This is a genomic window from Bradyrhizobium rifense (genome assembly GCF_008123425.1).
In the GTDB taxonomy this organism is placed as follows: Bacteria; Pseudomonadota; Alphaproteobacteria; order Rhizobiales; family Xanthobacteraceae; genus Bradyrhizobium; species Bradyrhizobium rifense.
The window spans coordinates 1-226,176 of sequence record NZ_VSSS01000013.1 but is presented as its reverse complement, the minus strand read 5'-3'; the positions used below and the strand labels follow the sequence as shown (position 1 = coordinate 226,176).

Below are 226,176 nucleotides of genomic sequence, written 5' to 3'. Positions count from 1 at the left end.
CGAAGGGCGCAGCGCTCTGATACAGCGCGTCATAGTAGCGCTTGTCGAAGATATTGTTCACGGCCAACTTCAACCGCCAGTTCTTGTTGATCTTCGCTTCCGTGAACGCGTCAAAGCGCCAATAGCCCGGGATCGACGTACCCTGGTTGGCCGCGAGCAAGGTACCGCCATAGATTTGCGAACGGTACACCGCCTGCCCACCCAGCTCCCAGATATCGTTGAACTGGTATTTCGAGAGCAGGCTGAACGACTGATGCGCGATGTTGGCGAGCGGCCGCCCGACATTCGTCGGATAAAGCGCAATATTGGCCGACGGCGCCAGCGACTTGGTCACTTCCGACTGCATCAACACGAGGCCGCCGGACAGGCTCCACTTGTCGGTGATGTTGCCGCCCACGCCGAGATCGATACCGCGGATGCGGTAGGCTGCGCCCGCCGTGATGCACGACACGGTCGTTGCGGGAGCCACAGGAGCGTACGTGCAGCCAAGCGGTGTCGCGGCAGCCACGCTGCCGACATTCTGCGCCTCACGCGCGTTTTCTTTCTCGGTCTGGAACAGCGCCGCCGTCACCAGCAAGTGACGGTCGAACAGCTCCCACTTCGTACCGAGTTCGATCGCCTTGTTCTTCTCAGGCCCGAATATCTGGGCGTTACCGCCAGCCAAGGTGGGATTGATGCCGCCATAGGCCGTGCTGGTGCCGTCGAATTCGGCGCCGACGGGATTCGAAGACGTGGCATAGGCCACGTAGACGCTGCCGTTCGGCAAAGGCTTCAGCGTGAGCCCGAGATTGAAGCTCGGGATCAGGAATTCAGCCGACTGTTGACCGGGGGCGCCGGTCGCCGAGAATCCGGATGTCTTGATGTTGTAGTCGTCGTAGCGAAAACCGCCGTTGAGGATCAGCAAATCGCGGTAGTTGGCGGAATCAACGACGTACCCGCTGGTGGTGTCGATGCCGATCTTGGTTGGCTTACCGGTGAGGCCTCCCGGGATCGGGAACGGATTGTCGGTGGCTTGCGGATAAAAGACGCTGACGCCGGACGTCGATCCTCCGCCGGTGAAGGGCGTCGTCCCAGTCGTAATCTCGGAGCTAAGACCCGTATAGCTATCGATCGACGATCGTTCCCTGTCATATTCGATGCCGGCAAGCAGGGTGTGCTTGAAGCCGGCAACATCGTTGAACTTGTAGGTCGCCTCGGTCTGGTTGGCGAACACGTCGGTGGCCTGGTAGCGGCTCTGCGGATTGGCCGTGAGCGTATAGGCCGTGAACGGAGCTCCGGCAGCCAGCGTCGGTGACTCCGGAAGCGTGCCTATATAGTTCTGCGTCGAGTGCGATTCCCGGATCTTGTTGCTGAGCATCAGGTCGGGCGTGATCTGGACCTCGGCATTGACCGTGCCGATGTCCTGGCCGGTTCTATAGAAGTCGCGGTTGACGAAGCCGTAGAAATTGTTGCGGTTGACGCCAAAGTCCGGGAACGGACCACCGGAGGTCGACGTCGGGCTCGGCCGATAGTACGGCACGCCAAAATCCGGCATGCCGGTCAATTCGGTATGGATGTAGTTGCTCGTGATCTTGATCGCGTCGGTCGGCTTCCAGGTGGTGGCCACGAAAGCACCGTCGCGGTTGTCGGTAACCCTGTCGCGGCCGGCGACCTTTGCATCCTGGAACAGGCCGACGGCGCGAATTGCGAATGTCGGATCGACGACCTGGTTGACGTCCAGCGTGACACGCTTGGTCTGGTCGGTGCCAAACGTGGTGTCCATGTTGTAGAAGCTCTTCTCCGTCGTCGCCTGCTTGGTGACGATGTTGATCGCACCACCCGCCGTGCCGCGGCCCGCGAAAGACGACGCCGGGCCGCGCAGAATCTCGACCTGCTCGGTGAAGAAGTTCTCTCGGACGCTGACACCGGCATCGCGCATGCCGTCGATGAAGATGTCGTTGCGCGCGTCGAAGCCGCGAATGAAGAAGCGGTCGCCGAAGGCATTGCCGCCCTCACCGGTGCCGAGCGTAACGCCGGCGGTGCTCAGGATCGCCTGCTTCAACGACGTGGCGCCCTTGTCCTCCAGCACCTCCTTCGACAGCACCGTCACCGATCGCGGCGTATCGACCAGCTTCTCCGGGAATTTTCCGGAGGCCTGCATGTGATCGACCTTGTATGGCGCGGCGGGATCCGCATAGGGATTGCGGTCGGGAGCACCGGGGGCCGGGTTGGCGACCGGCGCCTGCGCGGCCTGCTGACGCTGTGCGGCACGGCGCAGCGCGTTCCGGGCGCGGGTCTGCTCGGGCGTCGGCTTCGCGGCGGTGGAGCGCGGACGTTCCTTGGGCGCATCGACGTTCACGGGCGGCAAAGTCGATTGTTGTGCCTGCGCGCCGGTCGAGACGGACGCGACCGCAATCAGGCTCGCAACGGCAGATACGGTCTTGCCGGTCGCGCCATCGAGATTGCTGCCAAATGATTTCCGAACCGCGACCGAACGCAACGATCGCGGTGTTCTTGTAACGCCCATCACACGCCCCACTGTGCTTCTGCTTCCAACACTCGCGTTGCGACAACGCGACGCATTGGTGCTATCGGGCGTGCTTATGGGGGTCAACGCGATCACTGCAACACTGCGAAACAAACCATCAACTTCATAGCGATTCTAAACTTGCTTGCGCATTCCAGTTTTAAACTGTTCTAAACTGAAGTTTGTAAGCGTTCTAAACTGGCACCAAGATGCGGATGGCACGCATCGCGGTCGATTGCAGAAGCGCAGGGATGCCTGCCGTGGCAGGCATCCCTGGTTTGGATCGGCGCAGAGCTTCATCAGAACTTGGCCGTCGTGATCAGATAGAACGCCCGCCCCGGCGCGACTGCGACGAACGGAACGGCGCTGCGATAGAGCGTGTCGTAGTAGAGTTTGTTGGTGAGGTTCTGCGCGTAGAACTTCATGGTCCAGTTCTTGTCGATCTTCTTCTCGACGAACGCATCGAAGCGCCAGTAGCTCGGCAGCTCGTTGCCGGTGTTGGCCGCGAACGTGCCGCCATAGACCTTGGAGCGATACACCGCCTGCCCGCCGACTTCCCAATCGCCGTCGAACTTGTACTTGGTCAGCATGCTGAACGACTGATGCGCGACGTTGGCGAGCTGCAGGCCGAGATTGGAGGCGATGTTGCTCTGCGTGACCTTGGACTGCATCAGCACCAGGCCGCCGAAGATGCTCCAGCGATCGGTGATCTTGCCCTCGGCCTCGATGTCGATGCCCTGGATCTTGTAGGCCGCGCCCGAGGTGAGGATGCCCGCAGCGTTGGTCTCGCGCGCGTTGTCCTTCGTGGTCTGGAACAGCGCCGCGCTGACCAGCAGATGACGATCGGCGAGCTCCCACTTGGTGCCGACTTCAGCCGCCTTGTTGCGCTCGGGCCCAAGCAGAACGGTCGTGTTGGCGGGGACGCCGCCGTAATCGGTGCCGGTTGCGTCAAGCTCCGAGCCGAACGGATTGGCCGAGGTCGCATATGCCGCATAGATGCTGCCGATCGACGTCGGCTTGTAGACCAGGCCGACGTTGTAATTGACCAGATCGGAGTTCATTTTCAGATAGGCCGTGTTGGTCGACGAGCTCATGTTGTATCCGTCGTAGCGGATACCGCCGTTCACGATGATGGTGTCCTGCCAGTTTGCAGTGTCCATCACGTAGACGCTGCTGGTGTTGACGCCATAGCGTGTCGGATTGCCCGTCAGCGTCGGCGTGCCGAAGCCACCGACATAAGTGGACTGAGGGGAGTAGAGATTGATCCCCGAGAGAGCGCCGTTGCTCGTGAAGCCGGAGCCGGCCAGCTCCGATGCAAGACCCGAGTAACGGTCGATCGAGATGTTCTCGTTGGTGTATTCGACGCCGAACACCGCGGTGTGCTTGACCCCGCCGGTGTCGAGCTTGAACGTGGCCTCGTTCTGGTTTGCCCACACGTCCACGGTCTGGTAGCGGCTCTGCGCACTCGCCGTCGTGGTCCAGAGCAGCGGATTCGGACTGGTCGTCACCGGGTTCTGTGGCAGCGTGCCGATATAGTTGAGCAGCGAGTGCTCGCCGCGCACTTTGCTGCTGAGCGTGATGGCCTCGTTGACCTTGTACTCTGCGGTCGCGGTGCCGAAATCCTGCCGCGCGGTCTGGAAGTCGCGATTGAGGAAGCCGTACCAGGTCCCGCGCGGAATGCCGGCGGACGTCACCGGCACGTTGCCCTGCTTGTAATAGGGCACGCCGAAATCGGGCAGACCGCTGAGATCGGTGTGGACGTAGTTCGTCGTGATCTTGATATCGTTGGTCGGAGTGTACTTGGTCGACAGGAACGTGCCCCAGCGATCGTCGGTCACGTAGTTGCGGCCGGCGACATTGGCGTCCTGGAACAGGCCGCCGGTGCGCACCGAGAACGAGGGATCGACGACCTGGTTGACATCAAGCGTGACGCGCTTGGTCCGGTCGGTACCGAACTCGGTATCCATCCGCTTGAAGTTGACGTCGCCGGCCTGCTTGGTGACGATATTGATGGCGCCGCCGGCGGTGCCGCGGCCGGCATAGGACGATGCCGGTCCGCGCAAAATCTCGATCTGCTCGGTGAAGAAGTTCTCGCGGATCGACACGGCGGGATCGCGGATGCCGTCGATGAAGACGTCGTTGCGCGCATCGAAGCCGCGGATGAAGAAGCGGTCGCCGAAGGCGTTGCCGCCCTCGCCCGACCCCAGCGTCACGCCGGCGGTGGAGCGTCCGATTTCCTTCAGCGTCGTCGCGTTCTTGTCCTCGAGCACTTCCTTGCTGAGCACCGTGATCGTCTTCGGCGTGTTCAGCATCGGCTCGGGAAACTTGCCGGAGGCCTGGACGTGGTCAACTTTGTATGGCGCAGCCGGATCGGCATAGGGATTGCGATCGACGGCGCCGGCTGGCGCCGGTGCGGCGGCGGCAGCCTGCTGCTGCGCCTGCTGGCGTTGCGCGGCGCGACGAAGCGCGTTGCGCGCACGGACCTGTTCCGGCGTCGGCTTCGAGGCTGCCGGACGCGAACGCTCGACCGGCGCATCGACATTCACCGGCGGCAGGCTCGACTGCTGCGCCTGCGCACCGCTCGACACCGACGCCACCGCAATCAGGCCGGCAACGGCCGACACCGCCTTGCCGGAATTGCCATCGAGTTCGAATGAATTTCTTGCCGCGATCGCACGCAGCGATCGCGGAGCCACCGCCAGCCCCATTTCAACGCACCCCAATTCAAATTCGTCGATCTGCAACATGCGCGACGAACGATGAGGCGGTGCTATCGATCACGAAAAATCTGGTCAATGCGAGGAGGCGCGCGCGACCACTTGAATTGCTCTAGTTCAAATCGATTCTAAAATTTCGAATCTGAAATGATGAAATGTCGCGCGACATATTGAAGCAATCAGACACAGCAGCGCTTGTCTTCGTGCATCATCTTGCGCAGCCGTCAGTCGCTGCTCGGCGGCTTCATCAGCGAGAACAATTCGTCGACGGTGCGCTGCGCTGTCGCGCGCACGCGATCGGAATTGTCCATGCCGGCGATGTTGACGCCGTTGACGACGGCTTTGATCTCGTCGCGGAAGTCGGTGAGGAAGCGCAAGGGATCGCGCTGCTCGTTGGCGACACGCGCGATCAACCCGGTGATCAGAATCTGACACGCGATCAGCTTGCCGTTCAGCTCGTCCATCATGTGCTCCCGTTGTGGCCGGCCGATATGAACGACGCTGATTTTCCTGACAACCGAAACGGCACGCGGCCGGTTTAGAACCGTCCTAACCGCGATCACGACGAGACATCGAAGATGCGTCCAGCCGCGTGCAAACGCCACGCGCACGGTTGACCGCTCACGCGGTCCGCGAGCACTGCCCAGCTTTTGCACTTTGTCGGTTCGCATCGGGAAAATGCAGCACTGCACACCGCTGCATCACCCGTTTGCCTACGGGGTGCAAAGCTTTCCAATTGTTTAGGATTCTCAGCCGATAGTGCTGTTTACACTGGAACTTGGCGTGTATTATACAACAGTGCCGGGAACCTGTTTGCCGGCACCACATTTCGTTCCTTTGGGCATACAAGCCGATACGAATAGATATGAAAAAGTCACGGCCGATCCTGTGGATTGTCATCATCGCAGCTGTGGCCGGAGGCGGCTATTACGGCCGGCAGCGGTTCTCGGCGTCTGAGGCCGGAAAAGCCCAGACCGCGCAGAAGGGTCCGCCGCGGGCCCCCGCCGTGCCCGTCAGCGTTGCGCCGGTCCAGAAGGCCGACTTCCCGGTCTACCTGACCGGTCTCGGCACGGTGCAGGGCTTCAACACCGTACAAGTCCGGACCCGGGTGGACGGCCAGATCGACAAGGTCGCGTTCACCGAAGGCCAAATGGTCAACCAAGGCGATCTCCTGGTCGAGATCGATCCGCGCCCGTTCCAGGCCGCCCTCGATCAGGCCAAGGCCAAGAAGGCGCAGGACGAGGCCAATCTCGCCAACGCCAATCTCGATCTGCAGCGCTACACCAAGCTCGGTGAATTCGCGACGCGGCAGCAGACCGACACGCAGCGCTCCACCGTTGCCCAGCTCACCGCCCAGATCGCCGCCGACGAAGCCGCGATCGCCAACGCCCAGACCCAGCTCGACTACACCCAGGTCAAGTCGCCGATCACCGGCCTCGCCGGCCTGCGCCAGGTCGACATCGGCAACATCGTCAACGCCTCGACCCAGACCGGCGTCGTCACCATCGCCCAGGTCGAGCCGATCACGGTGATCTTCACCGCGCCGGAAGACCAGCTGCCTTATATCAGCGAGGGTCAGAAGTCCGGCGAGCTCAAGGTGATCGCGTTCACCACCGACGGCAAGAAGACGCTGGCCGAGGGCAAGCTCGCCGTCATCAACAACCAGGTTGATACGACCAGCGGGACTATTCGGCTCAAGGCGGTGTTTGCCAACAAGGAACACACGCTGTGGCCGGGACAATCGGTGTCGACACGCCTGCTGGTGCGGACCCTGAAGGATGCGACCATCGTCCCCGATGACGCCGTGCTGCATTCGACCAACGGCCTCTACGCTTATACCGTCAACCAGGACAACAAGGCCGAGGTTCGCAAGATCAAGGTCAACTACTCCATCGACGGACGTTCGGTTGTCGATGAAGGGTTGAGCCCCGGTCAGCAAGTCATCACCGGCGGTCAATATAAGGTGCAGCCCGGCAGTCTCGTTTCGACGGCCGTGGCGAGTTCGGATCCGGTTCAGAAAAGCAAGGTTCAGCAGGAATGACCGAAGGCGGGATTTCGGCACCTTTCATCCGTTATCCCATCGGCACATCGTTGCTGATGGCCGGCATTCTTTTTGTCGGTCTCGTCGCCTATCCCCTGCTGCCGGTCGCACCGCTGCCGCAGGTGGACTTCCCGACCATCCAGATCACGGCCAATTTGCCGGGCGGCAGCCCGGAGACGATGGCCTCGTCGGTCGCGCAGCCGCTGGAGCGCCAGTTCGCCCAGATTCCCGGCATCGCGCAGATGACCTCGACGAGCTATCTGGGCACTGCCTCGATCACCATCCAGTTCGACCTCAACCGCAGCATTGACGGCGCCGCCAACGACGTGCAGGGCGCGATCAACGCCGCCAGCGGCCAGCTGCCGAAGAACCTGCCCTCGCCGCCGACCTACCGCAAGGTGAACCCGGCGGACTCGCCGATCCTGCTGCTGTCGGCAACGTCTGACACGCTGCCGCTGACCACTGTCAGCGATTCGATTGACGCCCAGCTCGCCCAGCAGATCAGCCAGATCTCCGGCGTCGCGCAGGTGTTCATCGGCGGCCAGCAAAAACCCTCGGTCCGCGTCCAGATCGATCCGGCGAAACTCGTAGCCAAGGGCCTGTCGCTGGAGGACGTGCGCACCGCGATCGGGATCACCACCGTCGACAGCCCCAAGGGCAATATCGACGGCGACAAGCGCGCCTACACGATCTACGCCAACGACCAATTGTTGCAGTCCAAAGACTGGAACGACGTCATTATCGCCTACCGCAATGGCGGCCCCTTGCGGATCAAGGACATCGGCCAGGCCGTCACCGGTCCCGAGGACGCCAAGCAGGCGGCCTGGGCCAATGGCAAGCGCGGCGTGTTCCTCGTCGTGTTCAAGCAGCCGGGCGCCAACGTCATCGAGACCGTCGACCGGATCAAGGCGACCCTGCCCCGCCTCGTCGCGGCGATCCCGCCCGCGGTCAAGATCGAGGTCATCAGCGACCGCACCACCACCATCCGCGCCGCGGTCGAGGACGTGCAGTTCACGCTGCTCCTGACCATTGCACTGGTGGTCATGGTCATCTTCGTCTTCCTGCGCAGCTTCTGGGCGACGGTGATTCCCACCATCACGGTTCCGCTGGCGCTATTGGGCGCCTGTGCGCTGATGTGGGTTTTCGGCTATTCGCTCGACAATCTGTCGCTGATGGCCCTCACCATCGCGGTCGGATTCGTCGTCGACGACGCCATCGTGATGCTCGAGAACATCACGCGCTACATCGAGGAAGGCGAGAAGCCACTCGCCGCCGCCTTCAGGGGTTCCAAGGAAATCGGCTTCACCATCGTCTCGATCTCTGTCTCGCTGGTCGCGGTGCTGATCCCGCTGCTGCTGATGGGCGGCATCATCGGGCGCCTGTTCCGCGAGTTCGCGGTCGTGCTGGCGATGACCATCTTCGTCTCGATGTTCGTGTCGCTGACCCTGACGCCGATGATGGCCTCGCGCTTCCTGCGCGCCCATGGCGAGGTGACCCACGGCAAGTTCTACCAGTGGAGCGAGAGCGCTTTCGACGCGATGCTGCGTGGCTACGAATATGTGCTCGACCACGCCATGGCCTGGCGCCGAACCACACTCACGATCTTCTTCGCGACCCTCGCCCTGTCGGTCTATCTGTTCATCCTGATCCCGAAGGGCTTCTTCCCGCAGCAGGACGTCGGCCTGATCACCGCGACCTCGGAAGCCTCCCAGGACATCTCGTTCGCCGAAATGCAGCGCCGGCAGGTCGAGCTCGGCAAGATCGTGCTGGAAGATCCCGACGTCGCCTCGTCGGCGATGAACATCGGCGGCAGCGGCCGCGCCGGCAATAACGGCAACATGTTCATCACCCTGAAGCCACGCAACGAGCGTGAGGCGTCCGCGCAGCAGATCATCGCGCGGCTGCGTCCCAAGCTCGAGAAGGTCGCCGGCGCCCGCCTTTACATGCAGGCGGCCCAGGACGTCCGTCTCGGTGGCCGTCCGACCCGCACGCAGTTCGAGTTCACCTTGCAGGATGCCGATCTCGGCGAGCTCAATTCGTGGGCGCCGAAGATTCTCGCCAAGATGCAGACGCTGCCAGAGCTGCGCGACGTCGCGACCGACCAGCAGACGCAGGGCACCACGGTCCAGCTCAACATCAACCGCGACACCGCCTCGCGCTACGGTATCCAGCCGCAGCTGATCGACGACACGCTCTACGACGCCTTCGGGCAGCGCCAGGTCGCGCAGTACTTCACGCAGCTCAACAGCTATCACGTGATCCTGGAAATCCTGCCGGAGATGCAGGGCAACCTGGATTCACTGAACAAGCTCTATCTGAAATCGCCGCTGACCGGCGATCAGGTGCCGCTGTCGACCTTTGCGACCTGGTCCACCGATCCGGTCCGGTCGCTCTCGATCAGCCATCAGGGCCAGTTCCCGGCGATCACGATCAGCTTCAACCTCGCGCAGGGCGTTGCGCTCGGCCAGGCCACGGAGTCCGTGCAGAAGGCGATGACCGAACTCGGCGCGCCGCCGACGCTCAATTCGAGCTTCCAAGGCACCGCGCAAGCGTTCCAGCAGTCGTTGGGCACCGTGCCGCTCCTGATCCTCGCGGCGCTGGTCGTGGTCTATCTGATCCTCGGCATTCTCTACGAGAGCTACATCCACCCCATCACGATTCTGTCGACCCTGCCCTCGGCCGGCGTCGGCGCGCTTGCGATCCTGATGGCGGCCGGCTTCGAGTTCAGCTTGATCGCGTTGATCGGCGTCATCCTGCTGATCGGCATCGTGAAGAAGAACGGCATCATGATGGTCGACTTCGCCATCGCCGCCGAACGCCACGGCAAGACGCCGGAGGAATCGATCCGCCAGGCCGCGCTGCTCCGCTTCCGCCCGATCATGATGACAACGATGGCAGCACTTCTCGGCGGCGTGCCGCTGATGCTCGGCCACGGCACCGGCGCCGAGATCCGCCAGCCGCTCGGCTACGCCATGGTCGGCGGCCTGATCGTCAGCCAGGCGCTGACGCTCTTCACCACGCCGGTCGTCTATCTCTATCTCGACAAGTTCTCGAACCTGTTCAAGAGCCATTCGGCCGAGGACGAAGGGCACGAGACGTCAGAGCACGGCACCGTCAAGGAAGCCGCCGAGTAGTCTTGCGCCGCGGCTTCCGCGACGCTACAGCGAGGCCCTCGGTTCACGCCAACGCGGTCTCGCCATGCCCATGCAATCCAGACTTGTCGCTCTCGCCGCCGCCGCTGCCCTGTTGTCCACGGGCGCCGCGTATGCCCAGCAGGGCGCCAAGAAGAACGCAGCTCCCCCGGCCCCTGCCCCGGCGGCACAGCCCACGCCCGCACCAACCCAGCCGCAGGCCGAGGGCGCTCCGGCGCAGCCCGGCTGGATCGCACGCTGCACCAGCGCGAGCCGCGACGCGCCGCTCGAATGCGCGATCGAGCAGAACGCGGTGCTGACCAAGACCGGCCAGACCATCGTGCTGATCAACATCCGCATTGCCCCCGACACCCGCACGCCGGTCGCCCTGCTCCAGCTTCCGCTCGGCCTCAACCTCCCGGTCGGCGCGAAACTCCAGGTCGACGAGGGCAAGACGGTCGATCTCCAGATCCAGACCTGCGAGAACCGCGGCTGCTACGCCTCGACGCCGATCGCGCCGGACCTGCTTGCGAGCCTGAAGTCGGGCAAGCAGTTGAAGGTCTCGTTCCAGAACATGGCGAAGGAAACCATCGCGATCCCGATGCCGCTCAGCGATTTTGCGGCGGCCTACGACAAGATCAAGTAAGGGACGCCTGCCCTCCACTGTCGCGCTCGATCACCCCGCGCCCAAATAAGCCTTCTGCACCTGCGGATCCTCGGCCAATGCCGCCGCGGTGCCGGACAGCACGCTCTTGCCGACCTGGAGCACGGTGGCGAAGTCCGAGACTTCCAGTGCCAGCTCGATCGATTGCTCGGCGAGCAAGATGGTCAGGCCTTCGCGATGCAGCCGACCAAACGTTTCGTACATGGATTCGACCACCGCCGGCGCGAGGCCGAGCGATGGCTCGTCCAGCATCAGGAGTTTCGGGTCGCTCATCAGCGCGCGACCGACCGCGAGCATCTGCCGCTCGCCGCCGGACATTGTGCCGGCGCGCTGGTTGCGGCGTTCCTTCAGCCGCGGAAAAATCTCGTAGACGCGCTCGAGCAGCGCGGCCTGGCGCGATTTGTCGTGCAGCGGCGTCGCACCGAGCATGAGGTTGTTCTCGACGCTCTGCTGCACGAACAGCCGCCAGCCCTCCGGCGAGAGCGCCAGCCCCTTGCGCACGATCGCAAAGGCCTTTTGGCCGGCGATGTCCTCGCCGCGAAAGCTGATCGTTCCTGAGTGCACCGGGATGAGGCCGGCGATCGCATTCAGCGTCGTGGTCTTGCCGCCGCCGTTGGAGCCGAGCAGCGCGACGACGCTGCCCTCGGGCACTTCCAGCGAGACATCGGAGACGCCGATGAGGTCACCATAGCGCACCTCAAGGTGCTCGATCCTGAGAAGCGCCCCGCTCATAGGTCCGGCCCGCCCATGAGCTCGACCGGCGTATGGCCGGCGGCCGCCTTCGCGGCACGTTTGCCGAGATAGGCTTCGATCACGGCCGGGTTGGACGTGACCTCGCGCGGTGAGCCGCGGGCGATCTCCTTGCCCTGGTGAAACACCATCACCCGGCTTGCCAGCGACATGATCACTTCCATGATGTGCTCGACGATGACGAGCGTGATGCCGGAACGATGGATGTCGCGGACGAGATCGATCGCAAGCTTCACCTCATGCGCGTTGAGCCCAGCCATGGCCTCATCGAGCAGCAGCACTTTTGGCTCGGTCGCGAGCGCGCGAGCGATCTCCAGCCGCTTGCGGCCGGGGGTACCGAGCGAGCGCGCCGGTGCATCCGCAAGCCGGCTCATGCCCACGCGCTCCAGCACGGCGCGCGCCTTGGTTTCGGCTTCCTTGCGATGCGCGGTGCGCAGGAACGCACCGATCATGACGTTCTCGAGCACCGTCATGCCCTCGAACGTCTGCGGCACCTGGAAGGTGCGGGCAAGCCCAAGCCCGGCGCGCAGCTCCGGCGCGAAATCGGTGATGTCGCGTCCTTCGAACAGGACGCGGCCGGAGGTGGTCTTGAGATCGCCGGTCAGGCAATTGAAGAAGGTCGACTTGCCCGCGCCGTTCGGGCCGATCAGGCCGAGAATATCGCTATGCTCCAGCGTCACGGAGGCATCGTCCACCGCCTTGAAGCTGCCGAACGCCTTGGTAATCCCGCGCGCCTCAAGGAGCATGGCTTGCTCCCGGATCTGCACTTGGCTTCCTGCGTCGCGTGAACAGGCTGAGCAGGCCGCCGGGCTGGAAGCGTGCGATCAACACGATGATCGCGCCATAGAGCACGAAGGTGAGGCCTGCGCCCTTGCCGCCGAGCCAGCTGTTGGAGATCTCTTCCAATGGCACGAGGATCGCCGCGCCCACCAATGGCCCGAACAGCAGCCCTGCCCCGCCGAGCGCTGCCATGATCAGGATTTTCACCGAGATCAGGATGCCGAGGCCTGACTCGGGATCGACGAAGCCGAACATCATCGCATAGAGCGCGCCCGCGACGCTGGTGAATGCTGCGCTCAGCATGTAGGCGTAAAGCTTGGTGCGGCTCGCGGGTGCGCCGAGCGAGCGCGCGGCGCGCTCGGAATCCTTGATCGCGCGCAGGTAAAATCCCATCCGGCTGTTGGTCATCCACCAGGTGACGAACAGCGTGATCGCGAGGATGACAAGGAACAGATAGTAATACGGCAGCGACGACAGGAACGAGAGGTCGAAGATGTTGCGTGGCACGGTCGGGCCCGAGAGGCCGACCGCCGCGCCCAGCCAGTCGGTGTTGGTGACGATCAGCCGCATCGTCTCGGCGACGGCGATCGTCGCCATGCTGAAATAGTGGCCCGACAGCCGCAGCGTCGGCACGCCGATGATTGCGGCTAAGCCCACCGCAATCACGATGCCGCCGGGGATGCCGAACAACGGCGACAGGCCGAACTTGGCGTAGGACCCCATCGCTGCATAGGCACCGCAGCCGAAGAACACGACATGGCCGACCGAGACCTGGCCGGCATAGCCGCCGACGATGTTCCAGGCCGACGCCGCAATCGCATAGAGCAGCACCAGCGCGCCAAGACGCTGCTGGAAGGGCGAGGACAACAGCAACGGATAGGCGATCGCAATGGCCACGACGACCGAAAGCCAGATCCAGCGCCGCATCACATCTTCCCCATCAGGCCCTGTGGCCGGAACCAGAGGAAGAGCAGGAAGAGGACATAGACGACGATATCCTTGTAGATCGCGCCGATCAGATAGCCGGAGAGCGACTCGATCACGCCGATCAGAAGCCCTGCGACGAGCGCGCCCGGCACGCTGCCAAAGCCGCCGAGCGAGACTGTGACGAAGGCGACGATGCCGAGCGTCTCGCCGACTGTCGGAACGATGTAGAAGAAGTTCGCGATCAGCGCGCCGGCGAGCCCGGTGGCGCCGGCTGCGATCGCCCAGGCGATCGCCTGCATGGTGTCGGGCCGGATCCCCATCAGCTGCGCCGCGGTCTGGTCCTCCGCCACCGCCAGCATTTTCGAGCCGAGCGAGGTGCGCGTCAGCAACAGATGCAGGCCGAGCGTCACCAGCAGCGCGACCACGCCGGCCAGAAGTCGCGAGGCCTCGATTCGCAGGCCCGCAAACGCATAGGTGCCGCCGACGATGTTTTGCGGCATCGACAGGAAATTGGCGCCGAACCACCAGAACACGGAATAGCGCAGCAAGAGCGCGAGCCCGAAGGTGCCGAGGATCTGCGCCAGCATCGGCCCCTTCATGATGTCGCGGATCAGGGCGAAGTAGACGACGACGCCGACGGTTGCGAGCACCAGGGTTGCGAGCGGCGCACCCAGGATCGGCCCGCCTCCCATCAGGGTGTAGACGACATAAGCGACATACATGCCGAGCATGACGAAATCGCCATGCGCGAAATTGACGATGTTCATCATGCCCCACACCAGCGTGAGGCCCGAGGAAAACAGGGCGTAGACGGCGCCAAGCAGAAGCCCGCCGACAATCACCTGCACGAGGACAAAGGACATGAGCCGCGTTGCTCTGATCAAATCATCTTGGGAAAGGCGGAGCGCGCGGCCCCGCCTTCAAAACATCTCACCAGCCTTTGTAAGGCAGCACCGGCGGCTTTTCGGCATTCGCCTTCGGCCACACCGAGACGTAGTTCTCGCCGTCCTGAAGCTGGATGATGGCGCCGGACGCAAGGATGTTCTGGCCCTTGTCGTCGAACTTCACGCCCCTGTAGCCGATCATGAGCTGGTCGGCCTTCAGCTCCGTCGCCTTCAGCGCGGCCTGGACCTTTGCCGGATCGGTCGCGCCGGCGCGGTCGATGGCGTCGGCCAGCACGAAGAAGCCCTGCATCTGGCGGGCGACCGTGTCGTCCATCTCCTCGCCGCTCTTCTTCTTGTACATGTCGGCGATGACGGCCGACGCCGAGCCCGGCGGTCCGACGACCCAGGACGACCGGTTGAAGACGCCCTGCGATATCTTGCCGACCGCCTTGATGAAGGACGGGTCGGAATAGCCGGCATCGTCGGCAAGCAGGATCGCCGGCTTGTAGTCGAGCGACTGCATGGTCTTGGCGAACAGGATCGCGTCCGACGTGTAGCTGATCATGATGATCACGTCGGGCTTCCTGTCCTTGAGCTGGAGCACCTGGCCCTGCACGTCGGTGGCGTTGACGGCATAGGCGACGTCGAGCGCGACCGGCTGCCCCTTCTCCTTGAAGGCGGTGCTGATCGTGTTGGCGACCGAGGTGCCGTATTCGGTGTTGTCATGGACCAGCGCGATGGCGTCGGTCTTGGCGCCGGTCGCCTTCATGTCGGCGAGGAAATCAACGTAGATCTTGGCGAAATCCGTCGCGATCGGCGTGGTGCGGAAGAACCATTTGAAGCCGCGCTCGGTGAGATTGGCGGCAACCGATTCCGAATTCAGGAAGGGAATGCCGTATTTCTCGGCGATCGCACTCGATGTCAGCGTCACGCCGGATTGATACGAGCCGAACACGGCCGCGACCTTGTCTTCCGTGATCAGGCGCAGCGCCTGGTTCTGCCCAGTCGCCGGATTGCCCTGGTTGTCGGCGAAGACCGCTTCGATCTTGGCGCCGCCAAGGCCGGCAAGGCCTGCGTTCTTGGCCAGCGGCAGATTGCCGAGCTCGGGATGCGCATTGTTGATGATGTCCATCGCGACTTCGAGCGCCGCCTTGGCATGCGCGCCGATCGAGGCAGTGCCGCCGGACATTGGCAGGATGACGCCAATCTTGACCACCTTGTCCTCGGCGCGCGCGCCGGCCGCGAGCACAAGGGACATCGCGGCCGCGCAAAGCAGCCCCGTGACGTGCTTCAATGTCATGAAATCAGACCTCCCAAAGGGTTTCCCCAAACCAAGATTTTTTGGAAAGCTTGGGCGAAACGCCCGCTTCCGTTTGATTTATGCCTGGCGACGAGAAGATGGCATGCCAGCGGGACACCGGCAAGGTGAAACGGATTGCGACGATGCTGCACAAGGAAGCAGCGATTGCGCACGCTGCGGCCCGCGCTCAATCTGGCGTCGTTTGTTGCACACCAGACAACCGCTGCGGCGCGCCGTCAGTGCGTGTCGCTCGCCTGCAGCAGCGTGGTGAAGCCGCCATAGATCATGCGCTTGCCGTCGAACGGCATGTCGGAGCCCTTCAGCCGCGGATCGGCCATCACCTTGGCGTTGACGGCATCGCGGCTCGCTCGATCGCGATAGATGATCCACGAGAACACCACGACTTCATCCTCCGTTGCCATCACCGCGCGCGGAAACGATGTGAGCTCGCCATAGGGCACGTCATCGCCGATGCATTCGACGTAGTCGAGCGCGCCGTGCTCCATCCACACCGCGCAAGCCGTTCGGGCCAGCGCCTTGTAGGCCTCGATCTTGTCCTTCGCCACGGCCAGCACGAAACCATCGACATAGGGCATCAGGGATCTCCTTGGGTTGTGTGTCCCGAGGACGATCGGACGCGCGCCGATCCGACCGGCGATGGCAATATCGGGATGAGGCAAACCGTCGCGAGCCGGGGCGCGGCGGGCCGTCGGAACCAGCGGTCCCGCGGCCGGCACATCCCATGTGGACCGCAAAACGCCGGTGCACCGCAGCGCTTGCCAGCCCACAGCCGAGCGGGTAGAAACCCTCCACGCCTGAGCCGTGATTTGCGCGACAAAGCGCTGCCGGCCGCAGTTGGACAAATCAGTAAGATATTGAATTTGTTCGACTATTCCGTTGGGGAATGGTGTAACGGTAGCACAACAGACTCTGACTCTGTTTGTCTTGGTTCGAATCCAGGTTCCCCAGCCACGAAATTCCGCCCCCTACAGTCCAATGACCGCCGTGCAAGCCGCGGACGAGACGGATATGGCTCCGCCGGGGCGGAGCCATATCGCACTTTCGTCGCCGCTTGCGCTGACGGCACAGCCCCGTCAGCGAGACGCGTCGACCCTCAGCCCACCTTAGCGCGCGGCGGCGCTGCGGCAACCGCGGTTGCCGGCTTGAACAGGTTCACGAAGGCAGCACCGTCGGGAGCGCCAAGCCCGGTGCAAGCATTCCACGCGGCGCCCATCGTCGCATAGCCGACGCCGCCGTCCTTGTTGTTCCCGGTCTTGGTCTGCCGGAAAGCCTGCGGAGCGCCGTAAATGTTGGGATGAATGAATCCCACGGATCGACCGGCGCTTTCATTGACCAGCGCAATCAGACCCGCAAACAAGGGCGCGACGGCGCTGGTCCCACCGATGGTGGTCCCGCTCCCACCGACGACGACGCGGTATCCGCTTCGCGGGTCGGCGTCCGCCGCCATATCCGGAACGCCGCGTCCGACCCGATGATCGCTGTTCACCGAGCGCGGAATGTTCGCCTCCGATTGATAGCCGGGCACGGGATATTTGTCGCTAATGCCGCCACCCGTGCCCTGCCCGCCGTGATTCCAGACGCTCTCCTTCGCGATCGTGCCGCCCTGGACATCAATGAGTGTGCCGCCGCAGCCGAGGACGTAAGGGTTCGAGGCCGGGAAATCGACGTGGGCGCGGCCATCCCCAACACCATCGGTCGCCAGATTGTCACCCGCGGCAGCCAGCACCGTGACGCCTCGTTGCGCTGCGTCCTTCAGTGCCGAGTTCATGGCTGCGAGGCCCTGCGCGGTCCAGTTCGACTCCGAGGAGCCCCAGCTGATCGAGATCACCGATGGCCGGCTCTGTTGATCGTTCACCGCGCGAGTGATGGCGTCGACAAATCCTTGCGTGGTGTTCGGAGCGAAATAGACCGCGATTGAAGCACCCGACGCGACAGCGCCAGCAACCTGGATATCGAGCGCGACCTCGCCGTCGGCGTTGAGGTCGATGCCCGGCCGGTTGCTGCCACCCGACACGGAAATCGCGGTGACGACGGGTGTCTGCAGCCCCATGGACGCGAAGGCCATTTGGTTGTCCGCATCGCGGAAGCCGCCGCCGAGCTCGATGATCGCGATGCATTGACCGGCGCCCGTGCCGGTCGGAAATCCGTACAGCTTCGCGATTTCGGTCGGGAGATGCCCGTTGATCGCGTGCGGATCGATATGCCGCTTCAGCTTCGGCTTTGCGATCGGCCTGGTATCGAGGCCGAGCACCGCCTCGATGCTGCCGACCACGTCTGCCGGCGCGGACAACGCACCCGTGCGCGCCCTGAAGGCGGCCGCGCCGTCATTGTAGTAGTGCAGCTTGGTGCGGAATGCAGCCTCGAGCTTGTCGGCCGGCCCCGCGAGCTTGACCAGGCGCCGCGACGGATCCTGCTTGACGACCGACAATCCATTCTCGCTCGCGAACTTGGTGATCCTGGCAAAATCGGCAGAGTAGTCCACCTGACTAGCTTGCCTCACGCTCGGCGCCGACGCCGCCTGGCCCGCAGCGATCGGCCCCTGCGCCAGCAAGGGATCTTCATCGCGGTCCTTGACGTAGACGCTGACCTCGATCTGCTCCGCCGGATTGACCGCACGCACCGCCGCAATCGGCGCCGGACCTGCCGGAGGTTCGCGATAACTTCCAGGAATTTCCATGTATTCGTTCGGCATTGAAGCCTCCCTTTGAAATGCTCCTCAGAGCGGACAATGCCGGCAAATGTCCATGGACGTGTGAGTTGAGCGTGAATTGACCGTCAACGCTTCATCCAGGCAGCTTACGACATCGCGCACGGCTTTCCTTAACGACGGCCTCCACGGCGACAAAGGTCATCCTCGCTGACGCGATCGACCGCCGAACGATTTGTCACTCTACGACTGACAGGTCGGCGATCAGCAGGATGTCAGGCGAACATCGGTAGCGCTGCACTCAGTGCGAGCCGCAGATGCGGACGACGATTTCGCCCTTGCCATTCGCGATCATCACCTGACCATACTCGTCCAGCGGCGGGCTCTCCTCATAACGAAGCGGGATCGTGGTGATCTGTTCTCGCGCCTCGCCGCCAGATTCCTGAGCGCTCACGTCGAGTATCAGGATCTTCGGATTGATGCCTTGCGGAGAGCGTCTGGTCAGCCGGGCGTGCCAACCGTTGGTTGGCACCCGTACGTCGCCAATCATGATCAGCCTGGGCGGCGCCCCCGGCACGCGATCGATCCAGGCCTTGAATGTGTTTCTCAACAGGACGGTCATGGCACGTCTCTTGGTCCGCTACGCGATCTCCTCGTAACGGGCGAAGCATAGATCCGCGAACGAAGCCGCTCGTGAACGGCGCGTGAATTCGGCTCCAGTTCAAGCGGCCCGACGACGACCGGCCCTGAGCCTCACGCGAGACACCCGACAGCGAAGCTGCCCCTGTCTGCCCAGCAAGCAGCAGTGTGTGGGTCGAGCCCTCGGCCAGCTCGCCTGGGCTGACGGCTTCAGGTTCAACGCCTCGGGGGCGGCATCGGGCTTCGCGGGATCAAGCCCGACCCGTGCAAGCAGGAGAACCGCGGAATACCATTCACGATCATTTCACGCTCGTCGGCTGGAAGTGGAGTGCCTTCGGCCTGCTCGCCAAGCCACCATTTTTGATCACGCAGCCACACTTGACCATCGCACAACCTGAGATGTACCATTTCTCGCCTATACCCGATCCGGCAGCTCGCATTCGCGAGACTGCTTGCTTTTGGCTTGGCGCACCGCACGAGCCGATACCCTGCGTTCGGCCAAGTCTAGCCTCCCGGAACCTGCACTCCTACACTGTCGTCGATGATGTCGACGAAGGATGGCAGAACATGTCGGGAGTCGGCGGAGACGAAGCGGTCGACAAAGACAAGCCGGGCCGCCTGCGGCTGAAAATCATAGGAACGTTTGCAGCTAGCGTGGACGGACGCGAACTCGGCCTCGGCCGAAAAGCGCAGGCGCTCCTCGCCTATATGATGCTCTCCTCCGCGCGACAATTACCCAGGACCAGATTGGTTGGACTGCTCTGGAGCGAGAAGGAAGAGCTGCTCGCAAAGGGTTCGCTGCGCCAGTCGCTAAGTCAGATCCAGCGCGAACTAAAGGCGCTGGGCTGTACGCATTTTCACGCAGACCAAATGCACGTTGCGCTCGAGATCGAACAGGTCGCGTGCGACCTGACGGAGATCGTCTCGGATGTCGAACGTGGCATTGTTCATCCGCTCCTGCTCGCGCGCGAACGCCTGACCGACGACATTCTCGACGATCTGGAAGGCATCGATCCGGCCTTTTCGGAATGGCTTGCCGAGACGCGACCGCTGATCCACGAACGCCTGATCGACGCCTTGGCGAAATTGCTGCCGGACGAGGCTCAAACAATTATTCCGACCAATGCGGAAACTGCCGCGAGGGCCATCCACCGCCTGGATCCCGAGAACGAGCGGGCCGTCCGAGTTCTTATCAAGAGCCACGTGGCCGCCGGGAGCATCGGTGCTGCGCTCGCGGTTTATGCGCGGCTCTGGCGCCAGCTCGAGGATACCTACGACATCGAGCCGCATAGGCTCACGCAGGACCTGATTGCCGACCTGCGACAGCACCAGCCCGAGGCGGTGACACCCACCGTGTCACCCAGCGTCGCTTCCCCCGGAGTCCGCACGATCGGACTTGCCACCAGCCGACCGTCGGTCGCGGTACTCCCTTTTCGCGCGCTATCGCCAAACCTGGAGCCTCAGTTCACGATCGGTATCGTCGACAGCGTCGTCCAAGCCCTGTCGAGCTTGAAGGAACTGCTCGTCATTTCACGCGGGTCGACGATGATCCCGGCTCCCCAAACCTTGGATCTGCGCGCCGTTGGCCGAGATCTCAACGCGCAATATCTACTTCATGGCAGCATTCAGCGCGCCGGCGATCAGATCCGGATTTCGACCGAGCTCGTTGCCGCCGAGACGGTCGAGGTCGTCCGCGTCGATCGCCTGAATGGAACTGCAGCCGACGTCTTCGATTTGCAGGATCGCATCGCTGTCGAGGTCATACGCTCGCTGGCGCCACAAGTTCGCGACCGGGAGCTTCATCGCGCGATGCAAAAGCGGCCAGACGATCTCGATGCCTATCAGTTGGCACTGGTTGGTTATGACCAGATGTTCAGCCCCGACTACACGACATTCGTGACAGCGCGAACCAATTTCGAGCGGGCGCATGTCCTCAGCCCCAATTGGGCCCCGCCACTATCCTACAGCGCCATCTGGCACATGCAGCGCGTGTCGCGCGGATTGTCGTCGAACCCGCCGGTCGAGCTTGATACCGCGCGGGCGCTCGCGGAACGAGCGCTGGAGCGCAACTCCTCCGATCCGCTCGCCAACGCCGTCGGGGGCTACACCCTGTCGCAATGCAAGCACGATCATGTCGGGGCCCTCAAACAGCTCGATCGTGCGATCGAGCTCACCCCGAACCTGGCGCTCGCATTCGCATATCGTGCCGCCGTGCAGGTTCGCTGCGAACGGTATGAGGACGCACTCATCGATGTGGCGATCAATCTACGTCTCTCACCGCGCGACAGGCACGCGTGGTTCGCGGAGATGATCTCGGCTCAAGCCCATTTTGCCATGAATGATCTGAATTCAGCCATCGAACACGCGACAGGGGTCGCGAGGCTGCTGCCCAGCAATCAGGCAAACCTGCGTGTTCTCATCGCGGCTCTCATCGAGAGCGGGCGTCTCGACGATGCGCAGATATTTGCGCGACCGATCATGATAGCCGGCGAGATCGACCTGACGTGGATCGCGACGTCGCCATGGCCGAAGCCGTCCCTGGTGCGCATCGCAGCGGCGCTCTCGCGGCTGGCGTCGACGCTTCGGAACGGCCCCCCCTCGGGGGACACAGACAAATCTTAACGGAGGAGGCACCTATGGCAGGCGGATATGGCGGTTACGGCGGTTATGGCGGCTACGGGGGATATGGTGGCTATGGCGGATATGGAGGATATGGCGGTGCCGGGGGGGCCGGCGGCGTCATGTTCGCCGATCGCGACAATCTCCCGTTCGCGGGCAATCCCGAAATCAAAGAAGTCGAGTTCAATGCCACCGGCTTTGGCACAAGGCTCTGGTCGACCCGGTGGTACGCGTGGGTCGTGATGTCCGATCTTGCCCGCAAGGACGAATGGCTCGACCGCCTCGGCGGGTTCGAACTGCTCGGGACCGGACCAACCCCATGGGCAAACGGTCTTGAAGCCGACCTTGCCCAGCTGAGAGCGATGACCGATGCGCCAATGTCCGATCGCACCGACGCGATCGACGAAATCGTAACCGAGGCCGACGAGTTCATCAGTAAGTTCCTGCACCTCGTGTCCGCGACGGCGACGACACATCCGGCGACATCGCGCATGCTCATCGTCGCCGATGCTCTCACAGCGCTGATCACGATGCACTACAAAGCGCATTTCAACCGTCCGCGCCCAACGCAGGTGGCTCCCGGATTGATGTCGCCGATCCAGCATGGCGGGCACGCGTCATTCCCCAGCGGCCACGCCACCCAATCTCACGTTTTTGCGGCGCTCCTCGCGGAGGTGATGCCGAAGTCGCTCGGGGAGCCCACGCCGGCGGATCCCGACAAAACCAAGATCAAAAAGGCGCTTGACGTCCTGGCCAAAAGAATCTCGCGAAATCGCGAGATCGCCGGTCTGCACTATCCCTCGGATACCACGGCCGGAGTGACACTTGCGGGAGCGATTACCGCCAACATTCTGCTGAATCGCGGCTACCTGCGGAAATTCACCGAGCTTGTCGACAACGCCAGGCAGGAGTGGAAGGACACCGGCGTGTTCACGGGGGGAAAAGATGTCGGAGAATGACAGCTACGGCTTCTACGACGTCGTGCCTGACGGATTCGATCTGCTCGACGCAACGTCGGACAAGTTCGATCTCTACGGCATACCGCAGAAGCCGAATGCCGTTACCGAGCCACGCCTGTTCGAGTTCTGGAAAACGCTCGTTTCGCCGCCATTCACGGCAAGGCGCCCAACTTTCCGCAAAATCGATCCTCCCTCGCAGGGAGGTCCGCTCCAATCGCTGTTGAACTGGTCGGGCGCGCTCATCTCATCGCCCCGGCCGGAACGAATTGTTTTCGCCGCGGCGGGATGGACCGCGCCGAGCGTAAGCCTGCCGTCCACACCGGCACTCTTTACGCCGTTGAACGACCCAAGATCGTTGCTATGGGTGGGCCTCGACGGCCACAACGGCATGCTGCCGAACATCTCTCTCCCTCAAATCGGTACCGGCCACTGGCCCAATCACACGCCCCAGCACTTTGCGTGGTGGGAATGGTGGCGCAACCCTGCGCCGAATGAGGCGTCCACTGAGCAACAAGAGCTCTTGATGATCGGCAACCTCCCCATCAATGCTGGCGACGAGGTCCTCGCCGGTCTCGCGGTTCAGGTCAGTGGCGACGTGCTCTTCTTCATCAAGAACCAGACCACCGGCGAGTTTCGTTCGTTTCTTGCCCGGCCGCCCGGTGTGATCCAGCCGCTCGGATCGTCGGTGGAATGGGTCGTGGAGCGGCCGACAGATCCGCCCAGCCGCAAATTATTCCCGCTTCCCGACTATGGCTCCGTGGATTTCAAATATTGCATGGCGCGAGCGGTAGCCGACGGGCCGCTCGCACCGAGTCGCCTGATGATGCTGGATGACAGCGCGCTCATGATTCACATGCGCGAGGCTTTTGCAGATCCCTATCGTACCGTCTCTGTCTCAATTCCGGAGCTACGGCAGGACAAGGACGGCTCGATTGGCGTCACCTGTAGTTTCCGGAATCCAATATAGCGATCAGCCCAACATCCAGGCCCGTCGCCGTCTCGAATGCTGCAAGACTCGTGACACCCTCCCCCTACTCCATCTTGATATTCGCGGCCTCGATCACCTTCTTCCACCGCTCCGTCTCGGAGGCGATGTAGGCGGCGAACGGCTCGGAATCGACGGCGATCGCGGTGGCGCCGAGCTCGGCCATCTTCTGCACCGTCTCGGGCTCCTGCATGTAGGCGCGGATCTCGGCGGAGAGCTTTTCGATGATCGGCTTCGGCGTGCTGGCGGGAACGAAGAAGCCGTGCCAGGCGACCGCCTCGAAACCGGGGAGGAATTCGGCAACGGCCGGTACTTCCGGATCGAAGGCGGCGCGCTTCGGCGTCGCGGTGGCAAGCATCGCGAGCTGGCCGGTCTTCACCTGCGGCAGCAGCAGCGGCACGTTGTCGAAGGCCAGATCGATGTGGCCGCTCAACAGATCCGTCAGCATCTGGCTCGAGCCCTTGTAGGGCACGTGCACCATCTTGGTGCCGGTCATCTGCTGAAACAGCTCGCCGGCGAGATGCTGCGAGGTGCCGACGCCGGCCGAGCCGAACGAGACCTTGTCCGGGTTCGCCTTCAGATAGGCGATCAGCTCCGGCACGGTGCGCGCCTTGATCTTGTCGGGATTGACGACGAGCACGTTGGGCACGACGCTGATCTGGGCGACCGGCGCCAGGTCCCTGTCCGGCTGATAACTGAGCTTCGGCCCGTACAGCGACGGATTGATCGCGAGCGCCGACGTGCTGGCAAGACCGAGCGTGATGCCGTCAGGCGCCGACTTTGCCAGCCGCGTCACACCGAGGATCGAACCGGCGCCGCCGACATTCTCGACCACGAACGGCTTGCCGAGCTTCATCTGCAGATGGTTCGACACCATGCGCGCAAAGATGTCCGCGGTGCCGCCGGCGGCAAAGGGCACGATCACCGTCACCTGCTTGGACGGATAACCATCCTGCGCACTCGCCGGCGACATCGCCAGCAAAATTGCCGAGGCAAGGCCAAGCCACATCGATCTCATCGAAGCTTCCTCTACTTTGACTGCGTTGTTGTTGAGTTGCCGCGAGCGCGCGGCGGAGATGGCTAGAACGCGACCTCGTACATCTCCAGGATCGCATCCCGGCTCAAATCGCGCGGATTGTTGTCGAGCAGGCGGCGAATGGCATGCGCCTCGTCGGCCATCACATTGAGATCATTCTTGGGCACGCCGAGCGCCGACAGCCGCATCTCGACGCCGAGGTTTTTGCAGAAGGCGTAGGTCGCATCGAATGCAAGCTTCGGATCGCTCCGCTCCGGTAGCTCAAGCGCTCCGAGCACCGCGACCGTCTTCGCCTCGACCGCGGGCATGTTGAACGCCAGCGTGTGCGGGAAGATCACCGCGCAAGCGAGACCGTGGGCAATATGATGGCGCGTGCCGAGTGGATAGGCCACGGCGTGTCCGGCGGTGGTGTTCACCGGCCCCAGGCAATAGCCGCCATACAGCGAGGCCAGCGACAGGCCGGCGCGCGCCTCGCGATCGCCGCCATCGGCCACCGCGCGCTTGAGATAACGCCCGACCAGTCGCGCGCCCTCGAGCGCGTAGAGGTCGATCGTCGGGTGCGCCTTGCGGCTGGTGTAAGCCTCGACGCAATGCGCCAGCGCATCGACGCCGGTGGCTGCTGTGATCTCCTTCGGCACGGTCATCGTCAGATCAGGGTCGACGATGGCAATATCGGCCAGCATGAAGCGGCTCTGCACCGCCTGCTTGTTCTGGCTGACGGGATCGGTGACCAGCGCGCGGGTGCCGGCCTCGCTGCCGGTGCCCGAGGTGGTCGGGATCTGCATCAGCGCAACGCTGCGGCCGGCGACCTTCTCCGGCCCGACGATGTCGGCAAAGGCGACGTCGCTGGTGCACATCACTGCGACCAGTTTGGCGAGATCCATCGCGCTGCCGCCGCCGAAGCCGACTACGAGATCGGGCTTGGCGTCTTTCGCCACCGCGACCGCCTTCTCGAGATTGGGCAGATCCGGCTCGGGCTTCACCTCACCGAACACCTTCACTGCGCCCGGCAGCGCCAGCGCATCGACGCGGCGCGCATTGAAGGAATCGGAGATCACCAGCGGCCGCTTGGCACCGATCCGCTCGGCGAAGCGCGCTGCCGCGGTGATGGTGCCGTTGCCAAACTCCAGGATAGTGGGGCGGAGGATTTCGATGGGCGTGAAGGCGTTGGTCATCGTGGGCTCGATCTCAGGACTTGGATGCGGCGGCGCCGGCGGCGAGACGCTCGGCATAGTCGATGGCCTCGATCAGGCTGTGCTCGTTGGCGATGCCCTTGCCGGCAATGTCGAAGGCGGTGCCGTGATCGACGGAGGTGCGGATGATCGGTAGCCCCAGCGTGATGTTGACGCCGGAGAGCTCCTGCCAGCGGCCGGTGGCGGGATCGACCTGGAAGCCGAGCAGCTTGACCGGGATGTGCCCCTGGTCGTGATACATCGCGACCGCCGCATCGTACTGGCCGGCGCGCAGCTTGACGAAGATGGTGTCGCCGGGCACGGGACCGACGACATCGAGACCATCGGCGACCGCCTTCGCGATCGTCGGCGCGGAGACGTCGATATCCTGCCGGCCGAACAGACCGCCTTCGCCGGCATGCGGATTAAGCGCGGCAATTGCGATCTTGGGCTTGGCGATGCCGAGCCGCAGCAGCGCATCATTGGTGAGATCGATCACCATCCGCAACCGTTCCGGCGTCAGACGCTTCGGTACGTCCTCCAGCGCCACATGGGTCGAGACATGGCTGACGCGCATGTTGCCGTGGGCCAGCAGCATCACCGAGCCGCGCACGCCGGTGAGATGCGCCAGCATCTCGGTGTGCCCGGGAAAGTGATAGCCGGCCTTGTTGAGGGCTTCCTTGTTCAGCGGCGCCGTGACGATGGCTCCGGTTCGGCCGGCCTGCGTCAGGCGCACGCCATGCTCGATCGCCTTGTAGGCAAAGCGGCCGCCATCGGCGCTGAGCACGCCAGGCTTGATCGGGTCGCCCTCGACGTCAGCCTGCAGGTAACAGAGGTTCGGCCATTCGCGATCGTCGGCCTTCACTTGCGGGATCGCAACGTCGCTGCCGAGCGCGGCCTTCGCACCGTCCAACGCAGCGCCGCTGCCGATGATCAGCAGGCGCAGATCGCCACTCGCGATCCGCTCCCTCAATCCCACACAGGCCTTGACGATGATCTCCGGCCCGATCCCGGCGGGATCGCCCATGGTGATGGCAAGATGACGAGAGGTCATGAGGGACTCCCCAGATTGAGCAAATGATTGTCCCGGAGCAGATCGCGCCAGAGATCGCGCGTGCCGAACGCTCCGGATTTCGAGATGACATCGACGCCGGCCCAGCGGCCGCCTTGCAGCGTCGAGCGCGGCAGGCCCGGCACAATGCGTCCTGTCACCTGCAGCGCATGCGCGCCGAGTCCAAGGCATACGGCCTTCAGCGTCTCTCCGCCAGCAACGATCAGGGTTCCAGGTGGATCGAGCGCAGCAATCAATGTTGTCAGCTCGCGCGAGATCCGTTGCGCGGCATCAGCGCGCGACAGTCCTTCGGCAAGCGAGAATTTTACCAGCGCCACACCGTCGTCAACCAACTTGCGCTGAACGACCGCGTCCCCGTCCCCCTCGGCGAGGGCAACAGTGGCGTCACCGCACGCATCCAGCTGGGATGCGGTGGCGGCCTGGTCCGAGCCGAACAGCCCGAGCACCGGGCGCTTCAATTTCGAAAGTGCACCTGCGCGGTGGCCACGCGCGAGTGCGCCGGCCAGCCCGCCGCTTCCGCACCACAGCACCGGCCCGGGCATCTGCCGCGCCATCTCGACGACGCGATCGAGATCGAGGTCGCTCTCGGCATCGAAGACCTGAACGCCGCCTTGCGCCAGCGTGTCGGCGCCGCCGCGCTGCGCCTCGATGCCATCCTGTCGCAACTGATCCAGCAGACTGTCACCGACGCGGTGCCAGTCACCGTCCACCGTGCGTGCGTATTGCTGGGCATCGACGGTGCGGCGTCCCTGATAGTCGAAGGCAGGCGCGACCACGCAGGACGCCCAGTGGCCGGTGCTCAGACAGGCGCCGAGCTCGGCCGCCCAGGCGCCACGGAGCAGGCTGTCGACTTTCTTGTAGGCGATCGTGCCGTCGCGAAGCAGCGGCGCCAGCCGGGCGACGATCGCGACGCTCTCCGCCTTCGAACGTTCCCTTGTGCCGCTGTCGATGGCGAGGCTCGGGGAACCCGACGCCGCGGGCGTATCCTTCCAGATGACGTCGAACGCTCCGCACAGGCCAACGAACTCTGCCGCGGTGTCGAGCGCACCGGTCAGATCGTCGGCAAGCAGGCGGATGCTGGTCATCGTGATGCCGCTCCCGCGCCAAAGATCTTGCCGGGATTCATCAAGCCTTGCGGATCGAGCAATTGCTTGATGCCGCGCATCAGCTCAATGTCGAGGGGATCGGCGACGCGGGCGAGCCGGCCGCGATTGGTGATGCCGATGCCGTGCTCGGCGCTGATCGCCCCGCCCTGCGCCGCAGTCTCGTCATCGACGATTTCGTTGATCTCAGCCACCAGCGCGGCGGTCGCGGCCGGATCCTGGCAACGCGCACGATCGATCAGCACGATGACGTGGATGTTGCCGTCGCCGATATGGCCATGCATCACGACGTTCGCATGCGGCACGGCCGCCTTGATCCGAGCCTCGACATTGGCGACGAAGGCCGCCTGGCGCTCCAGCGGGACCACGCTGTCATGCGACACCACATAGCCGCTGCGCTTGTTGCCCTCCGACACACTGTGCCTGACGGCCCAGATCGCCTTCGCCTGCGCGAGGTTCGAGGCCAGGATCGCGTCTTCCGCGAGCCCCGCTTCCATCGCATCCGCGAGCACCGCGGCCAATGGCTCATTAAGATCGACGTTGGCAAGCGTGTCGGTCAACTCGACGATGAGATACCACGGTGTCGTCAGCGCGAAGGGAATGGTGACGTGCGGCACGGTCGCGGCGATCGCCTCGATTTGTGAGCGCGACATGATCTCGAGGCTGCCGAGCCGGTCGCCGACCGCGCCGCGCAGGCGCGCCATGATCTCGAGCGCCTGCTCTACGCCCCGCAATTTCAGCAGCGCCAGCGCAGAGCTGCGCGGCGGCGCGAACAGCTTCAGCACCGCCGCGATGACAATGCCGAGCGTGCCTTCCGCGCCGATGAAAAGCTGCTTCAGCGCATAGCCCGTGTTGTCCTTGCGCAGCGCGCGCAGGCCGTTGAAGACGCGGCCATCGGGCAGCACGACCTCCAGGCCGAGCACGAGATCGCGCGTCGGCCCGTAGCGCAACACGGCGGTGCCTCCGGCATTGGTCGAAATGTTGCCGCCGATCTGGCAGGAACCCTCGGCACCGAGGCTCAACGGAAAATAGCGGTCGACGTCGCGGGCCGCGCTCTGCACCTCGGCGAGGATGCAGCCGGCCTCCACCGTGACCGTGTTCGCGAGCGGGCTGACGTCACGCACGGTCCGCATGCGGTCGGGCCGGATCACGACATTGCCGGCACGATCGTCCGGCGTCGCGGCGCCGCACATGCCGGTGTTGCCGCCTTGCGGCACGATCGCCAGCCGCTTCTCGGCGCAATATCTGACGACAGACGAGACCTCGGCGGTCGAACCGGGCTTCACCACCGCAACAGCGCGGCCGTGATAGCGCCCGCGCCAGTCCACCACATAGGGCTCCTGGTCAGATCCGGACGCGATGATGTGCTTGTCGCCGACGATGGAGGCGAGCCCGGCCAGCGCGTCCTGGAAAACGTCGGACATCGGTTCGCCTCGCCGTCCGCGCCAGCCTTAAGCGGCCGTCGCGAATGCCGCAGCATTCGCGAGCAGCTCTTTCAATTGAGTTGCCGGCAGGGTCTCCAGCGGCGGCCGCAGGCGCTGCCAGCCGGCGTGACCGGTGCGCTCGGCCATCAGCGCCTTCAGCGAGGGCATTTGCGCGAAGCGCGAGACCAGCTCACGCGCCTTCACGATGCGCGCCTGCGCAGCTGCGAGGTTCGCATCGTCATCGCTGTCGCGGAAATGCTTGAAGACATAGGCGAGATCCCGCGCGACGAGGTTCGAGGTCGCAGTGATGCAGCCCGCGCCGCCCTTGCGCAGCAGCGGCAGCAGCAGCGGGTCGGCACCGGTCAGCACCGAGAAGCCCGGAAAGCGCTCGACCATCGCCGTCATGTTGACGAAATCGCCCGAGGAGTCCTTGATGCCGACGATGGTCGACGGATAGGCCTTGCGCAGACGCTCGATCAGCGCGTGCGAAATCGGCTGCATCGACATTTGCGGAATGTGATAGAGCACGATCTTGAGGCGCTTGTCGCCGATGCGCTGGATGATCTCGTTATAGGCGGCATAGACGCCATCATCGCTGACGTTCTTGTAGTAGAACGGCGGCAGCATCACCACGGTATCGACGCCGACCGACAGCGCATGGCGCGTCAATGCAATGGTATCGGTGAACGCGGCGACGCCGGTGCCCGGCAGCAGCTGGTTCGGCTTGATGCCGCCGGCGATCACGGCCTCCAGCAGCGCGGTGCGCTCGGAGACCGAGAAGGAGTTCGCCTCCCCCGTGGTGCCAAGCATCGCAATGGCATCACAGCCTTCGTCCAGCAAATAGCGGCAATGCGCAATGAAGCGCGCGTGATCGGGCGCGAGCTCGGCGTCGAGCGGCGTCAACGCGGCGGAGAACACGCCATGTGGATGCAAGGACTGGGGGTGCAGCGATGATGTCGACAAAGCTTCCTCCGATCGTCAGATCGATGTTGTTCGGAATGCGAACATTTGTTATAATCTGATCCGTTGGTAAGATCAGGCTTCCGCCGCGTCAAGGGCTGTGGCTGTCATGGCAGGGCATACGGGCATGGCCAAGGGCGAAAAGAAGGCGGCGAAACGCGCACCGGAAGCTACACCGAAGAATCCCAAGAATTATGTCGCGTCCGTCGGCAAGGCCTTTGCCGTGCTCAAGAGTTTCACCAGCGAGGCCTTCGAGCTGACGCTGAGTGAAGTTGCCGCACGCGCCGATCTCGATCGCGGCACGGCGTTCCGGCTGATCCAGACCCTGATCGAACTCGGCTATCTCCAGGCGGTGCCGCAGAGCCGCCGGTTCCGTCTCGGCCTCGCCTGCCTCGACCTCGGTTACACCGTGCTGTCGCACGGATCGTTGCGCACCATCGTCGAGCCCTTGTTGCGCGACCTCGTGCCTGAGGTCGGCGATGCGGCCTCGCTCGGCGTCCTCGATGGCGGCGACGTGATCTATCTCGCGCGAGTCGGTGCCGGCCTCGACCGCCACAAGATGGATCGCCGGCCAGGCACGCGCATTCCAGCCTACAGCGCCGCGCTTGGCCATGCCATGCTGGCGCATCTTCAGCGCAACGAGCAGATCGAACGGCTGGAGTCACGGCCCCGCGTCAAGCTGTCGGAGCGAACGCTGACCGATCTCGACGCTTTGCTCGCCCGGCTCGATCAGGTCAAGAAGAAGGGCCATGCCGTCTCCGACGGCGAGAACGCCTATGGCTTGCGCACGCTGGCGATGCCGATCCTGGACGCGCAGGGCTTTGTGATCGCCGGACTGAGCGTCACCGTGGACGCGATGCGCATGGACATGCCGACCTTTCGCGACCAGGCGCTGCCGAAGCTGATGCGGCTGACGAGCACGGTGCAGGAGATCACGATCAAGTCGGGCCTGTTGAGCTGAGCGCGCCGTCGGCCGAAGCGCGATCTCCGAAGACAGCTATTCCGGGACGAGCGTCGCAAGTCCGGCTTCGATAATAGTGATTTCCTCGCTCACCTGCGCGATGGAGTGCTGCGGGTCGACGCCGGTCACGGCCACCAGCTGCCGCAGCAGGTCCTGGCGATGCGCCAGAATATCTTCCAGCGCATCGCGATCGTTCAGCCGCACATAGCCCTCAACGATCAATTCAACGGAACGCGACATGATACTCTCGATACAAATTCGATTTCTGATCTCGCGAAAATATCGTGCCGGCGCGCGGCTGCGGGAATGAAGTCGCGTCAACCTTGACTGGTAAGATTAATCGCCGTGTAACACACTGCCTAAACAGTGATACGATCGAAGTCTGCAGCGATCCGGACGTTCGGAAAGATCTTCGTCGCTTCGGCGAGGATCTCGTCGTCCTCATAGCGGCCCGACAGATGGGTCAGCATGAGCTGCCGGACGTTATTCGTGGCCGCGAACTGAGCCGCCTCCGCGGCGGTGAGATGGCCGTAATCCCGCGCGGTCGGAGCATCCCGATCGAGGAACGTCGCCTCGATCACCAGCAGGTCGGCTCCCGCGACATGTTTCGATAGCCCCTCGGTGGTCTCGGTGTCACCGATCACGACCAGCTTCTTGCCGCCACCCGGCGGACCCATGACATCCTCGGGATCAATCGTCCGGCCGCCTTCGATCGTGACCGGCCGACCTGCGGCAAGCTCGCCGCGCATGGGACCATCGGGCACACCGAGCGCAGAGAGACGATCGGACAAGAGATGGCGCCGCGCCGGACTTTGGAAGACGAAGCCAAAACTGTCGGTGTCACGATGACGGACCGGAAAACAGTCGATCGTAAAGTCGCCGACGTCGATGACACGCCCTCCAGAGAGTGGCGCGAACGCCACGGCAATCGGCGCGCGGCCTCCGCCCCACAGCCCAGCAAGCAAGCGGATGACGATATCGAGCGTACCCGGCCCGCCATGGATGGTCATCACATCGGAGGTCTGCCGCAGCCCCAATGTCGAGAACAGACCGGGGATGCCAAGCACGTGATCGAGATGCCCGTGCGTCAGCAGAATGCGATCGAGCCGCCGAAAGCCGGCGCCGCTTCGCAGCAACTGTCGCTGCGTGCCTTCGCCGCAATCGATCAGCATCCGCTGGCCCGCGGCCTCCAGCAGAAGCGCCGGATGGTTGCGCTCTGCGGATGGAACGCTGGCCGAGGTCCCGAGAAATGTCAGGGCGAACATGGCTGACTCTTGTGCGAGGTCGCAGGGCTGATCCGCCCTTATAGCTGCTATTGGCTCGCGCACGCCGATACGTCGAGCGAACGATTTTGTTGTTTTAGCTGAGGCCGACCGCCCTGCGCTCCCACACGCAGGCAGATCTGGTTCCCATTGCGCCGCCTTTTCATCCCGCTTTCAAAATTGCACGTTCGGTGCCCGGATCAGCTTGCAGCCGGAATGGTGCCGACACGCCGATGGGATATTATGGAGTTCATGTTGCAACGAGATGCCTCTGATTTGACCTATGGCTCGATCGGCGCGTTGCTGAGCGCCCTCTACGCGCGCAAGCTATCCGCATCGGAATTGCTCGAACACACGATCGCGCGCATCGAGGCGCTGGACGGGCCGATCAACGCCATCATCGTTCGCGATTTCGATCGCGCAAGAGACGCCGCACGCGCCGCCGATGCCGCGCTTGGCCGCGGCGAGCGGAAGCCGCTGCTCGGTATCCCCGTGACCTTGAAGGAGCCGTTCAACGTCGCCGGCCTGCCGACGACCTGGGGCTTCCCGCAATTCAGGGATTTCCAACCGGCGGAAGACGCTCTTGTCGTCTCGCGGTTGAAGGCGGCCGGCGCCATCATCATTGGCAAGACCAACATCCCGATCGGCCTGCGGGATTTCCAGAGCTACAACGAGATCTACGGGACGACGAACAACCCGTGGGATCTCGGACGCTCGCCCGGCGGCTCCTCGGGCGGATGCGGAGCGGCGCTGGCTGCGGGGTTCGGTCCGCTCTCGATCGGCTCGGATATCGGCGGCTCGATCCGGGTGCCCTCACATTTCTGCGGTGTGTTCGGACACAAGCCGAGCCTCGGCCTGGTCCCACTGCGCGGATACAGCCTGCCGCCGGCACGCCCCGTTCCCGGTCAGGGTGATTTGGCTGTCGTCGGGCCGATGGCGCGCACGGCGTGGACCTCGCCTTGTCGCTCGACGTGATTGCCGGGCCCGACGAGATGCGCGATGGCGTTGGCTATCGCCTGGCATTGCCCGCTCCGCGGCACGACGATCTCAGGGAATTCAGGATCGTCGTGATCGATACGCATCCGTTGATGCCGACTGGCGAAGCCGTGCGGTCCGCGATCGGACGGCTGGCGGGCCGGCTCGAACGTTCGGGCGCGCGAGTCGCGCGCTCAAGTGCGTTGTTGCCTGATCTCGCTGAATCCGCGCGGATCTACATGAAGCTGCTGAATGCAGCACGAAGTCCGCGCCTGACACCGGCCGCCCTCGCGGAGGCACAAGGATTTGCGACCACATTGTCACCCGACGACCGCAGCCTGCAGGCCGAACGAGCGCGCGGATGGGCCATGATCCATCGCGAATGGCTTGCGTTCGACGCCGCACGCCTGCAGCTGCAACAGCAATGGTACGAGCTGTTCCGGGACTACGATTCGGTGATCTACCCCATCGCCGCAGTGCCGGCTTTTCCGCAGGACCATTCCGAGCCGTTCGACGCGCGGCAGTTGGACATCGACGGGAAGCTCTACAATTACTCTGACGCGTGTTTCATCTGGGCCGACCCCGCTTCGACCTGCGGACTGCCGGCGACCGCCGTGCCGATCGAGCGCATGCCTTCGGGCCTACCGATCGGCGTCCAGATCATCGGGCCGTATCTGGAGGACCGCACAACGATTGCGCTGGCCGGGCTGATCGAACGTGAGTTCGGCGGCTTCGTGCCGCCGCCTGCCCTCTCCGCAAAATAGTCCGCGAGCGAACGGAGCTACTACGCTCTGTCGGCCGACTGCGCCTCGACCGCCTGCACCGCTACGGTCGCCACCTGCCGCAACGCTTCGCAGTCGGAGCCTGAGGATGCCATTACGCCCATGCCGACCGAGACGGCCGAGACATATCGCGCGAGTGCGGCGGGATCCGACGTCGGCTTGAGATCGCCTTCAGCTTTGGCGCGAACAAAACGGTCGCGGAGCTGGTCTTCGTTTTGGGCGCGGCGGGCGGCGAGCTCGAAGGGGACGTTCTCGGAGCCAGTGCCGGTGGCGATGCCACCTTGCACGAGCAGGCAGCCGGGTGGATTGGCGGGATCGGTCTGCTTTTCGGCGATGCCGATCAGCATCCGCTCGGCGACATCGCGGGCGGTCGGTGCCGCGACCACCTCGTCCATCCAGGCGCCGCGCAATTTGGTGTAGCGGTCGAGCGCGGCCTTGAGCAGGCCTTCCTTGTTGCCGAAGCAGGCATAAAGGCTCGGCGGGTTGATGCCCATGGCCTCTGTGAGCTGGGCAATCGTCGCGCCCTCATAGCCATGGCGCCAAAACACTTCCATCGCCTGATCCAACGCCACTTCAGCGTCGAATTCGCGGGGGCGTCCCATGCCCATGTGCCTGTCTCCTCGGAATTAACGTTCTGCCGGAGGCTTAACGCCAAATCCTATCTATTTGTTCTCGCTTTATTTTCTCTTCCGCCTTCCAATTCTTGCGGCAAGCGGCTACAATTTTCTTAGTGAACGGTACATAAGTATCTTGCGCTGCGATATCCAGCTCCACATCTGTAGTGAACACTACATTTCTGGAGCGCGCAAATGCCCCCCTCCCAAAATACCTCTCGCCCTGGCCGTATCCGCCGTCTTCTCGGCGGCGTTGCGATCGTGGGCGCCCTTACCGTGGCCGGCTCCATCGCGACCGGCCACTATTTCCGTGCCGCGCAAGCGACCGCTACGGCGGCCGCGGCTGAGCAGGCCGTCTCCGTGACGGTCGCGATGATCGAGCCAAAGCAGACCGTGCTGTGGGACGATTTCTCCGGCCGGCTCGAGGCCATCAACCGGGTCGAGCTACGACCGCGGGTTTCCGGCGCGATCCTGTCGACCAATTTTACTGAGGGCGCGCTGGTGAAGGCCGGCGATGTCCTGTTCAAGATCGATCCGGCGCCTTACGAGGCCGAGGTCGACAAGGCCAATGCGCAGCTAGAGGCCGCGAAGGCGCGTGTTGTGTTTACCCAGAGCGAACTCGAGCGCGGCGCGCAGCTGGTCGGCAATGCCGTGGTCACGCGGCGTGACTACGACCAGCGCGACAACGCCAATCGCGAAGCCATCGCCAATGTGAAGGCGGCCGAGGCGACGCTGCAGACCGCAAAGCTCAATCTCGACTACACCGAGGTGCGCGCGCCGGTGAATGGCCGCGTCGGCAAATTCGAGATCACCGTCGGCAATCTCGTTGCTGCCGGCACCGCCTCCCCGATCCTGACGTCGCTGGTCTCGGTCAATCCGATCTATGCGTCCTTCGATGCGGACGAAGAGGTCGTGCTGCGCGCGTTGAATTCGATCGCAGATAGCACCGGCAAGCGCGGCAATCTCGACCAGATCCCGGTGGAGATGGCGACCTCCGGCGGTCTGTCGGCCAAGGGCCACATCCAGCTCATCGACAACCAGGTCAACGGACAGAGCGGCACCATCCGTGTCCGCGCGGTTTTCCGGAACGAGGACGGGCGTCTCATCCCCGGCCAGTTCGCCCGCGTGCGCATGGGCCAGCCGAAGCAGCAGTCGCTTGTGATGATCGACGAGCGCGCGATCGGCACCGACCAGGACAAGAAGTTCGTGATGGCGGTCGGCGATGACAGTCGTGCGGTCTACCGGCCGATCACGCTTGGCGGCTCGGTCGACGGACTGCGGATCGTGACTGCGGGCCTGAAAACCGGCGATCGCATCGTCGTCAACGGCCTGCAGCGCGTACGTCCCGGCGCTCTCCTCAAGACCGAGGTGGCAGCGATGGGTGCACGCGGGCAGCAGGCCTCCAACCACAGCAACCAGGACGTGGTGCAACGCTAGTTACCTCGTTCCGGGCCGAGCGCCCGGAATGACGACGACATAACGACCAAGACATCGCATCTCGATTCCGGAACGTGGGCGTTAGCCTGCGTCCCGGGGGTCCGGGAGAGCTGTCTCTCGCGCAGGGGCAAAGCCATGAATCTTTCAAAGTTCTTCATTGATCGTCCGATTTTTGCCGGCGTTCTTTCGGTCCTGATTTTCCTCGCAGGCCTGATCTCGCTGTTCGCGATGCCGATCTCGGAATATCCGGACGTGGTGCCGCCCTCGGTGCTGGTGCGCGCGACCTATCCCGGCGCCAATCCCAAGGTGATCGCGGAAACGGTGGCGACGCCAATCGAGGAGCAGATCAACGGCGTCGAGGGCATGCTGTACATGTCGAGCCAGGCCACCACCGACGGCGCGATGACGCTGACGGTGACGTTCCGGCTCGGCACCGATCCCGACAAGGCGACACAGCTCGTGCAGAACCGCGTGCAGCAGGCCGAACCGCGCCTGCCGGCGGTCGTGCGCCAGCTCGGCATCATCACCAAGAAGTCCTCGCCCGACCTCACCATGGTCGTGCATCTCTTGTCGCCCAACAACCGCTACGACATGACGTATTTGCGCAACTACGCGGTGCTCAACGTCAAGGACCGCCTGGCGCGGATCGACGGTGTCGGTGACGTCCAGCTCTATGGCGCCGGCGACTATTCGATGCGGGTCTGGGTCGATCCACAGAAGGCGGCCGAGCACGGGTTGACCGCGAACGACATCGTCAAGTCAATCCAGGCGCAGAACGTCGAGGCCGCAGCCGGCGTGGTCGGCTCCTCCCCCAACGTTAGGGGTATCGACCTGCAAATGTCCGTCAATGCGGAAGGCCGCCTTGCGAACGAGGAGCAGTTCGGCGACATCGTGGTCAAGACCGGCTCGCGCGGCGAAGTCGTACGCTTGCGCGACGTCGCGCGAATCGAGCTTGGCGCGTCCGAATACGGCCTGCGTTCGCTGCTCGACAACAAGCAGGCGGTCGCAATCCCGATCTTCCAGGCGCCGGGCTCCAACGCGCTGGAAATCTCCGACCACGTCCGCGCCACCATGGCCGAGATCAAGAAGAACATGCCGGAGGGCGTGTCCTACCAGATCGTCTACGATCCCACCCAATTCGTGCGCTCTTCGATCGAGGCCGTGATCCACACGCTGCTGGAGGCGATCGCGCTGGTGGTGCTGGTCGTGATCCTGTTCCTGCAGACCTGGCGCGCCTCGATCATTCCGTTGCTCGCGGTGCCGGTGTCGATCGTCGGCACCTTCGCGGTGATGCACCTGTTCGGCTTCTCCATCAACGCGCTCAGCCTGTTCGGGCTGGTGCTCGCGATCGGCATCGTCGTCGACGACGCCATCGTCGTGGTCGAGAATGTCGAGCGCAACATCGAGGGCGGGCTCTCGCCGCGCGACGCCACCTATCAGGCCATGCGCGAGGTCTCCGGCCCGATCATCGCCATCGCAATGGTGCTGATCGCCGTGTTCGTGCCGCTCGCCTTCATCTCCGGCCTCACCGGACAGTTCTACAAGCAGTTCGCGCTGACGATCGCGATCTCGACGGTGATCTCGGCCGTCAACTCGCTGACCTTGTCGCCGGCGCTGTCGGCGCTGCTGCTCAAGGGTCACAACGAGCCGAAGGACCGGCTGACGCTCATCATGGAAAAGAGCCTCGGCTGGTTCTTCCGCGGCTTCAACAAGGCCTTTACGCGCTCCTCGGAGAATTACAGCGGCACCGTCACCAAGGTGATCTCCGGCAAGGCCGCCGTGATGGGCCTCTACGTGGTCCTGGTCGGCGTCACCGCCTTCCTGTTCCAGCAGGTGCCGAGCGGCTTCGTGCCGGGCCAGGACAAGCAATATCTGGTCGGTTTCTCGCGGCTGCCTGACGGTGCAGCGCTCGATCGCACCGAAGAGGTCATCCGCAAGATGAGCGACATCGCGCTGACGCAGCCTGGTGTCGAGAGTTCGGTCGCCTTCCCAGGCCTGTCGATCGCCGGCTTCACCAATTCATCCAACGCCGGCATCGTGTTCTCGACGCTGAAACCGTTCGACGAGCGCAAGAGCCCGGCCTTGAGCGGAAATGCCATCGCGGCCGATCTCAACAAGAAATACTCAGGCATCCAGGAAGCCTTCATCGCCATGTTCCCGCCACCGCCGGTCAACGGCCTCGGCACGATTGGCGGCTTCAAGCTCCAGATCGAGGACCGCGCCGGGCTCGGCTATGAGGCGCTGAACGACGCGACCAAGGCGTTCATGGCGGCGATGCAGAAAGCGCCGGAGATCGCGGGCGTGTTCTCGAGCTTCCAGGTCAACGTGCCGCAGCTGTTCGCCGACATCGACCGCACCAAGGCGCTGCAGCTTGGCGTGCCCGTGACGGAGGTGTTCAACACGCTCCAGATTTATCTCGGCTCCTACTACGTCAACGACTTCAACAAGTTTGGCCGCACCTACTCGGTCTATGTGCAGGCCGATGCGCCGTTCCGCGCGCGGGCCGACGACATCAGGCAGTTGAAGGTGCGTTCGTCCTCGGGCGACATGGTGCCGCTGTCGGCGCTGCTCACGATCCGCCAGAGCGCGGGGCCTGAGCGCGCGATCCGCTACAACGGCTTTCTGTCGTCCGACATCAATGCGGCCGCAGCGCCCGGCTTCTCGTCGGGCCAGGCGCAGGAGGTGGCGACGCGGATCGCGGCGGAGACGCTGCCGCCCGGCTTTGCCTTCGAATGGACCGACCTGACCTATCAGGAGTTCATCGCCGGCAATTCCGGCCTCTGGGTGTTCCCGCTGGCGATCCTGCTGGTGTTCCTGGTGCTGGCGGCGCTCTACGAGAGCCTCACCCTGCCGCTCTCGATCATCATGATCGTGCCGATGGGTCTGCTGGCCGCGATGTTCGGCGTCTGGCTCTCCAAGGGCGACAACAACGTCTTCACCCAGATCGGCTTGATCGTCCTCGTCGGCCTCTCCGCCAAGAACGCGATCCTGATCGTCGAATTCGCGCGCGAGCTCGAATTCGCAGGGCGCACGCCGATAAGGGCTGCGATCGAAGCGAGCCGGCTGCGGTTGCGTCCGATCCTGATGACGTCGATGGCCTTCATCATGGGCGTGCTGCCGCTGGTGCTCTCGACCGGCGCCGGCTCTGAGATGCGGCGTGCCATGGGCGTCGCGGTGTTCTCGGGCATGATCGGCGTCACCGTGTTCGGCCTGTTCCTGACGCCGGTGTTCTATGTGCTGCTGCGGACCGTCACCGGCATGAAGCCGCTGGTGCATCACGGCAGCGGCAGCAGCGTGGCACCGGTTCAGGGCCTTAACCACGAAGTCCCCGGGCACTAAATCAGGGAAATCCCTGAGATCAGCAACAGAACGAGCACGGTCTTGCGAAAGACCGTCTCGTTGACCCGGTGAAAGGCGATCACACCGAGCGCGGATCCCGCGAACAGCGCCGGCAGGCTGACTGCGAGGTCGACGAACACCTTTGACGACAGGTCCTGGTGTCCGACCAGCAGGGTGATCGCAAACAGCTGCATCGCGGCGATGAACGGCTGCACCAGGCCGCGCTGCTCGCTCTTGGGCATGCCACGCATGTCGCACCAGATCGTCGGGATCGCGCCGGGCATGGCGGTGAGCCCGCCGACCAGCCCTCCTCCGAATCCGATCAGCGCAACCCAGTGACGGCCGACGGCCTCACTCGCCGTCACCAGCGTCGGCCGCAGCAGCATATAGGCGGCATAGAGGGCCACGACGACACCAAAGCCGCGCCGAAGCAGATGCGTGTCGGTCGACTGCAACAGCGAGACCGCAATGGGAACGCCGATCAACCCGCCGATGATCAGGAACAGACTTCCCTCCCAGCGGATGCTGCGCCGAAGCGCCCACAGATTGGTCGCCTGCACGCCGATACTGCACGCCATCATCAACGGTACGGCCTCCAGCGGCTGAAACACCCGCAGCAGGATCGCGCCCGCGACGGCGGAAAATGCGAAGCCCGAGAGCCCCGAGACGAAGGCTCCGGCGAATACGGCGGCGCTGAGGAGCAGCAGTGTCGTGATGTCAGGCACAGTCTGCCCTCCAATCAATCATAGGGAATCTGCGTGACCGGTGCGGCGGCGCCTTCTGCACAACTTGCAGGCTCGCGCGGAAACGACACCTGCATGGCATGCGCGTGCGATCGTTCCAGCATGATGAGGCCGGCCAGCTGAAGGGTGACGAGCGCGGCGGTGAGCGCAATCGCGACAACGTTGCCGTTACGCGCGCGCGAGACTGGGGTGGCTGGCTCCGCGCTCGCGCGCATCAGATTGATAGGCATTTTCTGAAAATTCCTCTTCACTGCAGACAAAATTGACTTCATTCAAAGGCGACGTTTCGTGCTGCGTTTCCAGCAGGTGGCGGTAGCGCTGCAATACGCGCCGCGCCTCGATTGCACGCTGCTGATGCAGCGTTGCGATCATGCGATCGAAAACGTCGTGGAACTTCCAAACCAGGCTCCGTGCCGTTGTTCGCATGACGATCTCCTCTCAACCTGAAAGCGAAATTGATGGAATTCACTTCCAGCCGCTGTGAGTTGCTTCACACAAGAATCGAACGCGACGACAACAAGTCGTGTGATCTCTCGTAGGAGAGAACGCAGCAAATCGCGTCACCCAAACGAATGACGCGCGATAACATTCTGATGATGAAATTGTAGGCGCGGCGCTGATGCTTTGTTCAGCGCTGACGATGCGTCAGTGAACCAGCGGGTTGGAGAAACCTGCCGCGAGCTTGACGAGGTCGGCCTGGCGGCTCGTACCGGTCTTGGCGAACACGCGATGCAGATGCGTCTTCACAGTCGTCTCTGCGATACCGAGCGCGTCGGCCGTCTCCGGCACGCCGCCGACGTCGACGATCGACTGGAGAACCTTGAGTTCCGCAGGCGTGAGCTCGAACGTGCGGTCGATCAGCCCGGCGCAAGAGCGCGCGTCGAGCTTCGCTTTCCAGACGAACAGGGCGCCAATGGCGCCACAGGCGCGCCCTGCGCTCCCCTCCCGCAGCAGCGAGGGCAGCGCGATCACACGGGCGATGTGATGCGATCCGTCGCTTGACGTCAGCAAAATGTTGCGGTCCGCGGACGCGGCAGCGACCACTTCCGCTTCGTCACGAAAGGCGTTGCGCAGCGCTGCGTTCGCGTCGGGCGATCTCGCCAGCAGGCGGCCGTTGACGGACCGCAAGGCGTCGTCCCCGTCCAGGATCGCCTCGGCCGCCGGATTGCTGTGGACGATGTTGCAGGCGGCATCGAGCAGGATCACGCCGGCACTCAATCGATCCACGACATCGGCAAGCGCGATTGCCTTCTGTTGCTTCCGCTCGATTGTCCGGTTGATCATCAGGGCGCGGCTTGCATGGGGAACGACGAGTTGCATGCGCGCACGCATCTTCGCGTCCAGCATCTCCCTGCCCGGGATGACCGTCATCAGCATCGGGCACGGCGAGCTCGCCTGTTCCAGCACCACATTCGCGACGTCGGCACATCCCTGGGGACGCAGCCATTCCTGATAGAAGCGCCCTCGGCGATATTCGTCGAAATTCACGAGATCCGGAATGTTGCGGACCTCGCCGTAGCGCGGCAGCCTGGCGAGCGGGTCATGCTGCGAATATTCGTCGGCATAGAGCTGGATGAAGCGCGGATCGACCCCGCAGTAATAATGCGTCGATCCGGACTTGCTGATCTTGTCCTTTGAAATCAGGCCGCAGGCCCGGCTGCCGAAGAATCCGTTGAGCATGACGACAACGTCGGACCACAACTCCGGATTGATTCCGGCGTCGTAGATGCTCTCGATCAGCTCGGAGTGTTTTGCGGTCAGCTGCATTGAAAGGTCAATAGTCCAGCGCGAGGATTTAAGATGTTGATGCCCTCTGGCTTTTCCATGGAGTCGGCCGAGACACCGATAGGTTCAACGGTTTCGCGCCAATTGACCAGCTAGTTGACAAGTGGATTGGAGAATCCGGCCGCGAGCTTGACCAGATCCGCCTGGCGCGCGGTGCCCGTCTTGGCGAACACGCGATGCAGATGCGTCTTCACCGTCGTCTCCGCGATGCCGAGCGCGATGGAGGTCTCCGGAACGCCGCCGACCTCGACGATCGACAGGAACACGCGCAGTTCCGCCGGCGTCAGATCGAAGGTCCGCGCAATCAGCTCGCCGTAGGACTGCCCGCCGAGCGTGACCTTGCGCAGCAGCAGCGCGCCGACGGCATCGGACGACCGCTCGCTGCCGTTCCGCAGCACCGACGACAGCGGCAGGATATGCGCAACGTAGCGTTCGCCCTTGTGCGAAAGCAGCGGAATCGCGTGCCCGCCTGCGAGAAGCGAGGCAGCATCGCCGCGGGCCGCAAAAGCCTCGCGCAACGTCTGATTGGCCTCGGTGCCGCTGGTCACGAGCTGGCCGGCAACGATGCGGACCACGTCGTCAGCCTCGAGCAGCGCATAGCCGCTCGCATTGGCGTGGACTACGTGGCAGCTGGAATCGAGCAGGAAGATACCGGATGACAGATTGTCCAGGACATCCGCGAGCGCCGTTGCCAGTGTCAGCTGCGAGCTGATGGCGCGGTTGACGAGCAGCGCGCGGCTGGCGTGCGGCACGATCAGCGACATCCGGTGCTTCATCCCGGCGTCGACCATGCGCCGGCCCGACAGCACCGTCATCATCACCGGGCAGTTCGCGTTCGACTTCTCGAGCACGACATTGGCGGCATCGTGCGAGCCCTGCGGCCGCATCCATTCCTGATAGAAGCGCCCGCGGCGATATTCGTCGAAATTGACGAGATCGGGGATGCTGACGATCTGGCCGTGTGGCGGCAGGATCGTCAGCGGATCGAACTTGGAATGGGTTTCCGAATAGAGCTGGATGTAGTGCGGATCGGCCCCGCAATAATAATGCGTGACGCCGAACTTGCTGATCGAATCCTTGGAAAACAGCCCGCAGGCCTGCCCACCGACGAAATCGCGGATGCCCACGACGACTTCGTTCCACAGCGATGGATCGAGACCGGCATCGTAAATGGACTCGACCAGATCGGGCAGCTTCCGCGGTCTGTGCATGGGTCTAAATAGCTTCTGTGATCAATGTCCGGAGCATATCACATCCAGAGCCACCGGCATCCTCCGATCGGATGAGGCGCCGGCCGGGCGGATGGGCCCGGCCGGCAACGCCGCGTTCAAGCCGCCGGGGCTAATGCCGGCTCAGAACGCGACGCGGAGGCCCCCTTTCGCGGTGCCGGTGCGGCTCTGGTCGGACATCACCATGCCCTCCACGGCGCCGAACACGGACAGATTGCGGCTGGTGCGATAATCGAGGCCGAAGCCCGCGACGGCGCCAACCGTGCTGCGACTGCCCGGCGTCACGAAGGACAGGGCCTGTCCGAGCAGCACCGTGTTGACGCCGGTGTCGCCCACGCGCTGGAGCGCGATCACACCGCCATGGATGTTGGCCTTGAGCTCGCCATTGTCGAAGCGCGTCACCCGGGAGAGATCGACCTCGCCGCGTTCCTCGAAATCCTGGAGCGTGCGGCTGCCGACCGACAGCCCTTGCGCGGAGCCGGTCTCGCTGTAGCCATCGAACCGGCCCGCGACGTAGCGCAGCCGCGCCGTCGGCGTCAGAAGGTAGCCATTGCCGATGTCGAGCTTGTAGCCATAGGCGAGCTCGGGGCTGATGTACCAGCCGCTGTAGCTGGCCGTCGCTGTCTCCATGCCGCCGACGGCCGCATTGTTGAGCACCAGCCGCCGCGATTTATTGTCGGCATTGCCGCCCTGGATGGTGAAATCGAAGAACTGCGACACCCACTCGAACCGGCTGTAGGCGCCGGCGAACACGTAATTGGTGTCGACCGACTGCGAATTCAGCGCAACCGAAAGGCCGCCTTGCCCGCCGCCGAGAAAGGCGCCGACCAGCCAGTTCGGCTGCACCTTGCGGTCGATGCCGATGGCGCCGCCCCAGGCCGTCGAGGTCGCGCGCAGGGTCGCCGCGGTCTCATCCTGGATGCGCTGCCCGCCAAAGCTGTTGGTCCAGATGGTGATCGGCGCCGGATCGGTCCACAGGCTTTTCGGCACCTTGGTGAAAGGTCCGGCCGGTGCCGTCTCCGGCGCATACGCCATCGCCATCATGTTGCTGCCGCCCGCGCCGCTGCCGCTCAGCCGGCCCTGCACCAGCGAGGACACGCCGCTGGTAAAGTCCATCAGCGTGCGGTCGGTCTGGGCGAGCGCAGTGGGGTCGAGGGTTGCGAGTGTGGTGCCCGATATCACCGACGGGCCATTGAAACTTCCGCCCGATGTGATGGTGTTGATCGTGCCGTCGAAGTGGATGAAGGTCGGCAACTCGACAGTCGTCAAGGACGACACTTTGCTGCTCGGCGCCAGATTGACGTTGACGATGTCATTGCCGAAGCCGAAATCCACCACGCCATTGATCTTCGAGCCCGGCAAAAGCGTCAGCGTATCGGCCGCGTTGGTCAACTTGATCGCAGTGCCCCCGGTGCCGGTGATCGTGCCCGCGTTCGTGATATTCGCTGCGCCGCCTGACCGGATGCCGACATTACCAGTGATGGAACCAGTGTTGCTGACAATGGTCATCGACGACGCCGAGATGCCAAACGGGCCGCCGGAAATGCTGCCGGCATTGATAATCGCAGCAGCCCCCTGGACAAAGATGCCCTCGATCGCGCCGGAGATAGTCCCGCCCATCAGATTGGTAAGATCAAGCGCACCACTCGCGAAGACTGCAGTTTTCGCCGTGATCGAGCCGGAGTTGACGACGTCGGCCTGCCCGTCGGACCGAATGCCTGCCGCGGTTGAAGCACCGACGATCGTGCCGGAATTATTGACGACCATGGCAATCGTCGCGTGAACCGCATCGTCGGTTGCCGAGCGGAGAGTTCCCGAGTTGCTGATGCTCGCAGTCTCGGCAAAGACCGCAAAGCCGGCCCCCGTCGACTCAATCGTACCGGCATTCGCAACGTTGACAATGTTTGCGCTGATACCGAACTGACCACCAGAAATGAGGCCGCCTGCAGCATTCACGACGTTCGCAGTGGCGGCGTTGATCGCCGTTCCAGCGACGCTTCCTCCTCTGATCGTGCCGGCATTGCTGACGGTCGCAGTGGTGGCAACATCGACGGCCGTGGCAAAGACGTTGGTCGCCTCAATCAACCCGCCGGCACTGTTGTTCACGGTTGCTGCGCCGACATTCGCTTGGATCGCACCGAACTCGCCAGATATTTTCCCGCTGTTCGCAGTGATCGTCACGTCGTTCGCGAGAACAGCAACGCTCCCCGCAGCAGCCGCAATAATCTCGCCAGCGTTGGAGATGCTGACAGTTAAAGCATTGACGGCCAAACCATTGGCGCCAGTCGATATGATACTGCCTCCGTTGTTGATTGTCACGGCGTTGCCGATAATCGCACTCCTTCCACCGGAGATCGTGCCTGAATTTCCGGACAGGACAATCGTGCCGGCTTCGATGCCGATCCCACCCGCAGCGTTCGCGCTGATCTCTCCCCCGTTGAAGATGGTAGCGGTGTTCACGGCGCGAACGGCTACACCAGTTGCGGCGCTCGCCGATATCAAGCCCGAGCCGTTGCTGATCGCTGCATTCGTCTGGGCGTCTACTCCGATTCTCGCACCCATGATGTCGGAAGTATTGACGGTGATGTTGGCCGTTCCGGCACTAACCGCAATGCCGCCGGTACCCAATGCGGAGATCATCCCGCGATTCTCGATTGACGCAGTGCCGGAGGCGCCGACAGCGACGCCATTTGCGCCGGAGGCGTTAATGAGATTGTCATTGCTAATCGTCGCATCGGCCGTCGCAGAAACGCCAAAACCGACGCCGACGATCGTTCCGGTATTCGCAGTCACGTTCACCGTGGTTGCGTTGATTCCAACGGAGTCCGCACCAACGCCCGTGATCGCACCAGAATTGCTCACGGTGACCGTGTTCGCGTCAATGCCGTGACCTTGCAGACCGCTTGCGATCGTTCCGGCATTGTCGAGATTGAGCGTCGATGCCGTAATGCCATTGAAGCCCGAGATCGTGGCTCCGCTGGCGTTGGAGACCGTCACGTTGCCGGCCCTGAGGCCGGCCGCGTCGGGCCCGTCAATTGTGCCGAAATTGGCCACGACGCCACCGGAGCCGGTCTCAATGCCGAAGAAGTTTCCGTGAACGTTCGCCCCCGCTTCGACCTTGTAGGTGTTGTTGTTATCGTTGAAGGTCCCGTATCCCGTAACCCCGCCTTGCTGCGTGTCGACGTTTCCCGAGCAGACAATGGCTGCGTTGTTCACCGGCGCTACCGGCGTGCAGGCCGCCTCGGCCCGGTCGATCACCAGCAACGGCGCCAGCAGAAGTGCGAATGCCGGAACCCGCAACAAGCGTCGGCTGACGGTTGCGAGAAGTCTTCGTTTCATTTTCATTCCCCAAGCGAGGCCTTTCCGCCAAATGGGCGTGCAGACCTATTGCGACCGGCCTCCTCCGATCGAAGGAGGCCAGCGCAGCGAACTGTGAATCGCTGATCGCTAAGGTAGAAGGATGGGCATCATCCGACTTGGACAGACGCGACCGGGTCTCGGCTCAGAGCGAACTGATGCCCATTCATCCGCTAGTGGTGCAGAGTAGCGACACTGCCCGCAGGCTCACGCCTGGTCCCAGCCTGCCCTCTCGGCATTCTCCGCCCAGACTGCGGTGCGATAGATCTCGCGCCCACCATCGTCCCTGACGCGGATCCAGGCATCGCGATCGCGCAGATCATCCCGCCAGACGAACAGATGCCTCGCCATCTCATCGGCAACCACGAACGTCGCCCTCGCATGCTCGAACACCATGCCGCCCGGATCGATCTTGACGACATTGCCGACCAGGAGGTCGAAGAAGAAACGGCGCATTCCTACTCCACGCGCCAGAACACGTAGTCGGCCGAATACGGCACGCTGCGAAACGCGCCCGCCTGCTGGCACGCGCCACGGATCACGCCACCTAGCGTGTTGATGCGCTGCACGTGGCTGACGCCATAGAACAGGCCGTCGCCGCTCTGCGTGATCACACCAAATTTGAGCCACGGCAGATCGTCGGCGTTCCGGCCCGCCGCCTTGGCGACAATCTTCGCCTTCACGGAGCTGCCGTCCTTGTGCTCCCACATCAGCGTGCCGGCATCGACGGCTTCCCAATGCAACGCGGCATAGTGGCGGCCGACGGATTTATCGCCGTCCATCAGCGTGGCCGTCGGCTCGCGCGCCTGCCAGACCAGTTGATGTGCGGTATCGGGTCGACATTCGTAGATCTGCGCGCCTTCGGCATGGAGCACCGTGCCGGGAATCTCCCCGGGAACCCTGATCTCGTCGGGCGTCCCCGCCAAAGCCGACACTCCTGAGAGCACGCTCGCGACAACGGCACTTCGGCTCAACAAATTGGCAACAGTCATGACTTCACGATCAAGGATCACGTGAAAAATTCCCTGCTCGGGATCGAAATCGATCGCACGCTCAAATTCGTCGGGATGCGATCACTCTGCCGTGCCGCTCCTGACGTCGCTCGGCGTGGCGCCATAGGCCCGCCGGAAAGAGCGGTTGAAATAGGAGAGATCGCCGAAGCCGACGTCGTAGGCGATCGAGGAGACCGGACGCTCGGCGAATTCCGGTTCCCGCAACATGCGATGGGCGCGTTTCAGGCGCTGCTCGATCAGGAACGAGGAAAACGTCTTGCCGTCGGTCTCGAACAGGCGCTGGAGGTACCGTGGCGTGACGCCGAGTTCCTGCGCAACGGTCGTAACCGACAGGTCCTGCCGCCAGCAATTGTTGGCGATGAGGACTTTTGCTTTTCGTAGCCGGGCTGCCTTGACACCTCGCCGTCCTGCGATCTCCAGAGCTTCATCGGCCGGATCGAGAACGAGCGCCAGCAGGTCATGCAGATGTCGTACGGCAAGCCGACGGAGCGCGGGTATCGCCAGAGCCTCTTCTCTGACCAGGGCAGCGGCGTAGTCGACGAGCAACCCGACTCCAGCGGCGCCCTCTGGCGAGAGCTGCATCACCGCATCATCGACATCCACGATCATCGGCGCCAGGACCCGCCTCGGTACGCGCAAAGAGAGACAATCTCCAGGCGACAATCGCTCGAGTGTCATGACGTCTTCAGCACTCGTCAACGCCGCGTCTCCCGGCTGAAGCAGCAAATCACGTCCTCGCGCAGATATCCCGATCGTTCCCGATCGATTCACGATCAGGGCAAGGCTGTCGTCGCCATCAACAATCAGTTGCTTCGTGCGAATGAGTCTGGCTCCAAACAACGTTCCAATCATCAGTTGCGCTTCCGGCAGGGCATGAGAGGTGAAGCGCGCCTCGAACGGCTTCCCTTCCTTTGCGTCGATCTCCGCCTTCACCACTCCGCAGCGATAGAATTCCCGCAGCATCGGGACACGTTCGCCCTCGGGAATGTCGGTTGTTGAAACATTGAGAATAGAAAAATCATCATTGGCGTTCATTGCAATCTCTCCCACCGACGAGCAGGCTAGGCCACGCGCTGTTGCGTCCTCGCACCCGTATCCGGTGCGATCGCGCATTATCTTGGTGGCGCATATTGCCCTTCTCATTTCAGGAGACGCTCCATACGAAAGTATCAAATGATACGCGTCATACGTTCGGAGGACGCCCCCGCCTCGTTCATCACAATGGATTGAGATTGCGCAGCTACGCGGTCCGCGATGTGAATTGGATCACACGACGTCGTCCGGGCCGGTCGCCTGTACGAACGGAGCGGCAAAGCCCGCCGCGATCTTGACGAGGTCGGCCTGCCTGCCGGCGCCGGTCTTCTCGAACAGGCGACCGAGATGTGTCTTCACCGTCGTCTCGGCAATTCCGAGCTTTGCCGCGATATCGGGAACTCCACCGAGCGCGACGATGGCCGTCAGCACGCGCATTTCCGACGGCGTCAGCCTGAATGCTGCAGCGATCGCGTCCGTTGCAAGCTGAGGCACCATCGAGGCTTTTTGCAGGAACAGCACGCTCGCTGCAGCGTCGCGTTGCAGGCTCCGTTGGGGCGTCAACGAAAACGCGTGGGCCAGATAGTGCTGGCCGTCGGCCGACGTCATCAGTTCGATTCTGCGGCGGTCGGCCGAACTGGTTCCGCCGTCGGCGACGGCATCGAAGAGGCTGCGGAATATTTTGTCGGCCTGGGTGTTGCGGACCACGATGCGATCGCCGACGATCGCGAGCAGATCGCCGTCGGCGAGCATTTGCCGACACGCCGCGTTGGCATGAACGACCCGTCCGTCCGCATCGAACAGGCAGATTGCCGTGCTCAGCGCGTCGAGGACCTCCGCGAGGTCGGCGACGGTGTGGGAGCGCGCCCTGATCTGCCGACCCATGATGCGCGAGCGCTGGATGTGCGGCGCGAGCAACCGCATGCGTTCGCGCATCGCGTCGTCGACGGTTCCGCGTGACCGGCCGCGCATGACCTGCAGAATCGTCGTGCGCACATTCGATCGCTCGAGCGTGACGGTCGCGAGGTCGACGGCGCCCTGCGGTTCCACCCACTCGCGATAGAAGCTCGTGGCCACGAAGTCCGAATAGGGCATGACGTCGGCCACACCGATGGTCTGTTCAACGGGCAGATCGAGGTGGCGATCAAGCAGTGGATCGAGTTCGACATATCGATCCCGGTAGAGCTCGCGGAAGCGGGACTCCGTTCCATAGTGCTGGTGGATTTCGATCGAGAGCCTGGCTGCGTCCCGCGAGAGAATGGTCACGGCCGAGCCGCCGACGAAACCCGCGACCTGTTCCAGGGCAGCGCTTCGCTGCGCGGGATCGACCGCCGCATCGTAGATCTCGCCGACGAGCGAGGAGAACCTGTTCGCCTCGAGGATCGTCATCGGCCGGGCGATGCGGCTTGGATAACGCCGACGACGCGGACAAACCGGCCGATCGTCGTGGTCGACGACGAGAAAACGTCACAGAAAAATGCTGGAATCTCGAACATCGTCCTTGCGTAACGTCAACCGCAGGGTGCGGCTTGGACGTTTTCGCCAAAGACTAGGATAAATGCGAACAGCGAGCGGGCTGTGTGCCGTGCATCACGCGCCCGCTCGCTGACTGCCTAATCAACCGCGCCCGTGAGGCGCGGCATCTTATTTCCGGTTCTCCTCGCAGAACTTCAGCGCAGCGAGCGCCTCGCCGGCGCGCGGGATCTGCATCTCGATGCTGTCGTCGTCATCATCCTCGAAATCGAGCGTGAGACGCTTGGCCTTCGACAGGCGGTCCATCATCGACTGATCGTACTCGAAGATGCCGCGCACGGTGGTCTTGTCCATGACCTCCCACTTCGCCTTTGACATGATGTCGGCATCGTCGGTGCCGACGTCGGCTTTCAGGATCTCGCCGACCTTGTCCCACTCCCAGCCGTCATAGATCATCACGATCACGATGGCCTTGTCGGAATAGGTGATGACGATGACGTAGTCGCGGTTCTCGTCGTCCTTGTCCTTGTACCCGCGGCTGGCGTTGCAGTGGGTGTCCTGGGTGCGCTTCTCGATGGTCCAGTCACCGACCTTGGACTGTTGCGCGACCGCAGGCCCGGCACTCGAGGCGCCGGCCAGCAGCGCCGCGGCAAGAAGAAATCGTTTCATGTCAGCCTCCAGCGTTTTCCCCGGCTCAAGCTGACCACCTCCCTCCGCAAGCCGCAAGGGCTTCAGCCGGCTCGACCCAGCCGCCCTACGCGCGCCGCGGCACAATCGCGATCGGGGTGAAGGTGTAAACCTCCTCGCCATTCTGGTTGAACATCGTCCATTTCACCAGCGCGATGCCTTGCGGCTTCGACTTCGACGGCGTCAGGCCCATGACCTCGCCGACCAGATGCAGGCGGTCATTCGGCCGCACCGGAATGGTCCAGCGCAGCCCGTCGACGCCGGCGCCGATCAGCGGATGCGGGCCGAAGGGGCGGGTCTGGATCGCGAGGTTCATGGCGATCGCCGCGGTGTGCCATCCCGACGCAGCCAGGCCGTTGAACAGGGTCGCCTTGGCAGCCTCGTGGTCGAGATGCATCGGCTGCGGGTCGAACTCGGCGGCAAACCGCTTGATGTCGGCCTCGGTGACCTCGACCTCGGGGGATTTGAAACGCATGCCGACGGTGAGATCGTCGAACCAGGCGACCTGTGCCATGATTTTGCCTCGAAATGTGACGCGACGCGCGCGATACACGCGGCCAAAACGGTGGATCGGTAGCGGGATGTAGCGGTTTGCCCGCTCGCAGACCAGCCCGCGGTTCCCCGCGAAACCCCTTTCCCAAATCGACGAAACACGCCTGAAACAGATGGCCGGTTATGTGGTTGTCAAAATCATACAGGGACGTGCGTCATGCAATTCTTCCTCGACCTGATCAGCGAATATGCCTGTTGCCAGCATCTCGTCGCCCAGCCGCTTGGGGAGGACGAGCAATGATCGAGCTGATCTCAGCCGTGCTTGCCCTTTGCGCCATCGGCGTCTTCGCGGCGCATGCGGTGGATGCCTATCGCACCACGCACTTCTGAGCGGCAGCCCCGGCGTACGCGCCGGCTAGAACGGCCGCCGGTAAAAATGCTCGGAATGCGTTGCCGGTGGAAACCGGTTGGCGAGCGCAAGCGCGCCCTTCTCGTCCGTCTCGAGCGCGATCTTCTGCGCGAGCATCACGTCGCCCGGCACGAGGAAGCCCGAGGGGACGAAGCACCACCCCATCGTTGCATTACCGGCGTCGTCGACCTCGTGGACGTTGGCGGCGGTGCCATAGTGAATGCGATAGCGCTTGCCGCTGTCGCAACCGATGACGTCAAAATGCCGGTGCTGCTCGAATTGTGCGCGCTGCTCTTCGGACAGCCATTCGGACAACAGCCGCCGACCGCGCGCCTCGGGCGTGTTCTCGCCGAAGAAGCGCCGGTAGAGCTCGCGGAGCGCGTGCAGACGCGCTCGCGCGGGCGCGCGAAGCCTGAAGACCGCGATCATGGGCCGTTCAGATCAACCGCCGACCAGGCGGGGATAGAACAGCGTTTCCCGCGCGGTCGGGTCGAACGATTTGATACGCGTGACTTCGCCGGGCCCGGTCCGGTACGCGGCGGTAAAGCCCACGCCGGTCAATTCCCGAAAGCGTTGTTCGGCCCGCGCCAACGCTTCGGCATTTTCGGGATCAAACTCGTGGCGTGTATCGCCCGTCTGATCCATCACGATCTGGGTAGCCATGTTGAGTTCTCCTCATGCCCAGCCCCAAACTTGATCTAAGCAAACCTCGTGCCGTCGGTTCCTGAAAGCAACAACTTTCTCTGACAAACAGGTCACGCCTTGCGGAGCACCTCAGCGCGCCGCCGCCGCCCCGCCACCCCCGTCGATCTGCCGGCCCATCAGCGCGATGGCCTTCTGGTAGACGCCTGCCGCATTCCAGGCCTGGATGGCGGCGAAATTCGGCTCGCCCGGCTGGTAGCCGGCTCCCGCACGCCAGCCATTGGCTTTCAGGAAGTTCGCCGTCGAGCTCAACGCGTTGGCGGCAACGTCGAGATTGCCGGTGCCATAGGCCAGAATGTTCTTGGGCATGAACTGGGTCTGGCCGACCTCGCCATGCATGGAGCCGCGGGTGGACCCCGACAGCGTACCGCGATCGACCAGCTTCAGCGCCGCATAGAGCTGCTCGGTGAAGAATTCGGGGCGGCGGCAGTCATAGGCCAGCGTCGCGATCGACGAGAGCATGTTCTGGTTGCCGCGCTGGCTGCCGAAACCGGTTTCCATGCCCCAGATCGCGATCAACGGTCCCGGGGGCACGCCGTAGCGCTGCTCGATCGAGGCGAATATCGCCGCCTGCGACTGCTTCAGCGACCGGCCGCGCGCGACGATGGTGGTGGCGCCGCGCTTGGCCAGGAACTGGTCAAGCGACAGTGAAAAACTGTGCTGGCTGCGATCGGCGCCGATGGTCGCGCTGGCATAATTGGTCTGCATCAGCGCCGAGATCGCGGTCTGACCGATGCCCTTGCCCTGAGCCTCCGCGCTGAATTCACGCTTCCAGGCCTCGTAACCGCCGGGTCCGTTGCCGCATTGCGCGGCATGGGCGGCGGGCATCAGGGACAACAGCAGCGCGGTCGCGCCGATCATCGCCGTCGCAACGGTCCTGCCCTTGGTCATTCCGTGGCCCCTTCCCTCGATTTTGCGCGACCGGCTCGCGTGGGCGCATAATCCTACGTCACCCGCGCGCGCTCAAGCCCCGACCGATGCTATCAATGCAGGCAAATGCGCTTGACATGAATCAAACGCTTAGCGTCCGCCATCGGTCCCGAGCAGGAAATCCACCATGATGCCTTGGTGCTGCCAGTACATGTCGGTGCCGGTCGCGGTAACGCAGCCGAGCTTGCGGGCTTCCGCGATAAAGGGCGAAACTTCCGGCTTGGTGATGACGCAGCCGCAATAGGCCGACGGCGCCAACCGCGTGACATCGACCGGCAGCGGGTCGCCGTCCTTCATCCCGGCGGGCGTGGCATTGGCGACGAAGTCGAAGCCCGAGGGATCGATCGTGCCTGCCCGCACGGGCGCTTTGCCGAGCCCGTTGAGCCGCCCGATCAGCGCGTCGCGGCGCTCCGTCTCGCTGTCGTGAACGGCGAGCTCCCTGACGCCGGCCTCGACCAATGCCAGCGCGATGGCCGAGCCGGCACCACCCGCGCCGACCAGCAGCGCCCGCATGCCGCGGGGATCGATCCCCTTCGCCCGCGCGGCGCCGAGGAAACCGAGGCCGTCCACCATGTCACCGCGCCACGAACCATCGGCCCGCCGGCGCATCAGGTTCACGGTGCGCAGGAAGTGCGCACGTTCCGTCGCGCTGGCGCAGGCCTGATAGCAGGTGAATTTGTGCGGGATGGTCACGACGATGCCGTCGAGGTTCTTCAACCGGCTCGCCACCGAGAGAAAATCCGGCAGATCGGCGGTCGCAACCTGAACCGGAACGAGCATGCCGTCATGGCCACGGGCTACGAACTCGGCCGATATCCCCGCAGGCGAACGCACCTGGGCGATGGGATCGCCGACGATGACGTAGAGCCGCGTCGCACCTGATGGCGCCGGGATCATGTCGTTCAAGCCGGAACCTCGGATGTCAATTCCAATCCGTCCAGATTGCCCTCCTTCCGCCATTTGGCGAGCAGCCGGAGGAACGCCATCGGCCCGCGCCAGTATTGGCTGTTGCGCGCCGCGATCGGATCGAACACGCCTTCATTGTTGTAGTAGCCGGGCGTACATTCGGCGAGATAGGTCTGGCGGCCGACCGCGGCCTTGACGACTTCGTCGACCCAGGCATTCTCGGCCGCAAGCGTCGGCTCCAATGTCCTGGCACCGCGCTTGCGCGCCTGATCGATGACATAGGCAATGTGCTGCGATTGCTCGTCGATGATGTGCGGAAAATTGGCGCTCTGGCCGGCCTGCACCGTCACGATCATGAAGCAGTTCGGAAAGCCGCGGCTGTAGAAGCCGTGCATCGTCTTGACGCCATCGCGCCAGCGCTCTGACAGGCTGACGCCGTCGCGGCCATAGACCTCAAACCCCATGCGGCGCGCATAGTCGGTGCCGACCTCGAAGCCGCTGGCATAGATCAGGCAGTCGAGATCGTAGGCCTTGCCGTCGACGACGACCGCATTCTCCGTGATGCGCCCGACGCCCCTGCCCCCGGTATCGACGAGATGCACGTTGGGGCGATTGAAGGTGTCGAGATATTCGTCGTGAAAGCACGGCCGCTTGCAGAACGCCTTGTACCAGGGTTTGAGCGCCGCTGCGGTCGCGTCGTCCTTGACCACGGCGTCGACGCGGGCCCGGATCTCCTCCATCTTGCGATAGTCGGCCTGCTCGATCACCTTTAGCGCCTCTTCCATCGAGGTCACCGGTTGTGGCTGACGACGCGGTGCCAGCAAAATTTCGCCGAGCAGGCCGGTCCAGCCGTCCTGCACCAGATCCTGCTCGAACGGCTCGCCCGAAATCACCGCGGTGAAATTGTCCATGCGCTCGCGCTGCCAGCCGGGCTTCAGGTTCTCCGCCCAGGCATGGTCCGTGGGCCGGTCGTCGCGCACGCCGATCGCCGATGGCGTGCGCTGGAACACGTAGAGCTCCTTTGCCGAACGGCCGAGATGCGGCACGCATTGCACGGCGGTGGCGCCGGTGCCGATGATGCCGACGCGCTTGTCGGCAAGACCGCTAAGACAACCCTCCGCAGTGCCGCCGGTGTAGGAATAGTCCCAGCGGCTGGTATGGAAGCTGTGTCCCTCAAAGCTTTCGATGCCGGGAATGCCCGGCAGTTTCGGCCGGCTCAACGGACCTCCGGCCAGGATCACAAAGCGCGCGCGGATGCGATCGCCGCGGTCGGTCTCGACCAGCCAGCGTCCCTCGCTCTCCTGCCACGCCACGCGCGAGATGACGGTCTGAAACAGCGCGCGCTCGTAAAGACCGAAGTGACGGCCGATGCGGCGCGAGTGTTCGTAGATCTCCGGCGCGCGCGCATATTTGCGCACCGGCATGTAGCCGGTCTCTTCCAGCAGCGGCAGATAGATGTAGCTCTCGGTATCGCACGCCGCACCGGGATAGCGATTCCAGTACCAGGTGCCGCCGAAATCGGCGGCCTTTTCCACGATGCGGAAATCCGTGATGCCGGCCGCGCGCAGACGCGCACCACACAGCAGGCCGCCGAAGCCGCCGCCAACGATGACGACCTCGGTCTCTTCGCTGACGGGCTCGCGCGCAAATCCGGCATCGGCCCAGGGATCGTCGAGATAGCGGGCAAAGCCGCCCGTCGCCTCGACATACTGCGCCTTGCCCTCGGAGCGCAGACGCAGGTCACGCTCGTCACGATAGCGCGCACGCAAGGCCTGAATATCGATGCTAGGCGCGCCGGCTGCACCGGTCTTGTGTCTTTCCGCTGACATCGATCTCCTCCACGGCGGCCCGCTGCTTCGGCCTGCATCTCGCGCCAGTTAGCCCTGAAAAAGTGACGCACGCAATCACGTCCGCCGCTTTTTGCGTGTACGCCGCGCGGCGTTCCGCTACCTTGAAACCGAGCGCAAACGCGTCATGCAACGACATGATTTTAGGCGACTTGGCTTTTCGGAGGGGACGATGCAGGGATTGATGATGGACATGCCGCTGCTGATCAGTGGCTTGATCCAGTATGCTGCCGACTATCACGGCGAGGCGGAGATCGTCGCGCGCGAGATCGAAGGCGACATCCATCGCACCACCTATGCCGAGGCTCATCCGCGCATCAAGCGCATGGCGCTGGCGCTCAAGCGGCTCGGCATGAAGCAAGGCGATCGCGTCGGCACGCTGGCCTGGAATACGCATCGTCATTTCGAGATGTTCTACGCGGCGCCCGGCATGGGCTATGTGCTGCATACCGTCAATCCGCGACTGTTCCCCGAACAACTCGTCTACATCATCAACCACGCCGAAGACCGACTGCTGTTCGTCGACCGCGCCACGCTGCCAATCGTCGAGGCGATCGCGCCGCAGCTGAAGACGGTCGAAGCCTACGTGATCATGTCGTCGCGCGAACGCATGCCCGAGACGAGGCTTGCGAACGTGCATTGCTACGAAGAGCTCTTGGCAATGGAGAGCGATGCCGGCTTCGCCTGGCCGGAGTTCGACGAGAAGTCCGCATCCACCATCTGCTACACCTCGGGCACGACGGGCAATCCCAAGGGCGTGATCTATTCGCACCGCGCCGCCCTGCTTCAGACCATGGTCTGCTCCGGCCTCGACTTCCTGCCCGGGCATATGGAAGGCGTGCGCGAGGTGATGATGCCGATGGCGCCGCTGTTCCACGGCAATGGCTGGAACATGCCGTTCACCGCCCCTTACACCGGCTCGAAGCTCGTGCTGCCCGGCCGCAACTATGAGCCAGACAAGCTCTACGAGCTGCTCGAAGGCGAGAAGGTGACGGTGTCGGCAGGCGTTCCGAGCTTCTGGCTGATCCTGCTCGACTGGCTGGGCCGTACCGGCAACACATTCTCGACCCTGCGCGCAACACTGTCGTCGGGCTCGGCGCCCCCGCGCGCGATGATCGAAAAGCTCAAGCGCGACTACAACATCGACTATGTTCAGGCTTGGGGCATGACCGAGGCGCTGGGCTGCTCGATGCCGGGATTGCGGCCCGGCTCGGAGCATCTCAGCGAAAACGAGATCTTCGACCGCCGCCAGGTCTCGGGCCGCGCCTGCTTCGGCACGACCCTGCGCATCGTCGATGACGGCGGCAGCGAGCTGCCGCGCGACGGCAAGACCGTCGGCCATCTGCGCGCTCGCGGCCCCTGGGTCGCCTCCGGCTACATGAAGCTCGACGAAGGCCTCGATCCCGACGGCTGGCTGATCACCGGCGACATGGCCGTGATCGACCAACACGGCCATGTGACGCTGACTGACCGCTCCAAGGACGTGATCAAGTCGGGCGGCGAATGGATCTCCTCGATCCAGCTCGAGGACATCGCCCTGTCCCATCCCGACGTACTGCAGGCCGCCGTGGTCGCCATTGCGCACGACAAATGGCAGGAGCGCCCGCTGCTCCTGGTCGTCCGCAAAAAGGGTGCGACCGTCGACGGCAAGACCCTGCTCGACCACATGCGTCCCAGAATCGCGAGGTGGTGGATGCCGGATGCGGTCGAATTCCTCGACGAATTCCCGATGACCGGCACCGGCAAGGTGCTCAAATCGGCCCTGCGCGAGAAGTTCAGAGGGTATCGCGTCGGGTAGTCTCGGCCCTCTCATTGCGCGATCATCTTCATCATTTGGTAGATTCGCCGGCGATATATCCGAGGCATCGCTACCCCCCTCATCGAGGACATCATGGCGTTTTCCGGATTGGGCCTGCATCTCGGCAATCTGTCCCGCCTGTCGAACGCGCAGACGCGTTCGATCAGCCCCGAGAATTTCACCGGCGAAAAGGGCAAGGGCGGCATGTCCGTCGACGGGCCCGCGGCGCCCCAGGCCCGTGACCTCGGGCAAGGCTGGAAGGTTTCGCCCTTTGTCGTGATCGAGCCCGGTGCGACGTTCACACTCGCCGACATCGAAGGCCAGGGCGCCATCCAGCAGATCTGGATGACGCTGGCGCGCGGCCGCCTGCGCCATTCGATCCTGCGGGTCTACTGGGACGGCCAGGAGCACCCGAGCGTGGAATGCCCGGCCGGCGACTTCTTCGCCTGCGGATGGGAGGAGTTTGCGCAGGTGTCGTCGCTCGCCGTCTGCGTCAATCCGGGCCGCGCCTTCAACTGCTACTGGGAAATGCCATTCCGCACGCGCGCCCGCTTCACCATGGAGAACCGCAGCGAGGAAGCGCTGACCGTCTACTACCAGATCAACTACACCTTGACCGAGGTGCCCGAGGACTGCGCCTATTTCCACGCGCAATTCCGTCGCACCAATCCGCTGCCCTGCAAGGACGTCTACACCATCCTCGACGGCGTCAGCGGCCGCGGCCAATATATCGGCACCTACATGGCCTGGGGCGTCAACAACAACGGCTGGTGGGGCGAAGGCGAGATCAAGTTCTTCATCGACGGCGACGGCGAATTCCCCACCATCTGCGGCACCGGCACCGAGGATTATTTCTGCGGCGCGTATAATTTCGATCCTTATGTGGCTCATTCCGGCCGCGGCGCCGTACAGCAATCGCGCTATCAGGAATTCACCACGCCCTATGCCGGCCTGCCGCAGGTTATCCGTCCCGACGGCGTCTACAAATCGCAGCAGCGCTTCGGCATGTACCGCTGGCACATCCCCGATCCCATCCGCTTCCAGAGCGACCTTCGCGTCACCATCCAGGCGCTGGGCTGGCGAACGGGCCTCAAGGAGGCAAAATATCTCCCGCTGCAGGACGACATCGCTTCCGTGGCGTTCTGGTACCAGACGCTGCCGGCCGCGCCGTTCCCCAAACTGGCCGACCCGGAATATCTCGAGATCGACTAGCCCGACGCCTGAGGAGGTCCAGAATGCTCTACCCGATGTCGCCAAAAGTCGTCGAGCTCAAGCGCAAGCTCGAGAGTTTTATGGACCGGCACATCTACCCGAACGAGGAGCGATTTTATCGCGAGGCGGAAGAGCTTGGGCCGTGGAAAGTCTATCCCGTCGTCGAGGAGCTGAAACCGCTCGCACGCGCCGAGGGCCTGTGGAATCTGTTCCTGCCGGAATCGAGCGATGGCGCGGGCCTGACCAATCTCGAATATGCCCCGCTCTGCGAGGTCATGGGCCGCTCGCACTTAGCGCCGGAAGTGTTCAACTGCTCGGCGCCGGACACCGGCAACATGGAAGTGCTGGAGCGCTACGGCTCGAAAGAGGACAAGGAACGCTGGCTGAAGCCGCTGCTCGCAGGCGAAATCCGTTCCTGCTTCGCCATGACCGAGCCTGCGGTCGCCTCATCCGACGCGACCAACATCGAAAGCTCGATCGTGCGCGACGGCGACCATTACATCATCAACGGGCGCAAATGGTACACCACCAACGCGACCGACCCGCGCTGCAAGATCTGCATCTTCATGGGCAAGACCGATCCCGATCATGCCGACCGTCACAAGCAACAATCCATGATCCTGGTGCCGATGGACACGCCGGGCGTCGAGGTGAAACGGCCCCTGCCCGTGTTCGGCTTCTACGGCGTGCCCGACCGCGCCTCGGAGGTGATCTTCACCAATGTGCGGGTGCCGAAGGAGAACATGCTGCTCGGCGAAGGCCGCGGTTTCGAGATCGCGCAGGGCCGCCTCGGCCCCGGCCGCATCCACCATTGCATGCGGCTGATCGGGCTCGCCGAACGCACGCTGGAAAAGATGTGCCGGCGCGTTCGCAGCCGCGTCGCCTTCGGCAAGCCGGTCTCGGAGCAGACGGTGACGCAGGAGCGCATCGCCGAATCCCGCATCATGATCGAGCAGGCCCGCCTGCTGACGCTGAATGCCGCCTACGCGATGGACACCGTCGGCAACAAGGTCGCGAAGGCCGAGATCGCGATGATCAAGGTCGCCGTGCCCAACATGGCCTGCCAGATCATCGACTGGGCCATCCAGGCCCATGGTGGCGGTGGCACCTCGAACGATTTTGGTTTGACGCAGGCCTACGCCACCGCACGCCTGCTGCGCCTCGCCGATGGGCCGGACGAGGTGCACAGAAACCAGATCGCGCGGTTCGAGCTGAAGAAATATTCGAATGCCTGAGGAGGCGCTGGCCCGTCAGGAGGCATCGAAGCTAACGGATTGGGATCGGGTCTAGTCGGAGCTTGGCGGCTCATCGATGGAAACCGGCTCGTTCTTCTGCTTCGTGGCTTCGAGCATCGCGTTGAAGATTATCATCGGCAGGTAAAACATAAGCATGATCGTGCTCCTCTTGCAGCGACAACCTCGACTTGCACCGCCAAGTTCCTCAAATGGACGCTCGCCGGCTGCGGAACATTTTCGCGGCTTACCTGATTACCGACGAAAACGAGTCTCAAAGAGTATCAGGAGCGCATCGCGTCAATCACGTGAGCGATCAACACCATTGCGCTCGCGGCGATGAGAAATACAAGCAACCAACTCACGTCCGCCTCCAACACCGGGAGTGAACGGGCTCATGCTTGCACAGTCAAAAACCATCCGACTGGAACCGCTATTTCAGCGGCTCGCTGATGCTTCGCAGCAACAAGTGTATCCGCTGTCGGTCCTATCGACAGAATGCCAAAAGGAGCAACGCGCCAACCACGCAGGCCGCGAGGACTAAAAACCAAATGCCCAATGCAGCTCCCCGACTCACACACGCGAGTCAGGATTAGCTCCGCCATTTGGCTTTGACACGCTTGCTGCCGGTTTTTCCCCAACCCAAACGCGACTCCATCGGCACTAGCGTTAATCCAATACCTCGACCGTCGCCGAACGCCCTGCGACCAGCGACATTCCGTCGGGCACCGGATCCAGCGCGATGCGCACGGGCACGCGCTGGGCGAGCCGCACCCAGCTGAAGGTAGGGTTGACGTTGGCGAGCAGGCTCGCACCCTCGGCGCGGTCGCGGTCCTCGATGCCGGCGGCGATGCTCTCGACACGGCCGGTCAGCGTGACCTTCTCGCCCATCAGGCGGACCTTCACCTTGTCGCCGGTGCGGATGCGCGCGAGTTTCGTCTCTTCGAAATAGCCTTCCACATGCAGCGTGTCGCTGTCGACCAGCGCCATCACGCCTTTCCCGGCGGTGACGTAAGCGCCGGGCCGCAGATCCATGTTGGTGATCACGCCGTTCACGGAAGCCCGGACCTCGCTGCGATCGAGATTGAGCTGGGCGACCGCGCGGTCGGCAACCGCCGCATCGAAGGCTGCCTTGGCCTGGAGCTGGGTCGCGAGCACCTGCTCCTGCTTCTGTTGCGAGACGGCATCGGTTGTCAGCGTGCTGTAGCGCTTCAGATCGGCATTGGCTTGATCCAGCGTGGCCTGATGACCCGCCACCGACGCGTCAGCCTGCCGCAGCGCCAGCGCGAACCGTTCGCGGTCGATCTTGAACAGCACATCGCCACGATGGACTTTCTGATTGTCTTTGACCAGCACGTCGGTGACGAAGCCGGAGACATCCGGCGCGACCTGCACCACGTCGGCGCGCACACGGCCGTCACGCGTCCAGGGCGACTCCATGTAGTAGACCCACAATTCGCGGCCCACGCCGAGTGCCGCGACGACCACGATGACCGTGACCGCGAGCCGGCCAAGCCAGGCAAAGTTTCCTTTCATGAGAGATACTCCGAGAGATAGACGACGCCGCCGAGAAGGCAGACGAAAATCGCGAAATCGAACAGTGCGCGGTGCCAAACCAGCCGGTAGAGGTCGAAGCGCTGCATCAGCCGGCGCAGGAGCGCGCTCAGCACATAGGCGACGATGATCCAGAGCAGGAGCGCCGGCACGAGCACGCCATAGATGTCGATCACATACCTCATGCCGCCACACTCGCATCTGCGCGCGGCCGATAGGCCGGCGCGTCCGGGAACAGGCCGCGGCGGATGCCGACGAGGCCGATCAGGGCATCCTCGCGCGCGCTGTCATTGGGATCTTTCACCGCCTGGCCCAATGCCCGATCGACACTGGTCAGGAGTTCGCGCGGCATGCCCCCGCCCGCATAGCTGCGGCAGGCAATGGCAAGCTGGTCGAGCATGTCGTCGATCACCGAGATGGTCGTCGCCGCAAGCCCATAGCGCGCGCGGCGCAAATCGATGATGTTGATCCCGATGCGGAGCTGCACGAGGCTGTCGGCGTCACGCCGGTCGCTCTCCGACAGGAAGGCGATGCGTTGCACCAGAAGCCCGAGACGGTGCAGCATGAGGCCGGCGAACCCCGCACGATCGCGCTTGCCCCGCCGTTCGGCGGCGACCGCGATGGTGATCCAGCTCGACAGCACCAGGCGATTGGCGATCCACTCCGCGCCCACCCCGCGCGCGATCCGCGTCACAATCTCGGCGATCAGGACGCCGATGAAGAAGGCGACGGCGGAATTGGCGTAGGACGCGAAATCTGCGATGTAGGTCGATTGGAGGGCGAGCAAGGTTGCGGTGTTGGCCGCGAGCGCCATGCCTGTGCCCGCCGTTGCCGGCCGCGCGATCAGGAAGCCATAGAGCAGGAAGGTCGGCGCCAGTGCGACGACCAGAACCTCGATATGGGAGATCGCAGGCACCAGCGCGAACAGATAGATCGCAACCACCACGATAGCGACCAGCGACCACAGGCCGAAGCTGCGAATGAAGCGCGCGGGCTCGTCCTGGGCTGCAAAGAACGAGCAGGCCACCGCCGCCATCATCGGCGCCGAGGCGCCATCGGGCCAGCCCGTGCCGATCCAGAACGCGCAGCATATCAGGATCGCCACGGCCGCACCGGCCGCCGACCACAGCGCGAGCCAGCGGTCCCGGTGTCGCACGGGCGCGGCACCGGCCTCGGAATGGAAGGCCAGATCGAGCGTCGAGACGTTCCGGTTCTCGGCAATGGCCTCGGTCAGCACGCGGCAATCGCGCGAGAGATCGACGAGCTCACGCAGCCGCGACAGCAGGCTCGTGATGATGATCCGCTCCCAGGACGCGCTGTCATCGAGCACCGCCTGCCGCTCCGCGATCATGGCGCGAATCCGCTCGGCCGGTTGCCGTGCGCCGACGTCGCTGACGATCCATTGCGCAAGATCCTCCAGAATCTGCTTCAGCTCGGGTTGCCGCCGCAGAGCCTCCTCCCCTAGCGCAGCCAGCCGATCCTCGAGCGAGGCGATCACCGGCAGTAGCATCAGCATGCGCATCCGGATTTCGCCGAGGCCGGTCACCGCATTGCGATCGGTCAGTTGGTCATAGGCAAGATGGGTGGACAGCGTGTCGATTTCGACGATATCGGTCGCGAGCTTGAGGCGCTTGCCGCGGCGGGTGTCGTTGGTGCCGTCGCGCAGCAGCACGACATTGCTGAGACGGCGCGCATCCGACAGCCAGCTGTCGACGCGGCGGGCCACGGCCGGCGCGACACTGCGCGGAAACACGATGGTGGAGACCAGGCTGGCGCAGATGATGCCGAGCGAGATTTCCTCGAGCCTGGCCACCGCGGTGTCGAAGATCGCACCGGGCTCGGACACCGAGGGAAAGCCGATCAGCGCGACGGTGTATCCGGCCAACATGAAGACGTAGCTGCGCGGCGTGCCGTCGAGCAGCGAGAGATACAAGCAGAACCCGACCCAAAGCGCGATGGCGAGGCACAACAGTTCGGGCGCATTGATCAGGTTCGGCACCAGCGCCACTGTCATGGTCGCGCCGACCAGCGTGCCCATGACGCGGAAGAAGGCCTTCGAGCTGGTCGCGCCGGCGAGCGGCTGCGAGGTGATGTAGACGGTCGCCATCGCCCAGTAGGGCCGCGGCAGGTCCATCGCGAGCGCAATGACCAGCGCCAGCATCGACGCGACAAACGTCTTCAAAGCGAAAATGAGATCCGCATGGCGGACCAGAAACGGCTCTTCCGCGCGCATGACTATTTCGCCTCTGGAAACGCCTTTGCCTCAAGCAGGCTGGCCCGCCGCTCGATGCGCTGGAGCGTCTCGAAAGTTATCGCAAGTTCCTCTGGCGCGATATCCTTCAGCAGGCTCGCCCGTACGCGCCGCAAGATCCGATTGGTCTCCTCGAGCTTAGCTTCACCCGCTTTCGTCAGGTGGAGCGTTTTGGCACGCCGGTCGGTCGGGTCCTCGCGGCGCTCCACCAGGCCCTCGGCCTGGAGCAGGTCGATCAGCCGCACCAGCGACGGCCCCTCGATGCCGAGCTCGTCGGCAAGCACGCCCTGGCGGAGGTTCTCGCCCTGCCGCGACAGCACCAGCAGCGGGATCGCGGTGGCAAAGGACAGGCCATGATCGGACAGCGCCTGATCCGACTCGCGCCGCCAGATGCGGGCCAGGCGCGTGATGAGCCGGCCGATTTCGCCGTGGATATGAGCTTGCGAGGGTGCCATGCAAATTAGATAGGACACAAACTATTAGGCTACAACTATATATCCTGCATAGCTCGATTGATCACGAAAAAGCGAGCGAGGCAACGCAATATGGGCCCCGGTTCCACGACAGAGGCACAGGAGGCGATGGCGGGCGACAGCACGTTGACGCTCGTCCCGACCTTCGTCGTCGTGGCCGTGGATGCCACGGGGATGGGCATCATCCTGCCGCTGCTGCCGTTCTATTCGCAGCGGCTCGGCGCCACGCCGTTCCTGATCGGTGCCTTGATCTCGGTCTATGCCGTTTGCCAGCTCATCGCCGGTCCCGTGGTCGGCATCCTCTCCGACCGCTACGGACGGCGCAAAGTGCTGGTCGTCAGCCAGGTCGGAACCCTGATCGGATTCGTCCTGCTCGCGCTGGCCGGCAATCTGACGCTGGTGTTCCTGGCACGCATCATCGACGGGCTGACCTCCGGCAACATCTCGGTCGCGCATGCCTATGCCGCCGAGCACAGCGCGCCAGAGACGCGCAAGCAGGCGCTCGGCATGACCAGCGGCGCAATTGGAACCGGGCTGTTGCTGGGACCTGCGTTGTCGAGTTTCCTCGTGCATTACGGCCAGACCGCACCGGTCTGGGCCGCGGCCGCGCTGTCGCTCATCAGCATTCTCGCAACGATCGCCCTGCTTCCGCCCGATCATCCTGCGTCCGAGCCGCTCTACCAGCATCGTGTGCCCGAGCCGACGCTGGTGCGCAGTCTTTTCGGCATGCGCTACGCCTGGCGGCTGCTCGGGCTGCTCATCGTGTTCTTCTTCGTCAACTCGATGTTCCTGTCGCAGATCGGTCTGTTGCTGTCGGCGCGGTTCTCATGGGATGGGCATCCCTTCGGCGCGCGAGAGCTCGGCTGGATGTTCGCCTATGCCGGCTTCATCAACATGGTGGTCCAGGGACTCCTGATCACCCGCGCAAACCTCGTCGCCTCAGACCGCAGCATCGTCATGGCGGCATTTGCCTGCATGGGCCTCGGATTTGTCGGGCTCTCAGCCGGCAGCAACATCAGCCTGCTCGCGCTCTATCTGACGCTGATCATTGTCGGCACCATGTTTGCCCGCAGCACGCTGACGGCGGAGCTGTCGCGGTCGACCGCGATCAACCGCCAGGGCATGATCATGGGCCTCAACCAGTCGCTGATGTCGGGCGCGAATATCAGTGCGCCGCTGCTGAGCGGCGCGCTGATCGGCCACCGCTTGTTCGTGGTCTGGGCGCTCATCATGGCCGCGATTGCGGCAATCGGCGCAGCACTGGCGGGCCAATTGCTCGACACGCCGCGTGCGCGCTAGCGCCCTCGCCTCACTTCACCAGATACACGTCCGGATCGGCGCTCGAGCTCGGCGACTTGAAGGCGGCCCGCAAGGCCTGCGACATTGGAACGTTGTAATTGATCCCGTTCGGCGGCGTCGGCGATTCCAGCCATTTCTTGTAGTGCACCTCGATCTCGGGGCTTGCATAGAGCTCGGCGGTGGCGCGATCGGCCAGCGCCTTGAACGGCGCGTCCTCCCGCCGCAGCATGATCCCGAAGGGCTCGGCCTTCGCAAACGTCTCTTCGCTGATCATGAACAGGGCCGGCTCCTTCGAACGCGCAATGGCGACCGCAAGCTGAACGTCGTCGAGCGCATAGGCCTGCGCGCGGTCGGTCTCAAGCAGCAGGAACGCCTCGGCCTGATCCACGGCCGGCATGATTCTGATGCCGAGATTGCGCTCGGTATTGACCTTGGCGAGCTGGTTCAAATTGACCGAGCCTGCCACGGCCGTCACGGCCTTGCCCTTGAGATCGTCGATGGTGTTGATCTTGGCGGCCTTCTTGGCGGCAAATCGCGTCGCGCTGAGGAAGTGAGTGTTGGTGAAGGCGACCTGCTTCTGGCGGTCGGCATTGTTGGTGGTCGCCGAGCAATGCAGGTCGAGCGTGCCGTTCACCATCAACGGAATGCGGTTCGACGAGGTCACGGCGACATAGTCGACGGCGATGTCGGGCATGCCCAGCTGCTTCTTCACGGCGTCGACGATCTTGAGGCAGATATCCATGGCGAATCCGACCGGCTTCTGGTTGCCGTCGAGATAGCTGAAGGGCACGGAGGCTTCCTGATAGCCCAGCGTGATCTTCCTGGTCTCCTTGACCTTCTGAAGCGTGCCCGACAGATCCTCGGCGGACGCTGCGCCGGGAAGACAAGTGACGGCCAAGAGAACAGCCGAGAGAACAGCGGGTAAACGCATCGGGGGCTCCTGAAAGCGGGTTGCGCCTCAATGCCGGGCGCAATCGAGGGGTTGATAGCCCAGCCGCCCGCCTGCCGCCAGACCAGCCTGCATCTATCAGCTATCACAGCTTTCGATATGGCGGCTCACCCTTCGCCTCCGCTACATTGCTACACACAAGCAACCTCGCCGACTGCTATAAGTTCTCCAGCAAGATTTCCCACCATGACCGCCCAGACCGCCTTCGACCTGATTTTCCGCAACGCCCTGCTGCGATCATCCCCTACGCCCGTCGATATCGGCGTGAAGAGCGGACGTATTGCCGCAATCGAACCCAGGCTGGCCTGCGAGGCGGTCGAGGTCGATGTCGGGGGACGGCTGGCTCTGCCCGGCTTCGTCGACACCCACATCCATCTCGACAAGGCCTGCCTGCTCGAACGCTGCGGGCACATTCATGGCACGCTCAGTGATGCGATCCGCGCCGTCTCGGCCATGAAGCGGGATTTTGGCGTCGACGACGTCTATGCACGCGGCGCAAAGGTGCTCGAACGCGCCATCGTCCACGGCACGACGCGGATGCGCACCCATGTCGAGATCGACCCACGCATCGGCCTGCGCAGCTTCGAGGCGATCAAGCGGCTCAAGCGCGGCTATGCCTGGGCGATCGATCTTGCGCTTTGCGTCTTCCCGCAGGAAGGCCTGACCAACGATCCCGGGGCCGAGGAGCTGCTGGTCCAGGCCTTGCGCGACGGCGCCGAGGCGATCGGAGGCTGCCCATATACGGACACTGACCCGAATGCGCATCTCACGCGCATCTTCGACCTCGCCCAGCAGTTCGACCTCGACGTCGATCTCCATCTCGACTTCGATCTCGATCCGTCCTGGTCGCATCTCGACGAGGTCTGCCGGCAGACCGAACAGCGCAACTACGGTGGTCGCGTCGCGATCGGGCATGCCACGAAACTCTCGGCCTTGCCGCCGGAGCGGCTGAAGGCGGCCACAGCGCAATTGGCGAGGACCGGAATCGCCGTCACCGTGCTGCCCGCGACCGATCTCTATCTGATGGGACGCGACGCCACCCACAACGCGCCGCGCGGGCTAACGCTCGCGCACAAGCTCGCCGCAGACGGCATCGTCTGCTCGGTCGCGACCAACAACGTGCTCAATCCCTTCACGCCGTTCGGCGATGCCTCCCTGCTCCGAATGGCGAACTTTTACGCCAATGTCGCCCACGCCGCCGTTGGCGACTTCGACACCTGCCTCGATCTCGTCACCGAACTGCCAGCCCGGCTGATGAACCTCAGGGATTACGGGATCGCGGTCGGCAAGCCCGCCGATCTCGTCGTGCTCGACACGCAGGACCGCCGCTTCGCCATCGCCGAGCTGCCGGATGTCCTGATGGGCTTCAAGAACGGGCGGCAGACCTTTGAGCGGAAGCGAGCGACGCTGCTGAAGCCGTGAAAACCAACGGAGCAACCGGATGGCCTTCGACACAATCTTCCTGAACGCCCGCTTCGACGGCGGGGCGCGCCATCACATCGCGGTCAAGGACGGCCGCATCGCCGCGCTGCTGCCGGCTGACGCGCCCGAAGGCGGTGCCGAGACGATCGACCTCGGCAACGCCCTCGTCGTTCCCGGCTTCGTCGAAGGCCACATCCATCTCGATACCAGCTTCTATGGCGACGCCTGGCGTCCGCACAAACCATGCACCAATGGATTCAACGTGCACGAACGCGTGGCCTTCCAGGCCCAGAACATGGCGGAGGCTGCGCCGATGGACGTGCGGGCGCGCAACCAGCTCGATCTCTGCATCGCCCACGGCAGCACGCAGATGCGCAGCCACGTCATGGTCGACGGCTCGGTCGGCCTGAAATCGCTGGAGACGATCTTGCGCGTGCGCGAGGAATATCGCGGCCTGATCGACATCCAGCTCGTGGCTTTCCCGCAGAGCGGCATTTTGGCGAGCCCGGGCACACCGCAATTGCTCGACGAAGCCATCGGACTTGGCGCGAACCTCGTCGGCGGGCTCGATCCCGCGAGTTTCGATCGCGATGTCGAGAAGCATCTGGATGTGGTGTTCGGCGTCGCCAGCAGGCACGGCGTCGACGTCGACATCCACCTGCACGACATGGGCACGCTGGGCGCGTTCGAGATCGAGCAGATCGCAGCGCGCACGCGTGCGCTCGGCATGGAGGGCCATGTCGCCATCAGCCATGCTTACGGGCTCGGCGACATCACCGCAGATCAGCTCAAGACGGTCGCCGACACCCTCGCCCGTTCCGGCGTCGCGATCATGACGAATGCGCCGGGGGCCCGCGCCTTCCCGCCGATCCTGGCGCTGCGCAACGCCGGCGTCACCGTGTTCAGCGGCAACGACAACATCCGCGACTCCTGGTGGCCCTATGGCGACGGCGATATGCTGCGCCGGGCGACGACGCTCGGCTATCGCTCGGGCTTCAACATCGACGAGGAATTGCGCGTCGCATTCGATGTCGTCACCGAGGCTGGCGCCAAGGCGCTGCGGATCGACGGCTACGGCCTGCGTGTCGGCGCCAAGGCGGATTTCGTGACGCTGAATGCAGAACACGTTCCCGAGGCCGTCGTCGCGGTGCCCCAGGGCCGCGCTGTTTACAAGGCAGGTATGCTCGTCGCGTCTAACGGTACGATTGTCGGGAAAAATCGCTGATCATCGTACCTTTCCGACCCGATTTTACCGCCAAATCCGAGCCGGTAGAATCCCGGACCGTAGCCCAACGCATTGCGAGAAAGGCAGCGCTAACCATACTGGGATATGCGCACTGACCACCGTCTGCGTTCGTTGGGGAAGTTATGGATATGTTCAGCGCATTCAGCAGCATTGATTATCAATCCATCCGGGCGGGCACGCCCGCCGAGACGGCCGTCAAGCGATTGAATGGCATCGGCGAAGTGCTGTCGGGCCTCGATATCTCGGCAATCCATTCGCAGGACGACATGGCCCACGCGCTGTGGACGCTCGATACCGCCGACAAGTGCATTCGCATGATCCTGACCGAGTTCAGGACCGAGCGCACCAAGGACGTCGTCCGCGAAGCCACGAGCCTGATCGATTTGATCGAGGCTGCCCGCGACGAGATCTCGGGCTATCGCGACGGCGGCAGGATCCTCAGCCGAGCGCTCGCGCTCAGCGCTTGATCTTCGCCAGAATACGATCCGCCTCGGTGCGCCAATCGGTGCTGCGCGCAAATTCCTTCGTACCCTTGGCGCCGAACAGGCCCTCGTCGGCAAGATCGGCGACCCAGGCCTGACGCTCGGCCGTACCCTGCGCCGACCACGGCGTCAGTCCCGCCTCGCGCACAGTCTCTGCGACCTCACGCACCTCTTCGGCACGGCGGCGGCCGTGCTCGATCACGCGCTGGAAGAAATAGGCGCCCTGCTTTTCCCAATCGATCGCGGGAAAGGTTTCCGTGAGCGACGCCAGCACCGCATCCTCGACGCCATAGGCGCGGGCAGTGGTGAAGCTTTCGATGACCATGGCCTCGAGGCCCTTGATCATGATGCTGCGGCACATCTTCACGGCCGAGGACACACCGAGCTTGTCGCTCGCAACTTTCGCCGCGAAGCCGATTGCATTCAGCAGCGGCTCGAGCTCCTTCGCCCCGGGACCGCCCAGCAGCAACGGCACCTTGATGCGAAAAGGCGGCACCGAGGTCATCACCGCGCCCTCGACATAGCGCCCTGCAGCCCCGTCGATCAGCGCCGCCGCGCGCTGCTTGGCGCCCGGCGAGGCCGAGTTGAAGTCGAGAAACCAGGTGCCCTGGTTGATCGCCGCCGCGCAGGCCTTTGCGACCGGGACGGCCTGGCTCGCCGTGACGGCAGAAATGATGAAATCGGACTTCGCAGTCAGCTCGGCATGAGAGGCCGCGAGCATCACGCCGAACTTCGCCGCATGCTCCTTCAGCGCCGCGCCCTGCTCGCCCTCGAGCTTGATGTCATAGGCGGCAACCTTGATGTCCTGCTGGCGCAAATCCTCGGCCAGAATACGGCCGACCTCGCCGTAGCCAACCAGCCCGATCTGCCAGCGCTTCGGATCAGCCATCAGTTCAATCCTCGTGTCGTCGCGTCGAACAGCTCCTCGACCGCATAGCGGCGCGGGATCAACCCCTGCTGGAATGCGTAATCGACGATCAGCTCCAGCGGTCTTCGGTTCGCATCGATCCCGAACGGGACGAAATCGGGCGTCGCCGCGGGCCCCACCTGCTCCTTGTTCCGCTTGAGCAGATCATAGAGGCCCACGACCACGTCGGGGCGCGATTTTGCAAGTTGCTCTGTCACGACCACGAGATGATTGACCGGCACCACGCCACGACGCGCATACCATTTGGCGGCTTCCGCCGCTGGATCCGGGAACAGCGACTTCAGCTTGGGATTATCGGACGTCTCGCCGAGAACGGCGTCGACCTCGCCGTCGAGCAGCATCTGCAAAACCTTCTTGTTCTTCGGCGCGCGCTCGGTGGTGTCGACATATTCGGCGACGTGCGGATCCTCGAATGTGACCCAGCGGATCTTGTCGAGATTGACGCCATAGTCGTTGGCGAGGATGCCCCTGATCCAGGCGCCCGTCGTGGTCGTGAACGAGCGGATGCCGACGCGCTTGCCTTCGAGATCGGATGGTCCGAGCGTTCCTTTCGCGGGGTTACACAGCGCATGGGTGTGCTGGAAGCGGCCCATCATGGTCGCCGGCAGCAGCACCAGCGGCTTGCCGTGCGCCTTCGCCATCAGATAGGTGACGATCGCCATCTCGCAGACGTCAAACGCCTGCTCGCGCACCATCGGCTTGAATGCAGCGTTGGTCGGCGTGTACTCAATGAAGTCGAGGTCGAACAGGTCGGAGCGGAGCTCGCCGCTCTTCACCGCCTTGACGTGAGGGTGACTGCCGAGCACGGCTTTGAGTTTGAGACGATCCATCGGTGCGCTCCGCTTTTCTTCGCCTTAGACGTCCTCGGGATTGTCGACGTAGACCAGACCCGCCTTCGCCAGCGCCTCGCGCATGCTGTACATGTCGAGGCCGAGCTCGCCCGAGGCGAGACGCTTGCGCTTGCCGCCTTCGTCCGCATTGCGCCTCTTCGCCTTCTCGGCGACTTCGGCGGCGTAGCGCTTGGGCACCACCACGACGCCGTCGTCATCGGCGACGACGATGTCGCCGGGATCGACGTTGACGCCGGCGCAGACCACGGGGACGTTGACCGAGCCGAGCGTAGCCTTGACCGTGCCCTTGGCCGAGACCGCGCGCGACCATACCGGAAAGTTCATCTCCTGCAGCGCTTTGACGTCGCGGCAGCCGGCATCGATGATCAGCCCCTGCACGCCACGCGCCTGCAGCGAGGTCGCCAGCAGCTCGCCGAACATGCCGTCGGTATTGTCGGTGGTGCAGCCAACGACGAGGATGTCGCCCTTCTTGCACTGCTCGACGGCGACATGGATCATCCAGTTGTCACCCGGCTGCGCCAGCACGGTGACGGCGGGACCCGCGATCGACGCGCCCGCCCAGACGGGCCGTAGATAAGGCTTCATCAGGCCGATGCGACCATAAGCCTCGTGCACCGTGGAGACGCCATACTCCGCCATACCGGCGGGGTCGGCACGCTTGATGTTGCGAACGACGACGGGCTTCATGCCAGCACCTCCGCAACGGTCGGGAACAGGCGCTGATAGGCCTCGCCATAGGTCATGGGAATGCCGGTGTTGCGGCTGCCCTGGATGCCGCGGTTGAGCGCGACGCGCTCGTAATAGCCCCAGAGATGCTTTTGTGCGGCGAGGATCTGGAACGCCTCGTACTTCTCCTTCCAGACCTCGTCGATCTTGAGCAGCACGTCCGGCTTGTAATTGCACTGCTCGGGCTGGTGCGGCTCAAACAGGAATACCGGCGGCGCCGAATATTGATACTGCGCGCCGGGCTTGTGGCCCATGGCCTGCGCGACCACGCGGGTCTCCTGGGCGAAATGCGCCGCGTTCGGATGGTCGAAATTATAGGGATCTTCCAGCGCGTGGGTCAGCACGAAGCTCGGATTGAGCTCGCGGTAGATGTCGACCATGCGGTCGAAATGCGCTTCCGTCAGCTTCAGCGGATAGTCGCCGCAGTCGAAGAACTCGATTTCGGCGCCGAGCAGCTTTGCCGCCCGCTCCGCCTCGTCCTTGCGCCCGGCCTTGACCGATTCCAGCGTCGCGCCCTTTTCCTTCCAGGCGAACTGGCTCTCGCCGCGCTCGCCGAAGGACATGCAGACGATCTTCATGCGATAGCCCTTCTTCGCATGCAGCGCGATGGCGCCACCGGCGCGCCAGACGAAATCGCCGGGATGGGCGGTGACCACGAGACCTGTTTTCATGGGAGAACTCCCCTCTTTCGTTCGTCAACATCATAGGCTGCCAGCATCATGCCGGCAGCAATTTCATCAGGCAGCGGTGGCCGCGGGTTCCTCACCGTCGAGCACGCGCTTCAGGCGTTCGTGATCGAGCGCCCCTTCCCATTTGGCGATCGCAATGGTCGCGACCGCGTTCCCGATCAGATTGGTCGGCGTCAGCCCCTGCGACATCAGCCGATGGATGCCGAGCACCAGCGCCACGCTCGTCACCGGAATGGTGCCCGTCGCCGACAGCGTCGCCGCCAGCACGACAAAGGCAGCGCCCGCGATGCCCGCCGCGCCCTTGGAGGTCACGAGCAGGATCAGCAACAACTCGATCTGCTCGGCGAGCCCGAGCGGCGTGTTAGTCGCCTGCGCCAGGAACACCGAGGCGGCAGCGAGGTAAAGGCAGGTGCCGTCGAGATTGAAGGAATAGCCGGTCGGGATCACGAGCCCGACCACGCTCTTCTCGCAACCGGCCTTCTCCAGCTTGGTCAGCATCCGCGGCAGCACCGTCTCGGACGACGTCGTGGCGATGCAGATCAGCAGCTCTTCCCAGATGTAGCGGATCAGCTTCAGCAGCGAGAAGCCGCAAAGCCGCGCCACCGGGCCGAGCGCCACGATAATGAAGATGACGCAGGTGAGGTAGAATCCACCGAGCAGCTTGCCGAGCGAGGCCAGCGAGCCGACGCCGAACTTTCCGACGGTAAAGGCGATCGCGCCGAACGCGCCGATCGGCGCGGCCCACATCACGAAGCCGACAACAGCGAACACCATCTTGGCGGCGATGTCGATCAGATGGACCAGTGGCGCGGCGCGTTCGCCGAGCTGCACCAGCGCAAAACCGCAGAGAACCGAGATGAACAGGACCTGGAGGATGTTGCCCTCGGCAAAGGCGCCGATGAAGGTCGCGGGCATGATATTCATCAGGAACGGCACGAAGCCGATCACGGCCGTCTGCTTGACGTAAGGTTCGACCGCGCTGGCACTGATGCTGGCAGGATCGATGTTCATGCCGGCGCCGGGCTTGAGCACGTTCACCGCGATGAGACCGATGATCAGTGCGATCGTGGTCATGACCTCGAAATAGATGATCGCCTTGACTGCGACCCGCCCGACCCGCGCCATGTCGGCCATATGGGCGATGCCGTGGACGACGGTGCAGAAGATGATCGGCGCGATCAGCATCCGGATCGCCTTGATGAAGGCGTCGCCGAGCGGCTGCATCTTGGCACCCGCCTCGGGATTGACGATCCCAAGCGCGATGCCGGCCGCCATGGCGATGAGCACCTGGATCCAGAGCTCCTTCCACCAGGCGCGGCCGCGCGGCTTGTCGATCGCCATCGCGGTCATTCGCCGAATCCAAACAGGCGCGCGGGATTGTCGACCAGGATCTTCTGCTGAAACTCCGGCTCCGGCGCGAACAGCGGGATCAAATCGACGAGGTCGCCGTCATTCGGCATCACCTTGACGTTGGGATGCGGCCAGTCGGTGCCCCAGATGATGCGATCGGGCGCAGTCTCGACGATTTTCCGCGCGAAAGGCACAGCATCGGTGAACGGCGGGCCGGCTGAGGACACCCGTTCCGAGCCGCAGATCTTGACCCAACATTTTTCGTCGCGCTGCATCAGCTCGATCAGGATCTTGAACGGCAGTTGGTCGAGCCCCTCGGACGCCTTCACCCGCCCCATATGGTCGATGGTGTAGCTCAGCGGCAGTTTTGTCAGCATGTCGGCATATTCAGGCAGATCGATCGCATCGAAATGCAGGTCGATATGCCAGCCGAGCGGCGCGACCATGTCGCTGATGCGGTTGAACATGCGCTTGTCGGGGACGCCGCCGAGATGGCGGACGAAATTGAAGCGGCAGCCACGGAAGCCGCCGTCATGCAGCACCTGGAGCCCGCGCTCGGTAATGGTCTCGTCGATATTGGCGACCGCGCGATAGGCGCCGTTGCTCTGCGCGATGGCGTCGAGCGCCACCGTGTTGTCGACGCCGTGCACGCTGGCATTGACGATGACCGCGCGCTCCACGCCAAGCTTGGCGTGCAAGACCTTGAAGTCTTCAAGCGGCGCATCCGGCGGCGTGTAGGATCGATCCGGCGCGTAAGGGTATTTCGCGCCGGGACCGAAGATGTGGCAATGCGCGTCGCAGGACAGCTTTGGCAGCTTGAACTTCGGCGTGCGCGTGTTCGGATCGGGCGGTGGGATGGTCGGCGTGTACATGATATTCATCAACTGAACTTGAACAGACGGGCGGGATTGTCGACCAGCAGCTTCTGCTGGATCGCCTCGTTGGGCGCATAGAGCGGGATCAGATCGACGAGATCGCCGTCATTCGGCATGATCTTGACGTTGGGATGCGGCCAGTCGGTGCCCCAGATGACACGGTCGGGCGAATTTTCGATCAGCGCCTTCGCGAACGGCACCGCGTCGTGGAACGGCTTGCCGGCGGCGGACGCCCGCTCGAGGCCGGTGATCTTGACCCAGCACTTCTCGTCCTTTTTCTGGAGGTCGAGCAGCGCCGTGAAGCCGGGATCGCTGAGCCCCTTCGCGGCTTCCACCGTCCCCATATGATCGATCACGTAAGGCGTCGGTAGCTCAGTCAGGATCGGCGCGAATTCGGCGATCGTCCCGGGCTCGAAATAGACATCGATGTGCCAGCCAAGCTCCGCGACGCGGTGCACGATGCGCTGGAACTTGGTCATGTCGCCGACGCCGCCGAGGCGCTTGAGGAAAGCGAAGCGGCAGCCGCAGATGCCGCCCTTGTCGAGCGCGGCCAGCTCCTTCTCGGTCATCTCGTCGCTGACATTGGCGATGCCCTTGTAGGCACCCTCGCTCTGGGCGATCGCATCGGTGACGACGCGATTATCGGTGCCGTGCACGGTGGCATTGACGATCACGCAGCGCTCGACGCCGATCTTCTCGTGCACGCTGCGGAACATCTCCAGCGGTGTGTCAGCGGTATTGTAAGGGCGCTTCTCCGAGAAGGGATAACGGGACGCCGGCCCAAAGATGTGGGTGTGGCTGTCGCAGGATTTCGGTGGCAGCTTGAACGACGGTGTTTTGGGATTCGGGTCCGGCGGCGTGATCGTCGGCATCGCTTTGGGCTCCGCGCCTTGCGCATGCGCGTCGCTCGCGAGCGCGACGCCCGCCAGTCCGGTCAAGAGATGCAAGCACTCCCGCCTGTTCATTTCCTCAAACACCCCATTCACATGTCCGCTTGCGAGCGGAAGCGCTGTTACGCGCCTCCCCTCGGGCGATTTCTTTCAAGTCTTGCTGCTTGCAACAGTCCTTCGCCGCGCCGGCGCGGCCTGATCCAGGGCCGGCGCCTGGAACGCGGCAACAGTGGCCTGTACCAATTGCTCGATCGCATTGGCGGGATCATTGCCGTCGGCCTCGCCGCGCGACAGACGCGAGACGCGATCAGGCGTCACCAGCGAATAATAGAGTGCGCCGAGCAGAAAGTGGCTGCGCCAGACGATGTCGGTGCGCGGGATGTGCGGCAGGCTGTCGTGGATCGCGTCGATGAAGGCGTGGCTGGTGTCGTCAAACGTCTGTGCGATGATTTTTCGCGCGACCTCGTTGCCCTCGGCCGACATCACGGCGCGAAGCCGCGTGAAGCGCGCCCCGCCCCCGGCGAGATCGCTGCCCGAGGTGAAGGCCGGCACCACATAGGCCCGCACCACCGCTTCCAGCCGGTCCTGGAGATCGCGCACGCGTTTGGCGGCGGCGAGCAGCTCCGAGCGGCGCAAATTCATCGGCCCGCAGTGACGCCGGTAGATCTCCAGCAGCAGGCCGTCCTTGGTCTTGAAATGATAGGTCACGCTGCCGGGATTGGCCCCTGCTGCCTGCGCGATGTCGCGCACCGAGACGGCGTTGAAGCCGTTGGTGGCGAACAGCTCTTCGGCCGCGGCGAGGATTGCCTCGCGCATGTTCGGCTTGCGGGCCGTTTCCTTGCTGGTGGGCTTGCGTACCATGTGATTTGTACTATCGTACAAAAGATCAGGTCTCGTCAACAAAAACCACGGGCAACGTCCGGAAGCGGCTCGGAACACCACCGCACGGACGCGAATGCCCCAAGGAGTGCTGAATATGCTGGGTTTGAACAAGAAGGTCGGCGCCGTGATGCTCGGCGCCGGTCTGCTGCTCGCGGGGAACGTCGCGCAGGCCGCCGACAATTATCCGAGCAAGCCGGTCCACATTCTCGTGCCCTACGCCGCCGGCGGCGCGGTCGACGTGCTGGCGCGGACGCTCGGCCAGGCACTTGCAAAAGCCTGGGGCCAGCAGCCTGTAATCGACAACCGCCCCGGCGCCGGCGGCATCGTCGCCTCGCAGGCGCTGACGCAGGCCGCGCCCGATGGCTACACGCTGATCCTGGTCGCGAGCGGCCACCCGCTGAACCAGTTCATCTATCCGAGCGTGCCCTATGACACGTTCAAGGATTTTACTGCGATCAGTGAAGTCGCCTCCTCGCCGCTTGCGATCGTCGTGGCCAAGGACAGTCCCTACAAGACGCTCGGCGATCTCCTGGCTGCGGCGAAGAAGGAGCCCGACAAGCTCTCTTACGGCATGTCCGGCAATGGCACTTCGGCGCATCTCGCCGGCGAGCTTTTGAAATACATGTCCGGCACCAAGATCGTCGCGATCCCCTACAAGGGCGGCGCGCCGGCACTGACGGCCGTGATCGCCGGCGAGATTCCGCTCAGCATCAATCCGCTCGCGGAAGCCATCGGCCAGCTCGAAGGCGGCCCGGTGCGCGCGCTCGCGGTGACCTCGGCCGAGCGCTCCAAGGCGCTGCCTGATGTTCCGACCGTCGCCGAGTCCGGCGTCCCCGGCTACGACGTCTCGGTTTGGTGGGGCGTGCTTGGACCTGCAAAAATGCCGCCGGAGATCGTGACGAAGTTGGAGACCGATCTGAAGGCGGCGCTGCAGGATCCGAACGTGCTGTCGACGCTCGGCAAGATCGGCGCAGCCCCGGTCGGCTCCTCCGCGAAGGACTTTGACGCCTACATGCACGCCGAGGCGACCAAATGGGAGCCGGTGTTGAAGGCTGCCGACATACGCGCGCAGTGAGGACTTTCTCATGAGGACCTTGTTTGGCCGAGTTTCGCACACCGCCCTGCTCGCCCTCGCGGTCGTCAGCCTGTTCGGCGCGCCCGCGCGCGCCGACGGGGAAGCAAAACTGCTGGCGCCGAGCGGCACCTTGCGCGTCGGCATCTATCCGGGCAGCCCGACCTCGATGGTGACAGATGCGGCCGGCAAGCCGCACGGCCTCGCCTACGATCTCGGCGCAGAGCTGGCGAAAAGGCTCGGCGTCGGCATCGATTACGTCCGGTTTCAACGCGTCGCCGATATCGTCACCGCGATCCACGACGGCCAGGTTGACTTTACCATCACCAACGCCACCCCGGCTCGTGCCAATGAGGTCAGCTTCAGCCAACCAGTGCTGGCGATCGAGCTCGGCTATCTCGTTCCGGCGAACTCACCGATCTCCAAGGCAGAGGATATCGACAAACCCGGCATAAAGATCGGCGTCACCAAGGGTTCGACCTCAGAGCGTACGCTACCGACGAAATTCAAGACCGCGACCATCGTGGCTGCCGAAAGCGTCAAGGTCGCGATCTCGATGTTCTGCCGCGGTGAGATCGATCTCTACGCTACCAACAAGCCTACGCTGTTCGAAATGTCTGATCAGATGCCGGGCGCGAAAATCCTCGATGGCAATTGGGGTGCCGAGCATCTGGCGATCGCGATCCCCAAAGGCCGTGAGGCCGCGCTTCCCCTGCTCAACGGCTTCGTCGCAGAGGAGCAGTCGTCCGGCGCGCTGAACACGATCCAGCAACAGGCGGGCTTGCGCGGCGCGACCAAGGCTAAATGACGAGGGTCGCACCGCTCAATTGCGCGCGTTCGCCCGCATCTTCTCCGGTGCAGTGGGCCGCTGCAGGAACTCCGTATCGTCGCCGCCTCCCTGCGGGATCAGGATCGCGCGTTCGCGCGGCAGGGCTTCCGGCATTTCGTCGCGGATGAAGGCGATCAGCCTTTCCCGCATCTCGCAACGCAGATCCCAGGATTGCGGCGCATTCCGCGCACTGACCAGCGCGCGCAGCTCGATGGTGCGGGAATCCGCGTCGATCACCTGGAGATTGACCACCGCGCCGTCCCACAGCTTGGACTCCTTGATCGCACCCTCCAGCCAGCGGCGGATGCGCGGCACGTCGGCACGGTAGTCGACGTGGAGCGCGATCACGCCGATCAGGGACGCCGTGTCGCGGGTCCAGTTCTGGAACGGCTTTTCGATGAAATAGGACAGCGGCACCACCATGCGGCGCCAGTCCCACAGCCGGATCACCACATAGGTCGCGGCGATGTCCTCGACCCAGCCCCACTCGTTCTCGATGATCACGGCATCCTCGATGCGGATCGGCTGCGTGATCGCGATCTGCACGCCGGCGATCAGATTGCTCAGCAGCGGCCGCGCGGCAAGACCGACGATGATGCCGGCAGCACCAGCTGAGGCGAACAGGCTGACGCCATACTGCCTAACCGAGTCGAACGTCATCAGCGCGGTCGACACCGTGATGATGACGATAATGATGTCGGTGACGCGCTTGAACACGCGAACCTGGGTGACATGCTTGCGCGCGACGAAGTTCTCGGTGACGTCGCGAAAGTTTTGCAGATAGCGCGCCGCGCTCATGTCGACGATCCGGATCGATATCCAGCCGATCAGGGCGACGAACGCGACCACGAACAGACTGGTCAGCGGCGTGCGAAAGACGTCATCCAGCGGCGCGAGTGGCAACACCAGCGCAACGGCTGCAAGGCACAGTGCCAGCTGGGCCGGGCCGGACGTGCGCTCGATGAACACCCCGAGGAGAGATGAACGGGTTCCGAAGGCGCGATTGAGCAGCCACACGGCGAAACGGTAGAGAGTCAAGGCAAGCAGCATCGCGCCGGCGACCAGGCAGAGGCCGACGAACCATGAGGGTATCCAGCCGAACATCCTGTCGATGTCGGTCATGACGGCGTGGCGATTCATTCATGTCCCCGCAATTGCGTTCGATCTCAACGCCCTCCCGGTGGCTTCGCTCCCCACGCTCGGTGCAATGCAGCATCCCTCTGGTGCAACTGTCCCCGAACTGCGCTATTTCTGGGCAATCATGACTCGACGAACCGGCAGCGCCGATCTTCCTCTCCACACCGGACGAGTTCCGCCGTGGCTGGCGAGCCGCATGGCCTCGCTGGGCGCAATCGTCACGCAGGCGGTCGTGCATCATTACGGCCGCGATGCATTCATGCAGCGGCTCTCGCATCCCTTTTGGTTCCAGTCATTCGGCGCCGTGATGGGGATGGACTGGCACTCCTCAGGGATAACCACCTCCGTGGTCGGCGCGCTGAAGCGTGGGCTTGGCCCGCTCCAGGACGGGCTCGGCATCTATGTCTGCGGCGGCCGCGGCCAGCATTCGCGCAAGACGCCGGACGAGCTGTTGCAGCTCGGCGACCGCGTCGGCTTCGACGGCGTGAGCCTCACGCGCGCCAGCCGGTTGGTGGCGAAAGTCGACAGTGCCGCCGTGCAGGACGGATTTGATCTCTATCTGCACGGCTTCTTCGTCACCGCCGACGGCAAGTGGACCGTGGTGCAGCAGGGCATGAACGGCGACAAGCGCCAGGCCCGCCGCTACCACTGGCACTCAGAGTCGCTGAAGAGCTTTGTTGATACGCCGCACAGCGCGATCGACGGCCCGCAGCAGGGCGAGATCGTCAATCTCACCGACCACCGCGCCGATGTCTCGCGCAGCGCGCAGCTCGAGCTGCTGACCGATCTCGGCCCCGATCGCATCCTCACCGAATTCGAACGGCTCACCGGCACTGCGCCCGAGCCCGCGCAGGCGATGCTGCCGCACCTGATCATGCCCGCGCATCACGATGTCCGGCCAAAGGACGTGTTCGCGCGCCGCCTGCACGGCACGCTGGCAGCCGCCGCCGAGCGCGGCCCGGTCGACTTCCCGGAGTTGTTGCTGACACCCGGCGTCGGCGCACGCACCGTGCGCTCGCTGGCGATGGTCGCCGAAGTCGTGCATGGCGCACCCTATCGCTTCAAGGACCCGGCGCGCTTCTCGCTCGCCCATGGCGGCAAGGACCGGCATCCCTACCCCGTTCCGATCAAGGTCTATGACGAGACCATTCGCGTGCTGAAGGGCGCGATCCAGAACGCCAAGCTCGGGCGCGAGGAAGAGATGCAGGCGATCAAGCGCCTCGACGACCAGGCACGGCGGCTGGAACGGACCGCAAGCGGGCCATCGGTCGAGACCTACATCGCCGGCGAGCGCGAAGCCTCGCCCGATCTCGACGGCCGGTCCGTGTTCGGCTGGGAACGCGACATCGTGGCGTCACGGAAATCGACGAGCTGACTGTCCACTGCAACGACCGGCAGCTTCGCGATCGCACGGAGACCTGGCCGCTTGCGCCAGTGAATCCGGGACGCATCGACGGCAAGTCCGAGCTTCGGCCAGCGCACAAACAGCGCTTCCAGCGCGCACGCCGCCTCGATCCGAGCAAGCTGGTGGCCGAGGCAGAAATGGATGCCCGTGCCGAAGGAGATATGGCGGTTCGGCTTGCGCGTGAGATCGAGGTGCTCAGGCTGGTCGTGCACCACCGGATCCACGTTCGCCGCGGCGAGCATGACCATGACGCGATCGCCCTTCTTCAGCTGCACGCCCGCAAGCTCGATATTCCGCCGCACATAGCGCGGCTTTGAAAATTGCACCGGCGAGACGAAACGCAAGAATTCCTCGACCGCGAGCCCGGCGCGGCTCCAGTCCTCTTCCAGCCAGTCACGCAGTCCTGGATTCCTGAGCAGTTCGTAGACCGAGCCACTGATGAGATGCGTGGTGGTCTCCGAGCCCGCCGCGAGCAGCAGGAACACCATCGAGACCATTTCGTCCGGCGTGATCTCGCCGCCCTCGCGCTCGACCTGGACAAGCTCGGCAATCAGGCCCTCGCCGCCCCGCTCGCGCGCGCTCTGCAATTGCTGTTCGAGATAGAAGCGCATCTTGCGGAACGCGAGCAGCAGGCGAAAGAAGCTGACCACATTCGTCAGCGACGACATCGAATTTGCCCATGCGATGAACTTGGGACGGTCGTCCAGCGGCAGGCCCAGCAATTCGCAGATCACCGAGAGCGGCAGGATACGCGCATAGCTCTGGACGAGATCGGCCGGGCTGCCCTTCGTAAACAGCTCATCGGCCAGACCGTCCGCGATGGCACGGATGCGCGGCTCCATCGCAACGATGGCGCGACGGCGAAAGGCCTCGTCCACGATGCTGCGCAGCCGGGTGTGATCCGGCTCGTCCATGGTGAGCATGTTGTTGGCGATGGTCCTGACCAGCTTCGGCATCCACCAGCGGAGGCCGGCAACTTCGCCATCCTCCTTGCGCAGCGTGAAGATCGTGCTGTCCTTCAGCACCTGCGCGGTCGCATCGTGGGTCGTGGTGATCCAGACGTCGCCGACAAGCGGAAAGCGCGTCGCGACCACGGGGCCGGACGCGCGCAGCGCCGCGATTGCCTTGGGCGGATCGCGAAAGAAAGCCTCGCTGGTGAAATCGAGGCGCGGTGCCATGGGATCACCGAACTGGTTGGTGGCGCCTCAACGAGATGGTGAGCGACGCCGTACGCGCAAGGGCCGGAACCGGCCCCTCCTGGGCAGCGGAACTAGCCGCGCCCCGGCGAACGAGGGCCGGCCTTGCGTTGCTGCTGGTTGGTATAGGCGTCCCAGTGGCTCCAGCTGCCATTGCTCAGGCTTTGCATATCGGTGCCGAGCGGACGGCGCGTGCGCTTGTCGTGGTCGGCGATCACCCGCTCGGACTGCGCGATCTTGCGCTTGAGGTCAGCGGCCGCCTTCTGGGTCTGGCCGTTGCGCTTCGACGACGCGATCTCGCCGATCGTGAAGCGCGCGGTCTCCAGCGCCTTCAACTCGGCGCGGTTCTTCTTCAACTGGACCCGGTGCCAGGCGATGTTGCTGTCGCTGTCCGCAACCATGTGGGAACTCCGCTGATTCGCTCCCACAGTGTATCGCGCGCCGAATCGGCGCCGCAACGCCCCCGCCGCGGCGAAAATACGGTGTTATTGCGCGGGAATTCCGGACTCAGCGCTCGGCAAAGGCCTTTTCGACCACGAACTGGGCGGGCTCGCCGTGATTGCCTTCGACGAAACCGCGCTCGCCCAGCAGCACGCGGGTGTCTGCCACTAGCGCCGGGCTGCCGCAGATCATGACGCGGTCATGGGCCGCCTCGATCGCCGGCAGGCCAATATCGGCGAACAGCTTGCCCGAGGTGATGAGCTCGGTGATGCGACCGCGGTTGCGGAAGGGATCGCGGGTCACCGTGGGATAATAGATGAGCTGAGCGCGGATATAATCGCCGAGCATCTCGTCCTTCGGCAGGTGCTCGTTGATCATCTCGCCGTAGGCGAGTTCCTTGACGTGCCGGCAGCCGTGCAGCAACACGACCTTCTCGAACCGCTCGTAGGTCTCGGGGTCCTTGATCACGCTCAGGAACGGCGCGAGGCCCGTACCGGTGCCGATCAGATAGAGGTTTCGCCCCTCTTCCAGATTGTCGATGACAAGCGTGCCGGTGGCCTTGCGGCTGACGATGATCTCGTCGCCTTCGTTCAGATGCTGGAGCCGCGAGGTCAGCGGACCATCAGGCACCTTGATCGAGAAGAATTCGAGGGTGTCCTCGTAGTTGGCGCTGGCGACGCTGTAGGCCCGCAGCAGCGGCTTCTCGCCGACCTTGAGCCCGATCATGGTGAACTCACCGTTACGGAAACGGAAGGTCGGGCTGCGGGTGGTCTTGAAGGAGAACAGCGTGTCGGTCCAGTGGTGGACGCTCAAAACGCTTTCCTGATTGAAATTGCTCATCTCAGCTTCCCTGTCGCGTCAATTGCGGTTCCGAGCCGGCAGCTATGCGTCGTTTGTACACGATCATTCGTACACAAATGAATAATCTGACTTGATCCCGCGGTCAAGGCTGCCCAAGATCGAAAGCGTTGCAGTTAGGAATAAGGAGCCCCTTCCATGGCGCATGACGCCCCCCAGGCCACCGGACCCTCGAAGCTCGTGATCCGCAATATCGGCCTGATCCTGTCCGGCGCGATCGAAAAGCCGATCCTGGACGGCGACACCATCGTCGCCGAGAACGGCAAGATCACCGCGATCGGCCGCTTCAAGGACCTCAATACGGACGATGCCACCACGATCGTCGAGGCCAACGGCACCACGGTGGCGCCGGGCCTGATCGACAGCCACGTCCATCCCGTTGCGGGCGACTGGACGCCGCGGCAGAACCAGATCGGCTGGATCGACAGCAACCTCCACGGTGGCGTCACCACGATGATTTCCGCCGGCGAAGTGCACATGCCCGGCCGCCCGCGTGACGTCGTTGGGCTGAAAGCCATGGCGATCTTCGCGCAGCGCGCCTTCTGGAATTTGCGCCCCGGCGGCGTGAAGGTTCACGCCGGTGCGCCCGTGATCGAATGCGAGATGGTCGAGGAGGATTTCAAGGAGCTGGCCGCGGCCGGCGTCAAGCTGCTCGGCGAAGTCGGCCTCGGCGGCGTCAAGGACGGCCCGACGGCCCGCAAGATGGTCGGCTGGGCCCGCAAATACGGCATCCAGAGCACCATCCACACCGGCGGCCCCTCGATCCCGGGCTCCGGCCTGATCGACAAGGACGTGGTGCTGGAGGCCGACACCGACGTGGTCGGCCATATCAATGGCGGCCACACGGCCCTGCCCGATGATCAGATCCGTTGCATCTGCGAGGGCTGCAAGCGCGGCCTCGAGCTCGTGCACAACGGCAATGAGCGCTCGGCGCTGTTCACGCTTCGCATCGCGCGCGAGATGGGCGATCTGCATCGCGTCATCCTCGGCACCGACGCGCCCGCCGGCTCCGGCGTGCAGCCGCTCGGCATTCTGCGCATGGTCTCGATGCTGTCCTCGCTCGGCGATCTGCCGGCCGAGATCGCGTTTTGCCTGGCCACCGGCAACACCGCGCGGATGCGGCAGCTCGATTGCGGCCTGATCGAGGTCGGCCGCTCCGCCGACTTCGTCATCATGGACAAGGCCCAGCACTCGCCCGGCAAGACCATTCTGGAGAGCGTCCAGCTCGGTGACCTCCCCGGCATCGGCATGACCATCATCGACGGCATCGTGCGCACCCAACGCAGCCGGAATACCCCGCCCGCGGGGAGAGTGCCGGAAGTGGTGGCGCAGTAAGCCGAGAAATGGTGCCGTAGGGTGGGCAAAGCGTAGCGTGCCCACCATTCTTTCTCAAAGCGAAGACATGGTGGGCACGGCGCTTTGCGCCTTTGCCCACCCTACGAGACCGTCACCGCAGCTTGTTCAACAGCCCCATCAGCAGCTCGCGCTCTTTCGCATCGAGCGGGGCCAGCGTTTCGCGGGTGATCGCAATCGCATTCGGCGCGAGCTTTTCCGCAAGCTGCTGACCGGCGCGCGTCAGGCTCACCAGCAGGCGCCGTCCGTCCTCGGGATCCTGGCTCGTCTCGGTCAGGCCGCGCGCCGTGAGGCGGTCAATCACGCCCTTGATGGTCGCGACGTCCATCGCGGTCAGCCGTCCGAGCTGGTTCTGCGAGCACGGCCCGGTCTCGGCGAGCTTTGACAACGCCGCCCACTGCGTCGGCGTCAGGTTGGTGCCGATGTCACGCGAGAAAATCGAGCTGTGGCGTTGCCAGACCTGGCGCAGGATGAAGCCGACCTGCTCGTCGAGCACGTAAGGCGGCTTGGCCTGCTTCACGCTCTTTTTTGCCGCGACACTTCTCGCCATCCGTTCCCGCCCTTCACAACGATAGATGCGCGTCGCGGATATCCGGACGCGCGTCGAGCTCGGCCATTGTTCCGCCAAAGCAGATGCGGCCGCGCTCGATGATATAGGCGCGATCGGAAATCAGCCGCGCAAAATGCAAATTCTGTTCGGAGACGACGATGCTGACGCCCTCCTTCTTCATGGTCAGGATGGCATCGACCATCTGCTCCACGATTTTCGGCGACAGGCCTTCGGAGGGCTCGTCGAGCAGCACCAGCGACGGGTTGCCCATCAGCGTGCGCGCGATCGTCAGCATCTGCTGCTCGCCGCCGCTCATGCGGCCGCCCGGACGCCCCTTCATCTCGCCGAGATTCGGAAACAGCGTGAACAGCTTTTCGCGGGTCCAGTACGGCGCATTCGGGCGCTTCGGCTGGCGGCCGACTTCGAGATTCTCTTCCACCGTCAGATCGGTGAAGATGCGCCGCTCTTCCGGCACATAGCCGAGGCCTTCGCGCACGATCTCATGCGTCGGCCGCGCCGAGACGTCCTTGCCCTCGAACGTAATGCGGCCAGTTCGTTGCGCGACGAGGCCGACGATCGAGCGGAACGTGGTCGACTTGCCGGCGCCGTTGCGCCCGAGCAGCGCCACCACCTCGCCCTCGCCGACCTCGAAACCGATGTCGAACAGAATGTGCGCGGGGCCATAATGGCTGTTGAGGTCTTGCACCGTGAGCTTCATGCTGAGGCTCCCTCGCGATGCCCGGCCTCGTAAAGCAGACCCTCGCCGAGATAGATCGCCTGCACCTGCGGATTGCCGCGCACCTCGGCCGGTGAGCCTTCGGCGATCAACGTCCCCCGATTCAGCACGATGATGCGGTCGGCATGTTCGAACACGACATCCATGTCGTGCTCGGTGAACAGCACGCCGATCGATTTTTCGCGCGCGATCTGCGCGGTGAGCCGCATCAGCTCGACGCGCTCGCGCGGCGCCATGCCGGCGGTCGGCTCATCCATCAAGAGCAGCTTTGGATCATTGGCGAGCGCGATCGCAAGCTCGAGGCGCTTGAGGTCGCCATAGGCAAGCTCGCCGCAGGGACGATCCGCATAGCCGCCCATGCCGACCAGCTCGAGCAGCCGCCCGGCCTCGCCGCGATCGACATTCGGCGCCGAACCCCAGAGATTGAACAATTGCTTGCCATGCGAGATCAGCGCGACCTGGACGTTCTCGCGCACGGTCATGGTCGCGAAGGTCGCCGTGATCTGGAAGGTGCGTCCGACGCCCATGCGCCAGATCTCGCGCGGTTTCTTGCCGGTGGTTTCCTCGCCAAGCAGGCGGACATGGCCGGTATCGGGCTTGTTCTGGCCGTTGAGCATGTCGAAGCACGTGCTCTTGCCGGCACCGTTCGGGCCGATCAGCGCCAGGATCTCGCCGGCGCGCAGCGAGAACGAGACGCCGCGCACGGCGTGGATGCCGCCGTAGGATTTGGTCAGGCCTTCGACCGCGAGAAGTGGGGGTGCGACACTCATTCGGCGGACTCAATCGGCTTGGCGAGCAAAGATGATCCCGGCGGCGACGACTTCCTGCGACGCTGCGCCAGCATCTCCAGCATGCCGACGATGCCCTTGGGGAAGACGACGACGATCAGCACGATGAAGCCGCCGAGCACGAGTTTTGACAGATCGGTCTGGCTCACCAGCCAGATGTTCAAGGCCTTGTAGACGATCGCGCCAATCACCCCGCCCGACACCGTCTCGACGCCGCCGAGCAGCACCATGACCAGCGCATCGACCGAGAGCGAGATGCCGAGATTGTCCGGGAAGACGCTGCCCTTGAGGTAGGCGAACAGCGCGCCGCCGATGCCGGCGGTGGTGCCCGCGATCACGAACGCCGTCCACTGGATGCGCTTGGCGTTGATGCCGACCGCCTCGCTGCGCAGCAGCGAGTCACGCGTGGCGCGCAGCGCGTAGCCGAATGGCGAAAATACCATGATCCGCAGCGTGACCGTCACGAGCGCCGCGACGCCAAGCGCCAGCCAGTAGAAATGCGACGGGCTCGCCGCCCAGCTTGCAGGCCAGACGCCCAGAATGCCGTTGTCGCCGCCGGTGACGCTCACCCACTGGAATGCGATTGACCAGACGATCTGCGCGAAGGCGAGTGTCAGCATCGCAAAGTAGACACCGGAGAGCTGCACGGCGAAGAAGCCGAACACGGCAGCGCCCATGCAGCCGAGCAGCGGTCCCAGCAAGAGGCAGACGATCATCGGCAGCCCCGCCATCTTGGCGAGGAAGGCGACGCCGTAGGCGCCGAGCCCGAAATAGGCGGCGTGGCCGAATGACGCGAGCCCGCCGACCGACATCAGGAAGTGCAGGCTGACGGCGAAGATCACGAAGATCGCGATCTCGGAACCGACGGTCAGCGCGTAATTGCCGGCGAACAAAGGCAGCGTTGCCGCGATGACGAGGGCTGCGAGCGCCGCAAGCCGCTCGTTCGACGTCAGCGGCCGCCAGGGATTGACGGTGAGACCCGGCGTCTTGCGCGCGGCCGCCTCCGGCTTGCCGAACAGGCCCCAGGGACGGACGATCAGCACCACCGCCATCACCAGGAAGACCAGGATGATCGAGATCTTCGGGAAGATGAGAATGCCGAAGGCGTTCAACTCGGACACCAGCACGGCCGCGACGAAGGCGCCGACGATGCTGCCGAGGCCGCCGATCACGACCACGACAAAGACCTCGACGATGATGCGCAGATCCATAGCGTGATGCACGGCATCGCGCGGGATCTGGAGCGCGCCGCCGAGCGCGGCAAGGAAGACGCCGACCGCAAACACGGAGGTGAACAGCCATTTCTGATTGACGCCGAGCGCTGCGACCATGTCGCGGTCCTGCGTCGCTGCGCGCACCAGCACACCCCAGCGCGTGCGCTGGAACAGCAGCCAGAGAACGCCGAGCACGACGGGGCCGAGCGCGATCAGGAACAGGTCGTAGCTCGGGATATTCTGGCCGAAGAAATCGACTGCGCCCTTGAAGCCCGGCGCGCGGCGGCCGACGAGATCGTCGGGGCCCCAGATCAGCACCACGAGATCCTCGACCATCAGCGTGAGACCGAAGGTGCCGAGCAGCTGGAACAGCTCGGGCGCATGATAGATCCGCCGCAGCAGCACCATCTCGACGAGGACGCCGATCAGCGCCACGGCCAGCGCCGCCACGACCACCCCGCCCCAGAAGCCGAACGCACCGGAGAAGCGCTCGGTCAGCGTGAAGGCGATGTAGGCGCCGATCATGTAGAAGGCGCCATGCGCGAAATTCACGATCCGCGTCACGCCAAAGATGATCGACAGGCCCGAGGCCACCAGAAACAGCGACGCTGCGCTGGCGAGACCGGTCAGAAACTGTACGACATAAAAGGCCATCGGCGGTCCGGGTTGGGTTTGAAGTCACCTCTCCCCGCTGTTGCGGGGAGAGGGAGAGATTGGAAAGACATCAATCCTTCGGACGCAGCTTCTCGACTTCGGCGTCGCTCGGCAGATAGTCCGCGCCCTTCTTGTAGGAGAAGTCGACCATCACGCCCTTGCCGTCCTTCTGCGCGGTCTTGCCGACGAAGGCGCCGAGGGTCGACTGGTGGTCGATCTTGCGGAAGGTGATCTCGCCGAACGGAGACGGCATCGACAGACCTTCGGCCGCTGCGATCATCTTGTCGGTATCGGTCGAGCCGGCCTTGGCCAGGATGGCGGCGGCGGCCTTGATGGTCTGGTAGCCGACGATCGAGCCGAGGCGCGGATAGTCGTTGTACTTGGTCTGGTAGGCCTTCAGGAACGCGTCGTGCTCGGGCGTCTTGATCGAGTACCAGGGATAGCCGGTGACGATCCAACCCTCGGGCGTCTCCTCCTTGAGCGGGTCGAGATATTCGGGCTCGCCGGTCAGGAACGACACGACCTCACGTCCCTTGAACAGGCCGCGGGTATTGCCTTCACGCACGAGCTTGACGAGATCGGGACCGAAAGTGACATTGAGGATCGCTTCCGGATTGGCCTGCGCCACCGCCTGCACCACCGGACCGGCGTCGATCTTGCCCTGCGGCGGCCACTGCTCGTCAACCCACTGGATGTCAGGGCGCTTCTCCGACATCAGCTTCTTGAACACCGCGACCGCCGACTGGCCGTATTCATAGTTCGGCGCGATCGTCGCCCAGCGTTTTGCGGGCAGCTTGCTGGCGGCTTCCACCAGCATCGCGGCCTGCATGTAGTTGGAGGGACGCAGGCGGAACGTGTACTTGTTGCCCTTTGCCCAGGTCACGGCGTCCGTCAGCGGCTCGGCCGCGAGGAAGAACACCTTCTTCTGGTTGGCGAAGTCGCTGACTGCGAGGCCGATGTTCGACAGGAACGTGCCCGTCAGCATCGCCACGCCCTCGCTGGAGACGAGCTCATTGGCCGCGGTCTGCGCATCCGCCGGCTTGCCGCCGTCGTCCTTGGAGACGACGACGAGTTTCTTGCCGTTAATGCCGCCGGCCGCGTTGATCTCTTCGACGGCGAGCTGCCAGCCCTTGCGATAGGGTTCGGTGAAGGACGGCAGCAGCGAGTAGCTGTTGATCTCGCCGATCTTGATGTCCTCTGCCAAGGCCGAATGACCCACGCTGGCAGCCAGAAGCGCAAAGGCCGCGCCGACAAAACAGTTTCTTGCTCGCATCCCAACCTCCAGTTTTGAACTTTATCTCTCGACCACGATCATGCCGGAGAAGCTGTGCCCGCCTCTCCCAGCAGTCCCTTATTTCAAACCGTCTTCGCCTTTGATCTCCGCAACCGTCAGCCCGCCGACGCGCGGCAGCGGACGGCCGCTATCGGTGACGGCGACCGCGACCATGATCTCGTTGGCGCGCGGCGCGTCGTTGATCTGCACTTCCATGCCGTCAAAGTGACTGCGCACGAAGGCCGCATCCTTGTGGCCGAGCGGAATGTCCAGCGTCGTGCCGGGGCCGCTGCGCTTCTTCGACGACGGGATCAGCGCCGCGCCCTTGCCCAGCACTTTGCGCACCGGCGCACCCATCTTGGGATGGAGAATCGCGGCGGCGTGCTCCAGCTCACCATTCTCGCCGACAGCCGCGGCCTTGCCGTAGCTGTGCGCCTTCGCACCATCGATACCAAGCGCCGCAACCGCGCGCTTCGACAGGAGCTCACCGAGCTCCTCCCCGATCGCGATCAGCGGCGAAAGATCCTCGACATATTTTCCGGCAAAGGGATTTTCGATCACGGCGATCGCGGCCGCACGCCGGGTCGGCGGCGAGACCTGGCGGTCCATCTCCATCTGCGTCTCTTCGACGACCGTGACGATCTTGCGGATGATCGCGCTCATGTTTCGCTTCCCTGCTCAGGCACAGACCGCGTGCTCCAGCACAAGCGGGCGCGGTCGTTGCTCTTCTATATCCTTGGTTCCGATGACAAGCATATCACCACAAAGCCGCAGCACCGCACCCTCGATCAGTCCGCGATCGAATAATTGCCGTGCACATTCCGCGCCAGATTCTAGCGCAGCGGCGATCTCGCTCTGCGACAATTCACCGACCGCACGCGTGACAAGACGCGCACCGAGATCGCTGTCGGGCTGAAGCTCGTTTGCGGGTTGCCGGATGATGGCGGGATGCCCGGGCAAATCGATGGCGTTGGCGATGACAGTCGCAGCCGCGTCGGCTTGCGACGCCGTCGCCGCCAGCACTGTCACGGCATCGGCGATACCGAGTGAAAAGCTGCGGCCGTGGCGGCCGCTGGTCGCGATGCCGCGCACCGGATCATCCGCATCGACCCTCATGGCCCGCATCACACCGTCGTGGTCCGGCCGATCCAGCAGCCCCACGGAGAAATGCTCGCCCTGCCCGAGATGCAGCGCGATGTCGCCGCCATTGTTGACGTAAACCCGGTCGAGCGACGCAGCGTCCAGCATCGCGCCGAGAATCTCTTCCGCCACGCTGCCTGCCACCGCAGCCATGGGCGTAATGAAACAATCAGAAGCATAAGGCGCGACGGCAGCGTGCATCCGACGGGCAACTACGCCCTTCAGCGAAGTCCGCTTCTCGGCGGCAGCCCGCAATTCCCTAAGTTCCGCACAGAGCTCGTCGAGCAGTCCAGCAAAGCGGCGCGCCGCAGCCTCATAGGCCGCGCGCACCTCGTGCTCGCGCCCCCTCGCCTCGACGATCAGATCAATCGGTCCATCCTGCAAATGCAGCCGCCGGCCATCAGACAGCAATGCGATTTGCGGGAGCCTCGTCATGGCCGAGGTCCTGGAATCGGGTTTTGCCAGGGCAGCTGACGGACATCTTCGCCGCCCCTGACCTCGGAGAGCGGTTTCACGTAGTCCATGTGTCCGCCGAGCGCGGCATAGTCGGTCAGCTTCATCGTGAATTCGATCGGCGCAACCAGCGCCGGCGTCGGCACATAGCCGAATGCGCCGGAAGGCATTTGCGTGACGTCCACCATGTAGGTGATGCCGCCGCCTGGCCAGACATAAACCGCCGCGCCGCCGCTGGTGACGCGCGTCAGCGCATCCTTCACCGAGCGCGTCAGCCGCACCGGATTGTCGGTAACTCCCGCACGCAACGAACCGCCGGCGCCGGCCATGAACAGCACCGTGCACAGCGCGGGCTCGCAATTTTCCTGGATGCGCTCGACCGAGAATTTCAGGTCGGGCGGCATCTCCGTTTCGACCGGCTTCAAGGCCTCGTCGAGCACGTAGTAAGAGGAATGCTCCCCGGTGGTGGAGACCATCAGCATCGAGAGGCCGGGCCTGGCCTCCTTGGTGTCGAACGGGCCGAGGATCGCCAGCGGATCGGAGATGTTGGTGCCGCCCCAGCCCGTGCCGGGATCGGCGACCTGGAAATAGCGGCCGGGCGTCGAACGCCGGCCCTTCATCTTGATGCCGGTGTCGGCGATGTCGAGCAGCTTGCCGGCCTGATGTTCACTGAGAACGCCGGTGATGTGGTCGTCGACCACGACGACCTCGTCGACCTTGCCGTGCCACTGCTTGGCGAACATGCCGATCGTCGCCGAGCCGCAGCCGACGCGCATGCGCTCTTCTTTCACGCCGTTGACGATCGGCGGCTGGCCGGCCTGCACCACCACGCTCGCGCCGCCGTCGATGGTCAGCTCCACCGCCTTGCAATTGGCGAGGTCCATCAGCGTGTCGCAGGTGACGCGGCCTTCTTTCTTGGAGCCGCCGGTGAGATGATGCACGCCGCCGAGCGACAGCATCTGCGAACCGTATTCGCTGGTGGTGACGTGGCCGACCGCCTCGCCCTGCGCGCGCACGGTCGCGGTTTCCGGGCCGAGATAGCGGTCGGTGTCGATCTTCACCTTGACGCCGCAATAGGAGAAGATGCCCTCGGTGACGACGGTCACCATGTCGACGCCGTCGATCTCGGAGGAGACGATGAAAGGTGCCGGCTTGTAATCTGGATAAGTCGTACCCGCGCCGATCGCGGTGACGAAGGTCGAGGGCTCGTGGACGAGCTTGCCGTCCCAGTCTTCGGTGCGGCTGAACGGCACGAGCTTGCCGCCCTGCGACACCGTGCGTTCGAGAATGATGTGCGGGTCGACGCGGACGAGCTTGCCGTCGTGGTTGGCATAGCGGTCGCAGGCGCCCGCCGCGCCCGGCTTGATGTAGCACATCACCGGACAGGCATCGCAGCGGATCTTGTCGATGGCAGCGCTTGTTGTTTCCATCACCATGTCAAAGCCAGCAGACATTGCGGTTATCATTCGTATACGAACGATGTTGCGCGCGGTCCCGATAGCTGTCAAGCGGCGCCGCGCGCGAAAAGACACGCCTGCCGAATAAAACCTCATTTGCCTCCCTGCTTTGTCCACAAAGCGGGCAGTTGCGCTGCACTGCGGCATGGCCGCTTGCACGTTTGTGTACAAACGGTATCGTCGCGACGTAGATTTCAAGCGATCTGGAATTTTTGCGATCGCAGGGTTTGGGAACGAGGATGACGCAGGCACCGATCCGCCTCACCGTGAACGGCAGGATCCACGACGTCACGGCAGAGCGCCAGACGCCGCTGCTCTACGTGCTGCGCAATGATCTCGGGCTCAACGGTCCGAAATACGGTTGCGGCTTGGGTGAATGTGGCACCTGCACTGTCCTGATCGACGGCACGGCTGCGCGCTCTTGCGTGATTCCGATCAACGGCTGCGCCGGACGCGACATCGTGACGCTCGAAGGCCTCGGCACCCGCGACAAGCCTGATGTCGTGCAGCAGGCCTTCATCGAAGAGCAAGCCGCACAATGCGGCTACTGCCTCAACGGCATGATCATGACCACCAAGGCGCTGCTCGCGATCAACCCGCAGCCGACAGAGCAGGAAGCGCTCGCGGCGCTGCGCTACAATCTTTGCCGCTGCGGCACGCATGTCGAAATCCTGCGCGCCGTGATGCGCGCATCGTGCAAGCTCGCCGAGGCCCGTGATTGATGGCCTCCCCGCATCCGAACCGAGCTGAGCGCGGCTCGCTCGTCATCGTCCGTACCGTGGACGAGGTTACGTCCGAAACTTTCGTGCGGATCACCGCCGATGGGTCGGTGAGCGCCTATAACGGTCATGTCGACCTCGGCACCGGCATCCGCACCGCACTCGGCCAGATCGTCGCCGAGGAGCTGGACGTCTCCTTTGCGCGCGTGGTCGTGGTGCTCGGCGACACCGCGATCGTGCCGAACCAGGGCGCGACAATCGCGAGCGAGACCATCCAGATCACGGCCGTCCCACTGCGCAAGGCCGCAGCCCAGGCGCGCCACTTCCTGACCGCGCGCGCAGCGGAGCGGCTGGAGCTGCCGGCCGAAGAGCTGACGATCGAAGACGGACTTGTCCGAGGGCACAATCGCAGCGTCAGCTATGGCGAATTGATCGGCGGCGAGACCATTCGCCTCGAGCTTGACGATGACGTCGCCGTCAAGGCCGTTGGCGATTACGCCATTGTCGGCCAGTCGATGCCGCGCGTCGACCTTCCGGCCAAGGCGACGGGCGAGCTGACCTTCGTGCACGACATCCGCATGCCCGGCATGCTGCACGGCCGCGTGGTGCGTCCGCCCTATTCCGGCGTCGATGCCGGCCCGTTCGTCGGCACCAGCCTGATCGCGGTCGATGAATCCTCGGTGCGCGATATTCCCGGTCTCGTGGCCGTCGTCCGGATCGGCGATTTCGTCGGCGTGGTTGCCGAGCGCGAGGAGAATGCGATTCGCGCGGCCGAGCAGCTCGCCGTAAGCTGGAAGCCGACGCCGGAGCTCACCGATCTCGCCGATGTCGAGACCGCGCTACGCGCCCATCCGTCGTCGCCGCGCACGCTGATCGACAAGGGCGACGTCAACGCCGCCATCGCTGGCGCGGCAAAGCCGATGCGGCGCACCTACGTCTGGCCATACCAGATGCACGCCTCGATCGGCCCGTCCTGCGCGGTCGCTGATTTTAGGGATGGCAATGTCCGCGTCTGGTCAGGCACGCAGAACCCACACCTGCTGCGCAGCGATCTCGCTCTGCTCATCGAGCGGCCCGAGAGCGAGGTCGAAGTCATCCGGCTCGAGGCCGCCGGCTGCTACGGCCGCAACTGCGCCGACGACGTCACCGCGGATGCGCTACTTCTGTCGCGCGCGGTCGGCCGGCCCGTACGCGTGCAGTTGACGCGCGAGCAGGAGCACGCCTGGGAGCCGAAGGGCACCGCCCAGCTGATCGACGTCAATGGCGGCCTTGATGCCGACGGCGGCATAGCCGGTTACGATCTCGCCACGCGCTATCCCTCGAACGCGGCACCCACGCTGGCGCTGCTGCTGACCGGTCGCATCTCGCCTGAACCTGCCGTGCTGCAGATGGGCGACCGCACCGCGATCCCGCCCTATGATTACGACAACATGCGCGTCGTCGCGCATGACATGGCGCCGATCGTACGCGCGTCCTGGTTTCGCGGCGTCTCGGCGCTGCCGAACACCTTTGCGCATGAATCCTATATCGATGAGGCCGCGACCGAGGCCGGTGTCGATCCCATTGAATATCGCCTGCGCTATCTCAAAGACCAGCGCGCCGTCGATCTCGTCAATGCAGTCGCCGAGCGCGCCGGCTGGACGCCGCGGCCGGTCCGCGAGGAAAAGGACGGCGAGGTCGTGCACGGGCGCGGCTTTGCCTACGCGCTCTACGTCCACAGCAAATTTCCTGGCTACGGCGCGGCGTGGTCGGCCTGGGTCGCCGACGTCGCCGTGAACAAGTCCACCGGTGACGTCAGCGTGACGCGTGTCGTCGCCGGGCAGGATTCCGGCCTGATGATCAACCCGGACGGCGTGCGCCACCAGATCCACGGCAATGTCATCCAGTCCACCAGCCGCGCGCTGATGGAGGAAGTCTCGTTCGAGCGCGGCGCAGTGGCGGCGCGCGAATGGGGCGCCTATCCGATCATCCCGTTCCCTGACGTGCCCAAAATCGACGTCTTGATGCTGCCGCGGCCGGACCAGCCGCCGCTCGGCGTCGGCGAATCCGCGTCAGTCCCGAGCGCGGCGGCGATCGCGAATGCGATCTTCGATGCCACCGGCGTGCGCTTTCGCGAGCCGCCGTTTACGCCGGAGCGCATCCTGAAGGGGTTGTACGGCGAGACATCGCCTGTGCCCCAAGCCCTGCCCGCGCCCGCCGCGCCGCCGCCGTCGCGCATCTGGGAAAATCCCTTCGCCAAACGCGCCGGCATTTTTGCGACGATCGCGGCCGTCTGTACCGCTGCGATCGGCGTCGGCGCGGCGCTGCTGCCGGGCCGCGCCATTGCGCCGATCGCGCGGCCTGATGCCTCGGTCTATTCCGCCGCGACGATCGCGCGGGGTGAGCAGCTTGCGGCCCTGGGCAATTGTGCGGAATGCCACACCAATATCGGCGGCGCGAATAACGCCGGCGGACGCGCGCTGGAGACGCCGTTCGGTACGATCTACTCCACCAACATCACGCCTGACATCGAGACCGGCATCGGCGCCTGGTCCTATCCCGCCTTCGAGCGCGCGATGCGCGACGGGCTGCATCGCGACGGACGGCAGCTCTATCCCGCGTTCCCGTACACGCACTTTTCGAAGACTGATGATGCCGACATGCAGGCGCTCTACGCCTATCTCATGGCGCAGCCCGCGGTGCACGCGAAGGCACCTGCGAACACGCTCACCTTCCCGTTCAACCTCCGCCCGCTGCTGGCGGGCTGGAACGCGCTATTCCACCATACCCAAGAGTTCAAGCCCGATCCCGCGAAATCCGAGCAGTGGAATCGCGGCGCCTATCTCGTCGAGAGCCTCGGCCATTGCAGCGCCTGCCATTCGCCGCGCAACGCGCTCGGCGCCGAGCAGCCCCAGGCCTATCTCGCCGGTGGATTTGCGGAAGGTTGGGAGGCGCCGCCGCTGACGTCACTCTCGCACGCGCCGATCCCGTGGAGCGAGGACGAGCTGTTCGCCTATTTGCGCACCGGCCATTCGCGCTACCACGGCGTCGCAGCCGGCCCGATGGCGCCGATCATCAGAGACCTCAAGGCCCTGCCCGACCCCGACATCCGCGCGATGGCGGTCTATCTCGGCTCATTCAACGACACCGCAGCCGACGCGCCAGCACTGGCAGCGACGCTCGAGAGCGCGACGCAGGTCACCGTCGCGTCCTCGACCGGCGCGCGGCTCTATCAGGGCGCCTGCGCGGTCTGTCACGAGGTCGGCGGCCTGCCGCTGTTCGGCAGCCGTCCCTCGCTCGCGCTCAACAGCAATCTGCACAGTGCGACGTCGGACAATCTCGTGCAGGTGATTCTGCACGGCATCACCGAGCCCGCTTCCAGCGATCTCGGCTACATGCCCGCGTTCAGCAACAGCATGAGCGACGCGCAGGTCGAGAAGCTCGTCAGCTTCCTGCGCGGGCAGTTTGCACCGGACAAGCCGGCCTGGATCGGCGTGCGCGAGACGATCGCGCGCGTTCGCAGCTCAACCCACTAAGCGTGCTTCTTCGCTTCCACCGGCGGCGTGCCGTGGGTGTGGAAGGACTCGATCGTCTTCAAGCCCCAGGCCTGGCCCTTCTTGCGCTCTTCTTCCGTCCACACGATCGGCTTCCAGTCCGGTGCGAGGATGAGGCGGGCGCCGGCATTGGCGACTTCGACACGGTTGCCGCCGGGCTCGTATACATAGAGGAAGAAGGTCTGCTGGATCGCGTGCTTGTGCGGGCCGGTCTCGATGTGGATGCCGTTCTCCAGGAAGATGTCCGCAGCGCGAAGAATCTCCTCGCGGCTGTCGAGCGCGTAGGTGACGTGGTGGAAGCGGCCGGGCGTGCCGGAATGGTCGAGCGAATAGGCGAAGTCGTAGCTCTTGTTCGACATGGTCAGCCACATCGCGGCTTCCCGGCCGTCGTTGAGCACGATCTGCTCGGTGAGGCGGCAGCCGAGATAGGTCTCGAAGAACTCGCGGTTGGCCTTGATGTCGACGGCAAGACAATTGAGATGATCGAGCCGGCGGACATTGACGCCGCGCGCAGGAAAGCGCTGCGCCTGGTTCTTCAGCGCGGGCTTCAGCTCGGGAGGGGCCTGATACCATTCGGTCTCGTAATAGAGCTCGACGATGTGGCCATCGGGGTCGCGGCAGCGGAAGGTCGGCCCCTGCCCCATGTCGCCGTCGATCCAGCCGATATCGAAGCCCGAGCCCTTCAGCGCAGCGACGCGGCGCTCCAGCGCCTGCTGGCTGCGCGCGCGCAACGCCATGTGCTCCATGCCTGACGTCTTCGACGCGGTGAGCTTCAGCGAATAGCGCTCGTAATCATCCCAGCCGCGCAGATAAACCGACTCGCCCTTCCGCCCGCTGATGGTCATGCCCATGACGTCGACGAAGAATTTCAGGCTCTCGTCGGGCTTCGGCGTCAGCAGCTCCATGTGGCCGAGATGGGCAAGATCGAGGATCGGTTCGGGCTGCATGGGTTCCTCCAAAGGCGTGGCGATCCGGGTTCATTTGTACCAATGTACAAATGATTAGGTCTCGTCAACAAATCAACGCGTGCCGGCCCGCGGTCACTCGAACGGCGGACGGAGTGCCCGAATGGTAAAATCTTCCTTAATTCGTTTTGAGCTCGAAAGCCCAACAAAGCAGCATTTTCGGCCAATTCCGCCGACAAGTATGCATTTGGAACAAACCTACCAACCGAATTGTAGCAGATTTAACAAAGCCCCCGCGCCTGCCGCTTAACAGTTTGTGCAGCCCCGCCTCGCATAGTCAGGGTTAGACTCCTCGGACTTTCCAGGTTCATCCATCGTGACATCCTTTGGACGCGTGATTTCGGTACGCGGATCGCTCGCCCGGGTCGGGCTTCTGGCGGCAAGCCAGCTGCCGGTCTCGGAGGTTCGGGCCACCGTCGGCCGTTTCGTCAGCATCCGCTGCGCCAGCTCGGTCATCGTCGCCATGATCACCGAGGTGTCCTGCGAGAACCTCTCGCGCACCGACGATCTGATCGCGATCGCCTCGGTCGATCTGCTCGGCGAGATTCTCAATGCCGCCGACAAGGCCAAGTTTCAGCGCGGCGTCACCAACTATCCGACGATTGGAGATTCCGTCGACCTGATCACCAGCCAGGAGCTGCGCACCATCTACGCGCCGACCGGTTCGGACCAGATCAATGTCGGCTTCCTCCAGCAGGACCGTTCCGTTATCGCCTATGTCGACATCGAGGAAATGCTCTCCAAGCACTTTGCGGTGCTGGGATCGACCGGCGTCGGTAAATCGACCGGCGTGTCGCTGTTGCTCAACGAGATCCTGAAGGCGCGGCCCAATCTGCGCATCTTTCTGCTCGACGTGCACAACGAATATGGCCGATGCTTTGGCGACCGCGCGCTGGTGCTCAACCCGCGGAACCTGAAGCTGCCGTTCTGGCTGTTCAATTTCGAGGAAATCGTCGACGTGCTGTTCGGCGGCCGCGCCGGCGTGCCCGAGGAGCTCGACGTCCTCGCCGAAGTCATCCCGATCGCCAAGGGCATCTACACCCAATACCAGAACACCGATCGCCTCGGCCTGAAGCGCATCGACCCCAAGCAGATCGGCTTCACCGTCGATACGCCGGTGCCGTACCGTCTGGTCGATCTGATCTCGCTGATCGACGAGCGCATGGGCAAGCTGGAAAACCGCTCCTCGCGCATCGTCTATCACAAGCTGATCTCGCGCATCGAGGCGGTCCGCAACGATCCGCGCTACGCCTTCATGTTCGACAACGCCAATGTCGGCGGCGATACCATGGCCGAGGTGATCAGCCATCTGTTCCGTCTGCCCGCCAACGGCAAACCGATGACGGTGATGCAGCTCGCCGGCTTCCCGGCAGAAGTCATCGATTCCGTCGTCTCGGTGCTGTGCCGCATGGCCTTCGACTTCGGCCTGTGGAGCGACGGCGTTTCGCCGATGCTGTTCGTCTGCGAAGAGGCGCACCGCTACGCCTCCGCCGACCGCAATGTCGGCTTCGGTCCGACCCGCAAGGCGGTGTCGCGCATCGCCAAGGAAGGCCGCAAATACGGCGTCTATCTCGGCCTGATCACGCAGCGCCCCGCCGAGCTCGACGCCACCATCATCTCCCAGTGCAACACGCTGTTCACGATGCGTCTTGCCAACGACCGCGACCAGGCGTTGCTGCGCGCCGCGGTGTCGGACGCGGCTGCGAACCTGCTCTCGTTCGTGCCCTCGCTCGGCACCCGCGAGGTGTTGGCGTTCGGCGAAGGCGTCGCACTGCCGACCCGCCTGCGCTTCAAGGAGGTGCCGCCGCACCAATTGCCGCGCGGCGAAGCCACCATCGCGAGCGTGCCGTCGATCACGTCGGGTCACGACATGCATTTCGTCGGCGCCGTGCTCGAGCGCTGGCGCGGTGCGACCTCGCAGCGCGACGTCCCGAACGACCCGGTGTTCCAGGCGCCGCCGGCCAAGACGCTGGCGCCGGCCGAGACACCGATGCTGCAGCCCTCGATGGGCCTCGATCCCGACCGCTTCTCGCTGCTGAAGAAGCCGCTCAGGTAAATCGCGACGCCTCTGGAGCGTCTCGCCCGCATCGACTATGGTTTCCCGCCCCAAGCCGGAATCCATGCCCATGACCAAGCCCGCGCAACGCTTCCCCGCTCCCGCCCTCGACACGCTTCCTGACGACATCCGCACGCGTCTCCTCGCCGTGCAGGAAAAGAGCGGCTTCGTGCCGAACGTGTTTTTGACGCTGGCCTATCGGCCCGATGAATTCCGCGCCTTCTTCGCCTATCACGACGCGCTGATGGAGAAGGACGGCGGCCTCACCAAGGCCGAGCGCGAGATGATCGTGGTGACGACGTCGGCGGCCAACCAGTGCCAATATTGCGTGATCGCCCATGGCGCGATCCTGCGCATCCGCGCCAAGAACCCGCTGATTGCCGACCAGGTCGCGATCAACTACCGCAAGGCCGACATCACGCCGCGGCAAAAGGCGATGCTCGATTTCGCGATGAAGATCTCGGCCGACGCGCAGCGGATTGCCGAGGAGGATTTCGCAGTCCTCGCCCCGCACGGCTTCAGCGACGACGACATCTGGGATATCGCGGCGATCTCGGCCTTCTTCGCGCTGTCGAATCGCCTCGCGAATTTCACCGGCATGCGGCCGAACGACGAATTCTATCTGATGGGACGACTGCCGAAAAAATGACGGAGCTCGACTGGCCTGAAATCCTGCTACGTCTCGGCGTTGCGACGCTCGCCGGCAGCGCGATCGGGCTCAACCGCGATCTGCACGGCAAGCCGATCGGGCTGAAGACACTCGGCATTGTCGGCCTCTCCACCGCGACCGTGGTGCTGCTGGCGCTGCAACTCGCCGAACCCAGCAAAGTCGCCGATGCGACGAGCCGGGTGATCCAGGGCATCCTCACCGGCATCGGCTTCCTCGGGGCCGGCGTCATCGTCCATGAGAGCGAACGGTTTCGCGTCCGCGGCCTGACCAGCGCCGCTTGCACCTTCCTGGCCGCCTGTCTCGGCATCGTCTGCGGGGCCGGCCAATGGAAGATCGTCGCAGTCGCGCTGGCGCTCGCCTTCGTGCTGCTTACGGTCGGCCGCCGAATCGAGCGCCACGTACATCGAATGCTCGGCGGCAAGGACGAGCCGCACGAGGACCACCGGCAAACCTAGCGGCCTTTGCTCAAATCTTCCGCTCGCATAATGGTCTGAAGCGCTGATAATTGTTCCGAAGAATTCGCGGTGGTCGCTGGTCCGATTGCCGTTCGGACCTGAGAGGCATGATGGACGGAAGTGCTCACGACCCCGGCGACGTAACCTTCGACTTCCGCGAGTTGTCCGCGCGCGACAAATACAAGCTGCTGATCGGCACCGTCGTGCCGCGGCCGATCGCGCTGGTGACGACGGTCGATCCGGAGGGGCGGATCAACGCAGCGCCGTTCAGCTTCTTCAATTGCCTGTCGGCCGATCCGCCGATCCTCGCGCTCGGCGTCGAGAACCATCCGGACATGCGGTTCAAGGACACCGGTCTCAACATCCGCCTGACCGAGGTCTTCACCGTCAACATCGTCTCGCACGCGATTGCCGAAGCGATGCATGTCTGCGCCGTGCCGTTCTCGCCGGAGCATGACGAGCTGAAGGCCGCGGGCCTGACCGCTATGCCGGGCAAGACCGTGGCGTCGCCCTGGATCAAGGAGGCGCCCGCCGCGTTCGAATGCCGCCGCCACATCACGCTTGAGCTCGGCAAGTCGCGGCAGATCATCATGGGCGAGATTCTGTTCGCGCATTACCACGCCGACGTGGTCGATGCCGAGCGCCTGCACATCGATCCGGCCCGGCTCGATGCCATTGCAAGGCTGGGCGGCAGCACCTGCTCGACCATTCGCGATCGTTTCGACATGTCGACGCCGACGCTCGATGATTGGAGATAGCAGGAGTCGTAAAGAGAATCCAATCAAAGCGTTGGTGATTGGTGCAGATAGCGGCCGTCGAAATCCGCCAGTTGCAAAAATTTTCGCTCGTCGAGCACGGTGACGCGGCCGCGATGCAGCTCGACGATGCCCTCCTCGCGCAACTGCCTGATCACGCGATTGGCGTGCACGGCGGTAATGCCCAGCGCTTCGCCGATCTGTTCCTGGGTGAGCGGCATCTCGAAGCTGGCGCCGTCGACGCGCCCGATGATCCTCAGGCGTTCGCGCAATTCGATCATGACATGCGCAAGCCGCGCCGGCGCCGGCCGCTGGCCGACATTGACGATCCATTCGCGGAACATCGCGGCGTCGATCAGCGTGTCGCGCCAGAACATCTCGGCGACGACAGGCCTGCGGCGATGCAGCTTTTGCAGCGTCTCGTGGCTGATGAAGCCGAGCGTCGCCGCCGTCAGCGTCGACAGATCGTGGTCCATCACATGCAGGAACAGGCTCATCAGATCGGGGATCTCGCCGGGGATGTGGAGCGAGAGGATCTGCCGCTTGCCGCTCGCGATCGTCTTGGACCGCGCGCAGAAGCCATCCGCGATCAGGCAGCAATCGGTCGCGCGCTCGCCGTCGCGCACCACCGCCGTCTCGGCGGGATATTGCCGCACCGAGATCGGAAGCGCTTCGATCTCCCTGATGTCCTCGTCCGCGATCGCGGACGAGATGCGCAGGCGCCTGATGAGCGCCGCGCGGATCGCATCGCTGGGCACTGGAATAGCTCCGGTCGTGGAATTGGACCCCGTATCGGGCTCTTGATCGGGCTCTTGGCGCTGCCGCACCGTCCCAATGAAGAACCGGATTTGAGGGACCGGGTTCCAACAAAAGTTAAGGACGTCCCTCGCCCGCACATGGTTGGCTAGGCGCCCGAAAGGGCAAGCCATGACCAAGAAGCGCAACCGTACACGTCCCGCCCTGTCCCTTCAGGAGCGCCTGAACAAGTTCACCGAAGATGCTCGCGCCGCGGCCAAGAAACTGCCGGCCGGCGCCGAGCGCCACGCCATGCTACAGAAGGTCCGCGACGGCGAAGCCGCCGCTGACATAGAGCGATTGCTCTCGCCGCCCGCCCCGCAGCATCCGAAGTAGTTGCGGCGGCGAAGCGCGGTGCCGCTAGTGCTTGACCATCAGCGGAAGCGCCGGCGCAAAGCGCTCTTCGAATGTCAGCGTCCTGGCCTGGTGAACTGCGGCAAAAGACGCCGAAATTCCGACTGAAGCGACGGCGAGCAAAGCAATTACGAAAACCAGACGACGCATTTTCGCCTCCTGTTTGAGCTCGGTACCCCCATAAGTGGGATCGCTCTGTTTCAGGACGGTTTCGTCGGCGCGGAAAATGATTGCATTCAAGCGGCTGTGATCGGATCGAGCTTACCGGGCCGCATCTCGTAACCAACTCATAATAGTCGCCGTCGTCTTGCAGCGAGCGCGAGCGGTCTCTGGGAATTTCTCGCCCGCGATCACGATCGAGAATCAAGACTGTTGCGACAGTCAGCATTTGTTCGAACACGGAGTTTTCGAGGAACAGTCAGATGAAAATCGTCATCCAAAGGCTTAATGGTCTGTGGCACCTCATCGTCGGGTCGTCTCGGATCCGCACGCCCTTCCTGGCAACCCAGGACCGCGCGCTGGTCGTCACTTATGCCCGGCGTGTCTACCCCGGCGCCAAGATCTTCCAGCGCGACTGATGCGAGCGTCAGCGCCTCAATCGTCCGATGCCGGGCCGCACCAGCCGGGCAGATAGACCGCGTCCTTGCTCTTGGCAGCAGCCAGCGCCTTCTCCAGTGCCTTGTCGAAATTGGCGTCCACCGCCTTGCGCGTCAGCTTGCGGCGCAGGAAGTCGGCCCAGAGAAATTCGGAGAATGGCGTGGTGTCCTTGGCGAAGCCGCCCATGCGGCGGAGCTCGCCGGCGAGGCTACGGAACGGATCGTCCTTGAGGTCGACGACTGATTTCGGCAAATCGCGGAACGGACGACGCGCGCCCTTGCTGTCGTAAGGATAGACCCAGCGCTTGTTGTCCATCACGCCCCAGAACGCCTCGCGCTCGACCATCCGGAGATCGCCGACGACCGTGACCAGCACTTCCTTGATGCCTTCGTCGTGCAGCGCGCGGCCAAGATGATGATGGTCGATCACGTAATAGCGCTCGTCGGGTCCGTACACGACGGGGATCATGTGGGTGCCGAGCAGCTCGGACTGCTTCTTCTTGCCGTGCTCGCGCCAGCGCTTGCGCTTCTCCTTGACCTCACGCATGCCGACCGTCATCTGCGTCGGCCGCAGCGACAGGATCGGCACCGGGTGCACTCTCGGCTCGCGCGCGTTGGGGGTCATGATCGAGGGCCTCTCAGTTGGTTGCCAAAGTTGGTGGTTGCCAAGGCTGGTCAGGGTTCCCGATTATGCCATGAGCCCTGCTGCGGCAATATGCGTTCAGCGCGGGCAGCACCATTGTTCTGGCTGTTGTTGCAGCGCAACCCGCGCGTCCCTGACACCGGGATGACAACCCGTTCCGACGATCGTTCGCGGCGCTCAAGAAATGATCAGGAAAGATCATGCGAATGCGCAATGCACGTGCGCGTTGAGAAGATTTCCTGCAACCCTTATGTCGCCTATGCTATCTAAAAATCGCTGCTTCGGAGTAATCCCCGCCCCATGAAATCCCAGCGGCCCATAACCTCGGACGGTGAGCACCGGGTGCTCCAGTTCAGGCCGCGCACGACTCCCTCCCCGGTGGTCCACCGAGGCAGTGGTGTCGTCCAGCCGCTGCACGTGCACGCGGCCCCCGAACCGCTCGACCTGTCCCGCTACGAGCAGCCCCGCGATCAGCCGGACGATTTCCGCCACCGCATGCTCGCCAATATCGCGGCGCTCGCCTTCACCATCGCACTGACCGCGATCGGGATCTGGCTCGCGGTCAGCATCGCCGATCTACGGCGGACCCAGGATTGCGTGATGATGGGCCGGCGGGACTGCGTCAAGATCACCACGCCGCACATCTAGCCAAGCCCTGTCGACCAGGCCCCGTCGATCAAGCCCTGGCGCCGGAAGCTCCCTGCCGGCAGGTCACCCGGCCGAAACCGCTCCGGACCGGCGTCCCCAGGCCTGTCCACGGCCCTGTCCGGCTCCATTGAACTCAGGGCGGCGCTCCGTTATACGGGCTTTCGACCCGTCCAGAGGGGGGTTAGAGGGCGTCATTCGGGGCGCGATGCCCACCCACCGTGCCACTCTGGGATATCTGACAAATACCCGCAATATATCAAAGGCTTAGTGATGTCCTCCACATTCGATCAGGTCGCTACGATCATCGCTGAAACCTGCGACATCCCGCGCGACACGATCACGCCGGATAGCCATGCCATCGATGACCTCGGCATCGACAGCCTCGATTTCCTGGACATCGCGTTCGCAATCGACAAGCAGTTCGGCATCAAGCTGCCGCTAGAAAAATGGACCCAGGAAGTCAACGACGGCAAGGCGACCACCGAGCAGTATTTCGTGCTGAAGAATTTGTGCGCGCGCATCGACGAACTGGTTGCCGCCAAGGGCGCGAGCGCCTAATCGGGCGATCATGCAACTCGAATACTTCCACATGATCGATCGCATCGTCGACCTCAAGGTCGACGAGAAGACGATCGTCGTCGAGGCCCAGGTCCCCAAGGAGAGCACCATCTTCGAGGGGCACTTCCCGGGCTATCCGCTGATGCCCGGCGTGCTGCTGATCGAATCGATGGCGCAGGCCTCGGGCTTTCTCCTGCTTGGCGTCTTGAAGTTCGAGCGTATGCCGATTCTCGCCGCTGTGAAGGAAGCCAAGGTCCGCGGCTCGGTGTTTCCGGGCGACCTCATGACCCTCGAGGCAAGCGTGGCCCATGAGGGCTCGGGCTATGCCATGACCGAGGCGAAGATCCGGGTCGGCGGCAAGCTGCGCGCGAATTCGACGCTCACCTTCACGCTGATCCCCTTCCCCAATTCGGATATGCGCGGATACATGGACGCGGTCGCCCAGCGCGTCGGCTTTCCGCAACAGGCCGTCTCGCCATGACTGACACCGCTTCGAAGCCGGGCCAGACGGAAGTCTGGATCACCGGCATTGGTCTTGCCACCTCGCTCGGCGAAGGTCTCGACGCCAACTGGGCCGCGCTTTCTGAGAAGCGCATCAATGTCGACGAGAAGGGCTTTGCGCCCTTCATCGTGCACCCGCTGCTGCCGGTGTCGTTCGACAGCCAGATCCCCAAGAAGGGCGACCAGCGCCAGATGGAAGCCTGGCAGCGCATCGGCGTCTATGCCGCGGGCCTCGCGCTCGACTCCGCCGGCATCAAGGGCAACAAGGACATCCTGTCGAAGATCGACATGGTGGTCGCCGCCGGCGGCGGCGAGCGTGATCTCAACGTCGACACCGGCGTGCTCACCGCCGAAGCCAAGGGCGCCAATGCGCCCGGCTTCCTCAACGAGCGGCTGATGAGCGATCTCCGGCCGACGCTGTTCCTCGCGCAGCTCTCCAACCTGCTCGCCGGCAACATCGCCATCGTCAACGGTCTCGGCGGCACCTCGCGCACCTTCATGGGCGAAGAGGTTGCGGGCGCCGATGCCGCCCGCATCGCGCTGTCGCGCATCGCCTCGGGCGAGAGCGACATCGCCCTGGTCGGCGGCTCGCACAACGGCGAGCGCAAGGACCTCATGGTCCTCTACGAATTCGGCGACTTCAATCTGAGGGACAAGTTCGCCCCCGTGTGGGCGCGCAAGGACCACGCCGGCTTCGCGCTTGGCTCGGCCGGCGCCTTCCTTGTGCTGGAGTCGAAAGCGCACGCGGAAGCGCGCGGCGCCAAGCCGTACGCGAAGCTGTCGAGCGTGGTGACTGATCTCGCCCGACGCAAGCAGTCCGGCGACATGGAAGCGACGCTGGAGAAGCTTTGGGACAAGCTGCCGAAGCGCGATGGCAAGGGCGCGATCATCTCGGGCGCAACCGGTGCTGAGCCGGCGACGTCGGAGGAGCGCGGCTTCCTGACCAAGCACGCCGATTTCCCGGTGCGCGCGACCGGCACGATGTTCGGCCACACCATGGAAACGCAATTCCCGCTCGGCATTGCGCTCGCGGCGCTCTCGATCTCGCGCGGCGCGCTGTTCCCGCCGAACGATTCGACCGGGACCGAGGTTGAAATGCAGGGTGCGCCCACCCAGATCGTCGTGGTGGGAGCCGGACACTGGCGCGGCGAAGGCATGGCGCTGGTCGAGGCTGTTTAGCTAGCTCTATCGGGGGATCGACATGACTGCACCACGCGACAAACTCGGGCGTCCCGTTGTCGTCGTCACCGGCATGGGCATCACGACCTCGCTCGGCGCCGGCAAGGCCGACAATTGGTCGAAGCTCGTTGCGGGCGAATCCGGCATCCGCACCATCACGCGCTTTCCGATCGACGGCCTGAAGACCACGATGGCCGGCACGGTGGATTTCGTCAGCGTCGATCCGTTCTCCTCCACCGGTCTCTCCGAGCGGATGGCCGAGCTCGTCACCCAGGAAGCGCTGGAGCAGGCCGGCATCGGCGCCAAGGGCGATTTCCCGGGTCCCCTCTTCCTCGCGGTCGCGCCGGTCGAGGTGGAGTGGCCACAGCGTCGCGAGCTTGGCCGCGCCGTCGGCGCGCCCGACTTCAACTATGACGATCTGCTGCGCATCTCCGGCGGCGGCAAGTACAACGCCTATCATCACCGCTTCATGTTCGGCTCGGTGGCCGCCTACCTCGCCGAAACCTTCGGCACCAAGGGCTCGCCGATCTCGCTGTCGACGGCGTGCGCGTCCGGAGCCACCTCGATCCAGCTCGGCGTCGAGGCGATCCGCCGCGGCGAGACCGATGCGGCGCTGTGCGTCGCGACCGACGGCACCGTGAACCCGGAAGCGCTGGTGCGCTTCTCGCTGCTCTCTGCGCTGTCGACCCAGAACGATCCGCCGCAGGCGGCCTCCCGCCCCTTCTCCAAGAATCGCGACGGCTTTGTCATGGCCGAAGGCGCCGGCGCCCTGGTGCTGGAAAGCTATGAAGCGGCGACCGCGCGCGGCGCAAAGATTCTCGGCGTCATCGCCGGCTGCGGCGAGCTCACCGATTCCTTCCATCGCACCCGCTCGTCGCCCGACGGCAAGCCGATCATCGGCTGCATGAACAAGACGCTCGCCGATGCCGGCATGACGCCGGACCAGATCGACCACATCAACGCGCACGGCACCGCGACGCCCGAAAACGACAAGATGGAGTACAACACGACATCGGCCGTGTTCGGCGATCTCCTGCAGAAGATCCCGGTCACCTCCAACAAGTCGATGGTCGGCCACACCATCTCGGCCGCGGGCGCGGTCGAGGCGATCTTCTCGCTGCTCACGCTCGAGCATCAGCGGATTCCGCCGACCATCAACTACGACAATCCGGATCCCACGATCCTGTTCGACGTGGTCGGCAACAAGGCGCGCGATGCCCGCGTCACCGCGGTGATGTCGAACTCGTTCGGCTTCGGCGGCCAGAACGCCTCGCTGATCCTGACCCGCGAACCGGCCTGACCGGACGCATGGCGCTGCTTCCTGCGAGCACGAAGGCCCGCGCGCGGGAAGTCGCCAAATCGATCGGCGGTGGCCTGATTGGCGCGGCCACCGTCGGCATGCTGCGCACCACACGCTATTTCGATCCGGTCAAGACCTCGGACTTTTTCGCGCGCGTCACCAAGACGATCGGCCCGCGCCTGCGCGAGCATCGCATCGGCCGCGCCAATCTCGCCGCGGCATTTCCGGAGAAATCACCCGAGGAGATCGAACAGATCCTGATGGGCGTGTGGGACAATCTCGGCCGCATCGGCGCCGAGTTCGCCCATATCGACCATGTCTGGGATTACGATCGCGCCCATCCGGAAAACAGCCGGATCGAGCTGCCGCCGCGCACCATCGAGCTGTACGACCAGATCAGGGACGACGGCAAGCCGGCGCTGATCTTCGCCTCGCATCTGGCCAATTGGGAATTGCCCGCGCTCGCCGCCCCCGCCCATGGGCTCGAAGCTGCGATTCTCTACCGCCGTCCGAACATTGCATCCGCCGACCGCATCATCCAGGAGATGCGCCAGGTCAACATGGGCACGTTGATCCCAGCGGGCCGCGACGCGCCGCTACGGCTCGCGCAGGCGCTCCAGGACGGCAAGCACGTCGCCATGCTGATCGACCAGTATCTGACCGGCGGCGTCGAGGTCACCTTCTTCGGCCGCAAGACCCGCGCCAATCCGATGCTGGCCCGCCTGTTGCGCCAGGTCGAATGCCCGATCCACGGCGTCCGCGTCATCCGCTTGCCCGGCTTTCGCTTCCGGGCCGAGCTGACGGAAGAAATTCCGCCGGTGCGCGACGCTGACGGCAAGATCGACATCCAGGGCACGACGCAGGCGATCACCAACGTGGTGGAAGGCTGGGTGCGCGAGCATCCCGAGCAGTGGCTGTGGCTGCACCGAAGGTGGCGGTAGCGCCTTCACCGACAGAAATCATCGGAGCGCGATCCTGATCTCGCGCGCAGCTCGGGACCGCTAACGATCCCGAGCCACGCTGAGGACGTCACCGTGTCGTTGCAGCCCTGACGGCGCGGAAGAACGAGTCCTGCCCTTTGGCCGCAGCGTAGAGGTTGAGCCGACCCCACCCATCCCAGGTGTTGCCGTCGAGCAGTGCGAAGCCGGATGGCAGCGCGGTGTTGCGCAGGATCTCCGTGCGCTGCTCGTCGGTGGCATAAGGGAAGCGGGTCAGCAACAACACCTGCGCCTGCACCGGGACGATTTCCGGCAGTTTCATCGACGCCGCCAACGCAAGCCCGTAGGTCATGCGATAGGTGTAACCCCTGCTGTCATCCGGATCGAGGTTGTAGTCGAACCCGTTCCGATCGTCGCGATCGTGATCCCGCCCGTCCTGATGATGGCGGCCGTCGCGATGATCGCGATCGTCATCGTGATCGCCACCGGCCCGCTTGAGGCAGTCCTCCACCGTGCTCGTACCGCACGACTGCGCCAGATATTTCTGGGTCTTCATATGGGCCTGATAGATCGCATAGGCGGCGGTGTTGGCGGCATTGGTCCAATCCAACCGGTTGCCATAAGGACCGTAGAGGGCGCCGTAGATGTTGGTCGCGACGATCGCGGTCGCCTCGATACGGCCGCCGATCACGTCCAGCGGCGAATGCATGCCGGCGAGAATGCGATTGTTGCCGAGGTCCGCGGCGCGGATCAGGAGGCTTTCGAACTGCTGCGGCACCAGGAAGGCCAGCCCGAGCGCCTGGTTGTAGGCAAGATTGGTGTGGCCGCTGACGAAGGCGCCGTCGCCATAGGGATTGGTGCCGTTGGCGATCTGCCAGAGCGGCGTCGGAACCTTGACCTTGGTCGAGAGCCTGAACGGACGGGGCGCAGTACCGATGCCCGGGACGTAGTCGCCTGCACCGAACTGAACGGGTGTGAGATTGCCTGATGCGTCGAAGCTTCCGACGTCAGGGACCGTGATCGGCTGGCCGCCATTTGCGGCCACCAGGGCCGGCGTCACGGTCAAGCCGCGCACCCAGTTGAGGGTGTTATAGTAGGCGACCGGGACTGCAAAGCTGCTGAAATAGGTGGGAACGACGAACTGCGCCGTGTCCGTGTCCGCAAGACCGGCCTTGTTGGTCACGGCATTGTAGTTGCCGTAGCGCGCATCCAGCGGACTGATCACGCCCGCGGTGGTGGAGGCGGGATTCACGACCGGCGCGGTCGAGCCCATGTAGCGCTCGAACGTGCGCTTCGGCGGTTCGGTCGAGGCGTTGTTGCGGACGGTGGTGTTGAGGAAGTTCGCGGCATCGGCCAATGGTGTCGCGGTGCCGTCGCCAAAGGCCGAAAAGCCGATGGTCGCGCTGTTGAGATAGTTGATGCCGTGTGCGCTTGCGTCGTAGTCCTGCAGCGTGGTGACCTGATACGAGGTCGGCGTCAGGCTCGCTGGCGGCGTCGCCGTCGTGGACGACCCGATCCCCGTCATGAAGTGCGACGTCAGGGGGCCGAGCCCGTTGAGAACGCTGTAAGGCTGCGAGGTGCGATCGTCATGAACAGCGGCGAGCGTCTGCGCCGGCGTGCGCTCCTGCGTCATCCGGATAACGGTCAGATAATTCTGCTCCATGACACCCGCGCCATTGCGCAGCTTGGGATCGACCAGCATGAGATGGGTGTAGGAATCCAGCAAATTGACGATCGTGGATCCGACCGAGGCGCTGGAGCTGTTGGTGAAATTCACCGGCGGCGTGGACGGAATGGAGTCAGCGCGCACGGCAGCCGGCAGTAGAGCCGCGCTGAGCGCCGCATATTTCCAGAACTTCGAGGACGGCACGGATGTCATCTAAATAGGCTCCAGAACCTGGCGTGCGGAATCCACCCGGCGCTGCTGCTGCACACAGGTGAGGACGCGCTCGGACTGTCTGATGCCATCCCCGTACCTGACGTATTTATCGATCGTTACAGTACGATAACGACAACGTTACCGCTCACATGCTTTCGAGACATATGCATCGCGCATCGAAGGCGGCGATAGCGCAAACACTCTGCCGCCTTCATTGCTCCGGCAAGCCTGCGTCGGCCTCGGCCTGAACGATGCGTTCCCAGGCTGCGATACAAACCGGACTTGCGTTCTTCATCGGCGGCCAGAAGCGCTCGGGTATCGTGCCTGCTGAGACGCTCTTCATTCTTCAACATATCCCGAGCGCGTAATAATTTGAGTGAGCCTCGCCGCCTGGGTCCCATGAGGCCGTGCGCTGGAAGCCCATCCTTTCGTAAAGTCGATGCGAGGCCGTCAGTGCGCTGTTGCTGGACAAGCGGATGCGATCGTATCCCGCACTCCTTGCAAAGGTGATGAGTTCATCGGCAATCGTCCGTGCGATTCCGCGGCCTCGGTAGATTGGGGCAACAAACATGCGAACCATCTCGCACTCTCGATCGTCGAACCGCTTGATTGCGCCGGTACCGATGATTGCGTCTTCGGCCATCGCGCACAAAAAGAGAGCCCGATCAGCGTAGACGGTGTCCGCGTTGTCGACGTCCGACAGACGCGAATAGATGAAGTCCCGGACGAAGGAGTCCGGGTGATCGTGAAAATGCTCACGCCAGACGGACTCGATGAGCCGCCGGACCACAGGCCCGTCGCCAGGCCGGAACGGCCGAATTGTCCAATTTGGTTCGAGGGGTATTGGCACCGCCATGTGCATCATCGTCGTGCTTGGTTCGGGAAGGCGGCAGGATAGTCTTCTGCTCCTGTTTTGCCCGACGTGTCAAATAACCCAAGCCCGATTCAGCGGCGTGCCCGACGGCTCACTTCGTGCAGCGCACGAGGTGCCGCGAGTCTTTTTCGCCAGTGGGTCGATTCAACCAGGCCCCAGTTCGACTTAAGCGTCGTCACCGCCGCCAATGCGAAGGTCGCGGTTCTACTGTGCATGGGGTTGTTTTGCGGAAATTGTTTCCGGGGCGATCCCGGAAACGACTACCGCCCCGTCTTCACCTTGGTCCAGAGCCGGTTGATGACGCGCTGGGTGGCGGGATCGCGGGCGGTGATGACGAACAGCTTTGCGAGCGTGGCGTCGTCCGGATAGATGTTCTTGTCGTTCAAAATTTTCGGATCGACCAGCTTCTGGCTGGCGAGGTTGCCGTTGGCGTAGGACAGGAAGTCCGAGTTCTTGGCGGCGACGTCGGGACGGTAGAGATAGTTGATCAGCTCGTAGGCTTCCTTGACGTTCCTGGCATCCGCGGGGATCGCCAGATTGTCGAAGAACATCTGCGCGCCCTCCTTCGGAATGGCATAGCCGATCTCGATGCCACCCTTGGCTTCCGCGGCGCGGGCGCGCGCCTGCATGATGTCTCCGGACCAGCCGACCACGAAGCAGATCTCGCCGGTCGCGAGCGCGCTCAGATATTCGGACGAGTGAAATTTTCGCACGGAGGGACGGACCTTGGCGACGATGTCGGCGGCTTTCTCCAGATCGGCCTGCTTGGTCGAGTTCGGATCGAGCCCGAGATAGCTCAGCGCCGCCGGAAAGATGTCGTCGGCGGAATCGAGCATGTGGACGCCGCAGTCTTTGAACTTCGCGAGGTTCTCCGGCTTGAAGACGATGTCCCAGCTGTCGATCTTGGCGTCCGGCCCGAGGATCTGCTTCACCTTGGCGACGTTGTAGCCGATGCCCGTCGTGCCCCACATGTAGTTCGCGGCAAAGTCGTTGCCGGGATCGTAGGTCGCGAGATTTTTGGTCACCATCGGCCAGGCGTTGGCGAGGTTCGGCAGCTTCGACTTGTCGAGCTTCTGAAAGATGTTCGCCTTGATCTGGCGCTGCAGGAAATAGGCGGTGGGCACCACGACGTCGTAGCCGGACTTGCCGGCCATCAGGCGCGTCTCCAGCGTCTCGTTGGCGTCGAAGGTGTCGTAGACCACCTTGATGCCGGTCTCCTTGGTGAAGGCCTCGAGGACGTCGGGCGCCATGTAGTTCGACCAGTTGTAGAAGTTGACGACGCGCTCCTCGGCGCCTGCGGGAGGCGAAAGCATCGTCAGCGCTGCGGCGATTGCAAAACCAAGGCAAAGCCTGAAGCGGCTGACATTCGTCATCTCGGTCTACCTCTTGCGTCCGCGCACCGCGTCCGACAGCCGCTCCAGCGCGGTGTCCAGCGTCTGGTCCTTCTTGGCAAAGCAGAAGCGGACCACCGAGGTCACCGGGTCCTGCTCGTAGAACGCCGAGACCGGGATCGCGGCGACCTTGTAGTCCTTCACGATCCGCCAGCAGAATTCGGCATCGCTCTCGTTGAGCCCGAGCGGCGACAGGTCGACGGTGAGGAAGTAGGTGCCCTGCGATTTCAGCACGGGGAAGCCGAGGCTCTCCAGCCCCCTGGTCAGGCGGTCCCTGCTCCGCGTCAGATCCTTCCGCATCGACAGGAAGTACTCGTCGGGCTTGCCGAGGCCGTAGGCGACGGCGGCCTGGAGGTTCGGCGCGGTCGTGAAGGTCAGGAACTGGTGCACCTTCGCGGCGACGCGCAACAGCGGCGGCGCGGCGCAGACGAAGCCGATCTTCCAGCCCGTCAGCGAGAAGATCTTGCCGGCCGAGCCGACCTTGATGGTGCGCTCGCGCATGCCGGGAATGGTGATCAGCGGGATGTGCCTGTGCTCGTCGAACGTGACGTGCTCCCAGACCTCGTCGCAGATTGCGATGACGTCGAACTCCTGGCAGTAGCGCGCCAGCAGCTCAAGGTCCTCGCGCGGATAGACCACCGCGGAGGGATTCAAGGGGTTGTTGAACAGAACCGCCTTGGTCTTTGAATTGAAGACGCTTTTCAGCATGTCCTCATTCAGTCGCCAGTGCGGCGGCTCGAGCCGGACGAGACGCGGAATGCCGCCGGCCTGGCGGATGATCGGCAGGTAGGAATCATAGACCGGCTGGAAGCAGACCACCTCGTCGCCGGGCTGCACCACCGACAGGATCGCCGAGGTCAGCGCCTCGGTGCCGCCGGAGGTCACCATCACCTCGCTCATCGGATCGAGCTTGAGGCCGTGCCAATGGCCGTAATGGGTCGCGATCGCCTGGCGCAGCTCCGGGATGCCCATCATCGACGGATACTGGTTGTAGCCGTTGAGCGAGGCGTCGGCCGCGGCGCGGCGGATGTCCTCGGGGCCGGGATCGTCGGGAAAGCCCTGGCCGAGATTGATGGCGTTGTTGTCGCGCGCGGCCTGCGACATCGCCTCGAAGATGGTGACGGGAAGGTCGGCGAAGACCTTGTTCAGCGAAGAGCTCTTGGTCATCGCGACGTTAGCCACCAACCCTGCTGGGGAGACCCGCCGCCTTCCAGCCGAGCATGCCGCCGGCCAGATGCTTGTCGTAAGGCAGGCCCGCAGCCTGGGCGGCGAGCGAGGCCGTCACCGAGCGCTTGCCCGAGCGGCAGGCGAACACGACCTCCTTGCCTTGCGGGTCGGGGATCGCCTTGGGATCAAAGGTCGAGAGCGGCACGACCACGCCGTAAGGATAAGCCTCGACCTCGACCTCATTCGGCTCACGGACGTCGACGAGCAGATAGCGGCCCTCCGCGACACCCTTGGAAACCTCCTCGGGGGTCAGATCCTGTACTTGATTTGCCACATCATCCTCCAACGTCGCAGGGCGCGCTCGCCGGGGCGATCCCGGCCGGCGGGCAACCTCGCCTCTCAGGCATCGAAAATCAAGCGCTACAAAGGCTTGAGCTGCCTTGCGCAAGTTAAAGCTAAATCGCAGCGACTTGAAGTGCGCTTTGAATCCCGGCCCTAGATCGTCACCTGCGTACCGACCTCGACGACGCGGCCAGAGGGGATCTGGAAATAGTCGGTGGCATCGTTGGCGGAGCGGCTGAGCGAGATGAACAGCCGGTCCTGCCAGCGCGGCATGCCGGAATGGGCGGCTGGCTTGAGCGCCCTCCGCGACAGGAAGAACGAGGTCGACATGATGTCGAACTGCCAGCCCAGCTTGCGGGCGATGGCGAGGGCCTTCGGCACGTTGGGCGATTCCATGAAGCCGAACTTCAGCGTCACCTTGGAGAAGGTCGGGCTGATCTGCTCCAGCTTCACCCGCTCGGCCGGATCGATGCGCGGGGTCTGCGCGGTCTCGATGGTGAGAATGACATTCTTCTCGTGAAGCACTTTGTAGTGTTTCAGACTATGCATCAGCGCGGTCGGCGCGCTCAAGGGATCGCTGGTCAGGAACACGGCCGTACCAGGCACCCGCTGCGGCGGCCGCTTCTCCAGCATCGCCACGAGGTCGGCGAGCGGGAATTCGAGCTTGCGCGACTTCTCGAACAAGAGCCGGCTGCCGCGCCGCCACGTGTACATCATGAGGATCATGAGCGCACCGAGCGCCAACGGCACCCAGCCGCCCTCGAACACCTTGAGCAAATTGGCGGCCAGGAAGGTCAGGTCGAGGAACAGGAACGGCGCGATCAGCGCGGCAGCCCACAGCGGTGACCACTTCCAGGCCTTCCAGATCACGACAAAGCCCATCATCCCGGTGACGACCATCGTGCCGGTCACGGAGATGCCGTAGGCGGAGGCGAGCGCGCTGGAGGAGCGGAACAGCAGCACCATCATGATCACCGCAACCAGCAGCAACTGGTTGATGCGCGGGATGAAGATCTGGCCGGAATGGGCTTCAGACGTATGACGAATTTCGAATCGGGGCAGCAGCCCGAGCTGGATCGCCTGCCGTGTCAGCGAATAGGCGCCGGTGATGACGGCCTGACTCGCGATGACCGTGGCGGCCGTGGCCAGCACGACCATGCAGCCGCGAATAATGCCTTGCGGGAAGAGCTGGAAGAACGGGCTCTCGATCGCGCCGGGATCGCCGAGGACGAGAGCGCCCTGCCCCAGATAATTCAGCGCCAGCGATGGCAGCACGATGAACAGCCAGGCGGTCTGGATCGGCCGCTTGCCGAAATGGCCGAGGTCGGCATAGAGCGCCTCGGCGCCGGTGACAGCTAGGAACACGGCACCGAGCGTCACGAAGCCGATGATGCCGTGGTGGAACATGAAGGACACGGCGTAGAACGGATTCAGCGCGAGCAGCACCTGCGGTTGCGCGATGATCGGATGGATCGCAGCGATCGCGATCACCGCAAACCAGACGCACATCACGGGTCCGAAGAACGCCGCGACGCGGGCGGTGCCGCGCGACTGCACCGCAAACAGGAACACCAGGATCAGCACCGTCAGCGGAACGATGTAGGGCTCGAACCGCAGCGTGACGTCCTTCATGCCTTCGAGGGCCGACAGCACCGAGACCGCCGGCGTGATCACGGCATCGCCGTAGAACAGGGCGCCGGAGATGATGCCGAGCAGGACGATGGTCGCCCCACCGGTGCCGACCGCGCGCTGGGCCAGCGCCATCAAGGCCAGCGTACCGCCCTCGCCGTTGTTGTCGGCGCGGAGCAGGATCACCACGTATTTGAGCGTCACCACGACGATGAGCGCCCACAGGATCAGGGACACCACGCCGAGAACAGCCGCCGACGTCGGCGCGCCTTCAGCGCCTGAGGCCGCTATCACCGCCTCGCGGAACGCGTAGAGCGGGCTGGTGCCGATGTCGCCATAGACCACGCCGATGCTGCCGAGCGTCAGCGCACCGAAACCGGCGGTGGTGTGGGCATCGCCATGCCCATTGGCCGCCGCCGTTTCCGGGGCGGGAACTACTACGTCACTTGTCATGGGAGAGCCTGGTGGCCTCTAAAATGCTTCACTGCACAACGGCGGAGGAGCGCGCGCGGCTTATAGTCCTGCGCTGCCGGCATAGCCTAGCCCGATTCTGGGCCCTTGGCATGCAAAATCCGCATGGGTCCGCCAATTGCGTCCCAATGGAAGGTTCAGATGGTGACTTGGGTTCCAACTTCAACCACCCGCCCGGTCGGAATCTGGAAATAGTCTGTGGCGTCATTAGCCGAGCGGCTGAGCGCGATGAACAGGTGGTCCTGCCAGAGCGGCATGCCCGACTGCGCCGACGCCTTGAGCGAGCGCCGTGACACGAAGAACGACGTCGACATGATGTCGAACTGCCAACCCTGCTTGCGCGCGATCGCGAGCGCCTTGGGCACGTTCGGCTGCTCCATGAAGCCGAAGCGCAAGCGCACCTTGGAGAATTTCTCGCTGATCTTCTCCATCTTGAAGCGCTCGGAGAGATCGACCCGCGGCGTGTGAGCGGTCTCGATGGTCAGGATCACGTTGTGCTCGTGCAGCACCTTGTTGTGCTTGAGATTGTGCAACAGCGCGGTCGGCACGAAGGCGGGATCGCTGGTCAAAAACACCGCCGTGCCTTTGACGATGTGCGGCGGCCGCTTCTCCAGGCTGCGGATCAGATCGTCCAGCGGCACCTCGATCCGGCGCGTCTTCTGAATCAGGATTCCCGAACCCCGCCGCCAGGTCCAGATCGTCCCAGCCATCGCGGCACCGAACAGCAGCGGCACCCAGGCGCCTTCGAGCAGCTTCAGCAAATTGGCGCTGAAGAAGGTCATGTCGACCATGACGAAGGGCAGGATCACAACCGCCGCAGTCGCGGCTTTCCAGTTCCACAATTTCCAGATCACCACAAAACCCATGATGCCGTCGGCGACCATGGTGGTGGAGACGGCGATACCATAGGCCGAAGCCAGATTGCTGGGCGTGTGGAATAACAGCACCAGCAGCATTACGCCGATCAGCAGCAGCCGGTTGACGCGCGGCAGATAGATCTGGCCGGCATGGGTTTCGGAAGTGTAGCGCACCTCGAAGCGCGGCAGCAGACCAAGCTGCACCGCCTGATAGACCAGCGAATAGGCGCCGGTGATCACCGCCTGGCTCGCGATCACAGTGGCTGCGGTTGCAAGCCCGACCAGCGGCAGCACCAGATGCTCGGGCACCATGCGATAGAAGGAATGCTCAATCGCGCTTGGATCGGACAACACCAGTGCGCCCTGCCCAAAATAATTGATCAGCAGCGACGGCAGCACGAAAAACATCCAGGCCGACTGGATCGGCTTGCGGCCGAAATGGCCGAGGTCGGCATAGAGCGCCTCGCCACCGGTCACGGCGAGGAAGACCGCGCCGAGCGTCACCAGGCCGATCGTGCCGTGCGACAGCAGGAATTGGAACGCATAATAGGGATTGATCGCAGCCAACACCGACGGATCGTCGGCGATGTGAATGACGCCCAGCACCGCCAGGATGGTGAACCAGATGACCATCACCGGCCCGAAGGCCGAGGCCACCAGCGCGGTCCCCTTGCTCTGGACAGCGAACAGCAGCACCAGGATCAGCACCGTCAGCGGCACGACATAGTGCTCAAACGCCGGCGTCGCGAGCTTGAGACCGTCGACCGCCGACAGCACCGAGATCGCCGGCGTGATCATGGAATCGCCGATGAACATGGAGGCGCCGACCACACCGAGCGCGAGCAGGAACCAGCTCCGCCGCCCCAGCGCGCGCTGGCCGAGCGCCATCAGCGAGAGCGTCCCGCCCTCCCCGTTATTGTCAGCGCGCAGTAGCAGCAGCACGTATTTGGCGGTGACGACGATCAGCAGCGCCCACAGGATCAGCGACAGCACGCCGAGCACCATGATCCGCGTGACCGGCTCGCCATGGGCCGCACCCCTAACCGCCTCGTGGAACGCGTAAAGTGGCGAGGTGCCGATGTCGCCGAAAACGACACCGATGCTCCCGAGCGTGAGGGACCAAAAGCCCGAGGTGACCGGCCCTTCCTGGGTCTCGGTCGATGTGATGCTCGCGGTCATGAGGGTGGAAAAACGCTTCGTCCCTGGAATTGATCCGGCGCCTTTTGACGCTTCCGGCGCGCCTGTCAATCGGCCCACCACCATAGCAGGCGCCGCGCGAGATGCTGTGACGGCGTGGCCACGTTCATCGCCTTCGCGACGAATAGCCTCAGGTAAAATGGTAGCGCAATAGGTTCAGGGCTTCAAGTTTGGCGGCAGCGGCGGATCTTCACGCATCAAGGTGATGGTCACGCGGCGGTTCGCGGCCAGCGACGGATCGTCCGGGAACAGCGGCTGGGTGTCCGCCTTGCCGGAGACGGCGAAGATGTGCGACGGCGGCAGGCCCTCGCGTTCGAGGATCTGGCGCACCGCGTTGGCGCGGTCGGCCGACAGGTCGAAGGCGCCGTAATCGCTGCGGGTCGGCACGAAGCCGGCTGCAGTGTGGCCGGCGATGGAGACGCGCAGAGGGGTTGCTTTCAGCGGGATCGCGAGCTTCTCGATCAGGCGACGGGTGCGGTCGTAGGGCACCTTGGAGCCGTCCGCGAACATCGAGCGGCCGTCCTGGTCGACGATCTCGAGATTGAGGCCCTGCTTGGTCTCCTCGAACATGATGTGCTTGGACATCTCGGTCAGTTCCGGCATGTCCTGCAACGCCTGGCGCAGCGAGGCCGCGGCGAGCGCGAAGTTGCGGTCGACCTTGATCTTGGCACCTGACGTCTTGTCGCGATCCTCCTGGTCCGGCGTCGGCGTGTTGGAGGATTCCTCAGGCTGGATGTGGTCGACGTTCTTCAGACGCGCGCGGGTCGGCAGACCGTCGGATTCGATGATGCCGGCGTAGCGCGCTTCGCTCTGGACGCCGAAGGCCTCGCGCATTGAGCCTGCAACGATCTTTAGCTTGTTGGCGTCCTGGGTGGAGAATGCGACCAGCATCACGAAAAACGCCAGCAGCAACGCCATCAGATCGGCGAACGTCACGAACCAGCCGTGCCCGCCGTGTGCTTCCTCGCGTTTTTTCTTTGCCATCGGTCAGATCCCGACGTCCGCCGTTACGCCGGAACCGGCTCGCCTTCGGCGTGGCGATGCTTCTCGGGCAGATAGGCCAGCAGCATTTCGCGCACCAAAGTCGGGCTCTTGGAGTCGCGGATCATAAGGATGCCGTCGATGATCAGCGTGCGATTGGTTTCCTCGTCGATCAGCTTGCCATGCAGCTTGTCGGCGATCGGAAGGCAGAGCAGGTTCGCGACCAACGCACCATAGAGGGTTGCCAGCAGGGCGGTCGCCATGAACGGGCCGAGCTTCGAGGGATCCGACATGTTCGAAAACATCTGCACCATGCCGATCAGCGTTCCGATCATCCCGAATGCCGGCGCGCAGTCGCCGACGGCGCGGTAGATCTTGCTGCCTTCGTTGAGATGCAGCAGGAAATTGTCGCGGTCGCGTTCTAGATTGTCCCTGATGAAATCGAGGTCGTAGCCGTCGGCGACGTAGCGGATGCCCTTGGCGAGGAAGGGCTCGTCGGTCTCGACCTTTTCCAGGCCGACCGGGCCCTGCTTGCGGGCGATCTCGGCGATGCGGGCGAGCTCGTCGACCAGGTCGTGCGCCGACAGCCGGCTCATCGTAAAGGCGAACTTCATGCCGAGCGGAAGGCCGTGCGCCAGCGCCGAGAGCGGAAAGCGGATCATGGTCGCCGCGGCCGATCCACCGAAGATGATGATCGCAGCATGATCGCTCATGAACATGCTGATATCGCCGCCCAGAAACACCATCGTCGCGATGACGATCAAGCCCGCCACGAGGCCGGCGCCCGTCATGATATCCATGGGAGTCTCCAAAGCGAACGCAACAACGGCCGTCCTGGCCGATGGCGCGGTCCAACCCCGAACCGCATCGGAAACCCTAGAGCGCCGCCCTTAAAGCCGCGTAAAGGTTAAGTTCAGCCGATGCGGCGGAGCGGTGCGGCGCGCTCAAAGAACGGCGGCTTTGCCGTTCTGCGACATCGATCTCAACGCTTTGCTAACCATAAATGAGGCGCGTCAGGACGACAGTCCCGTCAGATCCAGGCTGAGTGCGCGCAGGCGCCTGCGCGCATCGGCGTCATAGGCCTGCGGATTGGCGCGCGCCTCGTTCATGCCGTTGAAGAACAGGCCGCTCTTGCCCGCGACATCGTCGCCCTGGACGAGATGCAGGATCGCAGCACCACCCTGCTCCACCGTCGACATCGGCGTGATGCCGCCGGCGCGCACCATCGTCGTGTTCATGTAGGTCGCCGGATGCAACGAATTCACGGTGATGCCGGCGTCCTTCAGCTCGGCCGCGAGATCGACCGTGAACATGATCTGCGACAGCTTGCTCTGCGCATAGGCGCGCGAGCCGCTGTAGCCCTTCGTGATCATGACGTCGTCAAAATCGATCGGATGCTGGCCGAGCGAAGCGACATTGACGATGCGCGACGGCGCGGCGGCCGTCAGCAACGGCAGCAGCAGATGGACGAGCAGAAAGCCGGAGAGATAGTTTACGGCGAAACGTAGCTCGTGGCCGTCGCGGCTTTCCTGCCGTTGCGAACCGCCATTCTGCGAGCCGATGCCGGCGTTGCTGACGAAGACGTCGAGGCGTTGATGATCCCGCGTCACGGCCGCGGCGAGCGCGCGCGTGCCAGCCATCGACGACAGATCGGCTTGATAGAAGGTCGGCGCAGCGTGGCCAGCCTTCACGATCTCATCGATCAGCGCTTTCGCTCGCGCCACATCGCGGCCATGGATCAGGACAAGCGCGCCTTCGGCGGCAAGGCGGTTCGCGACATAGCGCCCGACACCATCGGTCGAGCCCGTGATCAGAACCGTCTTGCCGCGCATGTCCATGGAGCTACTCCGAAATTAGTGGATCTCCGCCGAGCGCTTCAGCGCGGCCTTGAGCTTCTCCAGCGAGAAGTCGGGGCTGCGCGCGATCTCGAGGATCGGCGTCTCGCGGCGGCCGCAGAGCTCGGCGGCCTCGGGGAGTTTTGCTGCGACGTCGAGCGGGATCACGATGGCGCCGTGCTGGTCGGCATGGATCAGATCGTCCGACTTCACGGTCATGCCGGCGACACGCACCTCGCCGCCAAAGCTCTCGGCATGCACCCAGGCATGCGACGGGCCGATCGAGCCGGCCAGCGCCTGGAAGCCCGGGGCCCATTGCGGAATGTCGCGGATCGAGCCGTCGGTGATGACGCCGAGGCAACCGAGCGCCTTGTGCACGTTGCTCTGCACCTCGCCCCAGAACGCGCCGTAGCCGACGTCATGGCCGTCGATGTCCTGGATCACCGTGATGCGCGGCCCGTGGCCGGTGCCAACATATTCGTAATATTCGATGCGGCGCTTCGACTGTTCTTCGGCCGGCAGCGACGATTTCAACACCGAGCGGATCGCGACGGTGCGGGCGTAGCCGACAATCGGCGGCAGGTCCGGGAACGGGCAGACCAGCTGCTTGGTGGTGTAGCCGATCAGGCGGCGCTCGGGCGCCACGATCTCCATGGCGTTGCAGATCGTCGGCGTGTCATAGCGGCCCAGCGCTTCGAGGACGGAAGCGGGCAGCGGCCCGGTCGCGGTATTGGTCACGGCGTTATCTCCCAGATTGGCGGCCGCTGTTGGCGCGGTGCCGCCGGCACAGGGCGATATAGCCGAGATCGGGCCTCAACCCAACTCAGGCGCTCTCATGGCAGATATCCGCATGCGATCGCTCAGTGCAGTCGTCCCGGCCGGTCGTCCTCGTCGTGCGGCGGCTCAGACCGGCTGGCCATTGTCGGCGCCGACGGCGGCGACGAGACCTCGCCGCCCACTGGCGCTGCCGCTTCCGTCGCGCGGGCCTGATCGCGGTAGGATTTGTAGCCGAGTGGCAGACCGAGCAGATAGAGCATCGTACCGACCGACAGCACGTGCCAGGGATAGGCGATCAAAATCGCGATGAAGACGATCACCGCAACGAACGCGGGCAGCACCAGTTCGGGCGACACCCGCATGCGCTTGGTCTTGCCTGAGAACACCGGCAGCCGCGACACCATCAGGAAGGCAATCACCAGTGTATAGGCCGCCGTGACCGCAACGGGCCAGCGGCCGAGATCGAGAAACGCCGCGTAGATCGGCAACATCACGGTGATGGCGCCGGCCGGCGCCGGCATTCCGGTGAAGAAATTGGCGGCGAACGCCGGCTTGTTCGGATCATCAAGCGTGGCATTGAAGCGCGCCAGACGCAGGCCACCGGAGATCGCGAACACCATCGCGGCGATCCAGCCGGCATTGCCGAGCTCGTGCAGCTGCCAGAAGTACAGCATCAGGCCGGGGGCGACCCCGAAATTGACGAAATCGGCGAGGCTGTCGAGCTCTGCGCCGAACTTCGACTGACCCTTGATCAGGCGCGCGACGCGGCCATCGATGCCGTCGAGCGCGGCCGCGAACACGATGGCGTAGACGGCGAGCGACATCCGCCCCTCGATCGACAGCCGGATCGAGGTGAGGCCGGCGCAGATCGCCAGCAGCGTGATCACGTTGGGCACCAGCATCCGCACCGGGATCGGGCGGAACCGCCGGCGGCGAATATCGGGATCTCGGTAGTCGTAGGGCGTCATTGGCTCGTCCTCACCTGAAGGCGAGATATAGCAAGCCGTTTTCCCCTCCGCCATTGCGCCGGAAGGCCCCCGATAGCGGCTTCTTGGTTAATTGGCGCGATAGGCGCGGTTCGGGTCGTCTCCGGTGAGATCGGCCAGGATGGTCTCGCCGGCGATCGCCGTTTGTCCTTCCGAGACCAGCGCCTTGGTGCCGACAGGCAGGTAGACGTCGAGCCGCGAGCCGAAGCGGATCAGGCCAAACCGCTCGCCGGCGCCGACCGCCTGGCCTTCCTTGACGAAGCAGACGATGCGTTTTGCGATGAGGCCTGCGATCTGGATCACGCCGATGCGGCCCTGCGGCGTCGAGATCACCAGCGAATTGCGCTCATTGTCCTCGCTCGCCTTGTCGAGCTCGGCATTGATGAACAAGCCGGGCCGATAGGCGATGCGGTCTACCCTCCCCGCCACAGGGCTGCGGTTCACGTGGCAGTTGAACACGCTCATGAAGACCGAGATGCGCGGCAGCGGCCGGTCGCCGAGCCCGAGCTCGGCCGGCGGCAGCGCCATGGTGATCATCGAGACGCGGCCGTCGGCGGGCGACACCACGAGCCCGTCGCGCACCGGCGTCACGCGCACGGGATCGCGGAAGAACAGCGCGCACCAGACGGTCAGGATCGTGCCGATCCACCCCAGCGGCGACCACAGCCACATCAGGAAGATGCTCACCGCCGCGAAGATGCCGATGAAGGGGTAGCCCTCCTTATGGATCGGCGGGATCTGACGCTGGATCGAATCGAGAATGGACATCGCTATCTGCCGCTCAGGAGTTGCTGGCGCGGGTCGTCTCGCGCGGTGGGGTTGTTTAGGCCAGAGTTGGCACTGGAGACAAGGTCACTCCGCGGCCGCCTGCGCCGTAAGAGCATCCTCGACCGGCGGCGGCTCCCGGTTGGGCGCCTCGCTGCTGTCGGCCATCCGGGCCAGTTTCTCACGTGCGGCCTCGGCCTCGCGCTGCCTGTTCCACATGCTGGCGTAGAGTCCGCCCTGTGCGAGCAGGCTGGCATGGGTGCCACGCTCGGAGATGCGGCCCTGGTCCAGCACGATGATCTCGTCGGCACCGACGATGGTCGAGAGCCGGTGGGCGATCACGAGCGAGGTGCGATTCTTCGCCACGCGGTCGAGCGCGTCCTGGATCTCGTGCTCGGTGTGGGTGTCGAGCGCCGAGGTCGCCTCGTCCAGCACCAGGATCGGCGGGGCCTTCAGCACGGTGCGCGCGATCGCGACGCGCTGCTTCTCGCCGCCGGACAGTTTCAGGCCGCGCTCGCCGACCTGGGTCTCGTAGCCCATCGGCGCCATGCGGATGAAATGGTCGATCTGCGCCAGCCGCGCCGCCTCCTCGACCTCGGCATCGCCAGCGTCCCAGCGGCCGTAACGAATGTTATAGCGGATGGTGTCGTTGAACAGCACCGTGTCCTGCGGCACCATGCCGATGGAGGCGCGCAAGCTCGCCTGCGTGACCTCGCGGATGTCCTGGCCGTCGATCAAAATCCTGCCGCCGGAGATGTCGTAGAGGCGGAACAGCAGCCGGGAGATGGTCGACTTGCCGGCGCCGGACGGGCCGACGATCGCCACCGTCTTGCCGGCCGGCACCTCGAAGCTGATGCCTTTGAGGATCGGCCGCGTCGGCTCATAGGCAAAGCGCACGTCCTCGAAACGCACCGTGCCGGCGGAGACGACCAGCGGCTGCGCGCCGGGCTCATCCTTGATCTCGGCCTCGCGGCCGATCACGCCGAACATCTTCTCGATGTCGATGATCGCCTGCTTGATCTCGCGATAGACCATGCCCATGAAATTCAGGGGTTGGTAGAGCTGGATCATCATGGCATTGACCAGCACGAAATCGCCGACCGTGTTGGTGCCGTTGCGCACGCCGATCGCACACATCAGCATGGTCGCGGTCAGGCCCAGCGTGAAGATCACGGCCTGCCCGGTGTTGAGCACCGCGAGCGAGGTGTAGGTGTGGATGCTCGCGTCCTCGTAGCGCGCGACCGACTTGTCGTAGCGCTGCGCTTCACGGGCCTCGGCGCTGAAATATTTGACGGTCTCGTAGTTGAGCAGCGAGTCGATCGCCTTGGTGTTCGCCTCGGTGTCGGAATCGTTCATCTTGCGGCGGATGCCGATGCGCCACTCGGTCGCAACGTAGGTGTAGTACATGTAGACCGTGACCGTGATCAGCGTTGCGGCCACATAGCGCCAGTCGAACTGCCAGAGCAGCACGGCCATCAAGAGCGTGACCTCGACGATGGTCGGGATCAGCTGCAGGATCACCATGCGCACGATGACCTCGATGCCTTCGCGGCCGCGCTCGAGCACGCGCGTCAGGCCGCCGGTCTTGCGCTCGAGATGAAAGCGCAGCGACAGCTCGTGCATGTGGACGAAGGTGATGGTCGCGAGCTTGCGCACCGCATGCATGGCGACGCGGGCAAAGATGCCGTCGCGCCATTGCGTCAGCACCGCCATGACGATGCGCATGACGCCGTAGCTCGCGGTCAGGAGCAGCGGCGACGCGATCACCCAGAGATGCCAGTTGCTGGCTTGCACTGGCGCGGTGTTGGCGCCGGTGAGCGCGTCGGTTGCCCATTTGAAGCTGAACGGCACCGTCAGCGTGATCAGCTTGGCGGCCAGCAGCAGCACCATCGACCAGACCACCCGCATCTTCAGGTCGTAACGGTCGCCCGGCCAGATATAGGGCCACAGATGCGCCAGCGTGCCCATCAGGGTGGCCCGCTCCAGCGGTCCGCCGGCAGGCTCGGGCACGTCGGCGACATCTGGCAAATGAGGTGGGCTCATCAAGAAACCTGAAGGCCCGCCGGATGCGGGCGCGTTGCGATTAACTGTTTTCGCTCGTCATATAGAAGCTTCCGGGGGCCAGCGCACCCCGCCAGATGGCGAATCCTCGATTGTTTGTCGCCATTTACCGGTAGATTTCCGGGTGACCCGAATCACCGATTGGGCTTGACGCCCCTTCGCTGCAATGCATCATGGCACCAATGAGCACGATCAAAACCGTCTGTGTCTATTGCGGCTCCGGTCCCGGAACCAATCCCCACTTCACCGAAGGCGCCAAGGCGTTCGGCAAGGCGCTCGCCGAGAACAACATCCGCCTGGTCTATGGCGGCGGCTCGCTTGGCCTGATGGGCTCGGTCGCGACCTCCGTGCTCGATCACGGCGGCACCGTCACCGGCATCATTCCTGAGTTCCTGCGGAAGCGCGAGAATGCGCTGACCCGCGTGCAGGAAATGATCGTCACTCCCGACATGCACGAGCGCAAGCGGCTGATGTTCGAGCGCTCCGACGCCTTCGTGGCGCTGCCGGGCGGCGTCGGCACGCTGGAGGAGCTGGTCGAGCAATTGACCTGGAAGCAGCTCGGCCGTCACGCCAAGCCCGTACTGCTCGCCAATTTCGACAATTTCTGGGAGCCGCTGTTCTCGCTGCTGTCGCATATGCGCCAGACCGAGTTCATCCGCGCCGGCCTTTCGGTCGACATCCTCAAGGCCGATCGCGTCGAGGAGATCTTGCCGAAGCTGAAGGCCGCCGTGGCACAGCTCGCCGAGGCGGAAAAGCAGCTCTCCCCGGACGTCGCGCGCAAGCTCTGACGCCCTACTCGTTCGGAAACGTCACCGCCTCGATCCGGTTACCATCGGGATCGACGACGAAGGCCGCATAGTAGCGCACGCGGTCGTGCGGGCGAATGCCCGGCGCGCCGTCGGATGCACCGCCGCTTACAAGCGCGGCTGCATGAAACGCATCGACCTCGGCGGTTGTCTTCGCCCGCAGGCAGATGTGCACGCCGCTCTCCGGCGGCACAGGCGGCATCGCCTCGCGCAGATTGATCCAGAATTCGGGATAGGCCTTGCCGAAGCCGACCGTGCGCGGTCGCGTGACGAGGCGGGTGAGGCCAAGGGCGGCGAGCGTGGCTTCATAGAACCTTGCGGAGCGTTCGAGCTCGCTGACGCCGACGGAGATGTGGTCGATCATTGCTAGCGCTCCGCTCTCTCCTCGTCATTGCGAGCGAAGCGAAGCAATCCAGAGTCTTTCCGCGGAGACAGCCTGGATTGCTTCGCTTCGCTCGCAATGACGGTGTCTAATGGCAACATCTATGCCGGCGCACCCGATTTCACGAGCTTGTAGATCACCGAATCCATCAGCGCCTGGAACGAGGCGTCGATGATGTTCGGGGACACGCCGACCGTGGTCCAGCGATCGCCATTCTCATCCTCGCTCTCGATCAGGACGCGCGTGACCGCGCCGGTGCCGCCGTTGAGGATACGCACGCGGTAGTCGATCAGCGTCAGGCCCTCGATGTACTTCTGATACTTGCCGAGATCCTTGCGCAGCGCGACGTCGAGCGCGTTGACGGGGCCGTTGCCTTCGGCAGCCGAGATCAGATGCTCGCCGGCGACGTCGACCTTGACCACGGCCAACGCGACAGTGACGCGCTCGCCAAGGGCGTTGTAACGCTGCTCGACATTGACGTCGAACTGCTCGACCTCGAAATATTGCGGGACCTTGCCGAGCGTACGGCGCGCCAACAGATCGAACGAGGCGTTGGCGGATTCGTAGGCGTAGCCGGCCGCCTCGCGCTCCTTCAATTCCTCGACCAGCCGCGTCAGCTTCGGATCGCTCTTCTCGTAAGCGATGCCCGCCCGATCGAGCTCGGCCATGACGTTGGAGCGGCCGGCCTGGTCGGACACCAGCACCTTGCGATGATTGCCGACGGTCTCCGGCAGCACATGCTCATAGGTCTGCGGATCCTTCATCACGGCGGAGGCGTGAATGCCGGTCTTGGTGACGAAGGCGCTCTCGCCGACATAGGCCGCATGCCGGTTCGGCACGCGGTTGAGCATGTCGTCGAGCGTGCGCGAGACTTTGACGAGCGTCGCCAGCTTCTCCGGCGTGACGCTGATTTCGAAGGCGTCCGAAAACTCCTTCTTCAATTTCAGTGTCGGAATCAGCGAGCAGAGGTTGGCGTTGCCGCAGCGCTCGCCGAGTCCGTTCAGCGTGCCCTGGATCTGCCGTGCACCGGCGCGCACCGCGGCCAGCGAATTCGCAACCGCCTGCTCGGTGTCGTTATGGGCGTGGATGCCGACGTGGTCGCCGGGGATGTGTTTGGTCACCTCGGTGACGATGGCCTCGATCTCGTTCGGCATGGTGCCGCCATTGGTGTCGCACAGCACCACCCAGCGTGCGCCGGCCTCATAGGCGGCCTTGGCGCAGGCGAGCGCGAAGCTCGCATCTTCCTTGTAGCCATCGAAAAAGTGCTCGCAGTCGAGCATCACCTCGCGGCCGGCAGCCTTTGCGGCTGCGACGCTGTCACGGATCGAGGCGAGGTTTTCCTCCTTCGTCGTCTCAAGCGCAACGCGCACCTGATACGCGGAGGACTTTGCCACGAAGCAGATCGCGTCCGCCTTCGCTTCCAGAAGCCCGGCGACGCCGGGATCGTTGGAGACCGAGCGCCCTGCCCGCCGCGTCATGCCGAAGGCGGTGAAGCGCGCATGGTTGAGCTTCGGCTTGCTGCCGAAGAATTCGGTGTCGAGCGGATTGGCGCCGGGATAGCCGCCCTCGACATAGTCGATGCCGAGCTCGTCGAGCATCGCCGCGATGACCTGCTTGTCGGTCAGTGTGAAGTCGACGCCGTTGGTCTGCGCACCGTCGCGCAGCGTGGTGTCGAACAGATACAGACGCTCCTTGCTCATTGCAGCGCTCCCGATGCGGGGCCGGTGCCGAACGTCTTCTGCATGGTGGTGTTGGCGAGCCACTCGTCGTTGACGGTGATGCTATTGCGCTGCATGGCGACATAACCGCGCTTGGCGAAGAAGCCTTCCGCGGTATCGCTGGCGTCGACCGTCAGCTTCTCAGCGCCACGGCCGCCGGCGAGCTTTTCCAGCGCATCGACCAGCATGGTCGCGATGCCCTGCCGACCCACGGCCGGATGCACATAGAGCATGCGGATGTGATCCTTGCCGCGCAGCGACGCGAAGCCGACGGGCGAGCCGTCCAGCGTGGCGATCAGCGTCAGGTCGGCCGCAAGCCGCTTGCCGAACTCTTCGTCGTCGGCCGCCGCCATCCAGGCCTCCTGCTGCGCCTCGCTGTAGTCGTCGCCGGTCAGCTCCTGGACCGCCGCGGTGAAGATCGCGGCCAGCATCGGAACGTCAGCCGGCAAAAACGGCCGCAAGCCGGGCTTGGGATGCGCTTGTGCCATCACGCGAGCTCCCAGGTCGTCACCGGCTTGCCGTCGGCGTCCTTGCCGTCCTTGATCACCACGCCCTTGACCGCGAGTTCGTCACGAATGCGATCGGACTCCTTGAAGTCCTTTCGCGCGCGCGCAGCCGTGCGCTCTGCGATCAGGCGATCGATCTCGCCAGCGTCGACGCCGCTCGCCTTCCGTTTCCGGCCCTCCCATTGCGCGACGCTCTCGGACAGGAAGCCCAGCAGACGCAGCGATGCGGAAAGGCCGGCCGCGTCGGACGAATTGCGCAGACCATGCAGAGCCGCGATCGCCTGCGGCGTGTTGAGGTCGTCGAGCAAAGCGTCGACCACTGACGTCGCCGGCTTGGACGGCGCCACATCGGCCGCAAAGCGATACCAGTCGTTGAGCGTCTTGGCGCTCTCCTCCAGCGACTTCATGGTCCAGTCGATCGGCGAGGTGTAGTGCGTCTTCAGCATGTTGAGGCGCAGTACCTCACCCGGCCAGTCCGCGAGCAGCTCGTGGATGGTGATGAAGTTGCCGAGGCTCTTCGACATCTTCTCGCTCTCGACCTGCAGGAAGCCATTGTGCATCCAGTAGTTCGCCATGCGCTGCTGGTGGAAGGCGCAGCAGGTCTGGGCGACCTCGTTCTCGTGATGCGGAAACACGAGATCGATGCCGCCGCCATGGATGTCGAACTGCTCGCCGAGATGCTTCCAGGCCATGGCCGAGCACTCGACGTGCCAGCCCGGGCGCCCCTCAGCCTTGATCCCGGCCGGCGACGGCCAGGACGGCTCGCCGGGCTTCGACGGCTTCCACAGCACGAAGTCGGTAGCGTCGCGCTTGTAGGGCGCGACATCGACGCGGGCGCCGGCGATCATCTCGTCCAGCGAGCGCTTCGACAGTGCGCCATAGCGCGGCAGTTCGGAGTTGGCCGCGTTCATCGCCTGCGGCGAGAACAGCACGTGGTCCTCGGCGGCATAGGCAAAGCCGCCGGCAATGAGCCGTTCGATGATCTCGCGCATCTCGCCGATATGCTCGGTCGCGCGCGGCTCGACGCTCGGCCGGAGCGCGCCAAGCGCATCGACGTCGGCGTGAAACTGTTGGCCGGTCTGCTCGGTGACCTTTCGGATCGCCTCGTTCAGCGGCAGGCCGGGAAAATCCCGCGCGGCGCGGTCGTTGATCTTGTCGTCGACGTCGGTGATGTTTCGGACGTATGTGACGTGCGCCTCGCCATAGAGATGGCGGAGCAGGCGAAACAGCACGTCGAACACGATCACCGGCCGCGCATTGCCAATATGGGCGAAGTCATAGACGGTCGGTCCGCAGACATACATGCGGACGTTCTTCGCATCGAGCGGCACGAAGGCGCGCTTTTCCCGGCTCAGCGTATCGTAAAGACGCAATTCCATATGGACACCCGTCGGCTGTTGGCCGGGCGTCCAGTGCTCTCAATGTGGTTGAGAAAAGACGGCTCCAGCCAGCGAATCGCTAGCTCGTAATCTCGCGGCAAATAATGCAGATGGCGAGGAGACCGTTCATGCGACGACATATGGGCCACGAAGGCGGCTTTCGTCAAGAGAGCCGCGAAAATGCCGTTTTTATCTCCGCAATGCGCGGTCGCCCTGCCTTGATGGTTCGTCATCCTTAACCTTTTGAGTTCAATTTGGAACCCGGCGGTCCCCCCAGCCCCGGTGCACCCATGCGATCCCTGCTCGCGCTCGTCTCCTGTGCCTCTATTCTCGCGGCATCCAGCGCTTTCGCCGAGACCCGCGTGTTCATCATCGCCAATCAGGCCGACGGCTATGGCGTCGACCAGTGCCTGGCCAAGGGCGAGAAATGCGGCGCGCAGGTCGCCCGCACCTACTGCCAGTCACGGGACTTTGCGCAGGCATCGGCCTACCGCCGGGTCGATCCCGACGAAATTACCGGCTCTGTCCCCAAATCCGGCGCAAACTGCTCCCATGGCCATTGCGACGAATATGTCGCAATCACCTGCCAGCGCTGAATTCGCTCGGAACTGGCGGACCTTAGGACCCGTTTACGGCCCCTGAAACGACGTGACGCTGCCGCTGGAAGCGGCTATTGGAGGGCGCGCTTCGGCCTCCCAAATCACGCTAGGCCGTGACCTCGCTAGAATGGCGGATATGCCTGAATTTTTGTCTCTGCCCCGTCCCCGCTCCCTCCTTGCCTGCACCGTGCTTCTGAGCGCGATTGTGCTCGCCACTGACGCCTTTGCACAGGCCGGCCCCCCCGGCGCGCCGCCGCCTCCGCCCGCCCAGGGCGGCCTTGGGCCGAACCCGATGTGCGCACGGTTGGAAGGACAGCTCGCCGCGCTCAACGGTGGCGCCAGCGGCGACCCCGCACGCGACGACCAGATCCGCCGCTACCAGGATTCCCAGGCCAAGCAGCAGGCCGAGCTCGATCGCGTCACCATGCAGGCCAAGCGCATGGGCTGCGATTCCTCCGGCTTCTTCTCGCTGTTCAACGGCCAGTCGGCGCAATGCGGCCCGGTCAACACCCAGATCCAGCAGATGCGCGCCAATCTGGACCAGATCACCGGCAATCTCGAACGCCTCCGCGGCGGTGCCGGCGGCAGCCCTGAGCGCGACAGCCAGCGCCGCTCGGTGCTGATTGCGCTCGGGCAGAACAATTGCGGCCCGCAATATGCGAATGCCGCGCAATCGCAGGGCGGCAACTTCCTGAGCAATCTGTTCGGCGGCAACAACGCCAACAACCCGCCGGGCCCGCCGCCCTCCGATCTCGGCGGCCCGCAATCCGGCACCTTCCGCACGGTGTGTGTGCGCACCTGCGACGGCGCCTATTTCCCGATCTCGTTTGCGACCGTGCCGGCGCGCTTCCCCGATGACGAGAGGACCTGCAAGGCGCTGTGCCCGGCAGCCGAAGCCGTGCTCTACGCCCACCGCAATCCTGGCGAGGACATGAGCTCGGCGGTCTCCATCAGCGGCCAGCCCTACACGGCGCTGCCGACCGCCTTCAAATTCCGCAGCGAGTTCAACCCGTCGTGCTCGTGCAAAGCGGCGGGCCAGACCTGGGCCGACGCGCTGAAATCGGCCGACGACAAGGCGGCCGCCGAGCAGCAGGGCGACATCATCGTCACCGAAGAGAGCGCCAAGAAGATGCAGCAGCGGCAGCTCACCAAGGGCGCGCCGGCGAATGCCAAGAAGGGCGCAGCTCCTGCGCCGACGACCGCGACTGCACCGGCCGCGACGCCGCCCGCGGATACGGGCACGGCGACGACCTCATCTGAGAACAAGCCAATTCGCTCGGTGGGCCCGAGCTTCCTGCCACAGCAGCAGAAGTAGGGTTCACCCCTCGAACGCGTCGATCGACGCCTTGCTGCCGCGCGAGACCAGCGTCTCGTCGGGCGCGGGCAACGCCTCGCCCCGGTCGCGAAAACGGTTGGTGATGGGATAGCGGCGGTCGCGGCCGAAATTCTTCCGCGTCACCTTCACGCCCGGCGCGGCCTGGCGGCGTTTGTATTCGGCGACGTTGAGGAGATGGTCGATGCGGCTGACGATCTCGCGGTCGAAGCCCGCGGCGATGATCTGGTCGAGCGGCTCCTCGCGTTCGACCAGACGCTCCAGGATCGCATCGAGCACCTCGTAGGCCGGCAGCGAATCCTGATCGGTCTGGTTCTCGCGCAGCTCCGCCGTCGGCGGACGCGTGATGATATCGGGCGGGATCACCTCGCCCGCCGGTCCGAGCGCGCCGTCGGGCTTCCATGAATTGCGCAAGCTTGCCAGCCGGAACACCTGCGTCTTGTAGATGTCCTTGATCGGATTGAAGCCGCCATTCATGTCGCCATAGAGCGTGGCATAGCCGACCGACATTTCCGACTTGTTGCCTGTCGTCACCACCATCAGCCCGGTCTTGTTGGAGATCGCCATCAGCAGCGTGCCGCGGGTACGGGCCTGAAGGTTTTCCTCGGTGATATCTGGCGGCAGGTTTTTGAACATGCCGGACAGGATGGTCTCGAACCCGCCCACCGCTTCCGCGATCGGCAGCACCTCGTAGCGGATGCCGAGATGGCCGGCGAGCTCGCCCGCGTCGGCAATCGAGTGTGCTGCGGTGTAGCGATAAGGCAGCATCACGCCGTGCACCTGGTCGGCGCCCAGCGCGTCAACCGCGATCGCCGCACACAGCGCGGAATCGATGCCGCCGGAGATGCCGAGCAGCACGCCGGGAAAGCCGTTCTTGGTGACGTAGTCGCGCAAGCCGAGCACGCAGGCCGCATAATCGGCCTTGTCACCCTCGGGCTGCTCCACGATCGGACCCGTACAGCGCCAATCGCCGCCGTTTCTGATGAAGCGCAAGGTCGTGACGCTCTCCGCAAAAGCCGGCAGTTGCGCGGCGAGCGAGAGATCGCCATTGAGCGCGAACGACGCGCCGTCGAACACGAGTTCGTCCTGGCCGCAAACCTGATTGAGATAGACCAGTGGCAGGCCGCTTTCAGTGACCCGCGCGACCGCCACCGACAGACGCACATCGTTCTTGTCGCGGGCATAGGGCGAGCCGTTCGGCACCAGAATGATCTCGGCGCCGGTCTCGGCCAGCGTCTCGACCACGTTCTCATAATCCTCGGACTCTTCCAGCCAGATGTCCTCGCAGATCGGCACGCCGATCCGCACGCCACGCACGGTGACGGGGCCTGCCGCCGGCCCGCGCGCAAACAACCGCTTCTCGTCGAACACGCCGTAATTCGGCAAATTGCATTTGAAGCGAAGCGCCGCGATGCGCCCGCCGTCGAGCAGCGCGCAGGCATTATAGAGCTTGCCGTCCTCGACCCAGGGCGTACCGACCAGCAGCGCCGGGCCGCCGTCGGCGGTTTCGCGCGCGAGCGCTTCGATTGCGGAACGGCAGGCGGCCTGGAAGGCCGGCTTCTGCACCAGATCTTCCGGCGGATAGCCGGCGATGAACAATTCCGAAAACAGCACGAGATCGGCGCCATCGGCGATGGCTCGCGAGCGTGCCGAGCGAACCTTCGCGGCATTGCCCTCGATGTCGCCCATGGTCGGATTGAGCTGGGCCAGCGTGACCGCGAATGCGTTGAGACGTTCGGTCATCGCGTGCTCTCCGTCACCTCTCCCGAAGGGAGAGGTCGGATTGCATCGGAGATGCAATCCGGGTGAGGGGTTACGGTATCTCGTGGGACCTGAGCCCCCTCACCCGATTTGCGCTCGACGATGCTGCGCATCGCGAGACGCAAACCGACCTCTCCCCGTTGGGGAGAGGTGAAGGGGCCTCGGGCACCGACGCTCAATCGATAATCTCCGCGAGCTAGAGAAACCCCAGACGCTCGATGATCGCGATGATCCAGAACGCACCGGCCATCAGCAGCGCAACGCCGACCGCGGCCGAGCCCATGTCCTTGACCCGGCCGATCTGCTTGTCGTGATCCATGGTCAGGCGGTCGGCGAGCTTCTCGATCGCGGTGTTGAGCAGCTCGACCACCAGCACGAAGGCGACAGAACACACCAGCTCGACCGCGCGCGTCGCACTGGCGGCGACGAACCACGCCACCGGCAGCGACAGGATCAGCGCAAAGATCTCCTCGCGGATGGCCTGTTCCGAGCGGAACGCAAAGGCCACACCGTTGCGGGAGTTGATCGTGGCCTTCCAGATCCGCAGCAAGGTTTTAGAGCCCCGCTGCGGCCGGCATCGGCCTGACCTTGCCGGCGCGTTCCTGCTTCAGCAGCTCGGCGACCAGGAAAGCCATGTCGATGGATTGCTCGGCATTGAGGCGGGGATCGCAGACCGTGTGGTAGCGGTCGTTGAGATCCTCGTCCGTGATGGCGCGCGCGCCGCCGATGCATTCGGTGACGTCCTGGCCGGTCATCTCCAGATGCACGCCACCGGCATGCGTCCCTTCCGCGGCGTGGATGGTAAAGAACGACTTCACCTCCGACAGCACGCGGTCGAACGGCCGCGTCTTGTAGCCTGACGTGGAGGTGATGGTGTTGCCGTGCATGGGATCGCATGACCAGACCACCACTTTGCCCTCGCGCTTCACGGCGCGGATCAGGCCCGGCAGATGATCGGCGACCTTGTCGGAGCCGAAGCGGTTGATCAGCGTCAGCCGACCCGGCTCGTTGTCGGGGTTGAGCACGTCGATCAGCTTCAACAGCTCGTCCGGCTTCAGCGACGGGCCGCACTTCAGGCCGATCGGGTTCTTGATGCCACGGAAATATTCGATGTGACCGTGATCGAGCTGGCGGGTGCGATCGCCGATCCAGATCATGTGGCCCGAGGTCGCGTACCAGTCGCCGGTCGTGGAATCGACGCGGGTCATGGCCTGCTCGTAGCCGAGCAGCAACGCCTCATGGCTGGTGTAGAAATCGGTGGCGCGCAGCTCCGGATGGCTTTCGAGATCGAGGCCGCAGGCGCGCATGAAGTTGAGCGCGTCCGAGATGCGGTCGGCCAGCTCCTTGTAGCGGCGGGACTGCGGGCTATCCTTGAGGAAGCCGAGCATCCATTGATGCACGCTGCCGAGATTGGCAAAACCGCCGGTTGCGAAAGCGCGGAGCAGGTTCAGCGTCGCGGCCGACTGGCGATAAGCCATCAGCTGGCGCTGCGGATCGGGCACGCGCGCTTCCTTGGTGAAGGCGATGTCGTTGACGATGTCGCCGCGATAGCTCGGCAGCTCGACGCCGTTGACCTTCTCGGTCGGCGACGAGCGCGGTTTTGCAAACTGGCCGGCGATGCGGCCGACCTTCACCACCGGCACCGCGCCGGCATAGGTCAGCACGACAGCCATCTGGAGCAGCACGCGGAAGAAGTCGCGGATGTTGTTGGCGCCGTGCTCGGCAAAGCTCTCGGCGCAATCGCCGCCCTGCAGCAGGAAGGCATCGCCAGCCGCTACCCGGGCCAGCGCCTTCTTCAGATTGCGCGCCTCGCCGGCAAACACCAACGGCGGAAAGGTTGCAAGCTGCGCCTCGACGTCGGCCAACGCCTTGGCGTCGGGATAATCGGGCACCTGTAGCACCGGCTTGCTGCGCCAGGACTCGGGCGTCCACCGCTCGGACATCGCAATCTCTCCGTGAAGCAAAAAGTGCAACCTGATCTGTGGGTTGCGAGGGCCGCCTTATACACAGGCTGGCACGACATCGCCAGTTGTAAATCCATTTCGCAATGCAAACCCTTGCGGGCAAAGCGGAATTCGCATTTGCTAGGGGTGGCAGAGGAAACCGGCAAGACAGCTTCCACCCATGGACGCGGCACGGGACGACGTTTTCATCGACGAGATCAGCTTCCCGGCGACCGACGGGTATGCGCTGACCGGCACCCTGTTCCTGCCCCGCGGCGCCAAGCGCCATGCCGTCCTGATCAACTCGGCAACCGCCGTCCCGCGAAAAATCTATCGCGGCTTCGCCTCCTATCTCGCCCATCGCGGCTGCGCGGTGATGACCTATGACTATCGCGGCATCGGCGACTCCCGGCAGCCAGCCATGGTCGGCTACAACCAGCCGAAATCGCTGGTCGGGTTCAAGGCCTCGATGTCGGACTGGGCCGCGCAGGACGTCACCGCCGCGGTGCGCTGGATGCGCGAGCGCTACAATACGTTGCCCCTCGCCTATATCGGCCACTCCTACGGCGGCCAGGCGCTCGGGCTGATCGAAAACAACAGCGAGATCTCGCGCGCCGCGTTCGTGGCCTCGCAGGCCGCGACCTGGCGGCTGATGACGTCGCCGGAGAAGTACCGCGTCTTCGCCTTCATGAACTTCGTCGGCGTGCCGCTGGTCCACGCGCTCGGCTACGCGCCGGGCTGGGTCGGCATCGGCGAGGATCTGCCCAAGGGCGTCTTCCTGCAATGGGCCGATTGGGTCTCGAGCCCGCGCTATCTCTTCGATTCCAAACTGCCGGCGCTGGAGAATTTTGCGAAGTTCAAGGGTGAGCTGCGCGCGCTCTGCTTCTCCGACGATCCCTGGGCAACGCGACCGGCGGTCGAACTGCTCACATCGGGCTTCACGGCGATCAAGCCGGAGGTGCTGACGGTGAAGCCGTCCGACGTCGGCGCCAAGGCGATCGGCCATTTCGGCTTCTTCCGCCCCGAGCACCGCGACACCCTGTGGCGCGGCGTGGCGGAATGGATCCAGGGAGAGTGAGGGTCAGACGGTCGCCGCGGGCAATTTGACGACGACGCGCAGGCCGGTTCGCCCGGCCTCCGTCATGTTTACGGCTTCAATCGACCCGCCCAGCCGATCGACGATCCGCTTCACGATCGCGAGGCCCAGTCCCACACCCTCACCTTCCGGTCGCTGCCCTCGGAAGAACGGCTCAAAGATCCGGTCGATCTCGTCGGCGGAAACACCGGGCCCGGTGTCCTCGATTTGCAGCATACAGGTCGCACCGTCCTGGTAGATCGCCACATCGATCCTGCCACCTTCCGGCACGAACCGGAGCGCGTTGTCGATGAGATTACGGATCATGGCGCTGAGCATGACGGGCTCACCGCGCACCGGTACAGGCTCGGCTCGTGCGAAGCCGAGATCTACGCCACGTCTGATCGCCTCCCGCAACAGATCGGCAATCACCCCTCTCGCCGTACGATCAAGCTCCACGACCTCCCATTGGGCGCGATCGGAGGGCGTTGCGTCATGCCGTGCCAGGGCCAGCAACTGCTCCAGAAGATGCTTGCTGCGGCGCATACCCTGCCGAAGTACCGCAAGGCGTTCGCGTGCCGCAGGCGGCAGGTCGACCTGATCGAGATTCTCGGCCTGCAGGCTCAGTGCCGTCAACGGCGTCCGCAGTTCGTGCGCAGCATCGGCGATGAACCTGCGCTGCTGCTCCATCATGTCGTGCACGCGGCGCAACAGGCCGTTAATCGAGGATACGAACGGGTTGAGTTCGCTCGGGAGGTCGTGAAGCGGGAGCGCCGTCATGTCATCCGCGGGCCTGGCATCGAGTTCGTCTGCCAGACGCACCATCGGGCGCAGCGATCTCGCGATGACGAAGGCGATCACCAGCATCAGGCAGGGGATGAGCGCTGCGATCGGAAGCACGGTGCGGAACGCCATGTCGCCCGCGATCTCATCACGAACACCCGTGCTCTGCGCCACCGCAAAGCGGCTGCCGTCGGACCGCGTCCGCAGCACCACGCGAACCGGCCTTCCCTTTCGCGTTGCGTCCCGCATCCCGTCCTGAAGCCGCCACAACTGACGCTCCTCGGGCGTGCCTTGTGGCGTCTTGCCCAATTCCATTAGCCAGACTTCGGCGTCCTCATCGACCCCATGGAGGTCTTGAGTTCCCGTGAGACCACCGCTCTGAACGAGACCCGCGATCTGGATCAGGACGGAGTCCTGCGTCTCGATGGCTTCGTCGAATGCCCACCGGTGCGCAAACACGCCTCCGACAAGGCCAGTCAACACGACAACCGTCGTCAAGCTGATGAACAGCCGGCCGCGCAGCGACTTGATCATGGCGCGCGATCCACCATCCATCCCATGCCGCGCACGTTACGGATCGCCTCCGTGCCGAGCTTCCTTCGGATGCTGTGGATCAGGAATTCGACCGCATTGCTTTCGACCTCCTCGTTCCAGCCGTAAAGCTGCCGCTCGAGTTCGCTCCGCGACAGGATGGTACCGGGCCGCGTCAGCAAGGCCTGGAGCAGCGCGAACTCGCGCGCGGTCAGAATGGTCGTCTGGCCATGCAGCGAGGCCTCGCGGGTCGCGGGATCGAGACTGAGCTTGCCGTTGCCAAGCACGGCAGGCGCACCGCTGCCCTCTCGGCGCGTCACGGCGCGCATCCGCGCCAGCAGCTCACGGATCTCGAACGGCTTGACCAGGTAGTCGTCCGCGCCGAGATCGAGCCCCTCGATCCTGTCGTCGAGCGCATCGCGCGCGGTCACGATGATGATAGGAAACTTGCGGCCGTCAGCACGCAACCGCCGCAGAATATCGCGACCATCGGTATTCGGCAGACCGAGATCGAGCAGCAGCACCTCGTAGGATTCACTTGCCACGGCAAGCAGCGCGGTCTCGCCGTCTCTGACCCAGTCGACGGCATAGGCGGCATCCTTCAGCGCCTGCTCGACGGCCGCTCCAACCATCCTGTCGTCCTCAATCAGCAACACTCGCAAAGCGCGATCCTCAAAACTGCCGGCCATTCGGCCGTCAAAATCATGGTGGTCCCGACTTAGCGCAGAGTTAGGAAGCCCCAGCTGGCCCAAATTGCGGCGAAGACCGCCCTGCCTGGAAATTTCCGATCGCTAAGCCGGACCTAAGTCGCCTGCGCGACGGTCCGACATCGTTTCGGCGTTGGGAGATTTGGGCATGTCGCAATATTCAGGCTTTGGCGCAAGGCAGATGCTGAACAAGGTTCCAGAGGTCACCGCGATCTTCTGGGTCATCAAGATCCTCTCGACCACGGTCGGCGAGACCGGCGCCGACTATCTTGCGGTACATGTCGGCCTCGGCGCGAGCGTAACCGCGATCTGCATGACCGGTCTGCTGATTGCCGCACTCCTCACGCAACTGAGCCGCCAGGTCTATGTGCCCTGGGTCTATTGGCTCACGGTCGTTCTCGTCAGCATCGTCGGCACACAGCTCACGGATCTCCTGACCGACAAGCTCGAGATCAGCCTCTATGTCAGCACGGCCGCGTTCGCCTGCGCGCTCGCGGTGACCTTTGCGGTCTGGTACGGCGTCGAGCGCACGCTGTCGATCCACAGCATCGTCACAACACGGCGCGAGCTGTTCTACTGGACGGCGATCCTGTTCACCTTCGCGCTCGGCACGGCCGCAGGCGATCTCGCCACCGAAGCACTCGGTCTCGGCTTCCAGCTCGGCGTCGCGGCCTTTGGTATGCTGATCGCTGCGGTGATGACGGCCTATAATTTCGGCGCAAATCCCGTCCTGACCTTCTGGCTCGCCTACATCCTCACCCGCCCGCTCGGCGCCTCACTCGGCGATCTGCTGTCGCAGTCGCGCGAGTATGGCGGCATGGGCCTCGGCACGATCCAGACCAGCATCGTCTTCCTGACCGTGATCGTCGGCCTCGTCGCCTGGGTGACATTCGAGGGCGACGGCAGGCGCCGCGCAGATCCGGCGCAGTAACTTCAACCACAGCTTCAACGCATCCTGCATGGACGCAGGAGCCACACCAGGAGAGACCGATGAAACTCATCCCCGCCCTTGCCGTTTGCCTCGTGACGACCTTCTCCGGCGAACCAAACATGCATGCAAGTCAGCACATCACCTTCGTGCCGCTCGCGGAAGCCGCGACCGCAAAGCTTGGCGACCTCACGCCATTCCGCAGCATTGTCGTCGATGTCGCCGCGCTGGTCGACAAGGGCGACCTTCCCGGCGCCAGGACAAGGATCAAGGACCTCGAGACCAAATGGGATGAGGCCGAAGCCGGATTGAAGCCGCGCGCGGCGGCCGACTGGCACACGGTCGACAAGGCGATCGACCGCGCGCTGGAGGCGCTGCGTGCGGGCACGCCGGATGCCGCAAAATGCAAGCAGGCGATCACCGATCTGCTCGCGATCATGGATAGCGTCGCGAAGGCCTGAGGCAGCAACGAGGACACCATGCAAGATTACGCAAAGAGCGACCTCGTCAGCGAAAGCAAGGTCCCGGAAGTGACGCTCGGCTTCTGGATCATCAAGATCGCCGCCACGACGCTGGGCGAGACCGGCGGCGACACCGTCACGATGACGCTGAACTGGGGTTATCTCGCCGGCACGTTCCTGTTCCTGGCGGCGATGATCGTCCTGGTCGCCGCACAAATCCAAGCGCGCAAGTTCAATCCAACGCTGTACTGGGCGACCATCGTGGCCTCGACCACCTTCGGCACCACGATGGCCGACTTCGCCGATCGTTCACTTGGCATTGGATACACCGGCGGCTCGACGCTCCTCCTCACCTGCCTCGTGCTGGTGCTCGGCCTCTGGTATCGCGCCGAGGGAACGATCTCGGTCAACAGCGTCAGCACGCCGCGCGTCGAGGCCTTCTATTGGGGCGCAATCACGTTTTCGCAGACACTTGGCACCGCGCTCGGCGACTGGATCGCAGATACCGGCGACATGGGCTATCGCGGCGGCGCGCTGATCTTCGCTGCAGGATTGGCCGTCATCGCCGCACTTTATTTCTGGACGCGCGTCTCACGCGTCACGTTGTTCTGGGCCGCCTTCATCCTGACGCGACCGCTGGGCGCGACCGTCGGCGACTTCCTCGACAAGCCGCTCGACCATGGCGGACTTGCCCTGAGCCGACCACTGGCCTCGGCCGTAATCGCGGCGTTCATGGTGGTCTGCCTCCTGCTGATCCCGCAACGCGCAGGACAGCATCCCGGCGCCCACTCGCTCAGCCGAACGTAAAGGCGTAGGCCTGCACGCCGGGATCGAGAAAGCGAATCTCGAAGGTGTGGTCGGCGACCGTGTCCGGCGTGCGGACGAGCTGATAGAGCCGCTGCGTCGTCACCACACCATTGCCGTCGGCATCCGCGTCCATGCCATGCGCGCTACCGGGCGGCTTGCCGTCGATGGTGATGCGGAAGCGGATGCTGGCGCCTTCGGTCGCGGGACCGAGCACCAGATGCAGGTCGCGGGCATGGAAACGATAGACGATGCTGCCGTCAGGCGCGTTGAGTTGCGCGCGCTCGGCACCGACGGTCCAGTTGCCGGTGAGTGACCAGTCGTTGAGCTGCGGCTCACCCGCGGCATAGACGTGGCTCTCATCCTTCGCCACGCCGCCGGGTGAGACGAAGTTTTCGCTGCGATCATAGCCGACATAAGTCTCGGGCGATTTGACGTCAGAGCCTTCCGAGGCCGCCGCCTCCGCGCCCGATGCCTTCACGGCAACGATGTCGGACGGGACGTTCTTGTTTCCAGCTTCAGCAAGCAGTGTCTGGATGACGCGCTCGGACTCCGCGTACTCGCCTTCACCAAAGTGATGGTGACGAACTTTCCCATTGGCATCGATGAAGTAATGTGCCGGCCAATACTGGTTCTCGAAGGAGCGCCAGATCTTGTAGTCGTTGTCGACGGCGACGGGATAATTGATCTTGAGCGTCGCAATCGCATTCTTGATGTTGTCGACGTTACGCTCGAACGCGAATTCGGGCGCGTGCACGCCGATCACCACGAGACCGCGATCGCGATACTTCTCCGCCCAGGCGCGGACATAGGGGATCGAGCGCAGGCAGTTGATGCAGGAATAGGTCCAGAAGTCTACTAGGACCACCTTGCCCTTCAGCTCCTCGAAGCTCAGCGGCGGCGAGTTCAGCCACTCCTGCGCACCGGCGAGCTTGGGATCGAGATCCTCGACCATGAGCAGATCCGACGCATTCTCGCCGACCGGCTTGGCCTGCATCGACGATCCCGTCATCGCGGTCTTCGCGTTCGGATGCAATTTGTCGAGCAGCGCCTGCTCCAGCGACGTTGTGCTGCCAACCGAGAGGTTGGTGAGGAAGCCGGTATCGAGGCCGAGCGAGATGGCGACGACAGCGGCAAGTACGGCCACGCCGACGCCGCGCCTGATCCATTCACCGGCACCGATCGAGCGCTTCATCGCCGCGAAGACGCGGCCGCCGACCAGCAAAGCCAGCGCCAGCGAGGTCGCAGCGCCCGCCGCATAGACCAGAAGCAGCAGCGCGGTTCCGGCGTTGGCGCCCTGAAGCGCGGCGCCGGTCAGGATCAGGCCCAGCACCGGACCCGCACAGGGCGCCCAGAGAAAGCCGGTCGCAATTCCGAGCACGAAAGGGGCGACAAGACTGTCCTCGCCCGGCTCACTGGCCGACTGCGACATCCGCGCGCCGACCGCCACCAGCGGCCGCATCAGGCGATCGGCCAATTCCGGAAACACCAATGTCAGGCCGAACAAGGCCAGCAGAATCAGCGCGGCGCCGCGCCCGTACTGATTGGCCGAGACGACCCAGCCACCCGCGACAGAGGCCAACGTCGCGACGACGGCAAACGCGAGCGACATGCCGATCAACATCGGCAGCCCGTTCCGCAAGAACGGCCGATCGGCGCGCGCCAGCACGAAGGGAATAACCGGGAGGATGCACGGGCTCACGATGGTCAGGACGCCACCGAGATAGGCCAGCAGATAGAGGATCATGAGCCCGCTCTTATCACCGCTCGATTGGGTCGATCTTCACAAGACCGTTTTCGGCCAGGATGTCTTGCCCCTTGTCCGACAACAGGAACAGCGCAAGGCGCGCAGCGGCCGGATGGTCCGTGAGCTGCACCAGTCCATAGGTTGCGACAACATCGATCTCCGGCGGCAGGCGTGACACCTTCAAGCCGGAAACCTCGCGCAAGGTCTGCTGCTGACCGCTGCAATAGACCAGCAGGAGATGGGCCTTGTCGGCAAGGAAGATGCTGGCGGCCGGCGAGTGCCCCTCAAGCGGCTTGATGGCGCCCGGGCCTCCGATCAGTTTCAGGGCCTTCTGGCTGAGCACGGCCTCAGCGCCGGCGCGGACCTTCTCCGCCCGCTTGAACACCGCAAACGCATAGTCACCGCCGGGATCGACGACCGGCGTCGATGTCGCCAGGCGCATCTTGGGGTCCAGCATCGTCTCCAGCGCATTGGCCTCGGTCAGCCCCACCGCCTCGCGGCTGAACAGGCAGAGATTGTTGCGCGCGAACGGGATCATCAAGGCCTGAGGCCGCTCGGCCGCCAGCCTGCGCGGATGCGCTGTGTCGGCCGACAGAAAAAGATCGGCGGCCCTTCTCGATCCGCTCGCGCAATCCGCCTGACGGCCCGAAGACGGGATCGGCGACTTGCGAGGCGTCGAGGCCTGCGGCCTTGATCGCCTGTTTCAGCGGAGCAACCAGACTGCCGGCGGCATAGACGCGGGCTGGCTCGGCGCGAGCCGCCGAAACACTGATCGCGAGGATCAACACGGAAATGATGGAAAGCGGTTGTCTCATGGATGCCAGCCTATCTCTTCTATCGCGAGCCGCCGAGCCCAGCCGCCGGCTCCCGACGCTACCGTCGCCGCTTGACGGGCCTTCCGGCCGGAGGCCCCGTCTCGATCAATTTTGCGGTGCACGCGTTGCAGATCAGCGCACATTCGTCCGAAACCAGACCGAGCCTGATGTCGAGGCCGATGCCGAGGTCCTGATCGGCGAGGCCTGCGATCATCCCGTTGCAACTCAAGCACCTGCGCGGCGCCTCGACGCTGCGGTTGTCGTCGCCCATCGGCGCAACGTGACGGGACATCGTGGGTCCTCTTCGATTCCGGCCGGCGGCCTTCGTATCGCTATATTTACTGGTATATATCGAACGGGGCAAGGCGGACCGGGGAGGAGCAAAAGGATCCGCCAGCTGCACGCGACAAAACGGCCGACAAAGCTCGCCTCTGAAGAATAGTCCCTTCTTATTCGTCAGGAATCGCAATCATGAAAAAATACGACAATGCCTTGCGCTCGCGCAGGCAGGGAGAAACGCTCACGACCGGTCGCGCCTTCGGTGCGGCCGCTGCTATCCTCGCCTCCTGCGTATTGACCGCAGGGCTTGCCCAAGCACAGAGCCCTACTCCGATCAACGTGCCCGACAAGAGCTTTCCCGAGAGCGTGACGGCAACCAGTGACGGCGCGCTCTATGTCGGCAGCTTCAACCATGGCGGGGTGACGCGGATCACGCCGACCGGCAAGGTCGACGCCTTCATCTCGCCCGGCGCCAATGGCAGCGGCTCGACACTCGGGGTGCTGGCCGACGAGAAGAGCGGTACGCTCTATGCTTGCTCGAACAATCTCGCGGGTCTCGGCCTTCCCAGCCCGGGCAGCGACAAGGGCGCGTTTCTGAAAACGTTCGACTTGCGCACGGGCGCGCCCAAAGGCAGCTTCGCGCTCTAGGACGAGAAGTCATTCTGCAACGACATCGCGGTCGGCGGTGACGGAACCGCTTACATCAGCGACTCCTTCGCGCCTTATGTCTACAGCCTCAAGCCCGGCGCGACCGCGCTCGAGGTCTGGGCGACGGATGCGGCGCTGGCACCAGCCAAGGACGGCGTCGGCCTCGACGGCATTGCCGTCGGTTCCGACGGCAATCTCTATGCGACGACCTTCATCCCTGGAAAATTGTTCCGGATCGCCGTCAAGGACGGCAAGGCCGGCGCCATCACCGAGCTGAAGCCGTCCAGCGCGCTCGACCACGCGGACTCGCTACGCGCATTCGGCAACGGCTTCCTTCTGATAGAGGGCGCCGGCCGTCTCGACAAGATCACGGTCAGCGGCGACGAGGCGCGGATCGAGGTGATCAAGGAGGGCCTCGCCGAGCCAGCCTCGGTTGCCCAGGTCGGCGATACCGGCTGGGTTGCAGAAGCAAAGCTGTCCTACCTCGTCGGCGAGAACAAAGCCAAGGACCCCGGCCCGTTCACGCTGAAGCCCATCGCACTGCCGAAGTGACGCGTTCCCGAACGCGCAGCGCAGCAAATGGCGCTGCGCGTTCATACCGCGCGGCAGCACGTCATATTTGATCGCATATAGCGTTGACGAACCATCCCGCCGAGCGCAGAGTTCGCGCGGTTTCGCCGGGATGATCCAAAATCTCCCCTCGTTGCTGAAGCGGCAAACGCTTCGGCCCGGCCGACTTTGCGCCGTGGTGCTCCGCCGCAATCGGAGCGCCCGATCGACGATGTGCGAGACCGCATAGCTCAAGGCGCAGAGAACGCCGATCAATCCACGGAGGAAATGCCATGTTCCAGCAAGCGCTCGACCAGGTTTCGAAAACACTGCTGATCCGCGAACACTACGACAATTTTATCGGCGGCAAATGGGTTGCTCCCGTTGAAGGCAGGTATTTTGACAATCCGAGCCCCATCACCGGCAAGAAGCTCTGCTCGGTTCCCCGCTCCACCGCCGCCGACATCGAGCTGGCACTCGATGCCGCACACAAGGCCAAGGACGCCTGGGGCAAGACCTCGGTGCAGGAGCGCTCGCGCATCCTGAACAAGATCGCCGATAAGCTCGAGTCCAATCTTGACCTGCTGGCGCTGATCGAGACCTTCGACAACGGCAAGCCGATCCGCGAGACCACGCATGCCGACATGCCGCTGGTGGTCGACCACTGGCGTTATTTCGCCAGCGTCGTGCGCGCCCAGGAAGGCGGCATCTCCGAGATCGACCACGACACCGTCGCCTATCACTATCACGAGCCGCTCGGCGTGGTCGGCCAGATCATTCCCTGGAACTTCCCGATCCTGATGGCGACGTGGAAGCTCGCTCCTGCCCTTGCCGCCGGCAATTGCGTCGTGCTCAAGCCGGCCGAACAGACCCCGCTTGGCATCCTCGCGGTGATGGAGCTGATCGCAGACATCCTGCCGCCTGGCGTCATCAACGTCGTCAACGGTTTTGGCATCGAGGCCGGCAAGCCGCTGGCCCAGAACAAGCGGATCGCCAAGATCGCTTTCACCGGCGAGACCACGACGGGCCGCATGATCATGCAATATGCGTCCGACAATCTCATTCCCGTGACGCTGGAGCTCGGCGGCAAGTCGCCGAACATCTTCTTCGCCGACGTCGCCGAACATGACGACGACTTCCTCGACAAGGCGCTCGAAGGCTTTGCGATGTTCGCGCTCAACCAGGGTGAGGTCTGCACCTGTCCGAGCCGCGTGCTGGTGCAGGAATCGATCTACGACAAGTTCATGGAGAAGGCGGTGGCCCGCACCAAGAAGATCAAGCAGGGCCACCCGCTCGATGCCTCCACCATGATCGGCGCGCAGGCCTCCAACGACCAGCTCGAAAAGATCCTGTCCTATCTCGACATCGGCAAGCAGGAAGGCGCGAAAGTGCTCACTGGCGGCAAGCGCGCGAAGATGGAAGGCGAGCTCGCCGATGGCTATTACGTCGAGCCGACGATCTTTGAAGGCCACAACAAGATGCGGGTATTCCAGGAGGAGATCTTTGGGCCGGTCGTATCGGTCGCCAAGTTCAAGAACGAGGAAGACGCGTTGTCGATCGCCAATGACACGCTGTACGGCCTCGGAGCCGGCGTCTGGACCCGCAACGGCAACCGCGCCTACCGGTTCGGCCGTGCCATCCAGGCCGGCCGCGTCTGGACCAATTGCTATCACGCCTATCCCGCGCATGCGGCGTTCGGCGGCTACAAGGCGTCCGGCATCGGGCGTGAGAACCACAAGATGATGCTGGATCACTACCAGCAGACCAAGAACGTCCTGGTCAGCTACTCGACCAAGGCGCTCGGCTTCTTCTGATCGGTCGCCGCCTGGCGCAGGTGCGGTTCAACGCACCTGCGCCGCCTTTTGTTTGCAGGAAGCTTATCATGGTCAATCGGGTCGAGATCACGCCGAAGGCAGCGGAGATCATCGCGCGCCTCAAGACCCAGCACGGCGCGCTGATGTTCCACCAGTCCGGCGGCTGCTGCGACGGCTCGGCGCCGATGTGCTATCCGGTCGGCGATTTCCGAGTCGGCCCGCAGGATGTGCTGCTCGGCAAGATCGCGGATTGCGAGTTCTATATCGGCGCTGCGCAATTCGAGTACTGGCAACACACCCAGCTCATTATCGACGTCGTGCCCGGCCGCGGCTCGGGCTTCTCGGCCGAGGCGCCCGAGGGCGTGCGGTTTCTCACCCGCAGCCGCGTCTTTGCCGATGAGGAAGTGGCGGAACTGGAAGCCGCAGGGCCGCCGGCGCGGGCGGCGTGATCACGACAAGCGCGGAAGGATGGCGCGGCACTCGTTGCGAAACTGCCGCGGGCTGACGCCGAAGGCGCGGCGGAACGCCCGACTAAAGCTGCTCGACTCCGAGAAGCCCCAGCGGAACGCGATCTCGGTGATGCTCTGGTCGCTGAGGCTCGGATCCGCCAGCGCCTTGCGGCAGTTCGCAAGCCGGCGGTCGCGGATGGCGTCGGCCACCGTCAGCCCCGTGGCGGAGCGAAACAGCTGCTGCAAATGGCCCGGAGAGAGCCCGACTGATCGCGCGACGTCTTCGACCGACAACTCGGCATCGTGCAGGTTGCGCGTGATCCAGGCGTCGGCGCGAACGACGTGGTCCGGCACGATCGCTCGACGCGCACGATCGCCACGCAACGTCGCACGCATCGCCAGCGACAGATGATCGATCGCGCAATTGGCCACGGCCGGCAGGAACGCGGGCTCGATCATGCCGGCGCAGCGTTCGAACGAAAGCAGGTTCTGGCGCGCAATCGCCGTCAAAGGCTGGCGGCCCGGAAGCGCGAGGCCGGCAAGATCGTTTCCACGCGGCGCGATATCGCGGAACAGCGGCTCCGGCATCCGCAAGATGCTTTGCCGGAAGGCTTGCGGAAACATCACCTGATACGGCCGAGATGTGTCCAGCAGCCCAATGTCGCCGGGTTCAAGTGTCGTCCGGCGGTCCCCTTGTGCGATCTCGCAGATGCCCTCCTCCTGGATCATCAACAGCCAGGCGCATTCGCTCCGATCGATCAATTGCCGCGTCCGCGTGACGAGCTGAGGGTCGGCCTCGACCTCGATCAGGTCGAAGTTCGGCAGGTGCGCCAAGGGAATGGATTGGGTGCGGATCGAGCCCGCATAAGGCCTGCCGTCGAGCAGCGCTTTCGCCTCGATCCCGGCAATGGTTCGGCACACGACGTCGTGCCAGAACGCGAGACGATCCGGCCCCGGCACCGAGCTGGTGCTGAGGGCGCTTCGAGCTATCGCGACGGCTCCGACCACATCCCCTCCCCGGCGACAGCCGGATGATTGAGGCGGCGACAGCAAATCACAGCCCCGGTTCGTTGTCGACGCGGGACCTGCGTTTCGGCCAACTCTGTCCGCGCTCCTGTCAAGACAACGGCCACCTGCGCGATGCAGCATCGTGACCGCCGAATTTTTGAGCATCCCATTTGGGTATCTCCTGGAGGATCGCATGAGCAAATCGTTCGAGATCGTCAACGGAACGCCGCACTACAATCTCTACATCGACGGCGAGTGGACCCGATCGCTGCGCAACGAGTCCACCGACAGCATGAACCCGGCGACCGGCGAGCTGTTCGCCCGCGTCCAGCAGGCCGGCAAGGCCGAGACCGAACGCGCGATTTCGGCGGCGCACGGCGCCTACAAGGCCTGGGCCGGCCTGCCCGTCAGCGCGCGCGAGGCGGTGTTCTTCAAGGCAGCCGACGTGCTCGCCGCCAAGGCCCAGGAGATCACCGACGTCCTGATCGCCGAATCCGGCTCCATCGCCGGCAAGTCCGGCTTCGAGGTCGGCTACTGCTTCGACCTGCTGCGGACGGCCGCGGCCGAGATGCGGCGTTCGCCCGGCGAGACCATGCCGCTGACCGCGCCCGGCCAGTTCGGCTTCACCGTGCGGCAGCCGCTCGGCGTCATCGCCGGCATCGCCCCGTTCAACGCGCCGTTTCTGCTCGCGATGAAGAAGGTCGTGATGGCGCTCGCCGCCGGCAACGGCTTTGTGCTCAAGCCCTCAGAGCTCACGCCGGTCACGGGCCTGAAGATCGCCGAAGTGTTCGACGAAGCCGGATTGCCGAAGGGCCTGCTCAACGTCATCCCCGGCCCGGCCTCCGAAATCGGCGCCACCATCTTCGCCGATCCGCGCGTGCGCATGATCACCTTCACCGGCTCGACCCAGACCGGCCGGCATCTCGCGGTGGAAGCCGCCAAGACGCTCAAGCGCTTCACGCTGGAAATGGGCGGCAAGAGCCCGCTGATCGTGCTCGGCGACGCCGACATCGACTATGCGGTGAAGGCGGCTGCCTTCGGCATCTTCTTCCACCAGGGCCAGGTCTGCATGGCCAACTCGCGCATCCTGGTCGAGGAGCCGATCTTCGACGCCTTCTGCGAGCGCTTTACGGCGGTGGCCAAGAGCCTGAAGGTTGGCGATCCCCGCGAGCCCGACACGGTGATCGGCCCGCTGATCCGCGGCACCCAATGCGCCGTGATCGACGGTCACGTCGAGGATGCCGTCGCCAAGGGCGCAAAGCTGCTCTGCGGCGCCACGCACAAGGATCAGTATTACTGGCCGACCGTGCTGAGCGGCATCACGCCTGATATGCGCATCTTCCACGAGGAGAGCTTTGGTCCGGTGACGTCGATCATCAAGATCAAGAGCGCCGAGGAAGCGCTCGAAATCGCCAACAACACGGACTACGGCCTGTCGGCTGGCGTCATCACCAACGATATGCAGAAGGCGCTCGATCTCGCGTTTGGCCTGGATTCCGGGATGGTCCACCTCAACGACTGCACCGTGTCGGACGAACCGCACGCGCCGTTCGGCGGCGTCAAGAACAGCGGCTTCGGTCGCGAGGGCGGCCGGTTCTCGATGGAGGAGATGACCGAGCTCAAGTGGATCACGGTGCAGCGGGGCCAGCGCGCCTTCCCGATGTGAACGTTTGATCCCACGGCCGGCCGCGCACAGATCGCGGCCGCGCCGGTTAGCGAATGATCGTCGTCAGCGACGAGTAGCGCTTGTTCGGCTTGGCTTCTGACGCCGAGAACTGCGCGAAGGCTTGGCTGACGCGGGTCGCCGGCGGGGTGTCGCTGGCAAAGCGGAATTCCTTCGGCTTCGGCGCGTAGAAGCTGGCGCTGTAATAAGCGTCGTCGAAGCGCGCCTCGCCGACGCCGAACACTGCGTCGCAGACGAACAGGAGCGCGTAGACTCCCGCGACCGCAGCGACGATCTCCTTGAGAATTGACATGCTGATGCCCCGCCCTTTTGCAGGCAGGATGCATGTCGGTTCCAAAGCGGAGGTTTAAGCCGCTTCGGTTCTTGTCCGCAGCGTTTGCCGCCGGTGAGCGGATTGCAGACAATTTTATCGATCTCGATAAAGAGAGCCCGCCTGACCGGGCGGATCAGGCGGGCTCCAGGATTGGCCGCTCGGGAGGTATCAGACGGCCAAATTCATCCAGATTGCCTTGGGCTCGGTGAAATTGTCGAGCGCTGCGGTGCCGTGCTCGCGGCCGAGGCCGGAGTCGCGCTCGCCGCCCCAGGGCAGGCGCACATCGGTGTAGCCATAGGTGTTCATCCAGACCGTGCCGGCGCGCGCCCGCTTGGCGAAACGCTGCAGCTTGCCGATGTCGCGGCTCCAGACGCCCGCGGCGAGGCTGTAGGCCGTACCGTTAGCTATCCGTAAAGCATCGGCTTCGTCCCTGAACTTGATGACGCTGACGACAGGGCCGAAGATTTCCTCCTGCGAGATCCGCATCTCGTGAGCGACATCTGCGAACACCGCGGGGCTGATGAAATAGCCGCGATCGCCGACCTTCTCGCCACCGGTGACGAGGGTCGCACCCTCCTTCTGTCCGATATCGACATAGTCGAGGATCGACTTCATCTGCTTCTCGGAGATGACAGGGCCAAGCGCCGTCTTGCGATCGAGCGGATCGCCGATTCTGATCGACTTCGCGCGCGCGGCGAGACGCTCGACGACTTCGTCATACGCCTTCTCCTGCACCAGCACGCGGGAGCCGGCCGAGCACACCTGGCCGGCATTGAAGAAGATGCCGGAGGCCGCAGCCTTGGACGCGGCCTCCAGATCGGCATCGTCGAAAATGACGTTGGCCGATTTGCCGCCGAGCTCGAGCGAGACCCGCTTGAAGTTGCTCGCCGCGCCCTTCATGATTCCGCGGCCCACGCCGGGCGAGCCGGTGAAGGTGACCTTGTCGACATCGGGATGGTTGACTAGCGCGTCACCAACGACGCGGCCCGGACCGGTGACGACATTGAAGACGCCCGCCGGCAGGCCCGCTTCGAGCGCAAGTTCGGCGATGCGCAGCGCCGACAGCGAAGTCAGCTCGGCCGGCTTCATCACGATGGTGCAGCCGCAGGCCAGCGCCGGCGCGAGCTTCCACATGCCGATCATCAACGGGAAATTCCACGGCACGATCGCCGCGACCACACCGACCGGCTCGCGTACGGTGTAGGTTAGCGCATCGTCGCGCACCGGCACGACGTCGCCGCTGATCTTGTCGGCCCAGCCGGCGTAATAGATCAGCGTGTCGACGGCAGCCGGGAAATCCTGGCGCGCCGTCGCCGAAATCGGCTTGCCGGCATCGATCGACTCGAGCTCGATGATTTCTTCCGAGTGCTGCTTGAGCAGATCTGCCCAGCGCAGCAAAATCTGGCCACGCTCGGAGGCGCGCATCGTGCGCCACGGGCCTTCGAACGCGCGGCGGGCGGCGGCCACCGCGTGCTCAACATCGACCTCGTTGCCCTCGGCGATGGTGGCGATGACCTGCCCGGTGGCGGGATTGAGGGATTTGAAGGTGCGGCCGGAGCTCGCGGGCACGCGGCGACCGTCGATGAGCAGATGCTGCGGCCGGGACATGAACTCGGTGGCCGGCGAATGCGCAAAGTCATATGCAACGGACATCATATTTCCTCCTGTTCTGGTATACCAGACTAGGCGCCTATTGGGCGGAGTAAATATGATATGGTGTGCCGATGGAGGCCCCATATATGAAGCAAATTTCATAAGGAGACCCATGCTTCAGATCGAGATCGAGGCTGTCTGGCGATTTCGCCATGAAGGCAGTCCGCGCACTGCCGTCATCATGATCGGCGTGCTCAACGAGATCCGGAAGACCGGGAAGATCACGAGCGCAGCCCGCGACGCGCAGCTGTCCTACCGGCATGTCTGGAATCTGATCGAGCAATGGTCGGAGTTCTTCGGAACGCCCCTGGTCGAAACCCAGCGCGGCAAGGGCTCGAAGCTCACGCCCTTCGGCGAGCGGCTGGTGTGGGCCGGCGAGCGCATGCAGGCCCGGCTCGGACCGCAGCTCGAAAACCTGGCCCAGGAGCTCGCGAGTGAGATCAAGCCGTTCCTCGAACAACGGCCCTCCGTAATCCGCGTGCATGCGAGCCACGGCTTTGCGGTGGCAAAGCTGCGCGAATTCCTCGACCGCGAGCCGGGCATCGGCGTCGATTTGCGCTATGTCAGCAACCAGCATTCGCTGGTGTCGCTGGCGCAAGGCGCCTGCGATCTCTCCGGCCTGCATCTGCCGCGCGGCGAGCTGCGCGCCCAGGGTATCAACGCCGCCCGTGAATCGCTCGACCCGCGCGAGGACCGCGTCATCAATTTCGTCACACGCGAAATGGGGCTGATGGTCGCGCGCGGCAATCCGTTGCGGATCGCTTCGCTTCGCGATTTGACCGAACCGAAGGTGCGCTTCGTCAACCGCGATCACGATTCCGGCACACGCCTCCTGTTCGACCGCCTGCTGGCCGCACAAGGTGTCGACCAAAGCAGGATCAACGGCGCGCAGCAGATCGAGTTCACCCATGCCGCGGTCGCAGCCTACGTCGCGAGCGGCATGGCCGATGTCACCTTCGGCGTCGAGGCCGCCGCCCGCCAGTTTGGTCTCGATTTCATCCGGGTTCTCACCGAGGATTATTTCTTCGTCTGCAAACGCGCCTTCCTGGAGACGGAGCCGATGCGACGCATCCTCGACATTATCCGCAGTCATGATTTTCAGGCGGCGGTCGCTGCCCTGCCCGGCTACACCCTGTCCGATACGGGTGAAGTCTCCGGCGTAAAGGCCTTTCTGGAGATGCACTCCGCACGATGATGCCACACGCCGCATGCTGGGCATGCCTGCGGCGGATCCGGCCCGGAACCGTCTGGACGAGACCCGGCATCCGTTATATCATTTCGAATATAGCGGATGCCGTCGAAAGACCCCGCGCAACAGGGTTTTGTGGATGTTCCAACGCCGCCGGTCTGCCGTCGCGCTTCGTCACGTCGCCTTCGAGGATCTTGGCCTGCTCGCGCCGATCATGGAACGCGAGGGCTGGAACGTGTCGTTCTGCGAGGCGCCGGTCGACGATCTCAGCCACTCATCGATCCGCGATGCAGACCTCCTGATCGTTCTCGGCGGCCCGATCGGCGTCTACGAGACCGACAGCTATCCGTTCCTCACAAGGGAAATTGACCTGCTGGAGCGCCGCCTTGCCCAGGGCCTGCCGACGCTCGGCATCTGCCTCGGCGCACAGCTGATGGCGAAGGCGCTCGGCGCCCGCGTCTATGCCGGCAATGTGAAAGAAATCGGCTGGGGGTCGGTCACACTGTCGGATGCAGGCCATGCGTCCTGCCTTGAGCCGCTCGCCGAGGGCGCGCCGGTGATGCACTGGCACGGCGACACGCTCGATCTGCCGGATAACGCTGCGCGCCTCGCCTCGAACGAAAACTACGAGAACCAGGCCTTCGCATTCGGAAACCACGCGCTCGCGCTGCAGTTTCATCTCGAGGCCGATCCTCGGCAGCTCGAGGAATGGTATGTCGGTCACGCCGTCGAGCTCGCGGCCAGCAAAATTTCCGTACGAGACCTCCGCGCAAAAACCACAGAGGTCGCAAAGACCGTTGCACGCACCGCCGATCGCGTGTTCACGAACTGGCTCAGCCAACTCGGCCAAGGCAACGCTGCAAGCAAGACCGCACAAGCAAGGTAAAGAACAATGGCGGAATATCCTCTGATCGAACTCTACATCGACGGGCAATGGAAGCGCGCGAGCGGCCAGCCGATCATCAACCCCGCCGATGAAAGCGTGCTCGGCACCGTCCCGACAGCGACCAAGGCCGATCTCGACGATGCGCTCGCCGCCGCCGAGAAGGGTTTTAAGATCTGGCGCAACACCGCGCCCGCCAAGCGGGCGCACATCATCCTGAAGGCCGCCGCGCTCATCCGTGAACGCGTCGATGTGATGGCCGCCGCAATGACGCTCGAACAGGGCAAGCCGATCGAACAGGCAAAACTCGAAATCCTGCGCGGCTGCGACATCATCGAATGGGACGCCACCGAAGGCCTGCGGCTCTACGGCCGCATCATTCCCAGCGAGGCCGGCATGCGCCACACCGTGCTGCGCCAGCCGATTGGCCCGGTGGCCGCGTTCTCGCCGTGGAATTTTCCGATGAGCTCGCCAGCCCGAAAAGTGGCGGGCGCCCTCTCCGCCGGCTGCTCGATCATCCTGAAGGCCTCGGAAGAAACCCCGGCCGGCGCATTCCAGCTCGTGCGCGCCTTCCATGATGCGGGCCTGCCCCCGGGCGTGCTCAACCTCGTGTTCGGCAATCCCGCGGAAATCTCCGAATACCTCATCCCACAATCGCGCATCCGGCTCGTGACTTTCACCGGCTCGATCCCCGTCGGCAAGCATCTCGCGGAAATGGCCGGCCGGCACATGAAGCCCGCGATCATGGAGCTGGGCGGCCACGCGCCGGTGATTGTCTGCGATGACGTCGATCCCGCCGCGACTGCGGCCGCGTCCGTGATCGGCAAGTCGCGCAATGCGGGCCAGGTCTGCGTTTCACCGACCCGCTTCTTCGTTCAGGAAACGATCTACGAGCAGTTCGCGCAATCCTTTGCCGAGCGCGCCAGCCAGTTGAGGGTCGGCAACGGGCTTGATCCTTCGACGCAGCTCGGGCCTCTCGCCAATTCGCGGCGCATCGACGCGATGGAAACGCTGGTGGCTGACGCCAAGGCCAAGGGCGCGCGCGTGCTCGCCGGCGGACAGCGCATAGGCAATCGCGGCTACTATTTTCCACTGACGGTGCTTGCCGATTTGCCCGACGACGCCCGCGCCATAAACGAGGAACCGTTCGGCCCGCTCGCGCTGGTCAATCCGGTCAAGACGCTCGACGAGGCGATCGAGAAGGCCAACGCCCTGCCCTATGGTCTCGCCGCCTACGCCTTCACGAAGTCGGCCAGCAATGCCGAACGCCTCGCCGACAGCGTCGAGGTCGGCAACCTCTCGATCAACCATTTCGTCGCCTCCGTCGCGGAGACCCCGTTCGGCGGCGTGAAGGACAGCGGCTACGGCCGCGAGGGTGGCACCGAGGGCCTGCAGTGCTATACCGTCGTCAAGAACGTGTCACACAAGACGCTGTAGAAACGCATGATGCAGGACAACGCGCCACGCCACCGGGACGGCAGTGCCGGCGACGCCAATTACGGTGCGATCGGCCAGGGCTACGCGAATTTTCGCAGGCCCGATCCGCGCATCGCGGAGATGATCGAGGCCGCGCTCGGCGTAGTCGGCACGGTCCTCAATGTCGGCGCGGGCGCCGGCTCCTACGAGCCGGTCGGCCGCACCGTCACCCCGGTCGAGCCGTCGCAATCGATGCGGGCGCAGCGGCCGGCGCATCTGCCCGCCGCGATCGACGCAGTCGCGGAAAAGCTGCCGTTCGAGGACGCGACGTTCGCTGCAGCGATGTCGACCTTCTCGGTGCATCAGTGGAAGAACCTGACGGCGGGCCTGCGCGAGATGCGACGGGTCACGCGCGGTCCGATCGCGATCATGACCTGCGATCCCGACGAGCTCAATCGCTTCTGGCTCAACGCCTATTGCCCTGAAGTCATCGCGGTCGAGGCCGTGCGCTATCCAGGGATCAGGGACATCGCAAAAGCTCTCGGCGGCACGACCGACGTCCTGCCCGTGCCGATCCCGCTCGATTGCACCGACGGCTTCAACGAAGCCTATTACGGCCGGCCCGAGATGCTGCTCGATCCGGCCGCGCGGCTCGCCTGCTCGGCCTGGAGCTTTGTCGCCGACGATGTCGTCCGACGATTCGAACAGCGCCTCGGCAGCGATCTCGCCTCCGGCCGCTGGGACGTGCAGCACGGGTACTATCGGCAGTGGCCGACATTCGCCGGCTCGCTCAAGCTGATCGTCAACCAGATCTGACCCGGCGCGACAGCTTATTGCCGGGCGCCCGGGCTCAGCAGGCAGGCCGCGAGCTCGGTGCGGTTGTGTACGCGGAAGCGTCGGCACAAATTGGCGACGTGCTCCTTCACTGTCTGATCGGAAATCCCCATCTCGCGAGCGATTTCCTTGTTGGTCTGGCCGCGGCAGACCCGGATGGCGACGTCCGCCGACCTTGGCGGGAGCGAGAGCGTCGCGGCCGGCTCACGGACCCCGGTCGTGGCACGATGGGCGTCGATCGCGCCCGCGTTTGTCATGTTGGTCAATGCCAGCGAGCCGGCCCGACACAGCATCTCCATGCGCTGCAATGACCGCATCGTGTAAGGCGCGTTCGTATCGGTCGTCGCAGTAAACAGCACGCCGACGATCTTCTGCCCGCACCACAATGGCCCGCCCATGTTGTATGCAAAACCCCACTCGTGCAGCATCTCGAAGGATGGACTGTGCCGCCATTGCTGTGGACCGATCACCGTTTCTCCATCGATCGCGCGGCCTCGGGTCATGATGCAGTCGAGCACGGGATCATGCTTCCAGAACCCGGCTCTGTAATTGTCGAGCAGGCCTTCCGCGACGTGGCGGCTGTAGACCAGTTCCGGTTCGAGCCCGTCGAGCAAATAGAGGCCGACAGTCGGCGATCCCGTCAATTCCGTGATCGCCGAGCAGCAGGCGACACCAAGCGCACGCACCGAGCAGCTCTCGGCGATGGACATCAGCCGATCTGCGAGCTGGCGCTCGGGCAGACCATCCAAATGCTCGTGCTCGGCCCTCACCGCCACTCCTCGCGAGAACGTGCGGTGCTCTCGGGCACACGCACGTCATTGCCGATTGTTATAGGCTTAAAATTTCTGCCTTGCCTGATCTTTGGTCAAGCGAAAAGAAGCGGCAACGCGCCGCCATCCCGGCCCAGCTTTGCGGCAGAGCAACATGGCCGATCCCCCCATGATGGGGGATTGCCGGTTTGGCCGCCTCATCTCTAGCATCCTGGCCATCGGGATCGCGTCACGACGCACGCGGTTCCGGCAAGGACATCTCGACACCAACCGAGCCGCTCGTCGCGCGCCAACTGACATTGGCGCGTGTGGGCGAAGTCTTGCCCGCGACCGTCCCGTCCGACCCAGATCTTCGCGCCCGCAGCCTTGCACGAAGAACCAACAGATCTACCTGGAGACACCGACCATGAGCCCTTCCGTGCAACTCGCAGTCAAACCTTCCGCGACCCCGACGGTGGCCGAGTTCCATACGCGCCTCGACGCGCTGCTGCCGTTGGTCGAATCCAGGGCTGCGGAGGCCGAGGCACAGGGCTATCTGACTGACGATGTCGTGGCAGCGCTGCGCAAGGCCGGCATCTACACCATGCTATTCCCCCGGGAGGTCGGCGGCGCCGAGCTTCTGCCTTACGACGCCATGACGGTGATCGAGCGGCTTGCTTACACGCACGCCTCGGCCGGCTGGTGCGTCATCGGCAACAACATGGAAGGCACGACGCTCGCCATCTACATCGAGGACGAAGGCATCAAGAAGGTCTTCGCGGGCGGGCCCGACATCACGATTGCGGGCAACGGCGTGCCGCGCGGCTTCGCCCGACCGGTCGATGGCGGCTACATGATCCGCGGCAACTGGGCGTATGGCAGCGGCATTCAGCACGCCGAGTGGGTCCATTCCGGCTGCTTCGTCACCGACGCATCCGGCAAGGACATGGTGTTCGGTCCCAACGGCCAACCCAAGATCGTGGTCACGCACCATCCGCGCGCGACCATCAAGTTGATGGGCAATTGGGACGTGCTTGGCCTGCGCGCGACCGGAAGCTTCGACTACACCTTGAGCGAGGGCGACGAGCTGTTCGTCCCCACGCACATGACCTACGATTTTGACATTGGCGCGCCGCGCCGAGGTGGTGTGCAGGGTGCGCTGGGGCTGGCAGGCTACAGCGCCTGGGCACATTCCGCCTGGGCCGTCGGTGTCGGCCGCCGCATGCTCGACGAACTCGTCAAGGTAATCGTCCAGCGCCAGGATCCATTCGGCAAGTCGCGCGACAGCGCGAGCTTCAAGTTTCAGTTCGCGCAGGCCGAAGCGCGTTTCCGCGCCGCGCGTGCGTTGGTCCACGAAACCTGGAAGGACGTCTCGGAGACTTGCGCCAGCGGTGAATCTCCGTCGCTGGAGCAGATGACCATGATCAAGCTGTCACTGCGCCACGTCCACGACGTCCTGTCGGATGTCGCCACCTTCGCGCATCGCGCCGCCCGCGGCGCCTCGCTGCACAACACGCCGATGCAGCGGTTCTATCGCGACATCCATTCGGGCACGCAGCACATCCTGATGGCCGACCAGATCGTCGAAGAGTGCGGCCGCGCCCTGCTCGGCCTCCCCGGCCCTGGCGCACAATGGACAGTCTTCGGGGTGACGGGCTGAGCAAGCGATCAGACAATGAGGGCGTCGAGGTGAGGACATCCCGCATCGTTGGCTTCTGCGGCAATAGTTGGCGGCCCGCGAAATCGCGCGTGCTGGTGGAAGCCGTCGCCGCCGACCTTCGGGCGCAGCATGGACTGAACACCACGGTCCTCGATCTCGTCGATGCCGGTTGCGGCATCGCCGGCTTCACCCGGATCGCGCTCGATGACAACGCGCGCGCCGTCGTCGAGGCCATCGAACAGGCCGACGGCCTCGTGATCGGGTGCCCGGTGTTCCAGGGTTCCTATCCCGGATTGTTCAAGCACGTCTTCGACCTGATCGAACCCAGCGTGCTGCGCAACCGCCCGGTGCTGCTGACCGCCGTCGGTGGCGGCCTGCGCCACTCGCTGGTGGTCGAGCACCAGCTCCGCCCGCTGTTCGGCTTCTTCGAGGCCTGCACCGTTTCAACGGCGATCTACGCCAGCAGCGGCGAGATCGTGCCGGGCGAGCCGCTCGCGCCAATGACGGCCGCGCGGATCGCCAACGCCGTCGAACAATTCGCCGCGCTTCTCGGTGGTCGCCAGGCAGCCGCCGCATGACCCACGAACGCCCGGCCCTGCCGAATTCAACCGGAGACAAAAATGCTTGATACCCCCAAACCCTCTCCCGATCTCACCGGCTTCTCGCGCGCGGAATATACGATCAACGGCGTGCGCACCGTCGTCCACAGCATCGGAAGCGGCCCGGCACTCGTGTTCCTGCACGGCACCGGCACCTTCACCGGCTTCGAGATGGCGCGCGATTGGGCGAAGCGGCACACAGTCATCATCCCCTACCATGCGGGCTTTGGCGATTCCGGCGACGCCGAGACAATCGACACCGTCGAGGATCACGTCCTTCATTACATGGATCTGTTCGACAAGCTTGGCCTCGAGCAATTCGACCTTGCCGGGTTCTCGCTCGGCGGATGGCTTGCCGCGGAGTTCGCGATCCGTCAGCCGCATCGGGTCCGCAAGCTGGTGCTGGTTGCGCCCGCCGGTCTTGTGGTCGGGACCGCGCCAGCGCCCGGATTGTTCGAGATCGCACCGCAGGAACTGCCCGCCTATCTCGCGCACGATCCGGCCGCGGCGCTCCGTTACTTTCCCAAGGCGCCCGACCCGGCTTTCGACGCCCGCCTCGGACGCGAGGTCACTGGCTTTGCCAAGCTGATCCGCAGCGAACCGCAGGGAAATCCCAAGCTCGCGCACTGGCTGCATCGGATCACGATGCCGACGCTGGTGCTGTGGGGTGCCGCCGATCGCCTGCGCCCGACCGCCCAGGCAGGGGCCTGGAAAGCAGGACTCCCCGACGCACGCGTGATGCTGGTGCCGGCGACCGGTCATCTCGTGTTCGAGGAAACGTCGTCTTCCGCACACCACGTCACCGACTTTCTCGCCGATTGATCCCGCACACAACAGAGGACAGCACCATGATCGAGATGCCTCCGGGCGTGACCCCTGCCAAAGAAGGCTTCGGCAACGTCGTCTGGAACATTCTGGGCCAGACCTACACACTGAAGCAGCATTCCGAGGCGTCGATGGCCTGGCATGCCGTTTTCCCGGACGGCACCTTCGTGCCGCCGCACATCCATCCGACCCAGGATGAATTCATCTATGTGCTGAGCGGCCGCTACGACCTCTGGCTCGACGGCAAGGACTTGGTCGCCAAGGCCGGCGACCTCGTGCGCATGCCCAAGGGCATTCCCCACGGCATCTTCAACACGTCGGGCGAGACCGCCACCAGCCTGTTCTGGGTCGCACCGACGCGGTCGCTGAAAGAGCTGTTCGAACGCATCCACAATCTCCCCGATCCGCAGGAGGTGGTGCGACGCGCCGCCGAGCACGAGGTGAATTTCCTGCCGCCGCCTGCCTGACGCTGCGCCGATTCCAACGATACGCAAACCGCGAGAACAGATGATGACCATGCTGACAACAACTTGGACGACCATCTCCGAGAGCGACCGCCGTCGGATAGCCCGGTGGCAAAAAGGCATGCTGGCGCTCGCCATCCTCTGCGAGATATTTCTCGCCGCGGACTGGTATGCCTTCGCGGCCGTACTGCCTTTCGTCTCCGAGAGCCTCAAGCTCAATCCCGCCGAGGCCGGGCTTGCGCAAGGCATCTTTGCCCTGACCTACGGCGTCGGCATGGTGGTGTGGTCGCCGGTCAGCCGGTCGATGACGGCGCGCAACATGCTGTTGATCGGGCTCGCGGGCACCGGAATCGGCATGGTGCTTCAGGTGTTCGTGCAGAGTTACACGCAGCTCGTGATACTCCGGCTCGTGATCGGCTTCTTTGATGCCGGCATCTTCATCGGCAACATGAAGCTGATCTTCGGTTGGTTTCCACAGAGCCGTCGTGGCTCGGTGGTCGGCATCATCCTGGCCGCCTACAGCCTCGCCATCACCATGGATTTTGCGCTCGGCATCCCCCTGACGATCGCGACCGGTTGGCGAACCTTCTTCGCCGTGCTGGCAATCGGCACGCTGCTCGTCGCGGCTGTCGATGCACTCGTCGTCCGCAACAGTCCCCGCGAGCTCGGCCTCGACGGCTTCACCTGGGGCAACGAAACACCGCAGGAGCATCTGCCTCTTGGCGAAATATTCCGCTCGAAATGGATCGCGGTCGGCGGCTTCGGCATCGTGGCCTGCACCTTCGCGATCGCCGGTACCGCCACCTGGGTGGTGCCGGCCTTCATCACCGTACAGCACATGCCTCCGGAGGCCGGCGCAATCATCGGCACCGTGATGGGGCTGTCGCAGGTGCTGTTCCTGGTGATTGGCGGCTACATGTCCGACCGGCTCGGCAAGCCCTTCATGATCAAGCTCACCGCATGTCTGGCTTTCCTGACCGCGCTGATGTTCCTGTGGAGCGTGGTCACTCCGATGTCGTTTCCGATGCTGGTGCTGTTTGCAGCGCTCAGCGGCATCGCTCTGCTCGGCGGCGGCGCGATCTTCTCCCTGCTCAGCGAAAAATACTCCGACGCGCTCGCACCGGCCGCGATCGGATACGCCGAGGTGTTTGGCATCTTCTCGGCTTTCGTGGCTCCCTGGATGATGGGGGCAATTATCAACGTCTCTGGAGGCTCGTTCACCGGCGCCTTCATCGCTTTCGCGGTTGTCGAACTCGTCATCGTCGGCCTCTTGCTGATCCTCGCCCGCGAGGACGTCAGTCAGGGCGCGGTGGTCGGAAGCCCCGCGGAGTAAGCTGCAGCCATCGAGGGCACGGGCTGGCGCCCGTGCCCTCGACGAAGGTCTATCTTCTGGGAAATCCGGCGCACTCACCTTGTCCACAGTGGGCAAGAGTGGCACTCTCTGTTTAGAGTCATTCAAGAGAGCCGGTCATGTCGCGCGCGAGCGCCAAATCCCTGCCCCAGCTGAGCCTTCGCATCGACCTCGACGGCGAGGATAGGATCGGGCCCGGCAAGATCGAGCTTCTGGAGCAGATCCGCGAGCAAGGGTCGATCTCCGGGGCCGGCCGCGCCATGGACATGTCTTACAAGCGCGCCTGGGATCTCGTGGACGAGATCAACCGGATCTGCGGACATCCCGCGGTCGAACCGCAGGCCGGCGGCAAGAACGGCGGTGGCGCCATGCTGACGCCGTTCGGCGAGAAGCTTGTTGCGCGCTACCGGAAGATCGAGCGCGACGCCGCACGCGCGGTGCACAAGGATCTGGAAGCGCTCAAGAGCGACATCGCCCGTTCCCGCAAATCGTGACCGGATGGTCGGGAACGCGCAATGCTGCTGATCGGAGTCAATCGCTCACCGTTTACGCGACGCGTCGCGATCACGCTCAATATCTACGGCGTGCCGTTTGAGCAGCGCGCGTTGTCCGGCTTCGGCGACCGCGCAGAGGTCAGGGCCAGCAATCCGCTTGGCCGCATTCCCGCGCTTGTGCTCGATAGCGGCGAGACGTTGATCGACAGCGACGCAATCATTGATCACCTCGATGAAGCCTACGGTGGTGACCAGCCGCTCACGCCGCGCGAGGGCGCCAATCGCCGCGCCGTGCTGAAGGTCACGGCCATGATGATGGGCGTGTGCGAGAAGTGCCTTCACGCAGCCTACGAGGGGAACCACCGCCCGTCGGAGAAGGTGCATCGGCCCTGGATCGACGACTGCATGGCTCAGGCCGCCAATGCGCTCAACGCGATCGAAGCCATGATAGAGCCGAAGCAGCCATATCTGCTGCTCGAGCGTCTCACCCAGGCCGATGTGACCGCCGTCGTCACGGAACGGCTCGCGCGTGCACGCGGCATCGATACCGATGTTCATATGCCCGGGCTGCGCGCACTGACGAGCAGGCTCGCAGAACAACCACTCTTCCAGGTGAGCGAACCCTAGTTCGGCCGCACCGACATTTCCGGCATCGGCTGCGTCAGCGCTTCGCCGAGCAGGCTTTGCTCGGCCTTCGGGATCGAGAAGCGGACCTTGAAACCGTCCTCGGTTTCCAGCGTGATGATGCGCTGGGTCGTGTCGGTGGATTGTTCCAGCACCCAGGATGCCAGCGGATAGGCGTAGCGCAGGCTCTGGTCGCCGTAGCGGGCCTTCAGCGCCGCCTCGAGCAGTCCGGGCAGCGTCATGATGAGGGCGCCGACCTGGTTCAGCGAGACGCTGACCGCGGCGGGATTGCCCGCCACATCCTCGAAGCCCAGCGAGATCGCACCGCCGTCGGACGCCACCTCGCAGGTCGTGAGCTGCCTCACCTTGATTTCCATCGCCAGTCCCGGAACGCACTTCGCTATATCCGTCACGATATATCGATAAGTCTAGCTGCGTCCAGCCGCTTTTTCTGGAATTGATCGAATCCGCAGCCATGGCCGGCCCGGCCGGAGCGTGATATATAAAGCGATATAACGAGGCCCGAACGGCCCGTTCTTCAAGGGAGCGCAAAGCCTATGAGCGACTTTAATCTGCTGATCGACGGCAAAATGGTGCCCGGCGACATGACCATGCCGGTTCTCAATCCCGCGACCGAAGAGGTGGTGGCACAATGTCCCCGCGCCTCGAAGTCCCAGCTTGATACGGCCGTTGCCGCCGCGAAAGCCGCCTTCCCTGCCTGGGCCGCGACCTCGATCGAGGACCGCCGCAAGGTCGTGATGAAGATGGCCGACGTGATCGAGGCCAATTCGGGCGAGCTCGCGCGCCTGCTTACCGCTGAACAGGGCAAGCCGCTGGCGGATGCCACCGGCGAAGTGCTCGGCATGGCCGCGTTCTTCCGCTATCTCGGCTCGCTCGATCTGCCGATGAAGGTCATCGAGAATTCCGGCGATCGCAAGGTCGAGGCCTATCGCCGCCCGCTCGGCGTCGTCGGCGCCATCATCCCCTGGAACTACCCTCTCCTCATTCTGGCTTTCAAACTGCCCTCCGCGCTGATCGCCGGCAACACCCTGATCGTGAAGCCCGCGCCGACCACGCCGCTCGCCTCCTTGCGCTTCGCCGAGCTGATCAAGGACGTGGTGCCGAAGGGCGTGCTCAACTTCATCACCGATGCCAACGATCTCGGCGGCGAGATGACCAAGCATCCTGACATTCGCAAGATCTCCTTCACAGGCTCCACCGCGACGGGGCAGAAGGTGATGGCGAGCGCGGCGCAGACGCTCAAGCGCATCACGCTCGAGCTCGGCGGCAACGATGCCGGCATCGTGCTCGACGACGTCGATCCGAAGAAGGTCGCGCCCGGCATCTTCGAAGGCGCGTTCCAGAACTCCGGCCAGGTCTGCCTCGCCATCAAGCGGCTCTATGTGCACGAGTCCGTCTATGACGAGCTCTGCGACGAGCTGGTCGCGATCGCCAAGAGCACGGTGGTCGACGACGGCTCCAAGCAGGGCACCAAGCTCGGGCCGCTGCAGAACAAGATGCAGTACGAGAAGGTGAAGACGTTCCTCGAGGACGCACACAAGAACGGCAAGGTGGTTGCCGGCGGCGCCGCGATGGACCGTCCCGGCTATTTTATCGAGCCGACCATCGTGCGCGACATCAAGGAAGGCTCGAAGCTGGTCGACGAGGAGCAGTTCGGTCCGGTGCTGCCGCTGATCAAATATTCCGACAAGGATGACGTGATCCGCCGCGCCAATGCCACGACCTACGGCCTCGGCGCCTCGGTCTGGTCATCCGACATCAAGCGCGCCCACGAGGTGGCAACGCAGCTCGAGTCCGGAACGGTCTGGATCAACAAGCATCTCGACATGGCCCCGCACATCCCGTTCGGCGGCGCCAAGCAGTCGGGCATCGGCACTGAGTTCGCCGAGGAAGGCCTCGCCGAATTCACCCAGCTCCAAATCATCAACGGCCCGCCCGCCGCCTGATCCGACAACGGGGGTCGCTGCGCAACCGCCGCGGCCCCCGTTTATTTCGACAGGAGAAACGGAGGCGGACCATGTTCGATGCGCAATGCGACCTCGCCGCCCTCGTCTATGCGCCGCATCAGGATCCCGACGCCGTCCTGCGCGGTTTCGCCGCCGATCTGATCGCCCGCGGCCATCGCGTCGTCGGCATGGTGCAAGCCGGCCAATGCGCTGATTCCAGCCTGTCCGCCATTCTGCTTCACAGCGGCGAAAAACTCCTGCTCGCGCAGGATTTTGATCCGGCGGCGCAAGGCTGCCGCCTCGATTTGGCACGGCTGCAGAATGCGGGGACGCAGATCGCGGATGCGCTCTCGCACGGCGCCGACCTCGTCATCATCAACCGCTTCGGCAAGCGCGAGCGCGACGGCAAGGGCCTCTCCTATCTGATCGAGCGCGCGCTCGATGCCGACATCCCCGTGGTGATCGCGGTCGGCAAGGATCACTTCGCCGACTGGATCAAGTTCGCCGGCGGCATGAGCGTCAAGCTCGGTTGCGATCGCGGCGCGCTGGACGCGTGGTGGCAGGCCGTCTCGGCGCAGGATGCGGATCCGATCGTCGATGAGCATCCGACGGTCTGCGAAATTTTTAAGTGAAACAATCCGCAACCTGGTGTGGGTTTACATCAACACCCGGCTGATGCAGAGACGTGCCGTCCTTCATTAGCTTGGCCTGGCTGCATCGTGAACAATGTCACTCTGAACCGACCGATCGCGGTCTTCGACGCCGGAATCGGCAGCTACGCCATCGCGCGCAAGATCGCAGACCGTTTCCCGGGTCAGGATGTGCTCTACTTCGCCGACCGCGCCAGCTTTCCCTATGGCGGCAAGGGCAGGAGCGAACTCCTCGGCGTGATGCGAAGTACTATCGAACGCCTGGAGAGTTACGGCCCGGCAGCCATCGTGATCGCCTCCAATGCGCCTTCGGTCATGGTGCTCGACGAGATCAAGAGCTGGAGCCGGACGCCGATCATCGGCGTGTTTCCGCCCGTCCGGCGCGCACTTGAGACGTCCGCCAGCAAGCGAATCGCGATCATGGGCGTGGCATCGTTGATCTCTAGCTCTGAAATCCGCACCTATGTTGCACGCGAATCCGCCGGACAGGGCGGCGTCGACCTTGTCAGCGCGTCGGATCTCGCCGAGCTGGTCGAGAACGGCGCGTTCTTGACCGACGCTGACCGCACCCTGACCGCCGTGCGCGCCAAGCTCGACACGCTCGCCGTGGACACCGATGTCGTCACGTTGTCATCCACCCATCTGCCTTGGCTGTTGCGCTACTTCGAACAGGCCGGGCCGCGCTTGCGATTCCTCGATCCGGCCGACGACGTCGTCGAGGCGGTCGCCTCTTACGCGACCCGTGGCTGCGGCGCCTTCCGGACCCTCGTTTCCGAACGAGAGGGCTACGATCTCGCGGACTTCCAGCGCATGCTCGCGCGCCTCGGGCTCGATCTGACGATCGAGCGCGTCTGACCACCGCGCTCATTGCCGCCCGGCTATTCGTCCTTCAGCGCAGCAATCACCTGCTCGCCCGGCACGGTCAGGCGATAGGTCACCAGCGGACGGCTCGATGGCGGCTTGCGATCGGTCTCGACGATATAGCCACGCACCATCAGCGCTTCGAAGCTGCCATAGTAGCCATACATGCTGATCTGGTTCTGCCTGAGCAGCTTGAACTCGTGCAGCAGACGGATCTCGTTGCCCGAGAGCAGCGAGCGGCGAACACGCTGCACGAAGCTCGCGCGCTGCTCGAACCAGGCCTGATCGGGCAGCTCACGCGAGGATGGCGCGCTATCGCGATCGCAGGGACGCGTCTCGACTTCCGCCCTCGCCGCCGGCAGCGATGGCAGGCTGCTGCTGACGGCTTCCCTGGCGTCGTCGAGCAACGCGATCGGCCAGCGCCGCTTGTTGTCGACCATGACCGGCGGCGGCACGACATTGTCGCGCACCAGTTGCTCGAAGCGGCCGGCGGTCACGCCGACATAGGCGGCGGCGCGGCGGCGGTCGACGAGACGGGCGTCCCGCCCGTGCTCCAGCTCGCCAGCGATCATCTCGTTCACCCCAAAATCCCCTGCCGCATCGTTGCGGGCGCGTCGCCGCGCGGGCCCGGCAGGCCCGTCGGCATGTGACACTAGGGTGAAATCAGCGCTCTCAAAAGGCAGAGAATTTCGCACATATTGCTGCCATTTCGGCAACGGCTATAGTGCGTCGGGGGTCCCATGCGCTTTCACTCACCTTCGATCCAGTACTTCCATGCCGTCCGCCGCACCGGCTCGATCCGCGCCGCAGCGCGCCTCCTGAACGTCGCCTCGTCCGCGGTCAGCCGCCAGATTCTCAAGCTCGAACAAGAGGTTGGATCACCCTTGTTCGAACGGAATGCGCGCGGCCTGACCCTGACGACGGTCGGCGAGATGCTCGCCCGGCACGTCATGAACGTGCTTCAGGACCTCGACCGCTTCCGCTCAGACGTGGCGTCCCTGTCCGGCGCCTGGCACGGCACTGTCAGCATCGCCTGCATCGAATCCCTCACCGAGTCGGTGTTGCCGGACCTGATCGCCTCGCACCGGACCCGGGCCCGGCGCGTCAGCTTCACCGCCGAAGTGATGGGATCGTCCGACGTGCTCGAAGCCCTGCGCCGGGGTGAGGCCGATATCGGCATCGCCATCGCGCTCAGGCATCCGCCCGACCTGCGGCAGGTCGCGTTGAAACGATTTCGCCTCGGCGCGCTGGTTGCGCGCGAGCATCCGCTGGCGCGCCGCAAGACGGTCACGCTGGAGCAATGCCTCGCCTTCCCCGTCATCCAGGCGCTGCCGGAGCTGTCGATCTACCATCTGCTCCAGCCCTTGATCGCACAGCTCTCCGAGACGCCTGAGCCTGCAATTCAAGCCAACTCGATCGACCTGATGCGCGAGCTTGCCGCGCGCGGCGTCGGCGTCGCCTTCCAGACCCAGCTCGGCGTCGGTCGGCTGTCGCGCGACGCACAGCTCGTGTTCCTTCCGCTCGACAATGCCGGCAGCCCGGTTTGGTCGGATCTCGGCATCTATGTCCGCGCTGAGCGCACCCTGCCCGCCTTCACCGAGTCCTTTCTTCAAGAGCTGGTGCGTGAGCTCGGCGAGCGCGAACGGCGGGAGAACGCGGCCTATCCGCACGTCGCGTGATGAAGCGCCGCAGTAGTTTCCCGGAATAGGGCCGATGGTCGGCCATCTGATACCCTCTTGAGGTTCAGCCCGCTCACCCCCTAAGGATTCCGAAATGCCGCTAGGCCGGCTAAAACCTTCGCGAGTCCTCGGCATCGAGCGCTTCTCGGACTTCGGCGAGTTTCGCGCCAACGAGGTGCTTGGTCTCGGCACCAGCACGCCGTTCCATCCGCGCGACTTCTCCATGGCCCGCGCCATCCTGCCGCTCCAGGACGGGCTGTTCGTGCTCCAGCGCGCCTTCGCCCGCCGCCTCGAGGTCGATATCGGCACGGACCGTGGCGTCGGCCTGACGATCCCGTTCTCGTTTCACTCCGTCACCAACGGCCGCGAGATCGACAGTTCGACGGTGAACGTCGTCCGCGGCAAGGTTCCGATCAAATCGATCGAGCAACGCGCCAACACCTATTTGATGATGCGGTTCAACTCGGACATGCGCCATCGCGGCTGGGCGGATTACGACAGCGGACTTGGGTTCTTCCGTTCGCATGACGCCGCCATGGCACGCCTGCGTGCCACGATCCTGAACATGTTTTGCCTGGCCTCGGAATCGAACGACCCCAGGCAGTTCGACGCACTCAACCGGCCGATCCAGGAGACGCTGCTCGCCTGCCTCGACGACACCCTGGTGCCGGCCGATGGGCTCGCCGCGCGACGCGGATCGTTCGACAAGCACAACAAGCTGATCGCACGGCTCGATGAGGTTGCGGCGACCTACGGCAGTCGCCCGCTCTACAGCGACGACCTCGCCACCACGCTCGGCGTCTCCGTGCGCACGCTCCAGACCGCCACACAAGCGGTGCACGGCGTGAGCCTGCATCATTATCTCCGGCTCAAGCGGCTGTGGGCGACCCGCATCCAGCTCATGACCGGACGCGCCGGCTTGAGCGTCAAGGCCGCAGCACTCGGCAACGGTTTCTGGCACCTCGGCGACTTCTCGCGCGGCTACAGACTGGCATTTGGCGAAACGCCGTCCGAGACGCTGGCGCGGAGCCGGCGTCTCTGATCAGGCCGGGTCACGCATTCAAGCGTGACCATTCTCCTTGCGATGCCCGCTCTCGCTGAGGCGGTCGACCCAGGCGATGCCGATCGCCGAGATGATGAAGGTCAGGTGGATCAGCACCTGCCACATCACGCCGGTCTCGGTGAAATTGCTGCGCGTGGTGCCGAGATTGCCAGCCTCGATGAAGGTTCTGAGCAACGAGATCGAGGAGATGCCGATGATCGCCATCGCGAGCTTGATCTTGAGGACGCTGGCATTGACGTGACTGAGCCATTCCGGCTCGTCGGGATGGCCGCTCAGGTTCAGCCGGGACACGAATGTCTCATAGCCGCCGACGATCACCATCACCAGCAAGTTCGAGATCATGACGACGTCGATCAAGCCGAGCACAACCAGCATGATCTGCTGCTCGCTGGCGTCGAACGAGTGCGCAACGAGGTGCCAGAGCTCTTTCAGGAACAGCAGCACATAGACAGCCTGCGCGACGATGAGGCCGACATAGAGCGGCACCTGCAGCCAGCGCGAGCCGAAGATCAGCTGGGCGAACGGGCCGATTTGCGGCCGCGGCGCGGGCGCCACCGAAGGTGCTTTGGGTTCAGACGACATCGATCACTCCAGGAAAGCGAAGGCAGGAAAACGAAGGTAGGACAACGACGGCAGGACTTAGAGGCTCGCGATGACAGGCGCGAGCTCGAGCGAGCCGCGATAGATCATCTCGAAGGCGACGTAGACGATGATGGCGAGACCGACATAGGCGATCCAGCGCTGCTTCTGGAGCACGCGGCCGAGCAGATCGGCGGCGACGCCCATCAGCGCGACTGACAGAATCAGGCCGAAGACGAGGATGTAGGGGTGCTCGCGCGCAGCGCCCGCGACCGCCAGCACGTTGTCGAGCGACATCGACACGTCGGCAGCGACGATCTGCAACGCGGCCTGCTTGAACGTTTTCCGCGGCGCAGCCGCGCTGGTCGCGCCACCGGCATGGCTGAACGCGAGCTGATTCACATGCGCGGCCTGCTCGCGTAGCTCGCGCCACATCTTCCAGCACACCCACAGCAGCAGCACGCCGCCGGCGAGCAGCAGGCCGATCACTTGCAAGAGCTGGGTCGCGACGCCGGCAAAGACGATGCGCAGCGCGGTCGCGGCAACGATGCCGACGACGATGGCGCGGCGGCGCTGATCGGCCGGAAGGCCCGCAGCCGCGAGACCGATGACGACGGCATTGTCGCCGGCGAGCACGAGGTCGATCAGGACGACCTGGAGCAGCGCGGTCAGCGCATCGGCGGTGATGAATTCAATCATGACTGATCATTCTTCGGAACTGACGGATCCAGCCAGTGCGGCTTGCGGCGCTCGATCCAGTCGAAGACCTTTGAGCGCGACGCACGCAGCGCCGGCACGTCCTCGGCAAGCAGCGCGAGGCCGAGCGGCAGCATCCAGATGCCGAGCACCGGCAGGAAGGACAGCACGCCACCGACGACGAGCAGCGCGCCCGAGGGAATCCGGACCCAGCGGCTGGACGGTTGCAGGAGATAGTCGACGGTGCCGGCAAGACGCGGCGGCAACCGGTGGACGAGCGCGTCAAGCCGCGGGTCGCCGCCGGCAGGCCGGCCGGTGGCGCCCTTGGAGCTCGTCTTTTGCTCGTCCGAAGCAGCACTCATGCTCACGCCTTCGGGGCGGCGCCGACCGCATCCGGCCCGACCGGCTTCGCGCGCGGCAGCACCAGCGTCAGCAGGCGCAACAGCTTGATCGCCTGCACCTCGTGCGGATGCACGTCTTCATCCGCAGCCGCGACGCGCTCCGACAGCTCGATGAGATGGGACGACAGCGGCAGGTCCGCGACCGGCCGCAGCGTGTCGATCACCACATTGGCGAAATCGGGCTCTTCGAGCCGTTCAGCGAGCTCGTCGAACATCGAAAATAAGCGCTCTTCGCTGATATGCGGCGCCAATCCGCGTTCCCTGATGAAGCGGATCACCTCGTCGCGCTCGACCGGCGACACGCGCCGGTCGGCCACGGCAACCAACGCGCCGGCGATCACTAGCGCCACCGCAGCCTGCTCATTGAAGCTGCGCGGTTCGGTGATCTCGAGTTCGATCGGATTGGAAGTATTGGCGTCAGACATCGTCGCTCCTCAGTTTTGCGAAATGGCCGCGCGGAGCTGCGATGGGGACGATTTGGTCGGAGAGAACTTAAGAAGGCCCGACGATCGGCCGATCCATCGCATTCGCGCGGGACAGGTCATCCGACATCGCGAGGTTTTGCTGACATTGTCAGCGTCCTCGCCAGAGGGGCCCGGATTCTTGTTCTCTCCAGACATAAAGCCGGGTGAGCCGGAATCAAGGCGACAACAGTGCGACCCGCCGCCGCAGCGTGGTTCCGTCCGTGCCGGCGTGAGCGTCGCTCCTAACCCACGACCTCCACGAGATGCGCACGCGTCGGTGACGGATCGAACCGATCCCCGAAATATTGCGTTTCGTGCGCCACCAATCCGTCGCGGAATTCCATGATGCTGACGACGTAGGACGGCACCCCGTCATAGGTCAGGACGAACTCGCTCACCCAGAGATCACCGCCGCCGACGATCCGCCGGACCGTGAAGCGCTTCTTGTTCGGCTGCACGAAGCGGCTCTCCTGAATATTCCGGCGGCTACGAATGCGCTCGCCGGACTGCGGATAGTCGAGCACGGCATCGTCGCGATAGATGTCATGCTCGGCCTCGAAATCATTCGCGTCCGAAGCGTCCCAATGGCGCTGCAGTGCCGCCAGCTTGGCCCGGTCATCCATTGCAACCTCCCGTCTTGCGATTTCTTTTCTCTAGATCGGAGCGCGGACAGACGGCGGCAAGGCCGGCTCGCAACGTCTAACAACGACTAACGGGCCAAAAACCCGACCAGGATGCAGATTGACGGTGCAGCGATCCGGAATTCGCCGGAGTTACGGAGCAGCGTCGGGCGCACCGAGGAACAAGCATGGCACGTTTGCTGTCCGTCAATGTCGGTCTGCCGCGCGACGTCGCCTGGCAAGGCAGGACGGTCCATACCGGCATCTGGAAGGCGCCGGTCGAGGGTCCGCGCAAGGTGCGGCGGCTCAACATCGATGGCGACGGCCAGGGCGATACCGCGGGCCACGGCGGCGAAAACCGTGCCGTGTTCGTCTATCAGGACGCGTCCTATCGCTACTGGCAAAAGCATCTCGGTCGATCGAGCCTCGCTCCCGGTCAATTCGGCGAGAACTTCACCGTCGAGGGCCTCGCCGACACCGAGGTCTGCATCGGAGATCGTTACAGGATCGGCTCTGCCCTGTTCGAAGTGACGCAACCGCGCGTCACCTGCTACCGGCTCGGCATTCGGATGGACGAGCCGGACATGGCCGCGCTGCTGGTCAAGCACGGCCGGCCCGGCTTCTATTTTCGAGTGATCGAGGAAGGCGACGTCGAGGCCGGCGATGAGATCGTTCAGGTCGCGAGCGGGCCTGAAAGCATGAGCGTGTGCGAGATCAACGCGCTGCTTTATCTGCCCCCTCACCCGCGCGAGCGCCTGGAGTGCGCGCTGCGGATTCCGGCGCTGAGCGGCGGCTGGCGTCATTCCTTCGCAGCCCTACTCGAGCAGCGGAGCACGGAAAGTGCGGCCGCGGGAAATGCCGGCCTCGGCCCGGCGGCCAGCCCGCCTCCGGCCTGGCGCGGCTTCCGGCCGTTTCGCGTCGCGCGCAAGATCGCCGAAACCAGCAGCGTGACGTCGCTGATCCTCGAACCCGCAGACGGACATCCCGGAGCCGTCGCCCTGCCCGGCCAGTTCGTCATCGTCCGGCTCGGGCCTTCCGCCACGCTTGCAATGACGCGCAGCTATTCGCTGTCACGCCCCTTCGATGCGGCGTCCTATCGCCTCAGCATCAAACGCGAAGCCCCCGGCATCGCCAGCGCATACGTCACCGACGAGCTCAAATCCGGCGACATCGTGCAACTCGGTGCGCCCCGCGGCAGTTTCACGCTGCAGCAGGGTACGCGGCCCCTCGTCCTGCTGAGCGCCGGCATCGGCGTGACGCCGGTTCTCGCGATGCTCCATGCTCTTGCTGCTGAAGCATCGCTGCGAGATGTCTGGTGGCTGCACGGCACCCGCAACGGCCGCGAGCACGCCTTCGCCGCTGAGGTGCGCGAACTCCTGGGCAGGCTGGCTCACCATCACAGCCATGTCTGCTACAGCACGCCCGATCCCGGCGATCGCCGCGATATCGATTTCGACAGCGCGGGACATCTGGACCAGCAACTGCTCCAGGCGATCAACGTGCCGCAAAACGGCGACTTCTATCTCTGCGGACCGGCCACGTTCATGAGCGACCTCACGACCGGCCTCCGCGCGTTGGGCGTCGCACCTGATCGCATTCACACCGAATTGTTCGGCGCCGCGCCATCGCTGACGCCCGGCATCGCGGCTTCGCAGAAAGTGCCCGCGCATGTGCCGGCCGGCGCACCGGGTCCAGGACCCATGGTGACCTTTGCTCGCAGCGGCCTCAACGTCTGCTGGGGACCATCATATGCCAGCCTGCTCGAACTGGCCGAAGCCTGCGACGTCCCGGTGCGCTGGTCGTGCCGGACAGGGGTGTGCCACAACTGCGAGAGCGGACTCGTTGCGGGGGACGTCAGCTATCAGCCCGATCCGCTCGACGCACCGGTGGACGGAAATGTCCTGATCTGCTGCGCACGGCCGCAGGGCGACATCGTGATCGATCTTTAAAGACACAGGAGACTCCTATGCGAACTGACATGGTGCCGGGAGCGACCTTCCCGGATTACGAGCTCAGCGATCACACCGGCAAGCACCGCAAGCTCTCTGAATTGCAGGGCATTGATCCGATGATCGTCGTGCTCGGCCGCGGCGGATTCTGTCCGAAGGACCGTCGCCAGACCGAGGGGCTGGTGCAGCTCCATCGCGAGATGGAGGTCGGCTATTGCCGGCTGGTCACGATCACCACCGACAATATCACCCAGACCAACGAATATCGCAGCGGCGCGGGCGCGCACTGGCCTTTCCTGTCCGATCCAAGGCGGATCATCCAGAAGGATCTCGACATCGCCGAGTACACCGATCCCCTCCACAACCCGATGATTCCGCATGTCATCGTGCTCGAGCCCGCCTTGCGCATTCACAAGATCTACAATGGCTACTGGTTCTTCGGCCGCCCGACCGTCGAGGAGCTTCGCCAGGATCTGCGAGCCGTCAGCATGATCAGCCGTCCAGATTGGGACATCACCGCGCCCGGCTTCAGGGCGCAATGGGATCAGGGCCACAAGGAGCATTTCTATCCCTACGGCAAGGCTTACGTCGAAACGCTCGGCGAACAGGGTTAGAACCACATTCCGACCTTGTCGGCCGGACCAATGCCGGCCTGGAATGTGGATGATGCAGAAGAGAACCAATCCCGGCCGCCGCGCTGGCCACATGGGCGCACGCCAGATCTACGAGGCGCTGCGCGATCAGATCATGTCGCTGGTCTACGGCACCGACGGCCTGTTGCCGTCATCGCGCGCGCTGGCCAGTGAGATGGGCGTGGCGCGCTCGACCGTCACGATCGCCTATGAGCAGCTCGCCGCCGAGGGCTTTATCGAGACGCGCCATGGCGCCCGGCCGCGCGTCGCGCGCGCCGTGGTGGAGCGTGGACGCACCCGCGCGACGTCCCGGCCATCGACACGCAAGGTGCGGCTGTCGGCATTCGGCGAGCGGCTGCGCCAGGCCCCGCCGCACTGGGCCGCGCCGCCGCGCGGGCTTGTTGCGAACTTCCGCTATGGCGAGCTTTCGCCTGCCGACTTCCCGGTGCTGGCATGGAAGAAAGCCGTGATCGCTGCGATGGCGCGCAAGCCCGAGCGGCTCGCCTACGACGACCCCTGCGGCGCGTTGCGGCTGCGGACGGCGCTACAGGGCTATCTGTGGCGGTCGCGCAGCGTCCGCTGCGAGGTCGACCAGATCGTTGTCGTCAACGGCTCGCAGCAGGGCCTCGACATCTGCGCGCGTCTGCTGCTCGATGCCGGCGACCGCTTCGTGATGGAGGATCCCGGCTACCAGATGGCGCGGCACACTTTTGCGGCGACGGGCGCCGTCGCGGTGCCGATCCAGGTCGATGCCGAGGGGCTTCAGACCGAGCGGCTCGACGGCATCGCGGCCCGCCTCGCCTATGTCACGCCGTCACATCAATATCCGCTCGGCGGCGTCATGCCGATCGGACGCCGACACCAATTGCTCGCCTGGGCCCGACAAAACGACGCTTACGTGATCGAGGACGATTACGACAGCGAGTATCGCTACGACACCAAGCCGATCCCGCCGCTGCATGCGCTGGAGGGCAGCGATAACGTGATCTATCTCGGCACCGTCTCCAAGACGCTCTCGCCGACCTTGCGGATCGGCTATCTCGTGGTGCCGCAGGCGCTGCGATCCCTGTTCGCCGCCGCCAAGCAGATCATGGACCGGCACACGCCGCTGATCGAACAGGAGGCGCTTGCCGCGATGCTGGAGAGCGGCGCCTATGACAGCCATGTCAGGCGCGTGCGCCGGCGCAACGCGGAGCGGCAGCAGGCGCTGCTCGACGCGCTTCGCCGGAGATTCGGCGATCGGATCAGGATCGAAGGCAAGGCCGCGGGCCTCCATGTGGTGGCGTGGCTCGACGATTTGCCGCGGAAGCATCAGGATGCCTTGATCAAGGCGGCCCGCGCCAAGGGCGTCGGCATCTATCCCGTCTCCGCGCTGTTCGTCGGCTCCCGAACACGGAAGTCGGTCGGCCTCGTCATGGGCTATTCGGCGCTGGAAACGATGCAGATCGAGCGCGGCTGCAAGCTTCTCGCGCAGGCGGTCGCCGAACTGGACTGATAAAATCGTATAAAACTGGCAGTTTCATACAGTCCAGATTGCGGCTATCTCCGTATCAAGAACGGAGACACGCCATGTACATCCCCCCGGCTTTCAAGGACGACGACATCGAGAGCATCCGCGCGACCATCCGCGCCGCCCGCCTCGCAAGCCTCGTCACGGCCACCGCAGAGGGCCCGGTCGCCACGCCCCTGCCGCTGTTCCTCGACGAGAGCGAAGGCGAGCATGGCGTACTGTACGGACATGTGGCGAAGGCCAACCCACAATGGAAGCTGCCGCCGATCGGCGATGCGCTCGCGATCTTCAACGGCCCTGACGCCTATGTGACGCCGTCCTGGTACGCGACCAAGCAGGAAACCGAAAAGGTGGTGCCGACCTGGAATTACATCGCCGTGCACGCCTATGGCCCGGTGGAATTCTTCCAGGAGCCGGAGCGCCTGCTCGAGGTCGTGACGCGGCTGACCAAAAAGCACGAAGGCACCCGCGCAAAGCCTTGGGCGGTCAGTGATGCGCCCGCAGACTTCATCGCCGCGCAGCTGCGCGGGATCGTCGGCGTGCGCATTCCCGTGGTGCGGTTCGAAGGCAAGCGCAAGATGAGCCAGAACCGTCCCGAGGCTGACCGCGTCGGCGTCGCAGCCGGACTCGCGGAGAGCAACAACGCGCAGGACCGGGAGGTTGCGCCGCTCATCCCGGTCCCGATATGAGCGAGGAATCGGCGCGCTACGGCGCGCTGCAAAAATTGCGGGGAGAAGAGATGTTGAAACTGGCGCTCCCGATGATTCTGGCCGTTGCGGCCGGGATCAGTCTCGTCATGCAACAAGCGCTCAACACCAATCTCCGGACGGCGTTGAGCTCGGCGGCGTGGTCGGGCTTCATGAGCTATTTGCTCGGCGTGCTCTGCATGGCGGTGCTGGCGTTCCTGCTGCGCGATCCCGTCCCCTCGGCAGCGGTTGCGACCCGCATACCCTGGTTCGCATGGACCGGCGGACTGTTCGGCGCCATCTTCATCGGCCTCGGAATTTTCCTCGTCCCGCAGCTCGGCGCCGCGACGTTCTTCGCGCTGCTCATCGCCGGCCAGATGTTCGGATCGATCGCGTTCGACCATTTCGGCGTGCTGGGTGTCCCCGTTCATCCCGTGAGCGCCGTGCGAATCGCCGGTGTCGCGCTGCTTGTCGGCGGCGTCGTTTCGATCCGCATGTAGAACGACGGGAACCATCCCGCCGTGAGGGTTGTTGGTGCATCTCAGCACGCCATCCCTGACAGGAACCTGCATGTGCCGCTGGATCGCATACCGGGGCGAGACGACCTCGTTCGAACCCTACGTCACCGAGCCCGAGCATTCGCTGATCGCACAGAGCATGCGCTCGCTCCAATCGACGGCGGGATCGAATGGCGATGGTTTTGGACTCGGCTGGTACGGCGAGCATCCGGAGCCCGGCCTCTATCGCGAGACGCGGCCGGCCTGGTCGGATGAGAATTTGCGCTACCTCTGCCGCCATCTGCGCTCGCACCTGTTCTTTGCCCATGTGCGCGCCGCCACCGGGACTGCGGTGACGCGGCAGAACTGCCATCCGTTTGCCTGCGGCCAGTGGATGTTCATGCACAATGGTTTTGTGGGCAGCTGGAACCGGCTGCGGCGCAAGGTCGAGGCGCTGATCCCCGATGCCTATTATCCCTCGCGCCTGGGAACGACCGACTCGGAGGCCGTGTTCCTTGCGATGATGGGCGCCGGCCTCGACGGCGATCCCCTTGGCGCAACGCGAGCCGTGCTGCAGTCGCTCATCGGCCTCGTCAACGAAGGCCAGCTGCGCGAGCGGCTGCGCTTCACCAGCGCGATCGCGAACGGCAGGGATCTCTATGCGTTTCGCATCGCCGTCAACGACGCCGCCAACACGCTCTATTTTCGCGAAGCCGGCAACGGACAAGTCGTCGTCGTGTCCGAGCCGTTCGACAAGGAAACCGACTGGACAGAGGTGCCGCCGAACCACGCACTGATCGCGCGCGCGTCGGACCGCGTGAAAATTGTTCCGTTCGACCTTGCAATTTCCAGTGGGTCCGAGGCGGAACCGGCCCCGGCCAGAAGGATTATTGCCCGCAGGTAATACCACTGCCGGGTGGCGCATGACATTTGCTTCGGACGTTTTGAAACTGCTGCGACCGGATACTTCCGACGACAAGCAGCATCTCGTGATTCGCTCCGCCGGCGGACGCGGCAAGGCGGCCGAATATTCCTTCGGCATCGAGGAGGAATATTTCCTCGCCGATCGCCACACCCTCGAGGTCGCGATCCAGACGCCCAACGAGCTGTTCGAATCGGCGAACTGGTCGACCGGCGGCCAGGCCATGCGCGAAATGCTGCAATCCCAGCTGGAGGTCGCGACCAACGTCCACATCGATGTCAATGACGCGCGGGAGGAGTTGAGGTTCCTGCGTCGCGAGGTCGCCAACGTCGCCGCGCAATATGGCTTCGTCATCATGGCCTGCGGCACGCATCCGACGGCGGTCTGGCGCATGTCGCAGCCGAGCCCAAAACCGCGCTACGAGGAGATGATCGAGGATCTGCGCAGCATCGGCCACCGCAACATGATGTGCGGCATGCATGTGCATGTTCAACTGCCCGATCCGGAGAAGCGGATGGCGGTGATGCGGGCGATGCTGCCGCATCTGCCGCTGTTCATCGCACTGTCCGCCTCCTCGCCGTTCTGGAATTCCCACAAGACCGGGCTCAAGGGCTACCGGCTCGCCGCCTATTCCGAGCTGCCCCGCACCGGCCTGCCCGAGCTGTTCGAGAGCAGACGCGACTACGACGATTATGTCGGCGCGTTGCAGCGTTCCGGCGTGATCCCCGATGAGAGCCACATCTGGTGGGCGATGCGGCCATCGATGAAGCACCCGACGCTGGAGCTTCGCGCGCCCGACACCTGCACCTTCGTGGACGACGCCATTGCCCTCGCCTCGCTGTATCGCTGCCTGACGCGGCACCTCTATCTGAGGCCGCATCTGTCGAAGCAGGTCACCGCGGTCGAACGCGCGATTGCGGTGGAGAACAAATGGCGCGCCCAGCGCTACGGCACCGACTGCATCTTTGCGTCACAGGACGGGCCGGTGACGATCTCGGAGTGGCTTGGGCGAATCATCGACGCTATCACTGAGGATGCAGCCGCGCTGGAATGCAGCGCCGAGGTCGAGCACTCCCGCACCATCGTGGCGCGCGGAAGCTCGGCCGAATTTCAGCTGCGCGCCTATCGCGAGAATGGAGACGACATCACGGCTGCGTCGCGATGGATCGCGGCATCGACGATATCGGAGACACGCACCGACGCCGGACAGCGCGCCCCAGCGCCGTCATAGCGCCCGCGCAAGCTTCGCCAACGAAAATGCCTCTTCTAGATTTGCTACGCCGCAGAGGAATGAATGACTGACATCACCTGGTGCGCCGGTTGCGGCCACAGCCTGGTCCCGATCCTGTCCGGGAAGGGCCTGACAACGCCGAGCTGCTTCTGGTGCGAGGGCGTCGACGCGCGGACCATGGAGATGGCGAAGTGGGCGGACAGCCCGGCCGGCAAACCGGATCGGGCCGCGCCTCATTCCTTTGATTGAGCCACCCTCGGCGTCAAACCCTCGCCACCAGGCGTGGACGGAACACAGACTCGACGGTCGGGGCAGCAGCGAGCGGCTTTCGCGTCGGCCGGCGCCGCGGGATGAAGAAGCTGTTGACGAGGATCGGCTCGTTGTCGCCGAGCGCGGTTCGATCCTTCACCAGCCCGCTCATGACCAAGCGCATCTTGATGACTTCCTGCGCCACGAAGCTGCAATCCTCGTCGCGGTTGATCTGCTCATGCATGATCGCTTCAGCCTCGCGCATGCTGACGCGGAGCGCTCTGATCGTTCTGCGGATATCGGTGATGCGGTTGTCCATGGCTGCCTCCATCTCGGTCGCAGCATAGGAACAAAACATGAACACATTGTCAATCGCCACGCTGACGAATTGCGAGGTCGCCGCCGATCCGCGGGTAGGCGCAACTGCACGCGCACTGGCGAGGCTTGCTGACAAATTAGACAGGTCGAGCCGTTTCCCGGAAGCGCAAGGCGCCGGCGCTGCGTCGGACGGTCAAACCGGGCAAGCGATCTAACCTCCCGTGCAACCACCGGATTTTTTCCTGAACGGGCTCGCCGCGCCACGCCGCCAGGCCCGTTTGCCGATCGGCAAAACAACTGGCCCAAAATTCGCAAAGAACATTGCAAGCGAAGCAACGGCGCAGAGCGGAGAACGTCATGAACGTGCATGCGGGCGATCTCAAGACGACCGGCCTCACCCATCCGAACGGCGCGCCGCTACGCCTCAACACCCAGGATTTCGTGGCCATCGATCGCGACCGGAATGCGAAGTTCGAGGCGACGTATCGGCCGCAAGCCCTCTATAATCGCGCCAACGAAGGCTTCCACGCCAACAACGAAACCTTCCTGCTCCACGAAGTCGCGACCAATCTGCCGATCTACCTCCCCGACACCGGCCCCACCGATTTCCATCTGCATCTGCCGCCGGGCGGCTTTCAGCTCGTGCTGGTCACCTCGGGCGCCTTCACCTTCGATTATGACGGGCGGTTCTACAATGTCGGCCCGGGCGCGGTGATGCTGCAAAGCGCGATCGTGCATCGCCAGCTGTTCTACACCTGGTCGGGTCTGTCGACCGAAGAGAATTTGAAGACGCCGCAGACGGTGGTGCCCGATCCGATCTCGATGGGCTATTCCGGCAAATTCCTCGAAGCCTTCATCACCGATCCCACCACCTTTCCGAATCCGACCATCGTCGGCCCGGACCAGATCAACGAAGCCGAGACGCCGCGTGTGGCGTGGAGTCATCCGCTGCACGATCGTCCGGCCGATGGAGGCTTCTGGCTGCAGGATCCGCTGGCGCTGGATGCGCTGTTCAAGCCGCTCGTCGACAGCCCCGTGAAATCGGCGCTGCCGGTTTACGTGCGCGACATCGGGATCGAGATTCCGAGCGGCCATCTCGTCACCGGCCACATCATCGCGACCGACCCGCGCGGCCACTCGCTTCTGCCGAAAAGCGCGTCGATCGCCGCGGACGCCGACTGCTTTGCCAAGGGCGAGGTCGTGATCTACCGCGTCATTCGCGGCACGGCCGAGTTCAAGAAGAAGGCTGGCGAGAGCTTTGAACTCTCCGCTGGCGATGTGGTGACGGCGGGCAAGAATTCGATCAGCCTCGTCGGCGTCGGTGAAAACACCCAGGTCCTGCGACTCGGCTTGCTCAAAGGCATGAACGATCTTCGCAGCTGGACGCCGACGCAGCGCGACGAGATCGACGGTCTCGCCGGCCAGATCATCACGCAGAAGGACATCCGTCCGCTGCGGACCGAAGGCAAGCCAGTGGGATATCTGTACGCCTAGCTGCATAAAAAGACGGCCCGCCGAGAGCGAGCCGTCAGAATCTCATTTGGCACTGCGGCCCGCAAGGCCGGGCTACAACTGTGCCCGGACTATGCGGGAGGCCGTCGGCCCGGAGAGGTCAGACAGGAGTTGATATCGGCGGCCATCTTGTTGCGGTGTGCTTTCCTCAAGAGCGCCTCGCGCTCTGCACCGGGTTCAAGGCGTGCGGCCTGTTCAAGCAAGCTCACGGCATCGGCTGCCAGACGTTCGGCCAGCGAACTCGACGGGCGTACGCGATTGCGCTTTTCAGTCATCCCGAATGTCCTGGCGGTGCGTCGCCCATGCCCACGAATTGCATGCGCACCGCATCATCGGGAGCACCTTCTGCGGCGTTGTCACGAAAATGCTCGGACCGACCTGATTCTCGATCAGTGCTGATCGCGGGATAGACAGAGGTTTGCCAGGCATTGCGGCACTTTGAACACCGCCACTGATAGACGACATCGCCGCTGGGCAGGTAAGTCCCGTGCACGGGGGCCCTCACAAGTCGCCCGCACGCGTTGCAGCCCTCCGTCCCTTGCGACGGGAACTGCTGGTTTTCGTCCTGGCCCACTCTCGCGGTCCACCGACGTTCGAACTTGCGCCAAAGATGCAGGGGATAAAGGACAACGTTCAACGCGCGCCTCCTGTTTGTGGCGGGAGCGCGGGAACGTCTCTCGGTCACCGGTGCCTGTCAGGTCCGTGCCAGTGATATCTTGCATATGGTGCCGCGAATGGCATTCACCAGAGCGCGATCACGAGAAACCACTCAATGAGCCACCTGCTTTGCCGCGTCTATTCGGCTTAGGAACATATGTCCGGCCCTCCTGTTGCGTTTGCACGACATGACCCGTGAATGCGCATGCCGTCCCCGAAAATGGCGATTTGGCCATGCGTGCACTGTGTTGGCACGGCGAAGGTGACGTGCGGGTGGACGGGAAGCGTCCCTTTCCTGCTCTCCAATAGCTGGCTCCAGTCAGCGAAAGTGTCACATGCGCATCCTGAAAAAACGTTCGCCCTCGCTGACGACCACGACCCTTCGTGCTTTCACAGAATATCCGCTCGCCTCCACACTCGTCGCAACCGCCAGCTTGTTGGCCGCGGCCGCGATCGTCAATCGGCGCCTTGCCGACAAGGCACAGCGCGATCACCCGCCAAAGGGTCGGTTCATCGATATCGACGGTGTCCGCCTGCACTATGTTGAGCGAGGATCCGGCCGTCCTTTGGTCCTGTTCCATGGCAATGGCAGCATGATCCAGGACTTCGAGTCCAGTGGTCTGATCGATCTCGCTGCCAAGGACTATCGTGTGATCGTGTTCGATCGTCCGGGCTTCGGCCACAGCCTGCGGCCCCGCAACGTCGTTTGGACGCCTGCGGCCCAGGCCGACCTCTTCAAGGAAGCTCTTGCGCATCTCGGCGTCGAAAAGGCGATCGTGCTCGGCCATTCCTGGGGAGCGTCGGTTGCGGTTGCCTTGGCAAGCCGACATTCCGCAATGGTCGAGGCCCTGATACTGGCTTCGGGCTATTATTTCCCGACCGCGCGCACCGACGCGATGATGGCGATGGCCGGCCCGGCGATCCCCGGGTTTGGCGATCTCCTCAGCTACACGATTTCCCCGCTCCTCAGCCGCCTGATGTGGCCGGCGATGTTGCGACAGCTGTTCGGACCGAAATCCGTCCCTCGAAAATTCGACGGCTTCCCCAAATCCCTGGCCGTGCGTCCATCGCAGCTTCGTGCCGGCGCCGCCGAGGCAGCGCTGATGGTCCCTGCCGCCATGCTGTCTGCGAAAACCTACGGCGAACTGGCCATGCCGGTCACCATCCTGGCCGGTGAGAACGATCGCCTCATCGACATCGACGAGCAGTCCGGACGGCTGCACGACGAGATCAAGCATAGCAAAATGCGCCGCGTCCCGAACGCAGGACATATGATCCAGCAGTCCGATACAGCCGACCTGATGGCCGCGGTCGACGAGGCCGCAGCGCAAACGCTGCATTGAATCCGAACGCCGTACGATCCGGAATTAGGAACGTCGATCACAGGGCCCAGTTGGCCCCGGTATCTCCTGCCAATCAGAGGTTATCATGTATCATCACGTCAAGAAGCTCATGTTCACAGTCAGGGTCGACGAGCCCGATCCGCGGTTCGGCAACATGCTCCTGGAGCAGTTCGGCGGCGCCAACGGCGAGCTTGCGGCCGCCATGCAATACTCCATCCAGGGTCTGAATTGCGAAGATCCGGACCGCAAGGACCTCCTGATGGACATCGGCACCGAGGAACTGAGCCATCTCGAAGTTGTCGGCTCACTCGCACGCCTGCATTTGAAGCCGATGAAGTTCGATCGCGAAGCGGCGGAAGCCGATCCGTTGATCGCGATCGCCGGCGGCGGCGGTGTCAGCCTGTGCAATTCGCAGGGCAACGCCTGGACGGCCGATTATCTCAAGATCACCGGCGAACTCGACGTCGACCTGCGCAGCAACATCGCTGCGGAAGCGCGGGCCAAGATCGTCTATGAACGCCTGATCCATTTCTGCGATGACGCCGGCACCAAGGACGCCCTGCAGTTCTTGATGACCCGGGAAATCACCCACATGAAGGCGTTCTCGCGTGCGCTTAAAAGCATGGGCAAGCCCGCCTTCAGCATCGGCCGCATCGCTCCGACGCCCGGCCTTGTGGACCAGTTCTTCAACGATTCGACCGGGTCCGGCGACAACGGAGAGATAGACACACGAGGTCCCTGGAACGAAGGCGACGACTGGGTCTTCATGGAATCGCCGGCGCTCCAGAGCGGCGATACCGGCGCGGCGCCGTCGATCGTTGCCGAGAGTTCGCCATCGGAATCTCCCGTTGGTCTTGACGACCTGCTGCTCGATCAGCTGCGCGACCTTTTGCACGCCGAGAAGCAGTTGACAAAGGCGTTGCCTCAAATGATCGAAGCTGCACGCTACGACCAGCTTGGCGAGCTGTTTACCGTTCACCTGGCCGAAACCGAAGCGCAGATCGAACGTCTCGACGAGTGCTTCGAGCTGCTCGGCAAGAAGCCCCGCGCCAAGCCTTGCAAGGGAATGCAGGGACTTGTCGAAGAAGGCGACGAAGTGATCAAGGAAGGCGCCAAGAAGGACGATGCGGCCGCGGATCTTGGGTTGATCGGCGCGGCTCAACGCGTCGAGCATTACGAGATTGCGGGTTACACGACGGCTCGCAACCTTGCGCAGCAATTGCGTCACAGCGGTGCGGTCGCGCTGCTGTCCAAGAATCTGGCTGAGGAAGAGAACGCGGATCAGTTGCTCAATCAGGTCGCACGTTCGTTGATGTCGGTGGCGAAAATGCCCGCCGCCATCGAGCAAAGCTTTGTCGAAGATGAGTCCCCTGGGGGCTAGGCATCGTCAGCATTGACGACTAACGATCAAGGCGGCCCCGGTGGGGCCGCCGATACATACGAAAGGACCTGGCATGCCCCCGAAGATCAAGGAACAGACCTGCCCGCTGTGCAAAGGAACTGGTTTTCCCAAGTCCATGGAGCCGGCGCACCCGGGCCACAGGATCTATCCAGTGAAATGCGAGTCCTGCCAGGGCAAGGGCAGGATTGCAGAGATCGAGTGAAGTGATCTCACTGCTTTGATCTCTCGATCTCGAAGGTGAACCTGGCCTGCATCACGGCGCCGTCGGCATCTCGAGCCTCCTGCGGGTCTTGCCCGTGCGCAGATGGTGCTGGTAGTTCATAGGCGATCGAGATGCGCCTGGAGCACCAACTTCGCCCGTGAGCCGCGACGTCACCAGAACCTGCGGAAGCTGCACGGCCTGCTGCGATGGCTGGCTGCAGATCGAGGTGCGCGGTCACAAGGTGCGCAAGGGGCAACCGTGCCCGTTCAGCATCGCCCACCGCTGTTCGATCTATCCGGAACGCCCGCAGCATCCCTGCCGCGAATTCGTCTGCGGCTGGCTGGTCGCATCGAGCCCGCTGCCGGATTGGATGCGGCCGGATCAATCCAGCATGATCATGCTGGCCGCCAATTTCTTCTGGCGCGGCCTGCCGGTTGACGTCGTGGTGCCCGTCGGTGAGCAGCCGAAGAAGAAGGCGCTGGATTGGCTGACGCGATTTTGCGCCGAGAACCGACGCCTGCTCGTCTACCAGATCGGCGATGAGTGGTTCGCGTTCGGACCGCCGATGTTCCAGACCGACATCGCCAGCCGTCTCGCGCGCGGCGAAACGCCGTGGGGCGATTGACGCAAGTCGCAGAAGCCATTCACGTTTTGACGCGGAACCGGTTCGATTCACCGCAATGCGGCACATCGCCGCGCGACACACTTTGTCGGGAATTGTTGCCAGCCCGACACACCCGGCCGGAAAGTGAGCGGCGTCACATTATCCCGGTTGTATACGGTATCTGGCATACAATACGTTCCACTTTATCCCGGACCCATTGAGAGTCCGCGGCGATAGAGGGGAAACACGATGAGGAAGGCCTTTCTGCTTGGCACAGGCTTTGCGGCCCTTTGTACAACCACAATTAGTCATCCACTAAACGCTGCAACTATAGATGATGTTGTTGCCCGCCTCGATGCGCTCGAGCGCAGCAACGCCAAGCTCGCGAAAGAGAACGCGCAGCTTCGCGAACGCGTCAATCACATCGGCGAGCCGAAGGCTGCTGTAACGGCCGTCGCGCCGGGCTCGCCCAAGGGCAATCCCGTTCTGCACGCGGCGGTCGCGCCATCGCCTGCGCCGGCACCGGAGCACACCGTCGTCAGCCTCGGTGGCGCTCCGCTTTACAGCAAAGCGCCCGGAAGCAATCCGTTCATCGACAACACCACGGTGACGCTCTACGGCCATGTCGATCTCTCCGGCGACATCTTCAATCCCGGCGTCTACGATCAGGGCACGAAGCTCGGCGTCTCCAGCAACCTCACCTATTTCGGCGTTCGCGCGCGGCACAATCTCGATCCCTACGGCTATCCCGGATGGGCGGCCGTTGCGCAATTCGAATCCCTCGTCGAGGTCGCGGCTGTTCCGACCGAACGCGCGGCGTTCGGCACGCGCGACAGCTTCCTCGGCATGGAAAGCCCCTGGGGCGCGATCAAGGCCGGCAAGGCGGATACGCCTTACAAGAAGGCGACGGCGAAGTTCGATCCGTTCTCGGCCACGCTCGGCGACTACAACTCGATCATGGGCAACACGGGGGGCGATCTCCGTGCCGAGTTCGATTGGCGCGCGGCCCATGCGATCTGGTATGAATCGCCGGTGTGGAACGGCTTCCAGGCCACCATCATGCTCTCGCCGGGACAGAACACGGCGAAGGACAACAGCGACTTTGCGCTCGGCGATTTCAACTGCCCTGCCACATCGTCGCGCGGAAGCGGCTCGGGCTTCCCACTGACATCGGCGCCGGAAGGCTGCACCGACGGCTCATACGGCAATCTCTACAGCGCATCGCTGACCTACAATCAGGCTGGGTTCACAGGAGTCGCCGCCTACGAATTCCACGAAGGGACCAACCGAACGGGCGACGAGGCGGTGACACCCCTGAGCAACGGCGGCGTTCTAACCGTGCCGACGGGCGCAGTCGGCATCGCGAACGAATGGGCGGCGAAAGTCGGCGCGGGGTACAAGTTCAACGACATGATCGGAAGCCTCCAGCTCTACGGCATCTACGAGATCATGCGCCGCGAGAATACGGTGGCCGCCTTCAACGAGCGTTCCCGCGACGGCTACTTCCTGAGCGCGACCCAGACGGTCGACAAGTGGGACCTCAGCGCATCCTGGGCTCACGCCAACGCCTCACCGGGCTCGCCGGGCACGGGCGTCCTTAACGCTTATCCCACCGCCGGGGTGGTGGTCTCCGCTCCGGCTGGTGCCGCTGACTTCGCGCTGAACAGCGTCGACTCCAGTGCAGACCAGTATGCGATCGGCCTGAAGTATCACTTCAGTCCGTTCGTGAGCTGGTACGTGGTGGGCAGCTATCTGCGCAACGGACCGGGTGCACATTACTGCCTCGGTGTCAGCGGACATGGCTACGGCGTTTGCGGACGCGACGCCAACAACAACGTCGTTGCCGGCAACAAGGCCGAAGCCGTCACGACCGGTATGACGTTCGACTTCTGAGAACGAGAGAACATATAGCGGGGAGCCGGTCGCGGCTCCCCGTCGTTTGGCGCCCTACTCCGCCGCCTGGCGCACGTGGCGCGCGGTCGGGGTGCGCATCGTCACCAGCTCTTCGGCTGCGGTCGGATGCAGCGCGATGGTCGCGTCGAAATCGGCCTTGGTCGCCTTCATCTTCACGGCAATCGCGACGGCTTGCGTGACCTCGGCAGCGCAATCGCCGACGATGTGACAGCCAAGCACGCGATCGGTCGAGCCGTCGACGACGAGCTTCATCAGCACGCGGGTATCACGGCCCGACATCGTTGCCTTGATCGGGCGGAACGTCGTCTTGTAGATGTCGACGTGGCTGAACTGCGCGCGCGCTTCGGTTTCCGTCAGGCCGACGGTGCCGACCTCCGGCTGCGAGAACACCGCGGTCGGGATGGTGGAATGATCGACCTGCACGGTACGCTTGCCGAACACGGTATCGGCGAAAGCATGGCCCTCGCGGATCGCGACCGGCGTCAAATTGTGGCGATGGGTGACGTCGCCGATCGCGTAGATGCTGTCGACCGAAGTCTTCGAGAAATGATCGACCGCGATGCCACCATTCTTCGGATTGATGGCGACGCCGGCCTTCTCCAGGCCGAGATTGGCCACCGCCGGATGGCGGCCGATCGCGAACATCACCTGGTCGGACGCGAGGCTCGATCCGTTCGACAGATGCGTGGTGAATTCCTCGCCATTGCGATCGACCTTGTTCACCGTGCAGCCGGTGAGAATGGTGATGCCCTGCTTTTCCATCTCGCTGCGGACATGCGCGCGGACATCTTCGTCGAAGCCGCGCAAGATGTTGTCGCCGCGATAGATCACGGTGACGTCGGAGCCGAAGCCGGCGAAGATGCCGGCGAACTCAAGCGCGATGTAGCCGCCGCCCTGGATCACAATCCGCTTCGGCAACTTCTTCAGGTGAAACGCCTCGTTGGAGGAGATCACATGCTCGATGCCGGGAATCGACGCGCCGTGGTTCGGCGCACCGCCGGTGGCGATCAGAATGTATTTCGCGGTGATCTTCCTGTCGTCCGCGAGCAGGCGGACGGTGTGCTTGTCCTCGATCACCGCGCGGCTCTTGACGATCTGCGCGCCCGACTTCTCGACATTGGTCGTGTAGGCCGCCTCCAGCCGCGCGATTTCCTTGTCCTTGTTGGCGATCAGCGTCGGCCAGTCGAAGGTCGCGGGCGGAACGGTCCAGCCGAAGCCGGCGGCATCCTCGAGCTCGTGACGGAAATGAGAGCCGATCACGAACAGCTTCTTCGGCACGCAGCCGCGGATCACGCAGGTGCCGCCCATGCGGTACTCTTCCGCGATCATCACGCGCGCGCCGTATCCGGCCGCGATGCGGGCGGCACGCACGCCGCCCGAACCGCCACCGATGACAAAGAGGTCGACGTCGAATTCAGCCATTGTCCACTCCGACCTCTTAACCCAAACCGCGACGCGATTTCGGGCTTCCCGATCAGCTATCCCTGGAGATAGTTACTGTCACATTTCCTTGCCACGCTTCTTCATCTCGGCGCGGAACGCGCTCGCGACGACCTCGGAGAAGTTCTGCGCCCATGCGTTCATGACCTGCATGCTGAGGTTGATGGCCTTGGGCTCGTTGGTGATCAGCTTCTGGCCGAGCGGCGACTTGTAGAACGCGACGAGATCCTTCAGCTCCTGCTCGGTGAACTCGCCGGCATAGACCCCCACCATGCCGTCGCCGATCTCCTGCTCGCGACCGGCAAGCTGCTTAGCGACGATCGGGGCGAGCTCGTTGAGATCCTTCTGGTAGTTGAGGTTCTGGCCGATCAGCGTGCCCTTGACCTTCTCCACCATGCCGGGCACGGCGTTGGCGTACATCGCGCTGGCATTCTTCAGCGTCAAAATCTCTCTCGCCGCCGCAATCGACGCCGCAGAGGGTGCTGCCGGCTGCTGCGCGGTCGCAGGCACTGCCCCCAGCACCAGTGCGAAGGCGAGGCACGCACCGGGCACGATCTTCAAAACGCTCTTCATTCTAGTCTCCTTTCGGCTTTCGCCGTTCAATCACACGGATTCCCTCGCCACCCGCCAAAACAGCCGAGCTGGCCAAGCCGATGAACAACCCATGCTCGACCACGCCGGGGATCGCGCTCAACGCCCTGGCCAGGCTGGCCGGATCCACAATCCGCTCGAGCCGGGCATCGACGATCCAGTGGCCGCCATCGGTGACAAAAACGTGGCCATCCTTGGCCTTGCGGACCGCCATTTGCCCGGAAACGCCGCATTCCGCAAATGCCTTCTCGATAGCGCGGGAGGTCGCGCCGAGCCCGAACGGAATGACTTCGATGGGCAGCGGAAAGCGGCCGAGCGTCGGCACCCATTTGGTGTCGTCGGCAATCACGATCATGCGATCCGAGGCGGCCGCCACGATCTTCTCGCGCAGCAGCGCTCCGCCGCCGCCCTTGATCAAATTGAGCTCGGGATCGATCTCGTCGGCGCCGTCCACGGTGATGTCGAGATGATCGATCGCATCGAGCGTGGTCAGCGGCACGCCGCAACGCTCCGCATCGGCGCGCGTCGCCTCGGAGGTCGGCACGCCGATCACCTTGAGGCCGGCAGCGACGCGTTCGCCCAGCAGCTCGACGAAATGCTTGGCGGTCGAACCGGTCCCGAGGCCGAGTTGCATGCCGTCACGCACCTCTTCCAGCGCGCGCGCCGCAGCCTGCCGCTTCAACTGATCCATGTCCACGTTTGCGCTCGCCTCTCAGGTCAGGAGTGCCGCTGGTCCCGTCGGTTGCGGCGGGCCTATGTAGCCTCGTTTTCCCTCGGAGAACAGGGTCTGGGAACAGGCCTATAAGCTGATCTTATGGCCCCGCCCCTTGCGCCGGTACGGCCGGGCCGGTAGCGCTTGGATCATGACCTCCCCCTACACCCTCGTCTTCGATCTCGACGGCACGCTTGTGGATACGGCGCCCGACCTGATCACTGCGCTCAATTACGTGCTCGACCGCGAAGGCCTGCCGCCCGTGCCGATGGCCTCGGCCCGCAACATGATCGGCGCCGGCGCCCGCAAGCTGATCGAGCGGGGCCTGGAGGCCGAGGGCCGCGCGGTCAAGCCTGCCGACATGGACCGGATGACGGCGGATTTCATCGCCTATTACGCCGACCATATCGCCGACGAATCGCGCCCCTTCGAGGGGCTCCTGGACGCCCTCGACCTGTTTGCGGCCCAGGGCCATCGTCTCGCGGTCTGTACCAACAAGCTGGAATGGCTGTCGAAGCGGCTCCTGGACCAGCTAGACCTGAGCCGGCGGTTCGCGGCGATCTGCGGCGCGGACACTTTTGGGGTCCAGAAGCCCGATCCGACCATTTTCCGCGAGACCGTGGCGCGGGCCGGCGGCGAGGTCAAAGCCAGCATCATGGTCGGCGACGCCGGAACCGATGTCGGCGTGGCCCGGCGCGCCGGGGTGCCCGTGATCGGGGTCAGTTTCGGCTACACGGATGTGCCGATCGCCGATCTGAAGCCGGACCGGCTGATCCATCACATGCGCGACCTGCCCGCCGCCGCGCACAGCCTGATGACGGCTTAGGCCCAGGCAAGGCTCTGACATAGCTGGGTTATTTCGGGGAACTCTGCGTTAACCATCTATTAACTATGCGCAGTCCGCCGGTTGCTTGCCCCAGGCGACGCTCCTAAGGTCCGGACGGGGTTAATGTGGCGGTTCGTCGCAGTAGAAGTAAGTGGATGGTCATGCGTCGTGTCATCGCGATTGCGCTAGCGGGAGCGAGCCTTGGTGGCTGCTCGTCGTTGTCTTGGGACATGTTCAAATCGGCGCCGCCGACCGTCCAGGTCAGGCTCGAATCCAATCCTTCAGGGGCTGACGCCAGGACCTCGCTCGGCCCAGGCTGCAAGACCCCCTGCTCGGTCTCGGTTCCCGCGCCGGAGGCTCCGTTCACGGTCAACTACGGCCTGAACAAGTATCAGCCGGTGAGCGTGCCGGTGAACGTGATCAAGAATCCCGGCGATTGGACCACAGCCGCGACCGTCACCACCGATCCGAACCCGGTCTTCGCCGAGCTCCAGCCGGAGGTGCCGCCCAAGCAGGTGAGGAAAAAGCCGCACCGGCCGAAGAGGCCGAAGCCGGCCGCAGCCGCGCCCGCCGCGGCGCCGGCCGATGCTGCAGCGCCCGCAGCCGGCTCTGCGTTCCCCGATCCGAACGCGGGCAAGCGCTAATCTATGTATACCACCCGATTGTCCTCTGCCCGCGCGATGCTTAGATTGCGTCCAGAGCACCGCTGAAGCAAAGGTGCGCCCGTCGCCGTAAGTGACAAGGCAGTTGGTATGAACGGACCTATCGCGAGCCCTCTCGCTACAGCGAGCCCCCTCGCCGCGCTGTCGAGCGCGATGACCGATCCGTTCGGGCGGACCATCTCCTATCTGCGCGTCTCCGTCACCGATCGCTGCGATCTCCGCTGCTTCTATTGCATGTCGGAAGACATGACGTTCCTGCCCAAGGCCGACCTGCTGACGCTCGAGGAACTCGACCGGCTCTGCTCGGCCTTCATCGCCAAGGGCGTGAAGAAGCTGCGGCTCACCGGCGGCGAGCCGCTGGTCCGGCGCAATGTGATGTCGCTGGTGCGTTCGCTGTCGCGCCATCTCACGAGCGGCGCGCTGGGCGAGCTGACGCTGACCACAAACGGCACGCAACTCGCAAAACATGCGCAAGAGCTTGCCGATTGTGGCGTCCGCCGCATCAACGTCTCGCTCGACACGCTCGAGCCCAGGAAGTTTCGCGAGATCACGCGCTGGGGCGAGATCGACAAGGTGCTGGAAGGCATCGAGGCGGCGCGCGCTGCAGGGCTCGCGGTGAAGATCAACGCGGTGGCGCTGAAGAACCTCAACGAGGACGAGCTCCCCGACCTGATGCGCTGGGCCCATGGCAAGGGCATGGGGCTGACCCTGATCGAGGTGATGCCGATGGGCGAGATCGGTTCGGGCCGTATCGACCAGTATCTGCCGCTGTCGCTGGTGCGCGCGCGGCTCGCCCAGCAATTCACGCTGACGGACCTGGCCGAAAGCACCGGCGGGCCGGCGCGCTACGTCAGCGTCGCCGAGACCGGCGGCAAGCTCGGCTTCATCACGCCGATGACCCATAATTTCTGCGAATCCTGCAACCGCGTGCGCATCACCTGCACGGGCACGCTGCACACCTGCCTCGGCCACGAGGATGCTTCCGATCTGCGCAAGCCGCTCCGTGCATCTGATGACAATACGCTGCTGGCGGCTGCGATCGACCGCGCCATTGGGCTGAAGCCCAAGGGCCACGATTTCATCATCGACCGCCGCCACGACCGTCCCAGCGTCAGCAGGCATATGAGCGTGACCGGCGGCTGAGGATTCGTCGCCCGCCGCCAACCTAAGCTTTTGACCCGGCGTCAATTTGCCCATTTTCCGATTGACGGCGCACAAGCCCGCTGGTTTGGTGCGACCGCCTTTGCTTGCCCGGCAGCAATAAGCCGGCCCGCCCCGTAGGCGGTCGCGGTCAAGACGGCAAGGCACGAGGGGAGGACTGACGCCGCAATCGCTTTCGGACTGTGATCCGTGCGGTCGCGTGCTTTTTGCACGCGGGCTCTGCGATGCGTGCTGAAGCCTCCCGTAAAGTGTTGGGCCGCGACGGCGACGGAGAGAAAGTAAGATGCGTCCATTGCTGGCGTTGAGCAACGCCATCGACGCCCTCAATGAAAAGATTGGGTACGTCTGTAACCTGCTCGTGCTTCTCGCCTGCCTGGTCAGCGCGGCCAACGCCATGATCCGCTACGCCTTCAGCTCCTCGTCGAACGGGTGGCTGGAGCTGCAATGGTACATGTTCGCGATCCTGGTGATGTTCGGCGCGTCCTATACCTTCAAGCGCAACGAGCATGTCCGCGTCGAGATCATGTATTTGATGCTGTCCGAGCGCGGCCAGCTCTGGCTCGACATGATCGGCACGTTGTTCTTCCTGATCCCCTCCTGTCTCCTGCTCGCCTACCTGTCCTGGCCGTTCTTCATGCAGGCCTACAACGTCGGCGAGATGTCGGGCAATGCCGGCGGCCTGATCCGCTGGCCCATCAAGTTCGTGATCCCCGCCGGCTTCGTGTTGCTGGCATTGCAGGGAGTTTCCGAAGTCATCAAGCGTATCGCGGCTCTCCAGGGCTATGTGACGATCGACGCCAAGTATGAGAGGCCGACTCAATGATCACGCTGGAGATGATGCCGCCGTTGATGTTCGGCGGCCTGGTTCTGGTGATGCTGCTCGGCTTCCCCGTCGCGTTCACGCTTGCCGCTGTCGGCCTCTCCTTCGGCTTCCTCGCCATCCATCTCGGCTTCTTCGACCTCAACTTCCTCCAGGCGATCCCAGGCCGCGTGTTCGGCAGCGTCCTCTCCAACGAGCTGCTGCTCGCGATCCCGTTCTTCACCTTCATGGGCGCCATATTGGAGAGATGTGGGCTGGCCGAGGACATGCTGGATTCGATGGGCCAGTTGTTCGGCCCGATCCGCGGCGGTCTCGGCTATTCCGTCATCATCGTCGGCTTCATCCTCGGCGCCATCACCGGCACGGTCGCCGCACAGGTCATCGCCATGGCGCTGATCTCGATGCCGGTGATGATCCGCTACGGCTACAACATGCGCTACATCACCGGCGTGCTGGCGGCCTCCGGCACCATCACGCAGCTGGTGCCGCCCTCGCTGGTGCTGATCGTGCTCGCCGACCAGCTCGGCAAGTCGGTCGGCGACATGTATCTCGGCGCCTGGGGCCCCTCGGTGTTCCAGATCATGCTGTTCGCCGGCTATACCTTCATCCTCGGCCTGGTCAAGCCGGACCACGTGCCGCCGGTGCCGCTGGAAGCGCGCACGCTGACGGGCTGGGCGCTGTGGAAGAAGTGCCTGATGGGCATCATCCCGTCGGCCGTGCTGATCTTCGTCGTGCTGGGCACCATGATGATGGGCCTCGCGACCCCGACCGAAGCCGGCGCCATGGGCGCGGTCGGCGCCATCGTGCTCGCCGCGATCCACCACAAGGACTTCTCCTCGACCGACCGCAAGATCCTGATCATCGGCGTGATCGCTGCCGGCATCGGCACCATCGTCGCGATGCTGTTCACCGAGAACGTCATCTTCAAGATCGCGTTCGCTGTGACCTACCTGGCGGTGGCCTGGATCTGCATCCAGGCAGCGCGCATCCCCGACCTGCGCGACCTGATCAAGCAGGGTTACGAATCCACCATGCGCCTCACCTGCATGGTCACCTTCATCCTGATCGGCTCGACCTGCTTCTCCGTGGTGTTCCTCGGCGTCTCCGGCGGCGTCTGGCTCGAGCACCTGCTGACCTCGCTGCCCGGCGGCGTCTGGGGCTTCCTGATCTTCATCAACCTCTTCATCTTCTTCCTGGCGTTCTTCCTCGACTTCTTCGAGATCGCCTTCATCATCCTGCCGATGATCGCGCCGATCGCGCAGAAGATTCTGGGACCCGTCGTCGGCGACGGACCCGCTCTGATCTGGTTCGGCGTCATGCTCTGCGTCAACATGCAGACCTCGTTCCTGCATCCGCCGTTCGGCTTCGCGCTGTTCTACTTACGCGGCGTCGCGCCGAAGGAAGTGAAGAGCTCGGACATCTATTGGGGCGCGATGCCCTGGATCGGCCTCCAGATGATCATGGTGCTGATCGTGATCGCCTTCCCGATCACGGTGACGGGCCTGCTGGACAAGCCGGTCAATGTCGACCTCGACAAGGTCAGGATCGAGGTGCCGCAGATCGACCTGCCGCCGCTGGATCTCGGCCCGCCGCAGAAGTAGCGGACGCGCTTTCTTTCTTCTCCCCTCATGTCCGCCGAAGCCTTGACGAAGGCGGATGCGAGAGAAGGTGCATCGGCGACCTTGGGCCGCCGGTTGCGACGGGCGCCGATATTTTGCATCGGCTATCGCGCTGAAATTGAACTGCTCGCGAGCACCATCAAGGGGCGCGTTTCTCGATTGAACGGTGCCGGCGCACCGGCATTGTGCAAGCCACGTCAGCATACTTGCCCCGATACGGTCCCGGATATCTCGAAATTTCCGATGTTCACGCTCGCCATCGGGGTTAAGCTGACAGCCACTTTCAGAAATCCATTACGACGCGGACTGACCGACCAATTCTATAAGACACTTTGCAAATCGTATTGTCCGCGCCTCACGCAAGCGAGGTTGCCATGGACCAAGATTTTCATCAGGAAATTGACCGCCGAGCACGACAGCATTGTTCGATAGCAGCACATCATCATAACCGTCGTCTCTTGACCACGATGTTCTGCGCCGTGTGCATCTTCCAGTTCGCGACTGAAGCTGGTGCGCAATGCAGCGCACGAGATGTGTTGCAGAACCAGTTGAAGCTGAAGACGGCTTCCTCAAGTCATGCACAGATCACGCCAGTCAGATCAATTGCCGATCTCCCGGTGTGGAAGAGGATTACTCTCGGCAGTTATTCAAATTCGCTCACCCTTCGAAACGCCCTGGACGCAATCGGCTGCCACGTCGGAGGATCGGCTGCGGAAATCCTCGCTCGGCCGGCCTTCATCGTAAGTACGATAAGAAAGGAAGTGGATCTCGTCACTGTGTCGGCGGCCGCACTCGGCTTTGAGACGGACACTATGACCTTGGCCGCAATCTACGAGCGCGCCAAGCGGCTGGGTCTGGGGATTGCCGCAGCGGAGGTCGGTCCTCAGTTGAGGCTTCAATATCTCGACCAGCCCTTGGGCGAATTTCTCGTCATTGGAATGGACCCGATCAAGACCTGGAGCGGCGAGGAGGCCATTCTGAATGTAGCCAATGGCGGAGCCGGCCTCATCCTCATAGGCCAGGATGGCAGTGCCGGCGCCGCGATATCAGTGACCTCTCGCTTCGTATTCGAGCGGCCGACCGAAGCGGTGCTGGTTGACCAGCTTGAGCAGGACGCGGCATTCCTGCCGCCATGAGCACGAACGCGAGCAGCTCCTCGATCGGTATGAACGCGCAAATGATGCGCACAACACGCGCTCCTCACGCGCCCCGATGCGGACGGTGCAACGATGGATCACACTTTGCGGTAACGAAGACTTTATCGGCATCTCAGATTGCGCGTCGCACTCGTTGATATGGATCAACCGTTGTTGCAACAGCGAACGACAAACGTGCGCGCGTTGTCTCTTCTGCAACGGAGAAAGCCCATGAAGCATGTAAGAAAGATTGCCCTAGCTGCTTGCGCCTTCTCGTCTGCGGCGCTGCTCTCCTTTGCCTGGTCCGAGCAAAGCGGTCTCTCGCTATCGGTCGAGAGCGCCCAGGCGCGGGTCGGTCGTCCTCTGACGCCCGTCAGTGTCGCCGGCGTTGCGCGTCGACAGACGCGACGGGGCGTGTATGGAGCAGGCGCAGTCGCGGCAGGCGCCGTCGCGGTCGGCACGGCGGCAGCGGTCGCGGCGACATCACCTTACGGGGGATGGGGAAGCCCCTATTACAGCGATCCAGGCTACTCTTCTGGTAGCGGACCTTACGCGGCATACGGCTACTCTCGGGAGGACTGGCGGAGACGAAACGGCATGGTCTGCGAGCCCGGCACGATAACCAAAATGGACGACGGCCGGATGTACCGCTGCCAGTAACCCGGCTCGCGGCGCGGCAACAGAAGGCCCCGGTCGACGCCGGGGCCTTGCAGCATCAGTGCCGAGTGACAAGCGTTAGAAACGCTGGCATACCGGGCCATCATCCAACCGATGGATCCCGCTTATGCTCCGATCGCACTCCGCTTCCTCGCTCACTGGTTCCTTGATCGCCTCGCTCTGGCTCGCCTGTGCCGCAACTGCGGCGCATGCCGAGCCGATGGCCGAGGTTCACGCGCTGGCGCAGAAGGAGCAGCAGCCGCTGCTCGACACGCTGCGCGATCTCGTCAGCATCGAATCCGGCAGCAAGGATTTCGAGGGCCTGAACCTGATCGCAGGCCGCGTGGCCGACCAGCTCAAGCAGATCGGCGGCACGGTGGAGATCCTGCAGCCCACCGACATCTATCGCCTCGACGACACGCCGGAGAAGATCGGCCCGGCCGTGCACGCCGTCTTCAAGGGCACCGGAGCTAAGAAGATCATGCTGATCGCCCATATGGACACGGTGTACCTGAAGGGCATGCTGAAGGACCAGCCGTTCCGCATCGACGGCGACAAGGCCTACGGCCTCGGCATTGCCGACGACAAGCAGGGCGTCGCCCTCATTCTCCACACTGTGGCGATGCTGCAGAAGCTGAATTTCAAGGACTATGGCACGCTCACGGTGCTCACCAACGGCGATGAAGAGATCTCCTCGCCCGGCTGGCGCAGCACCATCACCAAATTCGCCGCCGATCAGGACGTCGTGTTCTCGTTCGAGGGCGGCGGCACCGACGGCACGCTGCGGCTCGCCACCAGCGGCATCGGCTCGGCCTATCTCACGGTGACCGGCAAGTCCTCGCATGCGGGCGCGCGGCCCGAGGGCGGCATCAATGCGCTCTACGAGCTCTCGCACCAGGTGCTGCAGATGAAGGACCTGTCAAAGCCCGAGCAGGGCCTGAAGCTGAACTGGACGGTCTCCAAGGCCGGCACCAACCGCAACGTGATCCCTGCCGAAGCCACGGCCCAGGCCGATGCGCGCGCGCTCAAGGTGTCGGATTTCGACGAGTTGGAGAAGGCGCTGCAGGACAAGATCAAGAATCGCCTGCTGCCCGATTCCAAGGTCGAGCTGAAGTTCGAGGTGCGCCGTCCGCCGCTGGAAGCCAACGACGCCTCGCGCCGCGTCGCGGCCTACGGCAAGACGATCTACGGGGAGATCGGGATGCCCCTCAAGGTCGACGAGAAGGCGACCGGCGGCGGCACCGACGCCGCGTTTGCCGCGCTCAAGGCCAAGGGCGCCGTGGTCGAAGGCATGGGCCTGTCGGGCTTCGGCGCGCATTCCAACGACGCCGAATATGTGAAGCTCGACACCATCGTGCCGCGTCTCTACCTGACCACGCGCATGATCATGGATCTGTCCACCGGCAAGCTGAAATAGCGGTCAGCTTCGGTCGGGGGCGGAGGAACTCTCCTCCGCCAACCTGAACCGCAGCGTGAACTCGGCGCCGCCGCCGGGGAGATTGTCCACCGCAACCGTTGCGGCGTGATCGTCGGCGACGCCGCGCACGATCGAAAGCCCCAGGCCCGCGCCGTCGCTGCGCTGGCGATCCCGGCGCCAGAAACGCTGGAAGATCAGCTCGCGTTCGGCTTCCGTGACGCCCGGGCCGCAATCGCGCACGCGCACCGAACCATCGTCGCCGACCTCGACGTCGACCGAGGTCTCCTGTGCGGTGAACTTGATGGCGTTTTCGGCGAGGTTGAAGACCGCGCGCTGGAGCATCTCGGAATTGCCGTGGATCATCACCGGCGCGTCGGCGCCCCGGAGCGCGATGTCCTTGTGCTGGGCGATCGCGAACGGCGCGATCGCGCCCACGACTTCGGCGCAGACAGCGCGCAGATCGGCGGTCTCGCCGGGATCGAGCACCAGCGTATCGAGTTCGGCGATCTCCAGGAGCTGGGCGACGATCCGGCTCATGCCTTCGATGTCGTCATGCAGCGCCTGCCTTGCGGCGCCATCGCCAAGCGTCTCGATCCGCGTCCGCAGGATCGCAAGCGGCGTGCGCAGTTGATGGGCGGCGTCGGCCGTGAACTGGCGCTGCACGCGAAAACCGTCCTCGAGGCGATCCAGCGCCTGGTTGACGGCGGTGACGAGCGGCATGATCTCGCGCGGAATCTGCTCCGTCGGCAGGCGGACGTCGGTACGCGACGGGCCGATATTGCTGGCTTCCTCCGAAGCCATCCACAACGGCGCGATGGCGCGGCGGAAGATGATGATATCGATGGCGAGCAGGATCAGGAGAATGGGGATGGTGATCCAGCCGACCCGGCGGAAGAAGTTGGACACGATGTCGTCGGTGATGACGTCGCGATGCGACAGATCTTCCGCCACCTGAATGCGAACAATGGTGTCGCCGATCGTCTGGGTCACATCGGCGCCGGAAATCGAATCTGACTCCACGTCACCGGTCTTCTTGTGCGACGAGAACAGCAGGCGGCCGTCGGCGTCGCGGATGTCGTACTGATAGCGGCCATAGGCTTCCGAATAGAGACCGCGAAGGCTCTCGGGCAGATTGAATGTCACCTTGCCGTCTGGCCGGACCGCGATACGCTCGGCCAGCGTCTCGGCCTGGGCGCGCATCGCAGCGCGATGCAGCTGATCGATCTCGGAGTTCAGCAGCCAGAACAACACCAGCGGCAGGAAGATCGCCACCACCGCGATCGCGATGATGTGCAGGAACACGATGCGCGAGATCAGCGATTTGAACGATGGCCTGGTGAACAACCCGGCGGCGGCCAATTTATTTCTCCTCGGCCATCATGTAGCCGACGCCGCGGATGGTGTGGATCACGACCTTGGCGCCATGCTCGGCAAGTTGCTTGCGCAGCCGGGAGACATACACCTCGACCGCGTTGGAGGCGACCTCGCCCTCGAGCCCGAAGATGTGATCTTCGACGTTCTTCTTCGGCACCACCCGCCCCTGCCGGCGCAGCAGGATCTCCAGCACCGAGGTCTCGCGCGACGAGATGATCCGCGGCTTGTCGTCGATGAATATCTGGCGGCTTTCGGTATCGTAGACGAGATTGGCGAGCCGCAGCGAGCGGCCGAGCAACTGGCCCGGACGACGCAGGATCGCCTCAAGCCGTGCCACCAGCTCCTCCATCGCGAACGGCTTTGCCAGGTAGTCGTCGGCACCGCTGCGCAGGCCGTTGACGCGGTCCTGCACGCCCCCGCGCGCGGTCAGTACCAGCACCGGCAGCGGTTCCATCTGCCGCCGCAGCTCGCGCAACACCGACAGGCCGTCGCCGTCGGGCAGGCCGAGATCGAGGATCATCGCGGCGTAGGTGACGTTGTGCACCGCCTCGCGCGCCTCCTCGGTGCTGCCAACGATGTCGCTCTCATAGCCGGCCGCCGCCAGCCCGCTGGCCACGAGCCGCGACAGCTCGACATTGTCCTCGACGATCAGAAGACGCATTCCTTAACGCCCGATATTCGGCCGGTCGCCGCCACGACAGGGATTGAAGTTGTGTCCCTGCTCTCTTCCACCATTCGGCAGCGTTCGGCCAGCAAAAAACGCGTGCTGGCCGGCCCCGCCATTCGGTGCCAGCCGTCAGATCCATGTAAGCTTGGATGACGGTCAGCCGCGCGACCCGGGGCGTCGTCCGGATGTTCCGTTTCCGATCGGTGGTCCGCGCTAATTCTCGGCAGGCGCCCGCCACATCGGATATTTCGGGCCGCCATAGTAGCGCATCGCTTGCTGATCCGATGCGTTGCTCGCGGCGCCGAGATCGCTCACGCAGCCGGCAAGGCAAGCGCCGAGCCCTGCGAGAGCGATCATCATCGCGACTTTCCGACCTAGCCGTTGAGCGGTCATGCCGTCTCCTCCCACAGACGCGTCAGTACTTCGCGACCACCGCGTTGCCGCCGAACTTGAAGTCGAGTCCGAGTGTCACCACCGAATAGGTGTTGGCGACCGTATAAGGCAGCGCACCGTTGGTCGGCGCATCGCGGTGGAAGGTGCCGAGATCGAGATAGCGATACTCGAACTTCCCGATCAGATTGTCGGTGATCGCATAGGCGATGCCGCCGCCGGCAGCGAGACCGCTGCGTGTTGCCTTGAACGTGTCGACGCCAAAGCCCGGATTGGTGTTGGTGTGGGTCAGCTCGCCATAAGCCCAGCCGCCGGTGAAGAACAGCAGCAGCCGATCGACCGCGATGCCGCCGCGCGCCCGCAGCGTACCGCCCCAGCCGAGCTTGGTCGCGTCGTCCCAGCCGAGCGCGAAATTATCGCCGCCCTTGATGTTCGAGCCGAAGCCGTCCGCCTCGACGCCAACCACAATGCTGCCGCTCTGCCACTGGTAGCCGACCTCGCCGCCGCCAAGGCCACCGGTCGATTCGTAGTTCGCCGTGAAATTGGCAAAGCCCGCCGGACCGGTCGCGTTATTGACGTTGTGATTGCCGAGACCCCAGCCGCCGAAGACGCCGACGTAGAAGCCGGACCAGTCGTAAGCCGGCGCCGCCATCGGTGGCGCCTTGCCGTNNGGAAGATCGGCGCCGAGCGCCGGCGACATCGCCCCCAATGCGCAAAGCGCGACGGTCGTGAGGATGAGTTTCTTCATAGCTTGCCCCTGTCGAATGTGTGTCCCGCGATGCGGGCGGCGCCTCGCGCGCCAGCCCGCGCGCAGGATCAGAAGTGGATGATGATGTCAGCCGAACCGATGACGGCGGTCTTCTTGTTCGGCGCGATGCCGAGGTTCGAATTGCCGTTGAACGCAGGTGCATCCAGAGCACGATAGATCGACACTTCCGGCCGCATCTCGATCTGCGGCGAGAACCAGTGCTGCCAGCCGAGACCAGTCTCGACGTAACGGGTCTTTACACCGGTGCGCTGTCCCTGCTTGTCGTCGAACCACTCGAGGCGATACGAGATGTTGTCCAGCTTCGTCGGGCTGTAGTTCACATAGGTCAGGAACGTCTGCACCGAGGCGGTGCACGACAACTGGGTCGTGTTGCCGCAATGCGCGCCGAACGGCGCGTTCCACGGCATCACATCGAGCGAGAACGGCGTTCCGCTCGCGACGAGCGCGACCGAGGCCGGATTGTCGAGATTGAGAACGTTGTTCTGGTGCTCGTTGTAGGTCTCGAACGAGATGTGCCACTGGTCGTTGAACTTGTGATAATAGGTCAACCCGTACCATTGGAGGTTATTGTAGCCCCAGGTGCCGTTGTTGATTCCGTTCGCGACGACGTAGACGCCGTCATTGCCGCTGTCGGTAACATAGCGGACGCCGGCACTGAAGGAGGGTTGCGCGCCGGGATCCTTCAGCATGGTCGAGTCGGGAAACAACGGATTGGGGTTCGCGTTGGCGATCTTGGCGCCCACATGCCACGGCATCGCTTCCGTTCCCACCGAGACGCTGCCCTGGACCATCCAGTTCTTGTTGAGCGAGAGCGAGGCGTTGATGCCCGTGTTCGTGTAATTGTCGAACGTATACGTCATGGAGTGCGTATACATATAATTGTTCGGCGCGAGCTGTGCCTCGATGTCGGGAATCGAGATGTAGCGGCCGAACCGGAGCAGCAGGCCGTCGGCAAGGTACGGAATGAAGACCTCGCCATAGGCCATCGGCATGTCGTAGCCGTAATTCTTGTTCTGCTGGAGCAGTTGGTTGCTCCACAGGCCGTACGCGGTCGTGTAGCGATAATTCTCGCCATAGATCGGAGCGATGCGGAAGCCCCAGTCGACATGATCCTTCTGGACCGTGTCAGGCAGGCGCTCGATATAGACGACAGCCTGATCGAGCTGCACCGTATTCGGATTGTAGTCATACGCTGCCGGCGAGTTGCCGCCGCGAACGGTGTTGTTGCTGAGGTTTCCGCCGGCATTGATCCAGCCATACACCTGGACGTGCGCATCGTTCATCGCCTGCCCGACCGAAGTATTGCCCAGCGCACTCATCAGCGGGCTGTCGATCGAATTCGGACGCGTGACGCCGATCGCCGTCGCACCGCCATAGGGCCATTCGGTGAACGGCATCGGCGGAATGCTCTGCGGTGTCGCCGGCCAGGCGTCACGGCGCGAGGCCGGTGCCTTGGGATCTGAGGGCGCTGAGTCCTTGCCCCATTCGAGACGGTAGTAGTTGACGAACCGGGTGAAGAAGTCGCTGCCGAGATAGGAGTCCAGGCAGCCGTAATTCTTGTACGGATCGCAGAACGTCTTGCCCGCCGGCGGAAGCGTGTCGCCCGCATTGGCGGCGCCGCCCATCCCCATCATCGCGACCAGCGATGCGCCTGCCAGAAGATACTTTCTCATCATATTGCCCCAAGCTGTTGGTACCGACGCCTTCAAGGCGCTCTTTCGGTTTGGTTAAGCTTGGAGTCATCCTTCGTGCGGGGCGCAGAAAAAGGCGATACGGATTGCCGCGGGCGTTCGTTAAAATAAAATAGCGCAACGACGCGCTTCTTTGTCGTTTGCACGTGAACTGATCAATTGCTTGCGCGGTTTGCCCAAAGCGTCGGCGGAATCGTGGAGATTTCGCGGACGAACGATGTCGCAGCGCAAACGTTCATGCGAGCTGTGTCATTTCTGTCATAGTCGTTCGAAGTGTCTGCCCGACTTGAACGCAAATGCGATCGCGCCACGCAACGCGGCTATTATTTTGCTACGCGGGCGGGCCGGATTGTTGATCGAAGATTTATGGCCGGACTCGCTAGTGTTCTCGCACGGGCTAGACTCTGCTTTGCGAGGTTCGACCATGGAAGCCGTGACTCATGCTGCGCGCGTCACAGGCAGTCCCTTGCGGGACGATATTGCCACTGACCTTGCGTTTCTGCCCGGGACATTGACGGGGCAATGCCGCAGCCTGATCGAATCGTATCACGAGGTTCACGGCTTCGCGTCGCTGCCGAACATGCTCTGGCAGTTTCGCATGGGGCCTCTGATCGAGCGCCACAAGGAGCTTCGGCAGGTGCTGCGCAAGGCATCGACCACGCGTAGCGCCAAGAAGGCCAATGAAGGCTTTGTCCAGATCGCGAGCACGATTCTCGCGCTGGAAATCCTGGCAAGCAGCTTTGCCGGCTGGAACGCCATCTATCCGGTCGCAGGCGAAGCCGCGCGCGACGTGCTCCAGCGCAACGCGCACGGGTCGCACATGCCGCTGATGGATTTCTATCTCTATCCGCCGAAGCAGATCAGCGCGGCCGCCATTGCCACGCTCGCGCCTCCAGCCAGCCGGTCGCATGACGAGCCGGGCCTTTACCACGCGTCGCGGCCCGAGTTGTCGGGCGAGCGGCGCGCGCTTCAATATGCCAGCATGGTGCTCGACTCAGTAGATCTACGGAGCTGAACGGCTATTACTTTTTTATTTCCGCTCGCATTCAACGACATAGATTTTCTACGCCGATCCGGCTCATCGTCGGCCTGCTGGGTAAGTTGACGACATCGCGGGGTGGATTTGCGCTCTGAGCTGATCCGCTGCGGGGCACCAACCAGCTCTCGCAGGGATCATTGATGTCCTTCCCTGAAGGCACGCACGTACTTTGATTGTAAACCTTCCACTTGGCCGCATGCCTTCAACGGCGAGCATGCGGGCGACCAGACCTGACGTTGGAGCCGGCCGCCTCATGGCGGCGGACGAGCGTCGGCGGCCGCGCGCGCTTTGGCGTACGGTGTCGCCTCTCCTGCTTTCGGTTCTCGGCGTTGCCCTGTTCACGGTGCCCCTGCTTGCGTTCAGCCAGAGCGTTGCCACCAGCCTGGTGCCGATCGCCTATCTCATCCCGGTGATCTTCGCGGCGACCAGATGGGGCATCTGGCCTGCCATGGTGGCATCGATCGCAGCGATGGCGGCCGCGGATTTCTTTTTCTTCGCTCCGCTCTACAGCTTTCGTGTCGACGATCCGCAGGAGGCGGTCGATCTGTTGCTGTTCCTGATCGTGTCGCTGGTCAGCAGCAATCTGGCATCCCGGCTGCGCCAGGAGACCGAACGGCTCCGTCGGAGCGAGAAGGACATGCAGGCTCTCTACGATTTCTCACGGAGGCTCGCGTCCTGTTTTACCATCGCCGACCTGATCGCGGCCATTCAGCAGCATTTTGCGCTCGCCTTCGGTCATCCCGCCACCTTCTTCGTGACGACGTCCGATGGCCACATCGAACCGCCGGATTCACGCTTCGCGCCCCCCAAGGTGCAATCGGGCGCGGCCGCCATGAATTCCGGCGTCGGACCGATGTCGCGGACGATCGTCGACGAGACCAGAAGCGAGCTCTGGCTGCTGCGTGCGATCTCTTCCGACGATACCATTCACGGCGTCATCGCGGTCAATATCGGGCCCGGCTCGCAGCAGGCGATCGCAACCCGGACGCGGCGGATCGAAGCCATCCTCGATGAGACCGCCCTGACGCTGCAACGCCTGGACATCGGCAAGGCCATGGAGAGCGCAAGGCTGCATTTGCAGGGACAATTGCTGCGGGACGCCTTCCACGGCACTCTGTCCCACGAACTCTGCTCGCCGCTGGCCGCGATCCAGGGATCGGCAAGCGTTCTCGATTCGATTCCCGCAATCCGCAGCGATCCCCGCATGCGCGCGCTGGTCGACGCGATCTCCGACGAGACGGCCCAACTCGATGGCTACATCCGGAACCTGCTGAGCGCGACCCGTGTCACAGCGGGCGGGCTGAGCCCACGTCTCGAATGGGCCGACCCAAGAGATATCGTGAATGGCGCCGCCAGACGGCGCGGGCGCCGGCTCGACGCACACCGGATCGAGATCACCTTTGCCGATGATCTGCCGCTGCTCCATCTCGATTCCGGATTGATCGAGGAAGCCTGCGGCCAGATCCTCGAGAACGCTGCAAAATACTCGCCGTCCGGCTCGACCATATCGGTCGACGTCAGGCCGGAGCCGGAGCGCGTGATCATCCGCGTCTCCGACCGGGGCGTCGGCATCACCCAGGACGAGCAGGGAAAGCTCGGGCGCCGGTCGTTCCGCGGGGCGCGGCACCAGGCTTCCGTGCCTGGCTCCGGCCTCGGCTTCTGGATCGCGTCGACCTTTGTGCATGCCCATGGCGGAACGATCTCCGTGAAAAGCCGGGGACAGGGGCAAGGGACTGCCGTCACCATCGCCCTGCCAGCGGCCGCGCCCTCACCCGAATCGATGGCATTCCATGAGTAAGCCCGCAAACGTGGTTCTCCTGATCGACGATGAACCGAAGATCAGGCGCTTCCTGCGCGCCGGCTTCGAGCTCAACGGCTTTGTCGTGCTCGAAGCCGAGAACGCCACCGAAGCCCTGAAGATCGCGACGTTCAGCGCGCCGGATCTCATCGTTCTCGATCTCGCGCTTCCGGACCTCCACGGCGCCGAAGTGCTCGAACGGATCCGCGCCTGGTCGAACATCCCGATCATCATTCTCTCCGTCGCCGCAGGCGAGGACGACAAGGTTCGGCTGCTGCAGGCCGGCGCCGACGATTATGTCGTCAAGCCGTTCGGCATGGCCGAGCTGCTCGCACGCAGTGAAGCCGCGCTGCGACGCTATTTCAAATCGGCGACTGAAAATCCGGTCGTCGTCGCCGGCCCGCTCTCGGTCGACCTCGTGACGCGCACGGTGTCGCTGAACCAGAGCCTGGTGCGCCTGACGCGGAAGGAATACCGGCTGCTGCACGTGCTCGCCATGCATGTCGGCCTCGTCGTCACCCACGACCAGTTGCTCAAGGATATCTGGAGCGGCAATCAGCGCGACAATATCCAGTACCTGCGCATTCTCGTGCGCAAGCTGCGCCAGAAGATCGAGAGCGACCCGAACCAGCCCCGCCTGCTGATCACGGAATCGGGCGTGGGATACCGGCTTCAGAACCGGTTCGATCCCGTGCCCGTCGCCGATCGGGTGAGCTGACGCTCCGCCCTCGTCTCTTTCAGACAATGCCGCACACGCAGATCACCAATGCACGGCGCGATGCGTACGGCGCAGGCAACGGCGCTGTGCGGTCGACCGGCTTTTGTTCAATCGGGCATCGGCGCGCGTCCGGCGCTATCATTTCTGTATTTATATCGCCCGTTCCTTCTATCGAAACCAGATGAGCGGACCGCTAGTACTGATTTGGGGCAACCACAGTGACGTCGCACTGTCAGGTTGACGTCAGTTGGGCTTGCTAACAAGATTTCCGTCCGCCGCGATCGCTTCACGCCGCGCGCATTGCGCAGCGGTCCAGCCGATCGAGAGCACGGACATCCGAAGCGGATCAAACGGGGCTCTGTGATGGCATTTCGCATCAAGCATGCGGGCATGACGGCCAGCGTTGCGGCAATGGCCGCCATCGCCGGCGGCGCCTGGTTTCTGACGCACACCGGCGAAGTGCGCTCCGCCAAGGCGGCGCAACCGACAGCCGCCAGCGATGTCGATATCGCGCAGCAGACCATCACCATGACTGACAAGCAGGCCGACGCGTTCAAGGTCCTGGCCGCCGAGCCGCGCGCCTTCCGCGTGATCAAACAGGCCGTCGGCTCGATCGACTTCAACCAGAACATGCTGGTGCAGGTGTTCACGCCAAATCCCGGCAAGATCGTCGACACCTTCTTCAACGTCGGCGATACCGTCGCAAAGGGCGCGACGCTGTTCACCATCGACAGCCCCGATTTGCTCCAGGCCGAATCCACGCTGCTGGCCGCGGCCGGCGTGCTGGAGCTGCAAGGCCGCACGCTGACGCGCGTAAAACAGCTGCTGAAGACCGGCGGCGGCGCGCAGAAGGACGTCGACCAGGCCATCTCCGACCAGCAGACCGCCGAAGGCAATTACAAAGCCGCGCGCGACGCCGTGCGCATCTTCGGCAAAACCGACGAGGAGATCGATCGCATCGTCGCCGATCGCAAGGTCGATTCCATCCTGATCGTGCCGAGCCCGATTGCGGGCCAGATCGTCACGCGCAACGCCGCACCTGGTCTCTACGTCCAGCCCGGCAATGCGCCGGCGCCCTACTCGCTCGCCGATCTCTCGACGATGTGGATGGTCGCCAACGTCATCGAGACCGACGCACCTTCCTACCGCATCGGCCAGTCCGTCGCCGTCAGCGTTCCCGCCTATCCGGGCGAGGTGTTTCGCGGCCATGTCACGACGCTGGGGCTGAACATCGACCCCACCACCCACCGTCAGCTAGTCCGCTCGGTGATCGAGGATCCCGCGCAAAAACTGCGCGCCGGCATGCTGGCCGGCTTCTCGATCGAGACCGGGGGACCGAAGCAGTCGGTCGCCGTGCCCACCGACGCCGTGGTGCGCGAGGGCGACGGCACCATGACGGTGTGGGTCACGCCCGACCGCCATCGCTTCGAGCGGCGCAGCATCACGGTCGGCATCGCGCAAGACGGCTGGTACCAGATCCTCGACGGGCTGAAGCCCGGCGAGCTCGTGGCCTCGAGCGGCGCTATCTTCCTCTCGAACAAGTTTGCCACCGCGGTCACGGGCTGATCGTGGCGTCAATCGCCCCGGCGCGCCGGCTCTGAGCAAGAGATCGTGGTCAAAAGCATTCTCACCTTCGGCCTTACCCGCAGCGCGATCATCGTGCTCGGCCTCGTCGTCTTCTGCGCCGCCGGCCTTGTCGCCTTCAGCAGGTTGAACATCGAGGCCTATCCCAATCCGGCGCCCGTCATCCTGGAGATCACGGCGCAAGCGCCGGGGCTCTCGGCGGAGGAGATGGAGAAGTACTACACCATCCCGATGGAGGTCGGGCTTTACCCGACGCCGGGCGTGGTCAACATCCGCTCGACCTCGTTTTACGGCCTCTCCTTCGTCCGCGTCACCTTCCGCTATGGCGTCGACTATTATTTCGCGCTGACCCAGGCCGCCAACAGCATCCAGCAGAACATCCAGCTGCCGGGAAATCAGGTCCCGACCATCCAGCAGTCGAGCCTGGTCGGCGAGATCTACCGTTACCAGCTGGTCGGCCCGCCGAATTTCGGCCTCACCAACCTCCGCACGCTGCAGGACTACGTCGTCACCCGCCGCCTGATGACGCTGCCCGGCGTGGTGCAGATCAATTCCTGGGGCGGCACCACAAAGCAGTTCAACGTCGATGCCGATTTGCAAAAGCTCGAAGTCTACAACATCACCGTGCCGCAGCTCGTCACCGCGCTCGGCAACGCCAACGTCAATGTCGGCGGCCGCGAGATCGCGATCGGCCAGCAATCGGTCAATATCCGCGGCATCGGCCTGATCGATTCCGGCGGCGCCGACGACGTCACCAAGGGCTACAAGGTCGCCGATATCGAGAACATCGTGCTGACCCAGTCGAACGGCCTGCCGATCCAGATCAAGGACGTCGCCAAGGTTACGGTCGGCTTCGTCCCGCGGCTCGGCATTGCCGGCAAGGACAAGCAGGACGACATCGCCGCCGCCATCGTCGTCATGGGCCGCACCCAGCACACCAACGAGATCATCCCGAAGGTCGAGGAAGAGGTCGCCAGGATCAACAGCGACGGCACGCTGCCACCGGGCGTCAAGGTCGTGCCCTATTACGACCGCTCCTCGCTGGTCGGCGTCACCACCCACACGGTGCTGCACAATCTCGTGTTCGGCTGCCTGCTCGTGTTTATCATCCAGTGGGTGTTTCTGGGCGATCTGCGCAGCGCGCTGATCGTCTCCGCCAACATCCCCTTCGCGCTGTTCTTTGCCATCATCATCCTGGTGCTGCAGGGCGAGGACGCCAATCTGCTGTCGCTCGGCGCGGTCGATTTCGGCATCATCGTCGATTCCGCCGTGATCATGATGGAGAACATTTTTCGCAACTTCCAATCGAGTCCGGACAGCCGGGCGCGGGTCCTGCAAAATCTCGCGGAAGGCTATTGGGGCGCGGATCCGACTGCGCCGACCCACGGCCAGCCGACCATTGCGCGCTGGACCGAGCGGCTCAGGATGATCTTCGTCAGCGCGCTCCAGGTCCACAAGGCGGTGTTCTTCACCGCCGCGATCACGGTGACCGCCTTCGTGCCACTGTTCACGATGCAGGGCGTCGAGGGCCAGATCTTTGGGCCGATGGCCCGCACCTACGGCTATGCGCTCGCCGGCGCACTTCTGGCGACCTTTACCGTCACTCCGGTGCTCGCCTCCCTGCTGTTGCCGGAGCACATCGAGGAAACCGAGACGGCGATCGTGCGCGCTCTGCGCCGTGCCTATACGCCGGTGCTGCGCTGGGCGCTCGGCAGCGTGAAGCTCGCCGTCATCGTCGGCGCCATTTTCCTCGCGATCTCGACGCTGGCCGCAAGCCGGCTCGGCAGCGAATTCCTGCCGGCGCTGGAGGAAGGCAATTTCTGGATCCGCGCTTCGATGCCGCCGACGATCTCGCTCGACGCCGGCACCGAGGCGACGCGCAAGATGCGCGACATCCTGCTCCGCCATCCCGAGATCATCACCGTGGTCTCGCAGCATGGTCGGCCCGACAACGGCAGCGACGCCTCGGCCTTCTCCAATGTCGAGCTGTTCGCGCCGATCAAGCCGTTCGACGAATGGCCTGAGGGACTGACCAAGGAGAAGCTGACCGAAGAACTCCAGAAGGAGTTCGACGACGAGCTGCCCGGAATCACCTTCAACTTCTCCCAGTACATCCAGGACAACATCGAAGAGGCGCTGTCCGGCGTGAAGGGCGCCAATTCGGTCAAGGTGATCGGCCCGAACCTCGACGTGCTCGAGCAGACCGCGACCAGGATCATGGACGTCATGCGCGACGTGCGCGGCGTCGCCGATCTCGGCGTGTTCCATCTGGTCGGCCAGCCCAATCTCGACATCAAGATCAATCGCGAAAAGGCTGCCCGCTATGGCCTCAACACCGGCGACATCACCGCGGTGGTACAGGCCGCGCTCGGCGGCACCATCGCCACCAACGTGCTGGAGGGCGACCGCACCTTTGCGGTCGCGGTCCGGCTCGATCCAAAGTTCCGCCAGAGCATCGACGCCGTACGCGATCTCAAGGTCGCCTATTCGACACCATCAGGCACCAATGCCTATATCCCCTTGAGCGAGCTCGCCGACATCACGCTCGACACTGGCGCGCTATTCATCTACCGCGAGCGCAGCCAGCGTTACATCCCGATCAAGTTCAGCGTGCGCGGCCGCGATCTCGGCGGCACTGTGGCCGAGGCACAGCAACGCGTCGCCGAGAAGGTGCAGCTTCCGCCGGGCTACCGCATCGTCTGGTCCGGCGAGTTCGACAATCTCGAGGCCGCCAAGGCGCGCCTGATGGTCGTGGTGCCGGTGACGCTACTGTTGATCTTCGTGCTGCTCTACAGCCTGTTCAATTCGGTGCGCGACAGCCTGCTGGCGCTCGCCGGCATCCCCTTCGCGGTCGGCGGCGGGCTGATCGCGCTCTATCTCGCAGGCCTCGATTTCAGCATCTCGGCCGCGATCGGCTTCATCTCGCTGTTCGGCGTCGCGGTGATGGACGGCATCCTCAACATCACCTATTTCCGCGAGCTGCGCGCCTCCGGCATGAGCATCGCGGAGGCCGTGTTCCACGGCGCCGAGCAGCGCATGCGGCCGATGCTGATGACAGCGCTCTCCGCCGGCGTCGGCCTGTTTCCGGCGGCGCTGTCCCACGGCATCGGCAGCCAGGTGCAGCGGCCGCTGGCAACAGTTGTCGTCGGCGGCATGTTCATCGGCCCATTGCTGCTGCTCGTGGTCGCGCCGGCGCTACGCAAGATATTTCTGTCGCGGGAGACAACGCCGTCGCACGAGGACAGCACGGCCGCCTCGCCGCCCGAAGTGGCCCATTAGGATGCGTTGCGTGATGATCAGCCGAGGGGCTCGCAAATCTCTTCTCGCCAGTGCCGCGAGCGTCTGGCTGGCAAGCTGCGCGGTGGGTCCGAACTTCGAGACGCCGCCGGCGCCCGCCGTGTCCCGCTACACGCCTGAGCCGCTCGCCTCGCCCCGGGCCGACGCCGACGGGCCGCGCGTGCCGCGGCAGCAATTCGTCAGCGGAGCCGATATTCCAGCGCGCTGGTGGGCGGCGTTCCGCTCGCAGCCGCTGAACGAGCTGATCCGCCTTTCGGTCGAGCACAATCCGTCGCTGCAATCGGCGGAGGCCGCGATCCGGGTCGCCAATTTCAATGCGCTGGCGCAGCGCGGCCTGTTCTTTCCGCAAATCGGCGTGAACTACACGCCATCCGATCAGCAATTTTCCAACATGGCGACGTCGAACCCGGTGGACTCGCCTCAGTCGCGTTACACGCTGCACACGGCGCAGCTCAACATCAGCTTCGTACCCGATATCTGGGGCCAGAACATCCGCGCCGTCGAGAGCCTCGACGCGCAGACCGAGCAGGCGCAGTACCAGCTCGAGGCCGCCTACGTTACACTGACCGCCAATGTCGTCACCGCCGCCATTCAGGAGGCCTCGCTGCGCGGCCAGATCGCGGCGACCGAACGCATCGTCAAGATCGAGCGCGACATCCTCGGTATCCTCAAGACCCAGTTCGAGGCGGGCCAGGCAGCTCAGGTCGACGTGCTGACGCAGGAGACAGCGCTTGCCCAGTCCGAGCAGACCTTGCCGCCGCTGGAGAAGCAGCTCGCCGTGCAGCGCGATCTCCTCACCGCGCTCGCCGGGCAGTTCTCCGCCGACGAGGTGTTGCAGAAATTCGATCTCCGCCACCTCACCCTGCCCGCCAATCTGCCGGTGAGCCTCCCGAGCGCGCTGGTCGCGCAGCGGCCGGACGTGCGTGCGGCGGAAGCCAATTTGCATTCGGCGAGCGCGCAGGTCGGCGTCTCGATCGCAGCGCGGCTGCCCAACCTCACCCTGACCGGCAATCCCGGCACCAGCGCCTTCAAGGCGTCGCAGCTGTTCACGCAAGGCACGCTGTTCTACACGGTGGCCGCAAGCGCAACGCAACCGCTATTCGACGGGCTCACGCTCTATCACAAGCAGAAAGCCGCCGAAGCAGCGTTCGACGAGGCCGAGGCGCAATATCGCCAGGCCGTGATCACGGCGCTGCAGAACGTCGCCGACGCGCTCCGCTCCCTGCAAGCCGATGCCCGCTCGGTGCAGGCGGCGATCAAGGCCGAGACCGCGGCGAAGGCGAGCCTCGACATCGTGCAGAAGCAGCTCGTGCTGGGACAGATCACGCAGGTCACGGTGCTGAACGCGCAGCAGGCTTATTTCAACGCCGCCATCACCCGCGTCCAGGCGGAAGCCACCCGCCTCTCCGACACCGCCGCCTTGTTCATGGCGCTGGGTGGCAGCTGGCCGGCACAATGCACGACAGCCGTCTGGCGCGAATGTGTGTTTGCAGTGCCGCCCACTGCTGGCATGAAGGTGAGCGAGGCCAAACTGCCGTCACGGTGATGCAATAGCGGGCCATCTGCTTCACAACCAGACCGACCGCGGGAGCAATGCATGTCCGTCCTCAAGTTCACACTTGCATCCGCCTTCTGCCTGATCACCACGCTGGTGCACGCGGCCGGCTTTCGTTTCCTCACCGTGCCGGCCGAGGCCGGTCTTCCGGAGCTGAATGCGGGCGTGTGGTCGCCCTGCACGGCGCCCGTAAGCGAGGTCAAGCTTCGCACGATGACTTTGCCGGCGACGCAAAACTGTGCTGTCGCGGGTGACAAACTGCCGCTGATCGCGATCTCGCACGGCTATGGCGGAGGCTTCACCGGTCACCACGACACGGCCGAAGTGCTCGCCGATGGCGGTTTCGTCGTTGTCGCACTCAGTCATCCCGTCGATACCGGCGGCGGCGACATCAGCCGCGCGGACACGCTCGCCGCCTTCACGGAGCGTCCCGCCGACATCAAGCGCGTGATCGACTACATGCTCAACGCCTGGCCCGATCATGCAAAGCTCGACCCCGAACATATCGGGTTCTTTGGCTTTTCGCGGGGCGGTTACACCGGCCTGGTCGTCGCGGGCGGCAATCCCGATCTGAGAAAGATGATGGCCTTGTGTCCAGAGAGTTCTCGGAACCCCAGTTGTGCGGAGCTGCGGAGAGGCGAGATTCCGACACCCGCATTCGCACATGACCCGCGCGTCAAAGCCCTCGTCATTGCCGACCCCGCCTTCGGCCCGTTGTTCGACCCTGACGGTTTGAAGGACGTGAAAGTCCCAATCCAGCTTTGGGCGTCGGCGCTGAGCGGGGAAGACAGGACCGGCGGCGAAGTCACGCTGGATTATGTATCAACGATTGCGCGCGACTTGCCGATCAAACCTGACTTTCATCTGGTGCCGAATGCGGGTCATTTCGCATTCCTTCCGCCCTGTACGCCGGAGCTGGCGCAGAAGCGTCCCAACATATGCACCGACAGAGCCGGGTTCGACCGAAGCGCCTTTCACAACGAGCTCAACACGGTTGCACTGGCGTTCTTCCGGGAGCACTTTGGGAAAGCTAATCCGTAGGTCGCAGATCGCCGCACCCATGGCGAGCGGACTGAGATCAAGCGATAGCGGACTCGCAGTTGAAATTCGGCCGAGGCGCCCATGATTTAAGCACTTTCGCACTGGCAAGCGAGCGCTGATGTGCCCGACGAGTCAACCGGCTCGACACTAAAGCATCAGCTTGTAGCCCAAGTGACTGCCAACGAATCCCAGCCTCTCGTAGAAGCGGTGAGCATCGGAGCGCGTCTTGTCGGTCGTGAGCTGGACGAGATCGCAACCTCTGGCTCGGCATTGGCCTATCGCCCATTCGAACATCTGCTGCCCAACACCGGATCCCCGGTGTGTCGCGGCGATTCTCACCGCCTCGATCTGTCCGCGCCAGGCGCCCTTCCGTGCCAGTCCGGGAATGAAGGAAAGCTGAAGGGAGCCAATCACCTCGTCGTTCGCGGTCGCGACCATTTGCAGCTGGTTGGCATCGGCAAGAATGGCCTGAAACGCATCGACATATTTCGGGTTTGTTGGCGAGCTCGCATCCTCCCGCTGCTGTCCCAAGGCATCGTCTGCCAGGAGAGCAACGATGGCCGGAAGATCGGCCAATTGAGCCCGGCGGAAAACAATCTGCATGATTGGGCAAGTCTCCATAGAGGCCGGAGCGAAGGCATCGTGCGCCGCAGATCCGACTTGCGTGGCCGTCGGCGTCCTGCCTCGCCTCTCCCGGATTGCGCAATGATCGCCTCTTGCCGCTGTTCTGCCCGACGCGTCAAGCGAATTTGAAAACATCAGGTGCACTCCACGACCTCACCGTCCGACATAATAATAGACAATCAGGTGCGTGAAGGCCTCCGGCGAGGTCTCCGGCAGATTTTTGGTGGGGTGCACGTGCCAGGTCGCAAAGACGAGATGATCGGAGGAGCCGATATGAAGCCCCCGGACGGCGTCGATGTTCTGCTCGGCACTCGCCATCCAGGCACCATCCGCGACGTCGCCGCGCGCAGCAATGAAGATCGGCGCAAACGGAATATGGTTGGCCTTCGCGAGGTCAGCTACCGCGGGAAGATATTCCGGCAACGGCCGCCGCCAGTCGGTGATGTCCTCGTGGATGAAGGCGAGCCTGGCGCCGGACTTCGCCTGCAAGGCGTCGATCCACGCCTGCGTGGTCTTGGCCCAGCTTGATCCCGGCCGGTCGCCGCCGGGCGGCGGACCGAGCGGCTCGACATCGCCGAGCCGCACGTTCGGGAAGACCGCCTGATACGCCCTGAAATTGGCTGCGACATCCGCGGCAAGCGTGTCCACCGACGCGTGGCAGGCATTGGCGCCGGAATAGTAGCGGCCGAACCAGAAGGCTTCATCGATGCCGATATAGGCGAGCTCGCCGCCCAGCGACTTGATGCGCTTGGCGACATAGTCCGAACCTCCGGGCGGCACGTAGCCTTCGACATGCTTCCCGCACGGCTCGTTCCACGTCAGCATGCCGATGCCGATGGCGAGCGCGATTTGGTTCTCCTTCAGAAAGGCGTAGAACTGACGGAGCTTGTCCGGGGGCCCGTTGGTGACCAGGTTCTGGTCGATGCTGAAAACGGCAACATGCTGCTTCGCCGATTGCCAGGGCGCGTTCGGCGCGAACATCTCCCAGAAATCAGCGGCGCCGCCGTGGGTCGGATCATTGCTGGAGATCCACGCTTGCGGCTCAGCCGCGCGCGCCGGCCATTCCGCCAACACGATGAGTGCACAGAACAACATCAGCGCGGTGGAGCGCCAGACACATCGCGACATCGCGAACCTCACGAGAGCCAATGTCGCAAATCTCGTAACACGACCACGCGGCATTTGCCTGATCAGTCTACCCAACTCTCCTCTCAAAGAAAGGCTTTGGGCGATACGACAATCCTGCTCCGCAAGGATCTTGGATTTTGATGTTTCCGGTTTTTTGGTGGTGACATGTAAAAAGCCCCGGAGCCTTCGCTCCGGGGCTTGCGTAACGCAGAACTCAGCCCTGCGACCGCCGCGACATGAAGATATCGTAGCCGACTTCTCCGACCTGGAACCAGGCGTAGCTGTCGTTGGAGAATTTTGTGAGGGACTCGTAGACCTTCTTGAAATTGGGATTGGTCGCCGAGACCTCGTCGTGCAGCTCCTTCGCGGCCTTGTAGCAAGCATCCATAATCGGCGGCGAGAAGGCGTGCAGCTTGGTGCCGTTGGCGAGCAACTTCCTCAGCGCCAGCGGATTGGCCTGGTCGTAGCGGGCCATCATGTAGTTGTTGGAATAGTGGCCGGCCTGCGTGAGCACGCTTTGATAGTATTTCGGCAACGCATTCCATTTGTCGAGGTTGACGAAGGCGAGCAGCATCGGGCCGCCTTCCCACCAGCCGGGATAGTAGTAGTGCGGCGCGATCTTGTAGAAGCCGAGCTTCTCGTCGTCATAGGGACCGACCCATTCGGCGGCGTCGATGGTGCCCTTCTCCAGCGCCGGATAGATGTCGCCGCCGGCAAGTTGCTGCGGCACCGTGCCGAGCTTCTGAAGCACGCGGCCGGCAAAGCCGCCGATGCGGAATTTCATGCCCTTGAGATCATCCGGCGTGTTGACCTCCTTCCGAAACCAGCCGCCCATCTGGCAGCCGGTGTTGCCCGCGAGCAGCGAGACGACGTTGTAGCTCTTGTAAAACTCGTTGAGGATCTCGCGCCCGCCGCCGAGCATGTACCAGGCCTGGTTGATGCGCATGTTCGGGCCGAACGGCACCGACGAGCCGAAGGTGAAGGTCGGGTCCTTGCCGAAATAGTAGTAGGACGCGGTGTGGCCGATCTCGCAGGTGGCGTTCTGCACGGCGTCCAGCACCTGAAGACCCGGCACGATCTCGCCGGCCGCAAAGACCTGGATCTGGAACTTGTTGTCGGTCGCCTCCGCGACCATCTTGCTCATCATCTCGGCGCCGCCATAGAGCGTGTCGAGCGATTTCGGCCAGCTCGTCGGCATGCGCCACTTGATTTCCGGCATCGACTGCGCGATCGCGGGAGAAGCGAGCGTGGCGGCACCGGCCGCAGCAAGCCCTGTGACCTTGATGAAGTCTCGTCTCTTCATGATTTCCTGCCCTGATGGATGATGATTGTGGGCCTTCTTGGCGAGGCTTGGGGCCAGCATGGCGCAAGGCCCAGCCGAATTCCATCGTGATCGCACTGCGGCAAAGAAAAAGGCTGGCCCTGCGAGGGAGGCCGAGCTCTGCGGCTTTGCGACTTAAGGCGTAGAGCCTAATTCTTCATCAGTCGCCGGGGCCCGAGCGGATCAAGAAGCTGTCGGGTCAGGAGTGCTCGGTCGCGATCTATTCGGCGAACGACCGAAACGGCGTATGTCGGCTTTGGTGTGTGCAGCGGACCTATGTCCAACAGGCCCCTATGTCCGACAAGGGCCCAGAAGGCGACCTTGTGCTGATGGTGGGTTCAGCGCAAACGCACGCTCCGAAGCTTTGACGGCCGTCGATGGGCGTTCGGCGAAACAGGCGCATAGCGCAGTCTAGCTTTCATGTGCCAGTCGCTGACGTGTTCCGTGTTGTCTTCGAGACGAACGACCGATCCCACGAACGAGTAGCCTCGTCCTCTAACGTTGGCGATATATCTGTTGCCGAACTGGCCATCCCTGAGTGCCTTGCGGATGGCGGTCACGTGGACCCGGAGGCTGCCCTCCTCCACGGTGACGTTCGACCAGACATGATCAATGAGCTCGTTCTTTCCGATGACCTCGCCTGGACGTTCGGCGAGATAGACCAAAATATCGAACGCCCGACTGCCAAGGGGAAGCGTGACACCGTTGCACCACAACACCCTCTTGCTACCCGAAAGCTCAAACGGACCAAATCTCAGCGTTCTATGCACCATAGCTAGAGCAACCGGCATCGCTTGCGTTCTCTACAGCGCACTTTAATGTCAAGCGATTGCGCCGTATGCACCGCGTTTGCTGTTGTTTAGACCGTTTTTGCTCAACCCTCTTGGTTGGGTTGACAGCTACGAACCGTACTCGCGGCGATATATCGCGGGAGTCGAACCGGTGGCACGCCGGAACGCACGGGTAAAGCTCGATTGCGAGGAAAACCCGCACATGAACGCCATTTCTGCAATCGATGTGACCCCCGCCGCGATCATTGTCTTTGCCCGCTCCAGCCGCCTTTGGCTGACGTAGCGATGCGGAGGCATGCCTACCGCGGCAGAAAACGCGCGCGTGAAGTAAAAAATGCTGAGACACGCGACGTTGGCGAGATCGGCAACCGCGATATCGTCAGCAAGATGCTCCTCGACATAGTCAAAAACACGCCTCAGGCGGCGCTCATCGAGCCGGTGACGTCGTTCAATCGGCAAGCGGACGGAACCAGCATCCCAATGCGCGTGTAGCAATCTTGCAGCAAGCAGCAGAGAGGCCGTTTCCGCGAACATGCGTCCAGCAGCCGTAGGGGTCATCATCTCTGATAGCACTGACAAGCCAATCTGATTAACGACTTCGTCCTGCTCACCGCACACGTAGCGAACAGACCGAGCGAGCGCTGCAGGAAGACCGTAGTAATCGCCAAGTTGCGTAAAGACGCTGGCGGTCAAGTGTAAGTTTAAGACTCGAATCGTTGTGGCAGTAGCGGTGTAGCCCTCATCATACTTGCCGCCCATTGGTCTGACCCAGACGTTGCCCGGTATGTGCTCCGACAATCGCCAGCTTCCACCGATTCTGCAGACGGAGGTGCCTTCCGATCCATCAAGCAAGATTGCGATTTTGGTCTCCGGATCAGCGGGGTGCGTCCCTCCTCCGCGACCATAGGAACGGACCTCGGCGAAAAGATTCGACCAACCCAACTCAGACGACGACTGCAGCACGTCGTATCGCCGATCTTGCGCTTTTTGCACGCTGTTCCTCCGCGACCATCGCAGACGACTATCGTAATTTCCGCGGTCTAGTAAGGAGATCACAAGACCAATCAAACTGGCTTCGTCTTCAGCCTGCTTTTCAGATAAATCCGGGTCATCTCGCGCAACTCCTCGATGGCGCCCGGACGAACGCTTTGGTCGGCGGCGTCCGAGAAGGCGGCCATCGTCTTCATGTTGCCGAGGATCACGACGGCCATGTCTTGCGCCTTGTTGGCGGTCAGGCTCGGGCTGCGCAGCGTCAATGTCCGGACGATGTGCTTGTGGATGGATTTGCTGAATTCACCGCGCTTCACCGACAAAACTTCGGGAATTTCCAACAATCGTTTCATCGTCGGCCCGGCCCCCTTGTGGAGATCGACCATCAGATCCAGCAAAAAATCAGCGAGCGCGGAGATGGATAGCGATTGGATTCTGGAATCAAGTTCATCGAAGGCGTTGTGAACGCCTTCGTGGTAATGCGCGATCAACGCATTCGCCAGGACTTCCTTGTTGGGAAAGAAACGATAGAGCGAACCAATTTTGGTGCTCGACCTTGCAGCGATCTCGGCCATTGTCGCCGCCTCATAACCCTTCTCGGCGATGACGGCGGCACCTGCCTTCAATATGGCAGCGACCCGCAGCTTTCCGTTGCGCCGTTGCGGGATCCTCGCTTGCGGAACTTCACCGGGTCTTGACATAGTTGAGGGCATGCTCAATTATCGCGTTATGTGAGTATAGGCTCAATTAACGCAGCTGAAACACCGAACGTCAACCCAACGGGCGAAAAAGCATGCTTGAACTCGATCCCAAGACGACCGCTCTGGTCCTCATTGATCTCCAAAAAGGCATCATGAGGCACGAGCTGAAGCCTTACCCGGCAGACCCGGTCACGAAGGCCGGCAGCACGCTCGCGGATACCTTCCGCAAAGCAGGGTCGTCGGTCGTTCTCGTGAATGTAGGCTTCGCCAAGGATTTCAAAGACGCCTTGAGGCAGCCTGTCGATCAGCCCTTCGCCGCACCGCCGGGCGGCTTTCCCGAAAATTTCAGCGAGTTGATCGATGGATTGGCAAAGCCTGACGACATTCTTGTCACCAAGCGCCAATGGGGCGCCTTCCATGGCACGGAGCTGGATCTGCAACTGCGCCGCCGCGGTATCCAGACAATCGTTCTGGGAGGCGTCGCAACGAACATGGGCGTCGAGTCGACGGCACGACAGGCATGGGAACACGGCTATGCTGTCGTTCTTGCCGAAGATGCCACGAGCGGCTTGTCCGCCCAAATGCACGACTTTGCTATCGGCAACATCTTTCCAAGGATCAGCCGGGTCGTCAAAAGTGCTGATCTCGCGCTTTCTCAAGCCTGACAGTGTAGCCGTCTATGTCTTTATCCACGCTGCCAGTCGTCGCTCGCTGGGGAGTTCTGATCGCTCTTTCGGTTCTGTTTGCCGTCTTGCTGACATGGGCCCGGCTCCCGGCAGCCCTGCTGCTTGGCGCGATGTTGGCCGGCATCCTCGTCGAAAATGGCGGAGCCGGCATCCTCGTGCCGCAACTGCCTTTTGGCTTCGCGCAAGCAGTCGTCGGCTGCATGATAGCTCGCGTTCTTACCTCCACCATTCTTCATTCTTTTCTGCATCAATGGCCGCTGTTTCTGGGCATCAGTCTGCTGGTCATCGTTGCGAGTTGCGCGTTGGGCTGGATCATCAGCAAGTTGCGCATTTTGCCGGAGACGACGGCCATTTGGGGATTATTGCCTGGCGCAGCGCCCGCCATGATGGTGATGGCCGATGCCTACGGCGCCGACGCTCGGCTGGTTGCCTTCATGCAATATGTGCGTGTCGTCATGGTCGCCATCGTCGCTTCCATGATTGCCCGCTTGTGGGTTCACGCACCGGCGGTCGCGATCGCAGCACCTGAGGTGTGGTTTGCGCCGATTCACGCGCTGCCTTTGATAGAAACGCTGGTCCTCGTTGTTGCCGCGGTCGTTCTCGGACCCGTTTCCCGCATTCCGGCAGGAACGTTTCTGATACCGATGTTGGTCGGTGCCGTTCTGCAAATCAACGGTCTCGTCGAAATCGAATTGCCAAGCTGGCTGCTGACGGTCAGCTATCTGGTTCTTGGGTGGACGATCGGATTGCGGTTCACCCGGGAAATTCTGCTGTATGCCATTCGGGCTTTACCGAAAATGATGGTATCAATTCTGATGCTGATCGCATTTTGTGGTGGCTTTGCCTTCGCTCTTGTCGAAGTTTTCGATATCGATCCTTTGACGGCCTATCTTGCCACCAGCCCGGGCGGGGCAGACTCGGTCGCCATTATTGCGGCATCCACCAATGTCGATGTCGGGTTTGTTATGGCGCAGCAGATCGCTCGTTTCATGCTCGTCCTTATCGTAGGCCCGGCTTTGTCCCGATTCGTTGCGGATCAAATAGCTAGGAATGTTCCAAATATTTCCGACAAAACTCCCACCTGAGTGAGTTGGTCGCAGAAGATTAGCTCGTAGGATGGGTAGAGCAAAGCGAAGCCCATCGCCGCCGTGTCCCAGAGCGCGCTCAGTCATTTGCTGTGAGATGATGGGTTTCTCTGCGCTCTGCCCATCCTACAATCTGCTTTATTGCGGTTTTTTCGAAGAATCAGCGGTGGGGCGCGCGAGCGGAGTCATGAAACCGTCGAGGTCGGGACCACACGGTCGCGATCTGTTCGGCCGACGATGGACACTTGGGCGTGAATCCATAGACCTTGCATCGGACGGCGGACGGCTGCTGTGGTGCGCACACAGCGGACTTAGATTGGACGTGGCTATGTGCCATTCATCAAAACGGCGTCAGCGCCAGACGTCCGGTGTTTGTCAAATGATCGCAGCGGTAGATGGCAAAGCCTTCGCGGCTGTCGAGCCACGCATAATAGAACAGGCCGAGGACTCGTCTATTGGCAACATAGGGCCGGAAATTAGCCCGTGTTTCGTTGACGAGAGCGACCTGATTGGTCTCTTGAGGAGGACAGGACGTATCGTGATTGGGGATACCCCACTCGGTGATCCAGCAGGGTTTGCCACCTCGGCTATCTGGCGGTCGGCATTCCGCGAGAACGTATTTCTGTAGTCGGTCGCGGCGTCCCGCGGCGGCGGCCGGATTTCCCGGGTCATTCGTCCAGGGATAGGTATGAACGCCGTAGACATCGACGAGTTCATCGAGCCCGTTCGCGCGCATGAAGTCCAGCGTTGCGATAGCACCGACTGCGTCCAGCCGCGCGGTTCGCGGGGCCTCCGGAGCTTCGTTGAACACCAGGCCTGCGCTGACGATCGGCGCACGTTGGTTCAGCTTCGACCGGGCGCGAACGTCCTTGATCACCTTGAGCAGCTCGAGATATTGCAGATAACCCCTGGCGACCTGCTGTGCCTCCGGATCATGCGAAAGGTCTTCGAGGGTGAACTCTCTGGATCGGGTCGGGTTCTCGGCCGGCAAGCTGAAGTCCGCATTGAACATCGCGGAGTTGATTTCATTGCCCAACTCGAACCCTGCCAGTCTAACGCCGCCGGCCTCGAGCTTTTCGAGCAGCGGCTCGAAGTACTTGCGGAACTGATCTGGATCTGCGGCGGACAATGGAGGTCCGCCCCAAACGCCGAAAGCATTGGGCCATGGTCTGCTGGGTGCACCCGGCCGGTACTGGAGTTGAACAAGCCATTCGATCTGGATGCCCTGCGCCTGGGCGCGTCGGGCAAAATCTATTCCCTTCTCATCGGGCGTAATGCCCGACCGGATGACATGAACGTTGGCGGCGTGCAACCGAGCTAGGATGGCATTCTGTTGGTCGACGCTCAGTGAGCCGACCGCCGCGTTCACGCCGACAACCGCGCCCATCGCCTGGGCCAGCAACGGATGGAATCCGAGAAACGTGTAAAGAACGGATGCGAAGGCAACAATCCCGCTGCTGAAGCTTTTCATTTAGCCAGCTCCCGTTCGCATTCTCCGTCGTCGCCGCGAAATAGATGTGGCGACATGAACCTGTTGTGAACGCACTCGCAAAGGCGTCTTCAATAGATCGCCACCAGAGGCGGCTAGGGACCGGCGCCGGTGCGTCGATTTCGGATTAAGCGATGATTGCCTTTTGCCACTGTTTTGCCCGACGAGGCTG

211 protein-coding genes, 1 tRNA gene and 2 pseudogenes (1 of these 214 only partly in view) are annotated in these 226,176 nt (G+C 63.8%); 94 read left to right on the top strand and 120 right to left on the bottom strand.

Annotation, left to right across the window (positions count from 1 at the left end; translation table 11 throughout):
- The 3 genes from FXB40_RS06950 to FXB40_RS06940 form a co-directional block, all read right to left on the bottom strand.
- Positions 1 to 2,506 carry the 5' portion of a TonB-dependent receptor gene (locus FXB40_RS06950; RefSeq protein WP_148771454.1) on the bottom strand. It extends 53 nt beyond the left edge of the window, so only the first 2,506 of its 2,559 coding nucleotides appear in the window; its start codon is at positions 2,504 to 2,506; the stop codon falls past the left edge of the window.
- Positions 2,507 to 2,805: 299 nt separating this feature from the next.
- The gene (locus tag FXB40_RS06945; protein ID WP_148771453.1) at positions 2,806 to 5,214 is read right to left on the bottom strand and encodes a TonB-dependent receptor; all 2,409 of its coding nucleotides are present in this window, start codon (positions 5,212 to 5,214) and stop codon (positions 2,806 to 2,808) included.
- A gap of 233 nt (positions 5,215 to 5,447) precedes the next feature.
- Positions 5,448 to 5,687, bottom strand: coding sequence for a hypothetical protein (locus FXB40_RS06940; RefSeq protein ID WP_148771452.1), 240 nt, complete (start codon positions 5,685 to 5,687; stop codon positions 5,448 to 5,450).
- Positions 5,688 to 6,088: 401 nt separating this feature from the next.
- Between FXB40_RS06940 and FXB40_RS06935 the strand changes: the two genes are divergently transcribed.
- The 3 genes from FXB40_RS06935 to FXB40_RS06925 all read left to right on the top strand — a co-directional run bounded on the left by FXB40_RS06935 (position 6,089) and on the right by FXB40_RS06925 (position 11,041).
- Complete coding sequence (locus FXB40_RS06935; RefSeq protein ID WP_148771451.1) at positions 6,089 to 7,264, top strand: efflux RND transporter periplasmic adaptor subunit; 1,176 nt, start codon at positions 6,089 to 6,091, stop codon at positions 7,262 to 7,264.
- A complete protein-coding gene (locus FXB40_RS06930) occupies positions 7,261 to 10,398 on the top strand; it encodes an efflux RND transporter permease subunit (RefSeq protein ID WP_148771450.1) in 3,138 nt (1,045 codons plus the stop codon). The genes FXB40_RS06935 and FXB40_RS06930 overlap by 4 nt, the downstream gene beginning before the upstream one ends.
- 64 nt (positions 10,399 to 10,462) lie before the next feature.
- Positions 10,463 to 11,041 (top strand): invasion associated locus B family protein, encoded by a 579-nt coding sequence (locus FXB40_RS06925; RefSeq protein ID WP_187436705.1) that lies wholly within the window; start codon positions 10,463 to 10,465, stop codon positions 11,039 to 11,041.
- Positions 11,042 to 11,071: 30 nt separating this feature from the next.
- Here FXB40_RS06925 and FXB40_RS06920 read toward each other — a convergent pair whose 3' ends face one another.
- The 6 genes from FXB40_RS06920 to FXB40_RS06895 form a co-directional block, all read right to left on the bottom strand.
- Positions 11,072 to 11,791, bottom strand: a complete 720-nt coding sequence (locus FXB40_RS06920; RefSeq protein ID WP_148771448.1) for an ABC transporter ATP-binding protein — start codon at positions 11,789 to 11,791, stop codon at positions 11,072 to 11,074.
- On the bottom strand, positions 11,788 to 12,555 hold the full coding sequence (locus tag FXB40_RS06915; RefSeq protein ID WP_148771447.1) for an ABC transporter ATP-binding protein: 768 nt from the start codon (positions 12,553 to 12,555) through the stop codon (positions 11,788 to 11,790). Before FXB40_RS06915 ends, FXB40_RS06920 begins: the two co-directional genes overlap by 4 nt.
- Positions 12,545 to 13,516, bottom strand: a complete 972-nt coding sequence (locus FXB40_RS06910) for a branched-chain amino acid ABC transporter permease (protein WP_148771446.1) — start codon at positions 13,514 to 13,516, stop codon at positions 12,545 to 12,547. Before FXB40_RS06910 ends, FXB40_RS06915 begins: the two co-directional genes overlap by 11 nt.
- Entirely contained in the window at positions 13,516 to 14,379 is an 864-nt protein-coding gene (locus FXB40_RS06905; RefSeq protein WP_148771445.1) for a branched-chain amino acid ABC transporter permease, read from the bottom strand. The genes FXB40_RS06910 and FXB40_RS06905 overlap by 1 nt, the downstream gene beginning before the upstream one ends.
- A 67-nt stretch (positions 14,380 to 14,446) precedes the next feature.
- A complete protein-coding gene (locus FXB40_RS06900) occupies positions 14,447 to 15,700 on the bottom strand; it encodes an ABC transporter substrate-binding protein (RefSeq protein ID WP_148771444.1) in 1,254 nt (417 codons plus the stop codon).
- A 236-nt stretch (positions 15,701 to 15,936) separates the two neighbouring features.
- A complete protein-coding gene (locus FXB40_RS06895) occupies positions 15,937 to 16,296 on the bottom strand; it encodes a DUF1428 domain-containing protein (RefSeq protein WP_187436704.1) in 360 nt (119 codons plus the stop codon).
- A gap of 302 nt (positions 16,297 to 16,598) precedes the next feature.
- Between FXB40_RS06895 and FXB40_RS06890 the strand changes: the two genes are divergently transcribed.
- Positions 16,599 to 16,672, top strand: a tRNA-Gln gene (locus tag FXB40_RS06890).
- Between the two features lie 142 nt (positions 16,673 to 16,814).
- Here FXB40_RS06890 and FXB40_RS06885 read toward each other — a convergent pair.
- Entirely contained in the window at positions 16,815 to 18,413 is a 1,599-nt protein-coding gene (locus FXB40_RS06885; RefSeq protein ID WP_148771443.1) for a S53 family peptidase, read from the bottom strand.
- Between the two features lie 256 nt (positions 18,414 to 18,669).
- The gene (locus tag FXB40_RS06880; protein WP_148771442.1) at positions 18,670 to 18,990 is read right to left on the bottom strand and encodes a hypothetical protein; all 321 of its coding nucleotides are present in this window, start codon (positions 18,988 to 18,990) and stop codon (positions 18,670 to 18,672) included.
- A 185-nt stretch (positions 18,991 to 19,175) separates the two neighbouring features.
- Here FXB40_RS06880 and FXB40_RS06875 point away from each other — a divergent pair, with 185 nt between their 5' ends.
- From FXB40_RS06875 to FXB40_RS06865, 3 genes are read left to right on the top strand one after another with little or no spacing between them, the layout of a single operon-like run.
- The gene (locus FXB40_RS06875; protein ID WP_148771441.1) at positions 19,176 to 21,629 is read left to right on the top strand and encodes a BTAD domain-containing putative transcriptional regulator; all 2,454 of its coding nucleotides are present in this window, start codon (positions 19,176 to 19,178) and stop codon (positions 21,627 to 21,629) included.
- A gap of 14 nt (positions 21,630 to 21,643) precedes the next feature.
- Positions 21,644 to 22,585, top strand: coding sequence for a phosphatase PAP2 family protein (locus tag FXB40_RS47725; RefSeq protein WP_187436703.1), 942 nt, complete (start codon positions 21,644 to 21,646; stop codon positions 22,583 to 22,585).
- Complete coding sequence (locus tag FXB40_RS06865) at positions 22,572 to 23,552, top strand: G1 family glutamic endopeptidase (RefSeq protein WP_148771440.1); 981 nt, start codon at positions 22,572 to 22,574, stop codon at positions 23,550 to 23,552. The genes FXB40_RS47725 and FXB40_RS06865 overlap by 14 nt, the downstream gene beginning before the upstream one ends.
- Before the next feature lie 64 nt (positions 23,553 to 23,616).
- Here FXB40_RS06865 and FXB40_RS06860 read toward each other — a convergent pair whose 3' ends face one another.
- From FXB40_RS06860 to FXB40_RS06835, 6 genes are all read right to left on the bottom strand, one after another.
- A complete protein-coding gene (locus FXB40_RS06860) occupies positions 23,617 to 24,588 on the bottom strand; it encodes a Bug family tripartite tricarboxylate transporter substrate binding protein (RefSeq protein WP_148771439.1) in 972 nt (323 codons plus the stop codon).
- 62 nt (positions 24,589 to 24,650) lie between these two features.
- Positions 24,651 to 25,781, bottom strand: a complete 1,131-nt coding sequence (locus FXB40_RS06855) for an iron-containing alcohol dehydrogenase (protein ID WP_246207424.1) — start codon at positions 25,779 to 25,781, stop codon at positions 24,651 to 24,653.
- Between the two features lie 13 nt (positions 25,782 to 25,794).
- The gene (pdxA, locus tag FXB40_RS06850; RefSeq protein WP_148771437.1) at positions 25,795 to 26,832 is read right to left on the bottom strand and encodes a 4-hydroxythreonine-4-phosphate dehydrogenase PdxA; all 1,038 of its coding nucleotides are present in this window, start codon (positions 26,830 to 26,832) and stop codon (positions 25,795 to 25,797) included.
- A complete protein-coding gene (locus tag FXB40_RS06845) occupies positions 26,829 to 27,935 on the bottom strand; it encodes a four-carbon acid sugar kinase family protein (protein WP_148771436.1) in 1,107 nt (368 codons plus the stop codon). The genes pdxA and FXB40_RS06845 overlap by 4 nt, the downstream gene beginning before the upstream one ends.
- Positions 27,932 to 29,377 carry an FAD-binding oxidoreductase gene (locus FXB40_RS06840; protein ID WP_148771435.1) on the bottom strand — a complete coding sequence of 482 codons (1,446 nt, stop codon included), beginning with the start codon at positions 29,375 to 29,377 and terminating at the stop codon, positions 27,932 to 27,934. Before FXB40_RS06840 ends, FXB40_RS06845 begins: the two co-directional genes overlap by 4 nt.
- A gap of 27 nt (positions 29,378 to 29,404) precedes the next feature.
- Entirely contained in the window at positions 29,405 to 30,325 is a 921-nt protein-coding gene (locus FXB40_RS06835; protein WP_187436715.1) for a dihydrodipicolinate synthase family protein, read from the bottom strand.
- Positions 30,326 to 30,446: 121 nt separating this feature from the next.
- Between FXB40_RS06835 and FXB40_RS06830 the strand changes: the two genes are divergently transcribed.
- Complete coding sequence (locus FXB40_RS06830; RefSeq protein WP_246207423.1) at positions 30,447 to 31,298, top strand: IclR family transcriptional regulator; 852 nt, start codon at positions 30,447 to 30,449, stop codon at positions 31,296 to 31,298.
- A 36-nt stretch (positions 31,299 to 31,334) separates the two neighbouring features.
- Here the strand turns inward: FXB40_RS06830 and FXB40_RS06825 are convergent, their stop codons facing one another.
- Positions 31,335 to 31,538, bottom strand: a complete 204-nt coding sequence (locus FXB40_RS06825) for a hypothetical protein (protein WP_148771434.1) — start codon at positions 31,536 to 31,538, stop codon at positions 31,335 to 31,337.
- A 119-nt stretch (positions 31,539 to 31,657) separates the two neighbouring features.
- Positions 31,658 to 32,563: a ribonuclease Z gene (rnz, locus tag FXB40_RS06820; protein WP_148771433.1), complete on the bottom strand. Its 906-nt coding sequence runs from the start codon at positions 32,561 to 32,563 to the stop codon at positions 31,658 to 31,660.
- A 249-nt stretch (positions 32,564 to 32,812) separates the two neighbouring features.
- Here rnz and FXB40_RS06815 point away from each other — a divergent pair.
- Positions 32,813 to 34,299: pseudogene (locus FXB40_RS06815) on the top strand (amidase).
- 20 nt (positions 34,300 to 34,319) lie between these two features.
- On the opposite strand, the gene FXB40_RS06810 reads toward FXB40_RS06815, so the two are convergent.
- Entirely contained in the window at positions 34,320 to 34,925 is a 606-nt protein-coding gene (locus FXB40_RS06810) for a TetR/AcrR family transcriptional regulator (RefSeq protein ID WP_148771432.1), read from the bottom strand.
- A gap of 201 nt (positions 34,926 to 35,126) precedes the next feature.
- Between FXB40_RS06810 and FXB40_RS06805 the strand changes: the two genes are divergently transcribed.
- Both FXB40_RS06805 and FXB40_RS06800 read left to right on the top strand, forming a co-directional pair.
- Entirely contained in the window at positions 35,127 to 36,368 is a 1,242-nt protein-coding gene (locus tag FXB40_RS06805; protein ID WP_148771431.1) for an efflux RND transporter periplasmic adaptor subunit, read from the top strand.
- A gap of 135 nt (positions 36,369 to 36,503) precedes the next feature.
- Positions 36,504 to 39,707: an efflux RND transporter permease subunit gene (locus FXB40_RS06800; RefSeq protein WP_148771430.1), complete on the top strand. Its 3,204-nt coding sequence runs from the start codon at positions 36,504 to 36,506 to the stop codon at positions 39,705 to 39,707.
- On the opposite strand, the gene FXB40_RS06795 is transcribed toward FXB40_RS06800, so the two are convergent.
- From FXB40_RS06795 to FXB40_RS06715, 16 genes are all read right to left on the bottom strand, one after another.
- Positions 39,704 to 40,432: a sulfite exporter TauE/SafE family protein gene (locus FXB40_RS06795; protein ID WP_148771429.1), complete on the bottom strand. Its 729-nt coding sequence runs from the start codon at positions 40,430 to 40,432 to the stop codon at positions 39,704 to 39,706. The two genes, FXB40_RS06800 and FXB40_RS06795, sit on opposite strands and share 4 nt — an antisense overlap.
- 186 nt (positions 40,433 to 40,618) lie before the next feature.
- On the bottom strand, positions 40,619 to 40,876 hold the full coding sequence (locus tag FXB40_RS48675) for a hypothetical protein (RefSeq protein ID WP_246207422.1): 258 nt from the start codon (positions 40,874 to 40,876) through the stop codon (positions 40,619 to 40,621).
- Between the two features lie 219 nt (positions 40,877 to 41,095).
- The gene (locus FXB40_RS06780; protein ID WP_148771427.1) at positions 41,096 to 42,217 is read right to left on the bottom strand and encodes a helix-turn-helix transcriptional regulator; all 1,122 of its coding nucleotides are present in this window, start codon (positions 42,215 to 42,217) and stop codon (positions 41,096 to 41,098) included.
- A gap of 110 nt (positions 42,218 to 42,327) precedes the next feature.
- On the bottom strand, positions 42,328 to 43,446 hold the full coding sequence (locus FXB40_RS06775) for a helix-turn-helix transcriptional regulator (RefSeq protein WP_148771426.1): 1,119 nt from the start codon (positions 43,444 to 43,446) through the stop codon (positions 42,328 to 42,330).
- A gap of 141 nt (positions 43,447 to 43,587) precedes the next feature.
- Positions 43,588 to 46,803 carry an autotransporter outer membrane beta-barrel domain-containing protein gene (locus FXB40_RS06770; RefSeq protein WP_187436701.1) on the bottom strand — a complete coding sequence of 1,072 codons (3,216 nt, stop codon included), beginning with the start codon at positions 46,801 to 46,803 and terminating at the stop codon, positions 43,588 to 43,590.
- 225 nt (positions 46,804 to 47,028) lie between these two features.
- Positions 47,029 to 47,277, bottom strand: a complete 249-nt coding sequence (locus FXB40_RS06765) for a DUF6894 family protein (RefSeq protein ID WP_148771424.1) — start codon at positions 47,275 to 47,277, stop codon at positions 47,029 to 47,031.
- Between the two features lie 2 nt (positions 47,278 to 47,279).
- Entirely contained in the window at positions 47,280 to 47,756 is a 477-nt protein-coding gene (locus tag FXB40_RS06760; RefSeq protein WP_246207427.1) for a DUF3455 domain-containing protein, read from the bottom strand.
- Positions 47,757 to 47,894: 138 nt separating this feature from the next.
- Positions 47,895 to 48,869 carry an AraC family transcriptional regulator gene (locus tag FXB40_RS06755; RefSeq protein ID WP_148771422.1) on the bottom strand — a complete coding sequence of 325 codons (975 nt, stop codon included), beginning with the start codon at positions 48,867 to 48,869 and terminating at the stop codon, positions 47,895 to 47,897.
- A 231-nt stretch (positions 48,870 to 49,100) separates the two neighbouring features.
- Positions 49,101 to 50,255 (bottom strand): helix-turn-helix transcriptional regulator, encoded by a 1,155-nt coding sequence (locus tag FXB40_RS06750; RefSeq protein WP_148771421.1) that lies wholly within the window; start codon positions 50,253 to 50,255, stop codon positions 49,101 to 49,103.
- 255 nt (positions 50,256 to 50,510) lie between these two features.
- Complete coding sequence (locus FXB40_RS06745) at positions 50,511 to 51,008, bottom strand: hypothetical protein (RefSeq protein ID WP_148771420.1); 498 nt, start codon at positions 51,006 to 51,008, stop codon at positions 50,511 to 50,513.
- An 85-nt stretch (positions 51,009 to 51,093) separates the two neighbouring features.
- Positions 51,094 to 51,540, bottom strand: a complete 447-nt coding sequence (locus FXB40_RS06740) for a MaoC family dehydratase (RefSeq protein WP_148771419.1) — start codon at positions 51,538 to 51,540, stop codon at positions 51,094 to 51,096.
- A gap of 393 nt (positions 51,541 to 51,933) precedes the next feature.
- The gene (locus tag FXB40_RS06735) at positions 51,934 to 52,356 is read right to left on the bottom strand and encodes a hypothetical protein (protein ID WP_148771418.1); all 423 of its coding nucleotides are present in this window, start codon (positions 52,354 to 52,356) and stop codon (positions 51,934 to 51,936) included.
- Between the two features lie 12 nt (positions 52,357 to 52,368).
- Positions 52,369 to 52,590, bottom strand: a complete 222-nt coding sequence (locus tag FXB40_RS06730; protein WP_148771417.1) for a hypothetical protein — start codon at positions 52,588 to 52,590, stop codon at positions 52,369 to 52,371.
- A 111-nt stretch (positions 52,591 to 52,701) separates the two neighbouring features.
- Complete coding sequence (locus FXB40_RS06725; RefSeq protein ID WP_148771416.1) at positions 52,702 to 53,520, bottom strand: lytic murein transglycosylase; 819 nt, start codon at positions 53,518 to 53,520, stop codon at positions 52,702 to 52,704.
- A gap of 129 nt (positions 53,521 to 53,649) precedes the next feature.
- Positions 53,650 to 54,456, bottom strand: a complete 807-nt coding sequence (locus tag FXB40_RS06720) for a shikimate dehydrogenase family protein (RefSeq protein WP_148771516.1) — start codon at positions 54,454 to 54,456, stop codon at positions 53,650 to 53,652.
- A gap of 5 nt (positions 54,457 to 54,461) precedes the next feature.
- Complete coding sequence (locus FXB40_RS06715) at positions 54,462 to 56,294, bottom strand: flavin-containing monooxygenase (RefSeq protein ID WP_148771415.1); 1,833 nt, start codon at positions 56,292 to 56,294, stop codon at positions 54,462 to 54,464.
- Between the two features lie 190 nt (positions 56,295 to 56,484).
- Between FXB40_RS06715 and FXB40_RS06710 the strand changes: the two genes are divergently transcribed.
- The 3 genes from FXB40_RS06710 (at position 56,485) to FXB40_RS06700 (ending at position 60,557) form a co-directional block, all read left to right on the top strand.
- A complete protein-coding gene (locus FXB40_RS06710) occupies positions 56,485 to 58,110 on the top strand; it encodes a long-chain fatty acid--CoA ligase (protein ID WP_148771414.1) in 1,626 nt (541 codons plus the stop codon).
- A gap of 93 nt (positions 58,111 to 58,203) precedes the next feature.
- Complete coding sequence (locus tag FXB40_RS06705; RefSeq protein WP_148771413.1) at positions 58,204 to 59,322, top strand: glycoside hydrolase family 172 protein; 1,119 nt, start codon at positions 58,204 to 58,206, stop codon at positions 59,320 to 59,322.
- A gap of 23 nt (positions 59,323 to 59,345) precedes the next feature.
- Complete coding sequence (locus tag FXB40_RS06700) at positions 59,346 to 60,557, top strand: acyl-CoA dehydrogenase family protein (RefSeq protein ID WP_148771412.1); 1,212 nt, start codon at positions 59,346 to 59,348, stop codon at positions 60,555 to 60,557.
- A gap of 666 nt (positions 60,558 to 61,223) precedes the next feature.
- Here the strand turns inward: FXB40_RS06700 and FXB40_RS06695 are convergent.
- From FXB40_RS06695 to FXB40_RS06680, 4 genes are read right to left on the bottom strand one after another with little or no spacing between them, the layout of a single operon-like run.
- Positions 61,224 to 62,090: an efflux RND transporter periplasmic adaptor subunit gene (locus FXB40_RS06695; protein ID WP_148771411.1), complete on the bottom strand. Its 867-nt coding sequence runs from the start codon at positions 62,088 to 62,090 to the stop codon at positions 61,224 to 61,226.
- Positions 62,087 to 62,293 (bottom strand): DUF1656 domain-containing protein, encoded by a 207-nt coding sequence (locus tag FXB40_RS06690; protein ID WP_148749382.1) that lies wholly within the window; start codon positions 62,291 to 62,293, stop codon positions 62,087 to 62,089. Before FXB40_RS06690 ends, FXB40_RS06695 begins: the two co-directional genes overlap by 4 nt.
- The gene (locus FXB40_RS06685) at positions 62,290 to 64,341 is read right to left on the bottom strand and encodes an FUSC family protein (protein WP_148771410.1); all 2,052 of its coding nucleotides are present in this window, start codon (positions 64,339 to 64,341) and stop codon (positions 62,290 to 62,292) included. The genes FXB40_RS06690 and FXB40_RS06685 overlap by 4 nt, the downstream gene beginning before the upstream one ends.
- 2 nt (positions 64,342 to 64,343) lie before the next feature.
- Positions 64,344 to 64,814, bottom strand: coding sequence for a MarR family winged helix-turn-helix transcriptional regulator (locus FXB40_RS06680; RefSeq protein WP_187436700.1), 471 nt, complete (start codon positions 64,812 to 64,814; stop codon positions 64,344 to 64,346).
- A gap of 90 nt (positions 64,815 to 64,904) precedes the next feature.
- Here FXB40_RS06680 and FXB40_RS06675 point away from each other — a divergent pair, with 90 nt between their 5' ends.
- Positions 64,905 to 66,131 (top strand): MFS transporter, encoded by a 1,227-nt coding sequence (locus FXB40_RS06675; RefSeq protein WP_148771408.1) that lies wholly within the window; start codon positions 64,905 to 64,907, stop codon positions 66,129 to 66,131.
- 10 nt (positions 66,132 to 66,141) lie between these two features.
- Here FXB40_RS06675 and FXB40_RS06670 read toward each other — a convergent pair whose 3' ends face one another.
- Positions 66,142 to 67,062: an amino acid ABC transporter substrate-binding protein gene (locus FXB40_RS06670; RefSeq protein WP_148771407.1), complete on the bottom strand. Its 921-nt coding sequence runs from the start codon at positions 67,060 to 67,062 to the stop codon at positions 66,142 to 66,144.
- A 204-nt stretch (positions 67,063 to 67,266) separates the two neighbouring features.
- Between FXB40_RS06670 and FXB40_RS06665 the strand changes: the two genes are divergently transcribed.
- The 3 genes from FXB40_RS06665 to FXB40_RS06655 all read left to right on the top strand — a co-directional run bounded on the left by FXB40_RS06665 (position 67,267) and on the right by FXB40_RS06655 (position 70,215).
- Positions 67,267 to 68,502, top strand: a complete 1,236-nt coding sequence (locus tag FXB40_RS06665; RefSeq protein ID WP_148771406.1) for an amidohydrolase family protein — start codon at positions 67,267 to 67,269, stop codon at positions 68,500 to 68,502.
- 19 nt (positions 68,503 to 68,521) lie between these two features.
- Positions 68,522 to 69,727 carry an amidohydrolase family protein gene (locus FXB40_RS06660; protein WP_148771405.1) on the top strand — a complete coding sequence of 402 codons (1,206 nt, stop codon included), beginning with the start codon at positions 68,522 to 68,524 and terminating at the stop codon, positions 69,725 to 69,727.
- A 149-nt stretch (positions 69,728 to 69,876) separates the two neighbouring features.
- Positions 69,877 to 70,215, top strand: coding sequence for a hypothetical protein (locus tag FXB40_RS06655; protein ID WP_148771404.1), 339 nt, complete (start codon positions 69,877 to 69,879; stop codon positions 70,213 to 70,215).
- On the opposite strand, the gene FXB40_RS06650 is transcribed toward FXB40_RS06655, so the two are convergent.
- From FXB40_RS06650 to FXB40_RS06615, 8 genes are all read right to left on the bottom strand, one after another.
- The gene (locus tag FXB40_RS06650) at positions 70,205 to 71,119 is read right to left on the bottom strand and encodes a DUF1932 domain-containing protein (RefSeq protein ID WP_148771403.1); all 915 of its coding nucleotides are present in this window, start codon (positions 71,117 to 71,119) and stop codon (positions 70,205 to 70,207) included. The genes FXB40_RS06655 and FXB40_RS06650 overlap by 11 nt on opposite strands.
- Complete coding sequence (locus FXB40_RS06645; RefSeq protein WP_148771402.1) at positions 71,119 to 71,988, bottom strand: substrate-binding domain-containing protein; 870 nt, start codon at positions 71,986 to 71,988, stop codon at positions 71,119 to 71,121. Before FXB40_RS06645 ends, FXB40_RS06650 begins: the two co-directional genes overlap by 1 nt.
- Positions 71,989 to 72,012: 24 nt before the next feature.
- Complete coding sequence (locus tag FXB40_RS06640) at positions 72,013 to 72,696, bottom strand: 4-carboxy-4-hydroxy-2-oxoadipate aldolase/oxaloacetate decarboxylase (protein WP_148771401.1); 684 nt, start codon at positions 72,694 to 72,696, stop codon at positions 72,013 to 72,015.
- Positions 72,693 to 73,406 (bottom strand): PIG-L deacetylase family protein, encoded by a 714-nt coding sequence (locus FXB40_RS06635; protein WP_148771400.1) that lies wholly within the window; start codon positions 73,404 to 73,406, stop codon positions 72,693 to 72,695. The genes FXB40_RS06640 and FXB40_RS06635 overlap by 4 nt, the downstream gene beginning before the upstream one ends.
- Before the next feature lie 66 nt (positions 73,407 to 73,472).
- On the bottom strand, positions 73,473 to 74,774 hold the full coding sequence (dctA, locus tag FXB40_RS06630; RefSeq protein WP_148771399.1) for a C4-dicarboxylate transporter DctA: 1,302 nt from the start codon (positions 74,772 to 74,774) through the stop codon (positions 73,473 to 73,475).
- The gene (locus FXB40_RS06625) at positions 74,771 to 75,655 is read right to left on the bottom strand and encodes an amidohydrolase family protein (protein ID WP_148771398.1); all 885 of its coding nucleotides are present in this window, start codon (positions 75,653 to 75,655) and stop codon (positions 74,771 to 74,773) included. The genes dctA and FXB40_RS06625 overlap by 4 nt, the downstream gene beginning before the upstream one ends.
- The gene (locus FXB40_RS06620; protein WP_148771397.1) at positions 75,655 to 76,614 is read right to left on the bottom strand and encodes an amidohydrolase family protein; all 960 of its coding nucleotides are present in this window, start codon (positions 76,612 to 76,614) and stop codon (positions 75,655 to 75,657) included. Before FXB40_RS06620 ends, FXB40_RS06625 begins: the two co-directional genes overlap by 1 nt.
- 75 nt (positions 76,615 to 76,689) lie before the next feature.
- Positions 76,690 to 77,400 (bottom strand): TetR/AcrR family transcriptional regulator, encoded by a 711-nt coding sequence (locus FXB40_RS06615; RefSeq protein WP_148771396.1) that lies wholly within the window; start codon positions 77,398 to 77,400, stop codon positions 76,690 to 76,692.
- A gap of 115 nt (positions 77,401 to 77,515) precedes the next feature.
- Here FXB40_RS06615 and FXB40_RS06610 point away from each other — a divergent pair, with 115 nt between their 5' ends.
- Complete coding sequence (locus FXB40_RS06610; RefSeq protein ID WP_148771395.1) at positions 77,516 to 78,496, top strand: tripartite tricarboxylate transporter substrate binding protein; 981 nt, start codon at positions 77,516 to 77,518, stop codon at positions 78,494 to 78,496.
- 10 nt (positions 78,497 to 78,506) lie between these two features.
- On the top strand, positions 78,507 to 79,301 hold the full coding sequence (locus FXB40_RS06605) for an ABC transporter substrate-binding protein (protein WP_148771394.1): 795 nt from the start codon (positions 78,507 to 78,509) through the stop codon (positions 79,299 to 79,301).
- A 15-nt stretch (positions 79,302 to 79,316) separates the two neighbouring features.
- Here FXB40_RS06605 and FXB40_RS06600 read toward each other — a convergent pair whose 3' ends face one another.
- Positions 79,317 to 80,462 (bottom strand): mechanosensitive ion channel family protein, encoded by a 1,146-nt coding sequence (locus FXB40_RS06600; protein WP_148771393.1) that lies wholly within the window; start codon positions 80,460 to 80,462, stop codon positions 79,317 to 79,319.
- A gap of 121 nt (positions 80,463 to 80,583) precedes the next feature.
- Between FXB40_RS06600 and FXB40_RS06595 the strand changes: the two genes are divergently transcribed.
- On the top strand, positions 80,584 to 81,834 hold the full coding sequence (locus FXB40_RS06595) for a DUF763 domain-containing protein (protein ID WP_148771392.1): 1,251 nt from the start codon (positions 80,584 to 80,586) through the stop codon (positions 81,832 to 81,834).
- On the opposite strand, the gene FXB40_RS06590 is transcribed toward FXB40_RS06595, so the two are convergent.
- The 3 genes from FXB40_RS06590 to FXB40_RS06580 all read right to left on the bottom strand — a co-directional run bounded on the left by FXB40_RS06590 (position 81,735) and on the right by FXB40_RS06580 (position 84,341).
- Positions 81,735 to 83,042, bottom strand: coding sequence for a cytochrome P450 (locus tag FXB40_RS06590; RefSeq protein WP_148771391.1), 1,308 nt, complete (start codon positions 83,040 to 83,042; stop codon positions 81,735 to 81,737). The genes FXB40_RS06595 and FXB40_RS06590 overlap by 100 nt on opposite strands.
- 92 nt (positions 83,043 to 83,134) lie before the next feature.
- Positions 83,135 to 83,461 carry a hypothetical protein gene (locus FXB40_RS06585; protein WP_148771390.1) on the bottom strand — a complete coding sequence of 109 codons (327 nt, stop codon included), beginning with the start codon at positions 83,459 to 83,461 and terminating at the stop codon, positions 83,135 to 83,137.
- A gap of 106 nt (positions 83,462 to 83,567) precedes the next feature.
- A complete protein-coding gene (locus tag FXB40_RS06580) occupies positions 83,568 to 84,341 on the bottom strand; it encodes a ferredoxin--NADP reductase (protein WP_148771389.1) in 774 nt (257 codons plus the stop codon).
- A gap of 156 nt (positions 84,342 to 84,497) precedes the next feature.
- Here FXB40_RS06580 and FXB40_RS06575 point away from each other — a divergent pair, with 156 nt between their 5' ends.
- Positions 84,498 to 85,694 (top strand): amidohydrolase family protein, encoded by a 1,197-nt coding sequence (locus tag FXB40_RS06575; protein WP_148771388.1) that lies wholly within the window; start codon positions 84,498 to 84,500, stop codon positions 85,692 to 85,694.
- Between the two features lie 112 nt (positions 85,695 to 85,806).
- Here FXB40_RS06575 and FXB40_RS06570 read toward each other — a convergent pair whose 3' ends face one another.
- From FXB40_RS06570 to FXB40_RS06535, 8 genes are all read right to left on the bottom strand, one after another.
- The gene (locus FXB40_RS06570) at positions 85,807 to 86,262 is read right to left on the bottom strand and encodes a MarR family winged helix-turn-helix transcriptional regulator (protein WP_148771387.1); all 456 of its coding nucleotides are present in this window, start codon (positions 86,260 to 86,262) and stop codon (positions 85,807 to 85,809) included.
- A 13-nt stretch (positions 86,263 to 86,275) separates the two neighbouring features.
- Positions 86,276 to 86,980 (bottom strand): ABC transporter ATP-binding protein, encoded by a 705-nt coding sequence (locus tag FXB40_RS06565; protein WP_148771386.1) that lies wholly within the window; start codon positions 86,978 to 86,980, stop codon positions 86,276 to 86,278.
- Positions 86,977 to 87,768 (bottom strand): ABC transporter ATP-binding protein, encoded by a 792-nt coding sequence (locus FXB40_RS06560; RefSeq protein WP_148771385.1) that lies wholly within the window; start codon positions 87,766 to 87,768, stop codon positions 86,977 to 86,979. The genes FXB40_RS06565 and FXB40_RS06560 overlap by 4 nt, the downstream gene beginning before the upstream one ends.
- Entirely contained in the window at positions 87,765 to 89,654 is a 1,890-nt protein-coding gene (locus tag FXB40_RS06555; RefSeq protein ID WP_148771384.1) for an ABC transporter permease, read from the bottom strand. The genes FXB40_RS06560 and FXB40_RS06555 overlap by 4 nt, the downstream gene beginning before the upstream one ends.
- Positions 89,655 to 89,724: 70 nt before the next feature.
- Entirely contained in the window at positions 89,725 to 90,927 is a 1,203-nt protein-coding gene (locus FXB40_RS06550; RefSeq protein WP_148771383.1) for an ABC transporter substrate-binding protein, read from the bottom strand.
- Between the two features lie 78 nt (positions 90,928 to 91,005).
- Positions 91,006 to 91,590, bottom strand: coding sequence for an amino acid synthesis family protein (locus FXB40_RS06545; RefSeq protein WP_148771382.1), 585 nt, complete (start codon positions 91,588 to 91,590; stop codon positions 91,006 to 91,008).
- Positions 91,591 to 91,605: 15 nt separating this feature from the next.
- Positions 91,606 to 92,502, bottom strand: coding sequence for a UPF0280 family protein (locus tag FXB40_RS06540; RefSeq protein ID WP_148771381.1), 897 nt, complete (start codon positions 92,500 to 92,502; stop codon positions 91,606 to 91,608).
- The gene (locus tag FXB40_RS06535) at positions 92,499 to 93,956 is read right to left on the bottom strand and encodes a 6-hydroxynicotinate reductase (RefSeq protein WP_187436713.1); all 1,458 of its coding nucleotides are present in this window, start codon (positions 93,954 to 93,956) and stop codon (positions 92,499 to 92,501) included. The genes FXB40_RS06540 and FXB40_RS06535 overlap by 4 nt, the downstream gene beginning before the upstream one ends.
- 260 nt (positions 93,957 to 94,216) lie before the next feature.
- Between FXB40_RS06535 and FXB40_RS06530 the strand changes: the two genes are divergently transcribed.
- Both FXB40_RS06530 and FXB40_RS06525 read left to right on the top strand, forming a co-directional pair.
- Complete coding sequence (locus tag FXB40_RS06530; protein WP_148771379.1) at positions 94,217 to 94,699, top strand: (2Fe-2S)-binding protein; 483 nt, start codon at positions 94,217 to 94,219, stop codon at positions 94,697 to 94,699.
- Positions 94,699 to 98,211, top strand: coding sequence for a molybdopterin cofactor-binding domain-containing protein (locus tag FXB40_RS06525; protein WP_148771378.1), 3,513 nt, complete (start codon positions 94,699 to 94,701; stop codon positions 98,209 to 98,211). Before FXB40_RS06530 ends, FXB40_RS06525 begins: the two co-directional genes overlap by 1 nt.
- Here the strand turns inward: FXB40_RS06525 and FXB40_RS06520 are convergent.
- Positions 98,208 to 99,176 (bottom strand): catechol 2,3-dioxygenase, encoded by a 969-nt coding sequence (locus tag FXB40_RS06520; protein WP_148771377.1) that lies wholly within the window; start codon positions 99,174 to 99,176, stop codon positions 98,208 to 98,210. The two genes, FXB40_RS06525 and FXB40_RS06520, sit on opposite strands and share 4 nt — an antisense overlap.
- Positions 99,177 to 99,510: 334 nt before the next feature.
- On the opposite strand from FXB40_RS06520, the gene FXB40_RS06515 reads away from it, so the two are divergent.
- The 4 genes from FXB40_RS06515 to FXB40_RS06500 all read left to right on the top strand — a co-directional run bounded on the left by FXB40_RS06515 (position 99,511) and on the right by FXB40_RS06500 (position 103,133).
- The gene (locus FXB40_RS06515) at positions 99,511 to 101,250 is read left to right on the top strand and encodes an ATP-binding protein (RefSeq protein ID WP_187436699.1); all 1,740 of its coding nucleotides are present in this window, start codon (positions 99,511 to 99,513) and stop codon (positions 101,248 to 101,250) included.
- Between the two features lie 70 nt (positions 101,251 to 101,320).
- A complete protein-coding gene (locus FXB40_RS06510) occupies positions 101,321 to 101,899 on the top strand; it encodes a peroxidase-related enzyme (RefSeq protein WP_148771376.1) in 579 nt (192 codons plus the stop codon).
- On the top strand, positions 101,896 to 102,375 hold the full coding sequence (locus tag FXB40_RS06505; protein ID WP_148771375.1) for an MgtC/SapB family protein: 480 nt from the start codon (positions 101,896 to 101,898) through the stop codon (positions 102,373 to 102,375). Before FXB40_RS06510 ends, FXB40_RS06505 begins: the two co-directional genes overlap by 4 nt.
- A gap of 110 nt (positions 102,376 to 102,485) precedes the next feature.
- Positions 102,486 to 103,133, top strand: coding sequence for a flavin reductase family protein (locus FXB40_RS06500; protein WP_148771374.1), 648 nt, complete (start codon positions 102,486 to 102,488; stop codon positions 103,131 to 103,133).
- A gap of 23 nt (positions 103,134 to 103,156) precedes the next feature.
- On the opposite strand, the gene FXB40_RS06495 is transcribed toward FXB40_RS06500, so the two are convergent.
- Positions 103,157 to 103,888 (bottom strand): Crp/Fnr family transcriptional regulator, encoded by a 732-nt coding sequence (locus FXB40_RS06495; protein ID WP_187436698.1) that lies wholly within the window; start codon positions 103,886 to 103,888, stop codon positions 103,157 to 103,159.
- A 169-nt stretch (positions 103,889 to 104,057) separates the two neighbouring features.
- Between FXB40_RS06495 and FXB40_RS06490 the strand changes: the two genes are divergently transcribed.
- Positions 104,058 to 104,261 (top strand): hypothetical protein, encoded by a 204-nt coding sequence (locus FXB40_RS06490; RefSeq protein WP_148771372.1) that lies wholly within the window; start codon positions 104,058 to 104,060, stop codon positions 104,259 to 104,261.
- A gap of 24 nt (positions 104,262 to 104,285) precedes the next feature.
- Here the strand turns inward: FXB40_RS06490 and FXB40_RS06485 are convergent, their stop codons facing one another.
- Entirely contained in the window at positions 104,286 to 104,519 is a 234-nt protein-coding gene (locus FXB40_RS06485; protein ID WP_148771371.1) for a hypothetical protein, read from the bottom strand.
- A 182-nt stretch (positions 104,520 to 104,701) separates the two neighbouring features.
- Between FXB40_RS06485 and FXB40_RS47715 the strand changes: the two genes are divergently transcribed.
- Positions 104,702 to 104,857: a hypothetical protein gene (locus tag FXB40_RS47715; protein ID WP_187436697.1), complete on the top strand. Its 156-nt coding sequence runs from the start codon at positions 104,702 to 104,704 to the stop codon at positions 104,855 to 104,857.
- A 16-nt stretch (positions 104,858 to 104,873) separates the two neighbouring features.
- Here FXB40_RS47715 and FXB40_RS06480 read toward each other — a convergent pair whose 3' ends face one another.
- The gene (locus FXB40_RS06480) at positions 104,874 to 105,500 is read right to left on the bottom strand and encodes a ParB-like protein (protein WP_148771370.1); all 627 of its coding nucleotides are present in this window, start codon (positions 105,498 to 105,500) and stop codon (positions 104,874 to 104,876) included.
- Between the two features lie 318 nt (positions 105,501 to 105,818).
- Here FXB40_RS06480 and FXB40_RS06475 point away from each other — a divergent pair, with 318 nt between their 5' ends.
- From FXB40_RS06475 to FXB40_RS06450, 6 genes are all read left to right on the top strand, one after another.
- Positions 105,819 to 106,166, top strand: a complete 348-nt coding sequence (locus tag FXB40_RS06475) for a hypothetical protein (RefSeq protein WP_148771369.1) — start codon at positions 105,819 to 105,821, stop codon at positions 106,164 to 106,166.
- 270 nt (positions 106,167 to 106,436) lie between these two features.
- On the top strand, positions 106,437 to 106,724 hold the full coding sequence (locus FXB40_RS06470) for an acyl carrier protein (RefSeq protein ID WP_007592476.1): 288 nt from the start codon (positions 106,437 to 106,439) through the stop codon (positions 106,722 to 106,724).
- A gap of 10 nt (positions 106,725 to 106,734) precedes the next feature.
- Positions 106,735 to 107,205 (top strand): 3-hydroxyacyl-ACP dehydratase FabZ family protein, encoded by a 471-nt coding sequence (locus tag FXB40_RS06465; protein ID WP_128952407.1) that lies wholly within the window; start codon positions 106,735 to 106,737, stop codon positions 107,203 to 107,205.
- The gene (locus tag FXB40_RS06460) at positions 107,202 to 108,404 is read left to right on the top strand and encodes a beta-ketoacyl-ACP synthase (RefSeq protein WP_148771368.1); all 1,203 of its coding nucleotides are present in this window, start codon (positions 107,202 to 107,204) and stop codon (positions 108,402 to 108,404) included. Before FXB40_RS06465 ends, FXB40_RS06460 begins: the two co-directional genes overlap by 4 nt.
- Before the next feature lie 22 nt (positions 108,405 to 108,426).
- Positions 108,427 to 109,704: a beta-ketoacyl-ACP synthase gene (locus FXB40_RS06455; RefSeq protein WP_148771367.1), complete on the top strand. Its 1,278-nt coding sequence runs from the start codon at positions 108,427 to 108,429 to the stop codon at positions 109,702 to 109,704.
- Positions 109,705 to 109,712: 8 nt separating this feature from the next.
- The gene (locus FXB40_RS06450; protein WP_148771366.1) at positions 109,713 to 110,645 is read left to right on the top strand and encodes a lipid A biosynthesis lauroyl acyltransferase; all 933 of its coding nucleotides are present in this window, start codon (positions 109,713 to 109,715) and stop codon (positions 110,643 to 110,645) included.
- An 88-nt stretch (positions 110,646 to 110,733) separates the two neighbouring features.
- Here the strand turns inward: FXB40_RS06450 and FXB40_RS06445 are convergent, their stop codons facing one another.
- The 15 genes and pseudogenes from FXB40_RS06445 to FXB40_RS06380 form a co-directional block, all read right to left on the bottom strand.
- Entirely contained in the window at positions 110,734 to 112,521 is a 1,788-nt protein-coding gene (locus tag FXB40_RS06445) for a phosphatase PAP2 family protein (RefSeq protein WP_148771365.1), read from the bottom strand.
- A 211-nt stretch (positions 112,522 to 112,732) separates the two neighbouring features.
- Positions 112,733 to 112,864 carry a hypothetical protein gene (locus FXB40_RS49830; RefSeq protein WP_283812885.1) on the bottom strand — a complete coding sequence of 44 codons (132 nt, stop codon included), beginning with the start codon at positions 112,862 to 112,864 and terminating at the stop codon, positions 112,733 to 112,735.
- 3 nt (positions 112,865 to 112,867) lie between these two features.
- Positions 112,868 to 113,377 (bottom strand): GNAT family N-acetyltransferase, encoded by a 510-nt coding sequence (locus FXB40_RS06440; protein ID WP_283812884.1) that lies wholly within the window; start codon positions 113,375 to 113,377, stop codon positions 112,868 to 112,870.
- Between the two features lie 278 nt (positions 113,378 to 113,655).
- The gene (locus tag FXB40_RS06435; RefSeq protein ID WP_148771363.1) at positions 113,656 to 114,768 is read right to left on the bottom strand and encodes a polyamine ABC transporter substrate-binding protein; all 1,113 of its coding nucleotides are present in this window, start codon (positions 114,766 to 114,768) and stop codon (positions 113,656 to 113,658) included.
- Positions 114,769 to 114,774: 6 nt separating this feature from the next.
- Positions 114,775 to 115,953, bottom strand: a complete 1,179-nt coding sequence (locus FXB40_RS06430; RefSeq protein ID WP_148771362.1) for an aminotransferase — start codon at positions 115,951 to 115,953, stop codon at positions 114,775 to 114,777.
- Between the two features lie 7 nt (positions 115,954 to 115,960).
- Positions 115,961 to 116,287: a rhodanese-like domain-containing protein gene (locus FXB40_RS06425; RefSeq protein WP_148771361.1), complete on the bottom strand. Its 327-nt coding sequence runs from the start codon at positions 116,285 to 116,287 to the stop codon at positions 115,961 to 115,963.
- A gap of 161 nt (positions 116,288 to 116,448) precedes the next feature.
- A complete protein-coding gene (locus FXB40_RS06420; RefSeq protein WP_148771360.1) occupies positions 116,449 to 118,377 on the bottom strand; it encodes a potassium transporter Kup in 1,929 nt (642 codons plus the stop codon).
- Positions 118,378 to 118,532: 155 nt separating this feature from the next.
- Positions 118,533 to 120,431, bottom strand: a complete 1,899-nt coding sequence (locus FXB40_RS06415) for a potassium transporter Kup (protein WP_148771359.1) — start codon at positions 120,429 to 120,431, stop codon at positions 118,533 to 118,535.
- Positions 120,432 to 120,605: 174 nt separating this feature from the next.
- The gene (locus FXB40_RS06410) at positions 120,606 to 121,433 is read right to left on the bottom strand and encodes an OmpA/MotB family protein (protein WP_148771358.1); all 828 of its coding nucleotides are present in this window, start codon (positions 121,431 to 121,433) and stop codon (positions 120,606 to 120,608) included.
- Between the two features lie 23 nt (positions 121,434 to 121,456).
- Positions 121,457 to 122,230: a motility protein A gene (locus tag FXB40_RS06405; RefSeq protein WP_148771357.1), complete on the bottom strand. Its 774-nt coding sequence runs from the start codon at positions 122,228 to 122,230 to the stop codon at positions 121,457 to 121,459.
- A 213-nt stretch (positions 122,231 to 122,443) separates the two neighbouring features.
- Entirely contained in the window at positions 122,444 to 123,268 is an 825-nt protein-coding gene (locus tag FXB40_RS06400; RefSeq protein WP_148771356.1) for an SDR family NAD(P)-dependent oxidoreductase, read from the bottom strand.
- A 15-nt stretch (positions 123,269 to 123,283) separates the two neighbouring features.
- Complete coding sequence (locus tag FXB40_RS06395) at positions 123,284 to 124,003, bottom strand: RraA family protein (RefSeq protein WP_148771355.1); 720 nt, start codon at positions 124,001 to 124,003, stop codon at positions 123,284 to 123,286.
- 122 nt (positions 124,004 to 124,125) lie between these two features.
- Positions 124,126 to 125,010, bottom strand: a complete 885-nt coding sequence (locus FXB40_RS06390; protein ID WP_148771354.1) for a CDP-alcohol phosphatidyltransferase family protein — start codon at positions 125,008 to 125,010, stop codon at positions 124,126 to 124,128.
- A gap of 87 nt (positions 125,011 to 125,097) precedes the next feature.
- Positions 125,098 to 125,823 (bottom strand): annotated as a pseudogene (locus FXB40_RS06385) (phosphatidylserine decarboxylase); the annotation flags it as partial.
- 57 nt (positions 125,824 to 125,880) lie between these two features.
- Positions 125,881 to 127,836, bottom strand: coding sequence for an ABCB family ABC transporter ATP-binding protein/permease (locus FXB40_RS06380; RefSeq protein WP_148771352.1), 1,956 nt, complete (start codon positions 127,834 to 127,836; stop codon positions 125,881 to 125,883).
- A 200-nt stretch (positions 127,837 to 128,036) separates the two neighbouring features.
- Here FXB40_RS06380 and FXB40_RS06375 point away from each other — a divergent pair, with 200 nt between their 5' ends.
- Positions 128,037 to 128,642 carry an LOG family protein gene (locus FXB40_RS06375; RefSeq protein WP_187436695.1) on the top strand — a complete coding sequence of 202 codons (606 nt, stop codon included), beginning with the start codon at positions 128,037 to 128,039 and terminating at the stop codon, positions 128,640 to 128,642.
- A 4-nt stretch (positions 128,643 to 128,646) separates the two neighbouring features.
- On the opposite strand, the gene FXB40_RS06370 is transcribed toward FXB40_RS06375, so the two are convergent.
- The 4 genes from FXB40_RS06370 to cysS all read right to left on the bottom strand — a co-directional run bounded on the left by FXB40_RS06370 (position 128,647) and on the right by cysS (position 132,645).
- Entirely contained in the window at positions 128,647 to 129,024 is a 378-nt protein-coding gene (locus tag FXB40_RS06370) for a VOC family protein (RefSeq protein ID WP_148771350.1), read from the bottom strand.
- Positions 129,025 to 129,143: 119 nt separating this feature from the next.
- Positions 129,144 to 130,742 (bottom strand): citramalate synthase, encoded by a 1,599-nt coding sequence (cimA, locus tag FXB40_RS06365; protein ID WP_148771349.1) that lies wholly within the window; start codon positions 130,740 to 130,742, stop codon positions 129,144 to 129,146.
- Entirely contained in the window at positions 130,739 to 131,248 is a 510-nt protein-coding gene (locus FXB40_RS06360) for a GNAT family N-acetyltransferase (protein ID WP_148771348.1), read from the bottom strand. The genes cimA and FXB40_RS06360 overlap by 4 nt, the downstream gene beginning before the upstream one ends.
- Positions 131,248 to 132,645 (bottom strand): cysteine--tRNA ligase, encoded by a 1,398-nt coding sequence (gene cysS / locus FXB40_RS06355; protein WP_148771347.1) that lies wholly within the window; start codon positions 132,643 to 132,645, stop codon positions 131,248 to 131,250. Before cysS ends, FXB40_RS06360 begins: the two co-directional genes overlap by 1 nt.
- Positions 132,646 to 132,935: 290 nt before the next feature.
- Between cysS and FXB40_RS06350 the strand changes: the two genes are divergently transcribed.
- Together FXB40_RS06350 and FXB40_RS06345 are read left to right on the top strand one after the other, a co-directional pair.
- The gene (locus tag FXB40_RS06350) at positions 132,936 to 133,241 is read left to right on the top strand and encodes a hypothetical protein (RefSeq protein ID WP_148771346.1); all 306 of its coding nucleotides are present in this window, start codon (positions 132,936 to 132,938) and stop codon (positions 133,239 to 133,241) included.
- Positions 133,242 to 133,371: 130 nt separating this feature from the next.
- Positions 133,372 to 134,559, top strand: coding sequence for a DUF2865 domain-containing protein (locus FXB40_RS06345; RefSeq protein WP_148771345.1), 1,188 nt, complete (start codon positions 133,372 to 133,374; stop codon positions 134,557 to 134,559).
- A gap of 3 nt (positions 134,560 to 134,562) precedes the next feature.
- Here FXB40_RS06345 and FXB40_RS06340 read toward each other — a convergent pair whose 3' ends face one another.
- The 3 genes from FXB40_RS06340 to FXB40_RS06330 form a co-directional block, all read right to left on the bottom strand.
- Positions 134,563 to 136,320 (bottom strand): NAD+ synthase, encoded by a 1,758-nt coding sequence (locus FXB40_RS06340; protein WP_148771344.1) that lies wholly within the window; start codon positions 136,318 to 136,320, stop codon positions 134,563 to 134,565.
- Positions 136,321 to 136,534: 214 nt separating this feature from the next.
- Positions 136,535 to 136,888 carry a diacylglycerol kinase gene (locus tag FXB40_RS06335; protein ID WP_148771343.1) on the bottom strand — a complete coding sequence of 118 codons (354 nt, stop codon included), beginning with the start codon at positions 136,886 to 136,888 and terminating at the stop codon, positions 136,535 to 136,537.
- Positions 136,889 to 136,892: 4 nt separating this feature from the next.
- Positions 136,893 to 138,281 carry a class II 3-deoxy-7-phosphoheptulonate synthase gene (locus tag FXB40_RS06330; protein WP_148771342.1) on the bottom strand — a complete coding sequence of 463 codons (1,389 nt, stop codon included), beginning with the start codon at positions 138,279 to 138,281 and terminating at the stop codon, positions 136,893 to 136,895.
- Between the two features lie 181 nt (positions 138,282 to 138,462).
- Between FXB40_RS06330 and FXB40_RS06325 the strand changes: the two genes are divergently transcribed.
- Positions 138,463 to 139,359 carry an alpha/beta hydrolase family protein gene (locus tag FXB40_RS06325; protein ID WP_148771341.1) on the top strand — a complete coding sequence of 299 codons (897 nt, stop codon included), beginning with the start codon at positions 138,463 to 138,465 and terminating at the stop codon, positions 139,357 to 139,359.
- A 3-nt stretch (positions 139,360 to 139,362) separates the two neighbouring features.
- Here the strand turns inward: FXB40_RS06325 and FXB40_RS06320 are convergent, their stop codons facing one another.
- Together FXB40_RS06320 and FXB40_RS06315 are read right to left on the bottom strand one after the other, a co-directional pair.
- A complete protein-coding gene (locus FXB40_RS06320) occupies positions 139,363 to 140,673 on the bottom strand; it encodes an ATP-binding protein (protein ID WP_187436694.1) in 1,311 nt (436 codons plus the stop codon).
- Complete coding sequence (locus tag FXB40_RS06315; protein ID WP_148771339.1) at positions 140,670 to 141,332, bottom strand: response regulator transcription factor; 663 nt, start codon at positions 141,330 to 141,332, stop codon at positions 140,670 to 140,672. The genes FXB40_RS06320 and FXB40_RS06315 overlap by 4 nt, the downstream gene beginning before the upstream one ends.
- Positions 141,333 to 141,525: 193 nt before the next feature.
- Here FXB40_RS06315 and FXB40_RS06310 point away from each other — a divergent pair, with 193 nt between their 5' ends.
- The 3 genes from FXB40_RS06310 to FXB40_RS06300 are packed head-to-tail and all read left to right on the top strand — an operon-like array spanning position 141,526 to position 143,573.
- Entirely contained in the window at positions 141,526 to 142,308 is a 783-nt protein-coding gene (locus FXB40_RS06310) for a COG4705 family protein (protein ID WP_210352130.1), read from the top strand.
- Between the two features lie 59 nt (positions 142,309 to 142,367).
- Positions 142,368 to 142,766: a hypothetical protein gene (locus FXB40_RS06305; protein ID WP_430646712.1), complete on the top strand. Its 399-nt coding sequence runs from the start codon at positions 142,368 to 142,370 to the stop codon at positions 142,764 to 142,766.
- Between the two features lie 18 nt (positions 142,767 to 142,784).
- Entirely contained in the window at positions 142,785 to 143,573 is a 789-nt protein-coding gene (locus FXB40_RS06300) for a COG4705 family protein (protein ID WP_148771338.1), read from the top strand.
- Here FXB40_RS06300 and FXB40_RS06295 read toward each other — a convergent pair.
- From FXB40_RS06295 to FXB40_RS06285, 3 genes are all read right to left on the bottom strand, one after another.
- Positions 143,560 to 145,317: a cytochrome c biogenesis protein DipZ gene (locus FXB40_RS06295; RefSeq protein WP_148771337.1), complete on the bottom strand. Its 1,758-nt coding sequence runs from the start codon at positions 145,315 to 145,317 to the stop codon at positions 143,560 to 143,562. The genes FXB40_RS06300 and FXB40_RS06295 overlap by 14 nt on opposite strands.
- Positions 145,318 to 145,330: 13 nt before the next feature.
- Positions 145,331 to 145,975, bottom strand: a complete 645-nt coding sequence (locus tag FXB40_RS06290; RefSeq protein ID WP_148771336.1) for a substrate-binding domain-containing protein — start codon at positions 145,973 to 145,975, stop codon at positions 145,331 to 145,333.
- A 215-nt stretch (positions 145,976 to 146,190) separates the two neighbouring features.
- The gene (locus tag FXB40_RS06285) at positions 146,191 to 146,424 is read right to left on the bottom strand and encodes a hypothetical protein (RefSeq protein ID WP_148771335.1); all 234 of its coding nucleotides are present in this window, start codon (positions 146,422 to 146,424) and stop codon (positions 146,191 to 146,193) included.
- A gap of 179 nt (positions 146,425 to 146,603) precedes the next feature.
- Between FXB40_RS06285 and FXB40_RS49010 the strand changes: the two genes are divergently transcribed.
- The 4 genes from FXB40_RS49010 (at position 146,604) to FXB40_RS06270 (ending at position 149,871) form a co-directional block, all read left to right on the top strand.
- A complete protein-coding gene (locus FXB40_RS49010) occupies positions 146,604 to 147,059 on the top strand; it encodes an SMP-30/gluconolactonase/LRE family protein (protein ID WP_246207420.1) in 456 nt (151 codons plus the stop codon).
- Positions 147,060 to 147,284: 225 nt separating this feature from the next.
- On the top strand, positions 147,285 to 147,611 hold the full coding sequence (locus tag FXB40_RS49005) for a hypothetical protein (protein ID WP_246207419.1): 327 nt from the start codon (positions 147,285 to 147,287) through the stop codon (positions 147,609 to 147,611).
- Between the two features lie 290 nt (positions 147,612 to 147,901).
- The gene (adh, locus tag FXB40_RS06275; protein WP_148771334.1) at positions 147,902 to 149,422 is read left to right on the top strand and encodes an aldehyde dehydrogenase; all 1,521 of its coding nucleotides are present in this window, start codon (positions 147,902 to 147,904) and stop codon (positions 149,420 to 149,422) included.
- Positions 149,423 to 149,490: 68 nt separating this feature from the next.
- Positions 149,491 to 149,871: a DUF779 domain-containing protein gene (locus tag FXB40_RS06270; protein ID WP_148771333.1), complete on the top strand. Its 381-nt coding sequence runs from the start codon at positions 149,491 to 149,493 to the stop codon at positions 149,869 to 149,871.
- Here the strand turns inward: FXB40_RS06270 and FXB40_RS06265 are convergent, their stop codons facing one another.
- On the bottom strand, positions 149,872 to 150,879 hold the full coding sequence (locus FXB40_RS06265; RefSeq protein ID WP_187436693.1) for a helix-turn-helix domain-containing protein: 1,008 nt from the start codon (positions 150,877 to 150,879) through the stop codon (positions 149,872 to 149,874).
- Between the two features lie 193 nt (positions 150,880 to 151,072).
- On the opposite strand from FXB40_RS06265, the gene FXB40_RS06260 reads away from it, so the two are divergent.
- Entirely contained in the window at positions 151,073 to 152,545 is a 1,473-nt protein-coding gene (locus tag FXB40_RS06260; protein WP_148771331.1) for an aldehyde dehydrogenase family protein, read from the top strand.
- 46 nt (positions 152,546 to 152,591) lie between these two features.
- Here FXB40_RS06260 and FXB40_RS06255 read toward each other — a convergent pair whose 3' ends face one another.
- The gene (locus FXB40_RS06255) at positions 152,592 to 152,855 is read right to left on the bottom strand and encodes a hypothetical protein (RefSeq protein WP_148771330.1); all 264 of its coding nucleotides are present in this window, start codon (positions 152,853 to 152,855) and stop codon (positions 152,592 to 152,594) included.
- 189 nt (positions 152,856 to 153,044) lie between these two features.
- Positions 153,045 to 154,529 carry an aldehyde dehydrogenase family protein gene (locus FXB40_RS06250; protein ID WP_187436712.1) on the bottom strand — a complete coding sequence of 495 codons (1,485 nt, stop codon included), beginning with the start codon at positions 154,527 to 154,529 and terminating at the stop codon, positions 153,045 to 153,047.
- 112 nt (positions 154,530 to 154,641) lie between these two features.
- On the opposite strand from FXB40_RS06250, the gene FXB40_RS06245 reads away from it, so the two are divergent.
- The 4 genes from FXB40_RS06245 to FXB40_RS06230 all read left to right on the top strand — a co-directional run bounded on the left by FXB40_RS06245 (position 154,642) and on the right by FXB40_RS06230 (position 158,833).
- Positions 154,642 to 155,724 carry a substrate-binding domain-containing protein gene (locus tag FXB40_RS06245; protein WP_148771328.1) on the top strand — a complete coding sequence of 361 codons (1,083 nt, stop codon included), beginning with the start codon at positions 154,642 to 154,644 and terminating at the stop codon, positions 155,722 to 155,724.
- Positions 155,725 to 155,857: 133 nt separating this feature from the next.
- A complete protein-coding gene (locus tag FXB40_RS06240) occupies positions 155,858 to 156,604 on the top strand; it encodes a glutamine amidotransferase (protein ID WP_148771327.1) in 747 nt (248 codons plus the stop codon).
- Positions 156,605 to 156,610: 6 nt separating this feature from the next.
- Positions 156,611 to 158,038, top strand: coding sequence for an NAD-dependent succinate-semialdehyde dehydrogenase (locus tag FXB40_RS06235; protein WP_148771326.1), 1,428 nt, complete (start codon positions 156,611 to 156,613; stop codon positions 158,036 to 158,038).
- Positions 158,039 to 158,044: 6 nt separating this feature from the next.
- Positions 158,045 to 158,833: a class I SAM-dependent methyltransferase gene (locus FXB40_RS06230; protein WP_246207417.1), complete on the top strand. Its 789-nt coding sequence runs from the start codon at positions 158,045 to 158,047 to the stop codon at positions 158,831 to 158,833.
- 14 nt (positions 158,834 to 158,847) lie between these two features.
- Here the strand turns inward: FXB40_RS06230 and FXB40_RS06225 are convergent, their stop codons facing one another.
- On the bottom strand, positions 158,848 to 159,621 hold the full coding sequence (locus FXB40_RS06225; RefSeq protein ID WP_148771325.1) for a response regulator transcription factor: 774 nt from the start codon (positions 159,619 to 159,621) through the stop codon (positions 158,848 to 158,850).
- Between the two features lie 406 nt (positions 159,622 to 160,027).
- Between FXB40_RS06225 and FXB40_RS06220 the strand changes: the two genes are divergently transcribed.
- From FXB40_RS06220 to FXB40_RS06190, 7 genes are all read left to right on the top strand, one after another.
- Positions 160,028 to 161,260 carry an acyl-CoA dehydrogenase family protein gene (locus FXB40_RS06220; protein WP_148771324.1) on the top strand — a complete coding sequence of 411 codons (1,233 nt, stop codon included), beginning with the start codon at positions 160,028 to 160,030 and terminating at the stop codon, positions 161,258 to 161,260.
- The gene (locus FXB40_RS06215) at positions 161,233 to 161,838 is read left to right on the top strand and encodes an NAD(P)H-dependent oxidoreductase (protein WP_283812883.1); all 606 of its coding nucleotides are present in this window, start codon (positions 161,233 to 161,235) and stop codon (positions 161,836 to 161,838) included. The genes FXB40_RS06220 and FXB40_RS06215 overlap by 28 nt, the downstream gene beginning before the upstream one ends.
- A gap of 42 nt (positions 161,839 to 161,880) precedes the next feature.
- Entirely contained in the window at positions 161,881 to 162,681 is an 801-nt protein-coding gene (locus FXB40_RS06210) for an alpha/beta fold hydrolase (RefSeq protein ID WP_148771322.1), read from the top strand.
- A gap of 26 nt (positions 162,682 to 162,707) precedes the next feature.
- Entirely contained in the window at positions 162,708 to 163,151 is a 444-nt protein-coding gene (locus FXB40_RS06205; RefSeq protein WP_148771321.1) for a cupin domain-containing protein, read from the top strand.
- Positions 163,152 to 163,200: 49 nt separating this feature from the next.
- Positions 163,201 to 164,481 (top strand): MFS transporter, encoded by a 1,281-nt coding sequence (locus tag FXB40_RS06200; protein WP_246207413.1) that lies wholly within the window; start codon positions 163,201 to 163,203, stop codon positions 164,479 to 164,481.
- Between the two features lie 137 nt (positions 164,482 to 164,618).
- On the top strand, positions 164,619 to 164,993 hold the full coding sequence (locus tag FXB40_RS06195; RefSeq protein WP_148771320.1) for a winged helix-turn-helix domain-containing protein: 375 nt from the start codon (positions 164,619 to 164,621) through the stop codon (positions 164,991 to 164,993).
- Between the two features lie 21 nt (positions 164,994 to 165,014).
- Positions 165,015 to 165,620 carry a glutathione S-transferase family protein gene (locus FXB40_RS06190; protein WP_148771319.1) on the top strand — a complete coding sequence of 202 codons (606 nt, stop codon included), beginning with the start codon at positions 165,015 to 165,017 and terminating at the stop codon, positions 165,618 to 165,620.
- On the opposite strand, the gene FXB40_RS06185 is transcribed toward FXB40_RS06190, so the two are convergent.
- Entirely contained in the window at positions 165,617 to 165,994 is a 378-nt protein-coding gene (locus tag FXB40_RS06185) for a hypothetical protein (RefSeq protein ID WP_148771318.1), read from the bottom strand. The two genes, FXB40_RS06190 and FXB40_RS06185, sit on opposite strands and share 4 nt — an antisense overlap.
- Positions 165,995 to 166,174: 180 nt before the next feature.
- On the opposite strand from FXB40_RS06185, the gene FXB40_RS06180 reads away from it, so the two are divergent.
- From FXB40_RS06180 to FXB40_RS06170, 3 genes are all read left to right on the top strand, one after another.
- On the top strand, positions 166,175 to 167,584 hold the full coding sequence (locus FXB40_RS06180; RefSeq protein WP_148771317.1) for an aldehyde dehydrogenase family protein: 1,410 nt from the start codon (positions 166,175 to 166,177) through the stop codon (positions 167,582 to 167,584).
- Positions 167,585 to 167,655: 71 nt separating this feature from the next.
- A complete protein-coding gene (locus FXB40_RS06175) occupies positions 167,656 to 168,216 on the top strand; it encodes a DUF2478 domain-containing protein (RefSeq protein ID WP_148771316.1) in 561 nt (186 codons plus the stop codon).
- 87 nt (positions 168,217 to 168,303) lie between these two features.
- Positions 168,304 to 169,089 (top strand): glutamate racemase, encoded by a 786-nt coding sequence (locus FXB40_RS06170; RefSeq protein WP_246207411.1) that lies wholly within the window; start codon positions 168,304 to 168,306, stop codon positions 169,087 to 169,089.
- A gap of 23 nt (positions 169,090 to 169,112) precedes the next feature.
- Here FXB40_RS06170 and FXB40_RS06165 read toward each other — a convergent pair whose 3' ends face one another.
- Positions 169,113 to 169,667, bottom strand: coding sequence for a hypothetical protein (locus tag FXB40_RS06165; protein WP_148771510.1), 555 nt, complete (start codon positions 169,665 to 169,667; stop codon positions 169,113 to 169,115).
- A gap of 168 nt (positions 169,668 to 169,835) precedes the next feature.
- Between FXB40_RS06165 and FXB40_RS06160 the strand changes: the two genes are divergently transcribed.
- Both FXB40_RS06160 and FXB40_RS06155 read left to right on the top strand, forming a co-directional pair.
- On the top strand, positions 169,836 to 170,774 hold the full coding sequence (locus tag FXB40_RS06160) for a LysR family transcriptional regulator (RefSeq protein ID WP_148771315.1): 939 nt from the start codon (positions 169,836 to 169,838) through the stop codon (positions 170,772 to 170,774).
- Positions 170,775 to 170,868: 94 nt separating this feature from the next.
- Complete coding sequence (locus FXB40_RS06155) at positions 170,869 to 171,816, top strand: AraC family transcriptional regulator (RefSeq protein WP_148771314.1); 948 nt, start codon at positions 170,869 to 170,871, stop codon at positions 171,814 to 171,816.
- Positions 171,817 to 171,834: 18 nt separating this feature from the next.
- Here FXB40_RS06155 and FXB40_RS06150 read toward each other — a convergent pair whose 3' ends face one another.
- The 5 genes from FXB40_RS06150 to FXB40_RS06130 all read right to left on the bottom strand — a co-directional run bounded on the left by FXB40_RS06150 (position 171,835) and on the right by FXB40_RS06130 (position 174,600).
- Complete coding sequence (locus FXB40_RS06150; protein WP_148771313.1) at positions 171,835 to 172,419, bottom strand: TIGR00645 family protein; 585 nt, start codon at positions 172,417 to 172,419, stop codon at positions 171,835 to 171,837.
- A gap of 57 nt (positions 172,420 to 172,476) precedes the next feature.
- Positions 172,477 to 173,115 (bottom strand): TerC family protein, encoded by a 639-nt coding sequence (locus FXB40_RS06145; protein ID WP_148771312.1) that lies wholly within the window; start codon positions 173,113 to 173,115, stop codon positions 172,477 to 172,479.
- Complete coding sequence (locus FXB40_RS06140) at positions 173,112 to 173,474, bottom strand: hypothetical protein (protein WP_187436692.1); 363 nt, start codon at positions 173,472 to 173,474, stop codon at positions 173,112 to 173,114. The genes FXB40_RS06145 and FXB40_RS06140 overlap by 4 nt, the downstream gene beginning before the upstream one ends.
- 2 nt (positions 173,475 to 173,476) lie before the next feature.
- The gene (locus FXB40_RS06135; RefSeq protein WP_148771310.1) at positions 173,477 to 173,938 is read right to left on the bottom strand and encodes a TerB family tellurite resistance protein; all 462 of its coding nucleotides are present in this window, start codon (positions 173,936 to 173,938) and stop codon (positions 173,477 to 173,479) included.
- A 281-nt stretch (positions 173,939 to 174,219) separates the two neighbouring features.
- A complete protein-coding gene (locus FXB40_RS06130; protein ID WP_148771309.1) occupies positions 174,220 to 174,600 on the bottom strand; it encodes a nuclear transport factor 2 family protein in 381 nt (126 codons plus the stop codon).
- A 185-nt stretch (positions 174,601 to 174,785) separates the two neighbouring features.
- Between FXB40_RS06130 and FXB40_RS06125 the strand changes: the two genes are divergently transcribed.
- The 8 genes from FXB40_RS06125 (at position 174,786) to FXB40_RS06090 (ending at position 182,273) form a co-directional block, all read left to right on the top strand.
- Positions 174,786 to 176,546: an MOSC and FAD-binding oxidoreductase domain-containing protein gene (locus FXB40_RS06125; RefSeq protein ID WP_148771308.1), complete on the top strand. Its 1,761-nt coding sequence runs from the start codon at positions 174,786 to 174,788 to the stop codon at positions 176,544 to 176,546.
- A 17-nt stretch (positions 176,547 to 176,563) separates the two neighbouring features.
- Complete coding sequence (locus FXB40_RS06120; protein ID WP_148771307.1) at positions 176,564 to 177,160, top strand: redoxin domain-containing protein; 597 nt, start codon at positions 176,564 to 176,566, stop codon at positions 177,158 to 177,160.
- Between the two features lie 49 nt (positions 177,161 to 177,209).
- Positions 177,210 to 178,673: a MocR-like pyridoxine biosynthesis transcription factor PdxR gene (gene pdxR, locus FXB40_RS06115; RefSeq protein WP_148771306.1), complete on the top strand. Its 1,464-nt coding sequence runs from the start codon at positions 177,210 to 177,212 to the stop codon at positions 178,671 to 178,673.
- 74 nt (positions 178,674 to 178,747) lie between these two features.
- Entirely contained in the window at positions 178,748 to 179,377 is a 630-nt protein-coding gene (locus tag FXB40_RS06110) for an FMN-binding negative transcriptional regulator (RefSeq protein ID WP_148771305.1), read from the top strand.
- Positions 179,378 to 179,427: 50 nt separating this feature from the next.
- Positions 179,428 to 179,874 (top strand): DMT family transporter, encoded by a 447-nt coding sequence (locus FXB40_RS06105; protein WP_148771509.1) that lies wholly within the window; start codon positions 179,428 to 179,430, stop codon positions 179,872 to 179,874.
- Positions 179,875 to 179,944: 70 nt separating this feature from the next.
- Positions 179,945 to 180,775 carry a class II glutamine amidotransferase gene (locus FXB40_RS06100; protein ID WP_148771304.1) on the top strand — a complete coding sequence of 277 codons (831 nt, stop codon included), beginning with the start codon at positions 179,945 to 179,947 and terminating at the stop codon, positions 180,773 to 180,775.
- 19 nt (positions 180,776 to 180,794) lie between these two features.
- Positions 180,795 to 182,024: a carboxylate-amine ligase gene (locus FXB40_RS06095; protein WP_148771303.1), complete on the top strand. Its 1,230-nt coding sequence runs from the start codon at positions 180,795 to 180,797 to the stop codon at positions 182,022 to 182,024.
- 63 nt (positions 182,025 to 182,087) lie between these two features.
- Positions 182,088 to 182,273, top strand: coding sequence for a hypothetical protein (locus tag FXB40_RS06090; RefSeq protein WP_148771302.1), 186 nt, complete (start codon positions 182,088 to 182,090; stop codon positions 182,271 to 182,273).
- A gap of 13 nt (positions 182,274 to 182,286) precedes the next feature.
- Here the strand turns inward: FXB40_RS06090 and FXB40_RS47710 are convergent, their stop codons facing one another.
- Positions 182,287 to 182,592, bottom strand: coding sequence for a hypothetical protein (locus FXB40_RS47710; protein ID WP_246207410.1), 306 nt, complete (start codon positions 182,590 to 182,592; stop codon positions 182,287 to 182,289).
- 356 nt (positions 182,593 to 182,948) lie between these two features.
- On the opposite strand from FXB40_RS47710, the gene FXB40_RS06080 reads away from it, so the two are divergent.
- Entirely contained in the window at positions 182,949 to 184,085 is a 1,137-nt protein-coding gene (locus FXB40_RS06080; protein WP_148771301.1) for a glucuronate isomerase, read from the top strand.
- An 89-nt stretch (positions 184,086 to 184,174) separates the two neighbouring features.
- On the opposite strand, the gene FXB40_RS06075 is transcribed toward FXB40_RS06080, so the two are convergent.
- A complete protein-coding gene (locus FXB40_RS06075; RefSeq protein ID WP_148771300.1) occupies positions 184,175 to 184,378 on the bottom strand; it encodes a hypothetical protein in 204 nt (67 codons plus the stop codon).
- Positions 184,379 to 185,095: 717 nt separating this feature from the next.
- Here FXB40_RS06075 and FXB40_RS06065 point away from each other — a divergent pair.
- The 4 genes from FXB40_RS06065 (at position 185,096) to FXB40_RS06050 (ending at position 190,204) form a co-directional block, all read left to right on the top strand.
- Positions 185,096 to 186,103, top strand: coding sequence for an alpha/beta fold hydrolase (locus FXB40_RS06065; protein WP_148771298.1), 1,008 nt, complete (start codon positions 185,096 to 185,098; stop codon positions 186,101 to 186,103).
- 85 nt (positions 186,104 to 186,188) lie between these two features.
- Entirely contained in the window at positions 186,189 to 187,484 is a 1,296-nt protein-coding gene (locus FXB40_RS06060; protein ID WP_148771297.1) for a DUF892 family protein, read from the top strand.
- A gap of 380 nt (positions 187,485 to 187,864) precedes the next feature.
- Positions 187,865 to 188,332 (top strand): hypothetical protein, encoded by a 468-nt coding sequence (locus tag FXB40_RS06055; RefSeq protein ID WP_148771296.1) that lies wholly within the window; start codon positions 187,865 to 187,867, stop codon positions 188,330 to 188,332.
- A gap of 228 nt (positions 188,333 to 188,560) precedes the next feature.
- Positions 188,561 to 190,204, top strand: coding sequence for a porin (locus FXB40_RS06050; protein ID WP_148771295.1), 1,644 nt, complete (start codon positions 188,561 to 188,563; stop codon positions 190,202 to 190,204).
- A 54-nt stretch (positions 190,205 to 190,258) separates the two neighbouring features.
- Here FXB40_RS06050 and gor read toward each other — a convergent pair whose 3' ends face one another.
- The 3 genes from gor to rpiA form a co-directional block, all read right to left on the bottom strand.
- On the bottom strand, positions 190,259 to 191,647 hold the full coding sequence (gor, locus tag FXB40_RS06045; protein WP_148771294.1) for a glutathione-disulfide reductase: 1,389 nt from the start codon (positions 191,645 to 191,647) through the stop codon (positions 190,259 to 190,261).
- Positions 191,648 to 191,725: 78 nt separating this feature from the next.
- Positions 191,726 to 192,238 carry a DUF2059 domain-containing protein gene (locus FXB40_RS06040; RefSeq protein ID WP_148771293.1) on the bottom strand — a complete coding sequence of 171 codons (513 nt, stop codon included), beginning with the start codon at positions 192,236 to 192,238 and terminating at the stop codon, positions 191,726 to 191,728.
- A 1-nt stretch (position 192,239) separates the two neighbouring features.
- Complete coding sequence (rpiA, locus tag FXB40_RS06035) at positions 192,240 to 192,953, bottom strand: ribose-5-phosphate isomerase RpiA (protein ID WP_148771292.1); 714 nt, start codon at positions 192,951 to 192,953, stop codon at positions 192,240 to 192,242.
- 166 nt (positions 192,954 to 193,119) lie between these two features.
- Here rpiA and FXB40_RS06030 point away from each other — a divergent pair, with 166 nt between their 5' ends.
- The 8 genes from FXB40_RS06030 (at position 193,120) to FXB40_RS05995 (ending at position 201,266) form a co-directional block, all read left to right on the top strand.
- Positions 193,120 to 193,794 (top strand): HAD-IA family hydrolase, encoded by a 675-nt coding sequence (locus tag FXB40_RS06030; protein ID WP_148771291.1) that lies wholly within the window; start codon positions 193,120 to 193,122, stop codon positions 193,792 to 193,794.
- Between the two features lie 161 nt (positions 193,795 to 193,955).
- Positions 193,956 to 194,438 (top strand): hypothetical protein, encoded by a 483-nt coding sequence (locus FXB40_RS06025; protein WP_187436711.1) that lies wholly within the window; start codon positions 193,956 to 193,958, stop codon positions 194,436 to 194,438.
- 108 nt (positions 194,439 to 194,546) lie between these two features.
- Entirely contained in the window at positions 194,547 to 195,599 is a 1,053-nt protein-coding gene (gene moaA, locus FXB40_RS06020; protein ID WP_148771289.1) for a GTP 3',8-cyclase MoaA, read from the top strand.
- A gap of 301 nt (positions 195,600 to 195,900) precedes the next feature.
- Entirely contained in the window at positions 195,901 to 196,440 is a 540-nt protein-coding gene (locus tag FXB40_RS06015) for a TRAP transporter small permease subunit (RefSeq protein ID WP_148771288.1), read from the top strand.
- Positions 196,437 to 198,038 (top strand): TRAP transporter large permease, encoded by a 1,602-nt coding sequence (locus FXB40_RS06010; RefSeq protein WP_148771287.1) that lies wholly within the window; start codon positions 196,437 to 196,439, stop codon positions 198,036 to 198,038. Before FXB40_RS06015 ends, FXB40_RS06010 begins: the two co-directional genes overlap by 4 nt.
- A 392-nt stretch (positions 198,039 to 198,430) precedes the next feature.
- On the top strand, positions 198,431 to 199,192 hold the full coding sequence (locus FXB40_RS06005) for a hypothetical protein (RefSeq protein WP_347339746.1): 762 nt from the start codon (positions 198,431 to 198,433) through the stop codon (positions 199,190 to 199,192).
- A gap of 231 nt (positions 199,193 to 199,423) precedes the next feature.
- Positions 199,424 to 199,852, top strand: a complete 429-nt coding sequence (locus FXB40_RS49000) for a hypothetical protein (protein WP_246207409.1) — start codon at positions 199,424 to 199,426, stop codon at positions 199,850 to 199,852.
- Between the two features lie 124 nt (positions 199,853 to 199,976).
- Entirely contained in the window at positions 199,977 to 201,266 is a 1,290-nt protein-coding gene (locus FXB40_RS05995; RefSeq protein WP_148771286.1) for a M20/M25/M40 family metallo-hydrolase, read from the top strand.
- Between the two features lie 3 nt (positions 201,267 to 201,269).
- Here the strand turns inward: FXB40_RS05995 and FXB40_RS05990 are convergent, their stop codons facing one another.
- The 5 genes from FXB40_RS05990 to FXB40_RS05970 form a co-directional block, all read right to left on the bottom strand.
- Positions 201,270 to 202,625, bottom strand: a complete 1,356-nt coding sequence (locus FXB40_RS05990) for a sensor histidine kinase (protein WP_148771285.1) — start codon at positions 202,623 to 202,625, stop codon at positions 201,270 to 201,272.
- 1 nt (position 202,626) lies between these two features.
- The gene (locus FXB40_RS05985; protein WP_148771284.1) at positions 202,627 to 203,301 is read right to left on the bottom strand and encodes a response regulator transcription factor; all 675 of its coding nucleotides are present in this window, start codon (positions 203,299 to 203,301) and stop codon (positions 202,627 to 202,629) included.
- A gap of 219 nt (positions 203,302 to 203,520) precedes the next feature.
- A complete protein-coding gene (locus tag FXB40_RS05980) occupies positions 203,521 to 203,700 on the bottom strand; it encodes a hypothetical protein (RefSeq protein ID WP_148771283.1) in 180 nt (59 codons plus the stop codon).
- Positions 203,701 to 203,722: 22 nt separating this feature from the next.
- Positions 203,723 to 204,349 carry an outer membrane protein gene (locus FXB40_RS05975; protein WP_430646773.1) on the bottom strand — a complete coding sequence of 209 codons (627 nt, stop codon included), beginning with the start codon at positions 204,347 to 204,349 and terminating at the stop codon, positions 203,723 to 203,725.
- A gap of 164 nt (positions 204,350 to 204,513) precedes the next feature.
- On the bottom strand, positions 204,514 to 206,139 hold the full coding sequence (locus FXB40_RS05970; RefSeq protein ID WP_148771281.1) for an outer membrane beta-barrel protein: 1,626 nt from the start codon (positions 206,137 to 206,139) through the stop codon (positions 204,514 to 204,516).
- Positions 206,140 to 206,581: 442 nt separating this feature from the next.
- Here FXB40_RS05970 and FXB40_RS05965 point away from each other — a divergent pair, with 442 nt between their 5' ends.
- The 7 genes from FXB40_RS05965 (at position 206,582) to FXB40_RS05935 (ending at position 217,189) form a co-directional block, all read left to right on the top strand.
- Positions 206,582 to 207,172 (top strand): hypothetical protein, encoded by a 591-nt coding sequence (locus FXB40_RS05965; RefSeq protein ID WP_148771280.1) that lies wholly within the window; start codon positions 206,582 to 206,584, stop codon positions 207,170 to 207,172.
- A gap of 277 nt (positions 207,173 to 207,449) precedes the next feature.
- Positions 207,450 to 208,994 (top strand): DUF4118 domain-containing protein, encoded by a 1,545-nt coding sequence (locus FXB40_RS05960; protein ID WP_187436691.1) that lies wholly within the window; start codon positions 207,450 to 207,452, stop codon positions 208,992 to 208,994.
- Entirely contained in the window at positions 208,987 to 209,712 is a 726-nt protein-coding gene (locus FXB40_RS05955) for a response regulator (protein WP_148771278.1), read from the top strand. The genes FXB40_RS05960 and FXB40_RS05955 overlap by 8 nt, the downstream gene beginning before the upstream one ends.
- Before the next feature lie 363 nt (positions 209,713 to 210,075).
- A complete protein-coding gene (locus FXB40_RS05950; RefSeq protein WP_246207408.1) occupies positions 210,076 to 211,278 on the top strand; it encodes an efflux RND transporter periplasmic adaptor subunit in 1,203 nt (400 codons plus the stop codon).
- 45 nt (positions 211,279 to 211,323) lie between these two features.
- Positions 211,324 to 214,575 (top strand): efflux RND transporter permease subunit, encoded by a 3,252-nt coding sequence (locus FXB40_RS05945; RefSeq protein ID WP_148771277.1) that lies wholly within the window; start codon positions 211,324 to 211,326, stop codon positions 214,573 to 214,575.
- Positions 214,576 to 214,588: 13 nt separating this feature from the next.
- Entirely contained in the window at positions 214,589 to 216,139 is a 1,551-nt protein-coding gene (locus tag FXB40_RS05940) for an efflux transporter outer membrane subunit (RefSeq protein WP_430646771.1), read from the top strand.
- A gap of 51 nt (positions 216,140 to 216,190) precedes the next feature.
- Positions 216,191 to 217,189 (top strand): alpha/beta hydrolase family protein, encoded by a 999-nt coding sequence (locus FXB40_RS05935; protein WP_148771275.1) that lies wholly within the window; start codon positions 216,191 to 216,193, stop codon positions 217,187 to 217,189.
- 147 nt (positions 217,190 to 217,336) lie between these two features.
- Here FXB40_RS05935 and FXB40_RS05930 read toward each other — a convergent pair whose 3' ends face one another.
- From FXB40_RS05930 to FXB40_RS05905, 6 genes are all read right to left on the bottom strand, one after another.
- Positions 217,337 to 217,792, bottom strand: a complete 456-nt coding sequence (locus FXB40_RS05930; RefSeq protein ID WP_246207406.1) for a GNAT family N-acetyltransferase — start codon at positions 217,790 to 217,792, stop codon at positions 217,337 to 217,339.
- Between the two features lie 174 nt (positions 217,793 to 217,966).
- Positions 217,967 to 218,941, bottom strand: a complete 975-nt coding sequence (locus FXB40_RS05925; protein WP_148771274.1) for a hypothetical protein — start codon at positions 218,939 to 218,941, stop codon at positions 217,967 to 217,969.
- A 214-nt stretch (positions 218,942 to 219,155) separates the two neighbouring features.
- Positions 219,156 to 220,244 carry a TRAP transporter substrate-binding protein gene (locus tag FXB40_RS05920; RefSeq protein WP_187436690.1) on the bottom strand — a complete coding sequence of 363 codons (1,089 nt, stop codon included), beginning with the start codon at positions 220,242 to 220,244 and terminating at the stop codon, positions 219,156 to 219,158.
- 356 nt (positions 220,245 to 220,600) lie between these two features.
- The gene (locus FXB40_RS05915) at positions 220,601 to 221,053 is read right to left on the bottom strand and encodes a winged helix-turn-helix domain-containing protein (RefSeq protein WP_148771272.1); all 453 of its coding nucleotides are present in this window, start codon (positions 221,051 to 221,053) and stop codon (positions 220,601 to 220,603) included.
- A 108-nt stretch (positions 221,054 to 221,161) separates the two neighbouring features.
- Entirely contained in the window at positions 221,162 to 222,046 is an 885-nt protein-coding gene (locus FXB40_RS05910; protein WP_148771271.1) for a helix-turn-helix domain-containing protein, read from the bottom strand.
- A gap of 71 nt (positions 222,047 to 222,117) precedes the next feature.
- A complete protein-coding gene (locus FXB40_RS05905) occupies positions 222,118 to 222,744 on the bottom strand; it encodes a TetR/AcrR family transcriptional regulator (RefSeq protein WP_210352129.1) in 627 nt (208 codons plus the stop codon).
- A 92-nt stretch (positions 222,745 to 222,836) separates the two neighbouring features.
- Between FXB40_RS05905 and FXB40_RS05900 the strand changes: the two genes are divergently transcribed.
- A complete protein-coding gene (locus FXB40_RS05900; RefSeq protein WP_148771269.1) occupies positions 222,837 to 223,409 on the top strand; it encodes a hydrolase in 573 nt (190 codons plus the stop codon).
- Between the two features lie 14 nt (positions 223,410 to 223,423).
- Entirely contained in the window at positions 223,424 to 224,515 is a 1,092-nt protein-coding gene (locus FXB40_RS05895) for an AbrB family transcriptional regulator (protein WP_148771268.1), read from the top strand.
- 340 nt (positions 224,516 to 224,855) lie between these two features.
- Here FXB40_RS05895 and FXB40_RS05890 read toward each other — a convergent pair whose 3' ends face one another.
- Positions 224,856 to 225,986 carry a DUF3100 domain-containing protein gene (locus FXB40_RS05890; protein WP_148771267.1) on the bottom strand — a complete coding sequence of 377 codons (1,131 nt, stop codon included), beginning with the start codon at positions 225,984 to 225,986 and terminating at the stop codon, positions 224,856 to 224,858.
- Between the last annotated feature and the right edge of the window lie 190 nt (positions 225,987 to 226,176).

Excerpts from the sequence above, each read along its gene's own strand:
- FXB40_RS06640 (WP_148771401.1), bottom strand. The coding sequence starts at position 72,696 with ATGAAGCCCGTCGTCGTTCGCAACATCAAGCGTGCCGACCCCGCCGGT.
- FXB40_RS06700 (WP_148771412.1), top strand. The coding sequence starts at position 59,346 with ATGCTCTACCCGATGTCGCCAAAAGTCGTCGAGCTCAAGCGCAAGCTC.
- FXB40_RS06650 (WP_148771403.1), bottom strand. The coding sequence starts at position 71,119 with ATGGCTGATCCGAAGCGCTGGCAGATCGGGCTGGTTGGCTACGGCGAG.
- FXB40_RS06390 (WP_148771354.1), bottom strand. The coding sequence starts at position 125,010 with ATGACGCCCTACGACTACCGAGATCCCGATATTCGCCGCCGGCGGTTC.
- FXB40_RS06230 (WP_246207417.1), top strand. The coding sequence starts at position 158,045 with ATGATGCAGGACAACGCGCCACGCCACCGGGACGGCAGTGCCGGCGAC.
- FXB40_RS06490 (WP_148771372.1), top strand. The coding sequence starts at position 104,058 with ATGACCAAGAAGCGCAACCGTACACGTCCCGCCCTGTCCCTTCAGGAG.
- FXB40_RS06750 (WP_148771421.1), bottom strand. The coding sequence starts at position 50,255 with ATGACGATCCTCGAGGCGAACAGGTTCTCCTCGCTCGTCGGCGAGATC.
- FXB40_RS06125 (WP_148771308.1), top strand. The coding sequence starts at position 174,786 with ATGGCACGTTTGCTGTCCGTCAATGTCGGTCTGCCGCGCGACGTCGCC.
- FXB40_RS06780 (WP_148771427.1), bottom strand. The coding sequence starts at position 42,217 with ATGCAGCTGACCGCAAAACACTCCGAGCTGATCGAGAGCATCTACGAC.
- FXB40_RS06270 (WP_148771333.1), top strand. The coding sequence starts at position 149,491 with ATGGTCAATCGGGTCGAGATCACGCCGAAGGCAGCGGAGATCATCGCG.
- FXB40_RS06415 (WP_148771359.1), bottom strand. The coding sequence starts at position 120,431 with ATGACCGCGAGCATCACATCGACCGAGACCCAGGAAGGGCCGGTCACC.
- FXB40_RS06010 (WP_148771287.1), top strand. The coding sequence starts at position 196,437 with ATGATCACGCTGGAGATGATGCCGCCGTTGATGTTCGGCGGCCTGGTT.
- FXB40_RS49830 (WP_283812885.1), bottom strand. The coding sequence starts at position 112,864 with ATGAAGAGCGTCTCAGCAGGCACGATACCCGAGCGCTTCTGGCCGCCG.
- FXB40_RS06095 (WP_148771303.1), top strand. The coding sequence starts at position 180,795 with ATGACATTTGCTTCGGACGTTTTGAAACTGCTGCGACCGGATACTTCC.
- FXB40_RS06755 (WP_148771422.1), bottom strand. The coding sequence starts at position 48,869 with ATGAACGCCAATGATGATTTTTCTATTCTCAATGTTTCAACAACCGAC.
- FXB40_RS06400 (WP_148771356.1), bottom strand. The coding sequence starts at position 123,268 with ATGGACATGCGCGGCAAGACGGTTCTGATCACGGGCTCGACCGATGGT.
- FXB40_RS06800 (WP_148771430.1), top strand. The coding sequence starts at position 36,504 with ATGAATCTTTCAAAGTTCTTCATTGATCGTCCGATTTTTGCCGGCGTT.
- FXB40_RS06695 (WP_148771411.1), bottom strand. The coding sequence starts at position 62,090 with ATGAAAGGAAACTTTGCCTGGCTTGGCCGGCTCGCGGTCACGGTCATC.
- gor (WP_148771294.1), bottom strand. The coding sequence starts at position 191,647 with ATGGCTGAATTCGACGTCGACCTCTTTGTCATCGGTGGCGGTTCGGGC.
- FXB40_RS06745 (WP_148771420.1), bottom strand. The coding sequence starts at position 51,008 with ATGAAACGATTTCTTCTTGCCGCGGCGCTGCTGGCCGGCGCCTCGAGT.
- FXB40_RS06610 (WP_148771395.1), top strand. The coding sequence starts at position 77,516 with ATGCTGGGTTTGAACAAGAAGGTCGGCGCCGTGATGCTCGGCGCCGGT.
- FXB40_RS06175 (WP_148771316.1), top strand. The coding sequence starts at position 167,656 with ATGTTCGATGCGCAATGCGACCTCGCCGCCCTCGTCTATGCGCCGCAT.
- FXB40_RS06600 (WP_148771393.1), bottom strand. The coding sequence starts at position 80,462 with ATGAATCGCCACGCCGTCATGACCGACATCGACAGGATGTTCGGCTGG.
- FXB40_RS06840 (WP_148771435.1), bottom strand. The coding sequence starts at position 29,377 with ATGTCCGACGTTTTCCAGGACGCGCTGGCCGGGCTCGCCTCCATCGTC.
- FXB40_RS06570 (WP_148771387.1), bottom strand. The coding sequence starts at position 86,262 with ATGGCGAGAAGTGTCGCGGCAAAAAAGAGCGTGAAGCAGGCCAAGCCG.
- rnz (WP_148771433.1), bottom strand. The coding sequence starts at position 32,563 with ATGTTCGCCCTGACATTTCTCGGGACCTCGGCCAGCGTTCCATCCGCA.
- FXB40_RS06155 (WP_148771314.1), top strand. The coding sequence starts at position 170,869 with ATGCCGCTAGGCCGGCTAAAACCTTCGCGAGTCCTCGGCATCGAGCGC.
- cimA (WP_148771349.1), bottom strand. The coding sequence starts at position 130,742 with ATGAGCAAGGAGCGTCTGTATCTGTTCGACACCACGCTGCGCGACGGT.
- FXB40_RS06635 (WP_148771400.1), bottom strand. The coding sequence starts at position 73,406 with ATGAAAACAGGTCTCGTGGTCACCGCCCATCCCGGCGATTTCGTCTGG.
- FXB40_RS06195 (WP_148771320.1), top strand. The coding sequence starts at position 164,619 with ATGTCGCGCGCGAGCGCCAAATCCCTGCCCCAGCTGAGCCTTCGCATC.
- FXB40_RS06480 (WP_148771370.1), bottom strand. The coding sequence starts at position 105,500 with ATGACCCCCAACGCGCGCGAGCCGAGAGTGCACCCGGTGCCGATCCTG.
- FXB40_RS06140 (WP_187436692.1), bottom strand. The coding sequence starts at position 173,474 with ATGAGTGCTGCTTCGGACGAGCAAAAGACGAGCTCCAAGGGCGCCACC.
- FXB40_RS06475 (WP_148771369.1), top strand. The coding sequence starts at position 105,819 with ATGAAATCCCAGCGGCCCATAACCTCGGACGGTGAGCACCGGGTGCTC.
- FXB40_RS06215 (WP_283812883.1), top strand. The coding sequence starts at position 161,233 with ATGGACAGTCTTCGGGGTGACGGGCTGAGCAAGCGATCAGACAATGAG.
- FXB40_RS06135 (WP_148771310.1), bottom strand. The coding sequence starts at position 173,938 with ATGTCTGACGCCAATACTTCCAATCCGATCGAACTCGAGATCACCGAA.
- FXB40_RS47725 (WP_187436703.1), top strand. The coding sequence starts at position 21,644 with ATGGCAGGCGGATATGGCGGTTACGGCGGTTATGGCGGCTACGGGGGA.
- FXB40_RS06060 (WP_148771297.1), top strand. The coding sequence starts at position 186,189 with ATGTATCATCACGTCAAGAAGCTCATGTTCACAGTCAGGGTCGACGAG.
- FXB40_RS06625 (WP_148771398.1), bottom strand. The coding sequence starts at position 75,655 with ATGAATATCATGTACACGCCGACCATCCCACCGCCCGATCCGAACACG.
- FXB40_RS06620 (WP_148771397.1), bottom strand. The coding sequence starts at position 76,614 with ATGAACAGGCGGGAGTGCTTGCATCTCTTGACCGGACTGGCGGGCGTC.
- FXB40_RS06210 (WP_148771322.1), top strand. The coding sequence starts at position 161,881 with ATGCTTGATACCCCCAAACCCTCTCCCGATCTCACCGGCTTCTCGCGC.
- FXB40_RS06705 (WP_148771413.1), top strand. The coding sequence starts at position 58,204 with ATGGCGTTTTCCGGATTGGGCCTGCATCTCGGCAATCTGTCCCGCCTG.
- FXB40_RS05995 (WP_148771286.1), top strand. The coding sequence starts at position 199,977 with ATGCTCCGATCGCACTCCGCTTCCTCGCTCACTGGTTCCTTGATCGCC.
- FXB40_RS06655 (WP_148771404.1), top strand. The coding sequence starts at position 69,877 with ATGTTCAGCGCATTCAGCAGCATTGATTATCAATCCATCCGGGCGGGC.
- FXB40_RS06350 (WP_148771346.1), top strand. The coding sequence starts at position 132,936 with ATGCGATCCCTGCTCGCGCTCGTCTCCTGTGCCTCTATTCTCGCGGCA.
- FXB40_RS06830 (WP_246207423.1), top strand. The coding sequence starts at position 30,447 with ATGGCAGGGCATACGGGCATGGCCAAGGGCGAAAAGAAGGCGGCGAAA.
- FXB40_RS06145 (WP_148771312.1), bottom strand. The coding sequence starts at position 173,115 with ATGATTGAATTCATCACCGCCGATGCGCTGACCGCGCTGCTCCAGGTC.
- FXB40_RS06505 (WP_148771375.1), top strand. The coding sequence starts at position 101,896 with ATGACGGAGCTCGACTGGCCTGAAATCCTGCTACGTCTCGGCGTTGCG.
- FXB40_RS06330 (WP_148771342.1), bottom strand. The coding sequence starts at position 138,281 with ATGTCCGAGCGGTGGACGCCCGAGTCCTGGCGCAGCAAGCCGGTGCTA.
- FXB40_RS06675 (WP_148771408.1), top strand. The coding sequence starts at position 64,905 with ATGGGCCCCGGTTCCACGACAGAGGCACAGGAGGCGATGGCGGGCGAC.
- dctA (WP_148771399.1), bottom strand. The coding sequence starts at position 74,774 with ATGACCGCGATGGCGATCGACAAGCCGCGCGGCCGCGCCTGGTGGAAG.
- FXB40_RS06895 (WP_187436704.1), bottom strand. The coding sequence starts at position 16,296 with ATGCCCTATGTCGATGGTTTCGTGCTGGCCGTGGCGAAGGACAAGATC.
- FXB40_RS06915 (WP_148771447.1), bottom strand. The coding sequence starts at position 12,555 with ATGCTCCTTGAGGCGCGCGGGATTACCAAGGCGTTCGGCAGCTTCAAG.
- FXB40_RS06810 (WP_148771432.1), bottom strand. The coding sequence starts at position 34,925 with ATGGGCATGGGACGCCCCCGCGAATTCGACGCTGAAGTGGCGTTGGAT.
- FXB40_RS06190 (WP_148771319.1), top strand. The coding sequence starts at position 165,015 with ATGCTGCTGATCGGAGTCAATCGCTCACCGTTTACGCGACGCGTCGCG.
- FXB40_RS06465 (WP_128952407.1), top strand. The coding sequence starts at position 106,735 with ATGCAACTCGAATACTTCCACATGATCGATCGCATCGTCGACCTCAAG.
- FXB40_RS06725 (WP_148771416.1), bottom strand. The coding sequence starts at position 53,520 with ATGACCAAGGGCAGGACCGTTGCGACGGCGATGATCGGCGCGACCGCG.
- FXB40_RS06015 (WP_148771288.1), top strand. The coding sequence starts at position 195,901 with ATGCGTCCATTGCTGGCGTTGAGCAACGCCATCGACGCCCTCAATGAA.
- adh (WP_148771334.1), top strand. The coding sequence starts at position 147,902 with ATGTTCCAGCAAGCGCTCGACCAGGTTTCGAAAACACTGCTGATCCGC.
- pdxR (WP_148771306.1), top strand. The coding sequence starts at position 177,210 with ATGATGCAGAAGAGAACCAATCCCGGCCGCCGCGCTGGCCACATGGGC.
- FXB40_RS06805 (WP_148771431.1), top strand. The coding sequence starts at position 35,127 with ATGCCCCCCTCCCAAAATACCTCTCGCCCTGGCCGTATCCGCCGTCTT.
- FXB40_RS06935 (WP_148771451.1), top strand. The coding sequence starts at position 6,089 with ATGAAAAAGTCACGGCCGATCCTGTGGATTGTCATCATCGCAGCTGTG.
- FXB40_RS06740 (WP_148771419.1), bottom strand. The coding sequence starts at position 51,540 with ATGGCACAGGTCGCCTGGTTCGACGATCTCACCGTCGGCATGCGTTTC.
- FXB40_RS06580 (WP_148771389.1), bottom strand. The coding sequence starts at position 84,341 with ATGAGCAATTTCAATCAGGAAAGCGTTTTGAGCGTCCACCACTGGACC.
- FXB40_RS06590 (WP_148771391.1), bottom strand. The coding sequence starts at position 83,042 with ATGGCACCGCGCCTCGATTTCACCAGCGAGGCTTTCTTTCGCGATCCG.
- FXB40_RS06450 (WP_148771366.1), top strand. The coding sequence starts at position 109,713 with ATGGCGCTGCTTCCTGCGAGCACGAAGGCCCGCGCGCGGGAAGTCGCC.
- FXB40_RS06945 (WP_148771453.1), bottom strand. The coding sequence starts at position 5,214 with ATGGGGCTGGCGGTGGCTCCGCGATCGCTGCGTGCGATCGCGGCAAGA.
- FXB40_RS49010 (WP_246207420.1), top strand. The coding sequence starts at position 146,604 with ATGAAAAAATACGACAATGCCTTGCGCTCGCGCAGGCAGGGAGAAACG.
- FXB40_RS06685 (WP_148771410.1), bottom strand. The coding sequence starts at position 64,341 with ATGCGCGCGGAAGAGCCGTTTCTGGTCCGCCATGCGGATCTCATTTTC.
- FXB40_RS06245 (WP_148771328.1), top strand. The coding sequence starts at position 154,642 with ATGCTTCAGATCGAGATCGAGGCTGTCTGGCGATTTCGCCATGAAGGC.
- FXB40_RS47710 (WP_246207410.1), bottom strand. The coding sequence starts at position 182,592 with ATGGACAACCGCATCACCGATATCCGCAGAACGATCAGAGCGCTCCGC.
- cysS (WP_148771347.1), bottom strand. The coding sequence starts at position 132,645 with ATGGAATTGCGTCTTTACGATACGCTGAGCCGGGAAAAGCGCGCCTTC.
- FXB40_RS06770 (WP_187436701.1), bottom strand. The coding sequence starts at position 46,803 with ATGAAACGAAGACTTCTCGCAACCGTCAGCCGACGCTTGTTGCGGGTT.
- FXB40_RS06005 (WP_347339746.1), top strand. The coding sequence starts at position 198,431 with ATGGACCAAGATTTTCATCAGGAAATTGACCGCCGAGCACGACAGCAT.
- FXB40_RS47715 (WP_187436697.1), top strand. The coding sequence starts at position 104,702 with ATGAAAATCGTCATCCAAAGGCTTAATGGTCTGTGGCACCTCATCGTC.
- FXB40_RS06765 (WP_148771424.1), bottom strand. The coding sequence starts at position 47,277 with ATGCGCCGTTTCTTCTTCGACCTCCTGGTCGGCAATGTCGTCAAGATC.
- FXB40_RS06030 (WP_148771291.1), top strand. The coding sequence starts at position 193,120 with ATGACCTCCCCCTACACCCTCGTCTTCGATCTCGACGGCACGCTTGTG.
- FXB40_RS06560 (WP_148771385.1), bottom strand. The coding sequence starts at position 87,768 with ATGAGTGTCGCACCCCCACTTCTCGCGGTCGAAGGCCTGACCAAATCC.
- FXB40_RS06500 (WP_148771374.1), top strand. The coding sequence starts at position 102,486 with ATGGACGGAAGTGCTCACGACCCCGGCGACGTAACCTTCGACTTCCGC.
- FXB40_RS06845 (WP_148771436.1), bottom strand. The coding sequence starts at position 27,935 with ATGACCAGCATCCGCCTGCTTGCCGACGATCTGACCGGTGCGCTCGAC.
- FXB40_RS06380 (WP_148771352.1), bottom strand. The coding sequence starts at position 127,836 with ATGAGCCCACCTCATTTGCCAGATGTCGCCGACGTGCCCGAGCCTGCC.
- FXB40_RS06420 (WP_148771360.1), bottom strand. The coding sequence starts at position 118,377 with ATGACAAGTGACGTAGTAGTTCCCGCCCCGGAAACGGCGGCGGCCAAT.
- FXB40_RS06200 (WP_246207413.1), top strand. The coding sequence starts at position 163,201 with ATGCTGACAACAACTTGGACGACCATCTCCGAGAGCGACCGCCGTCGG.
- FXB40_RS06440 (WP_283812884.1), bottom strand. The coding sequence starts at position 113,377 with ATGGCGGTGCCAATACCCCTCGAACCAAATTGGACAATTCGGCCGTTC.
- FXB40_RS06300 (WP_148771338.1), top strand. The coding sequence starts at position 142,785 with ATGCAAGATTACGCAAAGAGCGACCTCGTCAGCGAAAGCAAGGTCCCG.
- FXB40_RS06715 (WP_148771415.1), bottom strand. The coding sequence starts at position 56,294 with ATGTCAGCGGAAAGACACAAGACCGGTGCAGCCGGCGCGCCTAGCATC.
- FXB40_RS06025 (WP_187436711.1), top strand. The coding sequence starts at position 193,956 with ATGCGTCGTGTCATCGCGATTGCGCTAGCGGGAGCGAGCCTTGGTGGC.
- FXB40_RS06090 (WP_148771302.1), top strand. The coding sequence starts at position 182,088 with ATGACTGACATCACCTGGTGCGCCGGTTGCGGCCACAGCCTGGTCCCG.
- FXB40_RS06220 (WP_148771324.1), top strand. The coding sequence starts at position 160,028 with ATGAGCCCTTCCGTGCAACTCGCAGTCAAACCTTCCGCGACCCCGACG.
- FXB40_RS06680 (WP_187436700.1), bottom strand. The coding sequence starts at position 64,814 with ATGGCACCCTCGCAAGCTCATATCCACGGCGAAATCGGCCGGCTCATC.
- FXB40_RS06940 (WP_148771452.1), bottom strand. The coding sequence starts at position 5,687 with ATGGACGAGCTGAACGGCAAGCTGATCGCGTGTCAGATTCTGATCACC.
- FXB40_RS06285 (WP_148771335.1), bottom strand. The coding sequence starts at position 146,424 with ATGTCCCGTCACGTTGCGCCGATGGGCGACGACAACCGCAGCGTCGAG.
- FXB40_RS06320 (WP_187436694.1), bottom strand. The coding sequence starts at position 140,673 with ATGATCAAGTCGCTGCGCGGCCGGCTGTTCATCAGCTTGACGACGGTT.
- FXB40_RS06430 (WP_148771362.1), bottom strand. The coding sequence starts at position 115,953 with ATGACCAAGAGCTCTTCGCTGAACAAGGTCTTCGCCGACCTTCCCGTC.
- FXB40_RS05900 (WP_148771269.1), top strand. The coding sequence starts at position 222,837 with ATGCTTGAACTCGATCCCAAGACGACCGCTCTGGTCCTCATTGATCTC.
- moaA (WP_148771289.1), top strand. The coding sequence starts at position 194,547 with ATGAACGGACCTATCGCGAGCCCTCTCGCTACAGCGAGCCCCCTCGCC.
- FXB40_RS06340 (WP_148771344.1), bottom strand. The coding sequence starts at position 136,320 with ATGACCGAACGTCTCAACGCATTCGCGGTCACGCTGGCCCAGCTCAAT.
- FXB40_RS06605 (WP_148771394.1), top strand. The coding sequence starts at position 78,507 with ATGAGGACCTTGTTTGGCCGAGTTTCGCACACCGCCCTGCTCGCCCTC.
- FXB40_RS06525 (WP_148771378.1), top strand. The coding sequence starts at position 94,699 with ATGGCCTCCCCGCATCCGAACCGAGCTGAGCGCGGCTCGCTCGTCATC.
- FXB40_RS06160 (WP_148771315.1), top strand. The coding sequence starts at position 169,836 with ATGCGCTTTCACTCACCTTCGATCCAGTACTTCCATGCCGTCCGCCGC.
- FXB40_RS06100 (WP_148771304.1), top strand. The coding sequence starts at position 179,945 with ATGTGCCGCTGGATCGCATACCGGGGCGAGACGACCTCGTTCGAACCC.
- FXB40_RS06130 (WP_148771309.1), bottom strand. The coding sequence starts at position 174,600 with ATGGATGACCGGGCCAAGCTGGCGGCACTGCAGCGCCATTGGGACGCT.
- FXB40_RS06535 (WP_187436713.1), bottom strand. The coding sequence starts at position 93,956 with ATGGTGATGGAAACAACAAGCGCTGCCATCGACAAGATCCGCTGCGAT.
- FXB40_RS06860 (WP_148771439.1), bottom strand. The coding sequence starts at position 24,588 with ATGAGATCGATGTGGCTTGGCCTTGCCTCGGCAATTTTGCTGGCGATG.
- FXB40_RS05985 (WP_148771284.1), bottom strand. The coding sequence starts at position 203,301 with ATGCGTCTTCTGATCGTCGAGGACAATGTCGAGCTGTCGCGGCTCGTG.
- FXB40_RS06925 (WP_187436705.1), top strand. The coding sequence starts at position 10,463 with ATGCCCATGCAATCCAGACTTGTCGCTCTCGCCGCCGCCGCTGCCCTG.
- FXB40_RS06445 (WP_148771365.1), bottom strand. The coding sequence starts at position 112,521 with ATGACATCCGTGCCGTCCTCGAAGTTCTGGAAATATGCGGCGCTCAGC.
- FXB40_RS06575 (WP_148771388.1), top strand. The coding sequence starts at position 84,498 with ATGGCGCATGACGCCCCCCAGGCCACCGGACCCTCGAAGCTCGTGATC.
- FXB40_RS06545 (WP_148771382.1), bottom strand. The coding sequence starts at position 91,590 with ATGAGCGCGATCATCCGCAAGATCGTCACGGTCGTCGAAGAGACGCAG.
- FXB40_RS06670 (WP_148771407.1), bottom strand. The coding sequence starts at position 67,062 with ATGCGTTTACCCGCTGTTCTCTCGGCTGTTCTCTTGGCCGTCACTTGT.
- FXB40_RS06080 (WP_148771301.1), top strand. The coding sequence starts at position 182,949 with ATGAACGTGCATGCGGGCGATCTCAAGACGACCGGCCTCACCCATCCG.
- FXB40_RS06510 (WP_148771376.1), top strand. The coding sequence starts at position 101,321 with ATGACCAAGCCCGCGCAACGCTTCCCCGCTCCCGCCCTCGACACGCTT.
- FXB40_RS06205 (WP_148771321.1), top strand. The coding sequence starts at position 162,708 with ATGATCGAGATGCCTCCGGGCGTGACCCCTGCCAAAGAAGGCTTCGGC.
- FXB40_RS06690 (WP_148749382.1), bottom strand. The coding sequence starts at position 62,293 with ATGAGGTATGTGATCGACATCTATGGCGTGCTCGTGCCGGCGCTCCTG.
- FXB40_RS49000 (WP_246207409.1), top strand. The coding sequence starts at position 199,424 with ATGAAGCATGTAAGAAAGATTGCCCTAGCTGCTTGCGCCTTCTCGTCT.
- FXB40_RS06305 (WP_430646712.1), top strand. The coding sequence starts at position 142,368 with ATGAAACTCATCCCCGCCCTTGCCGTTTGCCTCGTGACGACCTTCTCC.
- FXB40_RS05920 (WP_187436690.1), bottom strand. The coding sequence starts at position 220,244 with ATGAAGAGACGAGACTTCATCAAGGTCACAGGGCTTGCTGCGGCCGGT.
- FXB40_RS05980 (WP_148771283.1), bottom strand. The coding sequence starts at position 203,700 with ATGACCGCTCAACGGCTAGGTCGGAAAGTCGCGATGATGATCGCTCTC.
- FXB40_RS06730 (WP_148771417.1), bottom strand. The coding sequence starts at position 52,590 with ATGGCTACCCAGATCGTGATGGATCAGACGGGCGATACACGCCACGAG.
- FXB40_RS06165 (WP_148771510.1), bottom strand. The coding sequence starts at position 169,667 with ATGATCGCTGGCGAGCTGGAGCACGGGCGGGACGCCCGTCTCGTCGAC.
- FXB40_RS06920 (WP_148771448.1), bottom strand. The coding sequence starts at position 11,791 with ATGAGCGGGGCGCTTCTCAGGATCGAGCACCTTGAGGTGCGCTATGGT.
- FXB40_RS06550 (WP_148771383.1), bottom strand. The coding sequence starts at position 90,927 with ATGCGAGCAAGAAACTGTTTTGTCGGCGCGGCCTTTGCGCTTCTGGCT.
- FXB40_RS06880 (WP_148771442.1), bottom strand. The coding sequence starts at position 18,990 with ATGACCGTCCTGTTGAGAAACACATTCAAGGCCTGGATCGATCGCGTG.
- FXB40_RS06360 (WP_148771348.1), bottom strand. The coding sequence starts at position 131,248 with ATGGCACAAGCGCATCCCAAGCCCGGCTTGCGGCCGTTTTTGCCGGCT.
- FXB40_RS06375 (WP_187436695.1), top strand. The coding sequence starts at position 128,037 with ATGAGCACGATCAAAACCGTCTGTGTCTATTGCGGCTCCGGTCCCGGA.
- FXB40_RS06105 (WP_148771509.1), top strand. The coding sequence starts at position 179,428 with ATGTTGAAACTGGCGCTCCCGATGATTCTGGCCGTTGCGGCCGGGATC.
- FXB40_RS05915 (WP_148771272.1), bottom strand. The coding sequence starts at position 221,053 with ATGCCGGTTGCTCTAGCTATGGTGCATAGAACGCTGAGATTTGGTCCG.
- FXB40_RS06235 (WP_148771326.1), top strand. The coding sequence starts at position 156,611 with ATGGCGGAATATCCTCTGATCGAACTCTACATCGACGGGCAATGGAAG.
- FXB40_RS06120 (WP_148771307.1), top strand. The coding sequence starts at position 176,564 with ATGCGAACTGACATGGTGCCGGGAGCGACCTTCCCGGATTACGAGCTC.
- FXB40_RS05935 (WP_148771275.1), top strand. The coding sequence starts at position 216,191 with ATGTCCGTCCTCAAGTTCACACTTGCATCCGCCTTCTGCCTGATCACC.
- FXB40_RS06240 (WP_148771327.1), top strand. The coding sequence starts at position 155,858 with ATGTTCCAACGCCGCCGGTCTGCCGTCGCGCTTCGTCACGTCGCCTTC.
- FXB40_RS05970 (WP_148771281.1), bottom strand. The coding sequence starts at position 206,139 with ATGAGAAAGTATCTTCTGGCAGGCGCATCGCTGGTCGCGATGATGGGG.
- FXB40_RS06615 (WP_148771396.1), bottom strand. The coding sequence starts at position 77,400 with ATGGTACGCAAGCCCACCAGCAAGGAAACGGCCCGCAAGCCGAACATG.
- FXB40_RS06370 (WP_148771350.1), bottom strand. The coding sequence starts at position 129,024 with ATGATCGACCACATCTCCGTCGGCGTCAGCGAGCTCGAACGCTCCGCA.
- FXB40_RS06470 (WP_007592476.1), top strand. The coding sequence starts at position 106,437 with ATGTCCTCCACATTCGATCAGGTCGCTACGATCATCGCTGAAACCTGC.
- FXB40_RS06295 (WP_148771337.1), bottom strand. The coding sequence starts at position 145,317 with ATGATCCTCTATCTGCTGGCCTATCTCGGTGGCGTCCTGACCATCGTG.
- FXB40_RS06660 (WP_148771405.1), top strand. The coding sequence starts at position 68,522 with ATGGCCTTCGACACAATCTTCCTGAACGCCCGCTTCGACGGCGGGGCG.
- pdxA (WP_148771437.1), bottom strand. The coding sequence starts at position 26,832 with ATGACCTCTCGTCATCTTGCCATCACCATGGGCGATCCCGCCGGGATC.
- FXB40_RS06410 (WP_148771358.1), bottom strand. The coding sequence starts at position 121,433 with ATGGCAAAGAAAAAACGCGAGGAAGCACACGGCGGGCACGGCTGGTTC.
- FXB40_RS06325 (WP_148771341.1), top strand. The coding sequence starts at position 138,463 with ATGGACGCGGCACGGGACGACGTTTTCATCGACGAGATCAGCTTCCCG.
- FXB40_RS06710 (WP_148771414.1), top strand. The coding sequence starts at position 56,485 with ATGCAGGGATTGATGATGGACATGCCGCTGCTGATCAGTGGCTTGATC.
- FXB40_RS06455 (WP_148771367.1), top strand. The coding sequence starts at position 108,427 with ATGACTGCACCACGCGACAAACTCGGGCGTCCCGTTGTCGTCGTCACC.
- FXB40_RS05960 (WP_187436691.1), top strand. The coding sequence starts at position 207,450 with ATGGCGGCGGACGAGCGTCGGCGGCCGCGCGCGCTTTGGCGTACGGTG.
- FXB40_RS06540 (WP_148771381.1), bottom strand. The coding sequence starts at position 92,502 with ATGACGAGGCTCCCGCAAATCGCATTGCTGTCTGATGGCCGGCGGCTG.
- FXB40_RS06565 (WP_148771386.1), bottom strand. The coding sequence starts at position 86,980 with ATGAAGCTCACGGTGCAAGACCTCAACAGCCATTATGGCCCCGCGCAC.
- FXB40_RS05905 (WP_210352129.1), bottom strand. The coding sequence starts at position 222,744 with ATGTCAAGACCCGGTGAAGTTCCGCAAGCGAGGATCCCGCAACGGCGC.
- FXB40_RS06665 (WP_148771406.1), top strand. The coding sequence starts at position 67,267 with ATGACCGCCCAGACCGCCTTCGACCTGATTTTCCGCAACGCCCTGCTG.
- FXB40_RS06900 (WP_148771444.1), bottom strand. The coding sequence starts at position 15,700 with ATGACATTGAAGCACGTCACGGGGCTGCTTTGCGCGGCCGCGATGTCC.
- FXB40_RS05950 (WP_246207408.1), top strand. The coding sequence starts at position 210,076 with ATGGCATTTCGCATCAAGCATGCGGGCATGACGGCCAGCGTTGCGGCA.
- FXB40_RS06075 (WP_148771300.1), bottom strand. The coding sequence starts at position 184,378 with ATGACTGAAAAGCGCAATCGCGTACGCCCGTCGAGTTCGCTGGCCGAA.
- FXB40_RS05940 (WP_430646771.1), top strand. The coding sequence starts at position 214,589 with ATGATCAGCCGAGGGGCTCGCAAATCTCTTCTCGCCAGTGCCGCGAGC.
- FXB40_RS06050 (WP_148771295.1), top strand. The coding sequence starts at position 188,561 with ATGAGGAAGGCCTTTCTGCTTGGCACAGGCTTTGCGGCCCTTTGTACA.
- FXB40_RS05955 (WP_148771278.1), top strand. The coding sequence starts at position 208,987 with ATGAGTAAGCCCGCAAACGTGGTTCTCCTGATCGACGATGAACCGAAG.
- FXB40_RS06595 (WP_148771392.1), top strand. The coding sequence starts at position 80,584 with ATGACTCGACGAACCGGCAGCGCCGATCTTCCTCTCCACACCGGACGA.
- FXB40_RS06040 (WP_148771293.1), bottom strand. The coding sequence starts at position 192,238 with ATGAAGAGCGTTTTGAAGATCGTGCCCGGTGCGTGCCTCGCCTTCGCA.
- FXB40_RS06310 (WP_210352130.1), top strand. The coding sequence starts at position 141,526 with ATGTCGCAATATTCAGGCTTTGGCGCAAGGCAGATGCTGAACAAGGTT.
- FXB40_RS06825 (WP_148771434.1), bottom strand. The coding sequence starts at position 31,538 with ATGTCGCGTTCCGTTGAATTGATCGTTGAGGGCTATGTGCGGCTGAAC.
- FXB40_RS06855 (WP_246207424.1), bottom strand. The coding sequence starts at position 25,781 with ATGACCAACGCCTTCACGCCCATCGAAATCCTCCGCCCCACTATCCTG.
- FXB40_RS06180 (WP_148771317.1), top strand. The coding sequence starts at position 166,175 with ATGAGCGACTTTAATCTGCTGATCGACGGCAAAATGGTGCCCGGCGAC.
- FXB40_RS06775 (WP_148771426.1), bottom strand. The coding sequence starts at position 43,446 with ATGCACAGACCGCGGAAGCTGCCCGATCTGGTCGAGTCCATTTACGAT.
- FXB40_RS06720 (WP_148771516.1), bottom strand. The coding sequence starts at position 54,456 with ATGATCCCGGCGCCATCAGGTGCGACGCGGCTCTACGTCATCGTCGGC.
- FXB40_RS06645 (WP_148771402.1), bottom strand. The coding sequence starts at position 71,988 with ATGGATCGTCTCAAACTCAAAGCCGTGCTCGGCAGTCACCCTCACGTC.
- FXB40_RS05890 (WP_148771267.1), bottom strand. The coding sequence starts at position 225,986 with ATGAAAAGCTTCAGCAGCGGGATTGTTGCCTTCGCATCCGTTCTTTAC.
- FXB40_RS06530 (WP_148771379.1), top strand. The coding sequence starts at position 94,217 with ATGACGCAGGCACCGATCCGCCTCACCGTGAACGGCAGGATCCACGAC.
- FXB40_RS06930 (WP_148771450.1), top strand. The coding sequence starts at position 7,261 with ATGACCGAAGGCGGGATTTCGGCACCTTTCATCCGTTATCCCATCGGC.
- FXB40_RS06255 (WP_148771330.1), bottom strand. The coding sequence starts at position 152,855 with ATGTCAATTCTCAAGGAGATCGTCGCTGCGGTCGCGGGAGTCTACGCG.
- FXB40_RS06885 (WP_148771443.1), bottom strand. The coding sequence starts at position 18,413 with ATGCCGAACGAATACATGGAAATTCCTGGAAGTTATCGCGAACCTCCG.
- FXB40_RS06865 (WP_148771440.1), top strand. The coding sequence starts at position 22,572 with ATGTCGGAGAATGACAGCTACGGCTTCTACGACGTCGTGCCTGACGGA.
- FXB40_RS06185 (WP_148771318.1), bottom strand. The coding sequence starts at position 165,994 with ATGGAAATCAAGGTGAGGCAGCTCACGACCTGCGAGGTGGCGTCCGAC.
- FXB40_RS06065 (WP_148771298.1), top strand. The coding sequence starts at position 185,096 with ATGCGCATCCTGAAAAAACGTTCGCCCTCGCTGACGACCACGACCCTT.
- FXB40_RS05965 (WP_148771280.1), top strand. The coding sequence starts at position 206,582 with ATGGAAGCCGTGACTCATGCTGCGCGCGTCACAGGCAGTCCCTTGCGG.
- FXB40_RS06585 (WP_148771390.1), bottom strand. The coding sequence starts at position 83,461 with ATGGTTGCGGACAGCGACAGCAACATCGCCTGGCACCGGGTCCAGTTG.
- FXB40_RS48675 (WP_246207422.1), bottom strand. The coding sequence starts at position 40,876 with ATGCGAACAACGGCACGGAGCCTGGTTTGGAAGTTCCACGACGTTTTC.
- FXB40_RS06250 (WP_187436712.1), bottom strand. The coding sequence starts at position 154,529 with ATGTCCGTTGCATATGACTTTGCGCATTCGCCGGCCACCGAGTTCATG.
- FXB40_RS06555 (WP_148771384.1), bottom strand. The coding sequence starts at position 89,654 with ATGGCCTTTTATGTCGTACAGTTTCTGACCGGTCTCGCCAGCGCAGCG.
- FXB40_RS06110 (WP_148771305.1), top strand. The coding sequence starts at position 178,748 with ATGTACATCCCCCCGGCTTTCAAGGACGACGACATCGAGAGCATCCGC.
- FXB40_RS06345 (WP_148771345.1), top strand. The coding sequence starts at position 133,372 with ATGGCGGATATGCCTGAATTTTTGTCTCTGCCCCGTCCCCGCTCCCTC.
- FXB40_RS05895 (WP_148771268.1), top strand. The coding sequence starts at position 223,424 with ATGTCTTTATCCACGCTGCCAGTCGTCGCTCGCTGGGGAGTTCTGATC.
- FXB40_RS06435 (WP_148771363.1), bottom strand. The coding sequence starts at position 114,768 with ATGACGAATGTCAGCCGCTTCAGGCTTTGCCTTGGTTTTGCAATCGCC.
- FXB40_RS05930 (WP_246207406.1), bottom strand. The coding sequence starts at position 217,792 with ATGCAGATTGTTTTCCGCCGGGCTCAATTGGCCGATCTTCCGGCCATC.
- FXB40_RS06520 (WP_148771377.1), bottom strand. The coding sequence starts at position 99,176 with ATGCAGCCCGAACCGATCCTCGATCTTGCCCATCTCGGCCACATGGAG.
- FXB40_RS06260 (WP_148771331.1), top strand. The coding sequence starts at position 151,073 with ATGAGCAAATCGTTCGAGATCGTCAACGGAACGCCGCACTACAATCTC.
- FXB40_RS05925 (WP_148771274.1), bottom strand. The coding sequence starts at position 218,941 with ATGTCGCGATGTGTCTGGCGCTCCACCGCGCTGATGTTGTTCTGTGCA.
- FXB40_RS06405 (WP_148771357.1), bottom strand. The coding sequence starts at position 122,230 with ATGGATATCATGACGGGCGCCGGCCTCGTGGCGGGCTTGATCGTCATC.
- FXB40_RS06910 (WP_148771446.1), bottom strand. The coding sequence starts at position 13,516 with ATGCGGCGCTGGATCTGGCTTTCGGTCGTCGTGGCCATTGCGATCGCC.
- FXB40_RS06735 (WP_148771418.1), bottom strand. The coding sequence starts at position 52,356 with ATGATCGCGGTCTTCAGGCTTCGCGCGCCCGCGCGAGCGCGTCTGCAC.
- FXB40_RS05975 (WP_430646773.1), bottom strand. The coding sequence starts at position 204,349 with ATGGCGGCGCCGGCTTACGACTGGTCCGGCTTCTACGTCGGCGTCTTC.
- FXB40_RS06150 (WP_148771313.1), bottom strand. The coding sequence starts at position 172,419 with ATGTCGTCTGAACCCAAAGCACCTTCGGTGGCGCCCGCGCCGCGGCCG.
- FXB40_RS06460 (WP_148771368.1), top strand. The coding sequence starts at position 107,202 with ATGACTGACACCGCTTCGAAGCCGGGCCAGACGGAAGTCTGGATCACC.
- FXB40_RS06905 (WP_148771445.1), bottom strand. The coding sequence starts at position 14,379 with ATGTCCTTTGTCCTCGTGCAGGTGATTGTCGGCGGGCTTCTGCTTGGC.